The 226437-nt window shown below is 71.4% G+C and carries 203 protein-coding genes, 12 pseudogenes and 1 riboswitch (2 of these 216 running past the window's edge); of the genes and pseudogenes, 119 read left to right on the top strand and 96 right to left on the bottom strand.

Annotated features, from left to right (window positions below; translation table 11 throughout):
• From ABT063_RS04745 to rhaI, 5 genes are all read right to left on the bottom strand, one after another.
• Positions 1 to 547 carry the 5' portion of a LutB/LldF family L-lactate oxidation iron-sulfur protein gene (locus ABT063_RS04745; RefSeq protein ID WP_351055680.1) on the bottom strand. It extends 941 nt beyond the left edge of the window, so only the first 547 of its 1488 coding nucleotides appear in the window; it begins with the start codon at positions 545 to 547; its stop codon lies off the left edge, out of view.
• Positions 544 to 1299 (bottom strand): (Fe-S)-binding protein, encoded by a 756-nt coding sequence (locus ABT063_RS04740; protein ID WP_351055679.1) that lies wholly within the window; start codon positions 1297 to 1299, stop codon positions 544 to 546. Before ABT063_RS04740 ends, ABT063_RS04745 begins: the two co-directional genes overlap by 4 nt.
• Before the next feature lie 71 nt (positions 1300 to 1370).
• On the bottom strand, positions 1371 to 2807 hold the full coding sequence (locus tag ABT063_RS04735; RefSeq protein ID WP_351055678.1) for a rhamnulokinase: 1437 nt from the start codon (positions 2805 to 2807) through the stop codon (positions 1371 to 1373).
• A 5-nt stretch (positions 2808 to 2812) separates the two neighbouring features.
• Entirely contained in the window at positions 2813 to 4852 is a 2040-nt protein-coding gene (locus tag ABT063_RS04730; protein ID WP_351055677.1) for a bifunctional aldolase/short-chain dehydrogenase, read from the bottom strand.
• A gap of 112 nt (positions 4853 to 4964) precedes the next feature.
• Positions 4965 to 6125, bottom strand: coding sequence for an L-rhamnose isomerase (rhaI, locus tag ABT063_RS04725; protein ID WP_351055676.1), 1161 nt, complete (start codon positions 6123 to 6125; stop codon positions 4965 to 4967).
• Positions 6126 to 6386: 261 nt separating this feature from the next.
• Between rhaI and ABT063_RS04720 the strand changes: the two genes are divergently transcribed.
• From ABT063_RS04720 to sigJ, 10 genes are all read left to right on the top strand, one after another.
• Positions 6387 to 7904, top strand: a complete 1518-nt coding sequence (locus ABT063_RS04720) for a sugar ABC transporter ATP-binding protein (RefSeq protein ID WP_351055674.1) — start codon at positions 6387 to 6389, stop codon at positions 7902 to 7904.
• Positions 7901 to 8941, top strand: a complete 1041-nt coding sequence (locus ABT063_RS04715) for an ABC transporter permease (RefSeq protein WP_351055673.1) — start codon at positions 7901 to 7903, stop codon at positions 8939 to 8941. Before ABT063_RS04720 ends, ABT063_RS04715 begins: the two co-directional genes overlap by 4 nt.
• Positions 8934 to 9947, top strand: a complete 1014-nt coding sequence (locus ABT063_RS04710) for an ABC transporter permease (RefSeq protein ID WP_351055671.1) — start codon at positions 8934 to 8936, stop codon at positions 9945 to 9947. Before ABT063_RS04715 ends, ABT063_RS04710 begins: the two co-directional genes overlap by 8 nt.
• 60 nt (positions 9948 to 10007) lie before the next feature.
• A complete protein-coding gene (rhaS, locus tag ABT063_RS04705; RefSeq protein ID WP_351055670.1) occupies positions 10008 to 11090 on the top strand; it encodes a rhamnose ABC transporter substrate-binding protein in 1083 nt (360 codons plus the stop codon).
• A gap of 54 nt (positions 11091 to 11144) precedes the next feature.
• Positions 11145 to 11465: an L-rhamnose mutarotase gene (locus tag ABT063_RS04700; RefSeq protein WP_351055669.1), complete on the top strand. Its 321-nt coding sequence runs from the start codon at positions 11145 to 11147 to the stop codon at positions 11463 to 11465.
• Between the two features lie 45 nt (positions 11466 to 11510).
• On the top strand, positions 11511 to 12935 hold the full coding sequence (locus ABT063_RS04695; protein WP_351055668.1) for a BNR repeat-containing protein: 1425 nt from the start codon (positions 11511 to 11513) through the stop codon (positions 12933 to 12935).
• 78 nt (positions 12936 to 13013) lie between these two features.
• Positions 13014 to 14039: a LacI family DNA-binding transcriptional regulator gene (locus ABT063_RS04690; protein WP_351055666.1), complete on the top strand. Its 1026-nt coding sequence runs from the start codon at positions 13014 to 13016 to the stop codon at positions 14037 to 14039.
• Positions 14040 to 14201: 162 nt separating this feature from the next.
• On the top strand, positions 14202 to 15503 hold the full coding sequence (locus ABT063_RS04685; RefSeq protein WP_351055665.1) for an alpha/beta fold hydrolase: 1302 nt from the start codon (positions 14202 to 14204) through the stop codon (positions 15501 to 15503).
• Positions 15504 to 15545: 42 nt separating this feature from the next.
• Entirely contained in the window at positions 15546 to 16289 is a 744-nt protein-coding gene (locus tag ABT063_RS04680) for a PIG-L deacetylase family protein (protein WP_351055664.1), read from the top strand.
• Between the two features lie 20 nt (positions 16290 to 16309).
• Entirely contained in the window at positions 16310 to 17203 is an 894-nt protein-coding gene (gene sigJ, locus ABT063_RS04675; RefSeq protein ID WP_351055663.1) for an RNA polymerase sigma factor SigJ, read from the top strand.
• Positions 17204 to 17218: 15 nt separating this feature from the next.
• Here the strand turns inward: sigJ and ABT063_RS04670 are convergent.
• A pseudogene (locus ABT063_RS04670) lies at positions 17219 to 17314 on the bottom strand (DUF5999 family protein); the annotation flags it as partial.
• A gap of 112 nt (positions 17315 to 17426) precedes the next feature.
• Between ABT063_RS04670 and ABT063_RS04665 the strand changes: the two are divergent.
• On the top strand, positions 17427 to 18269 hold the full coding sequence (locus tag ABT063_RS04665; RefSeq protein WP_351055662.1) for a pentapeptide repeat-containing protein: 843 nt from the start codon (positions 17427 to 17429) through the stop codon (positions 18267 to 18269).
• Here the strand turns inward: ABT063_RS04665 and ABT063_RS04660 are convergent.
• Entirely contained in the window at positions 18231 to 19742 is a 1512-nt protein-coding gene (locus tag ABT063_RS04660) for a cytochrome P450 (RefSeq protein WP_351055661.1), read from the bottom strand. The two genes, ABT063_RS04665 and ABT063_RS04660, sit on opposite strands and share 39 nt — an antisense overlap.
• A 120-nt stretch (positions 19743 to 19862) precedes the next feature.
• Between ABT063_RS04660 and ABT063_RS04655 the strand changes: the two genes are divergently transcribed.
• Together ABT063_RS04655 and ABT063_RS04650 are read left to right on the top strand one after the other, a co-directional pair.
• Entirely contained in the window at positions 19863 to 20471 is a 609-nt protein-coding gene (locus ABT063_RS04655; protein WP_351055660.1) for a TetR/AcrR family transcriptional regulator, read from the top strand.
• Positions 20472 to 20555: 84 nt separating this feature from the next.
• The gene (locus tag ABT063_RS04650) at positions 20556 to 21281 is read left to right on the top strand and encodes a DUF2470 domain-containing protein (protein WP_351055659.1); all 726 of its coding nucleotides are present in this window, start codon (positions 20556 to 20558) and stop codon (positions 21279 to 21281) included.
• On the opposite strand, the gene ABT063_RS04645 is transcribed toward ABT063_RS04650, so the two are convergent.
• From ABT063_RS04645 to ABT063_RS04635, 3 genes are all read right to left on the bottom strand, one after another.
• Positions 21249 to 22457: a lactonase family protein gene (locus ABT063_RS04645; protein ID WP_351055658.1), complete on the bottom strand. Its 1209-nt coding sequence runs from the start codon at positions 22455 to 22457 to the stop codon at positions 21249 to 21251. The two genes, ABT063_RS04650 and ABT063_RS04645, sit on opposite strands and share 33 nt — an antisense overlap.
• A gap of 115 nt (positions 22458 to 22572) precedes the next feature.
• Entirely contained in the window at positions 22573 to 23610 is a 1038-nt protein-coding gene (locus ABT063_RS04640; RefSeq protein ID WP_351055657.1) for a hypothetical protein, read from the bottom strand.
• A 46-nt stretch (positions 23611 to 23656) separates the two neighbouring features.
• Positions 23657 to 24910 carry an aromatic acid exporter family protein gene (locus ABT063_RS04635; RefSeq protein ID WP_351055656.1) on the bottom strand — a complete coding sequence of 418 codons (1254 nt, stop codon included), beginning with the start codon at positions 24908 to 24910 and terminating at the stop codon, positions 23657 to 23659.
• Positions 24911 to 25132: 222 nt separating this feature from the next.
• On the opposite strand from ABT063_RS04635, the gene ABT063_RS04630 reads away from it, so the two are divergent.
• Positions 25133 to 26473: an erythromycin esterase family protein gene (locus tag ABT063_RS04630; RefSeq protein WP_351055655.1), complete on the top strand. Its 1341-nt coding sequence runs from the start codon at positions 25133 to 25135 to the stop codon at positions 26471 to 26473.
• 9 nt (positions 26474 to 26482) lie between these two features.
• Here ABT063_RS04630 and ABT063_RS04625 read toward each other — a convergent pair whose 3' ends face one another.
• A complete protein-coding gene (locus tag ABT063_RS04625; protein ID WP_351055654.1) occupies positions 26483 to 26977 on the bottom strand; it encodes an FBP domain-containing protein in 495 nt (164 codons plus the stop codon).
• A gap of 80 nt (positions 26978 to 27057) precedes the next feature.
• Between ABT063_RS04625 and ABT063_RS04620 the strand changes: the two are divergent.
• The 3 genes and pseudogenes from ABT063_RS04620 to ABT063_RS04610 all read left to right on the top strand — a co-directional run.
• Positions 27058 to 27912, top strand: a pseudogene (locus tag ABT063_RS04620) (DUF3626 domain-containing protein); the annotation flags it as partial.
• Positions 27913 to 28134: 222 nt separating this feature from the next.
• Complete coding sequence (locus ABT063_RS04615; protein ID WP_351055715.1) at positions 28135 to 29133, top strand: phosphotransferase family protein; 999 nt, start codon at positions 28135 to 28137, stop codon at positions 29131 to 29133.
• A gap of 155 nt (positions 29134 to 29288) precedes the next feature.
• Complete coding sequence (locus ABT063_RS04610; protein ID WP_351055653.1) at positions 29289 to 29561, top strand: hypothetical protein; 273 nt, start codon at positions 29289 to 29291, stop codon at positions 29559 to 29561.
• Positions 29562 to 29567: 6 nt separating this feature from the next.
• Here the strand turns inward: ABT063_RS04610 and ABT063_RS04605 are convergent, their stop codons facing one another.
• Positions 29568 to 30596 carry an SDR family oxidoreductase gene (locus ABT063_RS04605; protein WP_351055652.1) on the bottom strand — a complete coding sequence of 343 codons (1029 nt, stop codon included), beginning with the start codon at positions 30594 to 30596 and terminating at the stop codon, positions 29568 to 29570.
• Between the two features lie 107 nt (positions 30597 to 30703).
• Between ABT063_RS04605 and ABT063_RS04600 the strand changes: the two genes are divergently transcribed.
• Entirely contained in the window at positions 30704 to 31390 is a 687-nt protein-coding gene (locus ABT063_RS04600; protein WP_351055651.1) for a M15 family metallopeptidase, read from the top strand.
• 70 nt (positions 31391 to 31460) lie between these two features.
• On the opposite strand, the gene ABT063_RS04595 is transcribed toward ABT063_RS04600, so the two are convergent.
• The 4 genes from ABT063_RS04595 to ABT063_RS04580 all read right to left on the bottom strand — a co-directional run bounded on the left by ABT063_RS04595 (position 31461) and on the right by ABT063_RS04580 (position 35682).
• On the bottom strand, positions 31461 to 32420 hold the full coding sequence (locus ABT063_RS04595) for an SDR family NAD(P)-dependent oxidoreductase (RefSeq protein WP_351055650.1): 960 nt from the start codon (positions 32418 to 32420) through the stop codon (positions 31461 to 31463).
• A gap of 294 nt (positions 32421 to 32714) precedes the next feature.
• The gene (locus tag ABT063_RS04590) at positions 32715 to 33857 is read right to left on the bottom strand and encodes an FUSC family protein (RefSeq protein WP_351055649.1); all 1143 of its coding nucleotides are present in this window, start codon (positions 33855 to 33857) and stop codon (positions 32715 to 32717) included.
• A 68-nt stretch (positions 33858 to 33925) separates the two neighbouring features.
• Positions 33926 to 34582 carry an HAD family hydrolase gene (locus ABT063_RS04585; protein ID WP_351055647.1) on the bottom strand — a complete coding sequence of 219 codons (657 nt, stop codon included), beginning with the start codon at positions 34580 to 34582 and terminating at the stop codon, positions 33926 to 33928.
• Positions 34583 to 34644: 62 nt separating this feature from the next.
• Positions 34645 to 35682 (bottom strand): PHP domain-containing protein, encoded by a 1038-nt coding sequence (locus ABT063_RS04580; protein ID WP_351055645.1) that lies wholly within the window; start codon positions 35680 to 35682, stop codon positions 34645 to 34647.
• A 126-nt stretch (positions 35683 to 35808) separates the two neighbouring features.
• Here ABT063_RS04580 and ABT063_RS04575 point away from each other — a divergent pair, with 126 nt between their 5' ends.
• The 3 genes from ABT063_RS04575 (at position 35809) to ABT063_RS04565 (ending at position 37464) form a co-directional block, all read left to right on the top strand.
• Positions 35809 to 36618: an SDR family oxidoreductase gene (locus tag ABT063_RS04575; protein ID WP_351055644.1), complete on the top strand. Its 810-nt coding sequence runs from the start codon at positions 35809 to 35811 to the stop codon at positions 36616 to 36618.
• Positions 36619 to 36682: 64 nt separating this feature from the next.
• The gene (locus tag ABT063_RS04570) at positions 36683 to 36919 is read left to right on the top strand and encodes a hypothetical protein (protein ID WP_351055643.1); all 237 of its coding nucleotides are present in this window, start codon (positions 36683 to 36685) and stop codon (positions 36917 to 36919) included.
• 59 nt (positions 36920 to 36978) lie between these two features.
• Complete coding sequence (locus tag ABT063_RS04565) at positions 36979 to 37464, top strand: pyridoxamine 5'-phosphate oxidase family protein (protein WP_351055642.1); 486 nt, start codon at positions 36979 to 36981, stop codon at positions 37462 to 37464.
• Here the strand turns inward: ABT063_RS04565 and ABT063_RS04560 are convergent.
• Positions 37394 to 37975: a VanZ family protein gene (locus ABT063_RS04560; protein ID WP_351055641.1), complete on the bottom strand. Its 582-nt coding sequence runs from the start codon at positions 37973 to 37975 to the stop codon at positions 37394 to 37396. The genes ABT063_RS04565 and ABT063_RS04560 overlap by 71 nt on opposite strands.
• Before the next feature lie 61 nt (positions 37976 to 38036).
• Between ABT063_RS04560 and ABT063_RS04555 the strand changes: the two genes are divergently transcribed.
• Positions 38037 to 38399, top strand: coding sequence for a hypothetical protein (locus tag ABT063_RS04555; RefSeq protein WP_351055639.1), 363 nt, complete (start codon positions 38037 to 38039; stop codon positions 38397 to 38399).
• Here the strand turns inward: ABT063_RS04555 and ABT063_RS04550 are convergent, their stop codons facing one another.
• Positions 38400 to 39062, bottom strand: a complete 663-nt coding sequence (locus ABT063_RS04550) for a DUF4230 domain-containing protein (RefSeq protein WP_351055638.1) — start codon at positions 39060 to 39062, stop codon at positions 38400 to 38402. It abuts the gene before it with no gap.
• Positions 39063 to 39206: 144 nt separating this feature from the next.
• On the opposite strand from ABT063_RS04550, the gene ABT063_RS04545 reads away from it, so the two are divergent.
• The gene (locus ABT063_RS04545; protein ID WP_351055636.1) at positions 39207 to 40397 is read left to right on the top strand and encodes a cytochrome P450; all 1191 of its coding nucleotides are present in this window, start codon (positions 39207 to 39209) and stop codon (positions 40395 to 40397) included.
• A gap of 19 nt (positions 40398 to 40416) precedes the next feature.
• Here the strand turns inward: ABT063_RS04545 and otr(A) are convergent, their stop codons facing one another.
• Positions 40417 to 42279, bottom strand: a complete 1863-nt coding sequence (gene otr(A), locus ABT063_RS04540; protein WP_351055635.1) for a tetracycline resistance ribosomal protection protein Otr(A) — start codon at positions 42277 to 42279, stop codon at positions 40417 to 40419.
• A 199-nt stretch (positions 42280 to 42478) separates the two neighbouring features.
• On the opposite strand from otr(A), the gene ABT063_RS04535 reads away from it, so the two are divergent.
• Positions 42479 to 43432: a ribose-phosphate diphosphokinase gene (locus ABT063_RS04535; protein ID WP_351055634.1), complete on the top strand. Its 954-nt coding sequence runs from the start codon at positions 42479 to 42481 to the stop codon at positions 43430 to 43432.
• Between the two features lie 27 nt (positions 43433 to 43459).
• Here ABT063_RS04535 and ABT063_RS04530 read toward each other — a convergent pair whose 3' ends face one another.
• Entirely contained in the window at positions 43460 to 43858 is a 399-nt protein-coding gene (locus ABT063_RS04530) for an anti-sigma factor antagonist (RefSeq protein WP_351055632.1), read from the bottom strand.
• Between the two features lie 112 nt (positions 43859 to 43970).
• Positions 43971 to 44408 (bottom strand): MarR family winged helix-turn-helix transcriptional regulator, encoded by a 438-nt coding sequence (locus ABT063_RS04525; protein WP_351055631.1) that lies wholly within the window; start codon positions 44406 to 44408, stop codon positions 43971 to 43973.
• A 103-nt stretch (positions 44409 to 44511) separates the two neighbouring features.
• Here ABT063_RS04525 and ABT063_RS04520 point away from each other — a divergent pair, with 103 nt between their 5' ends.
• Both ABT063_RS04520 and ABT063_RS04515 read left to right on the top strand, forming a co-directional pair.
• Positions 44512 to 45966, top strand: a complete 1455-nt coding sequence (locus ABT063_RS04520) for an aldehyde dehydrogenase family protein (RefSeq protein ID WP_351055630.1) — start codon at positions 44512 to 44514, stop codon at positions 45964 to 45966.
• Between the two features lie 38 nt (positions 45967 to 46004).
• On the top strand, positions 46005 to 47111 hold the full coding sequence (locus ABT063_RS04515; RefSeq protein ID WP_351055629.1) for an NAD(P)-dependent alcohol dehydrogenase: 1107 nt from the start codon (positions 46005 to 46007) through the stop codon (positions 47109 to 47111).
• Positions 47112 to 47445: 334 nt separating this feature from the next.
• Here the strand turns inward: ABT063_RS04515 and ABT063_RS04510 are convergent, their stop codons facing one another.
• Complete coding sequence (locus ABT063_RS04510) at positions 47446 to 48009, bottom strand: TetR/AcrR family transcriptional regulator (protein ID WP_351055628.1); 564 nt, start codon at positions 48007 to 48009, stop codon at positions 47446 to 47448.
• On the bottom strand, positions 48006 to 48368 hold the full coding sequence (locus ABT063_RS04505) for a DUF1304 domain-containing protein (protein ID WP_351055626.1): 363 nt from the start codon (positions 48366 to 48368) through the stop codon (positions 48006 to 48008). Before ABT063_RS04505 ends, ABT063_RS04510 begins: the two co-directional genes overlap by 4 nt.
• 315 nt (positions 48369 to 48683) lie before the next feature.
• Between ABT063_RS04505 and ABT063_RS04500 the strand changes: the two genes are divergently transcribed.
• Genes ABT063_RS04500 through ABT063_RS04480 form a run of 5 tightly spaced genes read left to right on the top strand, consistent with a single transcriptional unit; the run spans position 48684 to position 53022 of the window.
• Positions 48684 to 50405 carry an ATP-binding protein gene (locus tag ABT063_RS04500; protein ID WP_351055625.1) on the top strand — a complete coding sequence of 574 codons (1722 nt, stop codon included), beginning with the start codon at positions 48684 to 48686 and terminating at the stop codon, positions 50403 to 50405.
• Positions 50402 to 50821 carry a roadblock/LC7 domain-containing protein gene (locus tag ABT063_RS04495; RefSeq protein ID WP_351055624.1) on the top strand — a complete coding sequence of 140 codons (420 nt, stop codon included), beginning with the start codon at positions 50402 to 50404 and terminating at the stop codon, positions 50819 to 50821. Before ABT063_RS04500 ends, ABT063_RS04495 begins: the two co-directional genes overlap by 4 nt.
• Positions 50818 to 51189 (top strand): DUF742 domain-containing protein, encoded by a 372-nt coding sequence (locus ABT063_RS04490; protein WP_351055623.1) that lies wholly within the window; start codon positions 50818 to 50820, stop codon positions 51187 to 51189. The genes ABT063_RS04495 and ABT063_RS04490 overlap by 4 nt, the downstream gene beginning before the upstream one ends.
• Positions 51170 to 51775: a GTP-binding protein gene (locus tag ABT063_RS04485; RefSeq protein ID WP_351055622.1), complete on the top strand. Its 606-nt coding sequence runs from the start codon at positions 51170 to 51172 to the stop codon at positions 51773 to 51775. The genes ABT063_RS04490 and ABT063_RS04485 overlap by 20 nt, the downstream gene beginning before the upstream one ends.
• On the top strand, positions 51772 to 53022 hold the full coding sequence (locus ABT063_RS04480; protein ID WP_351055620.1) for a cytochrome P450: 1251 nt from the start codon (positions 51772 to 51774) through the stop codon (positions 53020 to 53022). Before ABT063_RS04485 ends, ABT063_RS04480 begins: the two co-directional genes overlap by 4 nt.
• 51 nt (positions 53023 to 53073) lie before the next feature.
• Here ABT063_RS04480 and ABT063_RS04475 read toward each other — a convergent pair whose 3' ends face one another.
• Together ABT063_RS04475 and ABT063_RS04470 are read right to left on the bottom strand one after the other, a co-directional pair.
• Positions 53074 to 54105 carry a 7-epi-alpha-eudesmol synthase gene (locus ABT063_RS04475; protein ID WP_351055619.1) on the bottom strand — a complete coding sequence of 344 codons (1032 nt, stop codon included), beginning with the start codon at positions 54103 to 54105 and terminating at the stop codon, positions 53074 to 53076.
• A gap of 180 nt (positions 54106 to 54285) precedes the next feature.
• Positions 54286 to 55581, bottom strand: a pseudogene (locus ABT063_RS04470) (amidohydrolase); the annotation flags it as partial.
• Between the two features lie 136 nt (positions 55582 to 55717).
• Between ABT063_RS04470 and ABT063_RS04465 the strand changes: the two are divergent.
• The 3 genes from ABT063_RS04465 (at position 55718) to ABT063_RS04455 (ending at position 57424) form a co-directional block, all read left to right on the top strand.
• Positions 55718 to 56425 carry a TetR/AcrR family transcriptional regulator gene (locus ABT063_RS04465; RefSeq protein WP_351055618.1) on the top strand — a complete coding sequence of 236 codons (708 nt, stop codon included), beginning with the start codon at positions 55718 to 55720 and terminating at the stop codon, positions 56423 to 56425.
• A gap of 63 nt (positions 56426 to 56488) precedes the next feature.
• Entirely contained in the window at positions 56489 to 56953 is a 465-nt protein-coding gene (locus ABT063_RS04460) for a pyridoxamine 5'-phosphate oxidase family protein (RefSeq protein WP_351055617.1), read from the top strand.
• A gap of 78 nt (positions 56954 to 57031) precedes the next feature.
• On the top strand, positions 57032 to 57424 hold the full coding sequence (locus tag ABT063_RS04455; RefSeq protein WP_351055616.1) for a VOC family protein: 393 nt from the start codon (positions 57032 to 57034) through the stop codon (positions 57422 to 57424).
• A 577-nt stretch (positions 57425 to 58001) separates the two neighbouring features.
• Here the strand turns inward: ABT063_RS04455 and ABT063_RS04450 are convergent.
• On the bottom strand, positions 58002 to 58304 hold the full coding sequence (locus ABT063_RS04450; protein ID WP_351055615.1) for a DUF4235 domain-containing protein: 303 nt from the start codon (positions 58302 to 58304) through the stop codon (positions 58002 to 58004).
• 18 nt (positions 58305 to 58322) lie between these two features.
• On the bottom strand, positions 58323 to 59342 hold the full coding sequence (locus ABT063_RS04445) for a glutathione S-transferase family protein (RefSeq protein ID WP_351055613.1): 1020 nt from the start codon (positions 59340 to 59342) through the stop codon (positions 58323 to 58325).
• 9 nt (positions 59343 to 59351) lie between these two features.
• Between ABT063_RS04445 and ABT063_RS04440 the strand changes: the two genes are divergently transcribed.
• The gene (locus tag ABT063_RS04440; protein ID WP_502990751.1) at positions 59352 to 60470 is read left to right on the top strand and encodes a cation diffusion facilitator family transporter; all 1119 of its coding nucleotides are present in this window, start codon (positions 59352 to 59354) and stop codon (positions 60468 to 60470) included.
• Positions 60471 to 60532: 62 nt separating this feature from the next.
• On the opposite strand, the gene ABT063_RS04435 is transcribed toward ABT063_RS04440, so the two are convergent.
• From ABT063_RS04435 to ABT063_RS04425, 3 genes are all read right to left on the bottom strand, one after another.
• Positions 60533 to 60982 (bottom strand): nitroreductase family deazaflavin-dependent oxidoreductase, encoded by a 450-nt coding sequence (locus ABT063_RS04435; RefSeq protein ID WP_351055612.1) that lies wholly within the window; start codon positions 60980 to 60982, stop codon positions 60533 to 60535.
• Between the two features lie 238 nt (positions 60983 to 61220).
• Complete coding sequence (locus ABT063_RS04430; RefSeq protein ID WP_351055611.1) at positions 61221 to 61904, bottom strand: LysE family transporter; 684 nt, start codon at positions 61902 to 61904, stop codon at positions 61221 to 61223.
• Positions 61901 to 62239: a hypothetical protein gene (locus tag ABT063_RS04425; RefSeq protein ID WP_351055610.1), complete on the bottom strand. Its 339-nt coding sequence runs from the start codon at positions 62237 to 62239 to the stop codon at positions 61901 to 61903. Before ABT063_RS04425 ends, ABT063_RS04430 begins: the two co-directional genes overlap by 4 nt.
• On the opposite strand from ABT063_RS04425, the gene ABT063_RS04420 reads away from it, so the two are divergent.
• Both ABT063_RS04420 and ABT063_RS04415 read left to right on the top strand, forming a co-directional pair.
• A complete protein-coding gene (locus ABT063_RS04420; protein WP_351055609.1) occupies positions 62238 to 63437 on the top strand; it encodes a cytochrome P450 in 1200 nt (399 codons plus the stop codon). The genes ABT063_RS04425 and ABT063_RS04420 overlap by 2 nt on opposite strands.
• 13 nt (positions 63438 to 63450) lie before the next feature.
• Positions 63451 to 63651, top strand: coding sequence for a ferredoxin (locus ABT063_RS04415; protein WP_351055608.1), 201 nt, complete (start codon positions 63451 to 63453; stop codon positions 63649 to 63651).
• Here the strand turns inward: ABT063_RS04415 and ABT063_RS04410 are convergent.
• Complete coding sequence (locus ABT063_RS04410) at positions 63626 to 64534, bottom strand: sigma-70 family RNA polymerase sigma factor (protein ID WP_351055607.1); 909 nt, start codon at positions 64532 to 64534, stop codon at positions 63626 to 63628. The two genes, ABT063_RS04415 and ABT063_RS04410, sit on opposite strands and share 26 nt — an antisense overlap.
• Positions 64535 to 64582: 48 nt before the next feature.
• Between ABT063_RS04410 and ABT063_RS04405 the strand changes: the two genes are divergently transcribed.
• A complete protein-coding gene (locus ABT063_RS04405; protein WP_351055606.1) occupies positions 64583 to 65278 on the top strand; it encodes an FMN-dependent NADH-azoreductase in 696 nt (231 codons plus the stop codon).
• 2 nt (positions 65279 to 65280) lie between these two features.
• Here the strand turns inward: ABT063_RS04405 and ABT063_RS04400 are convergent, their stop codons facing one another.
• Entirely contained in the window at positions 65281 to 65832 is a 552-nt protein-coding gene (locus tag ABT063_RS04400) for a TetR/AcrR family transcriptional regulator (protein ID WP_351055605.1), read from the bottom strand.
• A gap of 95 nt (positions 65833 to 65927) precedes the next feature.
• On the opposite strand from ABT063_RS04400, the gene ABT063_RS04395 reads away from it, so the two are divergent.
• From ABT063_RS04395 to ABT063_RS04385, 3 genes are all read left to right on the top strand, one after another.
• The gene (locus ABT063_RS04395) at positions 65928 to 66422 is read left to right on the top strand and encodes a nuclear transport factor 2 family protein (protein WP_351055604.1); all 495 of its coding nucleotides are present in this window, start codon (positions 65928 to 65930) and stop codon (positions 66420 to 66422) included.
• A 9-nt stretch (positions 66423 to 66431) separates the two neighbouring features.
• The gene (locus ABT063_RS04390) at positions 66432 to 66959 is read left to right on the top strand and encodes a flavoprotein (RefSeq protein WP_351055603.1); all 528 of its coding nucleotides are present in this window, start codon (positions 66432 to 66434) and stop codon (positions 66957 to 66959) included.
• A 136-nt stretch (positions 66960 to 67095) separates the two neighbouring features.
• Positions 67096 to 68067, top strand: coding sequence for an aldo/keto reductase (locus tag ABT063_RS04385; protein WP_351055602.1), 972 nt, complete (start codon positions 67096 to 67098; stop codon positions 68065 to 68067).
• 27 nt (positions 68068 to 68094) lie between these two features.
• Here the strand turns inward: ABT063_RS04385 and ABT063_RS04380 are convergent, their stop codons facing one another.
• Positions 68095 to 68913 (bottom strand): phytanoyl-CoA dioxygenase family protein, encoded by an 819-nt coding sequence (locus ABT063_RS04380; protein WP_351055601.1) that lies wholly within the window; start codon positions 68911 to 68913, stop codon positions 68095 to 68097.
• A gap of 63 nt (positions 68914 to 68976) precedes the next feature.
• Between ABT063_RS04380 and ABT063_RS04375 the strand changes: the two genes are divergently transcribed.
• Together ABT063_RS04375 and ABT063_RS04370 are read left to right on the top strand one after the other, a co-directional pair.
• Positions 68977 to 69903: a helix-turn-helix domain-containing protein gene (locus ABT063_RS04375; protein WP_351055600.1), complete on the top strand. Its 927-nt coding sequence runs from the start codon at positions 68977 to 68979 to the stop codon at positions 69901 to 69903.
• A gap of 401 nt (positions 69904 to 70304) precedes the next feature.
• Positions 70305 to 72413 carry a ricin-type beta-trefoil lectin domain protein gene (locus tag ABT063_RS04370; RefSeq protein WP_351055599.1) on the top strand — a complete coding sequence of 703 codons (2109 nt, stop codon included), beginning with the start codon at positions 70305 to 70307 and terminating at the stop codon, positions 72411 to 72413.
• Between the two features lie 60 nt (positions 72414 to 72473).
• Here the strand turns inward: ABT063_RS04370 and ABT063_RS04365 are convergent, their stop codons facing one another.
• Entirely contained in the window at positions 72474 to 74861 is a 2388-nt protein-coding gene (locus ABT063_RS04365; protein WP_351055597.1) for a SpoIIE family protein phosphatase, read from the bottom strand.
• A gap of 267 nt (positions 74862 to 75128) precedes the next feature.
• On the opposite strand from ABT063_RS04365, the gene ABT063_RS04360 reads away from it, so the two are divergent.
• Positions 75129 to 78233 carry a glycoside hydrolase family 2 TIM barrel-domain containing protein gene (locus ABT063_RS04360; protein WP_351055596.1) on the top strand — a complete coding sequence of 1035 codons (3105 nt, stop codon included), beginning with the start codon at positions 75129 to 75131 and terminating at the stop codon, positions 78231 to 78233.
• Positions 78234 to 78390: 157 nt separating this feature from the next.
• Entirely contained in the window at positions 78391 to 80634 is a 2244-nt protein-coding gene (locus ABT063_RS04355) for a glycoside hydrolase family 9 protein (RefSeq protein WP_351055594.1), read from the top strand.
• On the opposite strand, the pseudogene ABT063_RS04350 reads toward ABT063_RS04355, so the two are convergent.
• A pseudogene (locus ABT063_RS04350) lies at positions 80625 to 81485 on the bottom strand (cytochrome b N-terminal domain-containing protein); the annotation flags it as partial. The gene ABT063_RS04355 and the pseudogene ABT063_RS04350 sit on opposite strands and share 10 nt — an antisense overlap.
• Between ABT063_RS04350 and ABT063_RS04345 the strand changes: the two are divergent.
• Complete coding sequence (locus ABT063_RS04345; protein ID WP_351055720.1) at positions 81474 to 81902, top strand: hypothetical protein; 429 nt, start codon at positions 81474 to 81476, stop codon at positions 81900 to 81902. The pseudogene ABT063_RS04350 and the gene ABT063_RS04345 overlap by 12 nt on opposite strands.
• A 211-nt stretch (positions 81903 to 82113) precedes the next feature.
• On the opposite strand, the pseudogene ABT063_RS04340 reads toward ABT063_RS04345, so the two are convergent.
• Positions 82114 to 82838 (bottom strand): annotated as a pseudogene (locus ABT063_RS04340) (2OG-Fe(II) oxygenase).
• Positions 82839 to 83029: 191 nt separating this feature from the next.
• Between ABT063_RS04340 and ABT063_RS04335 the strand changes: the two are divergent.
• The 3 genes from ABT063_RS04335 to ABT063_RS04325 all read left to right on the top strand — a co-directional run bounded on the left by ABT063_RS04335 (position 83030) and on the right by ABT063_RS04325 (position 85801).
• Positions 83030 to 83275, top strand: coding sequence for a hypothetical protein (locus ABT063_RS04335; protein ID WP_095755269.1), 246 nt, complete (start codon positions 83030 to 83032; stop codon positions 83273 to 83275).
• 3 nt (positions 83276 to 83278) lie between these two features.
• On the top strand, positions 83279 to 83656 hold the full coding sequence (locus ABT063_RS04330) for a toxin Doc (RefSeq protein ID WP_095755268.1): 378 nt from the start codon (positions 83279 to 83281) through the stop codon (positions 83654 to 83656).
• A gap of 519 nt (positions 83657 to 84175) precedes the next feature.
• Complete coding sequence (locus ABT063_RS04325; protein WP_351055591.1) at positions 84176 to 85801, top strand: RICIN domain-containing protein; 1626 nt, start codon at positions 84176 to 84178, stop codon at positions 85799 to 85801.
• A 7-nt stretch (positions 85802 to 85808) separates the two neighbouring features.
• Here the strand turns inward: ABT063_RS04325 and ABT063_RS04320 are convergent, their stop codons facing one another.
• From ABT063_RS04320 to abmR, 4 genes and pseudogenes are all read right to left on the bottom strand, one after another.
• Positions 85809 to 86978: a lactate 2-monooxygenase gene (locus ABT063_RS04320; protein ID WP_351055589.1), complete on the bottom strand. Its 1170-nt coding sequence runs from the start codon at positions 86976 to 86978 to the stop codon at positions 85809 to 85811.
• A 92-nt stretch (positions 86979 to 87070) separates the two neighbouring features.
• Positions 87071 to 87766, bottom strand: coding sequence for an alpha/beta fold hydrolase (locus ABT063_RS04315; protein ID WP_351055587.1), 696 nt, complete (start codon positions 87764 to 87766; stop codon positions 87071 to 87073).
• Positions 87763 to 88008, bottom strand: a pseudogene (locus tag ABT063_RS04310) (cytosine permease); the annotation flags it as partial. The pseudogene ABT063_RS04310 and the gene ABT063_RS04315, both read right to left, overlap by 4 nt.
• 375 nt (positions 88009 to 88383) lie before the next feature.
• Complete coding sequence (abmR, locus tag ABT063_RS04305; protein WP_351055585.1) at positions 88384 to 88935, bottom strand: ATP-binding transcription factor AbmR; 552 nt, start codon at positions 88933 to 88935, stop codon at positions 88384 to 88386.
• 324 nt (positions 88936 to 89259) lie between these two features.
• Here abmR and ABT063_RS04300 point away from each other — a divergent pair, with 324 nt between their 5' ends.
• Positions 89260 to 89706, top strand: a complete 447-nt coding sequence (locus ABT063_RS04300) for a protease inhibitor (protein WP_351055584.1) — start codon at positions 89260 to 89262, stop codon at positions 89704 to 89706.
• A gap of 142 nt (positions 89707 to 89848) precedes the next feature.
• Here ABT063_RS04300 and ABT063_RS04295 read toward each other — a convergent pair whose 3' ends face one another.
• The 6 genes from ABT063_RS04295 to ABT063_RS04270 all read right to left on the bottom strand — a co-directional run bounded on the left by ABT063_RS04295 (position 89849) and on the right by ABT063_RS04270 (position 94779).
• Positions 89849 to 90070, bottom strand: coding sequence for a CDGSH iron-sulfur domain-containing protein (locus ABT063_RS04295; protein WP_351055582.1), 222 nt, complete (start codon positions 90068 to 90070; stop codon positions 89849 to 89851).
• A complete protein-coding gene (locus ABT063_RS04290; protein ID WP_351055580.1) occupies positions 90051 to 90716 on the bottom strand; it encodes a HemK2/MTQ2 family protein methyltransferase in 666 nt (221 codons plus the stop codon). The genes ABT063_RS04295 and ABT063_RS04290 overlap by 20 nt, the downstream gene beginning before the upstream one ends.
• A gap of 20 nt (positions 90717 to 90736) precedes the next feature.
• Complete coding sequence (locus tag ABT063_RS04285; RefSeq protein WP_351055578.1) at positions 90737 to 91798, bottom strand: iron-containing redox enzyme family protein; 1062 nt, start codon at positions 91796 to 91798, stop codon at positions 90737 to 90739.
• Positions 91799 to 91906: 108 nt separating this feature from the next.
• Entirely contained in the window at positions 91907 to 92089 is a 183-nt protein-coding gene (locus tag ABT063_RS04280; RefSeq protein ID WP_351055577.1) for a hypothetical protein, read from the bottom strand.
• Complete coding sequence (locus ABT063_RS04275) at positions 92040 to 93116, bottom strand: Ppx/GppA family phosphatase (protein ID WP_351055575.1); 1077 nt, start codon at positions 93114 to 93116, stop codon at positions 92040 to 92042. The genes ABT063_RS04280 and ABT063_RS04275 overlap by 50 nt, the downstream gene beginning before the upstream one ends.
• A 160-nt stretch (positions 93117 to 93276) precedes the next feature.
• The gene (locus ABT063_RS04270; protein WP_351055574.1) at positions 93277 to 94779 is read right to left on the bottom strand and encodes an MFS transporter; all 1503 of its coding nucleotides are present in this window, start codon (positions 94777 to 94779) and stop codon (positions 93277 to 93279) included.
• A gap of 116 nt (positions 94780 to 94895) precedes the next feature.
• Here ABT063_RS04270 and ABT063_RS04265 point away from each other — a divergent pair.
• Both ABT063_RS04265 and ABT063_RS04260 read left to right on the top strand, forming a co-directional pair.
• Positions 94896 to 95138 (top strand): annotated as a pseudogene (locus ABT063_RS04265) (ArsR/SmtB family transcription factor); the annotation flags it as partial.
• Between the two features lie 6 nt (positions 95139 to 95144).
• Entirely contained in the window at positions 95145 to 95675 is a 531-nt protein-coding gene (locus ABT063_RS04260; protein WP_351055572.1) for an SRPBCC family protein, read from the top strand.
• Between the two features lie 4 nt (positions 95676 to 95679).
• Here the strand turns inward: ABT063_RS04260 and ABT063_RS04255 are convergent, their stop codons facing one another.
• The 5 genes from ABT063_RS04255 to ABT063_RS04235 all read right to left on the bottom strand — a co-directional run bounded on the left by ABT063_RS04255 (position 95680) and on the right by ABT063_RS04235 (position 102714).
• On the bottom strand, positions 95680 to 98496 hold the full coding sequence (locus ABT063_RS04255) for an NHLP bacteriocin export ABC transporter permease/ATPase subunit (protein ID WP_351055570.1): 2817 nt from the start codon (positions 98494 to 98496) through the stop codon (positions 95680 to 95682).
• A gap of 1 nt (position 98497) precedes the next feature.
• Positions 98498 to 100720: an NHLP family bacteriocin export ABC transporter peptidase/permease/ATPase subunit gene (locus ABT063_RS04250; protein ID WP_351055568.1), complete on the bottom strand. Its 2223-nt coding sequence runs from the start codon at positions 100718 to 100720 to the stop codon at positions 98498 to 98500.
• Complete coding sequence (locus ABT063_RS04245; protein ID WP_351055566.1) at positions 100717 to 101523, bottom strand: HlyD family efflux transporter periplasmic adaptor subunit; 807 nt, start codon at positions 101521 to 101523, stop codon at positions 100717 to 100719. The genes ABT063_RS04250 and ABT063_RS04245 overlap by 4 nt, the downstream gene beginning before the upstream one ends.
• 105 nt (positions 101524 to 101628) lie before the next feature.
• The gene (locus ABT063_RS04240; protein ID WP_351055564.1) at positions 101629 to 101844 is read right to left on the bottom strand and encodes a type A2 lantipeptide; all 216 of its coding nucleotides are present in this window, start codon (positions 101842 to 101844) and stop codon (positions 101629 to 101631) included.
• A gap of 456 nt (positions 101845 to 102300) precedes the next feature.
• Positions 102301 to 102714 (bottom strand): PaaI family thioesterase, encoded by a 414-nt coding sequence (locus ABT063_RS04235; protein ID WP_351055562.1) that lies wholly within the window; start codon positions 102712 to 102714, stop codon positions 102301 to 102303.
• Between the two features lie 184 nt (positions 102715 to 102898).
• Between ABT063_RS04235 and ABT063_RS04230 the strand changes: the two genes are divergently transcribed.
• Positions 102899 to 104299, top strand: a complete 1401-nt coding sequence (locus ABT063_RS04230; protein ID WP_351055560.1) for a S1 family peptidase — start codon at positions 102899 to 102901, stop codon at positions 104297 to 104299.
• 173 nt (positions 104300 to 104472) lie between these two features.
• Here the strand turns inward: ABT063_RS04230 and ABT063_RS04225 are convergent, their stop codons facing one another.
• A complete protein-coding gene (locus ABT063_RS04225) occupies positions 104473 to 106626 on the bottom strand; it encodes a SpoIIE family protein phosphatase (protein WP_351055713.1) in 2154 nt (717 codons plus the stop codon).
• A gap of 239 nt (positions 106627 to 106865) precedes the next feature.
• Here ABT063_RS04225 and ABT063_RS04220 point away from each other — a divergent pair, with 239 nt between their 5' ends.
• The 3 genes from ABT063_RS04220 (at position 106866) to qcrB (ending at position 111491) form a co-directional block, all read left to right on the top strand.
• Complete coding sequence (locus ABT063_RS04220) at positions 106866 to 109313, top strand: SpoIIE family protein phosphatase (RefSeq protein WP_351055712.1); 2448 nt, start codon at positions 106866 to 106868, stop codon at positions 109311 to 109313.
• A gap of 56 nt (positions 109314 to 109369) precedes the next feature.
• Positions 109370 to 109789 carry a CBS domain-containing protein gene (locus ABT063_RS04215; RefSeq protein ID WP_351055559.1) on the top strand — a complete coding sequence of 140 codons (420 nt, stop codon included), beginning with the start codon at positions 109370 to 109372 and terminating at the stop codon, positions 109787 to 109789.
• A 199-nt stretch (positions 109790 to 109988) separates the two neighbouring features.
• Positions 109989 to 111491: a cytochrome bc1 complex cytochrome b subunit gene (gene qcrB, locus ABT063_RS04210; RefSeq protein WP_351055557.1), complete on the top strand. Its 1503-nt coding sequence runs from the start codon at positions 109989 to 109991 to the stop codon at positions 111489 to 111491.
• Here qcrB and ctaF read toward each other — a convergent pair.
• Positions 111421 to 111810: an aa3-type cytochrome oxidase subunit IV gene (ctaF, locus tag ABT063_RS04205; RefSeq protein WP_351055555.1), complete on the bottom strand. Its 390-nt coding sequence runs from the start codon at positions 111808 to 111810 to the stop codon at positions 111421 to 111423. The genes qcrB and ctaF overlap by 71 nt on opposite strands.
• The gene (ctaD, locus tag ABT063_RS04200; protein WP_502990750.1) at positions 111807 to 113408 is read right to left on the bottom strand and encodes an aa3-type cytochrome oxidase subunit I; all 1602 of its coding nucleotides are present in this window, start codon (positions 113406 to 113408) and stop codon (positions 111807 to 111809) included. The genes ctaF and ctaD overlap by 4 nt, the downstream gene beginning before the upstream one ends.
• A gap of 252 nt (positions 113409 to 113660) precedes the next feature.
• On the opposite strand from ctaD, the gene ABT063_RS04195 reads away from it, so the two are divergent.
• The 5 genes from ABT063_RS04195 (at position 113661) to ABT063_RS04175 (ending at position 117674) form a co-directional block, all read left to right on the top strand.
• On the top strand, positions 113661 to 113843 hold the full coding sequence (locus tag ABT063_RS04195) for a hypothetical protein (protein WP_351055551.1): 183 nt from the start codon (positions 113661 to 113663) through the stop codon (positions 113841 to 113843).
• A 118-nt stretch (positions 113844 to 113961) separates the two neighbouring features.
• Positions 113962 to 115029: a glucose-1-phosphate thymidylyltransferase gene (locus tag ABT063_RS04190; RefSeq protein WP_351055549.1), complete on the top strand. Its 1068-nt coding sequence runs from the start codon at positions 113962 to 113964 to the stop codon at positions 115027 to 115029.
• Entirely contained in the window at positions 115026 to 116003 is a 978-nt protein-coding gene (gene rfbB / locus ABT063_RS04185) for a dTDP-glucose 4,6-dehydratase (RefSeq protein ID WP_351055547.1), read from the top strand. The genes ABT063_RS04190 and rfbB overlap by 4 nt, the downstream gene beginning before the upstream one ends.
• Entirely contained in the window at positions 116000 to 116884 is an 885-nt protein-coding gene (gene rfbD / locus ABT063_RS04180; protein WP_351055546.1) for a dTDP-4-dehydrorhamnose reductase, read from the top strand. Before rfbB ends, rfbD begins: the two co-directional genes overlap by 4 nt.
• Positions 116871 to 117674 (top strand): class I SAM-dependent methyltransferase, encoded by an 804-nt coding sequence (locus ABT063_RS04175; RefSeq protein WP_351055545.1) that lies wholly within the window; start codon positions 116871 to 116873, stop codon positions 117672 to 117674. Before rfbD ends, ABT063_RS04175 begins: the two co-directional genes overlap by 14 nt.
• 55 nt (positions 117675 to 117729) lie before the next feature.
• Here the strand turns inward: ABT063_RS04175 and rfbC are convergent, their stop codons facing one another.
• Entirely contained in the window at positions 117730 to 118338 is a 609-nt protein-coding gene (gene rfbC, locus ABT063_RS04170; protein ID WP_351055543.1) for a dTDP-4-dehydrorhamnose 3,5-epimerase, read from the bottom strand.
• Between the two features lie 2 nt (positions 118339 to 118340).
• On the bottom strand, positions 118341 to 120302 hold the full coding sequence (locus ABT063_RS04165; RefSeq protein ID WP_351055542.1) for a glycosyltransferase family 2 protein: 1962 nt from the start codon (positions 120300 to 120302) through the stop codon (positions 118341 to 118343).
• A gap of 167 nt (positions 120303 to 120469) precedes the next feature.
• On the opposite strand from ABT063_RS04165, the gene ABT063_RS04160 reads away from it, so the two are divergent.
• From ABT063_RS04160 to ABT063_RS04150, 3 genes are all read left to right on the top strand, one after another.
• Positions 120470 to 120970, top strand: a complete 501-nt coding sequence (locus tag ABT063_RS04160; protein WP_351055711.1) for a metallophosphoesterase family protein — start codon at positions 120470 to 120472, stop codon at positions 120968 to 120970.
• Positions 120971 to 121066: 96 nt separating this feature from the next.
• Positions 121067 to 121477, top strand: coding sequence for a DUF2267 domain-containing protein (locus ABT063_RS04155; RefSeq protein WP_351055540.1), 411 nt, complete (start codon positions 121067 to 121069; stop codon positions 121475 to 121477).
• Positions 121478 to 121574: 97 nt separating this feature from the next.
• On the top strand, positions 121575 to 122489 hold the full coding sequence (locus tag ABT063_RS04150) for an aminoglycoside phosphotransferase family protein (protein WP_351055538.1): 915 nt from the start codon (positions 121575 to 121577) through the stop codon (positions 122487 to 122489).
• 14 nt (positions 122490 to 122503) lie between these two features.
• Here ABT063_RS04150 and ABT063_RS04145 read toward each other — a convergent pair whose 3' ends face one another.
• Positions 122504 to 123619, bottom strand: coding sequence for an XdhC family protein (locus ABT063_RS04145; protein WP_351055536.1), 1116 nt, complete (start codon positions 123617 to 123619; stop codon positions 122504 to 122506).
• A gap of 166 nt (positions 123620 to 123785) precedes the next feature.
• Between ABT063_RS04145 and ABT063_RS04140 the strand changes: the two genes are divergently transcribed.
• The 4 genes from ABT063_RS04140 to ABT063_RS04125 all read left to right on the top strand — a co-directional run bounded on the left by ABT063_RS04140 (position 123786) and on the right by ABT063_RS04125 (position 129798).
• Positions 123786 to 125756, top strand: coding sequence for a GTP-binding protein (locus tag ABT063_RS04140; RefSeq protein ID WP_351055710.1), 1971 nt, complete (start codon positions 123786 to 123788; stop codon positions 125754 to 125756).
• An 82-nt stretch (positions 125757 to 125838) separates the two neighbouring features.
• Positions 125839 to 127698, top strand: coding sequence for a cellulase family glycosylhydrolase (locus ABT063_RS04135; protein ID WP_351055534.1), 1860 nt, complete (start codon positions 125839 to 125841; stop codon positions 127696 to 127698).
• 61 nt (positions 127699 to 127759) lie between these two features.
• Positions 127760 to 128587 carry a MerR family transcriptional regulator gene (locus ABT063_RS04130; RefSeq protein WP_351055532.1) on the top strand — a complete coding sequence of 276 codons (828 nt, stop codon included), beginning with the start codon at positions 127760 to 127762 and terminating at the stop codon, positions 128585 to 128587.
• Positions 128584 to 129798: a glycosyltransferase gene (locus ABT063_RS04125; protein ID WP_351055531.1), complete on the top strand. Its 1215-nt coding sequence runs from the start codon at positions 128584 to 128586 to the stop codon at positions 129796 to 129798. Before ABT063_RS04130 ends, ABT063_RS04125 begins: the two co-directional genes overlap by 4 nt.
• Positions 129799 to 129825: 27 nt before the next feature.
• On the opposite strand, the gene ABT063_RS04120 is transcribed toward ABT063_RS04125, so the two are convergent.
• Complete coding sequence (locus ABT063_RS04120) at positions 129826 to 131076, bottom strand: YncE family protein (RefSeq protein ID WP_351055529.1); 1251 nt, start codon at positions 131074 to 131076, stop codon at positions 129826 to 129828.
• A gap of 194 nt (positions 131077 to 131270) precedes the next feature.
• Here ABT063_RS04120 and ABT063_RS04115 point away from each other — a divergent pair, with 194 nt between their 5' ends.
• Positions 131271 to 131972: a TetR/AcrR family transcriptional regulator gene (locus ABT063_RS04115; protein ID WP_351055527.1), complete on the top strand. Its 702-nt coding sequence runs from the start codon at positions 131271 to 131273 to the stop codon at positions 131970 to 131972.
• Between the two features lie 353 nt (positions 131973 to 132325).
• Positions 132326 to 133301, top strand: a pseudogene (locus tag ABT063_RS04110) (CU044_5270 family protein).
• Here ABT063_RS04110 and ABT063_RS04105 read toward each other — a convergent pair.
• The 4 genes and pseudogenes from ABT063_RS04105 to ABT063_RS04090 all read right to left on the bottom strand — a co-directional run.
• Positions 133302 to 134159, bottom strand: a complete 858-nt coding sequence (locus ABT063_RS04105; RefSeq protein WP_351055525.1) for a bifunctional 5,10-methylenetetrahydrofolate dehydrogenase/5,10-methenyltetrahydrofolate cyclohydrolase — start codon at positions 134157 to 134159, stop codon at positions 133302 to 133304. It lies immediately after the preceding pseudogene.
• Positions 134160 to 134183: 24 nt separating this feature from the next.
• Positions 134184 to 134265: riboswitch (ZMP/ZTP riboswitch) on the bottom strand.
• A gap of 71 nt (positions 134266 to 134336) precedes the next feature.
• Positions 134337 to 134699: a nuclear transport factor 2 family protein gene (locus ABT063_RS04100; protein ID WP_351055522.1), complete on the bottom strand. Its 363-nt coding sequence runs from the start codon at positions 134697 to 134699 to the stop codon at positions 134337 to 134339.
• A gap of 111 nt (positions 134700 to 134810) precedes the next feature.
• Entirely contained in the window at positions 134811 to 136013 is a 1203-nt protein-coding gene (locus ABT063_RS04095; protein ID WP_351055521.1) for a type III PLP-dependent enzyme, read from the bottom strand.
• A pseudogene (locus tag ABT063_RS04090) lies at positions 136010 to 136435 on the bottom strand (ferric iron reductase); the annotation flags it as partial. The gene ABT063_RS04095 and the pseudogene ABT063_RS04090, both read right to left, overlap by 4 nt.
• A 50-nt stretch (positions 136436 to 136485) precedes the next feature.
• Here ABT063_RS04090 and ABT063_RS04085 point away from each other — a divergent pair.
• Positions 136486 to 137049, top strand: a pseudogene (locus tag ABT063_RS04085) ((2Fe-2S)-binding protein); the annotation flags it as partial.
• Positions 137050 to 137053: 4 nt separating this feature from the next.
• Here ABT063_RS04085 and ABT063_RS04080 read toward each other — a convergent pair.
• Positions 137054 to 138811 (bottom strand): ABC transporter ATP-binding protein, encoded by a 1758-nt coding sequence (locus ABT063_RS04080; protein ID WP_351055519.1) that lies wholly within the window; start codon positions 138809 to 138811, stop codon positions 137054 to 137056.
• A 138-nt stretch (positions 138812 to 138949) separates the two neighbouring features.
• Here ABT063_RS04080 and ABT063_RS04075 point away from each other — a divergent pair, with 138 nt between their 5' ends.
• From ABT063_RS04075 to ABT063_RS04045, 7 genes are all read left to right on the top strand, one after another.
• The gene (locus ABT063_RS04075) at positions 138950 to 139684 is read left to right on the top strand and encodes a class I SAM-dependent methyltransferase (RefSeq protein ID WP_351055518.1); all 735 of its coding nucleotides are present in this window, start codon (positions 138950 to 138952) and stop codon (positions 139682 to 139684) included.
• Between the two features lie 73 nt (positions 139685 to 139757).
• Entirely contained in the window at positions 139758 to 140846 is a 1089-nt protein-coding gene (locus tag ABT063_RS04070) for an S-(hydroxymethyl)mycothiol dehydrogenase (protein ID WP_351055517.1), read from the top strand.
• Entirely contained in the window at positions 140846 to 141475 is a 630-nt protein-coding gene (locus ABT063_RS04065) for an MBL fold metallo-hydrolase (protein WP_351055516.1), read from the top strand. The genes ABT063_RS04070 and ABT063_RS04065 overlap by 1 nt, the downstream gene beginning before the upstream one ends.
• 25 nt (positions 141476 to 141500) lie before the next feature.
• Entirely contained in the window at positions 141501 to 141686 is a 186-nt protein-coding gene (locus ABT063_RS04060; protein ID WP_351055515.1) for a DUF4180 domain-containing protein, read from the top strand.
• 78 nt (positions 141687 to 141764) lie between these two features.
• Positions 141765 to 142679 (top strand): SDR family oxidoreductase, encoded by a 915-nt coding sequence (locus tag ABT063_RS04055; RefSeq protein WP_351055514.1) that lies wholly within the window; start codon positions 141765 to 141767, stop codon positions 142677 to 142679.
• Between the two features lie 86 nt (positions 142680 to 142765).
• Positions 142766 to 143551: an SDR family NAD(P)-dependent oxidoreductase gene (locus ABT063_RS04050; protein ID WP_351055513.1), complete on the top strand. Its 786-nt coding sequence runs from the start codon at positions 142766 to 142768 to the stop codon at positions 143549 to 143551.
• A gap of 157 nt (positions 143552 to 143708) precedes the next feature.
• A complete protein-coding gene (locus ABT063_RS04045) occupies positions 143709 to 144404 on the top strand; it encodes a L,D-transpeptidase family protein (protein ID WP_351055512.1) in 696 nt (231 codons plus the stop codon).
• Positions 144405 to 144444: 40 nt separating this feature from the next.
• Here the strand turns inward: ABT063_RS04045 and ABT063_RS04040 are convergent, their stop codons facing one another.
• The 4 genes from ABT063_RS04040 to ABT063_RS04025 are packed head-to-tail and all read right to left on the bottom strand — an operon-like array spanning position 144445 to position 148941.
• Positions 144445 to 145647: a Gfo/Idh/MocA family protein gene (locus ABT063_RS04040; protein ID WP_351055709.1), complete on the bottom strand. Its 1203-nt coding sequence runs from the start codon at positions 145645 to 145647 to the stop codon at positions 144445 to 144447.
• Positions 145648 to 145661: 14 nt separating this feature from the next.
• Positions 145662 to 147005 carry an ABC transporter substrate-binding protein gene (locus ABT063_RS04035; protein WP_351055511.1) on the bottom strand — a complete coding sequence of 448 codons (1344 nt, stop codon included), beginning with the start codon at positions 147003 to 147005 and terminating at the stop codon, positions 145662 to 145664.
• A 10-nt stretch (positions 147006 to 147015) separates the two neighbouring features.
• Positions 147016 to 147957, bottom strand: coding sequence for a carbohydrate ABC transporter permease (locus tag ABT063_RS04030; RefSeq protein ID WP_351055510.1), 942 nt, complete (start codon positions 147955 to 147957; stop codon positions 147016 to 147018).
• 18 nt (positions 147958 to 147975) lie between these two features.
• Complete coding sequence (locus tag ABT063_RS04025) at positions 147976 to 148941, bottom strand: carbohydrate ABC transporter permease (protein ID WP_351055509.1); 966 nt, start codon at positions 148939 to 148941, stop codon at positions 147976 to 147978.
• Positions 148942 to 149108: 167 nt separating this feature from the next.
• On the opposite strand from ABT063_RS04025, the gene ABT063_RS04020 reads away from it, so the two are divergent.
• The 3 genes from ABT063_RS04020 (at position 149109) to ABT063_RS04010 (ending at position 151440) form a co-directional block, all read left to right on the top strand.
• On the top strand, positions 149109 to 150269 hold the full coding sequence (locus ABT063_RS04020) for an ROK family protein (RefSeq protein ID WP_351055508.1): 1161 nt from the start codon (positions 149109 to 149111) through the stop codon (positions 150267 to 150269).
• 101 nt (positions 150270 to 150370) lie between these two features.
• Positions 150371 to 150559, top strand: coding sequence for a hypothetical protein (locus ABT063_RS04015; protein WP_351055507.1), 189 nt, complete (start codon positions 150371 to 150373; stop codon positions 150557 to 150559).
• 59 nt (positions 150560 to 150618) lie between these two features.
• Positions 150619 to 151440, top strand: coding sequence for an EamA family transporter (locus ABT063_RS04010; protein WP_351055506.1), 822 nt, complete (start codon positions 150619 to 150621; stop codon positions 151438 to 151440).
• 23 nt (positions 151441 to 151463) lie between these two features.
• On the opposite strand, the gene ABT063_RS04005 is transcribed toward ABT063_RS04010, so the two are convergent.
• Together ABT063_RS04005 and ABT063_RS04000 are read right to left on the bottom strand one after the other, a co-directional pair.
• On the bottom strand, positions 151464 to 152837 hold the full coding sequence (locus tag ABT063_RS04005; RefSeq protein ID WP_351055505.1) for a S1 family peptidase: 1374 nt from the start codon (positions 152835 to 152837) through the stop codon (positions 151464 to 151466).
• 135 nt (positions 152838 to 152972) lie between these two features.
• Positions 152973 to 154019, bottom strand: coding sequence for a hypothetical protein (locus ABT063_RS04000; RefSeq protein WP_502990746.1), 1047 nt, complete (start codon positions 154017 to 154019; stop codon positions 152973 to 152975).
• Between the two features lie 25 nt (positions 154020 to 154044).
• Here ABT063_RS04000 and ABT063_RS03995 point away from each other — a divergent pair, with 25 nt between their 5' ends.
• Together ABT063_RS03995 and ABT063_RS03990 are read left to right on the top strand one after the other, a co-directional pair.
• Complete coding sequence (locus ABT063_RS03995) at positions 154045 to 155226, top strand: MalY/PatB family protein (RefSeq protein WP_351055504.1); 1182 nt, start codon at positions 154045 to 154047, stop codon at positions 155224 to 155226.
• A gap of 46 nt (positions 155227 to 155272) precedes the next feature.
• Positions 155273 to 155659 (top strand): PPOX class F420-dependent oxidoreductase, encoded by a 387-nt coding sequence (locus tag ABT063_RS03990; protein ID WP_351055503.1) that lies wholly within the window; start codon positions 155273 to 155275, stop codon positions 155657 to 155659.
• A 46-nt stretch (positions 155660 to 155705) separates the two neighbouring features.
• On the opposite strand, the gene ABT063_RS03985 is transcribed toward ABT063_RS03990, so the two are convergent.
• The gene (locus tag ABT063_RS03985) at positions 155706 to 158483 is read right to left on the bottom strand and encodes a hypothetical protein (protein WP_351055502.1); all 2778 of its coding nucleotides are present in this window, start codon (positions 158481 to 158483) and stop codon (positions 155706 to 155708) included.
• Positions 158484 to 158660: 177 nt separating this feature from the next.
• Here ABT063_RS03985 and ABT063_RS03980 point away from each other — a divergent pair, with 177 nt between their 5' ends.
• A complete protein-coding gene (locus ABT063_RS03980; protein ID WP_351055500.1) occupies positions 158661 to 160028 on the top strand; it encodes a Gfo/Idh/MocA family protein in 1368 nt (455 codons plus the stop codon).
• 294 nt (positions 160029 to 160322) lie between these two features.
• The gene (locus ABT063_RS03975; RefSeq protein WP_351055499.1) at positions 160323 to 160457 is read left to right on the top strand and encodes a hypothetical protein; all 135 of its coding nucleotides are present in this window, start codon (positions 160323 to 160325) and stop codon (positions 160455 to 160457) included.
• A 54-nt stretch (positions 160458 to 160511) separates the two neighbouring features.
• Here the strand turns inward: ABT063_RS03975 and ABT063_RS03970 are convergent, their stop codons facing one another.
• On the bottom strand, positions 160512 to 160667 hold the full coding sequence (locus ABT063_RS03970; RefSeq protein ID WP_351055498.1) for a hypothetical protein: 156 nt from the start codon (positions 160665 to 160667) through the stop codon (positions 160512 to 160514).
• A 108-nt stretch (positions 160668 to 160775) separates the two neighbouring features.
• Between ABT063_RS03970 and ABT063_RS03965 the strand changes: the two genes are divergently transcribed.
• The 4 genes from ABT063_RS03965 (at position 160776) to ABT063_RS03950 (ending at position 164037) form a co-directional block, all read left to right on the top strand.
• Entirely contained in the window at positions 160776 to 162134 is a 1359-nt protein-coding gene (locus tag ABT063_RS03965; protein WP_351055497.1) for a rhodanese-like domain-containing protein, read from the top strand.
• 72 nt (positions 162135 to 162206) lie between these two features.
• Entirely contained in the window at positions 162207 to 162572 is a 366-nt protein-coding gene (locus ABT063_RS03960; RefSeq protein ID WP_351055496.1) for a rhodanese-like domain-containing protein, read from the top strand.
• Entirely contained in the window at positions 162569 to 163312 is a 744-nt protein-coding gene (locus ABT063_RS03955) for a sulfite exporter TauE/SafE family protein (RefSeq protein WP_351055495.1), read from the top strand. Before ABT063_RS03960 ends, ABT063_RS03955 begins: the two co-directional genes overlap by 4 nt.
• A 149-nt stretch (positions 163313 to 163461) precedes the next feature.
• Positions 163462 to 164037, top strand: coding sequence for a rhodanese-like domain-containing protein (locus tag ABT063_RS03950; protein WP_351055493.1), 576 nt, complete (start codon positions 163462 to 163464; stop codon positions 164035 to 164037).
• Between the two features lie 201 nt (positions 164038 to 164238).
• Here ABT063_RS03950 and ABT063_RS03945 read toward each other — a convergent pair whose 3' ends face one another.
• Together ABT063_RS03945 and ABT063_RS03940 are read right to left on the bottom strand one after the other, a co-directional pair.
• A complete protein-coding gene (locus tag ABT063_RS03945) occupies positions 164239 to 164919 on the bottom strand; it encodes a class I SAM-dependent methyltransferase (RefSeq protein ID WP_351055492.1) in 681 nt (226 codons plus the stop codon).
• Between the two features lie 78 nt (positions 164920 to 164997).
• Positions 164998 to 165789 carry a YhjD/YihY/BrkB family envelope integrity protein gene (locus tag ABT063_RS03940; RefSeq protein ID WP_351055491.1) on the bottom strand — a complete coding sequence of 264 codons (792 nt, stop codon included), beginning with the start codon at positions 165787 to 165789 and terminating at the stop codon, positions 164998 to 165000.
• Positions 165790 to 166002: 213 nt separating this feature from the next.
• Here ABT063_RS03940 and ABT063_RS03935 point away from each other — a divergent pair, with 213 nt between their 5' ends.
• Positions 166003 to 167415, top strand: a complete 1413-nt coding sequence (locus ABT063_RS03935) for an RtcB family protein (RefSeq protein ID WP_351055490.1) — start codon at positions 166003 to 166005, stop codon at positions 167413 to 167415.
• A 56-nt stretch (positions 167416 to 167471) separates the two neighbouring features.
• Here the strand turns inward: ABT063_RS03935 and ABT063_RS03930 are convergent, their stop codons facing one another.
• Positions 167472 to 167927 (bottom strand): archease, encoded by a 456-nt coding sequence (locus ABT063_RS03930; RefSeq protein WP_351055488.1) that lies wholly within the window; start codon positions 167925 to 167927, stop codon positions 167472 to 167474.
• Positions 167928 to 168168: 241 nt separating this feature from the next.
• Here ABT063_RS03930 and ABT063_RS03925 point away from each other — a divergent pair, with 241 nt between their 5' ends.
• The 3 genes from ABT063_RS03925 to ABT063_RS03915 are packed head-to-tail and all read left to right on the top strand — an operon-like array spanning position 168169 to position 170019.
• Positions 168169 to 169080, top strand: a complete 912-nt coding sequence (locus ABT063_RS03925; RefSeq protein WP_351055487.1) for a universal stress protein — start codon at positions 168169 to 168171, stop codon at positions 169078 to 169080.
• Positions 169077 to 169478: an SseB family protein gene (locus ABT063_RS03920; RefSeq protein WP_351055486.1), complete on the top strand. Its 402-nt coding sequence runs from the start codon at positions 169077 to 169079 to the stop codon at positions 169476 to 169478. The genes ABT063_RS03925 and ABT063_RS03920 overlap by 4 nt, the downstream gene beginning before the upstream one ends.
• Positions 169479 to 169527: 49 nt before the next feature.
• Positions 169528 to 170019, top strand: a complete 492-nt coding sequence (locus tag ABT063_RS03915; RefSeq protein WP_351055485.1) for a PPC domain-containing DNA-binding protein — start codon at positions 169528 to 169530, stop codon at positions 170017 to 170019.
• A gap of 10 nt (positions 170020 to 170029) precedes the next feature.
• Here ABT063_RS03915 and ABT063_RS03910 read toward each other — a convergent pair.
• From ABT063_RS03910 to ABT063_RS03890, 5 genes and pseudogenes are all read right to left on the bottom strand, one after another.
• Positions 170030 to 171516, bottom strand: a pseudogene (locus ABT063_RS03910) (gamma-aminobutyraldehyde dehydrogenase).
• Positions 171517 to 171519: 3 nt separating this feature from the next.
• Entirely contained in the window at positions 171520 to 172611 is a 1092-nt protein-coding gene (locus tag ABT063_RS03905; protein ID WP_351055484.1) for a proline racemase family protein, read from the bottom strand.
• On the bottom strand, positions 172611 to 173528 hold the full coding sequence (locus ABT063_RS03900; RefSeq protein ID WP_351055483.1) for a dihydrodipicolinate synthase family protein: 918 nt from the start codon (positions 173526 to 173528) through the stop codon (positions 172611 to 172613). The genes ABT063_RS03905 and ABT063_RS03900 overlap by 1 nt, the downstream gene beginning before the upstream one ends.
• A 54-nt stretch (positions 173529 to 173582) precedes the next feature.
• Positions 173583 to 174827 (bottom strand): NAD(P)/FAD-dependent oxidoreductase, encoded by a 1245-nt coding sequence (locus ABT063_RS03895; RefSeq protein WP_351055482.1) that lies wholly within the window; start codon positions 174825 to 174827, stop codon positions 173583 to 173585.
• A 225-nt stretch (positions 174828 to 175052) separates the two neighbouring features.
• Positions 175053 to 175649: a short chain dehydrogenase gene (locus tag ABT063_RS03890; RefSeq protein WP_351055481.1), complete on the bottom strand. Its 597-nt coding sequence runs from the start codon at positions 175647 to 175649 to the stop codon at positions 175053 to 175055.
• 70 nt (positions 175650 to 175719) lie between these two features.
• Between ABT063_RS03890 and ABT063_RS03885 the strand changes: the two genes are divergently transcribed.
• The 5 genes from ABT063_RS03885 to ABT063_RS03865 all read left to right on the top strand — a co-directional run bounded on the left by ABT063_RS03885 (position 175720) and on the right by ABT063_RS03865 (position 181167).
• Complete coding sequence (locus tag ABT063_RS03885) at positions 175720 to 176586, top strand: LysR family transcriptional regulator (RefSeq protein WP_351055480.1); 867 nt, start codon at positions 175720 to 175722, stop codon at positions 176584 to 176586.
• A gap of 372 nt (positions 176587 to 176958) precedes the next feature.
• Positions 176959 to 178404, top strand: a complete 1446-nt coding sequence (locus ABT063_RS03880) for an alanine/glycine:cation symporter family protein (protein ID WP_351055479.1) — start codon at positions 176959 to 176961, stop codon at positions 178402 to 178404.
• 460 nt (positions 178405 to 178864) lie between these two features.
• The gene (locus ABT063_RS03875; RefSeq protein ID WP_351055478.1) at positions 178865 to 179575 is read left to right on the top strand and encodes a GntR family transcriptional regulator; all 711 of its coding nucleotides are present in this window, start codon (positions 178865 to 178867) and stop codon (positions 179573 to 179575) included.
• A gap of 136 nt (positions 179576 to 179711) precedes the next feature.
• A complete protein-coding gene (locus ABT063_RS03870; protein WP_351055477.1) occupies positions 179712 to 180305 on the top strand; it encodes a redoxin domain-containing protein in 594 nt (197 codons plus the stop codon).
• A gap of 7 nt (positions 180306 to 180312) precedes the next feature.
• Positions 180313 to 181167 (top strand): cytochrome c biogenesis CcdA family protein, encoded by an 855-nt coding sequence (locus tag ABT063_RS03865; protein ID WP_351055476.1) that lies wholly within the window; start codon positions 180313 to 180315, stop codon positions 181165 to 181167.
• A gap of 60 nt (positions 181168 to 181227) precedes the next feature.
• Here ABT063_RS03865 and ABT063_RS03860 read toward each other — a convergent pair whose 3' ends face one another.
• Positions 181228 to 182724, bottom strand: a complete 1497-nt coding sequence (locus tag ABT063_RS03860; RefSeq protein WP_351055475.1) for a vanadium-dependent haloperoxidase — start codon at positions 182722 to 182724, stop codon at positions 181228 to 181230.
• Between the two features lie 274 nt (positions 182725 to 182998).
• On the opposite strand from ABT063_RS03860, the gene ABT063_RS03855 reads away from it, so the two are divergent.
• Positions 182999 to 183250, top strand: a complete 252-nt coding sequence (locus ABT063_RS03855) for a hypothetical protein (protein WP_351055719.1) — start codon at positions 182999 to 183001, stop codon at positions 183248 to 183250.
• A gap of 15 nt (positions 183251 to 183265) precedes the next feature.
• On the opposite strand, the gene ABT063_RS03850 is transcribed toward ABT063_RS03855, so the two are convergent.
• From ABT063_RS03850 to ABT063_RS03835, 4 genes are all read right to left on the bottom strand, one after another.
• Positions 183266 to 186493 carry a DEAD/DEAH box helicase gene (locus ABT063_RS03850; protein ID WP_351055474.1) on the bottom strand — a complete coding sequence of 1076 codons (3228 nt, stop codon included), beginning with the start codon at positions 186491 to 186493 and terminating at the stop codon, positions 183266 to 183268.
• A gap of 174 nt (positions 186494 to 186667) precedes the next feature.
• Entirely contained in the window at positions 186668 to 189043 is a 2376-nt protein-coding gene (locus tag ABT063_RS03845; RefSeq protein ID WP_351055473.1) for a glycoside hydrolase family 65 protein, read from the bottom strand.
• A 158-nt stretch (positions 189044 to 189201) separates the two neighbouring features.
• Positions 189202 to 189615, bottom strand: coding sequence for a Zn-ribbon domain-containing OB-fold protein (locus ABT063_RS03840; RefSeq protein ID WP_351055472.1), 414 nt, complete (start codon positions 189613 to 189615; stop codon positions 189202 to 189204).
• 156 nt (positions 189616 to 189771) lie between these two features.
• Complete coding sequence (locus ABT063_RS03835; protein ID WP_351055471.1) at positions 189772 to 190527, bottom strand: TetR family transcriptional regulator; 756 nt, start codon at positions 190525 to 190527, stop codon at positions 189772 to 189774.
• A gap of 216 nt (positions 190528 to 190743) precedes the next feature.
• On the opposite strand from ABT063_RS03835, the gene ABT063_RS03830 reads away from it, so the two are divergent.
• On the top strand, positions 190744 to 191409 hold the full coding sequence (locus ABT063_RS03830) for a peptidoglycan-binding domain-containing protein (protein ID WP_351055470.1): 666 nt from the start codon (positions 190744 to 190746) through the stop codon (positions 191407 to 191409).
• A 132-nt stretch (positions 191410 to 191541) separates the two neighbouring features.
• The gene (locus ABT063_RS03825) at positions 191542 to 192033 is read left to right on the top strand and encodes a flavin reductase family protein (RefSeq protein ID WP_351055469.1); all 492 of its coding nucleotides are present in this window, start codon (positions 191542 to 191544) and stop codon (positions 192031 to 192033) included.
• 237 nt (positions 192034 to 192270) lie between these two features.
• Here ABT063_RS03825 and ABT063_RS03820 read toward each other — a convergent pair whose 3' ends face one another.
• The 4 genes from ABT063_RS03820 to ABT063_RS03805 all read right to left on the bottom strand — a co-directional run bounded on the left by ABT063_RS03820 (position 192271) and on the right by ABT063_RS03805 (position 197051).
• Entirely contained in the window at positions 192271 to 194649 is a 2379-nt protein-coding gene (locus ABT063_RS03820; protein ID WP_351055707.1) for a SpoIIE family protein phosphatase, read from the bottom strand.
• 162 nt (positions 194650 to 194811) lie between these two features.
• Positions 194812 to 195378 (bottom strand): antibiotic biosynthesis monooxygenase, encoded by a 567-nt coding sequence (locus tag ABT063_RS03815; protein ID WP_351055468.1) that lies wholly within the window; start codon positions 195376 to 195378, stop codon positions 194812 to 194814.
• A 60-nt stretch (positions 195379 to 195438) separates the two neighbouring features.
• Positions 195439 to 195831 carry a hypothetical protein gene (locus ABT063_RS03810; RefSeq protein ID WP_351055467.1) on the bottom strand — a complete coding sequence of 131 codons (393 nt, stop codon included), beginning with the start codon at positions 195829 to 195831 and terminating at the stop codon, positions 195439 to 195441.
• 296 nt (positions 195832 to 196127) lie between these two features.
• The gene (locus ABT063_RS03805; RefSeq protein WP_351055466.1) at positions 196128 to 197051 is read right to left on the bottom strand and encodes a MurR/RpiR family transcriptional regulator; all 924 of its coding nucleotides are present in this window, start codon (positions 197049 to 197051) and stop codon (positions 196128 to 196130) included.
• 159 nt (positions 197052 to 197210) lie between these two features.
• On the opposite strand from ABT063_RS03805, the gene ABT063_RS03800 reads away from it, so the two are divergent.
• On the top strand, positions 197211 to 197621 hold the full coding sequence (locus ABT063_RS03800) for a DUF3662 domain-containing protein (protein WP_351055465.1): 411 nt from the start codon (positions 197211 to 197213) through the stop codon (positions 197619 to 197621).
• Between the two features lie 18 nt (positions 197622 to 197639).
• Here ABT063_RS03800 and ABT063_RS03795 read toward each other — a convergent pair whose 3' ends face one another.
• From ABT063_RS03795 to ABT063_RS03785, 3 genes are all read right to left on the bottom strand, one after another.
• Positions 197640 to 199280: an ArnT family glycosyltransferase gene (locus ABT063_RS03795; RefSeq protein ID WP_351055464.1), complete on the bottom strand. Its 1641-nt coding sequence runs from the start codon at positions 199278 to 199280 to the stop codon at positions 197640 to 197642.
• A 35-nt stretch (positions 199281 to 199315) separates the two neighbouring features.
• Positions 199316 to 201244 carry a phosphatase PAP2 family protein gene (locus ABT063_RS03790; protein ID WP_351055463.1) on the bottom strand — a complete coding sequence of 643 codons (1929 nt, stop codon included), beginning with the start codon at positions 201242 to 201244 and terminating at the stop codon, positions 199316 to 199318.
• A 170-nt stretch (positions 201245 to 201414) separates the two neighbouring features.
• Positions 201415 to 202317, bottom strand: coding sequence for a BadF/BadG/BcrA/BcrD ATPase family protein (locus ABT063_RS03785; RefSeq protein ID WP_351055462.1), 903 nt, complete (start codon positions 202315 to 202317; stop codon positions 201415 to 201417).
• Positions 202318 to 202636: 319 nt separating this feature from the next.
• Here ABT063_RS03785 and ABT063_RS03780 point away from each other — a divergent pair.
• From ABT063_RS03780 to ABT063_RS03755, 6 genes and pseudogenes are all read left to right on the top strand, one after another.
• Positions 202637 to 203751 (top strand): annotated as a pseudogene (locus tag ABT063_RS03780) (ROK family transcriptional regulator).
• Between the two features lie 275 nt (positions 203752 to 204026).
• A complete protein-coding gene (locus ABT063_RS03775; protein WP_351055461.1) occupies positions 204027 to 205352 on the top strand; it encodes an ABC transporter substrate-binding protein in 1326 nt (441 codons plus the stop codon).
• Positions 205353 to 205468: 116 nt separating this feature from the next.
• Positions 205469 to 206380, top strand: coding sequence for a carbohydrate ABC transporter permease (locus ABT063_RS03770; protein ID WP_351055460.1), 912 nt, complete (start codon positions 205469 to 205471; stop codon positions 206378 to 206380).
• Positions 206377 to 207276, top strand: a complete 900-nt coding sequence (locus tag ABT063_RS03765; RefSeq protein WP_351055459.1) for a carbohydrate ABC transporter permease — start codon at positions 206377 to 206379, stop codon at positions 207274 to 207276. The genes ABT063_RS03770 and ABT063_RS03765 overlap by 4 nt, the downstream gene beginning before the upstream one ends.
• A gap of 2 nt (positions 207277 to 207278) precedes the next feature.
• A complete protein-coding gene (locus tag ABT063_RS03760) occupies positions 207279 to 208997 on the top strand; it encodes a hypothetical protein (RefSeq protein ID WP_351055457.1) in 1719 nt (572 codons plus the stop codon).
• Positions 208998 to 209046: 49 nt separating this feature from the next.
• Entirely contained in the window at positions 209047 to 210879 is a 1833-nt protein-coding gene (locus ABT063_RS03755) for a hypothetical protein (RefSeq protein ID WP_351055456.1), read from the top strand.
• A gap of 30 nt (positions 210880 to 210909) precedes the next feature.
• On the opposite strand, the gene ABT063_RS03750 is transcribed toward ABT063_RS03755, so the two are convergent.
• Entirely contained in the window at positions 210910 to 211527 is a 618-nt protein-coding gene (locus tag ABT063_RS03750) for a hypothetical protein (RefSeq protein ID WP_351055455.1), read from the bottom strand.
• Entirely contained in the window at positions 211463 to 212170 is a 708-nt protein-coding gene (locus ABT063_RS03745) for a nucleoside/nucleotide kinase family protein (protein WP_351055454.1), read from the bottom strand. The genes ABT063_RS03750 and ABT063_RS03745 overlap by 65 nt, the downstream gene beginning before the upstream one ends.
• A gap of 89 nt (positions 212171 to 212259) precedes the next feature.
• Between ABT063_RS03745 and ABT063_RS03740 the strand changes: the two genes are divergently transcribed.
• The 10 genes from ABT063_RS03740 to ABT063_RS03695 all read left to right on the top strand — a co-directional run bounded on the left by ABT063_RS03740 (position 212260) and on the right by ABT063_RS03695 (position 222605).
• Positions 212260 to 212655, top strand: coding sequence for a YybH family protein (locus ABT063_RS03740; protein WP_351055453.1), 396 nt, complete (start codon positions 212260 to 212262; stop codon positions 212653 to 212655).
• 133 nt (positions 212656 to 212788) lie between these two features.
• Positions 212789 to 213526, top strand: coding sequence for an HAD family hydrolase (locus tag ABT063_RS03735; protein WP_351055452.1), 738 nt, complete (start codon positions 212789 to 212791; stop codon positions 213524 to 213526).
• Complete coding sequence (locus tag ABT063_RS03730) at positions 213523 to 215877, top strand: glycoside hydrolase family 65 protein (protein WP_351055451.1); 2355 nt, start codon at positions 213523 to 213525, stop codon at positions 215875 to 215877. Before ABT063_RS03735 ends, ABT063_RS03730 begins: the two co-directional genes overlap by 4 nt.
• Before the next feature lie 179 nt (positions 215878 to 216056).
• Positions 216057 to 217553 carry a glycosyltransferase family protein gene (locus ABT063_RS03725; RefSeq protein WP_351055450.1) on the top strand — a complete coding sequence of 499 codons (1497 nt, stop codon included), beginning with the start codon at positions 216057 to 216059 and terminating at the stop codon, positions 217551 to 217553.
• Positions 217550 to 218491 (top strand): lysylphosphatidylglycerol synthase domain-containing protein, encoded by a 942-nt coding sequence (locus ABT063_RS03720; RefSeq protein ID WP_351055449.1) that lies wholly within the window; start codon positions 217550 to 217552, stop codon positions 218489 to 218491. The genes ABT063_RS03725 and ABT063_RS03720 overlap by 4 nt, the downstream gene beginning before the upstream one ends.
• Before the next feature lie 75 nt (positions 218492 to 218566).
• Positions 218567 to 219421, top strand: a complete 855-nt coding sequence (gene prcB / locus ABT063_RS03715) for a proteasome subunit beta (RefSeq protein ID WP_351055448.1) — start codon at positions 218567 to 218569, stop codon at positions 219419 to 219421.
• A 168-nt stretch (positions 219422 to 219589) separates the two neighbouring features.
• Positions 219590 to 220759, top strand: a complete 1170-nt coding sequence (gene nicT / locus ABT063_RS03710) for a Nickel transporter NicT (protein ID WP_351055447.1) — start codon at positions 219590 to 219592, stop codon at positions 220757 to 220759.
• A gap of 31 nt (positions 220760 to 220790) precedes the next feature.
• A complete protein-coding gene (locus ABT063_RS03705) occupies positions 220791 to 221516 on the top strand; it encodes a Clp protease N-terminal domain-containing protein (RefSeq protein WP_351055446.1) in 726 nt (241 codons plus the stop codon).
• Between the two features lie 116 nt (positions 221517 to 221632).
• The gene (locus tag ABT063_RS03700) at positions 221633 to 221908 is read left to right on the top strand and encodes a DUF6355 family natural product biosynthesis protein (RefSeq protein WP_502990749.1); all 276 of its coding nucleotides are present in this window, start codon (positions 221633 to 221635) and stop codon (positions 221906 to 221908) included.
• Positions 221909 to 222104: 196 nt separating this feature from the next.
• Complete coding sequence (locus tag ABT063_RS03695) at positions 222105 to 222605, top strand: DUF5709 domain-containing protein (RefSeq protein ID WP_351055444.1); 501 nt, start codon at positions 222105 to 222107, stop codon at positions 222603 to 222605.
• A 10-nt stretch (positions 222606 to 222615) separates the two neighbouring features.
• Here ABT063_RS03695 and sthA read toward each other — a convergent pair whose 3' ends face one another.
• The 3 genes from sthA to ABT063_RS03680 all read right to left on the bottom strand — a co-directional run bounded on the left by sthA (position 222616) and on the right by ABT063_RS03680 (position 225915).
• Positions 222616 to 224019: a Si-specific NAD(P)(+) transhydrogenase gene (sthA, locus tag ABT063_RS03690; protein WP_351055443.1), complete on the bottom strand. Its 1404-nt coding sequence runs from the start codon at positions 224017 to 224019 to the stop codon at positions 222616 to 222618.
• Positions 224020 to 224283: 264 nt separating this feature from the next.
• Positions 224284 to 224490, bottom strand: coding sequence for a hypothetical protein (locus ABT063_RS03685; protein ID WP_351055442.1), 207 nt, complete (start codon positions 224488 to 224490; stop codon positions 224284 to 224286).
• A gap of 222 nt (positions 224491 to 224712) precedes the next feature.
• A complete protein-coding gene (locus tag ABT063_RS03680) occupies positions 224713 to 225915 on the bottom strand; it encodes a glycoside hydrolase family 64 protein (RefSeq protein WP_351055441.1) in 1203 nt (400 codons plus the stop codon).
• Positions 225916 to 226233: 318 nt separating this feature from the next.
• On the opposite strand from ABT063_RS03680, the gene ABT063_RS03675 reads away from it, so the two are divergent.
• On the top strand, positions 226234 to 226437 hold the 5' portion of the coding sequence (locus tag ABT063_RS03675) for a GNAT family N-acetyltransferase (RefSeq protein WP_351055440.1). The gene runs 693 nt beyond the window's last position; only the first 204 of its 897 coding nucleotides appear in the window; it begins with the start codon at positions 226234 to 226236; its stop codon lies off the right edge, out of view.

Genomic DNA, 226437 nt, shown 5'->3' with positions numbered 1-226437 from the left:
CGGGCGCCGGGCGCCCCCACTCGCTCATCTCGCGCGCGAAGATGTCCCGGATCTCGCCCCGGTTGCGGTGGATCGCCGGGACGAGGATGTGCGAGGGCCGGTCCTTGCCCAACTGCACGATCAGCTCGGCGAGATCGGTCTCGTAGGCCCGGATGCCCTCCGCCTCCAGCGCCTCGTTGAGCCCGATCTCCTGGGTGGCCATCGACTTGACCTTGACGACCTCCGACTCGCCCGTCTGCCGGACGAGTTCGGTCACGATCCGGTTGGCCTCGTCGGCGTCGGCGGCCCAGTGGACGGTGCCGCCAGCCGCCGTCACCGATTCCTCCAACTGCACGAGGTAGCGGTCGAGGTGATGGAGTGTGTGGTCCTTGATCCGTTTGCCCGCATCCCGCAGCGCGGCCCAGTCGGAGACCTCGGTGACGGCCTTCGCCCGCTTGGCGCGGATCGTGTGCGTGGCGTGGCGCAGATTCCCGCGCAGTGTCTGGTTGTTGACCGCCTCGTGCGCGGCCTTCGGGAAGGCCGGCATTCCTACGAACGTGCCGCTCATGCCGCCGGTTCCTCCTCCGTGCTCGCCAGGATCTCCGCGATGTGCACCGGCCGCATGCCCGTCTTGAGCCTGGTCATCGTCCCGCCGATGTGCATCAGACAGGAGTTGTCGGCCGCGCACAGCACCTCCGCGCCGGTCGACTCGGCGTTGCGCACCTTGTCGGCGCCCATCGCCGCCGAGACATCGGAGTTCTTCAGGGCGAAGGTGCCGCCGAAGCCACAGCACTCGTCGGCCCCCGGCAACTCCACCAGCTCCAGCCCCTTCACGGCCTGGAGCAGCCGGCGGGGGCGGTCGCCGAGGCCCAGCCCACGCAGCCCGTGGCAGGTCGGGTGGTACGTCACCGTGTGCGGATAGCAGGCCCCGACGTCCGTCACCCCCAGCACGTCCACCAGGAACTCCGTGAGCTCGTACGTCTTCGGCACGACCGGCGCCAAGGTGGCCGCGAGCGTGTCCCCGCGCCCCTCGGCCCGGGCCCGCTCACCCATCCGCGGATACAGCTCCCGCACCATCGCCCCGCACGACCCGGACGGCGTCACGATCGCCTCGTAGTCCCCGAAGACGTCGGAGAAATGCCGGGCCAGCGGTTCCGCCTCATGCCGGTAGCCGGTGTTGTAGTGCGCCTGTCCGCAGCAGGTCTGGGCCATCGGGAAGTCGACCTCGACGCCCAGCCTGGTCAGCAGTTTCACCATGGCGCGCCCGGTGTCCGGATAGAGCGTGTCGTTGACACAGGTCAGGAACAGGGCGACACGCATCGCGGCTCCTAGTGGTTCGATCATCGGATGAGTGCAGCCTAGTCCGGGCCAGTGGCCCGGGGGAGTCCCCGTCACCCCACGGCGAGCCGCGCCTGCGCCTCGCGCCACCGGGCCGTGTCGCCCTGTGGCTCGTACCGCGTCAGCGGCTGCGTACGGGTGAGCAGTCCGCGCATCCCCGCCAGGTCGCCGACGAGCCCGTGGGCCCGGGCCTGGACCAGGACGTTGCCGAGGGCGGCGGCCTCCGTCGGGCCCGCGACGACCGGCAGCCCGCAGGCGTCGGCGGTCAGCTGGCACAGCAGGGCGTTGCGGGTGCCGCCGCCGACGACGTACACGACATCGACGGGGTGGTCGGCCAGGCGCTGCGCCTCCTCGACGGCCCTGCGGTGGGCCAGGGCGAGGGAGTCGAGGATGCAGCGCGTGACCTCGGCGGGGGACTCGGGCACCGGCTGCCCCGAGGCACGGCAGGCCTTGGCGATCCGCTCCGGCATCCGGCCCGGCGCCAGGAACGCCGCGTCGCCCGCGTCCACGACCGACCGCAGCGCCGGCACCTTGGCCGCGTCGAGCAGCAGCCCGCCCAGCTCGGGGTCCCCCCAGGCCCGTACGCACTCCTGGAGCAGCCACAGGCCCATGATGTTGCGCAGATACCGGATCGTGCCGTCCAGCCCCAGCTCGTTGGTGAAGTTGGCCCGGCGGCTCTCCTCCGTCAGCACCGGCGCGTCCAGCTCCAGGCCCGCCAGGGACCAGGTGCCGGTGCAGATGTACGCGAACCGCTCGCCCCCCGCCGGGACGGCCGCCACCGCGGAGGCGGTGTCGTGCGAACCGACCGTCGTCACCGGGACCGGTCCGGCCAGCCCGGTCTCCTCCAGCACCTCCGGCCGCAGTACGCCCGCCGGGTCGCCGGGCTGCCGCAGCGGAGCGAACAGGCCGAGGTCGATGCCGAGCCGGGAGGCGACGGCGGACGACCACGTGCGCGTGCGGGGGTCGATCAGCTGGGTGGTGGAGGCGTTGGTCAGCTCGGTGCCCTGCTCGCCCGTGAGCCAGTACGTCAGCAGGTCGGGAATGAGCAACAAGCGCTCGGCATACGGCAGTTGAGCCGACGACCGCGCCGCGACGAGCTGGTACAGCGTGTTGAAGGGCGCGTACTGCAGCCCGGTCGCCGCGTACAGCTCGTCGGCGGGCACCGTCGCCCACACCTTCTCCGCGATCCCCTCGGTACGGGAGTCCCGGTAGTGCACGGGGTTGCCGAGCAGCGCCCCGTCGGCGTCGAGCAGGCCGTAGTCCACGGCCCAGCTGTCGATGCCGACGGAGTCGACCTGCCCCGCCGCCCGCAGCCCCTCCAGGACGCCTCCGTACAGCGAGAGCACGTCCCAGCGCAGTCCTTCGGGTACCCGGACCGGCCGGTTGGGGAAGCGGTGCGCCTCGGTCAGCTCCAGGCTGTCGGGGCCGACGCGGCCGACCATGACACGCCCGCTGGACGCGCCCAGGTCGACCGCGGCGTACGACTTCACGCCCGTCACCGCAGGAAGGCGGCCGCGACGCCGGCGTCGACCGGGACGTGCAGACCGGTGGTGTGCGTCAGCTCCCCGCCGGTCAGCGCGAAGACCGCGTTGGCCACGTGGTCGGGCAGCACCTCGCGCTTGAGGATGGTCCGCTGGGCGTAGAACTCGCCCAGCTTCTCCTCCGGCACGCCGTACACGGCCGCCCGCTGGGCGCCCCAGCCGCCCGCGAAGATCCCGGAGCCGCGCACGACGCCGTCCGGGTTGACCCCGTTGACGCGAATGCCGTGCTCACCCAGCTCGGCGGCCAGCAGCCGCACCTGATGGGCCTGGTCGGCCTTGGTCGCGGAGTAGGCGATGTTGTTGGGCCCGGCGAACACGGCGTTCTTCGAGGCGATGTAGACGATGTCGCCGCCCAGCCCCTGCGCGATCATCACCCGGGCCGCCTCGCGCGAGACGAGGAAGGAGCCGCGCGCCATGATGTCGTGCTGGAGGTCCCAGTCCTTCGCGGAGGTCTCCAGCAGCGGCTTGGAGATGGAGATCCCGGCGTTGTTGACCACCAGGTCCACGCCGCCGAAGGCCAGTGCCGCCGCCTTGAAGGCATCGGCGATCTGCTCCTCGGACGTCACGTCGACGGTCACGGCGACGGCCTTGTCGGGCCCGCCGAGCTCCTCGGCGACAGCCTGGGCGTTGCCGGCGTCGAGGTCCGCGATCACGACACACGCGCCCTCGGCGGACAGCCGCTGCGCGATGGCCTTGCCGATCCCGCTGCCCGCGCCCGTGACGAGCGCGATGCGCGTCGCCAGCGGCTTGGGCTTGGGCATCCGCTGGAGCTTGGCCTCCTCCAGCGCCCAGTACTCGATGCGGAACTTCTCCGACTCCTCGATCGGCGCGTACGTCGAGACCGCCTCGGCCCCGCGCATCACGTTGATCGCGTTGACATAGAACTCGCCGGCCACCCGGGCGGTCTGCTTGTCCTTGCCGAAGGAGAACATGCCCACGCCCGGCACGAGCACGATCGCCGGGTCGGCGCCGCGCATCGCGGGGGAGTCGGGCTCGGCGTGCCGCTGGTAGTAGGCGGCGTACTCCTCGCGGTACTCGGCGTGCAGCTCCTTCAGGCGCGCGATCACCTCGTCCAGCGGAGCCGTCGGTGGCAGGTCGAGGACCAGGGGCCTGACCTTCGTCCGCAGGAAGTGGTCGGGGCAGGAGGTGCCGAGGGCCGCGAGGCGCGGGTGCTCGGCGCTGGCGAGGAAGTCGAGGACGACCTCGGAGTCGGTGAAGTGGCCGACCTGCGGGCGGTCCTGGGAGGCCAGTGACCGGATCACGGGGGCGAGAGCGGCGGCCCGCTCCCGGCGCTCGGCGGCACCGAGGGCCGCGTACCCCTCGATGACCGGGCCGAAGGGCTCGGCCTTCCCGCGCTCGGCGAGGAACGCCTCCGCGGTGCGGATGATGTGCAGCGAGTTGCGCTCGCACTCCTCGGACGTGTCACCCCAGGCGGTGATCCCATGGCCGCCGAGGACGCACCCGATCGCCTGCGGGTTGGCCTCCTTGACCGCCGCGATGTCCAGCCCGAGCTGGAAACCGGGCCGCCGCCAGGGCACCCATACCACCGAGTCGCCGAAGCACTCGGCGGTCAGCTTCTCCCCGTCGGCCGCGCAGGCCAGCGCGATGCCGGAGTCGGGGTGCAGATGGTCGACGTGCGCGGCCTCCACCAGCCCGTGCATCGCCGTGTCGATGGAGGGAGCCGCACCGCCCTTGCCGTGCAGGCAGTAGTCGAAGGCGGCGACCATCTCGTCCTCGCGCTCGACGCCCGGATAGACGCCCTTCATCGCCCGCAGCCGGTCCAGCCGCAACACGGCCAGCCCGGCCTCGGTCAGCGTGCCGAGGTCGCCCCCGGACCCCTTCACCCACATCAACTCGACGTCACCGCCGGTGACGGGATCGGTGTCGGTGCCCTTGGCGGACGCGTTGCCGCCGGCGTAGTTGGTGTTACGGGGATCGGCGCCGAGCCGATGGGAACGGGCGAGGAGGGCGGCGGCTTCGGGGTGGGGTGCCATGAACCTTCAGTCCTTACGTGAAAAAGGGTGAGTGGAGCTTCAGGGGCGCGGGGAACTGCGCGGCCAGCCACAGACGGCCCGCAGCCCGCAGACGACAGATCCGGGCAGACGCTCACGCCCCCCAACCGGCCTGCTGACCGCCCACCCGCTCCTCGGCGATCTTCGAGGCCCACCCGGAACGGGCGTACGCGGCGATCGGGTCGGCATCCAACCCCATCTCCTCGCGCACCTCGGCCAGCAGCGGTCGTACATCGGTGTTGTACGCGTCCATGATCACGGCGTTCGCACCCAGCACGTCCCCCGAGCGCTGAGCCACAACCAACGCCTCCCTATCGACGAGCAGCGCCTTCGCCGTGGCCTCCTGCACGTTCATCACCGACCGGATGATCGCCGGAATCTTCGCCTCGATGTTGTGACACTGGTCGAGCATGAAGGCGACCTCAGGGGCGAAGCCACCGCCGCGGATGACCTCGTACATGATCCGGAACAGCTGGAACGGATCCGCGGCCCCGACCATCAGGTCGTCATCGGCGTAGAACCGCGAGTTGAAGTCGAACCCACCGAGCTTCCCCTCCCGCAGCAGCGTGGCGACGATGAACTCGATGTTGGTGCCGGGAGCGTGGTGCCCGGTGTCGACCACGACCTGCGCCTTCTCGCCGAGCTTGAGGCAGTGGGCGTACGCGGTGCCCCAGTCCGGCACATCGGTCGTGTAGAAGGCCGGCTCGAAGAACTTGTACTCCAGCAGCATCCGCTGCCCGTCGCCCAACCGCTCGTACACCTCCGCCAGGCCCTCCGCGAGCCGGTCCTGGCGCTCCCGGATGTCGTCCTGCCCCGGATAGTTCGTGCCGTCGGCGAACCACAGCTTCAGATCTCGCGACCCGGTGGCGTCCATGATGTCGACGCACTCCAGCAGGTGATCCAGCGCCTTGCGCCGTACCGCCGCGTCCGCGTGACAGATGCTGCCCAGCTTGTAGTCGTCGTCCTGGAACGTGTTCGAATTGATCGCGCCCAGCTTCACGCCGTGGTCCTCGGCGTACTTCGCCAGCGCCGCGTAGTCCTCGACCTTGTCCCAGGGGATGTGCAGCGCGACCGTCGGGGCCACGCCGGTGAACTCGTGCACCTTGGCCGCGTCCGCCAGCTTCTCCCACGGGTTCCGGGGGACACCCGCCTGCGCGAACACCTTGAAGCGGGTGCCCGAGTTCCCGTACGCCCACGACGGCGTCTCGACTGCCTGGGTCTTGAGAGCGGCCTTCACCGCAGCGAGCTCGGTCACTTGGGGGCTCCTTCGTATGAATCGATTCAAAGCGCGAAGCTATGGGGCGTCCGCAGGGGTGTCAAGAGTTCCGGCAAACCCCGCCTCCCACCCGACTTCCGTGCTCTGACCGTGACCTTTGCCTATCAAACGCCTGTCGAAAGTTTTTCGACCCGGACCCATTGACGTGCCATGGCTGGCACGCCTAACGTCCCGGCAACCAAGTTGAAACCTTTCACGACGCCGAGACGGCCTTCCGCCGGCGTCGTCGAGGAGCCCCTCATGACCCACCCGTCCGAAGCGGGTCCGGCCCCGGTGTTGTCGCTCAAGGACGTTTCGAAGTCCTTCGGAGCGGTGCGCGCCCTGCGGGACGTGTCCCTGGAGCTGTTCCCCGGCGAGGTCCATGCCCTCGCCGGTGAGAACGGCGCGGGCAAGTCGACCCTCATCAAGACGCTCGCCGGGGTGCACCGACCGGACGCCGGCCAGGTGCTGTTCGAAGGCGAGCCCGTCGTCTTCCACGGCCCGGGCGACGCCCGCGACGCCGGTATCGCCGTGATCTACCAGGAGCCCACGCTCTTCCCCGACCTGTCGATCGCCGAGAACATCTTCATGGGCCGCCAGCCCCGGCGCGCCCTCGGCCGCATCGACCACAAGGCCACGCACACCGCGACCCTGGCCCTGATGCAGCGCCTCGGTGTCGAACTCGACCCCGACCGTCCCGCCCGCGGCCTGTCGATCGCCGACCAGCAGATCGTCGAGATCGCCAAGGCCCTCTCCTTCGACGCCCGCGTCCTGATCATGGACGAGCCGACGGCCGCCCTCACCGGAAGCGAGGTCGCCCGGCTCTTCGGCGTCGTACGCACCCTGCGCGAACAGGGCGCCGCCGTTCTCTTCATCTCGCACCGCCTCGAGGAGATCTTCCAGATCTGCCAGCGGGTGACCACCCTGCGCGACGGCGCCTGGATCGCCAGCGAGCCGATCGAGGGCATGGCCGAGGACGATCTCGTGCGCCGCATGGTCGGCCGCGACCTCGACGAGCTGTATCCGAAGCAGGAGGTCAAGCCCGGAGAGGTCGCCCTGAGCGTGCGGCGGCTGACCCGGGAGGGCGTCTTCACCGACGTGTCCTTCGACGTGCGGCACGGTGAGATCGTAGGTCTCGCCGGGCTCGTCGGAGCCGGCCGTACGGAGGTCGCCCGGGCCGTCTTCGGCATCGACCGCTGGGACGCCGGTGAGGTCGAGGTGGACGGGCGCAAGCTCATCAACGGGGCGCCCTCCACCGCCATGGCATCCGGGCTCGCCCTCGTCCCCGAGGACCGCCGCGCCCAGGGCCTGGTGATGGACATGTCCATCGAGCGCAACATCGGCCTCACAGGCCTTCGGACGACCGTCAGGGCCGGCCTCATGGACCGCGGCGCCGAACGCAGCCGCTCCCTCGACTGGGCCGTCAAGCTCCAGGTCAAGTACGCCCGGATCGCTGACACCGTCAACACGCTGTCCGGCGGCAACCAGCAGAAGGTCGTCCTCGCCAAGTGGCTCGCCACCGGCCCCAAGGTGCTGATCGTCGACGAGCCGACCCGGGGCATCGACGTCGGCACCAAGGCCGAGGTGCACCGGCTGCTCAGCCAGCTGGCCGCCGACGGGGTCGCCGTCCTGATGATCTCCTCCGACCTGCCCGAGATCCTCGGCATGGCCGACCGCGTGCTCGTGATGCACGAGGGCCGCCTGACTGCCGAGATCGCGCGCTCCGAAGCCACCGAGGAAACCGTGATGGCCGCAGCCACCGGGAGGGCCGCCGCATGACGGTGATCACTCCCAACAAGGCCCCTGTCACCGACGTGCCCAAGTCCAGCGGCACCCGCCTGGTCGACCGCGTCTTCAAGATGCGCGAGCTCGCGATCCTGTTCGTCTTCGCGGCGATGATCATCATCACGCAGATCGGCAACAGCGAGTTCCTCACCGAGCAAGGCATCAAGGACCTGCTGCTGAACGCGACGATCCTGGTCCTGGTCGCCACCGGCCAGTCCCTGGTCGTCATCAGCCGCAACGTCGACCTCTCGGTCGGCTCCACGCTCGGCATCAGCGCCTTCGCCGCCGGCACGTACCTCCAGGGCGGCGGCAACCCGGTCGTCGCCGTGCTCCTGGCGGTCCTCATGGGCATCGGCTTCGGTCTGCTGAACGGCCTCCTGGTCAGCCTCGGCCAGGTGCCCGCGCTCGTGGTGACGCTCGGCACGCTCTACATCATCCGCGGCATCGACTCGATCTGGGTCGGCTCCCGCCAGATCACGGCGGCCGACCTCCCGGACGGCTTCGTCGACTTCGGCTCCGGCGGCATCTCCGCGGTGCCGTGGCTGGCGCTGATCGCTCTCGCCGTCCTGGTCGCGACCGCGTACTACCTCAAGCACTTCGGCAGCGGACGCGAGCTGTACGCCCTCGGCTCCAACCCGGAGGCCGCCCGCCTCGCCGGCATCCCGGTGCGCAAGCGGATCCTCACCGCGTACACCTTCTGCGGTGCGCTGGCCGGGCTCGCCGGCGCCATGTACCTGGCCCGCTTCGGCAACGTCGACTCCGGCACCGGCAACGGCTACGAACTCACCGTCGTCAGCGCGGTCGTCGTCGGCGGCGTCGTCTTCACCGGCGGCTCCGGCAGCGTCTACGGCGCGGCCCTCGGTGCCCTGCTGCTGACCTCCATCAACAGCGTGCTGCCCGCGCTCGGCGTCAGCTCGGTCTGGGTGCTCGCCATCAACGGCATCCTGCTCATCCTCGCCATCGCGGTCGACCGGATCGTCGCGCTTCGCGTGGCCACCGCCCTGAAGAAGAGGAACGCCCGCCATGGCTGACATCTCCCTGAGCCGAGCGATCCGCTGGGACACGGTCGTCGGCGCCCTCCTCATCGTGGTCCTGCTGCTGTCCTTCGGCACCGTCGACGGCTTCGGCAACGCCCTCAACCTGTCGTTCCTGATCGGCAACACACTGCCGATCGCCCTCATCGCCCTGCCGATGACCCTGCTCGTCGTCTCCGGCGAGATCGACCTGTCCGTCGCCTCGACGGCCGGTCTGTCCGGTGCCGTGATGGGCGCCCTGTGGAACCAGGGCATGACGATCGAGACGATCATCCCGATCTGCCTGGTGCTCGGCGTGGTGTGCGGGCTGATCAACGGTCTGCTGGTGACCAAGCTGGGGCTGCCGTCGCTGGCCGTCACCATCGGTACCCTCGCCGCCTACCGCGGCATCGCGCAGATCGTGCTCGGCTCCGACGCGGTGACCGACTTCCCCACCCAGTACCTGGACTTCGCGGCCGGACGCATCGGCGACACCTTCATCCCGTACGCCTTCCTGCCCTTCCTGGTGCTGTTCGCGATCGCCGTGGTCGCACTGCACGCCACCCCGTTCGGGCGGTCGCTGTTCGCGATCGGCGCCAGCGAGGAGGCCGCGCGGTTCGCCGGCATCCGCGTCAAGCGGCAGAAGCTGATCCTGTTCACGGTGACCGGCCTGATGGCCTCCCTCACCGGCATCTTCTGGGCCCTGCACTACGCCAGCGCCCGCTACGACAACGCCACCGGCCTCGAACTCTCCGTCGTCGCCGCGGTATTGCTGGGCGGTATCGACTTCGACGGCGGCAAGGGCACGCTCGGCGGCGCGATCGCGGGAGTCTTCCTGCTCGGCGCGCTGCAGAACGTGATGAGCCTCCAGGACGTCTCCGCCCAGTCGCAGATCGTCGTCACCGGCGTTCTGCTCGTCCTCTCCGTGCTCGGCCCCCGGGTCGCACGCCAGATCTCCGTCGCGAGGGCCGGGCGCAGAGCCGCCTCAGCGCCGGTGTCCAAGGAGCCCACGCCGACCTCATAGGTCCAGGGCAGCCACGGACGACCTCGTCAACAGCTCCACTCACCCTCGTAAGGAAAAGACATGCGCATGGCATCCATCCGCCGTACCTGCGCGGCCCTCGCCGCCGTCACCTCCCTCGCCCTGGCCGCCACCGCCTGCGGCGGCACCACCAAGGAGGACGTCAGCAACGAGGGCGCCTCCGCCGCCACCGGCGGTTCCGCGGACCCCAACGCCGAGCTGAAGAAGGGCCTGACCGTCGGCTTCCTGCCCAAGCAGGTCAACAACCCCTACTTCACCTCCGCCGACAAGGGCGGCGAGGCGGCCCTGAAGGAGCTGGGCTCCAGCTACAAGGAGGTCGGCCCGTCCAGCGCCACCGACACCGCCGGCCAGGTCTCCTACGTCAACACGCTCACCCAGCAGCAGGTCGACGCCATGGCCGTCTCCGCGCAGGACCCGGGCGCCCTGTGCACCGCGCTCAAGCAGGCGATGAAGAACGACATCAAGGTTGTCACCTACGACTCCGACACCACCGCCGACTGCCGCAACGCCTTCGTCTCGCAGGCGTCGGCCGAGGACCTGGGCCGCACCGAGGTGCAGCTGCTCGCCGAACAGATCGACTACAAGGGCGAGATCGCGATCCTGTCCGCCGCGCAGACCGCGACGAACCAGAACATCTGGATCGACTTCATGAAGGAGGAGCTCAAGGACCCCAAGTACAAGGACATCAAGCTCGTCAAGGTCGCCTACGGTGACGACGACGCCCAGAAGTCCTTCCAGCAGACCCAGGGCCTGCTCCAGGAGTACCCGAACCTGAAGGGGATCATCTCCCCGACCACGGTCGGCATCAAGGCGGCCGCCCAGTACCTGTCGGGCTCCAAGTACAAGGGCAAGGTCAAGCTGACCGGCCTCGGCACCCCGAACGACATGCGCAAGTACGTCAAGAACGGCACCGTCGAGGCGTTCGAGCTGTGGGACCCGGCGAAGCTCGGTGAGCTGGCCGCCCGTACCGCCGTCGCCCTGGTCTCCGGCCAGATCACCGGCAAGGAGGGCGAGACCTTCACCGCCGGTGACATGGGCGAGTACACCATCGGCAAGGACGGCGTGATCAGCCTCGGCAAGCCGACCGTCTTCGACGCCAAGAACATCGACCAGTTCAACTTCTGATCACCAGCATCTGCCAGTCGATTTTCCCCGACCCCCACGGAGGTGCGGTACTTCATGCAGCGCGTCTGTTTCCTGCTCAAGGTCCGTCAGGACAGGATCGCCGAGTACCGCGAACGCCACGCCGCCGTGTGGCCGGAGATGCTTGAGGCACTTTCGGCCACCGGTTGGCACAACTACTCGCTCTTCCTGCGCGACGACGGCCTGCTCGTCGGCTACCTGGAGACCGAGGACTTCGAGGCCGCCAAGGCAGGGATGGAGGCCACCGAGGTCAACGCCCGCTGGCAGGCCGAGATGGGCCCCTTCTTCGAATCCCTCGACGGGGCCCGCCCCGACGAGGCGATGAAACCGCTCACCGAGGTGTTCCACCTCGCCTGACACCCCTCCCGTGCTGCCCCCTCGCCGACAATGGAGTCCCCCGAGATGAAGAGACGTACGCTGCTGGGCGCCGCCCTCGCTGGAGCCGTGATGACCCCCGCCTTCGCCTCCGGCACCGCCCGGGCCGCCGACCCCGGCCCTTCGGTCACCCGGAGGACCACCACCACGCTCGACAGCCAGGCCATCTTCTTCGTGTCGTACGACGGCCTGGTCAACAACAACTCCTTCCAGAAGAACGGCCTGCTGACCTACAAGGGCTACCAGTACGCCGCCTGGTACACCGCCGACCGCAACGCCGTCGTCGGCCGCCGCGCACTCGGCGCGAGCACCTGGGCCACCGTCAAGGTCGGCCACACGCTCCGCTACAACGACTCCCACAACGTCATCTCCATGGGCGTCTCCAAGGTGGACGGCCGCCTCCACCTCAACATGGACTCGCACAGCGACGGCTTCACCTACGTCAAGTCGGTGGCCGGCCTCCTGGACAACCCGGCCGGGCTGAGCTGGACCGCGAGCCGCTTCGGCGCACCGCAGTCCACCCTCGACGGACTCGTGCTCACCTCGCAGTTCACCTACCCCCAGTTCATCTCGACCCCCGAGGGCCGGCTCCAGCTCAGCTACCGCGTCGCGATCTCCGGCAACGGCCGCAACGCCCTCGCCGAGTATGACGGCACCAAGTGGACCAACCTCGGCGAGTGGTCCAGCTCCACCGGCACCTACACCAGCGAGCACGGTTCCAGCACGGCCCGCAACATGTACCTGCACGGCATCGACTACGACGTCAACGGACGGCTGCACTCCTTCTTCACCTGGCGCGAGCAGAACGGCGCCGTGATGTGCAACAGCGGCGGCATCACCAACCACGACACCGGCTACGTCTACTCCGACGACCGGGGCCGGACCTGGCGCAACAACGCGGGCACGGCCGTCGGCACCACCGGCGGCTCCGACAAGGTGTCCGTCAACGACAGCGGCCTCGTGGTCGACCCGCTCAACCCCGACCACTCCCTGATGAACCAGGAGAGCCAGGCCACCGACTCCGCCGGCCGCCCGCACGCGATCATCTCCTACGTCCCCGGCCGCTTCGGCCAGTGCACCACCAACTACGTGGCCAATCGCACCGCGAACGGCCGCGCCTTCCACGTCCGCAAGAACGCCTCCGGCACCTGGCAGAAGACCGAGATCCCGGTCCCGCTGAACTCCAGCCAGCGCACCAAGCTGGTCCTGGACAAGTACAACAACGCCTACGCGATCTTCCCCTTCGGCCGGATCGCCGGCGCCTCGGCGGCCTCCGGATACACCGACTGGAAGCTCCTGTTCGACGGCAGCGGCCTCAACGCCTTCGGCGAGGTCGTGATCGACGAGATGAGGGTCAAGGCCGACAACGTCCTGTCGGTCATGTACCAGGAGAAGTCGAGCGGCACGACCCCCTCGGCGCTCCGCGTCGTCGACTTCGCGTTGCCCGCGTGACCGGGCCTGATGCGTGAAGAAGGACGGTAATGTGAAGGCCTTCCGGCCACCTGTCGCCACCCTGGAGGTACCTGCCTGATGTCCCAGTCGGTGGGTATCAAGGACGTCGCCCGTGTCGCCGGAGTCTCCGTCGGCACGGTCTCGAACGTCATCAACCGTCCGGACACGGTCGCGACCGAGACCCGGGCGCGGGTGCTGTCCGCGATAGACCGGCTGGGCTACGTCCGCAGCGAGTCCGCGCGCCAGCTGCGCGCGGGCCGCAGCCGGATCATGGGCCTGCTCGTGCTCGACATGGGCAACCCCTTCTTCGTCGACGTCGCGCGCGGTGCCGAACGGGCCGCGCGCGAGGCCCAGCTCGGCGTGATGGTCTGCAACAGCGCCCAGAACCCGAGCGAGGAGGCCGAGTACCTGTCGCTCTTCGTCGAGCAGCGGGTGCGGGGCGTGCTGCTGACCCCCGCCGACGCGACGGGCCGCAACATCGAATCGTTCCGGCGGCACGGCATTCCCTTCGTCCTCGTCGACCGGGTCGCCGAGGGCACCACCGAGTGCTCGGTCTCCGTCGACGACGTGGCGGGCGGCGCGCTGGCCGTACGCCACCTCGTCGATGCCGGGCACCGCTCCATCGCGTACGTCAGCGGCCCGCCCGGCCTCAACCAGGTCAGGGACCGCCGAACGGGCGCCCTGAACGCCCTGGCCGAGGCGGGGCTCGGCCCGGAGTGCCTGCGCGAGCTGCCCACCGAACGGCTCGACGTGGCCGCCGGCCGGGACGCCGGTGCCCGCCTCCTCGGCCTCGCCGACCGGCCGACCGCCGTGTTCTGCGCCAACGACCTGCTCGCCCTGGGCGTCCTGCAGGCCATGTACGCGGCCGGCGTCGGTGTCCCGGAAGACCTCGCGATCGTCGGCTACGACGACATCGAGTTCGCGGCCGCCGCGGCCGTCCCGCTCACCTCGGTCCGGCAGCCCGCCGTCACCATGGGCGCGCTGGCCGCGGAGCTCCTGCTGGAGGAGACCGAGGCGGAGAGCTCGCCGCGCAAGCACGAGCACCGCCGGGTCGTGCTCCAGCCCGAACTGGTGGTACGGCGCTCCAGCCTGTCGGCCCGCTGAGCCGCCGCAGAAGGAGCGGCCTACTGAGCCGGCGTTCAGCAGCTGTCGGCCGCCCTGCTGTGCCGCCGTTCAGCGGGCGTACGTGATCCCCGGACATGGCAGCCCGCCGGACATGTGCTGAACTGGGACGCGGCCAGCAGTCCGTCCGCACCGGGAGCCCCGTTGACCGTCAGCTACCGCCAGCCCGGCGTCGTCCTCACCGACCGCCACTTCACCGTGCCCCTCGACCACGACGACCCGGCGGGGGAGACGATCGAGCTCTACGCCCGCGAGGTCGTCGCGAGCGACAAGGCGCACCAGGACCTGCCGTGGCTGCTCTACCTCCAGGGCGGCCCCGGCTTCGGGGCGAACCGCTTCGTCGGCAAGCAGGCCTGGCTCGGCCGTGCCCTGAAGGAGTTCCGCGTCCTGCTGCTCGACCAGCGCGGCACCGGCCACTCCACGCCCGCCAACCGGCAGACGCTCCCGCTGCGTGGCGGCCCCGCCCAACAGGCCGCCTACCTGACCCACTTCCGTGCCGACGCGATCGTCCGCGACTGCGAGGCGATCCGCCCGTCCGTCACCGGCGGCGCCCCCTGGACCGTCCTCGGCCAGAGCTTCGGCGGCTTCTGCACGGTGAGCTACCTCTCCACCGCCCCCGAAGGCCTCAGCGCCGCCGTGATCACCGGCGGCCTGCCCTCGCTGGACGCCCACGCCGACGACGTCTACCGGGCCGCCTACCCCCGTGTCGAACGCAAGGTCACCGCGCACTACGCCCGCTACCCGCAGGACGTCGAGCGCGCCCGGAACATCGCCGAGTACCTGCTGCACCACGCACCGGTCCTGCCGAACGGCTACCGGCTCACCGCCGAGGCCTTCCAGTCCCTCGGCAACCTCCTCGGCGGCGGCGAGGGCAGCCATCGCCTGCACTACCTCCTGGAGCACGCTTTCGTCCGCACCCCCCAGGGCCCGACCCTCGCCGACGCGTTCCAGGAAGAGGTCCAGGGACTCCTGTCGTACGCGAGCCACCCCCTGTACGCCCTCGTCCACGAGGCGATCTACGGCCAGGACGAGCGCCCCACCGCCTGGTCGGCCGAGCGCGTCCGCACCGAGTTCCCGCAGTTCGACGCCGCCAAGACCCTCACCGGCGACGGCCCGCTGCTGTTCACCGGCGAGTCGGTCCACCCCTGGACGTTCGACTGCGACCCGGCCCTGCGCCCGCTGCGCGAGACCGCCGACCTCCTCGCCGCCCGCACCGACTGGCAGCCCCTGTACGACCCCACCCGCCTCGCGGCCAACGAAGTGCCGGTCGCTGCGGCCGTCTACCACGACGACATGTACGTCGACACAGCCCACTCCCTGGAGACGGCCCGTGCGATCCGCGGCCTGCGCACCTGGGTCACCGACGAGTTCGAGCACGACGGCGTACGGGCGGGCGGCCCCCGCGTCCTGGACCGGCTGCTGGCGCTGACGCGGGACGAGGTGTGATCCGGCTCTGGGATGTCATGGGCGCGGGCTAGTCTGCGGAACATGACCGAGCCGACGATCACTCAGCTCCAGCCCATGCCCGACGACTGGCAGCGCGCCCTCGCGGTCGTGGCGCACCCGGACGACCTCGAGTACGGCTGCTCCGCCGCGATCGCCGCCTGGACCGACGCCGGCCGCGAGGTCGCCTACGTCCTCGCGAGCCGCGGCGAGGCGGGCATCGACACGCTGGAGCCCGCCGAGTGCGGCCCGCTGCGGGAGCGGGAGCAGCGGGCGAGCGCGGCCGTCGTGGGCGTGTCGGCGGTGGAGTTCCTCGACCACAAGGACGGTGTGATCGAGTACGGCACCGCCCTGCGCAGGGACATCGCCGCCGCGATCCGCCGGCACCGGCCCGAACTGGTGATCACCCTCAACCACCGGGACACCTGGGGCGGCGTCGCCTGGAACACCCCCGACCATGTCGCCGTCGGCCGCGCCACCCTGGACGCGGCCGGCGACGCGGGCAACCGCTGGATCTTCCCGGAACTCGTCGAGCAGGGCCTTCAGCCCTGGAACGGCGTCCGCTGGGTCGCCGTCGCCGGTTCCAGCGCCCCCACGCACGCCGTGGACGCCACACCGGGACTGGAGCGGGCGGTGCGCTCGCTGCTCGAACACCGCACGTACATCCAGGCGTTGACCAACGCGGACCCGGAGACGTACGTACGGGAATTCCTGACGGGGCACGCCGTCCAGACGGGGGAGCGGTTCGGGGGCAGGCCCGCGGTGGCGTTCGAGCTGTTCGGCAGATGACGACGGAGGGGGAGCCGACGATGAGTGACAGCGAGCCGCTGGCGGAGCGCTTCGAGGAGCACCGCGGGCATCTGCGGGCGGTGGCCTACCGCATGCTGGGTTCACTGGCCGAGGCCGAGGACGCCGTCCAGGAGACCTGGCTGAAGCTGAGCCGCACCGACGCGGGGGACATCAGGAATCTCGGAGGCTGGCTGACCACCGTGGTCGGCCGGGTCTGCCTCGACATGCTGCGCTCGCGCACCGCACGCCGTGAGGACCCCCTGGACGACACCTTCGTCCCCGACCCCGTGATCCGGCCCCTGCCGCGGACCGACCCGGAACAGGAGGTCCTCCAGGCCGACTCGGTGGGCCTCGCCCTCATGATCGTCCTGGAGACGCTGGAGCCCGCCGAACGGCTCGCGTTCGTCCTGCACGACATGTTCGCGGTGCCGTTCGACGACATCGCGCCGATCGTGGACCGCGGTTCGGCGGCTACCCGCCAACTGGCCAGCCGGGCCCGGCGCCGGGTGCAGGGGGCCACTCCCTCGGCCGACCCGGACCTCGGCCGGCAGCGCGAGGTCGCCGACGCGTTCCTGGCCGCCAGCCACGTGGGGGACTTCGAGGCCCTGGTCGCCGTCCTCCACCCCGACGTCGTGCTGCGGGTCGACTCCGGGGTCCTGGTCGGCGGTGCGGCCGCTTCGAAGGTGGTGCGCGGTGCGAAGGGCGTCGCCGAACAGGCCATGGTGTTCCGGCAGTTCTCCGCGACGGCGCGGGTGGCGCTCGTCAACGGCGCGCTCGGATTCGTCAACGCCCCCGACGGGCGACTGCAGTCGGTCATGGGCGTCACCGTCGCCGACGGCCGGATCGTCGCGATGCACATCCTGGCCGACCCCGAGCGCCTGGCCGGCCTCGAACTGCCGGACGCTCTCGGATGAGTCAGGCGGCCACAGTCAGTGTGCCGGCGTGCGGTGCGGGCTCACGACCCGCCCGTTCGGCAGGAGCTCACCGGTGTCGTCGAAGACGATGGTGCCGTCGCACAGCAGGTGGGTGGGGCTCCTGCCTTTGTCGGCTCCCTCCTCTGTAGTAGCCGAGCTTGTTTTCCGTTGGATGAGGGGACCCCCACAAGGCCGGAAACTCGTCGGTGAGTTTTCGTTCCGTATGCTGAACGACATGCGAGATCAGCCAGTGGACCGTCCTGACCTGCGCGGCGACTGCGAGCAGTGCTTCGGGCTGTGCTGTGTCGCCCTGCCTTTCGCCGCCTCCGCGGATTTCGCCATCGACAAGCAGGCCGGGAAGCCCTGCCCGAACCTCCAGGGCGACCACCGGTGCGGCATCCACACGACACTGCGGCAGAAGGGCTTCACCGGCTGCACGGTCTACGACTGCTTCGGCGCCGGGCAGAAGGTCTCACAGGTCACCTTCGGCGGCCGGGACTGGCGCACGGGCCCGCGCGAGGACGCCCGGCGCATGGTCGACGTCTTCCCGGTCGTACGTCAGCTCCACGAGCTGCTCTGGTACCTCACCGAGGCGCTCACCCTGCCGGCGGCCCGCCCCCTCCACGCCGACCTGCGCCGGGCTCTGGAGCGGACCGAGGCGCTCACCCGCGGGACCCCCGAGGAACTCGGCGCGTTGGACGTGCCCGCCCACCGGCAGGAGGTCAACGTGCTCCTGCTGAAGACCAGCGAGCTGGCCCGGGCGGGCGTCCGCGGCAAGAAGAAGAACCGCCGGGGCGCGGACCTGATCGGTGCCCGCCTCAAGGGCGCCGACCTGCGGGGCGCCAATCTCCGCGGCGCCTACCTGATAGCCGCCGACCTCACCGGCGCCGATCTGCGCGGCGCGGACCTGATCGGCGCCGATCTGCGCGGCGCCGACCTCACGGACGCGGACCTGACCGACGCGTTCTTCCTCACCCAGCCCCAGCTGAACGCGGCCAGGGGCGGTGAGGGCACCCGCCTGCCGGAGTCAGTCACCCGCCCCGCGCACTGGGCAGCGCAGCTCTGACGCGGCCTCGTCGGGCTCCCGAGCGGGCGCGACCGTGCCGGTGGCTGTCCGGCGCTCCAGGTGAAGCCGCAGTCCTTCCGGCATCAGCGTGAGCCGCTCGGCCACCCGCAGCCGGTAGTCAGGGTCGGGCCGCAGCTCGTAGCGGCGCAGCAGCAGGCCGAGCACCAGCGTGGCCTCGTGCAGCGCGAACTGGCGCCCGATGCAGGCCCGCGCCCCGGTCCCGAACGGCTTGAAGGTGTGCGGGGGACGGGACCGTACGGCCCGCGCCTCGAAGCGGTCCGGGTCGAACCGCTCGGCGTCGGCACCCCAGACCGCGGGATCGCGGTGCAGCATCGGCGTGAGCACCAGCGTCCACGCGCCCCGTCGCATCGGGTGCGTCCCGGCCAGCACCGTGTCCTGCCGTGCCTCCCGGGCGAAGGCGGGCGCGGTCGGCCACAGCCGCAGCGACTCGTCCAGCACCCGGCGGACGTACCGCAGCTTGGCCACCTGGTCGTAGCCGGGCACCCCCGCTCCGCCCCAGACGTGGTCCACCTCGGCGCGGGCGCGGGCGGCGACGTCGGGATGGCGGGCGAGGTAGTGCAGTGCGAAGGACAGGGCGCCCGAGGTGGTCTCGTGGCCCGCCACCAGAAAGGTGATGACCTGGCGGCGGACGTTCCGCTCCGGCAGCCGCTCCCCGGTCTCCGGATGGGCCGTGTCCAGCATCCGGTCCAGCAGGTCCCCGTCTCCGCTCGCCGTACGCCGGGCGCGGACGAGGTCGTCGACGGTGCGGTTGAGGTAGGCGATGTCGGCCGCGTTGCGGCGGGCGGCAGCACGCATCAGCCGCGGGAAGGGCAACGCGTTCAGCTGCTGCGCATAGGTGAGCGTGCCCACCATCGCGGTCACGAAGGGGTGCGGCCGGGCGCGCTCGAAGGAACCGAAGTCGTGACCGAATCCGGTCCGCGCGATCGTCTCCAGCGTCAGCTTGGTCATGTCGCCGGGCACGTCCACTGCCCGCCCGGCCGCCAGCTCGCGGTCCCAGTGGTCGGTGAGCCGCCCGGCCACCGCCAGCATCATCGCGTGGTAGCCCTCCATCGCCTCCCGGCTGAAGCCCGGGGCCAGAACGTCGTGCGCCAGCTGCCAGTTGGGCTCGTGGTTGTACGCCGTGAACAGCCCGTCCCCGGCGACCGGCCGCAGATTGGCGACCCCGAGGCCCACATGCTTGGCGAAGCGCGACTCGTCCGCGAGGTCGGCGACGAGATCGGCGCCCCACACGAACACGAACTCCCTGCCGAAGGCCTTGCGTCGGAATATCGGTCCCAGGCGCCGGCCGTACCGGAGGGTGTCCTGCAGCGGCGTACGCCGACTGGAACCGAGTACGTCGCCGAGCAGGGGAAGCCGCCGCGGCGGACGCGGAATGCGGCGCAGCTCCGGCCAGCCCTGCTCGGCGCCGCGGAATCCCCTGGGCAGTCCGGTCCCTGTCGACGTCTCCGCCATGACGCGATCTCCCTTGCGGCAGCGGCATGTTGAGCGTGCTGTGCGCGTGTTGTACGTGGATTCAATAGAGGGGCCTCAGTGTCGTCCCGCTGTTGAACCGACGTCAAGTAAAGTGCGGGTATGGCCCCGAACCAGGGCGAGCGCACACGCCGTCGGCTCAGCACCGAGGAGCGCCGTGAGCAGCTGCTGTCGGTAGGGGCGCGGCTGTTCTCGGAGAGTCCGTACGACGACGTGTGGATCGAGCAGGTCGCCGAGATCGCCGGGGTCTCACGCGGGCTGCTCTACCACTACTTCCCGACCAAGCGGGATTTCTTCGCGGCGGTCGTCGAGCGCGAGAGTGAGCGGATGCTGAGCATGACTCAGGCCGTGCCCGGAGTCCCGGTGCGCGAGCAGCTCGCCGCCGGCCTCGACACGTATCTGGAGTACGTCCACGCGCACGCCCACGGTTACCGTGCCTTCCACCGTGCCGACGCGGCGGGCGACCAGAGCGTGCGCAGGGTCTACCGGCGGGCGCTGGCCGCGCAGGAGCGGCAGATCCTCGCGGCGCTGGCCGCGGACCCGGAGTTCGGCCCGCTCGCGCAGGCGCGGCCCGACCTTCGACTGGCCGTCCGAGGCTGGCTGGCCTTCACCACCGCCGTCTGTCTGGAGTGGCTGCGCGGCTCGGATCTCTCGCGGGAGCAGGTGCGCGACCTGTGCGCGCGGGCGCTGCTGGGTGTCATCTCCTCCTGACATTCACCGGTTCACGGTCACTCATGGTTGGCTTCACCCAAGATCTTCGATAGGTTAGGCAAGGCTTACCTAAGGAGGTTTGGGATGGGTGACAGCCAAAGCTGGACGGCCGCGCCTTCCGCGGCGGAGCGGGCCCGGTCGGTGCTCGCCGCCGCGTGGTCCTGCGCGGTGACCGCGGAGGGTGGCCGCGAGGAGTTCGTCGGCGCGCACACCGTGGCCGAGGACGGCCGGGTGCTCCTGCACGTGCCGGAGGACAGCACTCTGCTCGCGGCCGCGATCTGCGCACCCCGCGGCGAGCCGTCCGCCGTCCTGGAGTTCGCCGACGTGGCGCCCGTCCCCGTGCGCAGCCGGATCCGGGCCCGGCTCTGGATGGCCGGATGGTTCGTCCACGAGGACGGCCACCTGGCGTTCCGCGCCACGCGCGTGGTGCTGCGCCCGCCGTCCGGTGCGGTCGTCGTCGACCTCGACGAGTTCGCCGCCGCCGCGCCCGACCCGCTGGCCACGGCGGAGGCGCGGCTGCTCACCCACCTCGCCGACTGCCACGCCGATGCCGTCGAGCGGCTCACCCGCCTCGTCGACTCCGACAGCCTGCACGGCGCGGTCCGCGTCCAGCCACTCGCCGTCGACCGGCACGGACTGACGCTGCGCATCGAACGCGCCCGCGCCCACGGCGACGTACGCCTGGCGTTCCACGCGCCCGCCGACGACGTCGCCCAGCTCACGGAGCGCATGCACGTCCTGCTCACCCAGGCCACCGCCGCGTCCCGCCCGCGGGCCCTACAGCGGCAGCGCGCAGACGGCGACGGGTGAGGCGAACGGCTCGCCTGCGAGCCGCAGTTCACCGCTGCGCGTGTTCACATGGAACACGCTCACGGTGGAGGACTTCTGGTTCGCCGCGAACAGCAGCGATCCGTCCGGCGAGAAGGCGATCTGGCGCGGGAAGTCACCGGCCACCGGCACCGTGTCCAGCAGCCTGAGCCGGGCGCCGTCCGCCTCCACCACGTAGCGCGTGAGGCTGTTGTGGCCCCGGTTGGCGAGATAGGCGTACGCGCCGTTCGAGGTCACCAGGATCTGCGCCGGGTAGCTCGTGCCCGATCCCGTTCCCGTGGACTGGGCCTCACCGACGCTGAGGCGACCGGTCTCGGGGTCGTAGCGGCAGACCGCGACCGTGTTGTCGACCTCGTTGGCCAGATACGCGTGGCGGCCCCCGGGATGGAAGGTGAGATGACGCGGCCCGGCTCCCGGCCGGGTGTGCGCCTGCGCGACCTCGGTGAGCCTGCCGGTCTTCTCGTCCAGGCGGTAGGTGTACACGGTGTCCGTGCCCAGATCGACGGCGAGGACATGGCCGCCGTCGGGGCTGGTGATGAACTGGTGGGCGTGCGGGCCGTCCTGGCCGGGACCGGGCGACGGGCTGGAGTGCGTGACCAGGTCGGTGCGCTCGCCGAGCGCGCCCGAGGCCTCGATCGGGTGCACGGCCACGCTGCCGGAGGTGTAGTTGGCGCTGAGCAGCCAGCGCCCGCCCGGATGCACCGACAGATGGCAGGGCCCCCCGCCTCCGGTGCTCCGGCTCCCGAGAACCTTGCGGTCGGACAGCCGGACGGCGGTCACCGCGCCGTCATCCTGCTCGTTCACCGCGTACAGCGTGCGGCCGTCCGGACGCAGCGCGAGGTACGACGGGTTGGCGACGTCGGTGAGGGTTCCGCCTGCCGTGATACGGCCGCTTTCGGCGTCGTAGGTGGCGAGACCGATGCCCGTGCCGCCGCCCTCGACCGAGGTGTAAGTGCCGAGGTGGAGCGGGCGAGGGCCGGAGGGCTTGCCGGTATCGCGCGGGGCGCTCGTCGTGGCGCGCGGGGCACTCGGACTGGGCTCGGACGCCGGCGGTTCCGTCTCCGACGGCGCGTCACCGCACGCGGGCAGGGCAGCCGCGGCGGCCGTTCCCGCGAGGGCGCCGACGAACCGGCGCCTGCTCCAGCCACCACTGCCCATGTCCACACCTCAGGTCGTCGCATCGTCCCGGTCGCGACAGCCACCTTGGCGTGGATCACCCGCCAGGTGCAACAACGGCACCCCGCGTTGCGTAGAGCGCAACAGGCCCGGGTGTTTACCAGTCACCGTCCTCGACCGGCTTCCCCGGCGCGTCCTTGAGCGGCTGCACCTGCTGCGCCGAGGGCTCCTGCCAGGGCTCGTGGTCGTCCCCGAGCCAGTCACCGACCGGCTTGACGCCCCCGAGGGTGTCAGTGGGGGCGAGATCCTCGGCGTCCTGGTCGTAGTAGTCGAACCAGGGCAGCCCGGCGCGGGTGTACGCGGCGCGGTCCACGGGGGAGGGCGGGGGAGCCTCACCGGTGATGCGGCGCCACTCGGGGGGCGTCACCAGGTGGACGAACACGCGCCCGGCGGGCTGCTCGGACCAGTCCTCCAGAGGCCGGTCGTCCCGGTAGACCTCCTGCCGCATCGAACCGCCGACGCCGAGACCCATCGCGGCCGCGGCCCGCGGCCGGCCCGCGGGGGCCGCGCTCCCGGCCGGAGCCGCCATGGGCATCGCGGCTCCGTACCCCGGAGGCGGCAGGATGATCGACCTCTCCCGCTCCACCCGCAGCCGCTCCTCCTCGCGCCACCGGGCCAGCTCCCCGTCGTTCAGCCGGAACGACTGCAGCTGTACGCCGCCCCACACCTCCTCGCCCGTGACCTGGCCCTCGACGGTCGCGCCCATCCCCAGCGGCACCGCCACGAACTGGCGGACCGTCCCCTTGCCGGAGTTGATGCCGTCCAGCCACGGCTGGCGCGGCAGGACGACGTAGTTCTGCGGCTCGCGGGAGAGCCGGCCGCTCCAGGGGAGACCCGAGACGGCGCACACCTTTCCCGCCCCCACCTGCAGGGCGGCCGGCTCCGTCGTGCCCGCGAAGCTCAGCCACATCGCCTCGCGCAGGTACACCGGCAGCATCACCCCGCCTCGTGCCCGCCACTGCTCGGGGACCGTGTCCGGACAGTCGGAGACCCGGCGCAGAGGGAACTCGCCGAGGCCCGGCGGCAGCGGATGGGTGCCCGTCTCGGGCAGACGCAGCGTGCGGACGAACCGTACGGCCACACCGCCCGGCAGCCGCAGTGTGTTCCCGTCGATCCGCACGGTGGTGTCGGTCATGGGCCCGCTCCCTCGCATCCGGTGCCGGCCCCGTCCCGGCATCCCCTCACCAAGAACGCCCGCCGAACCCGGTACGGTTCCGCCACAGCTGCTCCTGAACGCCCATGCGCTCGCGCAGCCGGGTCAGACGCGGCATCCGCGCGCGCTGCTCCCGCGACACGCGGTCCAGTTCCTCCAGCAGGCGATGCGAGCGGTGCTCGGTGTCGAGCTCGTCGAGGATGCGGTTCACCTCGGTCAGGACGGCGCCGAGCAGCTGCCAGTTCCGGGTCTCGCGCTCGGCCTCCTCGCGCAGCAGCAGGGCGAGCTTGTCCCGGGTGCCCACCGCCGTACGCAACTCCGCGGCGAGCCGGGACTCCGCCGCGTCGGCGTTGAGGCTGACGTGGGTGGTGACCAGCACCGCGAAGCTGACCACCGCGTCGGCGATCTCGGACAGCAACTGCTCCAAGACGGCGCCCGTCTCCTTCGCGAACAGCGGCTCGGGCTCACGCTCCTTCGCCAGGTCGGTGAGGGTACGCGCGAGCACCCGCAGGACGACCGTGCAGATCTCCAGCGTGTCCAGCCCGGTACGCAGCACGACTCGGTGCAGCAGGCCCTCGCGCACGCGCGGATTGAGCCGCAGGCTGTCCTCGGCCTGCCTCAGCGCCGCGTCCACCTCGACGATGTCGTGGTCGAGCCGACGTGCCTCGTGCAGCCGCGCCGCGGCCTGCTCGACCGGTGTGCGGCCGGCGGCCTCCTCGCCGATGCGCAGCATCAACTGCCGCAGCCGGCGGGCCAGTCCCTCCAGCGACTCACCGGCCTCCTCCACCCACACCGGCGGCGCGAGGAGCAGATTGAAGCCGAGCCCGACGACCGCGCCGATCAGTGTCTCCACCACGCGCGCCCACGCCGTGTCTCCGTGGGTCGTCACTCCGAGGACCAGCATCGCGCTGATCGCCACCTCCGGCACGAACTCGTCGACCCGCACCAGGCGCCCCACGACCAGCGAGGCCACGATCAGCAGCGCCAGGCTCCACCAGGTCAGCCCCACCAGCAGACTGAAGGCGATGGCGACGAGGACGCCGGCCACCACGGAGTTCACCCGGCGGATGCCGGTGGTGAGCGTGGCGTAGAGGGTGACCTGGACGACCAGAAGCGCGGTCAGCGGCGCGGTGAGCGGCGCCGCCTCGGGGCTGAGGCGCAGCGCGATGACATACGCGATCGTCGCCGCGGCGGCCGACCGCAGCGTATGGACGACCACGGGATCCCGGCGCCGCCTCACGAACCGCCCAAGGGACGCCGTCCCCTCACGCACATCTCGCATCCTCGGGCTGTCCCTTCCACAGATGGACCGAAGGTTCTCATTGAGGACCGTGACTGTCCGCGACTGTCCGCAAGGAAGCGTAGATGGTCATTCCGGTACGACAGGAGAGCGGGGCGGCCTGTTCCTGAGGAAAACCCCAGTCCTCTCCCCGCGGTTGTCCGCACCCCGTTTTCTGCGGACAGCCGCATGGCCCCCGCCGCTCCGGGACGAAAGCCTTGGATCATGACATGGCAACGGACCGGAGCAATCCTGACCCTACTCCTCACCCTCGGCACCGCTGCCGTGGCCGCCACCCCGGCCGCGGCGGCCCCCGCACCCGCCCCGACCGTCGTCGAGGCACTCGACCGCGCGGCCCATCCGCTCAGCACCGTCGAACCGGAAGGCGACACCCGTGATCTGCGCGCCCTCGACCGGATGATCGGCGACGCCGACGTGGTCGGCCTGGGCGAGGCCACCCACGGCTCCCACGACTTCTTCGCCCTCAAGGACCGCGTCTTCCGCCACCTCGTCGAGGAGAAGGGCTTCCGCACCTTCGCGCTGGAGGCACCCTGGAGCACCGGTGTGCGCCTCGACGACTACGTGGTGCGGGGCAAGGGCGACCCCCGGCGCATCATGCGCGACGAGTTCCAGCGCGACTACCTGTGGTGGAACAACACCGACTATCTGCGGCTCATGGAGTGGATGCGGGCGTACAACGTCCGCCATCCCGACGACCCCGTCCGCTTCATGGGCGACGACATCGCCTGGACCGGGCCCGAGGTGTACGACGCGGTCGCGGACTACGTGGCCGCCGCCCACCCCGAGTCGAGCGCCCGACTCGCCGAGCTCTACCGCGGCCTGCGGCCCACCGTGGCGACGGGGACGTACATCGAGCAGTACCTGCACAAGCCGTACGCCGAGCGCCTGGAGATGGCCGACCGCACGGGCCGGGCACTGGAGTTGCTCAGGAGCCGGGCCCCGGGCGCCGACCGGGAGGCGTACGACCGGGCCGTGCGGAACGCGACGGCGATCGACCGGACCGCCCGCCAGTACGCCTTCGACGTGGAGGATCCCACGCAGATCGCCGAGGCCATGCGCTACCGGGACAGGACGATGGCCGCCAATGTCGTCCGGTGGCAGAAGGACACCGGCACCAAGGTGCTGCTGTCGGCGCACAACAACCATGTCGGCTACGTCCCGGAGGAACCCGCCGAAAACCCCATGGTGCAGGGTGCGTTCCTGCGCGACAGCCTCGGCGCGGGGTATGTGAGCGTCGGTCTGACGTTCCACCACGGCTCGTTCAACGCCACCGGCCAGGACGACGCCGCCATCCGCCACTGGACACTGGGACCGCCCGGCCCGGGCAGCAACGAGCGGACCCTCGACCGGGTACGCCACCGCGACTACCTACTCGACCTGCGCTCCGCCGGGTCACCGGCCCGCGAGTGGCTGCACCGCGCCCGGCCGACGCGCAGCATAGGCACCGCCTATCCGGACGGCCCGCACGACATCGCGCTCGCCCGCAGCCACGACGTCCTGATCCACCTTCACCAGGTGGCGGCGGCGCGACTGAGGGACCAGTAACCGACCAGGTCAGGCGTAGAGCTTGTCCAGGAAGGCGGACAGGTTGCCCGTCGTCCGGGCTATCTGCTCCTCCAGGGTGAGGCTCTCCTCGAAGCGGGCTGCTGAGTCGGGGACCTTCTTGCCGCGGACGTACAGGGAACAGGCGAGGTCGGTGCACATGTACAGGCCCACCGAGTTTCCCTCGCGGCCCGCCGCGCCCGCCTTGCGGGCCGTCATCAGCGAGACGCCGCCGCCCGGGTGGGTGGTCAGGCACAGCGAACACATGCTGCGGTGAAGAAAACCTCGCTGCGAGGACGGGAACCGCAGGGTCACGCCGGCGAGCCCCCCGTCCTGCTCGGTCACCAGATAGCTGCGGTCGGGTGCTCCCGGATCCCGCCAGCCGAGGAAGTCGAGGTCGTTCCATGGGCGTTCGTCGAGGTCCCGGGGCACGGCCAGGCGTTTGGCCTCGCCCTTCGAGCAGTTGATAAATGAGTTGCGGATGTCCTGCTCGGTGAGTGATCTCATGGGGGCCTCCCGTGGTCGTGCGGAAACCTAGGGTGCCTAGGCAAGGGGCTAGGTTAGGCAGGCGGAGTGAGGGGGAGCCAGTGGATTTCCGTGAGGTGGGGTCACCGCGGGCGCGGACCGCACTGCTCCATGTGGCGGCCCTCTCCGAAGGGCCGGCCGTCGCCGCCGACGTGCGCATCACGCTGAACTTCCACCCGGACCGGCTGGTGCGCGGGCTGCCCATCCTGGAGGCGCTGGCCCGGGACGGTACCTACCACTCGCAGTTTGTCACGGGCACCAGCAACGGTGGCCTCACCGCGCATCCCGGCGGTGACCGTTGGCGCTGGGAGAGCCGGATCTTCGGCGGTGCCTACGACGACGCGCTCGCGCACGACCGGCCCGTGTACGGCGCCCTGAACTTCCGCCGCCAAGTGGTCGGCGCGGCCCCCCGGTTCGGCTCCTCCCACTTCCGGCTGACCGGCGAGGCGCTCGCCCGCGCCACCTTCTGCTACCCGGACAGCGCGGCGGAACCGGACCACTTCGGGGTCGCGGCCGGCATGTCCCTGATAGCCCTGGCCGAGGCGGACGAACAGGACGCCCTCAACGACTACATCGAGGCCCAGGTCCACGCCGGAGTCCTCCTCACCCGGGACGTGGAGGCGCTCGTCCTCGACGCCAGTTACCGCGGCACACCCGTCGAGACGGCTGCCCGCCTGCTGCCCTGCCCGGTCGAGTGGCACCCCGGCTACCGGCTCACCGTGGCCGAACTGCGCCGCCACGCGGACTACCGGGGGCAGGAGTACGTGGAACTGGGCGGGCACATCGCCCAGGACGGCCGCCTCGACCCGCGGATCATCGGCGACGCCGCCCGCACGGGCCGCCACGCACTCCAGGACCTGAAGATGGTGTGGCACACCCTCGCCCGCTTCGGTGCCCCCGAAGGCGCGGGCACCGCCTGCCCCGAGGGCGCGTCCGATGCCGAGGGTGCGGCGGCGGGCGTCGGCCAAGGCGTTCCGTACGCTGTACCGGGAGCGCACGCCGGACGCCGGGCGGTGGCTCAACAGGGTGGTGGCCGGGCGTTACGTCGAGGACGTGTGGGCGGCCGGCTGATCAGAGGAACGAGAAGGGGGCGGGTGCAGGTGGTGGACTCCGTGGACTCCATGGGCCCAGCGGACTCGATGGACCAGGCAGGCTCGTCGGACTCCTGGCAGCGGGCCCGGCGTGTCCTGGAGGGGGCGCGCGTGGACCCCGCCCGCCTCGCCCGCCTCCGCCCACTGTCCGGCGGCACGTACAACGCCGTCGAGGAACTCCTCCTCACCGACGGCAGCCGCTACGTGCTGAAGGTCGCGCCCGCACCGACCGCCCCCTGCCTTCGGTACGAGAGCCGGCTCCTGGTCTCCGAGACCGAGTTCTACGGCGCCGCCGCCGAGGCCGGAGTCCCCGCGCCGCACGTGGTCCATGTCGGCGAGGAAGCCGCCGTAGGACACCTGCTGATGACCGCGTGCCCGGGCGAACCCTGGGACGGTTCGCTCACGGAGGCCGAACAGGTGCCTCTGCGGGCGGAGTTGGGACGTCAGGTGGCCCGTCTGCACCGGGTGACCGGGCCCGGCTACGGCTACCCGTCCGGCGCCCTCGGCCCGCTCGCCCCCGACTGGCGCACCGCGTTCACCGCCATGATCGAAGCGATCCTCGCCGACGCCCGCCACTACCGGGCGCGACTGCCCCGCCCCACCGACGAGGTCGCCCGCACGCTCCGGGCCGCCCTCCCCGCCCTCGACGAGGTCACCGTTCCGTGCCTGGTCCACTTCGACCTGTGGCGGGGGAACATCCTGGTGGACCGGCCGGCGGCGGGGGAGGAGCCCCGTATCGGCGGGCTCATCGACGGGGAGCGCATGTTCTGGGGCGATCCGCTCGCCGACTTCGTCTCTCTGGCCCTGCTCGGGGACATCGAGAAGGACGAGGCGTTTCTCGCGGGTTACCGGGAGGCCGGTGGCCGGGCCGAGTTCGACACCCCGGCCAGGCTCCGCCTCGCCCTCTACCGCGCCTACCTGTACTTGATCATGCTCACGGAGACGATTCCGCGGGCGGTCGACGCCGGGCAAGAGCGCTGGGTCCAGGAGGCCGTAGCCCCGGAACTCGTCGCGGCCCTCGACGAGATCGAGGACTCCGCGTCCTGACCCGCTCCCGGACGACGCGCGGTACTTACTCGACCGCCCGGCCGTGCTCCGTCCCACTGACGCTCGGCCGTACGGGACCGGGCGCCGCACCGACGTTTCGCAGGTCATCGCGGAGGTACTCGCGTGTGGCCCGGACGACGCGAAGGGAGGATGCCGTGGTCGACCACCGCCACGAAGCACCCGGTGAGCACGGTGACCCCGTCCCTCGGGACCTGCCGGACCAGCAGGCCGACGCGGGCGAGGACCCGTGGGAGGTCACTGCCGAACGCGAGGAGGGTGACAGCGGCGACACCGAGGAACCCGACGAGACCACCGAGCCCGCCACCGACGTCCCCGACACCGACGAGGCCGGCACCGGCCGCCAGGGTGCGCCGCGCTCGGGTTCCGTGCATCCCGAACAGCCGGTGCCGGACGAGTCCTCCGCCTGACCGCTCTCAGCCGACCTTGCGGCCCCTCATCGGTTCGGTCCTCTCCCCCGCGCCCTGCTGCATGCCCTGCAGGAACTCCTCCAGCACCTCTGTCGCCGTGTGCTCCGGGCGCCAGCCGAGTTCCGTACGCGCGCGCGTGCAGTCCATCAGGGGCAGCCTGAGGACCGCGTCGAAGAGGTGCGGCGAGGCGGGCAGCAGGTGCAGGCCCCACGCGGCGGCGATCGCCGAGCGGGCCGCGGTGCGCGGCAGCCGTACCGGGCGGGCGTCGAGCATCTCCCCCAGCAGCTCCGCGTCGACCGGCGGTTCGCCCGCCAGGTTGAAGGCGCCGCGGACGTCGGAGTGCAGCGCGAGCCGGTACGCCTTCGCCGCGTCGTCGGTGTGCAGCGCCTGGACGCGCAGGCCCGGGATGTCGGGCAGGAAGGGCAGCAGCTCCGGCCGTGCCAGCGGGCCCGGCAGGAAGCGGCCGCCGAAGATCCGGCGCTGCTCGCTCGCCGACTCCCGCTTGAAGAGGAACGCCGGCCGCATCCGCACCACCCGGACCCCCGGGTGGTCGCGCTCGAACGTGTCCAGGGCGCGCTCGAGATAGGCCTTCTCCCGGCAGTACGCGGCGTCCGGCCAACCGTGCGTCGGCCACGACTCGTCCACCGCGTGCTCCTTCGGCCCCGGCGAGTACGCGCCGACGGACGACGCGTGCACCAGCGTCGGCACGTCGGCCGAGGCCACCGCGTCGAACACGCGGATCGCACCGAGCACGTTGGTGCGCCAGGTCGCCGCCGGGTCGTGCGTCGGCTGGAACGCCCAGGCCAGATGGACCACGGTGTCGGCGCCTTCGAACTCCTTGACGAGGTCGGCCTGGTCGGACGCCAGATCGATCCCCGACCAGTCCGTCTTGGCAGGCGCCCACTCGGGAATCCGCCGGGCCACGCCCAGCACGGACTCCACCGCCGGGTCCTCGGAGAGGAGGCGCACCAGGCTGGTGCCGACGTTGCCGGTGGCGCCCGTGACGACAATCCTGCTGCCCGTTGAAGTGGTCACCTTCGACTCCTTACGGCCGCTGGGTCGACGGGGACTGTCCCGAGTACCCGGTCGAAGGCGATACACGCGGCCCGTGGCGCCACAGCCGCCCGGGAGATGATCACGTCATGAGTGAGATCATCCTGATCTCCGATGCCAGGGTCGCCGCCGTTCCGGTCGAGGAGTGCGGGGAGCCCCTGGTCGACGTACGCGGCTGCCTTCAGGTGGACGACCGCAAGCGCGAGGATTCCCACGGTGCCGAGGTCCACGTGCGGCGGGGCGTGCTCGACCGGCTTCTTCGGGCGCAGGCACTGCTGCCCGGCGGCCTGCGCCTGCTCTTCGTCGAGGGATACCGCCCGCCGGCCCTGCAGCGGGCCTACTTCGAGGAGTACGCGGACGAACTGCGCGCCGAGCACCCGGACTGGTCCGCCGACCGCCTTCGCTCGGCGGCCAGCCGTTACATATCCCCGCCCGAGATCGCCCCGCACACCGCTGGAGCCGCCGTGGACCTTACGCTCGCCGACACCGACGGCCGCGAACTCGACCTCGGCACCCCCATGAACGCCAGCCCGGAACAGAGCGCCGGCGCCTGTTACACGGCATCCGCCGACATCACCGACGAGGCACGAGCCCACCGCGCCGTCCTGGGCGAAGCCCTGAGCGCGGCGGGCCTCGTGAACTACCCCACCGAGTGGTGGCACTGGTCGTACGGCGACCGCTACTGGGCCCTGGCCACCGGCGCGCCCGCCGCGCTCTACGGGCACCCGCGAAATCGACGCCTCCTAGTGCCCCGGCAGGCAGCGTTTGCCCGTTAAGGAGCGGCGTCCAGTGCGTGCCGGGCGTCGCGACGGGGCGAACGTGGCCCGTCGGGGCACTAGCTGCCCCCTAGGCGAAGGCGTTCACGCCCGTCCGCTCCGCCGACAGTTCCCACAACCGGGCCGCCTGCTCTGGGTCGATGGCGTAGTCCTTGACCCCCTCGCGTTCGCCGTCGGCCGGAGCGGGCTCGGCGATGTCGCAGTCCTCCAGGTACACGCCGCCCAGGCCGGCCAGCTGCGGTGACGTCGCCGCCCAGACCTGGGTGGCCGCGCCCTGCTCCGGTGTCTTCATGCCCTCGACGTCCAACGGGTTGCCGTCCTCGTCGATCCAGCCGTTCGCCACCATCTCCTCCTTCGGCAGATGCCGCTGGAGGGGCGTGAGGATGCCGCCGGGGTGGAGTGAGAAGGCGCGTACACTCCGGTCCCGGGCGAGCCGGTCGAGGTGCACGGCGAACAGGACGTTCGCCGTCTTCGCCTGCCCGTACGCCTCCCACTTGCCGTAACCGCGGCGCCAGTCGATGTCGTCCCAGCGGATGCCGGAGAAGTGGTGGCCGCGCGAGGACACGGAGACCACGCGGGCGCCGCCGGGCTCGATCGCCGGCCACAGGCGGTTGACGAGGGCGAAGTGCCCGAGGTGGTTCGTCGCGAACTGCGCCTCCCAGCCGGGTCCGACGCGCGTCTCGGGGCAGGCCATGACCCCGGCGTTGTCGATGACGAAGTCGAGCGTGCGGCCCGAGGCGAGGAACCGCTCGGTGAAGGCGCGCACGCTGTCCAGGTCACCGAGATCAAGCTCGTCCACCTCGACGCCGTCGAGGCTGTCCAGCGCCTCCCGCGCGGCGGCGGGACGGCGGGCGGGGACGACGACCCGGACGCCGGCCTTGGTGAGCGCGCGGGTGGTCTCCAGGCCGAGGCCCGAGTAGCCGCCGGTGACGATCGCGAGCCGTCCGGTCAGGTCGAGGCCCGCCAGGACGTCGTCGGCGGTGCTCCGGGCGTCGAAGCCCGAGCCGATCTTGTGCTGTGCGATGCTCATGCCCGGAAACGCTACGTTTTGGAGCGCTCTCGAAGGCAAGCCGCCGGGCGGCCCTGTCCGGTGGGCATGAGAAAGCCCCGACCGGACGGGGGAATCACGGTCGGGGCGGTCTGTGCGTGGGTGCGGATGGCGGTCGCCTCTCGGCGAAAGGCTCCACAGGGCTTCAGCCGAACGATCGTCCCTGTGGGCAAAAGGTGAGGCCCGGGGACACTGTCCCATCCGCACCCACGGTTTGTTCAACTGGCAACCACCCCTGGATGTTCCGCACTTCGTCGCCCGGCGCGGTGATGTGTGTCACCGCCGCCAGGCCCTCGGAACGGCCTCGCTCCAGAGGTTCTCCGCCTGCAGCAGCAGGGTCCCCAGGACGGCCGTCCGGTCGGGCCCCTGTGCGGCGTGGTCCCGCAGCCCCTCCTGCAGCCGCCCGTGCAGCTCGCGCATCGCCTCCTCGGCCCGCCCGTCCGGCCGCGTGCCGTCGCCGCCGTCCAGCAGACGGCGGCTCTCCGCGTGGCACGCGTCCCCGATCCACTCCAGCAGCTGTGCGTACGATCGCAGCGCTGAGCCTTCGGGCGGTGCCGGCGTCCGGTTCTCGTCGGCCGCCACCGCCAGGGTCCGGGTCAGCGCCCTGATGTGTCCGGTGATACCACTCCACCGCTCGTCCTCCTTCTCGGACGGGACGGCCGACGGGGCCCGGCGGACGGCACGCAGCGGGCCGGCCGTCAGCCGCAGACTCTCCCGGCTCCACCCGCGCGCCGACCGCAGCGCCTCCAGACGCCGCTCCAGCCGCGCCGAGCCACTCGACCAGCCGGCGGCGGACTGCGCGTCCCACTCGGGCTCCCGCAGGTCGCCGGCGACGCTGTGCAGCACGTCCCCCGCCTCCCGGGCGAGGGCCGCGAGGTTCTCCCGTACGTCCCGCAGATGGATCGGCGGCAGGACCAGTGCGTTGACGGCGACCCCGATGACCGCGCCCAGCGCCGCCTGCGAGACCCGGTGCCCGACCGCCGACGCCGAGACGGTGCCCGAGGCGAGGGTGAACACGGCGGTGGTCGCTCCGTAGATGCCCTGGTCGCCGAAGCGCGGCCAGTTCGCGAGCAGCATCAGCACCGGTACCGACAGGGCCAGCGCGCCCAGTGTGTCACCGGTCAGCGCCTGCGCCGCCGACGCCAGCAGTGTCCCCGCGCAGATCGCGGCGAACTGCTGCGCGGCCTGCCGCAGCGAGCCGTAGACGGTGGCCTGCACCAGCACCACCGCCACCCAGGGCGCCATCAGGGCGAGCGGGTCGCCCAGCCAGTCGCTCGCCACCAACCAGGCCAGCAGAGCGGCCGCCGCGGCCTTGAGCGACTGCACGACCAGATCGCGCTCCCGGCCGGGACCTCGCAGGGCCGCCCGGGCGGCCCTGCCGACGTATTGTGCTTCCCTCCGTACGGCATTCGTCGTCATCGGCAGCGGGTATCCGCACCGCCCACCACCTCACGCGGGGCAGCCACCCGCCACCAGGGCTCCGTACCTCACGCCAAGGGGCTCTCCGCCAGCGACGCCAGCAGGTGCGCGGGGTCGTCGTAGATCGCCTCCGCTCCCGCTTCCTCCAGGTCGGTGCGCGGGATGCCGCCGCACAGCACGGCCACGCAGCACACCCCGGCCCGGCTGCCCGCGCGCATGTCCCAGACGGTGTCGCCGACGAACACCGCACGCTCGGATGGCACTCCGGCCAGTTCCAGGGCGTGTTCGACGGGCTCGGGCGCGGGCTTGCCCTCGTCGACGTCGTCCGCGCTCGCCGTGGCGGTGATCGCGTCGTCCGCGTCGATCGCCCGGCGCAGCGCGGACAGCTCGGCGCCGCCCGCCGAGGTGGCGAGCACCACCGTCCAGCCGTCGCGGTCGAGGCGCCGCAGCAGCCGCCCGGCGTCCTCCAGGGCGGGCAGCCGGTCGAAGTACTGCCCGTAGAGCGTCTTGTGCGCGGCGCTCAGCTCGGTGTCCCGGTCCTTGTCCCGGTCGTCGCCCAGGAGGTGGGCGACGAGATCGGTGGCGCCCAGGCCCACGGCCCGGTGGATGGCGTGCATCGGCACCTGGTGGCCCGCCTGCCGGAAGGCCTCCCACCAGGTGGCCACATGGAGGTGGTTGGTGTCGACGAGGGTCCCGTCGACGTCGAACACGGCGGCCCGTCCCATGCGCCCGTCCCTTCCTCTCGCACCGCCCGAGCACCACCTCGGGCATCACGTCGAGTACCACCTCAGCCGCTCGCCACCCGCTCCGGAACGCGTCCCTCCCGGGTCCAGGCCAGCAGCTCCTCCAAGGCCCAGGTGGTGACCACGCGCTCCGCGGGCACCCCGCACTCCTCCGCCCGGGCACACCCGTGGATCTGCCAGTCCAGCTGGCCGGGCGCGTGCGCGTCGGTGTCGATCGAGAACAGCACGCCCGCCTCCACAGCGCGCCGCAGCAGCCGCCGGGGCGGATCGAGCCGCTCGGGCCGGCTGTTGATCTCCACGGCCGTGCCGGACTCGGCGCACGCGGCGAACACCTCGTCCGCGTCGAACTCCGACTCGGGCCGCCCCCGCCCGCTGACCAGCCGCCCGGTGCAGTGCCCCAGCACGTCCGCGTGCGGATCGCGGACGGCGGCCACCATGCGCCGGGTCATCGAGCGGGCGTCCATGCGCAGCTTGGAGTGCACGGACACCACCACGACGTCCAACCGGTCCAGCAGCTCCGGCTCCTGGTCGAGCGAGCCGTCCTCGAGGATGTCGCACTCGATGCCGGTCAACAGCCGAAACGGCGCCCACGTCTCGTTCAGTTCCGCGACGATGTCCAGCTGTCTGCGCAGCCGGTCGGGCGACAGGCCGCGTGCCACGGTCAGCCGGGGCGAGTGGTCGGTGAGCGCCGCCCACTCGTGGCCGAGCTCCGCCGCCGTGCGGCCCATCTCCTCGATCGGGCTGCCGCCGTCCGACCAGTCCGAGTGCACATGGCAGTCCCCGCGCAGCAGGGCCCGCAGCCGCTCGCCGCCCCCGGCCGGCGCAGCGTCGGCCTCGCCCTCCAGCTTCTCCAGATAGCCGGGCACCCGGCCGTCCAGCACCTCCCGCACCACCTGCGCCGTCTTCGGGCCGACGCCCCGGAGGGACTCCAGCGTCCCGGCGTACGCCCGCTCGCGCACCTCGTCCTCGGGCAGTGCGGTCAGCACCCGGGCCGCCGTACGGAAGGCGCGCACGCGGTACGTCGGCGCGCGGGACCGCTCCAGCAGGAAGGCGATCCGGTCCAGGGCCTCGACGGGATCCATCGCCACCTCCACCTCCAGAGTTCCCCAGGGGCACGGGCGCCGCACGGCGGGCGGCCGGTTTGTCGGGTACGCGTCCGGGTACTGCGATGCGTCATCACCTCGCCCGCGTCCACGAGGAGGCCTGACATGTCCGCCCCCACCGCCCCACGCAGCAAGGTGGCCGTGATCACCGGTGCCGACTCCGGCATCGGCAGGGCCACCGCCGTCCGGCTGGCCCGGGCGGGGATGGACATCGGCATCACCTGGCACAGCGACCTCAAGGGCGCCGAGGAGACCGCCGAGGAGGTCCGCGCCCACGGGCAGCGGGCCGCCGTGGCCCAGATGGACCTCACCCGGCTGCCCGTCGCCGCCGGCACCGTCGACGAGCTGTGCGACCGGCTCGGCCGACTCGACGTCCTGGTCAACAACGCCGGTACGGGCACCATGACGCCCTTCCTCGACCTGGAACTGGACGACGTCCGCGAGGTCATCGAGGTCGACCTCGTCGGCCCCTTCCTGTGCGGACAGAAGGCGGCCCGGCACATGATCCGGCAGGGCGACGGCGGCCGGATCATCAACGTGACGTCCGTCCACGAACACCAGCCCCGGGTCGGGGCCGCGCCGTACTGCGCGGCCAAGGGCGGGCTCGGTCTGCTCACCCAGGTCATGGCCCTGGAGCTCGCCGAGCACGGAATCACGGTCAACGCGGTGGCGCCCGGCGAGATCGCCACGCCGATGACCGGCCAGGAGGACATCGACCCGCACACCGAGGACCGCCCCGGCGTCCCGCTCGGACGGCCCGGCGACGCCCGCGAGGTGGCGGCCGTGATCGCCTTCCTCGCCGGCCCCGACGCCACCTACGTCACCGGCGCGTCCTGGAGCGTGGACGGCGGCATGCTCCGGATGGGCCCGCAGGCCGGCTCGCACCTGGGCAGCGACGAGTGGCGGCGACCGTGAACCGGCGCGCTGGACGGGTGACGCACGCCTCTCCCTCCGGCAGGATGCGCTTTACGCTCTATCCATGACCGAAATCGCGAGCCCGCACATGACGTATCCGCGGATCCTGGTGCTCGGTGTACAGCCGGGCACGCCGCCCTTCCGGATCGTGGAGATCGACGGCCAGGTGGTCGGTGAGGCGAAGGCCGTCACCGACGTCCTGGAGGCCGCCGCCGCGTTCGGCATCACGGTCCATGACCTGGACGACCCGGACGTGGTCCGCTGGGTGGGCGGCGACAAGTTCACCTGGACCCGCCACTGACCGACCGCGTCGGCCGACCGCCGGTGGGCAGGGAGCGCCCGCGATGGCAGCATGAGCCGGTGACCTCAACTCCATTTGACGTGGACGCCTTTCTGCGGCGACCGCTCACCGCGCGCCTGGCCACGAACGGTCCGACGGTGCGCCCCGTCTGGTTCCTGTGGGAGGACGGGACGTTCTGGGTTCTGACGGGACCGTGGACCCGACTGTTCGCGCGCGTGCGAAACGACCCCGACATCGCGCTCGTCGTCGACGAATGCGACCTGGCGACGGGCCGGGTGCGGCAGGTCATCGCGCGCGGCAGCGCCCGGCTCGTGCCCTTCGACGTCGAGCGCGGGAGGCGCAAACTCGTCCGCTACCTGGGCGCGGACGAGAGCCGATGGGACACGCGCTTCGTCCATTACCTGTACGACGATCCCGCTGAGCGAGGCACCACGTGGCTGTGTCTGACGCCCTCCTCGCTCACGGCCACCGACCTCAGCTATGCACCGCCCGGCTCAGCCGCCGCCCCAGCAGCAGATAGCCCACCAGGGCCCCGGTCGTGTTGAGGATGACGTCGTCGATGTCGAAGGCCCGACCGGTGACCAGCGCACCCTGCGCGAACTCGACCAGGAGCATCACGAACGCGGTCAGCAGGAGCACGCGCAGGATCCCGCGCGTGCGCGGGGCGACGACCGGCACCAGGATGCCGAACGGGACGCCCAGCAGCAGGTTTCCGCCGATCTGCTTGACGGCGTCCCGCAGCGCGGGCTGGTCCAGATAGGCCCGCAACGAGCGTCCCGGACGCATGTTGGTGTGCGTCAGCGCCTCCGAGGCGGGGGAGGGCTGCAGTGTCAACCGGGCCAGCACGACGGCGAACGCCACCATGACCGCGAAGGCGCACAGCATCGCCAGCAGCCGGAGCAGGAAAGGAAGTGGGCGTCGTCCGGTCGTCCTGCCCGGCTTGGCGGGCTTGTCGGTCTTGGGCTTGTCGGTCTTGGGCTTGCCGGGCTTGGGCTTGTCGGATTTGGTGGTGCGCAGGCGTGACGAGACACGCGGACGTGCGGCTGCACGGGCCATGCGGTCCTCCAGTCTTCAACTTCCCTGCGTAGTAAGGCGATTACCCGAGAACCGCCCGAGAATGCGGCCACGCCGCCCCCGGCCCGTAGATATCGGCCGGGGGCTCGACGCGCACGGCGGGCACGACGCGCTCGTCCTCGCCGCCTTCGTGTCGCGCGCCGTGAAGGAAGCCGGGGCCGGCGGGGTCGTGGTCGCCCCCGTGCACTGGACCCCGGTCGGCATCCTGCCGGGCCTGGCCTTGACCGCGCCGGCCGTGGGCCTCGCGGCCGTGGCCGTCACCGGCCCGAGGCTGCTCGCCGCGCCGGAGCGGGCGCTGCCGCTCCGGCGTCTGCGGTCCGGCCACGTCGGGGACTACGTGGCCTGGGCGCTGGTCGGCGCCACCCTGCTCGGCGCCCTCGCCCTGCCGGGTGTGCTCGGCGCCTGATCAGCCGGCGTAGCTGACCTTCACCTCCTTGAAGCCGAGGGAACGCAGCAGACCTTGGAGCATGTTCGTGGTGTTGGTCTCGGCGCGCTCGGTCAGCTCGCTCTGCTTCGCCGCGTCGCTGATGTGCCGGACGGCGAGCTTCTGCACGGCCTGCTCGCCGTTGGGGTTGTCCGAGAAGAGGTCACCGAGGCGGTCGAGGAGACCGCGCTGCTTGGAGACGGCGTAGGAGCGGTCGGTGTCGAGGGCCGGCTTGCCCAGTGCGGCGTGCGGCAGCCGGAGGGTGGCGGACGTGCGGTCGTCGTTGACCGTCACGTCCTTCTCGCCGACCTTGCCGAGGTCGACGAAGGCGTCGACGGTGCCCGCCCCGACGTACAGGGTGCGGGAGCCGCGGATCGCGTCGGGCAGGAACTTGGCGTCCTTCTCCAGGTCCACGACGACCTGGAAGTTGCCGGAGGCGGCGTCGTAACGGCTGATGTCCTGGATGGACTCGAGCAGTGCGGGACCGGAACGGTCGTGCGTCTCCGTACCGAACAGGTCCTTGAGGCCGGGCAGCACGCTCAGCCGGATGCCGGCGAAGAACACGACGAGCACCAGTACGACGGCGCTCACCGCCTTCGCCCAGCCGGGCATGCGCTTGGACATGCCCCTGATGGGAGTCGTCATGGCGACGGCCCTCCTTCCTACTGATGCGAATGCCCTCCAAAGGCCTTGCCAGACCGTCCCGTTGGCCGATTGATGCCGCTGACGGAGGCAGGGAGGGCGCACTAGCGTGGAGAACTCTCCGTACCGGCGCTTCTGGAGACCCGGATGAGCGCAGACAGCACCTCCCGGCCCCTTTGCCCCATGCACCACGTGACCTTCCCCGAGCCCGGACCGCCCCGGCTCGGCACCCTCGCCACCGGCACCCCGGTCTGGCTCGTGACCCGGTACGCCGAGGCACGGCAGGTACTGATGGACCCCCGGTTCGACCGGAGCTCCCTGAAAGCCGAGGACGCCCCGCCGCTGCTCGTCGTACCGAATCTGCTGGACGCCCCGGACGGCCTCCTCAACCAGGACGGCCCCGCGCATCAGCGGCTGCGGGGCACGGTGCAGCGGGCGTTCACGCCCCGGGCGGTCGCCCGCTGGCGGCCCTGGGTGGCGTCGGTGGTGGAGACCCTTCTCGACGAGTTCGCGCAACGGCCCCCACCCGCGGACATCGTCGAGGGGTTCACCCGTCCGCTGCCGGTCTCCGTCATCTCCCGTCTGATGGGGCTCGACCACGCGGACTGGGAACGCATCCGGAACTGGGCCGACCACGCCCTGTCCGGCGGCGCGCACACCGCCGAGGAAGTCGGCCTGGCCATGCGGGACTTCGCGGTCTTCGCCGCCGACCTGGTCGCCGAGCGACGCAAGGACCCGGGCGAGGACCTGGTGAGCGGGCTGGTGGCGGCGGGTGACGACCTCGGTGTCGACGAACGGCAGCTGGTGATACTGACCTTGGGCCTGGTCGTGGCCGGACACGAGACCACCATGACCGCCCTCGGCAACATCGTCGTCCACCTCCTCACCGACGGGCGGGCGGCCTGGCCGGGGCTCGCCGAGGACGAGGAGGCGGCGGCGACCGCGGTCGAGCAGCTGCTGCGGACGGTCCCGCTGAGCGAGGGCAGGGTGCTGCCCGGCCTGATCCGCCGGGCCGTCGAGGACGTCGAGATCGGCGGCGTGACCATCCCGGCGGGCGGAGTGGTCGCGGTCCAGATCAACTCCGCCAACCGCGATCCCGACGTCTTCCCGCCGGGCCCGCCCGACCTGTTCGCGCCGCCGGCCGCGCCCAGCGTGGTGTTCGGCGCCGGTCCCCACCACTGCCTGGGCGCCTGGCTCGCCCGTCTGGAACTGGGCCTCGCCCTGCACCGCCTCGCCGTCCGATTTGCAGGACTGAGCGCCGAGTTCACCCCCGAGACCATCGAATGGCGGGAGGGGCGGATGACCCGCAGTCCGCGACGGCTGCCGGTGTCCTGGTGAGGGGGCTTTTCGAAGCCCGCTAGTGCGGCTTGAGTTCACGGTCACCGGACGGCCGCGACCACCACACCCCCTCCCCGTGCGTCAGCCCGGGCAGCCGCAACTCGATCTCGCGCACCCGCCGGGCCGGCAGCTCGCCCGTGATCAGCCATGCCGTCGCGCCGCCCGTGGTGCCGGTGAACTCGGCGCCGACGGTGGCCAGTTGCGTCGTCACCGGGGCCAGCGCGTCGAGCGGTACCTCCGCCTCGAAGGCGTGGTACGGCTCGTACAGCCGGGTGCCCGCCTCCTCCAGGGCGCGGCTCAGCACGATCGGCGTGAGCCCGCGGAAGTCGGCGGCGGTGCTGATCGGCGCGCAGAAACCCGACCGGATCAGCGTGACCCGGTAGTCCGTGACGGGCGCCCCGCACAGCCCGGTCGTCAGCGTCGCGTGGACCGTCTCCTCGATGGCCTGGTGGAAGGCCCGGGGGAGCGCGCCCAGTTCCGTCTCGTACGTGAACACCCCGCCGGAGCCGCGCGGTCCCGCCTCCACTCGCAGCCCGATCGTCGCCCAGTAGCGGGTGCGGTCGTGCCACGGCATCTCGTCGCAGGCCTCACCCGTCCCGGTCGGCCGCTCCAGGAAGCGGACGCGGCCCGGCTCGAAGTCGGCCTTGATCCCGAAGTCCTGGGAGAGCGTGGCCGCCAGCACCTCCATCTGGACCTCGCCGTACAACAGCAGCGCGGTTGCGCCGGAGGCCGCGGGGCGGGCGTGGATCAGCGGGTCCTGGTCGGCGAGGGTGAGGAGGGCGGAGCGCAGCGCTGCGGCCTGCTCGGGGTGCCGGGCGCGGACCAGGGTCTCCAGCGTCGGTGGCGCGAACTGCGGGGCGCGGTCCGTGAGAGCACCGAGGCGGTCGCCCACCCGGATGCCGGGCACGCCGGTGAGGGCCGCGATGTTCCCGGCGGTGAGCGGTTCGGGCCGGCCGACGACCTCCACACGCGTGACCCGGCCGGTGACCTCGGTGGTCCGGCCGTCGGCCTCGCGCCGCAGGAACGTCAGGCGCTGACGCGGGGTCACCTCACCGCCGTACAGGCGCAGATACGCCGTTCGCTCACCGCCGGTTTGCGGCCGTACGGCGAACACCGTGCCGCGCGGGGCGGAGCCCGTCGCCGTGGGTGCCGGCGGGATCAGCCGGACCACGCCCCCGACCAGTTCGGCGACGCCCTGGCCGCCGAGGGCGGAGCCGAAGAAGAGGGGGTGGAAGGAACCGTCGGCGGTGCGCGCGGCGAGGGCCGTGCGCAGGTCGTCCGCGGTGGGCTCGGGACCGTCCACCACCGCCGCGAGGACGCCCGGGTCGACCTCGGCGAGGGCCTCGGCCAGCCGTCGGTCGTCCGGCCGGAGCGGGGTCACACGGGCCCGGTCGGTGCCGATGCCCGTCACAGCGGTGAGCGGCGCGACGTGCGGGGTCAGCCTGCGCCGGATGTCGGCGAGCAGAGCCTCGGACCGGGCGCCCGCCCGGTCGATCTTGTTGACGAAGACGAGCGTGGGCAGCCGCAGCCGCCGCAGCGTCCTCATCAGCACCCGCGTCTGCGCCTGCACGCCCTCCACGGCGGACAGCAGCAGCACCGCACCGTCCAGGACCTCCAGGGCGCGCTCGACCTCGGCGATGAAGTCGGAGTGCCCCGGGGTGTCGATCAGGTTGATCTGGGTGTCGCCGACCGTGAACGCGGCGACGGCCGAGCGGATGGTGATACCGCGCTGCCGCTCGATCGCCCCGTCGTCGGTGCGGGTGTCACCGGTGTCGACGCTGCCGAGCCGGTCGATCGCTCCGTGGTCGAACAGCAGCCGCTCGGTGAGGCTGGTCTTACCGGCGTCGACGTGGGCCAGAATTCCGATGTTCAGGGTGTGCATGCGGGGTCGTGTCCTCGAAAGCCGTCGTCCAGTGGGGGTACCGGGGGATTCCGAGGGGTCGGCGCATGCGAGGGATCCTGACGTGAGAGAACACGGACGCGGTCATCATGGCCCGCCCCCGAGGGCGGTCCGCAACCGGTTTTCGAGTGGCCCGTAGCATGAGCCCCGGCAGCCGGAATGATCATGCGAGGAGCGGATAGTGCGAGATATCGCCGTGTTCAGCGGGAGCGCCCACCCCGAGCTGGCCCAGGAGGTCTGTGCGCATTTGGGCGTGCCGCTCAGTCCCACCCGGGTCAGCCGGTTCGCCAACGACTGCCTGGAGGTGCAGCTCCAGGAAAACTGCCGGGAACGGGACGTCTTCCTCATCCAGCCGCTGGTCAAGCCGGTCCAGGAGCACCTGGTGGAGCTGCTGCTGATGTGCGACGCGGCGCGCGGGGCGTCCGCGAGCCGGATCACCGTGGTCATGCCGCACTACTCGTACGCCCGATCCGACAAGAAGGACGCACCCCGCATCTCCCTCGGTGGCCGGCTGGTCGCCGACCTGATGGTGGCGGCCGGCGCGAGCCGCGTGCTGGCCATGACGCTGCACTCGCCCCAGGTCCACGGCTTCTTCTCGGTCCCGGTCGACCACCTGCACGCGCTGCGCGAACTCGCCGCGCACTTCCGGCAGTACGACCTGACCCGCACCACCGTCGTCTCGCCGGACCTCGGCAACGCCAAGGAGGCCGCCGCGTTCGCACGGATGCTCGGCGCCCAGGTGGCCGCCGGCGCCAAACAGCGGTTCGCGGACGACCGGGTCAGCATCAACTCCGTCATCGGCGAGGTCGCCGGACGGGACGTCATCGTGCTGGACGACGAGATCGCCAAGGGCAGCACTGTCCTGGAACTCCTGGACCGCCTACGGGAGTTGGGGCCGCGGTCGATCCGGGTCGCCTGCACCCACGGCCTGTTCGCGGACCGCGCGCTGAAGCGGATCGGCGAGCAGCCCGACGTACTGGAGATCGTGTGCACCAACACCGTGCCGGTGGCCGAGGAAGAGCGCACGGACAAGCTGCGGATCCTCACCGTCGCCCCCGCGCTCGCCGAGGCCGTACGGCGTATTCACAACGGTGAGTCCGTCAGCGCCCTGTTCGACGCGCCGCGAACCGAATAGACAGGCACGGCACCACGCGCACGACGGTCACAGCGAACCGGACGTGGCCTCGGGCCGGCCCAGGGCCGCGTCCAGCGTCGGCATCGGGGGCAGCAGCCGGGACAGTCCGGTGACGCGCAGGACCCGCAGGGTGAGCGGATGGGTGCAGACCAGGAGCAGCCGGCCGCCGTTGTCGAGCACCCGGGCGCGGGCGCGGTGAAGCAGGCGTAATCCGGAGCAGTCGAAGAACTCCACGCCGCTGAGGTCGATCACCAGGCGGACGTCGGGACGCCCGGTCACCCGGTCCAGGTACGGGATGATCTCCACGGCCGCGGCGATGTCGATCTCCCCGCGGAACTCCAGCACCGTGTGGCCCCGGTCCTGGTGGACGCGCAGATGCCGGGTCAGCGGTGCGGGTTCCTGCTGCACGACGACATCCCCTCCCATGCGTCACCTGCGTCACCGGGCCCGAACCCGTTCCCCGCCCTGCAAGTTACCCTCGGTGGAGTGAATTTGAGCATGTTCGATTGACATATGTCTTCGAATTGCGAAGGCCACCTTACGACAGGGCCTGCCAGGCCTTGGTGAGCGCCTGGCGGAACTGCTGGGCCTGATGCGCCGAGAGGTCCCGCAGCATCCGCTCCTCCAGCTCACGTACGGGCCCCTCGTGCTCCGCGAGCAGCTCGCGGCCCGCGTCGGTCAGCAGGATCAGCAGCTCGCGGCGGTTGCGGGGGTTGCGCTCCCTGCGCACCAGCCCGCGGCTCTCCAGGGACCGTACGAGATCGGCGATCGACTGGGCGGTGACGAACGAGTCACGGGCCAGTTGTGCGGCCGACAGTCCGTCGTGCCGCTCCAGGACGGTGAGCGCGGTGTACTGCAGGGCGGTGATCCCGGACGGCTTGACCAGCTCATCCAGGTGGGAGCGCACGACGAGCTCCACCTGTTTCACCATGTAAAGGAGCGACGGCGGCGCCTTGGTTGCCTGAGTGTCGAGCATGAGTTCACACTAGAGCATTGACAGGAAACCTGTCTGTAAAGAGACTGCGAACCAACAGGAAACCTGTTCGTTGAAATCTTGGCAATGACGCTGGGGAGTGGTGATGACCACCTTCGAGATCGAACCCGGAAAGCTTTTCATCGGGGGACAGTGGCGCGAGGCCGCGGACGGAGCGCGCACCGAGGTGGTCGACCCGTCCCGGGGTGCGGTCGTCACCACCGTCGCGGCGGCGGGCGCCGCCGACGTCGACGCGGCCGTACGCGCCGCCCGCGAGGCATACGACGGCGGCGCATGGTCCGGGCTGAGCGGCCGCGAGCGCGGCCGGATCCTGCACCGCGTCGCCGAACTGATCCGCGAGAACGCCGACGAGATCGCACAGCTCGAGAGCCTCGACGTGGGCAAGCCGATCACGCTGTGTCACGCCGTCGACGTGACGAACGCGGCCAACGACTACGAGCACTTCGCCGCCCTCGCCCACTCCCTGCACGGTGCGAACCGCGACACGCCCATGAACGCCGTCGCCTACACCCGGCACGAGCCGCTCGGCGTGGTCGCCGCGATCACGCCGTTCAACTTCCCGCTGATCCTGGCCGGCTCCAAGATCGCACCAGCCCTGGCGGCCGGCAACACCATCGTGCACAAGCCGGCCGATGAGACCCCGCTCAGCGCCCTCTTCATGGCCAAGCTGCTGCAGGAGGCAGGCGTCCCGGACGGCGTGGTCAACGTCGTCACCGGCACGGGCCCGGTGGCCGGCGACGCGCTCCTGAGGCACCCCGGCGTCGACAAGGTCGCCTTCACCGGCTCCACCGCCGTCGGCCGGCACGCCGCCAGTGTGGCCGGCGAGGCGCTCAAGCCCGTCACCGTGGAGCTCGGCGGCAACGCGGCCCACGTCGTCTTCGAGGACGCCGACCTGGAGAAGGCGGTCGGTGCGGTCATCAAGGGCTTCGTCTTCAACACCGGCCAGTTCTGCATGGGCGGCCCGCGGCTGCTGGTGGCGCGCTCGGTGTACAGCACCATGCTCGGCATCCTCGCGGACGCCGTCCCCGGCGTGCCGGTCGGCGACCCCCGTCAGCCCGAGACGGTCGTCGGACCGATGGCGGGGGAGAAGCACCTGAAGAAGGTCGAGGAGTACGTCGACCTGGCCCGCAAGGAGGGCGGCCGGATCGTCTGCGGCGGCGAACGGCTCGACCTCGACGGAGGCTACTACTACAAGCCCACTGTGATCGCCGACCTGCCGAACGACTCCCGGGTCGTCCAGGAAGAGGTCTTCGGCCCGGTCCTCACCGTGCAGCCCTTCGACTCCGAGGACGAGGCCGTCGCACTCGCCAACTCCACGCCGTACGGCCTGGCTTCGGGCATTCAGACGACCAACCTCGCCCGCGCCCACCGCGTCGCCGACCGGCTCCAGGCGGGCATCGTCTGGATCAACGACTGGGCGATGCTCGACCCGGCCGTGCCCTTCGGCGGGGTCAAGGACTCCGGCTTCGGCCGCGAGTACGGGCCCGAGGCGTTCGCCGCCTACACCAAGGTCAAGTCCGTCGTCGCCTCGCTCGGCTGAGCGCGCCGGAGGCTCACCACCAACAAGGAGTTCCCGCGATGTCCCTCACCACCCGCGCCGCCGTCGTCGAGTCCGGCGGAGCGCCCTTCACCCTCAGCGATGTCGTCCTCGACGAGCCCGGACCGCACGAGGCGATCGTCCGTATGGTGGCGACCGGCCTGTGTCACACCGACCTCGGCGTCGCAGGCGGCGGACTGCCCTTCCCCCTCCCCGGAGTCCTGGGCCACGAGGGCGCCGGCGTCGTCGAGGCCGTCGGATCGGCCGTCACCGGTGTCGCGCCCGGCGACCATGTCGTGCTGTCCTTCACTTCCTGCGGCGACTGCCGCAACTGCCGGGGCGGCCACCCGGCGTACTGCGCCACCTGGCTGCCGCTGAACCTCATCGGCGGCCGCCGGGCCGACGGCACCAGCACCATCAGCCGCGACGGAGAGCCGCTCGGCGGCCACTTCTTCGGCCAGTCCTCGTTCGCCGAGCGGGCCCTGGCGGACGAGCGCAGCCTCGTCAAGGTCGACGCCGACGTGCCGCTGGCGTCGATCGCCCCGCTGGGCTGCGGCGTCCAGACCGGCGTCGGCGCCGTCTGGAACGTACTGAAGCCGGTCACCGGCAGCACCGTGGTGGTCCTGGGCGCCGGAGCCGTCGGCCTGTCGGCGGTCATGGCCGCCGCTCTCACCCCCGCCACCACGATCGTCGCCGTCGACCGCGTCGGCGAACGCCTGTCGCTGGCACGCGAGTTGGGCGCCACGCACACCGTCAACGCGGGCGAGTCCGACCTCGGGGAGGCCCTCGCGGAGATCACCGGCGGCCAGGGCGCGGACGGCATCGTGGAGACCACGGGCAGCGTCGCCGTCCTGCGCCAGGGTGTCGACGCGCTGGCCGCCCGCGGCACCCTGGTCGTCGTCGGCGCCCCGCCGTTCGGCACCGAGGTCGCCCTGGACGTCAACGGGCTGCTCGGCGGCAAGCAGGTCGTCGGTCTCACCCTCGGCGACGCCGAGACGCAGACCTTCATCCCCGCCCTGGTCAAGCTGGTGAAGGAGGGACGGCTCCCGCTGCACCGCCTGATCAGCACCTATCCGTTCGCGGACATCGACCAGGCGGTGCGGGACATGGGCGCGGGCAAGGCGATCAAGCCCGTGCTCACGTTCTGAGCCCACGGCACCCCGGCCCCCGGGCCTCGGCCCGGGGGCCCCGCCTCAGAAACCGCCCTGCCGGTAATCGCTGTCCGAAGAGGCGGTCGTGGCGGTGACGTTGTACCGGTCGCCGCCCGCGTCACGGTGGCCCTGGTCGTGGTTGTACTGGAACGTGAGCCGTGCTCACCCGGTCGGGTGCCACGGGGCGGGCGCCGGAGTGCGACGGAGCGGTCCATGCGGGCGGCAGCGGCGCGGGATGGGGCGAGAGCGACGGCGGCTCGACCCCGGCAGACACCCTACGGTGTGGACGCCTGGCCCCGGGCCTGGGAGCCGGTGGCCTGTATGTGACCCGTCACCGGCTCGCGTGCAGGGCGACCAGCAACTGCCAGACCTGATCGGCGATTTCCTCCGGGCCGGCATCGAGCAGTCCGTGCAGCCAGTCGGCCAGCACTCCCGCGAAGGTGGCAGCGACCGCCGAAGCCACCAGCGGGGCGTCCGCCGCGCCGGCGAGTTCGCGCTCCCGCAGGCTGTGGGCGCGCAGATCCCGGTGCAGCACGCGGCCGAGAGGGCCACCACCGCCCGGGGCCAACAGGGCCCGGTACAGCGCGGCATGCGGGGCGAGTGAGGCGAAGAACTCCGCCAGCGCGGGCGGCGCGTGCACCGGGTCGGGCCGTCCACGCCAGGCGTGCAGAGCCTCCACCGCCTCCCGGACGACGTCCGCGCAGGCGTCGACGGCCAGGGCCTCCAGTCCGTCGTAGTGGACGTAGAACGTGGCCCGGCCGACGCCGGCGCGGCGCACCAGCGCGGCCACGCCGACCTCGGACAGGGGGCGCTCGGCGCACTCGTCGAGGAGGGCCCGACGCAGCCGCGCCCGGGTGCGCGCGGCCCGCGGGTCCTCGGGCCGTTCCCGGTTCATCCGGCGAGCAGGACGGCACCCAGGGCGAGTGCGCCGGGCAGGGCCTGCGCGAACAGGATGCGGGGGTTCGCGGTGGCGGCACCGTAGAGGCCCGCGACCACCACGCAGCACAGGAAGAACACCTGAACCCGGAAGCCGGTCGGATCGGCGGCGATCAGCCCCCAGACCAGCCCCGCCGCGAGGAAACCGTTGTAGAGCCCTTGGTTGGCGGCCATGGGCGCGGTCGCCCGCGCCATCTCCGGCTCGAACCCGTGCAGCGCCCTGCCGGGCTTCTTCTGCCACAGGAACATCTCCGTCACCAGGATGTAGGCGTGCAGGACGGCAACGAGGCCGACCAGCACGGAGGCCAGGATCTCCATGTGCTTCCTCTGCTTCTTGGACGGATGTCCACTATAGCTGGGCAGCTGTCCAGAAGTTGCCGACGCGGAAGACGCTTGCGGAGCAACACCGCAGGTCCGTAAGGGCACTTGTCGATGTGTTGGTTTCTGATGGACAGTGACGGAACCCTCACGTCCGCCTTGCCGCAGGTTGATCCTTTCTGCTTCAAACCCGATAAGCTCCCGTTCGGCACTGCGAGTTGACGCGTGAGCGATTGCTCGTCCCGCGGTGCGTACTCATGAGTGCGGTCCCCTTGCACACCCCCCTTGTTCGATCGTGTTGTTCGAAGGATGCAGATGGAACTCGCCACTCCGCCCCCGGCGGCGCGGGCCCCTGTCGCCTGGTACAGCTGGTGGTTGATGCCGCTGGCCTTAGGAGGCGGGACGGTTGCCGCCACGTTCATGAGCTCCGAGCGAATAACCACGGCCGTCGCGGGCGCCGCCGCGACGGCGGCCAGTGCCGTGTGCGTACGTCTCCTCGTGCGCACCCGCGGCCAATTACGGCGGGCGGAGAGCTCCTTCCGTACCTCGCAGGCCGAGCACTCCCAGCAGTGGCAGCAGCACGTGGCCGGCCTGGAGCGGAAGTACCAGGCCGAACGCGCCGCGCAGGAGGCGCAGTTCGCCGACGCCGCGGGTGCCTACGAGGTGCAACTCGCCGAGCGGTCCCGGACCTTCGAGGAACGGATCGCCGAGCAGACCCAGGCGTACGAGGACCGGCTGGCCGACCAGGCCAAGTCCTACGAGGCCCAGCTCACCGACCAGGCCGAGGTCTGGCAGGAGCAGCTGGCGCACCAGCGGGACGCCGTCGCCCGCCTCGCCGGCGAGCAACTGCCGGACGCACTCAAGCGCCTGCGGGAGGGTGAGGCCATCGACGACCTCCTGCCCACCACCAACCAGTGCGCGAAGGTCAGCGCCGACCTCCAGGCCGAACTCCGCAAGATCCTCAGGACCGCCCTGATCGGCGTCGAGGAGGAGTTCAACCGGTCGACCTCCGCCGAGCAGGCCGTCATCAGCATCGGCAACCGCATCCACGTGCTGACCAGCAAGCTCCGTGGTCGCCTGCACGAGATGCAGGGCGAACACGGCCGTCTGCCGGCCGTCGCCCGCGGTCTGATGGAGCTCGACCAGGAGATCGGCCCCGCCGACTGTCTCGCCGCCAGCATCGGCGTGCTGGGCGGCTCGGACCGACCCGGCCGGCAGTGGCAGGAGCCGCAGCGCCTGCTGAGCGTGGTGCGCGGCGGCGTCGGCCGGATCAAGGACTTCCACCGGGTCGAGGTGCGCCATCTGCCCGAACTCGGCGTCGACGGCGGGCTGGTGGACCACCTCACGCTGATCTTCGCCCACCTGCTCGACAACGCGGCCCGCTACTCGCCGCCCACGGAGCCGGTGGTCGTCTCCGGCAAGGAGGTCCCCAACGGCGTCGGCATCGAGATCCAGGACTCCGGCAAGGGCCTGAGCGAGGAGAAGAAGCGCGAGGCCGAGCACGCCCTCGCGGGCACCGGGACCGGACCGGGACTCGGCGGCATCTCCGAGGACGCCAGCATCGGCCTGCGGGTCGTCGGCGCCCTCGCCCGCCGCTACGGCATCCGGGTCACCTACGCGGACTCGCCCTGGCTCGGTACCTCCGTGGTCGTCGTCGTACCGCACAAGTACTTCAGCCAGTTGCCCGCGGCGGCTCCCGCGGCTCCCGCCCCGGTGGCCCGGGCCGCAGCGGCGGCCCCGGCCCGCGGACCGGCCGCCGTCGACACCGCGGCCGAGACCACCGACGCCGTGGACACCACGCCCGGCGGACTGCCCCGGCGCAGGAGCAAGCGGAGCGAGGAGGTGCGGCACCAGCCGGCCGAGCGCACCGAACGGATCGAGGAGACGGACGTCTCCGCCGTCCCGCCGGACACTTCCTTCACCGGCCTGGCCGCTTTCGCCACGGCCGGACGCGCGTCCACGGAGGCGGCAGACGGGACGGCCGACGACCGCGAGTCCGCAGAGCAGCGCAATGAAGAGAGCGACAAGTCCACATGACGCAACAGGGAACCGACGTGAGCTGGGCGCTGCGCGATCTGGTGGAGTCCATCCCGGAGATCCGCTTCGCCCTCGTGGCCTCCAGCGACGGCAAGGCCATCACCTCCTACGGTGCCGAAGACCCCGACGACGTGGACCGTTTCGCGGCCGTGGTGGCCGGACTGCAGGCGCTGGCCCAGCCGGTCGCCGAGCAGTTCTCGCGATACGGCGGACAGCTGGGCCAGTTGCGGCTGGCGATGATCGAGGTCGACGGCGGCCACCTCTTCGTCGTCCGCGCGGGTGTGGAGACGTATCTCGGTGTCCTCGCCAGGGAAGGCCTCGACCAGGGCCTGCTGGGACATCAGATGAGGGATCTGGCCCGCAGGATGGGCGAGCTGCTCGGCACCACTCCGCGCCTGGAGGAGCACTCTGGATGAGTGCTCCCCGCCGGCCCACCGACCCGTCCGGTCTCGAGCGCTACTACGTCCTGACCGGAGGACGTAGCGGACCGGGCGGTTCGGCGTCGAGCCTCGACGTGGCGACCCTCATCGTCTCCCGCGCCGCCCCCCTGCCGGGCATGCAGCACGAGCACGAGGAGATCCTCCGGCGCTGCCGCGATCCGCTGTCGGTGGCCGAACTCGGCGCCCACCTCGGATTGCCCTTCAACATTCTCGCGGTGCTGCTGGCGGATCTGCTCGAGGCAGGCCGCGTCGAAGCCCGTGACCCCATCCCGGCGGACCACGCCGGTCGCGGGCCCGACCTCGCGCTCCTTGAGGAGGTACTCAGTGGACTTGAAAGGCTTTGACCATCCAGGCGGCCCGGAGGCCGGGGGCACCCGCTCGGTGAAGGTGATGATCGCCGGCGGCTTCGGCACCGGGAAGACCACCATGGTCCGCTCGGTCAGCGACATCAAGCCGCTCACCACCGAGGAGACCCTCACCCAGGCCAGCGCCGACGTCGACCACCTCATCGGCGTCGCGGACAAGACGGAGACCACCGTCAGCCTGGACTTCGGGAAGATCGGCATCAACGAGCAGCTGGTGCTCTACCTGTTCGGCACGCCGGGCCAGGAGCGCTTCTGGTTCCTGTGGAACGGCCTGTTCAAGGGCGCGCTCGGCGCGGTCGTCCTGGTGGACACCCGCCGGCTCGCCTCCAGCTTCCGGGCGATCGAGGAGATGGAGCGGCAGAACGTCCCCTTCGTCATCGCCCTGAACGTCTTCCCGGACTCCACCGAGCACCCCATCGAAGAGATCCGGGACGCTCTGGACATCTCCCCGCACACCCCGATCGTGGCCTGCGACGCCCGCGACCGGGCCTCCAGCCGTGACGTACTCGTGGCCCTGATACGTCACTTGAAGGAACGCTCCGCCGTCGCACTGGAGTCCCGATGAGCGACCAGACCTTATACGGCCCCGACGCCCCACACGGCTGCCCGGTCGCGCACGGCTCGGCCGATACGACCCGGCTGTACGGGCCGGAGGCGGCGACCGACCCGCTCGGCATCTACGAGCGGCTGCGCAAGGAGCACGGCTCCGTCGCGCCGGTCCTGCTGGAGGGCGACATCCCGGCCTGGCTGGTGCTCGGCTACCGCGACAACCGGCGCGTCCTCGACAACCCACGCCAGTTCAGCCGCGACGCCCGGATCTGGCGGGACTGGCGGGACGGCCGCGTCGAGGAGACCTCGCCGCTGATCCCGATGATCGGCTGGCGTCCCGACTGCGTCTCCCAGGACGGCGAACCGCACCGCAGGCTGCGCGGCGCCGTCACCGACGGACTGCTGGCCGCGTCCGGTCGCGGCGTCCGGCGCCACGCCACGCATTTCGCGAACAAGCAGATCGACGTGTTCGCGGACACCGGGCAGGCCGACCTGGTGGCGGACTACGCCGAGTACCTGCCGATGCTCGTCCTCACCCGCATCCTCGGCCTGGCCGAGGCGGAGGGGCGCCGGCTGGTCGAGTCCTGCGCCCAGGTCCTCAAGGGCGGCGAGGACGCCATCGCGCACAACGACCGCATCATCGAGATCCTCGGCGAACTCGCCGAGCGCAAGCGGGCCGAACCCGGCTCCGACTTCACCACCGCCCTCCTGGAGCACCCCGCCGCGCTCGACGGGGACGAGGTCGTCAGCCATCTGCGTCTGGTGCTCATCGCCGCGCACACCACGACCAGCAACCTGCTGGCCCGGGTGCTGCAACTGGTGCTCACCGACACCTCCCGGCTGTCCGGACTGATCAGCGGTCAGCTGAACATCTCCGCGGTGGTGGAGGAGGTCATGTGGAACTCGCCGCCGCTGGCCGTACTGCCGGGGCGTTTCGCCGCCAGCGATCTGGAACTGGGCGGGCACCACATCCAGGAGGGCGACCTGCTCGTCCTCGGGCTGGCCCCGGGCAACCTCGATCCGCAGGTCCGGCCCGACCCGGGCGTCTCCGTCCAGGGGAACCAGTCGCACCTGGCCTTCAGCGCGGGCCCGCACGAGTGCCCCGGGCAGAGCATCGGGCAGTCCATCATCGAGATCGCCGTGGACGTCCTGCTGCACCGCCTGCCGGGTCTGCGCCTGGCCGTGCCACCGGAGGAGCTCACCTCGACCGCCTCCACCTGGGAGTCCCGGCTCGACAGCCTGCCGGTCGAATTCCCCGTGTAGGGCGTGCGGTCGTGCTGCCCGGTCGGTCACCGACCGGGCAGCGTCGTTCGCTCACACGGCCAGCAGGTCGTCCACCGATCCTCGCCCGGCCAGTTCGGCGTCGGCCGCCGGACCGTCCTTGGCCGCCGTGTAGCGGCCCGACACCAGCGCCCATTCGTAGTTGCCGTTGATCCAGTGCTGGATGGCCTCCACACCCATCCGCACCCGTGCCCGCTCGTCCTCGTCGAAGCCCAGCTCGTCGCACATTTGCGGGACGCGGGCCTCCAGTTCGACGTACTCGTCCAGGCGCGCGGTCGTCATGCGGACCGCCTCGTCGGCCGCCTCCTGCCACGAGCAGCCCCGCTCCCGGTGCAGCACGGCGATGAGGTTGTGACCGTCTCCCCGGCGCTTCTCGCGCTCGAAGGAGTGGATGTCGTTCATGAACCCGATGGTGTCGGCGGCCAGATCGCGCATCCGCTCCATCAGCGGATGCGCCATCGCCTGCGCCGGCACCTCGAAGCCGCGGCTGCGCTCGCCCGCGTCGATGCTGTGGTGGATGCCCACCGTACGGCGCCGGAACTCGGCGTACTCCTCCAGCCCGAGCGTCCCCGCGAGGCCGCGGGCGGCGAGGTCGACCTCCTCGCAGTGCGCCACGAGGAACCGCCCCCAGGAGGCGGCGAACCGCGTCCGCCAGGTCAGGGACATGCCATCCGAGAGGTGCCCCCAGACCTCCGCCCAGGCCAGGGTGATGGGGCAGACCACCCGGGGGCGGAAGCCCGCGGGCCGCAGGGGAGTGACGATGAGTTCCCGCGCGACCTCCGCTATGCGGTCCGCGCGGTCGGGCTGGTTGGCGTCGAACTGGTCGTCGAAGAGGAAGGCGAGCGAGAACCAGTTCATCAGGACGACCATGTCGCCCGCCGTGGCGTGGGGGTAGGTGCGGGCGGCGGCCTGGGGGAGATCCCAGGATTTGTATTCCTCGAAGCCGGCCACGCTGCGCACCAGGCCCATGTCCCAGATCCAGCGCAGATGGCGTGCTCGGGCGTACTCCAGGTGCTCGCTGACGGGGGTGTCGAAGGGGAGGTCGAACGTGACGTCCTGAGGCATGCGTTTCCTTTCGGGAGACGGAACGCAGAGTCCCCCCACCCCTGCGATCAGGCAGTCGAGTTGACCGCCTGCGCACTCGAACTGGCCTTCTGTGGCCGAAAGTTGAACCGAGAAGCGGTACGAGGCTGCCCAGGGCGTAAATGATCTATACCGTGACCTGACCGTGATCTCCGTTACTGCTCAGGTCAGTTGAGCTGCGTACACTGCCTCGCCCCCCACATAGGTCAGCGCCACCCGTGCCTCCGCGATCGCCTCCGGCGGCCCCTCGAACGGGTCGCGGTCCAGCGCCACGAGATCGGCCAGGGCGCCCACGCGCACTTGACCGGTGTCGTCGAGGTGGTTCACGTATGCCGAGCCCGCCGTGTAGGCGGTCAACGCCGCGGCGAGGCCGATGCGTTCGGCGGGCAGGAACACCGGCGCCTCGCCGCCGTCCGGTGCCACACGATGGACCGCGACATGGATACCGTGCAGCGGGTCCGGGCTGCTGACCGGCCAGTCGCTGCCCGCCGCGAGGGTGGCGCCGGAGCGCAGCGCGCCGAACGGGTACTGCCACGCGGCCCGTTCGGCCCCGAGGAAGGGGATCGTGAGCTCGTCCATCTGTGGTTCGTGCGCGGCCCACAGCGGCTGGATGTTCGCGGTGGCACCGAGCCGCGCGAAGCGCAAAACGTCGTCGGGGTGCACCACCTGAAGGTGCGCCAGATGCGGCCGGGTGTCGCTCGGCCCGTTCGCGGCCCGCGCGGCCTCGATCGCGTCCAGCGCGTCGCGTACGGCCCGGTCGCCCAGAGCGTGGAAGTGGCACTGGAATCCGAGCGCGTCCAACTCGGTTACGTACTTGGGTAGTTGGTCCGCGTCGATGAAGCTGGTGCCCCCGTTGGCCGTGGCGCAGCCGCACTTGTCCAGATACGGCTCCAGCAGCGCGGCCGTGCCGGTCTCGGCGACTCCGTCCAGCATCAGCTTGACGCTGCCCGCGCGGAACCGGCCGTGGCTCAACGCCGCCCGGCGCTCGACGAGTTCGGGGATCTGCTCGGCGCCGCGCTCGCGGTCCCACCACAGGGCGCCGACCACGCGCGCGGTGAGCGAGCCGTCGCGGGCGGCCGTGAGGTACGCCTCGGACGGGTCGTCCATACCGAGGAACTCCCCGACCAGGGCGTCCTGCCAGGCCGTGATGCCGAGCGCGTGCAGATGGCGCTGGGCGTGCAGCAGGGCCGCCAGCCGGTCGGCGGGTGTGGCCGGGGGAGTGAGCCGTCCGACGAGCCGCATCGCGCCTTCTTGCAGCGTCCCGCTCGGCTCACCGGAGGTGTCCCGCTCGATCCGCCCGTCGGCCGGGTCGGGCGTGTCCCGTGTGATGCCCGCGCGGGCGAGGGCGCGGTTGTTGACCCAGGCGCCGTGGTGGTCGCGGTTGGGCAGGTAGACCGGCCGATCGGGAACGGCCGCGTCCAGCAGCTCCTTCGTCGGCGTACCGCCCTCGAAGGCCTGGGCTTGTCGGACATGGCCAGCTCTCCGCTCGCACCGGGGGGCCTGGTCGGCCCCGGTGACCGCACATGAAACTCGCCGGGACTCAACAGGTCAACGGTGCTGTCGTAAGGTGCCCACCGGCCCCACGGAGGCGTCCATGACCGAGCGCGTCGTCCCGCCCGCTGCCAGACGGCGCAGGCGGCCCATCAAGCAGGGCGTCGTCCTGTCCGAGGAACTGATCGTCGGGACGGCCCTCAGGCTCATCGAGGAGCACGGCGCCGACGCCCTCTCGGTCCGTCGTCTCGGCCGTGCCCTCGGCGCCGACCCCAGCTCCCTGTACCGCTACTTCCGGCACACCGACGACCTCATGCTCGCCATCGCCGACGAGTTGATCGGCCGAACGCTGCGCACCTGGCGCCCCAGCGGCGACTGGCTCGCCGACCTCAGGGATCTCGGCCCGCGCATGCACGCCGGTGCGCTCGCGCATCCCCGGGCGGCCGTGCTCAGCTCCTACCGGGTGACCGGGCGGGTGTTCGAGATACAGGCCGTCGAGACGATCCTCGGCGTGCTGCGCCGCGCCGGCTTCCCCGACGCCGAGGCGGTGCGGATCTACCACGCCTTCGTCGACCAGGCGCTCGCCTTCGGCGCCCTCCACTCCGCGAGCGCCGCCATGCCGAAGTCCGCCCGGGAGGCGGAGGCGGCCGTGTGGCGGGCGACGTACGCCCGGCTGCCCGCCGAGACCCACCCGCACATCGCCGCGACGGCCCGCCATCTCGTCGCGGACATGCGGCACAGCTCCTATCCGGCGGCCTTGGACCTTCTGCTGGGCGCGGCGGCGACGCGGCTGGCGGAAATCCGGGGGTAGGAAGGAAGCCGGACGGTCATGCTGAAACGTCCGCCCTACGACCCGCCAGGAGGCTGCCCCACGATGACCCGGCAACCCGCGCGCCCCGCGAAGCAGCGCAAGCAGGACACCCTGAACCGACTGGAGCACGACGAGGACGCCTGGGTCGCCACGGCCGACGGCGACGGCTCGGGGCCGTACCTCGTCCCGCTCTCCTTCCTCTGGGACGGCTCGACCCTGCTGCTCGCCACCCCGGCCGCCAGTCCCACGGGACGCAACCTGAAGGCGACGGGCAAGGCACGCCTCGGCATCGGGCCGACCCGCGACGTCGTCCTCGTGGAGGGCACCGCCGACACGCTCACGCCCGCCGAGCTGCCCGAGGAGGAGGCCGATCTCTTCGCCGCCAAGACCGGGTTCGATCCTCGTCGCCTTGCCACGCCCTACCTGTACTTCCGCGTCCGGCCCCGGCGGATCCAGGCCTGGCGGGAGACGAACGAACTGGACGGGCGTGAGCTGATGCGCGACGGGGAGTGGCTGGTCGCCGACTGAATCGGCCGGGTCGGGATATCCGCAAGGGAGAGGGCGGCGGGGTACGACGCCCCGCGCCCCGGACCTTTCGGAGGAGACATGGCCTTGGTGAAAGCGGGCGTCGTCGTGCTCGACTGTGCCGAGCCCGAGAAGCTCGCGGAGTTCTACAAGGCGCTGCTGGCGGCCGAGCAGACGGAGGAGAGCGCCAACCGGGTGGAGATCAGGGGCGCCGACGGGATCCGGCTGGCCTTCCGCCGCGACATGAACGCGACGCCGCCGAGCTGGCCGCGCCCCGAGAACGCCCTCCAGGCCCACCTGGACTTCATGGTGGAGGACCTGGACGAGGCGGAGCGCAAGGTGGTCGGACTCGGCGGCCGCCCACTGGAAACCAAGGAGGCGACCGGCCCGTACGAGGAGCGCGGCTACGCCGACCCGGCCGGCCACTCCTTCACCTTGCGCCTGGTCGCTTCGACGGCACCGAAGCAGGGCTGAGCCCGCCGGCTGGGCCCGGGTGGGGCTGGGGCTCGGCAGGTTGCGCCCGGTCAGGCTGAGGTTGCGGGGCGTGCTCATCGCGGCTGGTTGCCCCTGTGCGGCGGTGGAGGGGTGCAGGATGGCCGGTCGTGCTTGAGTGGGGTCTGGGGCGGGTGCATTGTGCTCGGTCAGGCTGAGGTTGCGGGGCGTGCTCATCGCGGCTGGTTGCCCTGTGTGGGGTGGAGGGGTGCAGGATGGCCGGTCGTGCTTGAGTGGGGTCTGGGGCGGGTGCATTGTGCTCGGTCAGGCTGAGGTTGCGGGGCGTGCTCATCGCGGCTGGTTGCCCTGTGTGGGGTGGAGGGGTGCAGGATGGCCGGTCGTGCCTGAGTGGGGTCTGGGGCGGGTGCATTGTGCTCGGTCAGGCTGAGGTTGCGGGGCGTGCTCATCGCGGCTGGTTGCCCTGTGTGGGGTGGAGGGGCGCAGGATGGCCGGTCGTGCCTGAGCGGGGTCTGGGGCCGGTACATCGCGCTCGGTCAGGGCCGAGGCCGCGGGCACGCTCACCCCGGTCTGCCGCCCCCGCTCAAGGCCCCGGCTCCCGTCAGTCCCGGCCGCCCTTCTCGTCGGTCGGCCAGACGCCGGTCTTGCGTTCGATGGCCTTCGCGCCCGTGCGGTCCACCGCGCTGCGGACCACGGCGAAGATGGCGCCCTGGATCGCGGCGGCCAGCAGGATCTCTCCCCAGCCGCGGTCCCGGTCCAGCGCGTCGGGTGCGTCCTCCTCGTGCCGGATCGCCATCCACGTCTTGCGGAAGGCGAGTCCCGCCAGCCAGCCGCTCGACCAGCCCAGCACGAAGCCGACGGGCTGGTAGGCGAAGGGGAGCTTCATCTTCTTCTTCTTGGCCATGTACGTCTCCTTCGTCGGTCAGGGCCGTCCCCGTGCCGGGACCTCCTCGTCCGCGGGGACCGGCCCGGGTGGTGTCCCGTCGCCGAACGGGCGGCCGCCCAGCTCCTCACGGTGATGTGCCGTCAGCCACCCCGACAGATCGGGTCCGAGGGGCACGATGCCGGTCGGATTGATGCCGGTGTGCACCTGGTGGTAGTGCCGCTTGATGTGGTCGAAGTCGACGGTGTCACCGAAGCCCGGCGTCTGATACAGGTCGCGGACGTACGCCCACAGGACCTCGTTCTCCGCCAGCTTCCACCGGTTGCACTTGAAGTGGCCGTGGTAGACGGCGTCGAAACGGACCAGGGTGGTGAACAGCCGGATGTCCGCCTCGGTGATCGTGTCCCCGACCAGATACCTCTGCCGGGCCAGCCGCGACGTCAGCAGGTCCAGCCGCCGGAACACGTCCGCGCACGCGGCCTCGTACTCCGCCTGGTCGGTGGCGAAGCCGGCCCGGTACACGCCGTTGTTGACGTCCTCATAGACGTCCGCCATCACCGCGTCGATCTCGTCGCTCAGCGCGCTCGGGTACAGATCGGGCGCGCCCTCCCGGTGCAGGGCCGTCCACTCGGTGGCGAAGTCCAGGGTGATCTGCTGGAAGTCGTTGGTGACCAGCTTCCCGCTGGACACGTCCACGATCGCGGGCACGCTCACCCCGCCCGGGTAGTCGGTCTCCCGCCGGTCGTAGGCCTCGCTGAGATAGCGGATGCCGAGGACCGGGTCGCGGCCGTCGCGGTCCAGGGTGAAGCGCCAGCTGCGGTCGTCCTGGATCGGGTCTGCGACGGCGAGGGACAGGGCGTCCTCCAGACCGAGAAGCCGCCGGGAGACGAGCGACCGGCTCGCCCACGGACAAGCACGGCTGACCACCAGACGGTAGCGGCCGGGCTCCACCGGCCAGCCGCCCCGGCCGTCCGCCGTGATCCGGTCCGTGAAATGGCTCTTGGACCGCTTGAACGCCCTCCTGCCGTACGCGCTGTTACCGCCGTCCGCGCTGTCCATGCTTCCTCCCTGCCCTGTGCCTGTCCTGGTGAACGCGTTCCCCGTTTTCGCACGACGGCACGGTGTGAGTCCTACCGACCGGGGCAGTCGGCGAAGGTGAGCGGCACATCCACGAACCGGACATCCAGGCACGAGCCCGCCACGACCGCGTCGGCCACGACGGCGTCGGCCACGGGCCGCAAGGCGGACCGCAGAACACGCGTCACCGTGCTCGTCGCACTCGCGGCGAATCTGGTGATCGCGGTCGCCAAGACGGTCGGCGGCCTGGTCGCGGCATCACCGGCGCTGCTGTCGGAGGCCGCGCACTCCGTGGCCGACAGCATGAACGAGGTCTTCCTGCTGGCCGCACTGCGCCGCAGCCGTCGCCCCGCCGACCGGCGCCACCCCTTCGGCTACGGCAAGGAGCGGTTCTTCTGGTCGTTGCTCGCCGCCGTCGGGATCTTCGTCATGGGCGGCTGCTTCTCCTTCTTCCAGGGTTTCGAGGCTCTCAGCCGCGGCTCCGAGGAGAAGCTCAGCGGGTACGTGGCGGGCCTGATCGTGCTGGGCGTCGCCCTCCTCGCCGAGGGGGTCTCCCTGGTCCGGGCCCTGCACCAGGCGCACCGGCAGGGCCGGGGCACGGACGGCCTGCGCGACCCGGCGCTGCGCACGGTCGTCGCCGAGGACGGCACGGCGGTGCTCGGCGTCACCCTCGCGATCACCGGCATGGCGCTGCACATGGCCACCGGCCAGGTCGTGTGGGAGGCGTCCGCGTCGTTCGCGATCGGCGCGCTGCTCGTCTACGTCGCCTACCGGCTCGGACGCGAGGCGCGCGACCAGTTGATCGGCGAGGCCGCCGACCCGGAGTCCAGCCGCCGGATCCGCGCCCTGCTGGAGGCGCAGCCCGAGATCGACAGCGTGGAGGCGCTGTTCACCATGAAGATGGGCCTGGACTCGATCCTGGTGGCCGCCCGTATCGACCTGGTGCCCGGCCTGGACAGCGAGCGGGTCGAGGAGGTCGCCGTGCGCATCAAGCGGTCCATCTCCGGGACGATCACCGAGGCGGACCAGATCTTCCTCGACGTGACCGACCGTCCCGCGGCCGAGGCACGAGAAAGCCCCGCCGCGACGGGGGAACGCGGCGGGGCCTGACGCTCGGGTGCCCGGCGGATGCGGGTCCATGCCTCCCCGGGCAAGGATTTTTTCCGGAAGACTCAGTTGCCGTCCACGGGCTCCAGCACGAAGACCGGAATCTCCCGTTCCGTCTTCTTCTGGTAGTCGGCGTACTGCGGGAACGCGGCTACGGCACGCTCCCACCACTGGGCCTTCTCCGCGCCGGTGACCTCACGGGCCCTCATGTCCTGCTTCACCGGCCCGTCCTGCAGCTCCACATGAGGATCGGACTTGACGTTGTGGTACCAGACCGGGTGCTTGGGCGCTCCGCCCAGGGAGGCGACGGCGGCGTACCGCCCCTCGTGCTCGACACGCATCAGCGGCGTCTTGCGTATCTTGCCGCTCTTCGCGCCCCGGGTCGTCAGCAGGATGACGGGCATACCCGTGTCCATCAGGGTCGTCCCCTTGGTACCGCCGGAGCTCTCGTACAGCTCCACCTGCTCGCGCACCCACTGCGTCGGGCTGGGTTCGTATTCGCCCTCAAGAGGCATGGCATCCGTCCCATCGTCGTCGAATACGGCTGACTCGCACCGTAGTTGAAAACCGGTGCGTGTAGCATTCACCCATACCTTGTTCCCCTGCGGCCCCAAAGGGTGCCGCCCCGTCATTACTTCACGCGCAATCGCCCCAACGGGCGCACCCGGCACAGTCGTCGTCGATCCCGTACGACGGCCGCCGAAGGAAGGCCTACGCCTTCGGGCCGTGACCGGCGCCCGTCGGCCCCGGTCACTACGGATCCACCACCATCCGTACGGCCAACGCCATGATCACCCCGCTCGACACCAGCGCCGTCACCAGCCGCCCCCGGTGGCCCGTCAGGGCCCGGCCCAGCAGCGCGCCACCCCCAGCGAGCAACAGCTGCCAGCTCGCGGACGCGGCGAACGCCGCCAGGACGAACACCCCTTGTTCCAGGGGCCGTACGGCGTCCTCGGCGCGCGTGCCGAGGACCAGCGCCGCGAAGTAGATCACGGTCGTGGGGTTGAGCAGGGTGATGCCCAGCAGCCCCAGAAACACCCGGGCCGGGCTCGGGCCCTTCTGACGGATCTCCGCGGCGTCACGGAGATCCGTCAGAAGGGCCCTAGGGGCCGGCGGGTCGGAGCGGGTGGCGAGCCGGTGGCGCCGGTACTGGCGTACGGCCGTGGCCGCGCCCCAGAGTGCCAGCGCGACCAGCACCAGGACGGAGGCCCAGCGCAGCGGCACCAGCGCCGGCCGCAGCGCGCCGGCGAGGGCCGAGCCCCCGAGCGTGGCCACCAGGGCGTACAGGCCGTCGGCGGTCGCGACGCCGAGTGCGGCGCAGGCCCCGGTCCGCAGGGACGTACGAGCGGTGAGGGAGACGAGGTAGGTCCCGACCGCGCCGACGGGAACGGCGATGCCGTATCCCGCGAGCAGCCCCGCGAGGAGCGCGGCGGTCACGAGCGCGGAAGCGTCGGCCTCCGGGGACGGCAGGGCTTCTGCTGGAGGCGCCCCGGCAGAACGGCGGTGGCGGTCAGCGGCGGAAGAACCTCGAACGTCGGCATGGCCAGATAGTGCGGGCGAGGATGACGCGGCCACAAACGAATTTCCCTGTGCGGCCGGTACGTGGGTGGCCTCTGGTGAATCCTGCCGTCCGTTTTCCGGTCGTACCGAGGGCGCTCCTCGGCCAGATTGCCGTCACCGCCGATCTGGCCGAACTTGTCGTCGACCCATGGGTGCCCGGGGCATCTACTGAAGATCCGCGCGACGCGCTCTTCGCCTGCGAGGTCTGCCATGACGGAAACGGAACCTGTCGCTTACCCCCAGGACCGGACCTGCCCCTACCACCCGCCCGCCGCCTACGACCCGCTGCGCGCCCAGCGACCGCTGACCCGGATCACGCTCTTCGACGGCCGCCCCGTCTGGTTGGTCAGCGGACACGCCGCCGCCCGAACCCTGCTGGCCGACCCGCGCCTGTCCACCGACCGCACCCATCCCGGCTTCCCCGCGCCCACGGCCCGTTTCGCGGCGGTGCGGAACCGGAAGACCGCGCTGCTGGGAGTCGACGACCCGGAACACCGCATCCAGCGGCGGTTGATGGTCCCCAGCTTCACGCTCCGACGCGCCACCGAACTACGCCCGCGCATCCAGCGGATCGTGGACGAACGCCTCGACGCGATGATCGCGCAGGGCCCGCCCGCCGAGCTGGTGAGCGCCTTCGCGCTGCCCGTGCCCTCGATGGTGATCTGCGCGCTGCTCGGCGTCCCCTACACCGACCACGACTTCTTCGAAGGTCAGTCCCGACGTCTGCTGCGCGGCCCGACGGCGGCCGACACCATGGACGCCCGCGACCAACTGGAGGCGTACGTCGAGAAGTTGATCGACCACAAGCGGAAACAGCGGGAACCCGGCGACGGGGTGCTGGACGAACTCGTCCAGCAGCAACTGCGCGACGGCGAGATCGACCGCGAGGAACTGATCGGCCTGGCGATCATCCTGCTGGTCGCGGGCCACGAGACGACCGCCAACATGATCTCGCTGGGCACCTACACCCTGCTCCAGCACCCCGAGCGGCTGGCCGAGCTGCGCGGCGACACCGCGCTGCTGCCCGCCGCCGTCGAGGAGCTGATGCGGCTGCTGTCGATCGCCGACGGACTGCTGCGCAGGGCCACCGAGGACATCGAGGTGGCCGGGACGACGATCCGGGCGGGCGACGGCGTGATCTTCGCGACCTCGGTCATCAACCGCGACGAGGACGTCTACACCGACCCGGACACCCTGGACTGGCACCGCCCGGCCCGCCACCACGTCGCCTTCGGCTTCGGCATCCACCAGTGCCTCGGCCAGAACCTCGCCCGCGCCGAGCTGGAGATCGCCCTGCGCACCCTCTTCGACCGGCTGCCCACGCTCCGCCTCGCCGCCCCGGCGCATGCGATCGCGTGGAAACCGGGCGACACGATCCAGGGAATGCTGGAACTCCCCGTGACCTGGTAGGAGGCTTTCGTTCATGCACATCGACATCGACACGGACGCCTGCGTCGGCGCGGGCCAGTGCGCCCTGGCCGCCCCGGGCGTCTTCACCCAGGACGACGACGGCTACAGCACCCTCCTGCCCGGCCGGGAGGACGGCGGCGGCGACCCGATGGTGCGGGAGGCCGCCAGGGCCTGCCCGGTCAGCGCCATCACGGTGTCCGAGACGGTGGGCTGACCTCCGGCAGGCCGAGGACGCCCAGGTCGAGCCGGCCGAGCCGGGCCGGGTCGGCGATGACGTCGTACGCGGTGATCCGCTCGCCCTCGACGCTGACCGTGAGGGCGAGCAGCAGCCGGCCGCGCGGGGCGACGACGAGACCGACGTCGCCGTCGACGAGGGCGACCGCCGCGAACCGGGACCGCTCGCGCAGCGCTACGGTCCCTTCCGCGACCGCCCGGGCACCCCGCAGCTCGGGCGCCACCCCGGCCGGCAGTACGGCGGGATCGGCCCGGCGCACCACGTCCGGGGCCAGCACGTCCAGCAGCCCACCGAGATCGCCGCCCCGCGCGGCCGCCAGGAACGCCTCGACGACCCGCCGATGCCGGTCGAGCTCGGCACCCGGGACCGCGGGAGTCCCCCGGACCTTGAGCCTTGCCCGGCTGGCGAGCTTCTTCGCGGCCGGCTGGGAGCGGTCCACGACCTGGGCGATCCGGTCGAAGGGCAGGCCGAACAGGTCATGGAGCACGAAAGCCACCCGCTCGGCGGGGCCCAGCCGGTCGAGCACCACCAGCAGGGCGAGGCTCACGGAATCGCCGAGCACGGCTGCCTCCTCGGGCGGGTTCGTGCCGCCCGCCTCCGAGACCGGCAGCTCCTGGCCGTAGGGCGCCTCCGGGCGGGACGCACGCGACCGCAGCATGTCCAGGCAGATCCGGGAGACCACCGTCGTCAGCCAGCCCCCCAGGTTGTCGATGCCGTCGTCGCCCGTACGGCTCAGCCGCAGCCAGGCCTCCTGGACGGCGTCCTCCGCCTCGTCGAACGAGCCCAGCATGCGGTGGGCCACCGCCCGCAGCTGCCCGCGACGCTCCTCGAACCGCCGTGCCAGCTCGTCGTGCCCGTCCATCGGTCACCTTTCTCCGTCGTGCTACGTCACCCCACTGACGCACACGACATGATCGAGGTGACCGGTATGACCCTCCTGCACATCGACTCCAGCGCCGACACGGTGGACGACTCCGTCAGCAGGCGCCTGACCGACCTGTTCGCCACGACCTGGCGGGCCCGGGGCGGCAGGGCAGCCCACCGCCACCGCGACCTGTGCGCCGACCCGGTTCCCGCGCTGACCCCGGCGTACACCACCCTCGGCCGCCGCGTGGAACGCGAGGGCTTCGTACCGCCGGCCAAGGTGCCGGCGCTGATCGAGAACGCCGCCGAGGAACGCGAGTGGGAGCTGACGCTGCCGCTGATCGACGAACTGCTCGCCGCGGACACGGTGCTGCTCGGCGTCCCGATGTACAACTTCTCGGTGCCGGCGTCCCTGAAGGCGTGGATCGACCGTGTGACCTTCCCCGGTGCCTACGCCGATCCGGACACCGGTGAGAGCCTGCTGCGTGACACCCGTGTCGTCGTGGTCATGGCGCGCGGCGGCGGTTACGGCCCCGGCACCCCGCGCGAGCACTTCGACTTCCAGACGCCCTACCTCAGGGCCTACTTCGGCAACCTGGGGGTGGCGCCGGAGAACCTCCACCTCATCGCCGCCGAGCTGACCCTCACCGGCCTCCTGCCGCAGCTGTCCGGCCTGGCGGACGTGGCGGCGGACTCGCTCGCCCGGGCCCGCGCGGCGGTGACGGCGCTCGCCGCCGTCTGAGCTCATCGGGACTCCAGCAGCAGTCGCGCCGCCTCGCGCGCCTGGCCGGCCGGCTGTGTGCTGCGCGTGATGCCCGCCGTGACCATGGCACCCTCGGCCAGCAGGAACAGCGGCCCGGCCAGCGCGGCGGGCCGCCCCGCGTCGGCCACGAGAGAGGCGAGGTAGGCGCCGAACGCCTCCTTGTGCGCCCGGACCTGCGCCGCCACCGGGGCTGACGTGGCGCCCAGTTCGCCGTACGAATTGATCCACGCGCACCCGCGGAAGCCGTCCTCGCCGAACCACTCCTCCAGCCAGTCGAAGACCGCCAGGATCCGCCGCTCGGGGTCCTCCTCGCGCTCCACGTACGCCGCGAGCCGCCCGCGCCAGCGTCCGTCCCGCCGCTCCAGATAGGCCACGACCAGCTGCTCCTTCGCCGGGAAGAGCTGGTAGAGCCGCTTGAGCGAGACCCCGGACGTGCCACGGATGTCGTCCATGCCGACGGACTGGATGCCCCGCCCGTAGAACAGCTCCTCGGCGGCGTCCAGCACCCGCTCCCGGGCGACTGCGCTGTCCATGTACGACCACTCCTTGACGCGAGAACCAGCGTTCTCCTACCGTAGCAGCCATGCCGGAGAACGCTCGTTCTCCCTTCTGGGTCACGGAGGATGACATGACCGACCGCCCGCCCCTGCCGCCCTTCACCCGCGAGACCGCACGGCAGAAGGTCCAGGCCGCCGAGGACGCCTGGAACACCCGCGACCCGCACAAGGTGGCCCTCGCCTACTCGGAGGACTCGGTGTGGCGCAACCGCGACACCTTCGTCACCGGCCGCGCGGAGATCGTCGACCTCCTCACCGCGAAGTGGGCGCGCGAGCGGGAGTACGCGCTGCGCAAGGACCTCTGGGCGTTCGACGGCAACCGCATCGCCGTCCGCTTCCAGTACGAGTGCCGGGACGCCGACGGCCGGTGGTGGCGGTCGTACGGCAACGAGCTGTGGGAGTTCGACGAGCACGGACTGATGACCCGGCGCGAGGCGAGCATCAACGACGTACCCATCGAGGAGAGGCAGCGGCGCATCTTCGGGCCGCGGCCGGAAGCCGGCGGGGGCGGTCCTTTCCCCTCGAACAGCCGTCGAACAGACTGGTCGCACGGGCCGGTTGAGTAGGGTTCCCGGGTGACCGAACAGGCCGGGAAACCCTTCCTCTACGTCGTCGTCTGCGCCGCCGGGATCGCCGCGGACGTCAGCGAACTGATCACCGTCGCTCAGGAGCGGGACTGGGAGGCCGGCGTCATCGCCACGCCCGTCGCGATGAACGGCTTCTTCGACACGGACGCCGTCGCGGCGCAGACCGGACGACGGATCCGCTCGGCCTGGCGCGGCCCCGGCGATCCGCGCCCCTTCCCGCCGCCCGACGCCGTGGTCGTCGCGCCCGCCACCTTCAACACCCTCAACAAATGGGCGGCCGGCCTGGCCGACACCCTCGCCGTGGCCACCTTGTGCGAGGCGTACGGCCTGGGCGTCCCCGTCGCCGTCCTGCCGTGCGTCGCCGACGCGCTGGCCGCCCATCCCGCCTACCAGGACAGCCTCCTACGGCTGCGCGGGATGGGCGTCCGCTTCGGCGAGCCGTACTCCGGCGAGGTCGGGGAGGACGGCAGGCGACCGGAGTTCGGCTGGGAGCGGGCGCTGGACCTGCTGGGGTGAGTCAGAGGGGCAGGCGGGCGTGACGGCGGAACGGTCGGGGCCGTCCCGGGCCTGGCGAAGTCGCCTATGACACGGAATGCGTACGACGTCGTACGCTCCCCTTCGTACCCACCCCCCGAAGGCAGGAGCGGCAACGATGCAGTACGTGAAGCTCGGTTCGACGGGCCTGGACGTCTCGCGGATCTGTCTGGGCTGTATGACCTACGGCCTGCCCGACCGCGGTGTGCACGAGTGGACCCTCGACGAGAAGGCGTCACGTCCGCTGATCCGGCAGGCGCTGGAGTCCGGGATCAACTTCTTCGACACCGCCAACGTCTACTCCGACGGCACCAGCGAGGAGATCGTCGGCAAGGCGCTCGCCGACTTCGCGCGCCGGGACGAGATCGTGCTCGCGACCAAGGTGAACGGCCGGATGCGGCCCGGGCCCAACGGTGCCGGGCTGTCCCGCAAGGCGATCATGGCCGAGATCGACCACAGCCTGGGCCGCCTCGGCACCGACTACGTAGACCTGTACCAGATCCACCGCTTCGACCCGCACACGCCCGTCGAGGAGACGATGGAGGCGCTGCACGACCTGGTGAAGGCGGGCAAGGTGCGCTACATCGGGGCCAGTTCGATGTTCGCCTGGCAGTTCTCCAAGATGCAGTACACCGCCGAGCGGCACGGCTGGACCAAGTTCGTCGCCATGCAGAACCACTACAACCTCCTCTACCGCGAGGAGGAGCGGGAGATGCTGCCGCTGTGCGCGGACCAGGGCGTCGGCGTGCTGCCGTGGAGCCCGCTCGCGCGCGGCCGCCTGACCCGGGACTGGGGCACCGTCACCGAGCGCAGCTCCAACGACAACTTCGGCAGCCGCCTCTACCAGGAGGGCGACCGCACCATCGTCGAGGCCGTCACCCGTATCGCGAACGACCGGGGCGTTCCGCGCGCCCAGGTGGCCCTCGCCTGGCTGCTGCACCGGGGCACGGTGGCCGCGCCGATCGTCGGCGCGGCCAAGCCCCACCACATCGAGGACGCGGTGGCCGCCGTCGAACTGGAGCTCAGCGACAAGGAGATCGAGGAGCTGGAGCAGCCCTACACCGCACGGCCCGTCGTCGGCCACTCCTGATCGGTTCACTTCTGAACGGGAGCGGGGTCAGTGCGGCCCGGTCGGCGCAAACTCCGTGCCGCACGGGCCCGCGCCCTCGCTCTCCGGCAGCGTCACCCGCTCGCCGCTCATCGACAGCGTGCGGTAGTAGTGCCCGATGCGCTCGGTCGAACGGCCGACGTAGTGGCCGATGAAGGAGCGGCGGAACCGGTCGGCGGTGCGGTTGGGCTGCGAGCCGTGCACCAGGCTGCCGTTGAAGAACAGCACGTCCCCGGGCGACATGTCGACCGGCACCGGCGCGAGCCCCGGCGGCGGGGGCACGTACTCGCGCGCGAAGGACAGCTCGGCGTCCGCCTCCTCCGGGCAGAACAAGTCCATCCGGTGCGTGCCGGGGACGACCTCCAGAGCGCCGTTGTCCCGGTCGATCACGTCACAGGCCACCCACGCCGCCACACACGTGCCGGGCTCGACCCGCAGATAGAAGTTGTCCTGGTGCAGCGCCTGACCCCGCGCCCCCGGCGGCTTGAAGTAGAACATGCTCTGTGCGGCCAGCACCTCCTCGCCGAGCAGCGTCCGCAGCACATCGCGCAGCCGCGGGTCCAGCAGGACGCGCAGCGCCAGGTCGTTGATCTCGTGCGGGTGCATCACCCTCGGGTACCGGCGCAGCGGGTCCGCGGACGCGCGCGGCTCGAAGTGCCCGGGCACCGGCCCGGCCGCGTGCAGCGCCGCGAACTCGGCGCACAGCCGGTCGATCTCGTCGTACCCGAACAGCCCCCGCACGACCGTGAATCCGTCCCCTTGGAACTGCCGCAGCCCGGCCTCGGGCAGAATGGGGGCGCCGGCGGCACCGATATCCGTGGCTGTCATGCGTCCGCTCCTCCGTGAGGTGGTCTCCGTACGTCACGCTAGGCGGACGTATGTCGAAGGAGGATGCCCGTGACCGCTGACGGGTTGCCCGAGGCTGCCGCACCCGGTGATCCCGCCCCGCCGCCGGGCCTGGTGGCGGTCGGCCGCTTCGACCAACTCCCCGGCTACGGCGTGCACCGGCCGCACGGAGCCGACAACTGGCTGTTCACCTGGACGGCGGGCGGGCGGGGCCGGCTGCGCCAGGGCGCGAGCGAGACGGGGGCCGGTGCCGGGGACCTGGTGGTGCTCGCCCCCGGCGTCCGGCACGACTACGGGACCGAACCGGGCGCGGCGCACTGGCGGTTCTGGTGGGCGCACTGCCAGGCCCGACCGTCCTGGCCCGCCTGGCTGCGGCCGTACGACGCCGGCGACGGCATGTACGTCGTCACCCCGGCCCACCCGGACGCCCACGGCCGGATCGAGGCCGCGTTCCGCCGCATGCTCACCGACGCCCGCTGGACCGGGACCGGCACACCGCCCGCCTCCGAACCCGGGGACGGCCGGGAGCGGGTCGCCGTGGCGCACAGCAGCGCGGCCAGGGAACTCGCCCTGTGCGCGCTGGAGGAGGTCGTCCTGCTGACCGTCGGCGCCGCGCGCACGCCGTCGCCCCCGCCCGGCGCCGATCCCCGGGTGCGCCGGGCCCAGGAGCTGATCGCGGCCGACCCGGGTGCTCCGCACACCGTCCGCTCACTCGCCGCCGCCGTGTCGCTGTCCCCCTCCCGGTTCGCGCACCTGTTCACCGAGCAACTGGGCCGGTCGCCGATGCGGGCGCTGCGCGAGGCACGTCTGCATCACGCCGCCCGGCTGCTGGAGAGCACCGACCTGTCCGTGGAGCGCGTGGCCGCGGCCTCCGGCTTCGCCAGCCCCTTCCACTTCAACCGGGTCTTCCGTGAGCGCTACGGGATGCCGCCGGGTGCCTACCGGGCCGGCGGCCCAATGGTTGGAACGTGACGTGTTCAGACCGGCCGAACGCGCGGTGGAGTGGCCGTTCAATGGTTTGGGGCGGAGTCAAGTGAATCTCGTTCTCAATTAGAGTAACGATTCCGCGGCAATCCCTAAGCATCGCTATTGACGTTTCGTCAATCCCCGTGCCGTGCACGCAATGCACAAAACCGCGAGATCTCTTGTTCCGGCTCGCTGGCCTGTGCAAAGGTGTGCCCTGTCGGCGCATGGACAAAACAATTCCCTGCGCACGAGGCCGCTCCCGTACGTCCCCCACGCTTCAAAAGAGCTGCCCCTGGTGGGCGTTCGAGATGCCGAACTCTGAGCGGGTGTGCCCGCCCCGTCGTCGACGGGATCGCATACCCATTGGTGTGGACTTTATGAAGCAAGCCCTCGGGAGGAATGCCGCCGTGCATGACGCAGGCCTGTCGAATTCCCCGACTCCTGCTCGGCCGTCCGAAGCCACGGACGAGCAACTGAGCGCCGAACTCAAGAAGTGGAGTGGGACGACACCCGCGGTCCAGCCCGTCGGCGAGCTCCTCGACCGGCACTGGGAAGCGGCCTTCGCCTACGCACGGCTGTGCACCGACGGCCCGCGCGCCGCGGGAATGCTCACCACCGCGGCCTTCACGAGACTCTTCGGGGAATCCCTGCGGCAGACCGGACCGACGTCCGCCTGGCGCCCGCACCTGCTCGTCACGGTGCGCCGTATCGCGGCGGAGTGGGACACCGACGGCAGACGCGAACTGCTGCACCCGGAACTGAGAACCGAGGGCGGCGGGGACCGCGTCGCCGCCCGCCTGCTGCCGCCGCCGGACCGCCGGCTGCTGTCCGGGGCGTTCCAGCGGCTGCCCCAGTCGGCCCGCTGCCTGCTGTGGCACACCGAGGTCGAGGCCGAACCGCTCGGCATACCGGCCGCCCTGCTGGGCCTGGACGAGGAGGACGCCACCGTCGAAGTGCGGCGCGCCCACGAGCGGTTGCGCGAGGAGTGCCTTCAACTCCACCGCGAACTCGCCCCAGAACAGGAGTGCCGGCACTACCTCCGGTTGCTGGACGTCACCTACCGGCGCGGCGGCATCGACATCGACGCCGATCTCCGTGGCCACCTCGACGGATGCCGGCACTGCCGGTACACCGCCGACCAGTTGCACCAGTTCAACCAGGGTCTCGGCGTCGCACTGGCGGAAGCCGTGCTCGGCTGGGGTGCCCGCGCCTATCAGGAGGCACGCGCGAGCGTGCACGCCGTCCCCGACGAGGCGGACAACGCAGAGACGCCGGCGCCGGCCATCGCGGGTGAATCCTTCTTCTCCGATGCGGTCGCCGAGCCGTCGGCCGCCTCGGGCGATACCTCCCCGCCCTTCCCTCCCATGCCGGAGGGCCCGCCTTCGACCGTCGCGGGCGACGCCTTCGGTTCCGGGACCTTCGGTTCCGAGGCATTTGGTTCCGAGGCATTCGGTTCCGGGACCTTCGGTTCAAGGCCTGAGACCATCGGCCCCGAGGCGCCCGCCCCGCGCACAGGTCCCCGTACCGCCGCCCGCGCGGCCGCCCGTACCGGCGGCCCGCGCCCCGCCTCCCGCCGCTCGGCGCACAAGGCTGCCCGGCGCGTCGCCCGTCGCAACCTCGCCGTGGCCGTCATGACCGTGAGCGGACTGATCGTCCTGCCGTTGGTGCTGTGGTCCTCGCTCGACTCCTCCGACGGCACCGGCCCGGCCGACGACAGCCGCGCCGCCGAGACGCCGGGGACCGACACGGGCACCTCGACCTCCGACCCGTCCTGGGCTGACGCCGAGGACGCGAAGCAGGGCACGCTGCGCGGCCGGCTGCACAACGTCGCCTCCGGGCTGTGCGTCGGCGTCGTCGGCAACAAGGCCGTCAAGGGCGCGGAGACCGAACTCACCACCTGCTCCTCGGACGCATCCCAGCGGTGGTCGTACGAGCCCGACGGACTGGTGCGCAACGCGGAGGACCCCGACCTCTGCCTGGACTCCCACCTCGGCTACTCGGTGCGGCTGGCCCCGTGCACCGGCGCGGAAAAGCCGGACACCAAGAACGTCCGCTACGACTTCACCCTCCAGGGCACCCTGGTCCCGCGCTGGAGCCAGGACCTGGCCCTGACCCCGGCCGCCACCGACGGAGGGGGCGCGCTGGTCCTCAAGACCCGCAATGACGGCTCCGCCCAGCGCTGGGTCATCGACACCTCGAAGACGGACCTCCAGATGGAGGTGGTCAACTGGGACGCGGCCAGCACCCCCTCCAAGGCGCCCGAGGCCGAGCCCACCGCCCCCAAGCCGCCGAAGACACCGACGCCCACGCCCACACCGACGCCGTCCGCGACCCCGTCCACTCCGCAGCCCTCGCCGGCGCCGACGAACCCGTACCCCACGGGCGACGCGTCCTGCTACCACAACCCGTACGCCTGCTCGTGGAACGGCCAGTACGGCCAGTACGGCCAGTACGGCTGGGGCGGGTACAACGGGTACAACGGGTACGGCTACGGGTCCCCCGACGGTCGCCGCTGACCGGCTGTTCGGGGTCCGCTCAGGCCCCGGCACCTCGGCCGCCGGCCACGGCGCGCACCCTCACTCCTCGTCGAGGAGAGCGATCTCCGCCCAGATCGTCTTGCCGTCGGCCGTGTGCCGACTGCCCCAGCGTTGGGTGAGTTGGGCGACGAGCAGCAGTCCGCGTCCGCCCTCGTCCCACGTCTTGGCGCGGCGCAGGTGCGGAGCAGTGTGGCTGGTGTCGGACACCTCGCAGATCAGCGTCGTCGCGTCGTGGATCAGCCGCAGCCGGATGGGCCGGGAGCCGTACCGGATGGCATTGGTCACCAGCTCGCTGACCACCAGCTCGGCGGTGAACGCCACCTCGCTCAGGGCCCAGATGTCGAGCTGGGAGACGACCTGCTTGCGGATCGGCGCGACCAGCGCCGGGTCGGCCGGGATGTCCCAGGTGGCGACCTGGGAGGCGGGCAGCCCCAGGGTGCGGGCCAGCAGCAGCGCCACGTCGTCCAGGGCGCCGCCCGGCGGCAGCAGTCCGTGCAGGACGCGGTCGCAGGTCTCGTCCAGCGAGCCCGAGAAGGACGCCAGGGCATCGCAGAGCAGCGCGTGGCTGGCGTCGATGTCACGGTCCCGGGTCTCGATCAGCCCGTCGGTGTACAGGGACAGCACGGTGCCCTCGGGCAGTTCGAGCTCGGCGCACTCGAACGGCAGCCCGCCCAGGCCCAGCGGCGGCCCGGCGGGCAGGTCGACCTCCACGGGCGCGCCGCCCGGCGGGAGCATGACGGGCGCCGGATGCCCGGCCCGGGCCAGCGTGCAGCGCCGCGACACCGGGTCGTAGACCGCGTACAGGCAGGTGGCGCCGACCTCGCCGGGATTGCCCTCGCCGCCGGCCTCCGTGGACAGCCGTACGACCAGGTCGTCGAGGTGGGTCAGCAGCTCGTCGGGGGTCAGGTCGATGTCCGCCAGCGTGCGCACGGCGGTGCGCAGCCGGCCCATCGTCGCCGAGGCCTGGATGCCGTGGCCGACGACGTCCCCGACGACCATCGCGACCCGCATTCCGGACAGCGGGATCACGTCGAACCAGTCCCCGCCCACCCCGGCCCGCGCCGCCGGCAGGTAGCGCGAGGCCGCTTCCACGGCGGCCGTGCGCGGCAGCGAGCGGGGCAGCAGGCTGCGCTGCAGGGCGAGGGCGGTCTCGCGCTCGCGCGAGTACCGGCGGGCGTTGTCGATGCAGACGGCGGCCCGGGCCGTGACCTCCTCGGCCAGCAGCACGTCGTCGGGCGTGAAGCGGTCCGTCCGCCGGAACCGGGTGAGGACGGCGACGCCGAGGGTCACGCCACGGGCCTGGATCGGCACGGACATCGTGGAGTGGATGCCGTGCCGCCTGACGCGTTCGCTGCGCACCGGGTCCCAGGCGAGCCACTCGGCGAGGTCGCCGGTGTCCATCGAGGCCACGATGGTGTGGCCCACCAGCAGGGAGTCGGCCTGGGGCGAGGAGGCGGGATAGACGTCCACCTGCCCGGGCTTGGCCACGGCCTCGGGATTGCCCGAGTTGATCGACCGGTGGGCCGCCCGGCGCAGACGGATCGGCGCGGTCAGCTGTCCTGCGGGTTCGCCCCCCGCCTCCGGCGGGTCCAGCAGGTCCACGCTGACGAAGTCGGCGAGGCCGGGGACACAGACGTCCGCCAGTTCCTGAGCCGTCCGGGTGACATCGAGGGTGGTGCCGATGCGGACGCTGGCCTCGTTCACCAGCTGGAGCCGTTCCTGGGCCATGTACTGCTCGGTGAAGTCGTGGGCGGCGACACACACGCCCCGCACCCGGCCCTTGGCGTCGGTGATCGGGGCCATCCGGGCCAGCCAGGCGTACATCCGGCCGTCCTGGCCGATCGGCAGGTACGTCCGTACGTCGTGCCCCCGGCCGGTGGTGAGCACATGGTGCAGATGCTGCTCGATGTCCGTGCTCTGCGGTCTGGCGCTCATCTCGGGCACCCGCAGTCCCCGCACCCGCTCCTCGGACAGGCCGAGCACCTCGGCCATGGCGGAATTCATCCTGCGCAGCCTCAGCCGTTCGTCGTAGATGGCGACGGCGCACGGCGACTGGACCAGCTCGGCCTTGTCCAGCGGGTCGTCGGGCGAGCGCGGGCCGTCGCCCTCCAGCGGGGTGACCACCAGCCAGTGGCCGGGGTTCTCGCCCTCCGGCCGTTTGTGGTGGGCGAGCAGCCAGACGGACACCCTTGAGCCGTCGCGGTGACGCAGCGTGAGTGTGCCGTCCCAACGGGACCCTTCGGGCACGGAGACCCGGGCGGCCTCGTCCTCGTCGGCCAGCAGCTCGGCGGCGGGGCGGCCCACGACGTCGGCGGCCGAGTGGCCAAGGAGCCGGCGGGCACCGTCGTTCCACTCCACCAGCGTGCCCGCCTCGTCGATGACAGCGCGCGCCGTCGCGGCATCGTCGAACGGGTACACCGGGCTCATCGTCGCCACTCCAACGCGCACACTCACAGTGAACGGGGTGTGTCACTGGGGTTCAGCGTAATGGGTCACGGCCCCGCACGGACGGGGAACCATGGTCATGCGGAACCTCCGCCCGGCCCGTGGTCAAGAGGGAAATCCGGCCGATGTGACGCCTGGGGCAGAAGCTCCTCACCGCACCCTTGACGGCCGCACATGACCAACCGAAAGAATCTGTTTGTTCACGATCAGTTGTGAGTACTTCTGGGCCCTGATGAGGGAGAGCCGCCAATGTCGGTCACTCGCAGATCGGTTTTACTCGCCTCCGCGGCCGCGCCGGCGGCCGGAGCGCTCCTGGGCGCCCCGGCGGCACGGGCCGCGGACGCCGCAGGGCCCGTCGGGGGAGCGTCCGGCCGCAGCACGGTCGCCCTGCGTGACGGCTGGCGCTTCGCGCTGGTCAACCCGGGCGGGATCACCGACCCGACCGGCGCGTACGCCGACGCCGCCGCGCCCGGTTACGACGACTCGGGCTGGCGCACGATCGCCGTTCCGCACGACTGGAGCATCGAACAGACCCCCACCACACAGCACGGCACCACCAGCGGCACCGGCTTCTTCCCCGGTGGCCTCGGCTGGTACCGCCTCGCCTTCACCCTGCCGCCCGCCCTCGCCGGCAAGCGGATCTCGGTGGAGTTCGACGGCGTCTACATGGACTCGTACGTCTACTGCAACGGCACCGAGGCCGGCCGGCACCCCTACGGCTACACCGGCTTCGCCTTCGACCTCACCGACCTGCTGCACACGGACGGCACCACCGAGAACGTGATCGCGGTCAAGGTGCAGAACCGGCTGCCCAGCAGCCGCTGGTACTCGGGCAGCGGCATCTACCGCGAGGCCCGGCTGGTCGTCACCGAACCGGTGCACGTGGCGCGCTGGGGGACGTACGTCACGACGCCGGACATCACCAAGGACCGGGCGCTGGTCAAGGTGCGGACCTCGGCGGTGAACGAGACCGGCACCGCGCGCGAGGTCGAGGTCCGGTCGCGGATCAAGGACGCCCGCGGCCGCACGGTCGCGCGCACGGCGACCACGGTCTCCGTGACCGACCAGACCACAGAGACCCACGAACTCACCGTCGACAGGCCGAAGTTGTGGGACTTCGAGTCGCCCCACCGCTACACCCTGGAAACCGAACTGCGCGTCGCCGGCAAGGCCGTCGACACCTACCGCACCCCCTTCGGCATCCGCACCTTCCGCCTCGACCCGAACGAGGGCTTCCACCTCAACGGCACCTACGCCAAGATCAAGGGCGTCGACCTGCACCACGACCTCGGCGCGCTCGGCGCCGCCGTCAGCATCGACGCGGTCCGCAGACAGATGACCATCATGAAGTCGATGGGCGTCAACGCCTTCCGCACCTCTCACAACCCGCCCTCGCCGGAGATGATCGAGGTCTGCGAGGAGATGGGCATCGTGATGATGGTGGAGGCGTTCGACTGCTGGAAGAGCCCCAAGACGCGGTACGACTACGGCCGGTTCTTCGACGAGTGGGCCGACAAGGACGTCACCGAGATGGTGCTGGCCGCCCGCAACTCGCCCGCCGTCATCATGTGGTCGATCGGCAACGAGGTCTCCGAGTTCACCTCCACCGCCGGCCTCGCCATGGCGGACCGGCTCATCGCCGCTGTCAAGGCGTCCGACGACACCCGCCCGATCGTGATCGGCTCCCACCGGCACCGCAGCCTGCCCGCCGTCGGCTCCCCGGGCGACCTGATCCTCGCCAAGCTCGACGGCCTCGGGCTCAACTACAACACCGCCAAGTCGGTGGACGCCCTGCACGCCCGCTACCCGAACCTGTTCCTCTTCGAGTCGGAGTCGTCCTCCGAGACGTCGACCCGCGGCACCTACCAGGAGCCGGAGCGCCTCAACACCGGTGAGAACTACACGCCGGGCAAGCGGGCGACCTCGTCGTACGACAACAACCTCGCCTCCTGGACCATGAGCGGCGAGTACGGCCACAAGAAGGACCGGGACCGCAAGTGGTTCACCGGGCAGTTCCTGTGGTCGGGCATCGACTACATCGGCGAGCCCACGCCGTACGACGTCTTCCCGGTGAAGGCCTCATTCTTCGGCGCGGTGGACACGGCCGGCTTCCCGAAGGACATGTACTACCTGTTCCAGAGCCAGTGGATCAGTGAGCCCATGGTCCATCTGCTGCCGATGACCTGGAACCACGAGGAGGGCGACACGGTCGAGGTGTGGGCGTACTCCAACGTCGACACCGTCGAGCTGTTCCTCAACGGGAAGTCGCTCGGCACGCGGCGGTTCGACACCAAGAAGACCACCGACGGCCGGGAGTACCTGGAGACCACCGAGGCCACCGGCGACGACAAGACCTTCACCGACGGTCCCTACCCGGGCAGTTACACCAGCCCGAACGGCAGCGCGGGCAAGCTCCACCTCACCTGGAAAGTGCCGTACAAGCCCGGCGAGTTGAAGGCGGTCGCGCGCAGCGACGGCAAGGTGGTCGCCACCGACGTCCTGCGCACGGCCGGGGCGCCGCACTCCATACGCCTCACCGCCGACCGCAAGTCCCTGGCGGCCGACGGCCGTTCGCTGGTCTTCGTCACCGCGGACATCGTCGACGCCCGCGGGGTGCTGGTGCCCGGCGCCGAGCACCTGATCTCCTTCGACGTGACGGGCGGCTCGCTCGCCGGACTCGACAACGGCCGCGAGGAGAGCGCCGAGCGCTACCAGGCGAGCACTCGGACCGCCTTCCACGGCAAGGCGCTCGCGATCGTGCGGTCCGGAACGAAGCCGGGCACCCTGAAGGTGGCCGCCCGCGTGGAGGGCCTGCGGTCGGACACCGTGACCGTGCGGACCGTGCCCGCCCGCTCGGCGGCGACCACTCCGGCGGCCGCGTTCCAGCCCGACCACCCGGCGCCCCCGAACTATCCGTACGCGGACGCCAGTTACTCCGGCCGCCCCGACACCCTGCCCGCCGCGATGCTCGACGGCGACCCGGCCACCGGCTGGTCCAACGCCTTCAACAAGGCGGCCACCGCCCTGCTGCCCGCCTTCAACGGGGCCCGGGCCGAGGACTGGGTCTTGGTGGACTTCGGGCGGACCAGGACCTTCGACCGCGTGGAGGTCTCCTTCACGCTGAGCGCGACCCACAGCCTGCCCGCCTCCGTCGAGGCCGAGGTGTGGGACGGCCGCCGGTACCTGCCGGTGAAGGGAGCGGCCGTCGACTGGGCCACCGCCTCCGACGAGCCGACGGTGATCACCTTCGACGCCATCCGCGGCTCCCGGCTGCGCCTCACCCTGTCCAGCGGCCACCCGGGCGAGGTCCAGGGCGCGGTCCGCATCAGCAAGCTCGAGGTTCCGGCCGGCTGAGCGGCCCGCTGAGGCGACTTCGGTACGGTCCGGACGGGAATCAGTCCCGTCCGGACCGTTGACGGGGTGTCATGCCTCAAACAAGCATGGCCTGCGTCCGCATCTGGGAGCGCTCCCATCCCGAGCGTCACCCGCACCTCTCCCGAGGAGCCCAGACGTGAAACGACGCAGAACCGCCTTGCTGTCCCTGACGGCCCTCTTGGCAGCGGCACTCGTGGGCCTTCCCGCCCCCGGGGTCGCCGCCGAGGAGGTCGAACAGGTCAAGAACGGCACCTTCGACACCACCACCGCCCCTTGGTGGGCGTCCAGCAACGTCACCGCGGGCCTGTCCGACGGACAGCTCTGCGCGGACGTGCCGGGCGGCACCGCCAACCGCTGGGACGCCGCTGTCGGCCAGAACGACATCACCCTGGTGAAGGGCGAGTCGTACAAGTTCGCCTTCACCGCGAACGGTTCGCCCGACGGGCACGTCGTCCGGGCGATCGTGGGTCTGTCGGTGGCCCCCTACGACACCTACTTCGAGGTCACCCCGCAGCTGAGCGTCTCCGGGAACTCGTACGCCTACACGTTCACCTCACCCGTCGACACCACGCAGGCCCAGGTCGGCTTCCAACTCGGCGGCACCGCCGACCCGTTCCGCTTCTGCATGGACGACGTGTCGCTGCTGGGCGGAGTGCCGCCCGAGGTGTACGAGCCCGACACAGGCCCCCGGGTGCGCGTCAACCAGGTCGCCTATCTGCCGGCCGGCCCGAAGAACGCCACGCTGGTCACCGACGCGACCGCGAAGCTGCCCTGGCAGCTGAAGAACTCCGGCGGCGCGGTCGTGGCGCGGGGCTGGACCGCCCCCCGGGGCACCGACGTCTCATCCGCGCAGAACGTCCACTCGATCGACTTCGGCGCCTACAACAAGCAGGGCACCGGCCTCACCCTGGTCGTGGACGGCGAGACCAGCCGCCCCTTCGACATCGGCACGAGCGCCTACGACAAGCTGCGCCTCGACGCCCTGAAGTACTACTACATGCAGCGCAGCGGCATCGCGATCCGCGACGACCTGCGCCCGGGCTACGGCCGTCCCGCCGGGCACGTCGACGTGGCACCCAACCAGGGCGACTCGAACGTGCCGTGTCAGCCGGGGGTCTGCGACTACACCCTCGATGTCACCGGCGGCTGGTACGACGCCGGCGACCACGGCAAGTACGTCGTCAACGGAGGCATCTCCACCTGGGAGCTGCTGAGCACGTACGAACGTGCGCGGCACGCCCGCACCGGGCAGCAGGACAAGCTCGGCGACGGCACGCTGGACATCCCCGAGAGCGGCAACAAGGTGCCGGACATCCTCGACGAGGTCCGCTGGGAGCTGGACTTCCTGCTGAAGATGCAGGTGCCCGACGGGCAGCCGCTGGCCGGCATGGCCCACCACAAGATGCACGACGAGCAGTGGACGGGTCTGCCGCTGCTGCCGAGCGACGACCCGCAGAAGCGGGAGCTGCACCCGCCGAGCACCCAGGCCACGCTGAACCTGGCGGCGACGGCGGCGCAGGCGGCCCGCCTGTACAAGCCCTACGACAAGGCGTTCGCGGCCAAGGCCCTCGCGGCCGCCCGCAAGGCGTGGACGGCGGCACTCGCCCACCCGGAGATGTACGCCGACCCGAACGACGGCATCGGCGGCGGCGCCTACTCCGACTCCGACGCCACCGACGAGTTCTACTGGGCTGCGGCCGAGCTGTACCTCACCACGGGGGAGAAGCCCTTCGCCGACCACGTCCTCACCTCGCCCGTCCACACCGCCGACATCTTCGGCCCCCTCGGCTACGACTGGGCCAGGACGGCGGCCGCGGCCCGGCTGGACCTGGCGACCGTGCCCAGCAAGCTGCCCGGCCGGGACAAGGTGCGCCAGTCCGTCGTCAAGGGCGCCGACCGCTACCTGGCCACGCTCAAGGCGCAGCCGTACGGCATGCCGTACGCCCCCGCCGACAACCTCTACGACTGGGGCTCCAACCACCAGATCCTGCACAACGCGGTCGTCATCGCCACCGCGTACGACATCACGGGCGGCTCGAAGTACCGTGACGGAGCCCTGCAGAGCATGGACTACATGTTCGGCCGCAACGCGCTGAACATCTCGTACGTGACCGGCTACGGCGAGGTCAACGCCCAAAACCAGCACAGCCGTTGGTACGCCCGCCAGCTCGACCCGAAGCTGCCGAACCCGCCCGACGGCACCCTCGCCGGCGGGCCGAACTCGAGCATCCAGGACCCCTACGCACAGAGCAAACTCCAGGGCTGCGTCGGCCAGTTCTGCTACATCGACGACATCCAGTCCTGGTCGACCAACGAACACACCATCAACTGGAACTCGGCCCTGACCCGGATGGCGTCCTTCGTGGCGGATCAGGGCTGACGCTGACGTTCCACGAGTTCCCCCGGCCGCTCGTGGGCGGTCAGGGTGTGGAGCCGGGCCTGATCGAGCGGCTGGTGCACCTCGACGTACTCGCCGTGCGGCAGCCGCTTGATCACGCCGGTCTCCCGGCCGTGCAACACCAGTTCTCTGTCCCGGAGTCGGAGTCCGAGACAGATGCGGCGGGTGACGACGAAGACGACCGCCGGGACCACGAACACCCCGATACGGACCGCCCACGTCACCGTGTTGATCGACAGGTGGAGGCGGGTCGCCACGATGTCGTTCCCGCCGCCCGCCAGCAGGACCAGGTAGAGGCTGATCCAGGCCGCGCCGATCGCCGTACGCACCGGCCGGTTGCGCGGGCGGTCCAGCAGGTGGTGCTCGCGTTCGTCGCCCGTGATCCTGGCCTCCAGGAACGGGTACACGCCGATGAACACCAGCAGGAGCGGGAAGACGACGATCGGGATCAGCACGCCGAGGACCAGTGTGTGGCCCCACAGGGTGATCTCCCAGCCCGGCATGATCCGGACCAGGCCCTCCGCGAAGCCCAGGTACCAGTCGGGCTGGGCGCCCGTGGAGACCTGGTCGGCGCGGAAGGGGCCGTACTGCCAGACCGGGTTGATGGTCGCCACGGCCGAGATCAGGGCGAGCACCCCGAAGACGAGAAAGAAGAAGCCGCCCGCCTTCGCCATGTACACCGGCATGAACGGAGCGCCGACGACGTTGCGTTCGGTCCGCCCGGGGCCCGCGAACTGCGTGTGCTTGTGGTACACGACCAGCAGGATGTGGGCCACCACGAGCGCGGCCATGATGCCGGGGATCACCAGGATGTGCAGCGAGTGAGGTCTTGCGGAAGACGAGGAAGGGCACGTGGTGATCGAGCTCCCCGAGGGTCCTGGTGGGACTGGGACGTCGTCGAGTGGAACGCGGGCCGGCTGCGCCTGGGCGCCGGACACGACATCTCCTGCGCACATCACCTGGAACTGGTCTTCGGCGACCCGGTCTTCGTCCGGTGCCCCGCGGCGTTCCAGGATCCGGTCTTCCGCGCACCGGCCCGGGACGAGACACAGCTGCTCGCCGATCAGACCGGCGAGCAGCCGCCCGTCGTCCTGGCCTTCGAAGCGGACGCGGGCGGCCCGGCCCGCGCCTCCTGCCTGATCGCCGCCGGACAGCTCGACATCGTCCCGGGCACCGTCTTCCGGTACTGGCGCGCGCACCTGGCCGCCGGGGAGCGCCTCGCTCCCTGGGTACGGCCTCCCGTGGCCTGAGGCCTGCCCGGCGGATCACGCGCTCGATCAACCTCGCGCGGGGCCCCCTTGCGTCGCCCGGCGCGGCAGCGGCTGCGGTCACAGCCTCCTCCGCCTCGCAGTCGGCCGCACCCGCCCCGCTCATCACCCGCGGTTGTGCGGCGCCGCAGCTTCCCCGCGACCTGATCCGCCGGACAGGCCCTGACCGGCTCCCGCGAAAGCCCCCCGAGGCTCAGGACGCGTCGTGGAAGACGATCCCGAGGGCGTGCCGGCCGCCCGAGCGGACCGTGCTCACCCCGTGCCGCATCGGCCCGGCCGACCAGCCGCGCCGGGTGCGCACCGGCCGCTCCCGCGTCGTGAAGACCAGGCCGTGGCCCTGCCGGAGCACGCTCGCGATGCCCCGGGACTGAGCCCTGGGCCGCTGCTCCACCATCAGGAACTCGCCGCCCGTGTAGTCCGTGCCGTACACGTCGAGACCCACGACCACCTGGAGCGGGAAGAGCATGTCGCCGAACACGTCACGGTGCAGGGCGTTCCAGTCGCCCTCCCCGTAGCGCAGCAGAATCTGCGCCGACCTGTCCTGCCCCCGGCCGCGTGGCAGCGCTCCAGCCACTCCTCCAGCGAGTCCGGCCACGGCGCCGGCCGGCCCAGCCGAGCCGCCCACTCCCGGGCGATCGGCAGCAGCCGCGGGTAGAGGGCCTCGCGCAGGGCGGCGACGGCGGTGGGCAGGTCGTGCGTGAAGTAGCGGTACTCCCCGGACCCGAAGCGGTGCCGCGCCATGTCGACGGTGGTCCGGAACAGCTCCGGTTTCTCGTACAGCGCCGCCAGATCACGGCACTCGGCGGGCGTCAGCAGCCGCTCGGTCGGCGCGCACCCGTGCACGTCCAGCTCCGAGGCCAGCGCGGCCCAGTCGGTGCCGGCGACTCGTCGGTGGGCCCCTTCGATGGTGAGGGTCATGAGGCTAGCCCCTCTTCTTCCTCGTCTTCTTCGTCCTGTGTTTCCCGTATCCCCTCTACGAGTCTGCTGCCCCGTCCGCCCGGCGTCCGGCGGGAATCGGACATGGCGCTTCCACCCCTCCGGTACCGCCGTACTACCGGCTTGACCTGGCGGTATTTACGAGTAAGTACCCGCGCGGTACCGTGAGGGGTATGCCAGCTCTCAACGTGGAGTTCAGCGACCGCGAGCTAGAGGACCTCAGGCAGATCGCCAAGGAGCGCGGTACGTCGATGAAGGCCCTCGTGCGGGAGGCCGCCGCGGCCGACATCGCCCGGCACCGGGCGCTGCAGGAGGGCGCGGAAGCCTTCCGCCGGTTCTTCGCGTCCCACGCCGACGAGTTCGCGGCCGCCTTCCCCGAGGATGAACCGCGCGCCAAGAGCGAGGGACGGGTCGCCTGACCGATGGCTCCCGTCGTCCACATCGATGTGCCCTGGCTGCTCCAGCGGCACGAAGAGGTCCTGCCGGACCAGCCCACGATCAACGACTTCTCGGCGCTGGTCGCCGCCGTCGCCCGTCACCGCGTCGATCCGCCGCGCCTCGGCGTGGACTCCGACCCCGCCTGGCGGGCCGCCGCACTGCTGCACACCCTCGCCCTGCTCAAGCCCCTGCCGTCGGCCAACGCCCGCTTCGCCTGCGCGACGGCCGTGGCGTACATGTTCGTCAGCGGCGTCGGTATCGACCCGCCCTACGGCGCCCTGGTCGACCTCGCCCGCGATCTGATCTCCGGCAAGACCGACGTCTACGGCGCGGCCGACCGGCTGCGCTCCTGGCAGATCTGACCCCTCCGCAGATCCGGTCCCACCGGCGGCGGCCGGCCGCATGCCCTCGGGGCCGCCGACCGAGGGCGGGAGGAACGGGGTCGGCGGCCGTCTGCGCGCAGGAGAGCCGCCGTCCTGCGCGGGGCCTCCGAGGAGTGGCCGGTTCCAGTGCACTACCCGGTGCCCTGCGCCGGGAGCGCGCGTTGCGCTCCGGCGCGTGCGCGGGTTTCACACGGGGCGCGTGCGCCAAAGTGAAAGCCGTTGCCAATCGGATGAGTCGGGGCGGCATTTGACTTTCCTTCAACGGTATGGATGTTGCCCAAGCGCCTTGTTGGTCATGTGTGACTTGTGGAAGGGTGAACAGCCGGTGTGGGGGGTAAGGGGCCGGCCGGCATTCGTCCCGTGGGGAACCGGGGCGTATGGATGTTGGTGAATTCGTGCTCCCCGCGACCGCGGCCGAAAAGGTGCGTGCCGATCCGGGTTCCTTTTCGGCAGCCATGACTTCTGTCAGTCCCATGTCCGTGGGAAGGAATCCACTCAGTGCCCACCCCCCACCCCCCTCGCCCGCCTTACCCCCCGCCCGGCGGGGCTTCCGAAGAATCCGACGAGAGTCTCGGCGCCGCGCTGAGAGCCCGTCCGGACGGTGAGTCGGGGCCGGCCGTCGCGCTGCTCATGGCACGGCACTGGCAGCCGGCCCACGACTACGCGGTGATCTGCCTCGCCTCTCCGGCGGACACCGCCTCCATGGTCACCGCTGCCGCCTACCACCAGGTTCTCGACCGGCTGGCCCTCGGCGAGCCCGGCGTGGCGTTACGTCCCCGGCTCCTGGTGGCCGTCCGGGACACCGTCCGGGAGTGGTCGGCCGAGGGTCGAATATCCGGTGTATTGCCGGAGTTGGGGAAACCGGCCGGAGGGCGCGGTATGCGCGCGGCCAAGTCCATGACGCCCGAAAACCGCAAGTTGGCCGAGCGTTCATTCCACACGCTTCCCGGACTCGCCCGGTGTTTGCTGTGGCATGTCGAGGTGGAGGCGGAACCAATAACCATACCCGCCGGTCTCCTGGGCATGGATACCGACACAGCGTCGGCGGCTCTCGAACAAGCGCGTGAAAAATTCCGCGAGGGTTGTGTACATGCCCATCGGGAACTGGCGCCGACCAAGGATTGCCGCTTCTACAACCGCCTCCTCGATGTTCCGATTCGCCGGGGCGGAGCCCTGCTGCCTGATGTGCAGCACCATCTGGGGGAGTGCCGACACTGCCGTAACGCAGCCGAACAACTGAGCCATTTCGAGGGCGGACTGGGTGTCCTGCTCGCCGAGGCGGTGCTCGGCTGGGGCGCCCGGCGCTATCTCGACACCCGGCCCGGGCGCTCCCGGCAGACGCCGCGGACGCGCGGCTCCGCCCGGCACGGCGGCGGACGCCGCCGTCTGCTGCCGGGGATCCCCACACCGGGCCGCCGGACCCCGGGCGGACCGCGCTCCTCCCGGACGCTGCTGACGGGGGTGGGTCTCGCCTCCGCCGGGCTGCTCGCGACGGTGTTCGTCGCCGGCCTGTGGTCGGACGACGACGGTGCCGACCCGGCCGCCTCCACCAACGCGATCGGCGGTGTCGGCGTGGCACCGGGCAACGGCCCGACCCCGCCGACGGCGTCCTCCGCGCCGGGTACCGCCCAGCTTCCCGTCGTCCCGGACCGGACCCGGCTGCGCAACGCGGCCGCCGACCTGTGCGTCGACATCACCGGCAGACCCGAGGCCGGGCGCGGCACCGAGCTGGCGGCGTGCTCGTCGGCGGCCACCCAGCAGTGGTCGTACGAGGACGACGGACTACTGCGCAGCGTGGCGGACCCCCACCTGTGCCTGGACTCGCACCTGGACGCCGGCGTGGTCGTCCTCGGCAGCTGCGCAGGCGAGAAGGCCAAGCGGGCGGACGATGTGCGCTACGACCTCACCGTGCAGGGGGAGTTGCTGCCCCGCTGGGACGAGCAGCTCGCCCTCACCTCCACCACCGAGGACCCGGGCGCCGACATCGTCGTCAAGGTCCGCGACGACTCCGACCGACAACGCTGGCTGACCGACCCACCGGCGACGGCCAGCCCCGGCTCGCTGTCGGACCCCGGCACTCAGACGCCGTCGGCGCGGGCCGTAACGCTGTCGGACAGGACCTAGCCACCGGTCACGCCGAATCCTCCACGAGGTCGGTGCGACCCACGGTGGCCGGCGTGGCGTGGCCCGACAGGGCGAGGGTGAGGTCGAACTCGGCGAGCAGGCAGCGGATCACGTGCTCGACGCCGGGCTGTCCGTCGAGGCCGAGTCCGTAGACGTACGGCCGTCCGACCAGGACCGCCCGCGCGCCGAGCGCGAGGGCCTTGAAGACGTCGTCGCCGGAGCGGATGCCGGAGTCGAAGAGCACGGTCAGGCGGTCGCCGACCGCTTCCGCGACCCGCGGCAGCGCGTCGGCCGCCGCGACCGAGCCGGCCACCTGGCGGCCGCCGTGGTTGGACACCACCACTGCGTCCATCCCGGCGTCGGCGGCGAGGCGGGCGTCGTCCGGGTGCAGGATGCCCTTGAGGACGATCGGGCCGTCCCAGTTCTCCCTGAGGAACGCCAGGTCCGGCCAGGTCTTGCCGGGGTCCGCGAACATGCCCACGAAGTGCATCACCGCCGCGTTCGGATCCTCGTGCACCGGCTTGACCAGGCCTGCCTGGAAGGCCGGGTCGGAGAAGTAGTTGGCGGTACCGACGCCGCGCAGGAAGGGCAGGTACGCCTGGTCGAGGTCGCGTGGCCGCCAGGACAGCAGCGGCGTGTCCAGCGTGACGACCAGTGCGGTGAACCCGGCCGCCTTCGCCCGGGCCAGGAAACTCCGGGCCACCTCCGGATCCTTCGGCCAGTACAGCTGGAACCAGCGCTCGGTGTCCCCCATCGCCTCCGCGACCTGCTCCATCGGCGTACTGGACGCCGACGACAGGATGTACGGCACGCCCTGCGCCGCGGCAGCCCGGGCGGCGGCAGGCTCCGCGCCCGGATGCATGATCGACAGCACACCGACCGGCGCCAGCGCCAGCGGAGCGGGCAGCGCGCGGCCCCACAGCTCGACGGACAGGTCGCGCTCGTGCACGTCCCGCAGCATCCGTGGCACGATCCGGCGCCGCTCCAGCGCCGCCCGGTTGGCGCGGGCCGTGCTGCCGTCGCCCGCGCTGCCCGCCACATAGCCGACCGGGCCGGGGCCGAGCCGCTGTTCGGCCAGCTCCTCCAGCCGGTCGAGATCGGTGGGCAGGCGCGGTACCGCGCCCGACATCCCGTTCAGATAGATCTCGTACTGGAAGTCCGCCCAGTGCTTGCCCATGCGTACCGCCCCGCCTCTCCTCGTCGAGCAGCGCCGTCCCGACGATCCTGGGTGAGCAGGCGGCAGCCCGTCCACCAGGGGCGGGCCAGGAGTCAGGATCCGGCGGCCGACTCGTGCAGGATCCGGGCCAGTTCGCGGGGCCGGGAGAACATCGGCAAGTGCCCGGTGTCCATCTCGACCAGCTCCCAGTGCTCGCTCTTGAGCAGTTCGGCCGCGGCGGGCATCGGCTCGTCATCGTCGAGCAGGCACTTGATGTACGTGGCGGGGAGGTCGCCGAGGGAGCGGGTGAGGACGGCCGGTTCGGTGAGCGTGGCTCCCGGGTGCGGTGTCGAGCCGTCGACGATCCGGGCGATCTGCTCGTCCGTCAGTTCCTGGCCGGCGTACTCGGGCGCGGGCAACGGCGGCCAGAAGCCGCCGCCCGCCGTGATCGCCTCGCGCACGGAGTCGCTCGGCCAGCCCGAGAGGAACGTCTCCCCGTCGACCGGAACGTTCGAGTCGACGAACACCACGCGCCGCAGCCGGTCCCCGATCAGCTCCGCGGCCTGCCCGACCGGGATCCCGGAGTAGCTGTGTCCGACGAGGACGACTCCGCGCAGATCGAGGCGCTCGACCTCGCCCACGATGTCCTGCACGTGGGTCTGCTGCCCGGCGGGAACACCTTGCTTCTCGGCGAGGCCCGACAGCGTCAGAGGATGGACGTCGTGCCCGGCCGAGCGCAGCTCGGCCGCCACCTCGTCCCACGCCCACGCGCCGAGCCAAGCACCGGCCACAAGTACGAAGTTGGTCATGCCCGCAACTTAGCGGACGGGTCTGACAATGGCTCGTCGTCGCCCTTCGCGCCCGGCCCGCTGATCGGCGGCACCGGAATCTCGACGGTGCGCGCCAACCGCGCCCCTTCGGGCCCGTACACCGCCCGCGGCTCGGGGAACAGCCGCAGCAGCGCCAGGAACAGCACCGCGGCCACCGCCAGCGACAGCGGCAGGCTGATGTCGACGCCGTTCGCCAGACCGCCCAGCGGGCCGACGAACTGCGATCGGGAAGGCGCCGAGGACACAGGTGGAGAAGGTGTTGGCGCCGCCGAAGGCGAGCCGGAAGAGGTCGAGCGGGCTGGCGGTGCGGTCCGCGTCGGGGATGCGCTCCACTCCGTGGGTTTCGACCTCGGTGAGGGACGGGGGCGGTGCCACGGGGGAGGAGTCGGGCAGCGGGGGCAAGGGGGCTCCAGCGAGGGGACGGCGGTGGAGCGCGCGGTGGCGCGGTGGCGCGGACGGCCGGTCGCGGTCGCTGGGGTGTGCGGCCCGAACGGATGCCGTCCTCTCGGGGATCTGCCGACCGTAAGGCCGTGCGCCGGATCCACACCAGAGGACGGTTCATCCATCTCGTGGGCTGAAAGTGGACGATTCCTCCATCATTTGTCGTCGGTCGGCGTGTCCTCCGGTTCGGCGTCGGGACCCTGTGCCCGCACTCGCTGGACGTGTTCGAGGGACTCCCGCAATTCGGTGAGCCACTCGTCGGCGTGCCGCTGGACCAGGCGGACGCACCAGGCGAGGGCGTCGCTGCGGCTGCGGGCGACGCCGCCCGCGATCAGGGTGTCGAGGACCTGGCGCTCGGGCTGGCGCAGCCGCGTCATGACAGGCGCCGCCACATGCGTGAACAAGGCCCGCTGCCCGCCGCACTCCACGCCCCAGGAGACCTTCCGGTCGAACCGGTGCTCGGCCTCGCGGGCCACTGCGATCCGGGTATCCCGGGTGCGCTCCCGGAACTCCTGGATCCGGCCCTGGACGGCCGCCTCCCGCTCGGCGGGCGAGACGTCCTCGCCCAGCCGGGGTTCGGGGATGCGGCCGATCACGGTGATCTCCTCGCGGTCGGCCGTCACCTCGACCAGACCCTCGAACAGGTCGTCCGGCAGGCGGCCGGCGAACCAGCCGCGCAGCTTCTCATGGTGCTCGTTCGTAATCATGTAATCACGATTACTCCGATCGAACATGAACACAAGGGGCCGCGAGGGGCTGCGCTGACGGCTGAAGCGGAATGTTTCAGGCCTATTGCCGAGCGGGGGCAATCCGGCCATACGGCCCGATCGAGCGATCAAGAATCGCTCACTCAAAGGGTTGGGGCGTTCGAATTCCGTGACTTCACGCCACTGATTCAACACGCAATGTTACTGAAACCCATGGGGTCGATGTGAGTTTCGGCGGCGGACTCGGCAGACTCGCGCTCGCCGTTCCGGCACCGATCGAGCCGGGTGCGGCACACCCTCGAATTGAGCGGAAGGATGCACACAATGCGGAACACCGCGCGTTGGGCAGCGACCATCGGCATCACGGCCACCGCCGTCTGCGGCCCCCTCACCGGGGCCGCCCTCGCCGCCCCGGGCACAGCACCGTCCACCGCCCCGACCACGCTCTACGCCCCCTCGGCCCTGGTGCTCACCCTGGGCCACGGCGAGAGCGCGGCCACCGCCACCCCGCACCGTGCCGTCACCCTGACCTGCGCCCCGACCGCCTCCGGAACCCATCCGGCCGCGGCCCAGGCGTGCGCCGAACTGCGCACCGCCGAAGGGGACTTCGATGCCCTGACGGTCAGGGGCGGCATCGCGTGCACCAAGGAGTACGACCCCGTGGTGGTCACGGTCGACGGCGTCTGGCGGGGCCAGCGCGTCTCCTATGAGCGCACCTTTGCCAACGAGTGCGTGAAGAGCACCTACGGGAGCAGCGTCTTCACGTTCTGAGGGACCGGGATCGCACGGTCCCCGTGACCCTCCCGGGGGGCCCGCAGATGGGGAGTGTGCCCCTGGCTCGGGGACGTGTGATCTCGCACCGGGGGTCGGCGGACGGAGTGGGGCCGCCCGCCGACCCCTCGGGTCATTCTCGTCAGTCCTCGCCGCGGCGACCGGTTTCGCTTCTGTCCCGGTGGCTGGTGTCGCACCAGGGATAGCGGCGGCTGCGGCGGCAGGTGCACAGGGCCACGCGGAAGCGGTCTGAGGACACCGTGGTGCCGTCCTCGAGTTCCACTTCCACCGGGCCCTCCACCAGGATCGGGCCCCGGCGCCGCACCGTGATCCGGCGGGGCCGGTCAGACGGGGAGTTCGGCACGGACGACCACCAGCTCTTCCTTCTGTTCGGCGGGGGACAGCAGGCCGCGCTCCCGCAGCCAGTCCTGCCGGGCGCGCAGCACCGGACCGAAGGCGATCCGGCGACGGCGGGTCACGGCGGCCTTGAGGCCGGCCGCGCGCAGACGCTCGACCGTCCGGCCGGGGTCGCTCAACGCGGAGTGCACGATCAGCAGGACGCCGCCGGGGCGCAACCGTGAGGGTGCCTCACGGCAGATCCGGTCCAGTACGAACCGCCCGTCCGGGCCCGCGTCCCAGGAGCGGGCGGTGCCCCGGGGCGGCCGTCCGGCCTCCGGCGTCGGTACGTACGGCGGGTTCGTCAGGATGAGGTCGAACGACCGGTCGCCGACGGGGGAGAAGAGGTTCCCGCGTCGGATGCGCACCGGCAGCCTCGCCAGCCAGGCGTTCAGCCGAGCCGTGAGCACCGCGCGCCAGGACACGTCCACCGCGGTCACCCGGGTGTCGCGGCGGGCGGCCGCGAGGGCCAGCGCGCCGGTCCCGGTGCCGATGTCGAGGACGTCCGCACCCGGCCGGAGCGGTTCCTCGGACAGGGCGCGGACCAGCAGGGCGGTGTCCTCCTGCGGGGTGTAGACACCCGGGAGGGTGAGCGGCGGCACGAGAGAGGTCACTCCCTCCGGGTACCCCGAATTCAGGAGATACCGGGAATTTCGGAGGGGTGCGGTGTGCGTGGCGCAGGTGGCGGGGGCGTGCGCGACGACGAATCCAGAGGCGTGCGCAGCGACGACCGGCCCTCCTGCCAGTCGGCGAGCAGCCGCGCGGCGAACCGGTCCTCGACGTGACCGGTGGCGTCGATGCCGAAGGTGACGTCGGCGGCGAGATGCGGCTCCTCGGCCAGCAGACCGCCGATGACGTCGTGGCGCACGACCTGCTCGTGGACCGCGTCGGCCTCGACGTGCTCGTCGTAGAAGAACTCGGCGGCTGGCCCGGCGTTCGTGCGGCGCATCGCCTCGGCCAGGCGGCGCGAGCCGGGGGAGGACGTGACCTCGACCGCGGCGAAATGGCCCACCAGGGCGCCCCGGAGCGCTCGGTGCAGGCCGAAGAGGGACATGAGGTTCACCGTGGCCAGGGCCTGGGCGCAGGCCGCGTCGAGGTAGCGGCCGTACGTCGTCTCCAGGCCCAGGTCGGCCATCAGGTCGGCGAACAGCCGCGCGTGCACCCGGTCGGGGCGGCCGCCGCCGTACTCGTCGAACTCCACCGCCGCCATGGCCGCCTTGGCCCTGCCCCACAGCCGCGGCAGCACCCAGGCGTGCGGGTCCGCCTCCTTGAGGTGGTAGAGGGAGCGCTGGGCGGCGTACTCGCGCAGCTGCCACAGCTCGCCCTCCTTGCGCAGGTAATGGGTGACGCCCGTACCGTCGACCGGCTCGACCAGGAGCTCCTCGACGGCCTCTTCGACGCTGTCGTGGACGGTGGTGTCCGCGCGCAGGGCGGACAGGAAGCGGTGCTCCAGTGCCGCGCGCGTGTGCAGCAGGTCCGGGTCCCACTCGCGCTCGGGGGCCACGCCCGCGAAGCCGCGGTAGTGCAGTTCGTAGCAGAGGTAGAGGGCGAGCTGGAGGTCGTCGCCGTAGACGGCCGACCCTGCGACGTCCTCGTGGCGCGGCAGCGGTCCGGAGCCCAGCAGGTACTCCTCGACGGCTGCCGAGACCGGGCCCCGGGCGGAGGGCAGCGGTGGTTCCGCGCGGTCGTGCGGCATGCGCCCCGGGTACCCCGCCGGTACCGGGACACCCACCCGCGTGGTCGCCGATCTGGCTCGGCGGGCCGCCCTCCGTGGCCTGGGCACCGCCCTCGTAGAGCCCTCAGGTCAGTCCTCGCGGGACTGCTCCTGGGCATCGGTGTTGGGGGTGATGGCCTCCCCGGCCTCACCCCTGCGGCGTCGCTGCTCGGTGGAGTCCCCGGTGCGCCGCTCGGCGTCCTCGATCTCGCGCAGGACTTCCTCAAGCGCCGTCTCGGGCTGCTTGTCGTTCCGGTTCCGGTCGTGGGACACGGCTGTCTCCTTCCTTGGTTCGGCTGGTCGGGGGCGCGATGCGCAGCGGCACCGGATCCGGTGCCGCTGCCTCCTCGTTGCGGCGGGCGATCTCCGCCCACCAGGCCGCCCCGTCCTCTATGTGGCGCAGCAGGACCCCCTCGCGGATCGCCCACGGGCAGACCGTGAGCGTCTTGATCCCGGTCAGCTTCATGGCGGTGTGCCCGACCACCGCACCGGCCAGGCTCTGTGCCGCGCGCGGCGCGGAGATGCCGGGGAGCGCGGCGCGTTCGGCGGCCGGGCGGGCGGCCAGGTGGTCGACCGCCTCCCGCAGGTCGGGGCGGTGCAACAGGCGTTCCACGAACGGGCCGTGGCGGCCGGGTGGGGCTCCGCACAGGCGGCCCAGCTGCTGGAAGGTGCGGGAGGTGGCCACCGCCGTGCGGGGTCCCTCCCAGCGGATCCGGGCGGCGACGTCCCGCAGTTGGTGGCGGACCTTGCGGCGCAGCGCCCGCACCAGTTCCGGCGGCGGCGGGTCCTGGTCCTCGAAGAACTCATGGGTCAGCCGTCCCGCGCCGAGCGGCAGCGAGGCCACGAAGTCCGGCAGCCGGCCGCGGCCGAAGGCCACCTCGAGCGAGCCGCCGCCGATGTCCAGCAGGGCGAGCGGCCCCGACCGCCAGCCCATCCAGCGCCGGGCCCCGAGGAACGTCAGCTCGGCCTCCACCTCGCCCGGCAGGGTGCACAGAGCGACCCCGGTGCGCGCCCGGACGGTACGCAGCACCTCCTGGCGGTTCGGGGCGCTTCGCACCACGGCGGTCGCGAAGGCCAGCGGGTCGGCCGCGCCCCATCGGGTCGCGGTCCTGCTCGCTTCGGCGACCGCGTCGACGAGCCGCTCCACGGCCTCCTCCGGAACCGGGCCCCCGGGCCGCACGTGATCGGACAGCCTCAGGCGCCATTTGGCGGTGTGGACCGGCAGCGGCACCCCACCCTCCGCGTCCGCCACAATCAGCCTGACCGTGTTCGATCCGACATCCACCACGCTGATTCGCATGGACCGGTGGGTACCCACTCGCGGCACTGTCCAACGCTGGCGGAGCTGTCCGACATTCGAGCGAAAAGGTGTCAAGCCGAAAAGGCGCCAAGGACAGAGGGGCCGCCGTCTCCCTGCAGACGGCGGCCCCTCGGACCAGGGGCGGCTCAGGCGAGGCAGCTCACATGTGGACGACCGGTGCGGCGTTCGGGTCCTGCTCCGGCACCCCGCGCCGGTACAGCAGGAACGCGATCAGCGTGCCGGCGGCGAAGAAGCCCGCCGACCACCAGAAGGCGGTGGTGTAGCTCTCGATCGTCGCCTGGGCCTGGGTCAGCTTGTTCGTCGGGTCCTTCCCGGCCAGGTAGTCGGTCGCGGCGCTCGCGGCCAGCGTGTTCAGCAGCGCCGTACCGATCGAACCGCCCACCTGCTGCATCGCGTTGACCGTGGCGGAGGCGACGCCCGCGTCCTCGGCCGCCACTCCGCCGGTGGCCAGCTGCATGGCCGGCGGCATCACCAGACCGAGGCCCGCGCCGATCACGATCAGCTGCGGCAGCACCGCGCTCGCGTAGTGCGAGTCACTCCCGATGCCGGTCAGCCAGGCCATGCCCACCGCGGCGATCGCGAAGCCCAGCGGGATGACCGCCTTCGGTCCCATCCGGGGCACCAGGGCCGTGGTGCCGAACTGTGCGGCCACCATCAGCGCCGCCACCATCGGCAGGAACGCCACACCGGTCTTGGTCGGGCTGAAGCCCAGGTTCAACTGCAGGTAGTAGGTGAGGAAGAGGAACACACCGAACATGCCCGCGCCGGAGATCAGCACGGCCAGGAACGAGGCCGCGCGGTTGCGGTCGAGCAGGATGCGCAGCGGCAGCAGCGGGTGCGCGGCGCGGGTCTGCCACCAGGCGAAGGCGGCCAGCAGCACACCGCCCGCGAACAGGAAGCCCCAGGTGGACGCGGAGCTCCAGTCGTGCGTCTCCGCGTTGGAGAAGCCGTAGACCACGGAGAACAGACCGGCGGCGACCAGGACGGTGCCCGGCACGTCCAGTTTGGAGTTCGCGGCGTCGCGGTGGTTGGACAGCAGCAGCCAGCCGCCCGCGAAGGCGACCACGGCGATGACGACGTTGACGTACAGCGTCCAGCGCCAGTCGAGTGCGTCGGTCAGGATGCCGCCGAGCAGCAGGCCGACCGCGCCGCCCGCGCCGGCGATGGCGCCGTACACGCTGAACGCCCTGGCGCGCTCGCGGGCGTCCGTGAACGTCGTGTTCAGCAGTGAGAGCGCGGCGGGTGCGAGGAGCGCGCCGAAGGCACCCTGCAGGGCGCGGGCCGTGACCAGCATCTCGAAGTTGGTCGCGGCGCCGCCGAGCGCGGAGACGGCCGCGAAGCCGACGATGCCGATGAGGAAGGCCGGTTTGCGGCCGAACAGGTCGGCTATGCGCCCGCCGAGGAGCAGCAGGGAGGCGAACGCCAGCGCGTACGCGGTGACGATCCACTGCCGGTTGCCGTCGGAGAACCCGAGATCGGCCTGCGCCGACGGCAGGGCGATGTTCACGATGGTGGCGTCCAGGACCACCATCAGCTGGGCGAGGGCGATGACGGCGAGAATCCACCACTTCCTGGACGAGGCGGCGGCTGACGAGCCGAGGGCGCCCTCCCGGGCACTCTCGGGCAGAGTCTTCTGAGACATCGGGGAACTCCAGGGAAGTCGTCCGAACGTAATGAGTACGTAAACGAAACTGTTTCGTACACATCGAGGCTAGACCACTTTAAGCGAAACGGCAAAGTTTCGATGTGGGTGCGGGTCTGAAGGTGCTCAGCGAGGCGGGCCTGGTCCGGGTCCGGCAGGACGCCCAACGCCGCGTCTACGCCCTCGATCCGGCCCCGATCGCCGAGCTCGACGCCTGGCTGACCCCGTACCGCAAGCTCTGGAACAGCAGCCTGGACGCTCCCCCACGCCCGGCTTCGCTCGCGCGGGGGCACCCCCACGGCCGCCGCCTCGACGAGACGGCGTCGGACGACCCACAGGACCCCGTCCCGAAGGACTGAACCGCCATGTCCGTCGAACTCACCGGCACCTACCTGACCCTGGACGACGGCCGCCCGGCCGTCCGCTTCAGCCGTACCTACGACCATCCCGTCGAGCGCGTCTGGCGGTTCGTGACCGACGCCGACGAACTCGCGCAGTGGTTCCCGTCCCGCGCCGAGATCGAGCTGCGCCCCGGCGGCGCGATCAAGTTCAGCGGCGACCCTAACCTGGAGGACACCACGGCCCGGGTGATCGCCGTCGAGGTGCCCCGGCACCTGTCCTTCGAGTGGGGCGGCGACGAGCTGCACTTCGACCTGGAGGCCCTGGACGACAAGCGCACCCGTTTCACGCTCACCAACGTCCTGATCGCCGAGGACACCGCCGCCCGCAACGGCGCCGCCTGGGAGGTGTGCCTGGCCGCCCTGGACGCGTGGACCCGCGACGAGAAGTTCGGTGGCCCGCACGCCGGGGCCACCGCGCCCTGGAAGGATTTCTACGAGGGCTACGTCGAGGCCGGTGTCCCGTCCGGTGCCCCCGTCCCGGGCCTCGGCACCTGATCCGTCACGCCATCTGCCGCCGCACCAGCTCGTGCAGCCGCCCCCCGGTGTCCGCGAGCAGGTGCGCGGGCGCGCCCTGCTGGGCGACCTTGCCGTCCTCCATCACGATCACCCGGTCGGCGTCCAGCACCGTCGACAGGCGGTGCGCGATGACGATCCGGGTGGCGTTGAGGGCCTTGGTGCTCTCGATGACCGTGCGCTGTGTCTCGTTGTCGAGGGCGCTGGTCGCCTCGTCGAAGAAGAGGATGCGCGGCCGGCGGATCAACGCCTGGGCGATCATGAGGCGTTGCCGCTGACCACCCGAGATGGCGCCGCTGCCCGAGACGATCGTGTGCAGGCCCATCGGCATCCGCTTGATGTCCTCGGCGAGTCCCGCCATCTCGGCCGCCGCCATCGCCTCCTCCGGCGTGTACGGCTCGGTGCCGCAGATGACGTCCAGGATGGAGCCGGTGAACGGCTGGGCGTGCTGGAGGACCACACCGCACTGCCGCCGTACGGCCGACTGGTCGAGGGCGGCCAGGTCCTGACCGTCGTACAGCACACTGCCCGAGACCGGTTTGTCGAAGCCGATCAGCAGCCTGAGCAGCGTCGACTTGCCGCAGCCGCTGGGGCCGACGATCGCCACGAACTCGCCCGGCCGTACCTCGAACGACACGTCGTCCAGCACCAGCGGACCGTCGTCGGAGTAACGGAAGGCGAGCCTGCGGGCCTCGAGCCCTCCGGACAGCGGGCCCGGCCGGGTGCTCGCCGTGCGCACCTCGGGCGTCGCCTCCAGCACCGGCTTGATCTCCTCGAACAGCGGCAGCGCGGCCACCATCGAGACGAAGGAGCCGGTCAGCTGGGTGACGGCCGTCAGCAGCATCGTCACCGAGGTGTTGAAGGTGAGGAACGCGGCCGCCGACATCGTCCCGCGCGCAGGGCCCGCCAGCAGCATGAACATCAGCAGCGAGCACAGCGGCAGATACACCGCGCCCATCACCGTCGTGAGGTTCTTGATGCGCCCGACCCTCTGCTGCAACTCGCGGCTGCGCGCGAACTGGGAGGCCCATGCCGCGTAGGCGTAGTTCTCGGCCGCGGCCACCCTGAGTTTCGGCAGGCCACGCAGCGTCTGGAACGCCTGGTTGTTCAGCTTGTTGCCGAGCACCACCAGCCGCCGCTGCCAGCGCACCTGCCACAACCCGAGCCCCAGGAACACACCGGCGATGACGACGAGCATCCCGATCGCCGCCAGCGCCATCGGGACGCTGTACCAGAACAGCAGCCCCAGGTTCATCGCACCCACGGTCACCGACTGGGCGACGACCGGTCCGACGCCCGCCATCAGCCGACGGATCGAGCTGATGCCCATCGCCGCGCTCGCCAGTTCGCCGGTCGAGCGCTCGGTGAAGAACTTCGTCGGCAGACGCAACAGCCGGTCCCAGACGGCCGGTTGAAGCGTCGCCTCGATACGGCCCTCCAGCCGGAGGATGGTGAGGTTCTGCAGCAGCATGAAGGCCGCCGCCACCACGCTGCTGATCATCACGGCCAGACAGACCTGCACGATCAGCTCGCTCTGCGCCTTCGGCACGAACTCACCGAGCACCTTGCCGGTCGCGATCGGCACCAGCGCCCCGATCGCGACCGTCACCAGGCCACTGACCAGCAGGTTCGTCAGGTCCCCACGCGTGCCGCGCATGCTGAACCGCAGCAGCCGCAGCGGGCTCAACACCCTGTCCGGCAGCGGACGGTAGAACATCACCGCGCGCGGCTCGAACTCCTCCGCGTTGGCCTTTTCGATCGGTGTCTCGCGGCCGGTCGACGGATGCACGGCCACGTATCCGCCGCGCCGCCACAGCAGTGCGACCGGTGCGCCGGACAGGGCCCGGTGGCCCACCAGCGGTCCGACGTTGTCGTGCCACCAGTGGCCCTCCAGGCGAATGGCCCGGGTGCGCACGCGCGAGGCGAGGGCGACCTGCTCGACCGGATCGAGGCGGTCGCTCTCCGTGCCGGACTGCGCGGGCTCGGCGAGCGTGATCCCGGCCGCCTGCGCGACCAGCCTGCACGCCGCGTAACTGGCGTCCGCGTCGGCGGCCGTGGTGCGCTGCGAGGACCGCTTGCCGATCGACGCCAGCAGCGTCCGGTCGGCCTGGGCGCGCACCGCCTCACCGGCCCTGATGCCCTCCGCCGTGCGGGTCTCGTGGGTGCGCTCCAGATCCTCGATCCAGCGGTCCAGCGTGGTCAGCAGCCGGTACTGCTGGTCGACCATGCTCTGCCAGACCGCCGGGTCCATCAGCAGATCGGCGGCCGCCTCCGCGCCGTACAGCGAGCCGTACTGCACGCTGCCCGGCGGCACCTGCATCCAGAAGACGTCGTCGTCGGTGAGCGCGGCGGCCCGTTCGGTTGCCATCGGCGCCTGGAAGAGGATCGACAGGCTGCGGCCGACGCCCAGGGCGAGGGCGTACTCCAGGGGGCTCGTCGTCGGCGGTACGTACTGGGGGTTGCCGTACTCGTCGTAGGACCAGGTCTGGGTGCTCGCGGGCTGGTACAGCTCGCGCAGCTCGATGCGGCGTACCACGCAGTCCCGCAACGGGCGTGCCACCAGGGTGTGCTGGGGTCCCGCCACCGGGCCCAGCAACAGGGAACCCGCCTCCAGGCGGCCCAGGTGGTGCCAGTGGCCCTGCTGCCCGGCGTCCACCGCGAACAGGTCGACGGCCCCGGCCGCGACCAGCCACAGCACCTGCGGTCCTTCGAGGTCGATACGGCTGAAGCCGGCGCAGTCGATGGGCGTGCCCAAGGACCCGAGCGCGCCCAGGACGAGGTCCCCCTCGTGCGCGGTCGTCATCTCAGTGCTCCCTGACCAGCTGGGCGTACGCGCCACCGCGCGCCACCAGCTCCTCGTGCCGCCCGCGCTCCACGATCGTGCCCTGTTCGAGTACGACGATCTCGTCGCTGTCGCGCACGGTGCTGAGCCGGTGCGCGATCACCACACAGGCACAGCCGCGCTTGCGCAGGTTGTCCATCACCACCAGCTCGGTCTCCGCGTCCAGCGCGCTGGTCACCTCGTCGAGGACCAGGATGCTGGGCCTGCGTACCAGCGCCCGGGCGATCTCCAGGCGCTGGCGCTGCCCGCCGGAGAAGTTACGGCCGTCCTGCTCGACCTTGCTGTGGATGCCACCGGGCCGCCGCATGACCATGTCGTACAGGGCCGCGTCCCGCAGCGCGTCCACCACCGCGTCGTCCGGGATCGACGGATCCCACAGCGCCACGTTGTCCCGGACCGTGCCCTCGAAGAGGAACACGTCCTGGTCGACGAAGGAGACGGAGGCCGCCAGCGCCCCGCGCGGGATGTCGTCCAGGCGCTGCCCGTCGATACGGATCACACCCTCCCAGGGCGCGTACAGGCCCGAGATCAGCCGGGACACCGTCGACTTGCCGCTGCCGGAGCCACCGACCAGCGCGACCTGCTGGCCCGGGCCGACGGTCAGGTCGAAGCCGGTGAGCAGCGGTTTGTCCAGCGGGTTGTAGCCGAAGGAGATGTTCTCCAGCTCGACATGGCCGTGCAGGCGGCGCGTCGACTCGCCGGCGCCGGGGCGGCCGTAGAGCGGGTCGGCCTCGAAGTTCTCCACGTCCTTCAGGCGTGCCACGTCGGCCGCGAAGTCCTGGATGCGGCCCGCTACGCCGTTGAGGCGGGTGATCGGGGCGGTGAAGCGGGTGACCAGCGCCTGGAAGGCCACCAGCAGGCCGACCGAGATGCCGCCCTCCACCGCCCGCATACCGCCGATCCACAGGATCAGCGCGCTGTTCAGGGTCGCGAGCGTCGGCGCGACCACACCCAGCCAGGCGCTCGGCACCCCGAGCCGCTGCTGCTCCTCCAGCGTGGTGGCGTGCTGCCCGGCCCACTTGCGGAAGTAGCCGTCCTCGCCGCCGGTCGCCTTCATCGTCTCGATCAGCTGAAGGCCGGTGTAGGCGGTGTTGGTGAGCCGGGCGCTGTCGGCGCGCAGCTTCGCCGTACGCGTGGCGCGCAGCCGGATGACGACCCGCATGGCCACGATGTTCAGCAGCGCCACGCCGATGCCGACGAACGTGAGCTGGGGGTCGTAGGTGTAGAGCAGTACCGCGTAGAGGACGACGACCACGGCGTCCACGCCCGCCGCCGCGAGATCGCGGGCCAGCGTCTCGGCCACCTGGTCGTTGGACTGCAGCCGCTGCACCAGGTCGGCCGGGCTGCGCTGGGAGAAGAACGTCACCGGCAGCCGCAGCAGGTGGCGCAGGAAGCGGGCGCTGGAGAGGGTGGAGGAGATGATGCGGCCGCGCAGCAGGTTCGCCTGCTGCAACCAGGTCAGCACCAGCGTGAGCAGCACGCACGCGCCCATCGACGCGAACAGCACGGAGAGCAGGGAGGTCTGGTTCCCGATCAGGAACTCGTCGATGTAGGTGCGGCTGAGCGCGGGCACGGCCGCGCCGACCACCACCAGCAGCAGGCTCGCCAGCACCGCCGCCGGCATCGTGCCCGCGGTGCCGCGCAGCCGGGCCGGCATCGCGCCCAGCACGCCCGGCTTGCGCCCGCCCCTGGTGAAGCCCTCGCCGGGCTCCATGACCAGGACGACACCGGTGAAGCTGCCGTCGAAGTCCTCCATGGGCACGAAACGGCGGCCCTTGCCGGGGTCGTTGATGTACACCCCGCGGCGGCCGAAGCGGCGGCCCATGCCGTCGTAGACGACGTAGTGGTTGAACTCCCAGAACAGGACGGCGGGTGTCTTCACCCCGGCCAGGGCGGCCGTGTCCATCTGCATGCCCTTGGCCGTCAGGCCGTAACTGCGGGCCGCCTTCAGCAGGTTGCTGGCCCGCGAGCCGTCCCGGGACACACCGCAGGCGATGCGCAGTTCCTCCAGTGGGACGTGCTTGCCGTAGTGGCCGAGCACCATCGCCAGGGAGGCGGCGCCGCACTCGACCGCCTCCATCTGGAGCACGGTGGGCGTGCGGACGGTCTTCGACTTCCCCTTGGGGACGGGGCGCTTGGGCGGGGCGGCGCGGCGCCTGCCGCGGGTGTCCTGTGCGGCGGTCACGGCAGCAGCCAATCGGCGGGATGCTGATCGGCCAGCCGGATCGATCCCGTGGCCATCGTCATGGAGGTGAGCGCGAACGGCGGCCCGTCCGTGGACGACCACTTGTAGCCGCTCTTGGTGTCGGACGACTTGTCCAGCTTGACCAGGACGGCCACCGGCCTGCCGTCCTTGGTGAACTGCTCGCCGAGTTGGCTGTCCCCGAGGAACCCGGAGATCTGCTGGGCGGACTGGGCGGAGCGGTCCACCGACTTCACATGGCCGCGCAGCACGCCGTACTCCTGCGTGGGCACCGACTGGACGGTCAGGTCCACGGAGGCGTTCGCGGGAATGGAGGCCGCGTTCTCGGCGGGCACGTACACGGTGGCGTACAGGGGGTCTTTGGGGTGGGCGACCTTCTCCACGGCGGCGACGTTCGCGCCGGTCTGGATGATCTGCCCGATGGTGGCGGCGAGCGCGGTGATCCGGCCCGCGGTGATGGTGCGCACGACGCTGTCGCCCTCGGCCGTACGGACCTTCAGGACGGGGGAGTCGGCGGGCAGCCGCTCGCCTTCCTTGGCGAGGACCGCGGTGACCTGGCCCGCGACCGGGCTCTGCAGGATGTAACTGCCCTGCCCGTGCGTGAGGATGGCGGGCGCGCTGACCGTGGAGGCGACCGAGCCGGTCACCGCCCACACGGACGCGGCGGCCATGACGACCACCGTCACGGAGAGGACGAGCCAGCCCTGAGGGCGGGCGAAGCGCACCGGAAGGTCGAGCTCTTCGGGCGACTGCAGCTTGGCGAGGGCCTGTTGGCGGAACTGCACGGAACTTCCCTCACCTGTGGGACCTGTGGGAGAGATCTTTTACGGCATCCGAGAGTCCCGGAGCCGGGATACGGCTCCGGGACTCAACGGTCACAAAAGGTGCGATCAGAGACCGGCGACCAGGCTGGTGACCGGGGCGGTGTTCAGGCCGGTGGCGCCCTCGACGGTGCCGACGGCGGTGTCCACGAGACCGGAAACCGGGGCGATGCCGTCCACCAGGCCGGTGACGGTGCCCAGAGCGTTCACGGACAGACCGCCGGAGACGTTGTCGAGCTCGGCGTCGGAGATCTCGACGGTCTCAACCTGGGGGGTGGAGTTCATGTTGGAACTTCCCTTCGTATGGATATTCACAAGGGGGAGCGGCCCCCTCTGGGGACAGATGGACGGCCGCGACCACAGGTGCCGGGCGGCGCCCGTTTCCGGAAGAGCCCTGAGCGGCCCCTGCGGTGCGATGGATCAAAGCACGCTGCGGGTGCGCGCTTCCAATCAACCACCGGTCTCACCAGGTCACTTGCGCCCCAGGAGCAACCATCCGTGCAGGAGTGGGCACGCCTTGGTGGCGACTTCTTCACATGCCAGTCGGTATGCGTGCGTGCGAGCTCTTGCCGTCGCGGCGGCGAATCCGACACTCCGCGCCAATGACGTGAGCGGCGGCGCCGGCATGTGCAGATCCTTCGGGCGCGGTGACTTCGGTGGGCAGTGGATGTGCAGATTCCCTGAAGCCAGGATTCGGCCCTGTGACCGCAACAGATCGTTGCGGTTCGGTTGCCGAGCGTGTCAGCCCAGAAGTGCGTAGACCGTGCTCGCACGTGCCGCGATCCGACCCGAGTTCTCGTCGGTCATCGTGATGTCGGCGAACGCCATCCGACGGCCCAGCTTGGTGACGACCGCCTCGATCAGGACATCCGAACCGGTCACCGCACGCTGGAAGGACGTGGACTGCTGCACCGTCGTCATCGGTCCATAGGCGCCCCGGGCCGCCGACACCGCGATCACGGTCGCCGTGTCGGCGGCCGCCATCAGGGCCTGCCCCGACAGCCCGCCGCCCTCCCGGGACAAGCGGTCCGACCAGGGCATTCGCAGTAACGCGCGGTCGTCGTCCAGCGCCTCGACCGTCAGGCCCAGCGCGAGGACCCAAGGGGCGAAGTTGTCGGCGAGGATCTTGTCGGCTTCGGCGGTGGTCATCGTCATATGGGGGATTCTTCCCCGAACCGGCCCGGCGGGCGCGGTCCGTGGCCGATTCGCTGTTTCGAACGGCGCGCGCGGAAACGGAATTGAACGCCCCGCGCGACCCATGCGTACCTCCTGCCATCCAGGCGCCCCAACAACTGCCGCACAAGGCAGCAGACTCCGGTCCCTCAGGAGGTCGAGAAGTTTGAGTCACAAGCGAATTCCGAAGCGCAAGGCCGCGATAGCGGCGGGCAGCGTGGTGGCGCTCGGAGCAGCCGCGATCCTGCTCCCCAACGCCAACGCGTCCCAGGACGGCGCTTCGGACGACACCGCCGCCGCAGCGCCGAAGACCCTGAAGGCGGCGGACGCCTCGGACCTCGCCTCGCAGGTCGCCGGGCTGCTCGGTGACGCCTTCGCCGGTTCCTACTACGACTCCGAGGGCCAGCAACTGGTCGTCAACGTCGTGAACGGCGACAACAACGTGATCGTCCAGGCGAAGAAGGCGGGCGTCAAAGTCCGCGAGGTCGACAACAGCATGGCCGAACTCGAGGCCGGCGCGCAGACCCTGAAGTCCGAGGCGACCATCGCCGGCACGTCGTGGGCCGTCGACCCCAGGACGAACAAGATCCTGGTGACCGCCGACAGCACGGTCACCGGCACCAAGTGGGACAGACTGGAATCGACCGTCCAGAGCCTCGGTTCCGGCATGGCAACCGTCAAGAAGTCGGCCGGCACCTTCAAGACCTTCGCCTCCGGCGGTGACGCCATCTTCGGCGGCGGCTCACGCTGCTCGCTCGGCTTCAACGTCACCGCGGGTGACGGCAGCCCCGCCTTCCTGACCGCCGGCCACTGCGGGGTCGCGGTCGCCGAGTGGTCGGACGCCGAGAACGGCCAGCCGATCGCCACGGTCGACCAGGCCACCTTCCCCGGCGAGGGCGACTTCGCACTCGTGAAGTACGACGACCCGGCGACCGAGGCGCCGAGCGACGTCAACGTCGGCGGCGGGCAGACCGTCCAGATCTCCCAGGCCGCGGAGGCCGAGGTCGGTCTCGCGGTGACCCGGATGGGCAGCACCACCGGGCTGAGCGAAGGCCAGGTCCTCGGGCTGAACGCCACCGTCAATTACCCCGAGGGCACCGTCACCGGGCTCATCCAGACCGACGTCTGCGCCGAACCCGGCGACAGCGGCGGCTCGCTGTTCACCCAGGACGGCCTCGCGATCGGTCTGACCTCGGGTGGCAGCGGCGACTGCACGGTAGGCGGCGAGACCTTCTTCCAGCCCGTGACCACCGCCCTGGAGGCGGTCGGCGCGACACTCGGCGCGGGTGGCGCGGCCGGCGGCGACGCTGGTGCGGGTGAAGAGGCCGGTGCTGGTGCCGGTGGCGAGGAAGCCGGTGCGGGTGAAGAGGCCGGTGCCGGTGCCGGTGGCGAGGAAGCCGGTGCCGGTGCTGGTGCCGGTGGCGAGGAAGCCGGTGCTGGTCAAGAGGCAGGCGCCGGTGAAGAGGCAGGCGTAGGCGAGGAGACCGGCGTAGGCGAGGAGACCGGCACGGGTGAGGAGACGGGCACCGGCGTCGAGGACGGCTCGGGCCTGACGCAGACCAACTGACCCCTCCTCAACCGCTCGACACCTCAACCGCTCCACACCTCAACCGTTTCGACACGGTTTTCCACACAGTGCGGACCCACCCCGGCCCTACCCGCGGTTCCGGCCGGTGGTGGACCGGTCCGGCCCTCCGGCGGGAGGGCCGGACCGGTCTGTTTCCCCCTGGGCCGGCGAGGTCAGCCGGCCGCCCGGGCCCTGAGCAGCAGTACCGCGATGTCGTCGATCCGCTCCCGCGTGGCCGCGCCGTGCCGGACGAGTTCGTCGGCCAAGTCGTCCAGCGGCCCGTCCCCGGCCTCGGCGAGCCGCCGCCCGAGATCGGCGAGCGCGTCCTCGATGTCGACGCCGGGCGACTCGATCAGCCCGTCGGTGTAGAGGACGAGCACTCCGCCGGGGGCCAGGTCCACCTGCGTCGTCGGATAGATGGCCGCGCTGTCGATGCCCAGCAGCGGACCCCCGGCGAGGTCCAGCACCCGCACCCGGCCGTCGGGCCGGCGCAGCAGCGGCGGCGGATGCCCCGCCCGTGCCATCACGGCCCGCCCGTGTTCCGGATCGAGCCGCAGATACAGACAGCTGGCGAACAGATCGGCACCGAGGTCGATCAGCAGCCGGTTGGTGCTGCGCATGACCTCCTCGGGCGTCTGGCCGACCGTCGTGTAGGCACGTATGGCGGTACGGATCTGCCCCATCAGCCCGGCCGCGGTCACGTTGTGGCCCTGCACGTCCCCGATCACGGCCGCCGCCCGCCCCTGCGTCGGCACCAGGTCGTAGAAGTCACCGCCTATCTCCATGCCCTGCGTGGCGGGGAGGTAGCGCGCGGCCGCCTCGATGCCGGGCAGCGGCGGCAGCGAGTGCGGCAGCAGCGCCTCCTGCAGGCCGTGCGCCAACTGGTGCTTGGCGTCGTAGAGCACCGCACGCTCCAGGGCCTGGGCGATCAGCCCGCCCAGACTGGTCAGCACCGCCCGCTCGTCCGCGGGGAAGCGGTGCGGCTCGGTGTAGGCCAGCACACAGGTGCCCACCGGGCGGCCGGAGGCGATCAGCGGCAGGTACGCCCAGGCCGCGAAGTCGTCGGGCGTGGCGTGCCGTTCCGGATACAGACGCTCCAACTGCTCCCGGGACTCGAAGAATCCGGGCACCCCGGTGGTCAGCACCTGCGTGCCCGGCGTCCGCTCGGTCAGCGGCAGTCCGTCGAACCGTTCCACGGCGTGCGGGTCCGGGTACCCGCGGTGGCCCAGCACGTGCAGGCGTCCGGCCCGGGAACCGAGGACGACCAGCGCCTGGCTGCCCACGGCCGGCGCGATCTCGTCCGCGACCAGTTGCACGACGTCCTGCACGCTCACCGCCTCGGTCAGCGACGCGGCCAGGCCCAGCACCTGGGAGATCGTGACGAGCCGGGACCGCGCGCCCGCGGCCCGCGGTTCGGCCCGGTTCATCTCCGTCACGGCCCGCGCCCTGCTGATGCGCACGCTCAGCCCGGTCGTGCTCGGATACAGGCGGAACGACAGCCAGTCGCCGGGCGGTCGCAGCGCCACGAACGACGTGACGTGCTGGCTCATCAGCGCGGCCCGGTAGCGGTCCTCGTACGCGGGGTCGTTGAGCCAGGGAACCGACGCCCACAGCTGAGCGCCGAGCAGCCCGGCGACCGGAACACCGAGCAGCTCGGCGGTCGCCGGGTTGGCGAAGCTGACCCGTCCGTCCAGATCGAGCGAGCACAGTCCGTACGGCAGCCGGGCCGCCATCCGCGCCGCCTCCACCGAGCCGAGCGTGCCGGCCACGCCGCCCATCAGGGGCGAGGCGAGGAGGTCGGGCTCGGCGTGCAGCGGACGGCTCTCCTGTGTCGCGCGCTCCAGCCGCACCGCGAGCCGGTCGCAGGCCGCGGTCAGATGATCCCGCTCCCGGTCGGACAGCTCCGGCGGATGTGAACCGGGCCAGGTCACGAAGACTCCGCCGTACGCGGTGGACTCGGTGGCGACCGGCAGCGCGGCCAACGCGAAGGGATAGGGCAGCACCACCGCGACACGCGGATAGCGGGCCGCCATCTCCTCCTCGCCGCCGACCCAGACCAGCCGGCGCTCACGCACCGCCTCGGCGACCGGGATCCGCGCGTTCACCCCGACCCGTTCCCACGGCGCCGCGAACGCCCGGGGCAGCCCGGCCATCACCGCCATCTCCAGCACCGATCCGTCGGCCGTCAGCAGATAGACCGCGCCGGAGTGCGCGTCGACCTCGTCCATCATCGAGGCCAGCGCCAGCGACAGCAGAGGGCGGCCGACCCGCGTCCTGGCGGCCGCCGGCGCCTGTGCGGACGTCTGCGCGTCGGACACGCCGACCACCTCCTCGCACGGCCGCGTGACGGAGCCCAGGGCTGCAGTGGGCCCAGGGGTCAAATCTCTCTCCTGGCGGCTCATCGCGCACGGCGAGCCAGGTGATCGACGTGCGGAAACGCATGCGCGAAGACATGAACGCACGCCTCAGGACATGTTCGGCGGGTTTCGAGCGCCGTCCGCCCGGCGGCTCCACGGAACGGTCACAGGGGCTGCGCGGGTGCCCCATAAGCGCTGTAATGGCCAACGTGGTCAGTGAGGGCGCGGCGGGACGCAGAACGAGAACGCTGCGTGCCGAGGTTGCCCTGAAAACGGTCACGGCCGACCCGGACTCACCGGAACGGCTCCGCCGCGTCCTCGAACAGGCGCTCGTCTTCGCCGGGGCGACGTTCGCCGCCGTCTACACACCGGGCGAGGACGGCGACCAGCTGTTCCTGGTGGAGTCCGTCGGCGTGCCGCGGACGCTGTACGGGCTGCGCGACAGCTATCCCCGCTCCGGCAGGTCCCCGGTGGCCGACACGCTGCGCACCGGCCGGCCGGTGTGGCTCGGCCCCGAGGAACTCGCCGGCTGCCCGGAGTCCCGGCGGGCGCTCTCGCGGGAGTTCTTCCTGGCGGCCCTTCCCGCACCCGGGGACGACGGCGGCGCCTGCCTCCTCGCCGCGCGCGAGGACCCCGCGGGCTTCGACACCGACGATCGCGAGTGCCTCGAACTGGTCGCCGACGCCGTCGTCTGCCCCGTCCCGGCCCGGGGCGCCGAGGGCGAGAGACTCCCGGCGGGCGCGTTCAGCCTCGCCATGGACACCGGCCGCCTCGAGGTCGGCGACGAGATCCTGGAGCTGTTCGGGCTGACCCGGGACGAGTTCGACGGCAAGGTCGAGACCCTGCTGGGCCTGACCGTCCCGGAGGACCTGCCGTCGCTGATGTCCGTGGTGGAGGCCGACCACATGTCCATCGGTGAACGTGAGCTGGAGTTCCGGGTGCTGCAGCCCGCCGGCCCGCCCAAGTGGCTCAGGCTGCGCGGCCGCCTCCTGCCGGGCGGCGAGGGCCGGCCGATGCGGCTCGTGGGCACCGTCGGCGACGCCTCCAAGCTGCGCTCCGACGTCACCGACGTGGCCCGCGTCCAGCGCCTGGCGGCCGCCCTGGCCATCGCCGGCACCGTCCGCGACGTCAGCCAGGCCGTCGTCTCCGCGCTGCGGGCGCCTCTCCAGGCCGACCGGATCGCGCTCGCCGAGCTGGAGGGCGACCGGCTCGTCGTCACCGTCCTCGACCCGCCCGAACCGGAGGTCTGGCCCGAGCTGTGGCGCCTGGAGTGGCGCTCCGAATGGCCCGACGCGCCCGTGCGCGCCATGCCCACCCTCGCCACCGCCCTGCGCGAGGGCCGCGCCCAGATCTGGCCAGCGGGCACCGCCCTGGAGCCCGCCCTCGCCGACGTCGGCCCCGGCGGCCTCGCCGTGCTGCCGCTGCCCGCCGGGGGCCGTATGGCGGGCGCCTGCCTGATCGGCTGGGACAGCCCGCACGACTTCGGCTCCGACGAGCGCGCCCTGCTCACCGCCTCCGCCGGCCTCGCCGGCCAGGCCCTGATGCGCGCCCACGCCTTCGACGCCGAACACGAACTCGTCGGCATGCTCCAGCGCCAGCTGCTGCCGCGCCGCCTGCCCAAACTGCCCGGCGCGGTGGCCGTCGCCCGCTATCTGCCCAGCACGGCCGGACTGGAGCTCGGCGGCGACTGGTACGACGTGATCCCGCTGCCCGACCACCACGTCGCCCTCGTCATCGGCGACGTCCAGGGCCACAGCGCGGGCGCCGCCACCCTCATGGGCCAGATGCGCACCGCGCTGCGCGCCTACGCCGTCGAGGGCCACCCGCCGGATGTGGTCGTCTCGCACGCCAACCGGCTCCTGACGGACATGGAGACCGACCTCTTCGCCACCTGCGCCTACGTCGACATCGACTTGGAGGAGGGCTCCGCCTGGTACGTGCGCGCAGGACACCTGCCGCCGGTGCTGCGCCACCCCGACGGCGGCACCGAGATCCCCGAGGCCGACGGCGGCCCGCCGCTCGGGGTCGTGACGCAGGCCGACTTCCCGATGAGCCCGCTGCGGCTGCGGCCCGGGACGCTGATCGCCCTCACCACGGACGGCCTGGTCGAGTCCGCGGAGTCCGACATCGACACCGGCATGGACCGCCTCGCCCACGAACTGGCCGTCTCCGACCCCGCCCACCTCGGGCTCGTCGCCGACGCCCTCCTGGGCAACGCCCGCCGCAGCGACGACGTCGCCCTGCTGCTCATGCGCTACGACGGCATGGCGGTGCGCCCGCGGCGCGAGAGCTGGACGGTGTGGCGCGTCCCCGAGGCCGTCCGGCACGCCCGCCGCTTCACCCGCCGCACCCTGCGCACCTGGGGCGTCCCGGACGACGCCGTGGACGCCGCCCTGCTGGTCGTCTCCGAACTCGTCACCAACGCCCTTGTGCACACCGACGGCCGGGTCCGCCTCGACCTCACCCTCATCAACCACCGGCTGCGCGTCGCCGTCGCCGACGCCTCCCCGCGTACCCCCGTCAAGCCGACCAGCATCGGCTGGGAGGCCACGGGCGGCCGCGGCATCCTCCTCGTCGAGGCCATGTCGGCGGCGTGGGGCTCCCTGCCCGTCAGCGGCGGCAAGCAGGTGTGGAGCGAGATCTCGCTGGAGACGTGACGACGGGCCGCGCACCTGGGTACCCGGCCGGGAAACCCCGAGAGGAGTGATACGTCATGACCCAGCACGTCAGCGACATCATGACCAGCCCACCGGTCACCGTGGAGCCGCAGACCTCCGTGACGGCGGTGGCCCGGATCATGCGCGACCGGGACCTGGGCGCCGTCCTGGTGACGGACGGTGACGAACTGCGCGGCCTGGTCACCGACCGCGACCTGGTGGTGCGCTCGCTCGCCGAGGGCGGCGACCCCGAGCAGACCACCGTCGTCGGCGCGTGCAGCGACGACCTGGTGACGGTGACCCCCGAGGACGATCTGGACCACGCGGTGGAGCTCATGCGCGAGCACGCCGTGCGCCGGATCCCGGTCGTCGAGAGCGGGCACCCCGTCGGCATCGTCGCCCTCGGCGACCTGGCGATGGAACGCGACCCGGAGTCGGCGCTCGGCGACATCAGCGCGGCCCGGCCCAACACCTGAGCACCCGAACGGGTGCTTCCCGGCCGCCCTGTACTCGGCACCGCATCCATGGGGGAGGGACAGCACGGCGGTGCTAGTGCCCCGACGGGCAACGTTCGCCCCGTCGCGGCGGCCGGTGCGCACTCTCGCCGCACCGGACGCCGCTCCTCAGCGGGCAAACGTTGCCTGCCGGGGCACTGGAGCAGGGAGGCGGTCGGGAGTGGAGCGCGAGCGGTCCAGGGCACTTCAGGGGACACGGTTCGCCGTCGCGGTGGACCGGCGCCTGCCCGTCCTCGACGGCGGCGGCCGGCTGCTGCGCAAGGCATTCCCCCATCACTGGTCGTTCCTCCTGGGCGAGCTGGCCCTCTACAGCCTGGTCGTCCTGGTCCTGACCGGCGTATGGCTGACCTTGTTCTTTCACCCCGAGATGACCGAGGTGCGGTACGAGGGCCGATACGTGCCGCTGCGCGGCGTGCGCATGTCCGCCGCCTTCGACTCCACCCTGCGCATCAGCTTCGACGTGCGCGGCGGCCTGCTGATGCGGCAGGTGCACCACTGGGCGGCCCTGGTCTTCGTCGCCGCGATCGGAGTGCACCTGCTGCGGATCTTCTTCACCGGGGCCTTCCGCCGGCCCCGTGAACTCAACTGGGTCATCGGGCTCACGCTGTTCGTGCTCGCCCTCGCCGAGGGCTTCGCGGGCTACTCGCTGCCGGACGACCTGCTGTCCGGCACGGGAATGCGCATCGCACAGGGCATCATGCTGTCGATCCCCGTCGTCGGCACGTACGTGAGCATGTTCGCCTTCGGCGCCGAGTTCCCGGGCGAGGACATCATCACCCGGCTGTACGCCCTGCACGTCCTGCTGCTGCCCGGCGCCCTCATCGCTCTGGTCACCGTGCATCTGATCCTGGTCTTCCGCCTCAAGCACACCCAGTGGCGCGGCCCCGGCCGCTCGCAGCGCAACGCCGTCGGAAAACCCTTCTTCCCCCAGTTCACGACGACGACCACCGGCCTGTTCCTGATGGTCTTCGGTGTACTCACGCTGCTCGGCGGCCTCGCCCAGATCAACCCGGTGTGGAACTACGGCCCCTACCGTCCCGACCAGGTCTCGACCGGCGCCCAGCCCGACTGGTACGTCGGCTTCCTGGAGGGCGCGCTGCGGCTCGTACCGCCGTGGGAGACGAACCTCGCCGGTCACACCCTGATGTGGAACGTGCTGCTCCCGGCGGTCGTCCTGCCGGGGCTGCTGTTCCTCGTCCTGTACCTCTACCCGTTCGTCGAACAGCGCCTGACCGGTGAGGGACAGCGGGAGCAGCACCTGTGCGACCGGCCCCGCGAACGCCCCGTCCGCACCGGACTCGGCGTCGCCGGCATCACCTTCTACGGCGTGCTGCTGCTGGCCGGCGGCAACGACGTCGTCGCGCTTACCTTCCGGATCTCGGTGAACACCTTGACCTCGGTGCTGCGCGTGGCCCTGATCGTGGGCCCCGTCGTCGCGTTCATGCTCACGCGACGGCTGTGCCACGCGCTGATGGCCGCCGAGCGGGAACAGCTCCGGGAGGGGGTGGAGTCGGGGGAGGTGCGGCAGACCGTGGAGGGCGGCTATGCGAGCGACCACCGTCCGCTCAGGACCGATCGGCCCGGAGCCCCGCTCACCCCTCCCGGTCGACGTACTGGAACACCAGCCCCAGAACACCGCGGGCCAACACGGCGCACCCGATGAGGAACAGCCACAACCCGTAGACCACCCCCGTGGCGGCCACGGCGAAACCCAGGGCCGTGACCACCGGCCACCGGCTGTCCGGCGGGAAGAACTCCGACGAGCCCGCGCCGTCGGCCACTTCGGCGTCGCCGCGGTCCTGCGCGCGCCGCCCCTTCCGGCGGTACTGCACCGCGCTGAAGAAGGAGACGACGGCGCCCATCAGGAACGCGATCGTCAGCACCGCCGTCCCGGCCGGCTCCTCGGACCACCAGCCGTACAGGGCGGCCACTGCCGCGAAGAACAGCGCCACCACACCGAACAGCAAGGCTTCGGTCCTCATCGCAGCCCCTGCTCCTTCTCCTCCTGGACGATCCCCGGATGGTGCAGATCGAACGCCGGCGCCTCGGACCGCACCCGGGGCAGCGCGATGAAGTTGTGCCGCGGCGGCGGACACCCGGTCGCCCACTCCAGGCCCCGCCCGTACCCCCAGGGGTCGTCCACGGTCACGGGCCGCCCGTAGCGGGCGGTGCGCCAGACGTTGTACAGGAAGGGCAGGGTGGACACTCCGAGCAGGAACGACCCCGCCGACGACAGGGAGTTGAGCAGGGTGAAGCCGTCGGCGGCCAGGTAGTCGGCGTACCGGCGGGGCATGCCCTCCTCGCCCAGCCAGTGGTGCACCAGGAAGGTCAGCTGGAACCCCGGGAACAGCAGCCAGAAGTGCAGCTTGCCCAGCCGCTCGTCGAGCATCTTCCCGGTGAACTTGGGCCACCAGAAGTAGAACCCGGCGAACATCGCGAACACCACCGTGCCGAACAGCACATAGTGCAGATGCGCCACGATGAAGTACGAGTCGGTGAGGTGGAAGTCCAGCGGCGGCGAGGCGATGATCACCCCGCTCAGACCGCCCAGCAGGAACGACACCAGAAAGCCCTGCGCCCACAGCATCGGCGTCTCGAACGACAGCGACCCCTTGTACATGGTGCCGATCCAGACGAAGAACTTGATCCCGGTGGGCACGGCGATCAGGAACGACATCAGCGAGAAGAACGGCAGCAGCACGGCGCCGGTGGCGAACATGTGGTGCGCCCACACGACAGCGGACAGCATGGTGATCGCGACGGTCGCGCCGATCAGCGGCAGATAGCCGAACAGCGGCTTGCGCGAGAACACCGGGATGATCTCCGTGATGATCCCGAAGAACGGCAGGGCCACGATGTAGACCTCGGGATGGCCGAAGAACCAGAACAGGTGCTGCCACAGGACCGCCCCGCCGTTCGTCGCGTCGAAGACGTGCGCGCCGAACTTCCGGTCCGCCTCCAGCGCCAGCAGCGCGGCGGTGAGCACGGGGAACGACGGCAGCACGAGGATCGAGGTGAACAGCACGTTCCAGGTGAAGATCGGCATCCGGAACATGGTCATGCCGGGGGCCCGCAGACACATGATCGTGGCGATGAAGTTGACGGCGGTCAGTGTCGTCGACACGCCCGTCACCACCAGGCCCATCACCCACAGGTCGGCGCCCGCGCCGGGGGAGTGGTAGGCGCTGTTCAGCGGGGCGTAGGCGAACCAGCCGAACGCCGCCGCCCCGCCGGGGACGACGAAGCCCGCGACGACCATCAGCCCGCCGAAGAGGTACATCCAGTACGACAGCGCGTTGAGCCTCGGGAAGGCCAGGTCCGGGGCGCCGATCTGCAGCGGCATCAGGACGTTGGCGAAGCCGGCGAACATCGGGGTCGCGAACAGCAGCATCATGATCGTGCCGTGGATCGTGAAGAACTGGTTGTAGGTGTGCTCGTGCACGAACTGCAGCCCCGGGCGGGCCAGTTCGGCCCGTATGGCCAGGGCCAGCAGACCGCCCAGAAGGAAGAAGCCGAAGGCCGTGACCATGTACAGACGGCCGATCACCTTGTGGTCGGTCGTCGAGGTCCAGTGCAGCAGCGCCCTGCCGAGCGAGCGCTCGCGGGCGGCGGGCCCCTGGGTGACCTCACCATGTTCTGACAAATCCGTCATTGTCCTCCTCCCCGGACCGCGGCGACGCTACCGCCGCCACCTGGGGAGTCGTTCACGCCACGCCCTGTTGTTTGACCGGATCACCACAGGGGACTCGTTGGCACAGCACGGAAGGACGGAGCGCCCTCGGCCCGGCAGCGGGTCGGGGGCGGCGACGGAGCAGAAGGAAGATGAAACGCCGTGACCGCGCAGACCAGTGAGCACAAACCCGTTGTCCGACGGCTCGAGACGGGCTGGTCCAGGGCCCGCCGCCTACGGGACGAACGCGCCCTGCGGACCTGCCTCCCGGCGGTCGAGGACCGGAGCACACCGCGCACGGCCCGCCCGGAATCCGAGGGGAACATTTTCCGCGGCGAGGACTGACCGCCCACGGCCGTGACCGACTCCCCGGCGCCGTGACCGACGGCCCGCCGCTGCCGTAACCGACAAGCCACACCCCCGCCATGGTCCGTTCCCCGGGTGACGGACTATGGTGACGCAGATGAAGGCTCTCGTGCTGTCCGGGGGTGCCGGTACGCGGTTGAGGCCGATCACGCACACCTCGGCCAAGCAACTGGTTCCCGTGGCGAACAAGGCTGTTCTGTTCTACGGCCTGGAATCCATAGCCGCGGCCGGTATCACCGACGTCGGAATGATCGTCGGCGACACCGCCGCGGAGATCGAGGAGGCGGTCGGCGACGGATCGAAGTTCGGTCTGAAGATCACCTACATCCCACAGGAACGCCCTCTGGGACTCGCCCACGCGGTACTCATCGCCCGGGACTATCTCGGCGACGACGACTTCGTGATGTACCTGGGTGACAACTTCATCGTCGGCGGCATCACCGACCTCGTCGAGGAGTTCAGGGGGAACCGGCCCGACGCCCAGATCCTGCTCACCCGCGTGCCCGACCCCCGCTCCTTCGGCGTCGCCGAACTCGATCCCGACGGGCAGGTGGTCGGCCTGGAGGAGAAACCCGAGCACCCCAAGAGCGACCTCGCCCTGGTCGGGGTGTACCTCTTCACGCCCCTGATCCACGAGGCGGTGCGCTCCATCGAGCCGTCCTGGCGAGGCGAGCTGGAGATCACCCACGCCATCCAGCAGCTGATCGACACCCGCGCCGACGTACGCTCCACGATCATCAGCGGTTACTGGAAGGACACCGGGAACGTCTCGGACATGCTCGAGGTGAACCGGATGGTCCTGGAGAGCCTCGACCGCCGTATCGACGGCGAGGTGGACGAGGCGACCGAGACCATCGGCCGGGTCGTGGTGGAGGAAGGGGCGCGCATCGTGAACTCACGCATCGTCGGCCCCGTCGTCATCGGCTCCGGAACCGTGGTCAGCGACTCCTACGTCGGCCCCTTCACCTCCGTCGCGGAGAACTGCCGGATCACCGACAGCGAGCTGGAGTTCTCCATCGTGCTGCGCGACTCCTCGATCCACGGGGTGGGCAGGATCGAGTCCTCACTGATCGGCCGCCATGTCGAGGTGACCCCGGCACCCAGTGTGCCCAGCGCCCACCGCCTCGTCCTCGGAGACCACAGCAAGGTGCAGATCCATTCATGAACCTCCTCGTCACCGGCGCCGCCGGGTTCATCGGCTCCGCGTACGTCCGCAGGCTCCTCGCCTCCGACGAACCCGACGCGCCCAGGATCACGGTGCTGGACAAGCTCACCTACGCCGGTACCCTCGACAACCTCCAACTCGACCATCCCCGGCTGGAGTTCGTGCAGGGCGACATCCGTGACGCCGAACTCGTCGACAAGCTGATGGCCGACGCCGACCAAGTGGTGCACTTCGCCGCCGAGTCGCATGTCGACCGCTCGATCATCGGGGCGGACGACTTCGTCCTCACCAACGTGGTGGGCACGCAGACCCTGCTGGAGGGGGCCCTGCGCCAGGGCGTGGAGACCTTCGTGCACATCTCCACCGACGAGGTCTACGGCTCCATCGAGCAGGGCTCCTGGCCCGAGACCCACCCGCTCAGCCCCAACTCGCCCTACTCCGCCTCCAAGGCCTCCTCCGACCTGCTCGCCCTCGCCTACCACCGCACCCACGGCCTGGACGTCCGCGTCACCCGCTGCTCCAACAACTACGGGCCGCACCAGTTCCCCGAGAAGGTCATCCCGCTGTTCGTCACCAACCTGCTCGAAGGGCAGAAGGTCCCCCTCTACGGCGAGGGCCTCAACGTCCGCGACTGGCTGCACGTCGAGGACCACTGCCAGGGCGTCGAGCTGGTGCGCACCAAGGGCCGTCCCGGCGAGGTGTACAACATCGGCGGCGGCACCGAACTGAGCAACAAGGAGCTGACCGGCCTGCTCCTCGAGGCCTGCGGCGCCGACTGGGACAGCGTGGAGTACGTCACCGACCGCAAGGGCCACGACCTGCGCTACTCCGTCGACTGGTCCAAGGCCCGCACCGAGCTCGGCTACCGCCCCCGGCACGACTTCGCGGCCGGCCTCGCCGACACCGTCGCCTGGTACCGGGACAACCGCGCCTGGTGGGAGCCGCTGAAGCGACGTGCCCAGGGACTGTCATGAGGTGGCTGGTCACCGGCGCGGGCGGCATGCTCGGCCACGACATGGTGGACGAACTCCTGCGCCGCGGTGAGGACGTGACGGGGCTGGACCGCACCGCACTGGACATCACCCGCGCCGAGGCCGTCGAGGGGGCGTTCGCCGAGCACCGGCCCGACATCGTGGTCAACTGCGCCGCGTACACGGCCGTCGACGACGCGGAGAACGACGAGGAGCGGGCGCTGCGGATCAACGGCGACGGACCCCGGCTGCTCGCCCGCGCCGCCGCCGAGCGGAGCGCGCGCCTGGTCCACATATCCACCGACTACGTCTTCTCCGGCGACACCCGCACCACCCCCTATCCCGAGGACCACCCGCCTGCCCCGCGCACGGCCTACGGCCGCACCAAGCTCGCCGGAGAACAGGCCGTGCTGCGCGAGCTGCCCGGGGCGGGCGTCGTCGTACGCACCGCCTGGCTCTACGGAGCCCACGGCCGCAGCTTCGTGCGTACGATGACCGAGCTCGAAGCCCGCCGCGACACCGTCGACGTCGTCGACGACCAGCGCGGGCAGCCGACCTGGAGCGCGGACGTCGCCGAACGCATCGCGGACCTCGGCCCCCGGGTGGGCCGCGACGCGAGCGGCGTCCTGCACGCCACGAGTTCCGGCGAGGCCAGCTGGTACGAACTGGCCCGCGAGGTGTTCGCGCACCTCGGTGCCGACCCGGACCGGGTGCGCCCCGTCAGCAGCGCGGCCTTCCCACGGCCCGCGCCGCGCCCCGCATACAGCGCCCTCGCGCACGGCCGCTGGCAGCGGCTCGGCCTGCCGCCGCTGCGTGACTGGCGTACCGCTCTGCACGAAGCAATTCCCCGGATCCGCAAGGAGTCCCTGCGTGAAACGCCATGAGTTCCTGCGGGAGCTGCACAAGGTCAGCGCCAACCGCAACTACCTGGAGATCGGTGTCAACGACGGCCGCAGCCTGAAGCTGTCCCGTGTTCCCAGTATCGCCATCGACCCCGCCTTCAAGGTGGTCACGGAAATCAAGTGCGACGTCCACCTGGTGAAGGCCACCAGTGACGACTTCTTCGCCCGCGACAATCCGCTCGCCCATCTGAAGGGCGGCCGCCACCCGGTGCGCAACCTGCGCCGGGGCCGCAGCCCGATCGGGTACTGGCGGCGTACGACCCTCGACCTGGCGTTCATCGACGGCATGCACCTGTTCGAGTACGCGCTGCGCGACTTGATGAACGTGGAGAAGCACTCCGACTGGTCGAGCGTGATCGTCCTCGACGACATGCTGCCCCGCAACATCGACGAGGCGGCCCGCGACCGGCACACCGGCGCCTGGACCGGCGACGTCTACAAGGTTTACGAGATTCTCAACCGGTACCGCCCCGACCTGGTCACCGTCCTCGTCGACACCCAGCCCACCGGACAGCTCGTCGTCTTCGGCGCCGATCCCGGCAACACCGTGCTGCACGACAAGTACGACGAGATCATGGCCGAGTACGACGTGCCGGACCCGCAGAAGGTCCCCGAGGCGATTCTGGAACGGGTGCCGGCGGTGCAGCCCCAGACGCTGGTGGAGGCGCCGTTCTGGCGCGCCATGGTGAAGGCCCGCAACCTCGGCGTGCGGCGCTCCCGTGGCTGGGAGCCGCTGCGCAACGCCCTGGAACAGGTCTCCGTCAGCCAGTGAGCCGTCATACGGAACCCCGGCCGCCGTCGGCGGCCGGGGTTCCGTACGTTCGGGGTCAGGCGCCGGCGTTCCCGCCGCGCAGGCCCTCGTAGTAGGCGGAGCAGACGGCGTACGACGGCAGCAGACCCGATCGCTCCGCCTCCGCCAGCGACGGCGCCTGCGCGTCCTTCGGTGACAGCAGCGGCCAGATGCCCTCGGGCCAGTCGATGCCGAGGTCCGCGTCCAGCGGGTTCACCCCGTGCTCGCGGTCCGGCGCGTAGCCGGTCGAGCACAGATACACCACGGTCGCGTCGTCGGTGAGCGCCATGAAGGCGTGCCCGAGCCCCTCCGCGAGGAACACGGCGTGCCGGCTGTCCTCGTCGAGCCGCACCGCCTCCCACTGCCCGAACGTGGGCGATCCCACGCGCAGGTCGGCCACCACGTCGAGCACGGCGCCGCGCGCGCAGGTGACGTACTTGGCCTGGCCGGGCGGTACGTCGGAGAAGTGCACCCCGCGCAGGACACCCCGGCGGGAGACCGAGCAGTTGGCCTGCGCCAGGGACAGGTCGTAGCCGGTGGCCTCGCGGAACTCCTCCCCGCGGTACCACTCGTGGAAGGTGCCCCGCTCGTCCGGGAAGACCTTGGGCTCCAGCACCCAGGCCCCCTCGATTCCCAATGACCGCATCCTCATCGCCTCCATGCCTTGATCCGGGACGCCGCCTTCCCCCGGATCCTGCCGAGCACACGTCGCGCCTTGCGGGCCAGCCGCAGTGCGACGCCGGGCTGCGGCTTGCGTACCACCTGCACGCCGCCCATCCCGCCGCGCAGGGCGAAGGGCAGCGGGAGGAAGCGCGGCTCGCCGGCATCCGGCGCCGGACACAGCGCGACCCGCCAGGCCGCGCCCTTCAGCCGCCCGACGGGCAGCACGGCCGCCAGCGCCGCCCCGGTGCCGTCAGCGGACGGGGACAGCGTGCCGGGAACGTCGAAGGTGGTGCTGCCGCCGCTGAACCGCAGCCGCACCTCGGTGTCGCCGGGGACGCGCAGCGTCAGGGGCACGCTCAGGCGGTCGCCGGTGACGGTGACCTCCTCGGGATTGAGGCTGCCCAGGCCCAGGCGCTTGGTCGCCCGGTCGACGTCCAGGGCGAGGCTGCCCTGCCGTTCGGTCCAGTACGGCAGCACCACACGGCCGCCGACCAGTCCGGCGGACCCGGCTGTCCGGCCCTTGTGGGGGACCGGACCGAGGCGGCACTCCTTGGTCCAGCCGCCCAGCTTGACGCGGACGAAGACGTCCCACAGCCCGGCGGCCGGCGGGGCGCCGCCGGCCGCGGTGGCCGGATCGACGGCGGCCGTCGCACGCAGGACGAGCCGGACCCGCTCGCCCTCCTCCTCCACCGGAACGATCTCGCGGGTGAACTCCACCGGCTGGAAGTACTGCGCGGCGCTGGAGCGCTCCCGCAGCAGCAGGTCGGCCGTGGCGGTGCCGAAGCGGGCGACGCTGTCGGCCTCCACCCAGGCGACCGCCTCGGCGACGTCCTCGGGCGGGCCGTCCAGCCGGGTGCCGGAGGGGCGGGCCGGGTACGTCATCCGCCGACCGCCGCTCGAGTACTCGGCGGAAAGCTCGATCCGCAGCTCGCCGTCCTCCCACCGGATGCCTCCGGGCTCCGCCTTGAGGGCGACCGAGGCCTCCCACTCGGCGAACGCCACGAGGTCGTCGAACCGGTCGGCACCGATCAGCGCGGCCACGATCTGCTGCGTGGGCTGGAGCCCGGCCGCCACCCCGGGCCCGAAGCGCTCGACGACGACCCCGTGGATCTCGTCGAACAACTCCTTGCGGTAGTCCGCGGGCAGCGCGAGCAGGCGCCGGCCGCGCAAGCGCTCGACCATCTCGTTGCGCAGCCAGCGCCGGTAGAGCTTGTCGCGCACCGGTCCCGGCTCGGTGTACTGCTCCACGACGTCGAGGGCCTCGCGGAGGTTCTTGAAGTACCCGACCGGGTCGAAGCGCTGGAAGCCCGCGTTGGAGGCGTCGTCCCGTCTGACGTGGTAGTAGCAGACGTAGTCGCTGAGCACCGAGACGTTGTCCGCGCGCAGGAACGCCTCGGTGACGAAGACGTGGTCCTCAAGGCGCCGCCGGCCCTCCGGAAACCTCAGGCCGATGTCGTCGAGGAAGGCCCGGCGGAACATCTTGTGCGGGGTGAGGCTGTCGATCAGCGGGGCGTTCTCGACGGTGGCGCGCGGGTGATTGCGGCGGAACAGCTCCACCGGCACGGGCCGGCCGCGGCCGGCCATCTTGCCGATCACCACGTCGGCGCCGTTGGCGACCCCGTAGTCGTACATCCGCTCCAGGGCCTCGTCGCCGAGGTAGTCGTCGTTGTCCACGAACATGACGTACTCGCCCTTGGCGGCGGCGATCCCGACATTGCGGGGCTTGCCCGACCACCCGGAGTTCTCCTGGTGGACGACCGTCACCCGGTCCTGCTCGGCCGCGAGCGCGTCGAGACGCGCCGGCGTGCCGTCGGTGGAACCGTCGTCGACGAAGATCACTTCGTACTCGTCGGGAGGCAGCGACTGCCTCAGCAACGAGGCGACGCAGTCCTCGATATAGGTCCCCGGGTTGTAGACGGGAACGATGACGCTGACCTTGACCGGCATCGGGCTGCGGGCCCCCCTCAAGTCGCTTGCCGTGGGCGGAGCGGCTGGTTGCGCGTGGGCAGATGCTAACGCCACCGGCTATGAAGTCCATCACCGGGCTGCCGTTCCGCGAAGTCGCCCGGCTGCCCTGCCCGTCCACCGGGAGCCCGTCGGCCTACGCTGACCCCGTGCGCCTGCTCCTGATGTCCGACACCCATCTCCCCAAACGGGCCAGGGAACTGCCCGCGCGGCTGCTCGCCGAGATCCCGCGCGCGGACGTCGTGTTCCACGCCGGGGACTGGGTCGACACGGCCACCCTCGACCTGCTGGAGAGCCGCTGCGGCCGGCTCGTCGCCGTGTACGGCAACAACGACGGGCCCCGGCTGCGCGCACGGCTTCCCGAGGTGGCGTACGTCGAACTGGCCGGCCTGCGCTTCGCGGTCGTCCACGAGACGGGTCCCGCGCAGGGCCGCGAGGCCCGCTGCGCCGCCCGCTTCCCGGACACCGACGTCCTGGTCTTCGGGCACAGCCACATCCCCTGGGACACCACCGCCCCCACCGGCCTGCGCCTGCTCAACCCCGGTTCCCCGACCGACCGGCGCCGTCAGCCCCACTGCACGTACATGACGGCGACGGCGGCCGACGGCCGGCTCACGGACGTGACGCTGCACCGGCTGCCGCCGCGCTGACGGCCGGTTTCGGGCGCACCGGCCCGGGCACCCGGAACGCCCGACGACCAACCACGTCGCCACCGAAGCCGAAGCGATCACGAGGTGGTGTGAGCCATGCAGCACGACGCGTTCATCGGCCAGGTGCAGGCCCGAGCCCGGCTGGACAGCCGAGGATCCGCCGAACGGGTGACCAGGGCCAGTCTGGAGACGCTGGGGGAACGCGTGCCGTCCACAGTGGCCGAGAAGGCCGCGGCTCAGCTTCCGCACGAGATCGGTGAGCATCTGCGCCGCGTGGCCCATGCGCCCGGCGAGCCCTTCACCGGTGAGCGGATGACCCCGGCGGACTTCTTCACCCGGGTCGCAGAGCGGGCCGGAACCTCCTACCCCAAGGCGATCCACGAGGCACGCTGCGTGATCGAGGTGGCGGACGAGGCCACCAACGGGGCCCTCGGCACCGATGTCCGCCCGTCCCTCGACGCCGAACTCGAATCCGTCCTCTTCGCGGGCAGCAGCGGACACACGTGACACGCGAGGGCGGCGCCCGGCGACCGCCGGGCCCGGAGGCCGGTCCCACGCCAAATTCGGTGGACGCACGGCCCGTCGCCCCGCTGAACTGGGGCACGTGCTGATCGACGCCCCGCTCGTACGCAGGCTGCTCGCCGCCCAGTTCCCGCGGTGGGCGGACCTTCCCCTCGCCCCGGTGCCGCAGTCCGGCATGGACAACGCCACCTTCCGGCTCGGCCCCGACCTCTCCGTCCGGCTGCCGCGCTACACCCGCTGGGCGGGCCAGGTGGCCCGCGAGCACCGCTGGCTGCCGCACCTCGCCCCCCAGCTGCCGCTGCCGGTCTCCGAGCCGATCGCGGCGGGCGAGCCGGGGGAGGGCTACCCGTACCCGTGGTCGGTGTACCGGTGGCTGGAGGGGGAGACGGCGAGGCCCGAGGCCCTGGCCGACCCCGTCCGGACCGCCCTCGACCTCGCCAGGTTCGTCAACGCCCTCCAGGGCATTGACGCCACGGGCGGACCCGGCCCCGAGGACAGCAACGCCTTCCGCGGAGTGCCGATGGGCGGCGAGCGGGACTCCATCGTCGGCGAGGCCCTCGTACGGCGCAGGATCGAGGCGCTGAGGAACACCGGCCTCGTCGACACGGACGCGGTGACCGAGGTGTGGGAGGCGGCCCTCGCGGCGCCCGCCTGGGACCGGCCGCCCGTGTGGATCCACGGCGACCTCGACGCCGCGAACCTGCTGACCGTGGACGGCCGGATCGGCGCCGTCATCGACTTCGGGACGCTGGCCGTGGCCGACCCGGCGGTGGACCTGCTGCCCGCCTGGAAGTTCCTGCCGACCCCGGCCGCCCGGGACGCCTTCCGGGAGGCGGTCGGCCTCGACGAGGCGACCTGGGCACGGGGGCGGGGCTGGGCGGTGGCCGGCTCGCTGCCGGTACCGGACGACCCGTTCTTCCAGGCGGATCCCGCCCGGGTGACGGCCGCCGTGCGGCACTTGGAGGCGGTCGTGGAGGACCACCGCCGTCACGGCTGACGGTCCGGGACGGCTCAGGCGTGCCGCAGGGGTGCGGCCGGGTGGATCGCGCCCGCCGTCGCCGTCAGCGGGGCGCCGCTGCCGCCCCAGCGCAGCGCGACGATCTCCGCGGCGACGGACACGGCGACCTCCTCGGGCGTACGGGCGCCGAGGTCGAGGCCGACCGGGGAGCGCAGCCGGGACAGCTCGCCCTCGGTGAGACCGGACTCGGCCAGCCGCCTCATCCGCTCGTGGTGCGTACGGCGGCTGCCCATCGCCCCGATGTACGCGGCCGGCCGGCGCAGCGCCTCCTCCAGCAGCGGTACGTCGAACTTCGGGTCGTGGGTGAGCACGCAGACGACCGTGCGCTCGTCGGTCCGGGTGGACCTCAGGTAACGGTGCGGCCAGTCCACGATCACCTCGACGCCCTCCGGGAAGCGCCGCGGCGTGGCGAAGAGGGGGCGGGCGTCGCAGACCGTGACCCGGTAGCCGAGGAAGTCGCCGATGCGGGCGAGAGCGGCCGCGTAGTCGATCGCGCCGAAGACCAGCATGCGCGGCGGCGGTGCGAAGGAGTGCAGGAAGACGGTGACGGAGTCCTCGCGCCGCCCGCCGTGCGGGCCGTAGTGGCGCAGGCCGGTGGCCCCGAGGGCGAGTTCGCCGCGCGCGTCGGCGGTGACGGCGGCGTCCAGTCCGGTCGTGCCGAGGGTGCCGGCGACCCGGTCGGGCCACACGGCGAGCGTGGCTCCGCGCGGCGCGGGCCCGTCGGTCACCGCGGCCACCGTCACCGGGCGGCCCGCCGCGACCGACTCGGCGACCGCGCCGAAGGACGGGTCCGACTCCGGCGTGACGGGCCGCACCAGCACGGTGATCTCGCCGCCGCAGGTGAGGCCGACCGCGAAGGCGTCCTCGTCGCTGTACCCGAAGGTCTGAAGGCGCGCCTCTCCGCTCGCCGTCACCTCCTGGGCGAGTTCGAAGACCGCTCCCTCCACACAGCCGCCGGACACGCTGCCCACGACCTCGTCGCCCGGTCCCACGGCCATGGCCGCGCCCGGGCCGCGCGGGGCGCTGCGGCTGACCGCGACGACCGTGGCGAGCCCGAAGGGTCCCCGGTCCGCGTACCAGCGGCCGAGCACCGGAAGAATGTCACGCACGATCGGCTCCTTTCGCACACTTCCAGCATTAATCCGTTGCCGCCGCGCTCGCCCGTCTGCTGCACTGCACGGACTAGTCGTCGAAACGTTCCAGGAGCAGCAATGCGAGCACCGTTCATGTCCGCCCAGGAAGGAATGACCCCCATTTCAAAGGACATGACACTTGGTGCACTTGCTCAACCTCGGCATCCTCGCGCACGTCGACGCGGGTAAGACCAGCCTGACCGAGCGGCTGCTGCACACGGCCGGCGTGATCGACGAGATCGGCAGCGTCGACGCCGGCAGCACGCAGACCGATTCCCTCGCGCTGGAGCGGCAGCGCGGGATCACCATCAAGTCCGCCGTCGTCTCCTTCGCGCTCGGCGACGTGACCGTCAACCTCATCGACACCCCCGGCCACCCGGACTTCATCGCCGAGGTGGAGCGGGTGCTCGGCGTCCTCGACGGCGCGGTGCTCGTCGTATCGGCCGTAGAAGGCGTCCAGGCACAGACGCGCGTGCTGATGCGGACCCTGCAACGGCTGGGCATTCCCACGCTCGTCTTCGTCAACAAGATCGACCGACGGGGTGCACGCTACGACGGCGTGCTGCGGGCGCTCTCCGAACGGCTCACGCCGTCCGTCGTACCGATGGGATCCGCCGACGGGCTCGGCACGCGCGACGCCCGCTTCACCCCGGGCCTCGGCCCGGCCGCACTCGACGTCCTCGCCGACCAGGACGACGACCTGCTGTCCGCCTACGTCGAGGGCACGGTCTCCGACGACCGGCTGCACACGGCCCTCGCCGCACAGACCCGGCAGGCGATGGTCCACCCGGTGTACTTCGGCTCCGCCGTCACGGGCGCGGGGGTGAACGAGCTGATCACCGGCATCAAGGAGCTGCTGCCCGCTGCCGACGGCGACCCCGACGGCCCGGTCTCCGGCACCGTCTTCAAGGTCGAGCGGGGCCCGGCGGGGGAGAAGATCGCCTACGCGCGGATGTTCTCCGGCACGCTGCGCACCCGCGACCGCGTCCCCTTCGGCGACGCCCGCGAGGAGGGCCGGATCACCGCGATCGGCGTCTTCGACCACGGCACGGATGTCCGGTGCGACGCGGTACCGGCGGGCCGGATCGCCCGGCTGTGGGGCCTCGCCGACATCCGGATCGGCGACTGCTTCGGCGAACCCCGCAAGGCGTACGGCCGGTTCTTCGCTCCGCCGACCCTGGAAACGGTCGTCGTCCCGGGGCCGGGCACCGACAGCAGGACGCTCCACCTCGCCCTCACCCGCCTCGCCGAACAGGATCCGCTGATCGGCCTGCGGCACGACGAGGCGCGGCACGAGACCTCCGTGTCCCTGTACGGGGAGGTGCAGAAGGAGGTCATCCAGGCCACCCTCGCCGACGACTTCGGGCTCGACGTCACCTTCCGGCAGACCACGCCGCTGTGCGTCGAGCGGCCGGCGGGGACGGGCGCGGCGGTCGAGTTCAACAAGAAGGACGCCAACCCCTTCCTGGCGACCGTCGGCCTGCGCGTCGACCCCGCCCCGGCCGGGTCCGGGGTGGACTTCCGGCTGGAGGTGGAGCTGGGCTCCATGCCGTACGCCTTCTTCAAGGCCGTCGAGGACACCGTGCGCGACACCCTCGGACAGGGTCTGCACGGCTGGCAGGTCACCGACTGCACGGTGACCATGACCCACTGCGGCTACTCGCCCCGGCAGAGCCACGCCCACCAGGGCTTCGACAAGAGCATGTCCAGCACCGGCGCCGACTTCCGGGGGCTGACCCCGCTGGTCCTGATCGAGGCGCTGCGGCGGGCGGGCACCGTGGTGTACGAGCCGATGCACCGCTTCCGCGCCGACGCCCCGGCGGACACGTTGGGCGGCCTGCTGCCGGTGCTGGCCGCGCTGCGGGCCGTACCTCGGACGACCGAGACGCGCGGCGGATCCTGCGTACTGGAGGGTGTGATTCCGGCCGATCGGGTACACGCACTGGAGCAGCGGTTGCCGGGGCTCACCCGGGGTGAGGGCGAGTGGGAGAGCGCCTTCGACCACTACGCGCCCGTCACGCAGGGCGTGGTGCCCAGGCGTCCGCGCACGGATCACAACCCGCTGGACCGGAAGGAATACCTGCTGAATGTGACGCGCCGTGTCGGCGGCTGAGCCGTCCGTGGTGGCCGAGAGTCAACTTACTCCGGAGTCAGCACTGTTGACGGTGTCTTGAAATCACCGGACTGTAGTGGACATGCCGAATATACGCGCGCGTCTGCTCGTTGTTCTGGTTGTCCTCTCCGGATTCCTGACGGCGGGGGGCATCAGACCCGCCACCGCCGAAGCCCTTCCCGACTCCCTCTGGTTCGACGACACCCCCGTCACCGTGCGGGACGGCCGTTTCACCGACGGCCTCGGCCGCGAGGTCGTGCTGCGCGGCTACAACGTCTCCGGCGAGACCAAGCTGGCCGAGAACAACGGCCTGCCCTTCGCCTCGGTCGCCGACGCCAAGAAGTCGGCGACCGCGCTGCGCGCCCTCGGCGGCGGCAACTCGGTCCGCTTCCTGCTCTCCTGGGCCTACGCCGAGCCAGAGCGCGGCCAGGTGGACACGGACTACCTGGCCGCCGCCACCGACCAGATGCGTGCCTTCCTCGACGCCGGTATCCGCGTCTACCCCGACTTCCACCAGGACCTCTACTCCCGGCACCTGTTCGACCCGGACAGCTGGTACACGGGCGACGGCGCCCCCAAGTGGGCCGTGGACGCCGGGAACTACCCGGACGAGAACTGCGGGATCTGCCTGTTCTGGGGCCAGAACATCACCCAGAACGAGGCCGTGAAGCGGGCGTCGTACGACTTCTGGCACAACGCCTACGGCCTCCAGGACTCGTTCCTGACCACCGCTCAGAAGACGATGGCCTACGTCAAACAGCACGTCAGCGCCGCCCAGTTCGCGGGCGTCGTCGGCTTCGACCCGTACAACGAGCCGCACGCCGGCGTGTACGACTCGGGACAGACCAGCCGCGCCTGGGAGAAGGACGTGCTGTGGCCCTTCTACGAGAAGTTCCGCTCCCGCATGGACGCGGCCGGCTGGCAGGACAAGCCCGCCTTCGTGGAGCCGAACCTGTTCTGGAACGCCAACATCGGCTTCCAGAAGCAGGAGGGCGGACTGCTGGACGCCGGCACCCTCGGCCCGGACTACGTCTTCAACACCCACTTCTACGACCAGAAGGCCATCTCCGGCATCTTCATGCCGGGCAAGGCCGCGGACGGCCAGTACTCGGCCGACTTCGGGACGGTGCGCGACCGCGCGAAGGCCACCGACACCGCCGGCATCATCAGTGAGTTCGGCCACCCCCTGGCGGGCACCGTCTCCGACAAGGCCCCGACGGTCCTCAAGGGGATGTACCAGGCGCTCGACTCCCGTCTGCCGGGCTCCCGTTGGTGGTCGAATCCCGCCGGCTCCGGATCGGTGCTGTCCGGCACGCAGTGGCAGTGGGACATCTACAACGGACGCCACCACGAGCTGATGAACGGCAACCCCGACAAGGTGCTCACCTCCGGCGACGCCTGGAACGACGAGGACCTGTCGGCCGTACGCCTCGACGACTCGGGAAAGGCGACGCTGCGTCAGGACGCGCGGCTCCTCGACCGCGTCTACCCGAGCGCCACGGCCGGTACGACCGTCGGCTTCACCTACGAGGACCGCTCCCGGGACGGCTCCACGACCCTGACCTGGAACCCGGTCCCGAGCTCGCTCCCGAACGTCGCCCGGCTGGTGGGCTCGGGGCAGTACGGGCTCATGCTGTGGCGCTCCGACGGCACCTCGGCGCCCACCGAACTGCACCTCCCGGCATCCTTCCCGACCTCGACGACCACGGTGGTCTCCGACCTGGGCACGTCCTACGGCCCTCCGGCGTACACCCGGACCACCCCGATCGCGGCCGCCCGCGAGCCGGGCGGCACGGGCAGCCGACGCCTCCTGCTCACCGCGCCGGACAACGGTGTCCTGCACTACGCGCTGGTGACCAACGGGGCGACGGCACCCTCGGCGGACCTGCTGAACGCGGCCCGGTCGGAGCTGTCGGCGTGGGCGGCACAGCGCGTCAAGTGAACCCGCTTGACCCTCTCCTTACGTCAGGGTTGAGGCTGGACCCTGACGAAAGGGCAGGTGAATGAGCTACTCCGTGAGGCAGGTCGCGTCCTTCGCCGGAGTGACGGTGCGCACGCTGCACCACTACGACAGGACGGGCCTGCTCACGCCGGGCGCACGCAGCCGGGCCGGTTACCGGCTCTATGACGACGCCGATCTGGCCCGGCTCCAGCAGATCCTCTTCTACCGCGAACTCGGCTTCCCCCTCGACGACATCGCCGTCATCCTCGCGGACCCGCAGGCGAACGCCCTGGAGCAGCTGCGGGCCCGGCAACGGCAGTTGGCGGAGGAGATCGCCCGGCTCCAGCGGCTCGCGGAGGTCGCCGAGCGGGCCATCGAGGTCCAGCAGACCGGGGTGTCCCTGACGCCCCAGGAGCGCTTCGAGGTCTTCGGGGAGATCAGCTTCGACCTCAGCTACGCCACCGAGGCCCAGGTGAAGTGGGCCGGCTCGGAGGGACAGCGCGAGTCGATGGCGCGCGCGGCGGCCCACAGCAAGGAGGACTGGCGCCGACTCATGGGCGAGGCCGCCGCCTGGCGCGAGCGGCTGCTCGCCGCCTTCGACGCGGGGGAACCGAGCGACGGCGAGCGGGCGATGGGCCTCGCCGAGGAGCACCGGCAGCACATCACCCGCTGGTTCACCACGTGCCCGCCCGACATGCACCGGCGCATCGCGGACGACTTCGTCGCCGACCCGCGCGCCTTCGCCCTCTTCGTACCGCCTTCGCAGCAACGGCCTGGCCTCGCGGCCTACTTGGGCAAAGCCGTGCACGCCAACGCGTCCCGCCGCGAGGCTTCGCCCGCCGACCTCGGCGACTTTGCCGACTTCGCCGACTCGCAGGAGGAGAGATGAGCATCCTGATCGCCGCGGCCGGATCGCGCGGCGACATCGCGCCGTACACGGGACTCGGCGCCGAGCTGCGCCGGGCCGGGTACGAGGTCGCCCTCGCCACGACGGACACCTTCGCCCCGCTGGTCACGGAAGCCGGGCTGGAGTTCCGCGGTCTCCCCGCCCGCGCGGAGACCGAGAGCGGCGGCACGGCGGACAAGCGCGAACTCATGCGCACGGCGGCCGCGTTCGTCACCGAACTCGGACAGGGTTTCGCGGACGCGGTGGCCAAGGGCGCCGACCTGCTCCTGCTGTCGACCACCACGGCTCCGCTCGGCTGGCACCTGGCCGAGGCCACCGGTATCCCGGCCGTCGGCGCCTACCTCCAACCCACCGCACCGACCGGCGACTTCCCGCCCGTCGTCACGGGCTCCCGCTCGCTGGGCCGCCTCGGCAACCGCACGGCGGGACGCCTCGCGCTGCGCATGGCCGATCGCCTCTACACCCGGGCGGTCACCGAACTGCGCCGCGACCTGGAGCTGCCTCCCCTCGCCCCGCACGCGATGCGCCGACGACAAGAACGGGAGAACTGGCCCGTCCTGCACGGCTTCAGCACGGCACTCGTACCGCGCCCGTCCGACTGGCGGCCGGGCCTCGACGTGGTGGGCCCCTGGTGGCCGTACGCCGCCACGGACCGGCCGCTGGCCGCGGAGGTGGAGGACTTCCTCGCGGCCGGGCCCAGGCCGGTGTTCATCGGGTTCGGCAGCATGGCGGCCGGCCAGGGGGAGCGGCTGAGCGACATCGCCGTACGGGCGCTCAGGCGCGCCGGACTGCGCGGCATCCTGCAGACGGGCAGCGCCGGGCTCGCGGCCGACGGCGACGACGTCCTGACGATCGGGAACGTACCGCACGCCCTTCTGTTCCCGCGGGTCGCCGCGGTGGTCCACCACAGCGGAGCGGGCACCACGGCCGCCGGGCTGCGTGCCGGAGTGCCCGCGGTGCCCGTGCCGGTGACGGCGGACCAGCCGTTCTGGGCCGGACGGCTGGCCGCGCTCGGTGCCGCCACCGCGCCGATCCCCTTCAAGGCCCTCACCGCCGAAGGGCTCGCCGAGGCACTCGGGATGGTCGTGCGGCAGCAGGCCTACGCGCGCGCCGCCTCGATCGCCGCGCAGCACATGGCGACCGAGGACGGGGCGGGGCAGGCGGTCAAGGCCGTCGAGAGGCTGACGGGCTGAACGGTCGAAGGACTGACGGGCTGAGCCTCAGGAAGCCGGGCCCGACCAGTTCGCGGCGACGTGACCGAGCCGTACGCGTTGCGGATGGTCGCCCACCGGTACGGACACCGTCTTGCGCCCGGTGGCGAAGTCGATCGCCGTGACCTGGTCGGTGCCGCTCTCGGAGACGACACAGCTCTTGCCGTCACCGCTGACGGTGGCCCAGTAGGGCTTGGAGGCGGTGACGAGCGGGCCCTCCTGGAGGGTGGCGCGGTCGACGACGGTCGCGTAGTCGTCCATCGTGCCCGCGACGCACAGCTTGGAGCCGTCCGGGCTCATCGAAATGCCGTGATGGCGCGAATCGTTGACGAACGTGGTGCGGTCGTCGCTGGTCGCCGGGTTCTTCGGCAGAGTCTTCGTTCGGGTGATCTTGTCGGTGGCGATGTCGTACTCGAAGAAGCCGTTGAAGAACGACACCTGGAAGTACAGCTTGGACTCGTCGGGCGAGAAGACCGCGGGCCGGACCGCGTCGGAGTAGTCCTTGAGACCGATCGCGTCCAGCCGCTCCCGCATGTCGATGACCTTGACCTGCTGGTACGTGGTCGCGTCGACGACGGTGATGCGCCGGTTGCCCTTCGTCCAGTCCAGCCACGGCGCGTCGGTCGCGGTGTTCACGTCGCCGATGGCCATGTTCCAGATGTACTTGCCGTCCTTGGTGAAGATGTTCTCGTGCGGCTTGTCGCCCGTGGCGAACGAGCCGAGCTGCTTTCCGGTGACGATGTCCAGGACGTGCACGGTGTTTCCGGTCGACGCCGACACCGCGACCCGCTTGCCGTCGGGGGAGACCGCCATGTGGTCCGATCGGTAACCCGACACCGGGAAACGCCAGTTGATGTTGCCGGTGGCGAGGTCGATCGAGACGACATCGGCGAAGCTGGGCCGTGAGACGACCACCGACTTGCCGTCGGGCGTGGAGTACATGTCGTCGACGAACTGGTCGTGGCCCTCGCCGACGCTGTTGCGGATGGTCATGAAGGCGATCCACCGGATCGGATCGGCGTTGATCTCCGCCATCCGCTTGTCCTTGTCGGGAATGACGTTGATACGGCCGACCTTCGCGAAGTCCCCGGTGGACTTGATGACGTCGGCGGTGCCGTCCCAGTTGTTGCCCACGAACATCACCTCGCGCAGAGCGGCCGAGGAGTCCTGGGCGGCGGTGGCGGCGGTCGCGGGGACGGAGACGGTCAGGACGAGGGCGGCGGCTACCGAGCACAGGTGCCTGGGGCGGAAAGCAGGCATGACTGCTCTCTCCTCTGCGGGTGGGGTCATGAGTAGGACATGCCAAAACCGGGCGGTGAATCTGAACACGCTTGGATTCAGAGTCAACTTACTGCAAAGTAAGGAAGGGTCGCCCTTCTCCACAAGACTGCGTACACGACAAAATTGGCCACGGGGCGGATCGTCGTAGGGTGGAGCGGGAGTTGGGAGAATCGGTGACGGGCAGACTCAAGGCGCCGACCGGCCGGTACGGCGGAAAGTCGGCCGAGGAACGGCAGGCCGAGCGGCGCCGCCGTTTCCTGGACGCGGCGCTCCAACTCTTCGGGGACACCCCGGGCTACCGCGCCACCACCGTCGCCGCGCTCAGCGAGGCCGCCGGACTGTCGACACGGCAGTTCTACGAGGAGTTCCGCACCCTCGAGGACGTGCTGGCCGCCCTGCACCTCCAGGTCAACGACTGGGCCGAGGAGGCCGTTCTGGCCGCCGTGGCCGGCGCGGAGCATCTGCCCCTCGCCGAACGCGTCGCCGCGATCTTCCGCGCCTACGCCGCGAACGTCTCCGGCGATCCGCGCCGCGTGCGCATCACCTTCGTCGAGATCATCGGGGTCAGCCCGCGTCTGGAGGAGCAGCGGCTGGCCCGCCGCTCCCGCTGGGTGAACCTGGTGTGCGCCGAGGCGGAGGCGGCCGTGGCTCGCGGGGAGGCGGTGCCGCGCGACTACCGGATCGCCGCGGCGGCGTTCATCGGCAGCGTCAACGGCCTGCTGCACGACTGGAACGCCGGGTGGGTGGACGCGACGCTGGACGAGGTCGTCGACGAACTGGTCCGGCAGCTGCTGGGAATTCTGCGGCCACCGGGCTGGGAGCCGAGCGTATCCCAGGACGGGGAAGTCCTGCCGAGCCCCGCGGCTCGGGCATGACCGCCGGACAGGCCCCAGGGCCTGTCCGGCGGCAGATGGGCGTGCCGGACGCCGCGTCTGCGGCGTGATCCGCCGGAGGTTCAGGGTGCGGGCCCGGTCGGCGCCCAGGCGCTGGGCGTACATACCGTCCTCGCCGCCCTCGCCCGCGCCAGGACGAGGGACGTTCCGGCACGCGGTGGCGAAGGGGTCGGCGGGACTGTGTACGTCGCCGCGGCGGAGGCGGACCGCGGGCCCGCCACCGGAGCGAGGCCGTCCTCGCCGATCCGTTGACTTGGCCCTGCGACTCTGCGCGCAGCGCGCAAAGCGTTCGCACCGCCGATCTCTGTCCGAAATCGCGGCGGCGACAACCGGAAGTGGACGCCGACGTAGCGCCGGACAGCCCCGAACCAGACCTTCTGCGCCGCGCGAACCCGGTGCCGCCCGACGGCCCCCACTACGGCGACGGCCCGCTGGACCACCACGCCGAGCGCCGCCTCGAACGACTGCTGCGCGACCGGCCCGCCGGGCGCCGCGGATTCCGGCCGCCGCGCATCGACGGACCTGTCCGGATCCCGGGCCTGAGCCGCGCCCGCCTCGCCTGGGGGCTCGTGGCCACGGCCGTCGTCGCCGCCCTCGCGCAGGCCCTCGTGCTCACCGGCCCGAACACCGCCCCAGCGGTCGCCGTACCCCGCCCGCTGGTCGTCCAGGCCGACTCCACCCCCGTACCCCTGGACCGGCTGGTCGAGCGTGCCGCGCAGGCGGCGGCGGACGTATCGCCCCGCCTCCGCAAGGGCACGCATGTGCAGTCGTGGAGCATGGGCATGTCCGAGGACAAGCCCCCCGACCGACCCGCGGCATCCGGGACGGCCGGTCCTCAGCGACGAGGACGGCGAGCCGCGCCTCGTCGAGGACGGGCACGTCATCAGCGAGCAGACCTCCCCGCCCAGCTGGAGCGACGCCCCGCCCCAGTCCCCGCCGCCGCACGACCCCGCCCGGCTGCGCGCCTACTCGCAGGAGGCCCAGTACATCGACACCCCGCTGACCACGCCGGAACTGCTGGACGCCGTCAAGGTGTTGCTCGACCACTGGACCCTCGGCGCCCGCGAGACCGCGGCGGTCGCCCGGCTCCTGGCGGACGCCGAGGGGCTGCGGCCCGTCGGTCGGGTGACCGACCGCCTCGGCCGGAGCGGGCAGGCGTACGTGTACGACGGGCAGGGCGCCCGCCGGACGCTGATCATGGACCCGAGGACCGGTGCCGTCCTCGGCTTGGAGACCACCGCGACCACCGCCGAGCCCGAGTGGGGCCTCAAAAGGGGCGACGTGATGGAGTACAGCGCCTGGATGCCCTGATCACACCCCGAGCACCCCGAGCTGCCGGGCGGCGGCGTCCACGGTCTGCTCCAGCAGCGTGGCGATGGTCATCGGGCCGACCCCGCCCGGCACCGGCGTGATCAGCGCGGCCCGCTCCACGGCGGAGTCGAAGTCGACGTCACCGACATTGCCCGCGTTGTATCCGGCGTCGATCACGACGGCGCCGGGCTTGATGTCCTGCCCCGGGATCAGCCGCGGCCGCCCCACGGCGGCGACCACGATGTCCGCCTCGCGGACGGCCGCGGACAGGTCCCGGGTGCGGGAGTGGCAGTAGGTCACCGTCGCGTCGCGGGCGAGCAGCAGCATGCCGACCGGCTTGCCCAGGATCGCGCTGCGGCCCACGACCACCGCCCGCTTGCCTGCCGGGTCGATGCCGTACTCGTCGAGCAGCCGGACGATTCCGCCGGGCGTGCAGGAGACGAAGCCCGGCAGCCCGAAGCTCATGGTGGCGAAGGAGGCGAAGGTGACACCGTCGACGTCCTTCTCGGGAGCGATCGCCTCGAACGCGGCCCGCTCGTCGATGTGCGCGCCCATCGGGTGCTGGAGCAGGATGCCGTGCACAGCGGGGTCGTCCGAAAGGGAACTGAGCGTGCCGACCAGCTCCTCGGTGGTCGTGGCGGCGGGCAGCGCCACATGGCGGGACTCGATGCCGGCCTTGCGGCAGCGGTTTCGCTTCATCCGGACGTAGGTGACGGAGGCGGGGTCCTCGCCGACCAGTACGGTCGCCAGGCATGGCGCCTGCCCCGTGAGCTCCGTGAGACCGGCCGCCCGCTCGGCGGTCTCCTCCACCATCCGCCGGGCGAGCGCGGTGCCGTCCATGAGCCGGGCCTGAGACATGATCCACTCCTGAGCGGGTTCGAACGGAATCGCCCAGGCGCACGGCATCTACGGTGCGGCCGCTCCCCGGTGGTGCTCCACCTCAGCGCCAGTCACGGCACGCGACCAGCCTAACGGAGGCGACGCGACGGTCGGGAACCGCTCTCGGGTGGCGCCGTGACGTCCCTCCTGCTCGTCCTACTCGTCCCAGGCCTGGATGAGGGTCTGGTCGACGATCTTGCCGTTCCGCAGGGTCACCATCGACTCGGCGAGGACGCGCACTCCGTCCGAGTACTCGCAGGACTCGCTGAAGGCGGCCTGGTCTCCCTGGACGACGCACCGCTCCAGCTTGTGCGTCATGTCGCGGCTGTAGACGTCGTTCAGCATCTCGCCGATCTGGTCACGGCCGTGCAGGACCTTGGGGTGGCTCGGCTGGGTGTTGCGGTCCACGACGCGTAGTTCGGCGTCGTCCGCGTAGAGCGACAGAAGAGTCGCCGCCTGTCCTTCGATGCCCCGGCGCAGTGTTTCGGTGTCGAAGCCGGGACGTGCCGCAGTGCCCATGGTGACCTCCTTCGAGGGTCGCGGCCCGACGGGGAGCGGGCCGCGAGGTTCCTTCCCTTCGAGACTCCTCCGCCCCGGCAGGCTCGGCAAGCGCAGCCTGCGGGGGTCGCGTCAGGAGAATGCCCTGTTCAGGAAGTGGAAGCCCGGCCTGGGGTGCATCAGGAAGTCATGGTGGGAGATGTTCCACGCGTAGGCACCGGCCAGCGCGAACACCACCCGGTCACCGGCCCTGAGCCCGGGCGCCGGCACCCGCCGCGCCAGGACGTCCTTCGGCGTGCACAGCTGCCCCGCGAGCGTGACGCGGCTCCCCTCGGTGCCCGGCCTCGGCCAAGGGTGCGGCCATGCCTCCACCGGGAGCACCGAGCAGGGCTGGTCGTGCCCCTTCGTCGCCGGCGTCCGCAGGTGATGGGTGCCGCCCCGGACGATCGCGAACTCCTCGCCGTGACTGTGCTTCACGTCCAGCACCTCGGTGGCGTACCAGCCGTAGTACGCCGTCAGCGCCCGGCCCGGCTCGATACGCAACGTCAGCCCGGGGTGCGCCTCGGTCAGCCGGGCGAGCCCGCTGCCGTACGCGGCCCAGTCGAATCGGCGGCCGGGGCGGGCGTAGTCGACGGTCATGCCGCCGCCCACGTTCACCTCGGCGAGCGGCACGCCGAGGCCCGTCGCCCAGGCGACGACGGTCTCGGCCACCGCCAGCTGTTCCGGCGCCTCCAGCCCACTGGCCAAGTGGGCGTGAAGGCCGCGTAGTTCGAGGTGCGGACACGTGCCGTCGGTGAGCGCGCGGACGACGTCAACAGTGTGGGCGGGGTCCATGCCGAAGGGCGCGGGCCGACCGCCCATCGCCAGCGAGCTGCCCGCCAGCGCCCCGTCGGCGACCGGCAGGTTGACCCGGGGCAGCACCGCCACCGGCCGCGCGGGTGCGAAGCGCCGCGCCAACTCGGCCAGCATGCGCAGCTCGTGCTCGCTCTCGACGTGGAAGCGGTCGACTCCTCTCTCCAGCGCGGCCGTCAGCTCGGCCGGCGTCTTGCCGGGGCTGCCGAAGGCGAGCGGCCGGCCCGGTACCGCCTCGGCGACATGGGCGAGTTCGCCGCCCGAGGAGACCTCGTAGCCGTCGACGTACGGCGCGAGCGCGGCGAGGATCTCCGGCTCCGGGTTGGCCTTGGCGGCGTAGTACAGCTCGACCCGCTCCGGGAGGGCGTCCCGCACGGCGGCGGTGTGCGTGCGCAGTGCCGCCAAGTCATAGACGTACGCGGGCAGTTCGGTGGCGGGCAGGGACAGGACGTGGTCGCGGACCGCGGGGGTCGGGTCGGTCATCGGGTACCTCCGGCCGGGTCGCGCAGGATGTCCTCGGCGAGCGGTGACGGCAGCCGGACGTATCCGGCCTCGCGGTCGGCCTTGCGCTCCCAACGGGTCAGGAGGTTGGCCTTCGCGGGCAGCGGCACCCCGGCGAGCAGGGCGGCCAGGCGCGGCGGGCAGCCGCGGCGGTCGGTGTACGCCCGGAGCGTGGCCCGCACCCGCGCCCACAGCGCGGCCTCCGCCCCCGGGTACAGGTCGGCGAGGGCGGCGAGCAGCTCGGCGACGTGGTTGACCAGCAGGCAGTAGACGACCCGGTCCCAGCCGCGCTGCGCGTCGTACGTCAGTGGGCCCGCGACCTCGGGCGGCAGCGCGGCGAGGGTCTCCGTGTGGTGCTCGGGCACCAGCTTGGTGCCCTCCAGGTCGCGGAAGACCGGCCGGGCCCCAGCGGGCGCTGCCCGCCGCCGCGGCCAGGCCGGCGGCGACCGTGCCAGTCGGCCTGCTGATCGGCGGAGCCTGGTATCTCGACCGGCGGGTCCCCCGGATCGGGTCCGAGGACGTCCGGCTGGACCTCGCCACGGGCACGTACACGATCATCCCCGGCACGGACCTCGCCTGCCTGGCCGGCGACCCCCTGGCCGCGCTGCCAGGAGTACTGACACTCCCTCAGGAAGAACAACTGCGGGCCGCGTTGCGCATGGCCGTCGCCGAGCACATGCGTCGGCTCCTGTCCGCGCTCGGCCCCACGGTACGGCGCGGGGCGCGCACTCTGTGGGGCATGGTCTGCGACGACCTCGTCTCCGGGATCTGGTACCTCGGCCGGATGCTCGGCCAGGAGGCCGACGCCGTGCGGGCCGCCACCGACATCCTGCCGACCGCCGTGCCTCCGTACCCGGCCGGAGCCGACTTCCGGTACCTGGTGGGAGACAGCGGCCGACGCCATGCCACACGGACACGCGCCGGCTGCTGCCTCTTCTACAAGATCCGGCCGGAAGAGGCATGCGTCACCTGCCCCCGCACGGGCGACGCGGAGCGGCTGCGCAGGCTCGAGGGCTGAGCGGTCAGTCCCCGGTCGTCGCCAGGAACTGTGTCGCCGCCAACTCCGCGTACAGCGGGTCGGCGCTCACCAGTTCCCGATGGGTGCCCACCGCGCGCACCCGGCCCGCGTCCATCACCACGATCCGGTCGGCCATCGTCACCGTGGACAGCCGGTGCGCGACGACCAGGACCGTGGTCGTACGGGCCACGTCGGCGACCGTGTCGCGCAGCGCCGCCTCGTTCACCGCGTCCAGCTGCGAGGTCGCCTCGTCCAGAAGCAGCAGCCGGGGGCGGCGCAGCAGGGCCCGGGCGATGGCGACCCGCTGGCGCTCGCCGCCCGACAGCCTGGTGCCACGATGCCCGACCAGCGTGTCGAGGCCACTGGGCAGCCGGGCGACCAGACCGTCCAGACGGGTCGTCTTCACCACCCGGGCGACGGCGCCCTCGTCCGCGTCCGGATTGCCCAGCAGCAGATTGTCCCGCAGCGAACCCGACAGCACGGGCGCGTCCTGCTCCACATAGCCGATGGCGGAACGGAGTTGGGACAGATCCCAGTCCGCGAGGTCCCGGCCGTCGAGCGAGACGGTGCCGGACTCGGGGTCGTAGAACCGCTCGACGAGCGAGAAGACGGTGGTCTTGCCCGCGCCGGACGGGCCGACGAACGCCGTCATGCCCCGGGCGGGCACGGCGAACGTCACCCCGTGATGGACGTACGGCAGATCGTCGGCGTAGCGGAAGCGGACGTCGTCGAAGGCGACGGCCGCGGGCTCCGCCTCGGGCGACGGCAACGGCGCGGGCGAGGCCGCCGGTTCGGACGGCAGGCGCAGCGCCTCCTGGATGCGGGCGAGGGCCGCGGCGCCCGTCTGGTACTGGGTGATCGCGCCGACGACCTGCTGGATCGGCGACATCAGATAGAAGACGTACAGCAGGAACGCCACCAGCGTGCCCACGTCGATCGCCCCTGTCGCGACCCGTGCCCCGCCCACCGCGAGCACCGTGATGAACGCGATCTGCATCGCGAGCCCCGCCGTATTGCCCGCCGCCGCCGACCACTTGGCCGCGCGCACGCTCTGCCGCCACGACTCCTCGGCCGCCGCGTGCAGCGTGCGCTCCTCCCGGTGCTCCGCGCCCGACGCCTTCACCGTGCGCAGCGCGCCGAGGATCCGCTCCAGCGAGGCGCCCATCACCCCGACCGCGTCCTGCGCCCGCCGGCTCGCCCGGTTGATGCGCGGCACGATCACACCGAGGACCGTGCCCGCGCCCAGGATCACCGCCAGTGTGACCCCGAGCAGCACCGGATCCACCAGGCCCATCATGACCACCGTCGCGACCAGCGTGAGCCCGCCGGTGCCGAGGCCCACCAGGGAGTCGGTGGTGACCTCGCGCAGCAGGGTCGTGTCCGAGGTGATGCGGGCCATCAGATCGCCCGGCTCGCTGCGGTCCACGGCCGCGATGCGCAGCCGCAGCAGATACGACGACAGGGCGCGCCGTGCGCCGAGCACCACCGACTCGGCGGTGCGCCGCAGCACGTACGAACCCAGCGCGCCCAGCGCCGCGTTGGCGACCACCAGCCCCGACATGACGACCAACGCGCCGGTGATGGTGCGGTCGTGCGACAGGTCGTCGATCAACTCCCGTGCCACCAGCGGCAGCAGCAGCCCGGTGCCACCCGTGACCAGCGAGAGCAGGGCACCCGCCAGCAGCGCCCACCGGTGCGGTCGTACGTATCCGAGGAGCAGCCGCCAGGTGGGCGGGTTCTGCTCCGTCGCGGTGGTCGTCACGGTGCTCCTCGGGAGTCGGGCGGAACGCTCAGGCTACGTCGGCTCTGCGCGCCGGGCGCCGGGATTCCGGGTGGTGGAGCGGACGCCGACAGCGAAACCGGGTGGCCCCCGCAGGCGGCTCCCCCTACCTTCGGCCCCATGGCTGACGAGTGCTTCGGGCTGCCACGGCTCGCCGCGGTCCACGACCCGCTCGACCCCGACCGCCGTGATCTCGACGCGTACCTCCGCATCGCGGAGGAGGCCGGTGCCCGCCGTGTGCTGGACATCGGCTGCGGGACGGGTGTCTTCGCGCTCCTGCTGGCCGACCGCGGGATCGAGGTCGTCGGCGTCGACCCCGCCCAGGCGTCCCTCGACGTGGCCCGGGGCAAGCCGGGCGGCGAGCGGGTGCGCTGGATCCACGGTGACGCGACAGCGCTCCCGCCGCTGCGGGTCGACCTCGCGACCATGACGGGGAACGTCGCCCAGGCCATCGCCGACCCACGGACCTGGCGGGAGACGCTGCGGGGGACCTTTGCGGCACTGCGGCCGGGCGGGCACCTGGTCTTCGAGACCCGGGATCCGTCCCGGCGCGCCTGGCAGGAGTGGAACCGGGAGGCTTCGTACGGGGTCACGGAGATCCCCGGTGTCGGCGCGGTCGAGAACTGGGTCGAGGTGACCGACGTGAGCGGGCCGCTGGTGACGTTCCGCTCGACCTATGTGTTCGCCGCGGACGGGGAGGTGCTGACGTCGGACTCGACGTTGCGTTTCCGCGAGCGGCAGGAGATCGAGACGGAGCTCATCGTGCAGGGGTACGTGGTGGTGGACGTGCGCGAAGCTCCCGACCGCCCGGGTCGCGAGTTCGTGTTCCTCGCACGGCGCCCGGAATCCGGCTGAGGAGGCCGTTACCGATCAGTCACACGTAGGGTCGGAGCAGGGACGACACCAGCCGAGGGAAGGGGCAGCCACCATGGCGCAGGAAGTACGCGGCGTGATCGCACCGGGCAAGGACGAGCCGGTGCGGATGGAGACGATCGTGGTGCCCGATCCGGGTCCCGGCGAGGCCGTGGTGGGGGTGCAGGCGTGCGGGGTCTGTCACACCGATCTGCACTACAAGCAGGGCGGGATCAGTGACGACTTCCCGTTCCTGCTGGGGCACGAGGCCGCCGGTGTGGTGGAGTCGGTCGGTGACGGCGTCACGGATGTCGCGCCGGGCGACTTCGTGATCCTCAACTGGCGCGCGGTGTGCGGGCAGTGCCGGGCGTGTCTGCGCGGGCGGCCCTGGTACTGCTTCGACACCCACAACGCCGAACAGAAGATGACCCTCGCCTCGACCGGTCAGGAACTCTCCCCGGCGCTGGGGATCGGCGCGTTCGCGGAGAAGACGCTGGTCGCGGCCGGGCAGTGCACCAAGGTCGACCCGTCGGTCGCCCCGCAGGTGGCGGGGTTGCTGGGCTGCGGCGTCATGGCCGGTATCGGTGCCGCGATCAACACCGGCAATGTCGGCCGGGGCGACACGGTCGCGGTCATCGGCTGCGGGGGCGTGGGCGACGCGGCGATCGCCGGGGCGAACCTGGCGGGCGCGGCGAAGATCATCGCCGTGGACATCGACGACCGGAAGCTCGAGACCGCGCGCGGCATGGGCGCCACCCATACGGTCAACTCGCGCACGAGCGATCCGGTGGAGGCGATCCGCGAGCTGACCGGCGGTTTCGGCGCGGACGTGGTGATCGAGGCGGTGGGCCGCCCGGAGACGTACAAGCAAGCCTTCTACGCCCGCGACCTGGCCGGCACCGTGGTGCTGGTCGGTGTGCCGACCCCGGAGATGAAGCTGGAACTGCCGCTGCTGGACGTCTTCGGCCGCGGCGGGGCGCTGAAGTCGTCCTGGTACGGCGACTGCCTGCCCTCCCGGGACTTCCCCATGCTGATCGACCTGCACCTGCAAGGACGCCTGGATCTCGAGGCCTTCGTGACCGAGACGATCGAACTCACCGACGTGGAGAAGGCCTTCGAGCGGATGCACCACGGCGACGTCCTGCGTTCGGTGGTGGTGCTGTGATGACCGCCCGCATCGAACGCCTCGTCACCTCCGGCCAGTTCACGCTCGACGGCGGCACCTGGGACGTCGACAACAACGTATGGATCGTCGGCGACGACCACGAGGCCGTCGTCATCGACGCAGCCCACGACGCCGACGCCATCGCCGAGGCCGTCGGCGACCGCCGGCTGACGGCCATCGTGTGCACCCACGCCCACAACGACCACATCGACGCCGCGCCCGCCCTCGCGGAGCGCACCGGAGCCACCATCTGGCTGCACCGCGACGACCTGCCGCTGTGGAAGCAGACCCACCCCGACCGGGAGCCCGACGCCTGGCTGGTCGACGGGCAGGTCATCGAGGCGGCCGGCGCCGACCTGAGGGTCCTGCACACGCCCGGGCACGCGCCCGGCGCGGTCTGCCTGTACGACCAGGGCCTGGCCACCGTCTTCACCGGCGACACCCTCTTCCAGGGCGGCCCCGGCGCCACCGGCCGCTCCTACTCCCACTTCCCGACGATCATCGACTCGATCCGCGACCGCCTGCTCGCCCTCCCGCCCGAGACGAAGGTCCTCACCGGCCATGGCGACCCGACCACCATCGGCGCGGAGGCACCCCACCTTCAGGAGTGGATCGCCCGCGGTCACTGATCGAGGGGCGATCAGCCCGCTTGTCATGACCACCGACGACACTGTGAAGCTCCATGGCGTGGGCGTCCTGCGCCGCACCCCCGACGGACCGGCCCTCGACGGCGAGAGCGCTGCGCTGCGCGACTTCGTGTACGAGACGAACCAGGGCGGTCACATCTGGTTCCTGGCGGACTTCGACGAGTTGGGCGAGAAACCGCGTGCGGCCGGATGACCTGACACAAAAGGCGACATAGGTTGTCCGGCTTTCCCGTCATGCTCGAAACGACATCGGGCAAACGGGAGGTCGGACATGTCACAGCCGCTGGAAGACAAGGTCGCGCTGGTCGCCGGAGCGACACGCGGAGCCGGACGCGGCACCGCCGTGGAGCTCGGGGCGGCCGGCGCCACCGTCTACGTCACCGGCCGCACCACCCGGGCCCGGCGCTCGGAGTACGACCGCCCCGAGACCATCGAGGACACCGCCGATCTGGTCACCGAGGCCGGCGGCCACGGCATCGCCGTACCCACCGACCACCTCGACCCGGCGCAGGTCCGCACCCTCGTGGACCGCATCGCGGACGAGCGGGGCCGCCTCGACGTCCTCGTCAACGACATCTGGGGCGGCGAGAAGCTCTTCGCCTGGGACACCCCCGTCTGGGAGCACGACCTCGACAAGGGCCTCAGGCTGCTCCGGCTCGCCGTCGAGACGCACGCGATCACCAGCCACCACGCCCTGCCGCTGCTCCTGCGCCACCCCGGGGGCCTGGTGATCGAGATGACCGACGGCACCGCCGAGTACAACCGCGACACCTACCGCGTCAACTTCTTCTACGACCTCGCCAAGGCGTCCGTCCTGCGCATGGCCTTCTCCCTCGGCCACGAACTGGGACCGCGCGGCGCCACCGCCGTCGCGCTGACCCCGGGCTGGCTGCGCTCGGAAATGATGCTCGACAACTACGGGGTCCGCGAGGACAACTGGCGCGACGCCCTCGACCGTGTCCCGCACTTCGCCATCTCCGAGACGCCCCGCTACGTCGGCCGCGCCGTCGCCGCGCTCGCCGCCGACCCCGACGTGGCGCGCTGGAACGGCCAGTCCCTCTCAAGCGGCTCCCTCGCCCAGGTGTACGGCTTCACCGACCTCGACGGCAGCCGCCCCGACGCCTGGCGTTATCTCGTCGATGTCCAGGACGCGGGCAAACCGGCCGACACGACCGGCTACCGCTGAGGTCAGGAGGGCTCACCGGCGGCAGCGTCCAGCGCGCCGCATGGCTCGCAGGCAACGCCAGAACGCCTGGGAGTACGGTCGCCCCCATGACCGACACGAGGCGTTTCGAGGAGTACGGAGTTCTCGTCACGGGTGCGGCGCGCGGCATCGGCGCGGCCACCGCCCGCCGGTTCGCCGGAGAGGGGGCGCGGGTCCTGGTGGCCGACGCCGACCCGGTCGAGGCCCAGAAGACGGCGGCGGCACTGCGAGGGGACGGACTCGTCGCCGAGGCGTTCGCATGCGACGTGGCCGACCAGGCGGCGGTCGAGGCGACCGTGGAGTACGCCGTGGACACCTTCGGCTCGCTCGACGTGCTGGTCAACAACGCCGCCCACTGCTCGCCCGACGCGCCGCTCTTCGAGCAGGAACCGGACGAGGCGTGGGCCCGTGATCTCGACGTCACCCTCAACGGCGCGTACAGGTGCTGCCGTGCCGCCCTGCCGCATCTGGCGGCCTCCGGCCGCGGCGCGGTGGTCAACATCGGCTCCGTCAACGGGCTCCAGGACTTCGGCAACCACGCCTACAGCGCCGCCAAGGCGGGCCTGGCCTCCCTGACCCGCACCTTCGCCGGTCACGCCGCCGAGCGCGGCGTCCGCGCCAACCTCGTGGCACCGGGCACCGTGCGCACCACGGCCTGGCGAGGCCGCGAGGAGGAGCTGGAAGCGGTACGGCGGCTGTACCCCCTGGGGCGGGTCGGGGAACCCGAGGACATCGCTGCCGCCGTTGCCTTCCTCGCCTCCCGCGACGCGTCCTGGATCACCGGCACCACACTGGTCGTCGATGGCGGCCTCACCGCCGTCAACACGGGCTTCCGGCACGCGCTCCGAGGGTGATGCGGGCGTCGACCGGCGCGGCCGGCGCCTCCCGGCCGGACGGCTGCCCGGTGTCGAATGTCACCGTTTCGTCCCAGCGTGAGCGGGGCTACAACCGATTCCCCTGGGCAGCGGTCTAGCTGGCAGAGATCGCAGGACCATATGAAGGGGACAGGTCATGGGGGACATACGCAGACGGGGAGCCGTCGCACTGGGGATCACCGGACTGGTGGCGCCGCTCACGCTCGCGCTGGGCGCCGTGCCGGCGCAGGCCGCGAGCTGCACCACGCAGACCGGGCCGTACCAGAAGCAGGTGGAGAAGTTCCTCGGCCGGCCGGTCGACGGCAAGCAGTCCGCCGCCGACTGCAAGGCCATCCAGGCCTTCCAGAACAAGCACGGCATCACGCCGAACATCGGCTACGCGGGTCCCGTCACCTGGGGTGTGATGGACCTGATGAACAAGCAGAAGGCCGTCGGGAACAACCCCAACAAGAACGGCAAGTGCCCGGTCAACAAGGGCCGCATCGCCTGCGTGAACCTGACCCTCCAGCTGAGCTGGATCCAGGACGGAAAGAAGCTCGTCTACGGCCCGGTGCCGGTGCGCACCGGCCGCAACGGCTACGAGACCCGCACCGGCCTGAAGAAGATCTACTGGCGGCACATCGACCACGTCTCGTCCATCTACGACGTGCCGATGCCCTACAGCCAGTTCTTCGACGGCGGCCAGGCCTTCCACTCGGTCGGCGTCAGCATGTGGAACCCGCCCGGCTCGCATGGTTGCGTGAACATGACCAAGACGCACGCCAAGAAGTACTGGTCGCTGCTGAAGAAGGGCGACGACGTCTTCGTGTACGGCCGCAAGCCGGGCACCTGACGCAGCGCACAGGCACCCGGCTCGGCCGCTGCCTCAAGACTCACGCCTCGGGCGCGTCTCCGAAGTCCGGGATCTCCAGCCTGACCCCGCCCTGCCGCGCGGACTCGTGCGCGACGATGCCCGGCAGGGTGTAGCGAGCGGCCACCCACGCGTTCACCGACGGCAGTGTGCGCGTGTTGACGGCGGTCACGAAGTCGTCCACCAGGAAGTGGTGGCTGCCCTCGTGGCCGTTGTGCAGGTTGTCGAACTCCCGGGGCAGGCGGGAGCGGTCGTGCACGGCTGCCGACCCGGAGGTGAAGGCGGCCCGAAGGTCCGGCGCGATGTGCTGGAGTGACGGGTCGTCAGGAGACATGGTGGGCTTCGGCTCAAGGAGCTCGCTGATGTCCTTCACGCCGTTCTTGTCCTGCCACAGGGCCACCGTGGCGAGCTGCTCCATGCTCCCCTCCGTCCCGAAGAACCGGAAACGGGACTCCCGTATGTGCGAGGGATAGCCCACCCGCCGGAACTCGTTGGTGCGGAAGGAGCCGCCGCCCGCCACCTCGAACAGCGCGGTGGCGTTGGAGACGTCGTTGCCGAACTGGCTGACCTCCTTGTCGAACACCCCGTCCCCGCGCTCGTCCACGACACCGAGCGCCGACACGCTCACCGCGTGCGTCCGCCAGGCGCCCAGCACCCCGCCGATCGAGTGCGTGGGGTAGAGCAGCGGGGGATAGCTGGCGGTCGCCTTCCAGTTCTCGCCGCCGCTGTACTGGTACGCCTCGTAGAACCCCAGGTCCATGTCGTGGACGTAGTCGCCCTCGGCGTAGAAGATCCGCCCGAAGGCGCCCTCGGCGATCTGGTTGCGGGCGTGCACGGTCGCCGGGTTGTACTGGCTGGTCTCGCCCATCATGTACGTCAGCCCGGTGGCCTTGACCGCGTCGATGATCGCCGCGATCTCCTCCGTGGTGATCGCCATGGGGACCGCGGAGTACACGTGCTTGCCGGCGTTCAGCCCCTGGACGACCAGCGGTCCGTGCGTCCAGCGCTGGGTGAAGATCGCGACCGCGTCGACCGCCTTCGACTCCAGCATGGCCTCGTACGTCGGGAAGGTGCCCGTGAGGCCTTCGGCGGCGGCGAGTTGCTCGGCCCGTTCGGGGAGCAGGTCGGTGACGTAGACGTCGCTGACGCCGGGATGGGCCAGGAACAGCTTGGCGAACTGTCCCGAGAACTGCCCGGCGCCGACGATGCCGATGGAGAACGTCATGTAAGGCGTGCCCTTCACTGGTCGAGGATCAGATTGATCTGGTCGTTGGTCTGGTCGAGGCTGCTCACGGACCTGCCGTTGCCGTAGATGTCCTCCATGGCCGGCTGCATGAGCGCCTGCACGTCCGCCGCGTAGTTGGTGATCGGGTAGGAGAAAGTCCGGAAGGCCTTCTTGTCGTCCACGGGTTCGGTGAAGGCGGACACGTCGATGCCCTTCTTCTTGTAGGAGGCGATCGCGGCCTCGGTGCCGGCCGGGGTGGCGGGGAAGACGACACCGGCCCGGCCGACGATGGTCTGGCACTTGTCGGAGGCCAGATAGGCCACCCATTTCCGTGCGCCCGCCTTGTTCTTGGAGGCCTTGGTGATGGAGTCGGCGAGGCCGTTCATCATCGTGGCGCGCTTGCCGGTGGGGCCGACGGGAGTCGGGGCGGACTTGATGTCCCGGCCTTTGTAGCCGTCGTAGGTGGAGATCATCCAGGCCCCGTCGAAGGCGGTGGCGGCCTTGCCCGCGGCGACCTGGGTGGTGGCCTGGTTGGACTGGATGTTGTAGTCGGAGAACGGGGCCAGGTAGCCCTTCTTCGCCAGACCGAAGTACCACCCGACCACGGACTGGAAGGTCTTGCTGTCGTACTGGTACTTCGTGCCCCAGCGGGCCTTGTCCGTGTAGCTCCACCCGGCGGAGCCGGTGAACATGCTCCACTGCGTCTGGCCGTCGGCGAAGCCGCCGCCGTTGGTGGCCAGCCCGTACACCTTTACGTTGTTCCTGTCGAAGCCGGGCTCGTCGCCCCGTTTGCCGTTCTTGTCGACCGTCAAATGGGCGATGGCCTTCTCGAAGGTGCCGCCGTCCTTCGGGTTCCAGGCCAGGTTGTTCAGCTGCTCGGCGGTGAGCCCGGCGTCCTTGGCCATCTTGTCGTTGTAGAAGAGCGCGACGGTGTCCCAGTCCTTCGGGGCGCCGTAGCGGTGGCCGTCCTGACCGATCCAGTTGGCGGCGAGGCCCGGCTGGTAGTCGGAGTCCTTGATGTCCAGGTCGTCCAGCGGCTCCAGCACCTTCAGATCGGCGAACTGGCCGAACTTCTGGATGTGGTCGGTGAACACGTCCGGCTGGGTGCCCGCGATGAACCCGGCGGTGAGCTTGGTCCAGTAGTCGCTCCAGCCCAACTGCGTGATCTTCACCCGCAGTCCGGGGTTCTCCTTCTCGAACCCCTTCGCGCAGGCCTCGTAGGCGGGCAGCTGGTTGGCGTCCCACAGCCAGTAGGTCACCGTGTTCGCGGACGCTCCGGTGGAGTCGCCCTGCGCGCATCCGGTCACCAGGGACAGCGTCAGCGCTCCGGCCAGCGCGGTCAGCGTACGAAGTCGCATCAGTGTTCCCTCACTTGATCCCGGTGAAGCCGATGGAGCTGACGATGCGGCGCGCGAAGCAGGCGAAGAGCACCAGCATCGGCAGCGCGGCGATCAGCGTCGCCGCCGTGAGCCCGGACCAGTCGACGCCGGTCGCCGGGGTCTGCGCCCGGAAGATCGCCAGCGCCACGGTCAGCACGCGCGAGCTGTCGCTGTAGGAAACCATCAGCGGCCAGAAGTAGTCGTTCCAGGCGGTGATGTACGTCAGCACGGACAGCGTGAGAATCGGCGTGGACGCCATCGGCAGGACCACCCGGAAGAAGATCCGCACCTTGCCCGCGCCGTCGAGCAGCGCCGCCTCCTCGACCTCCCGGGGGATGTTCATGAAGAACTGCCGCAGGAAGAAGATGGCGAACGGGGTCATGAAGAGGCTGGGCAGCGCGATCCCGAGCAGCGTGTCCACCAGGCCGAGCTGCTTGATCAGTACGAAGTTCGGCAGCAGCGTGAAGATGGTCGGCACCATCAGCCCGGCCAGGAACAGACCGAAGACCTTGTCCCGACCCCGCCAGCGCAGCCGCGAGAAGGCGTACGCGGCCATCGCGGAGAAGAAGATCTGACAGCCGGCGATCAGCGTCGAGACGATCACCGAGTTGAGCAGATAGCGCCAGAAGTCCAGCCCGCCGCCCGCGCCGCCCTGCGCGACGGCCTCCTTCGCCGACTGCAGACCGAGGGCCCGCTCGAAGCCGCTGGTCGTGAGATCGACCGGGAGCGGGTTGGTGGGGTCGGCGTTGAGGCCCGCGTTGGTGGACAGCGCGGTGCGCAGGATCCAGTAGAACGGCAGCAGGGTGATGAGGACGATCAGGCCCATCACGGTCCAGGCGGTGGCCCGGCCGAGGGAGAGCCTGCGCCGGCTCGGTCGTATGCCGGTCGGCGTCGTTGTCGTCGTTGTCGTCGTGGCGGTCACAGCGGCCATGTCGGTGTCTCCCTTCCGTCAGCCGAGGTCGGTCTGGCCGGCCCGGGTGAGCCGGTACTGCAGGACGGTGATCGCGCTGAGCACGACCAGCAGGGCGACGGACATCGCCGAGGCGTAGCCGAACTGGAAGCGGCCGAAGGCGGAGCCGTAGATGTAGAACTGGAGCACGTTGGTCGCGTTCGCCGGGCCGCCCGCGGTGGTCACCGCCACGGTGTCGAAGACCTGGAACGAACCGATCACCGTCATGATCAGCACGACCGCCAGCACCGGGCGCAGCAGCGGCATGGTGATCCGCCAGAACATCCGCCACTCGCTCGCGCCGTCGACCCTGGCCGCCTCGTACATGTCGTTCGGGATCGCCTGGAGACCCGCGAAGAGGAGCAGGGCGGTGTAGCCGACGTGCCGCCAGACGTTGATCAGGGCGATGGTGGGGATCGCCCAGGTCTCGTCGGCGAGGAAGGGGATGCGGTCGGCGCCGAGGGCACTGATGATCTCGTTGCCGATGCCGAGCTGGGTGTCCAGGATCCACAGCCACACCAGGCCGGCGACGACGTTCGACATCAGATACGGGGTGAGCACGATGCCCCGCAGCAGGGCCGACTGGGTCAGCCGCTGCAACAGCACCGCGATGGCGAGCGCCGCCACCGTCTGTATGCCGATGTTGATGACGACGTACTCGACGGTGACCCACAACGAGTCCCAGAAGATCGGGTCGTTGACCATACGGACGTAGTTGTCGAGGCCCACCCACTCCGCCGGCGTGAGCAGGTTGAAGCGGGTGAAGCTCAGATAGATGCCCCGCAGCGTCGGCCAGAGCAGGAAGACCAGGAAGCCCAGCAGGGCCGGCGCGATGAACACCGCGGCCAGGCGCCCGTCGCCCCCGTTCTCACCGGCCCCCGCCCGGTCCGTCCTCGGCTTGGTCCGTGCCCTCTCGGCGCTGCCCAAGGGCACACGCGACGGAGGGCTGCTGGAGGCGATGGTCATCGGGAGACTCCCTCGTCTGCGGCGGCTCGTCCTCGGCACTTACTTTTGTGGCGGAAGAATCCTGACGTCAAGGGCCGCGCAAACATCTTTTCCAGCACGGGCGTGGCGCTCTAGAATGGCCACATTGCTTTTACGGCGAAAGAAATCTTTGTGGGAGTCTGACCTTCATGACCACAGGTGCCGCCAGCTGGCTTCCGCTGAGTCCCGGCGAACGCTCGGTGGCGATCGAGGTGCTCGTCCACGGCCCGCTGTCGCGCACCGAGCTCGCCCGGCGCCTGGATCTTTCGCCGGGCAGCCTGACCCGGCTGACCAAGCCGCTGATCGAGTCCGGCCTGCTGATCGAGGTCTCCGAGGCCGGTGCTCCGGCCGAGGCGCGCCAGGGGCGGCCCTCGCAGCCGCTCGACGTCGTCGCCGAATCCCGGTCCTTCCTCGGCTTCAAGATCACCGAGGACATGGTCTACGGCGTCGTCACCACCCTCCGCAGCGACATCGTCGCCCGCCACGACCGCCCCCTCGCCACCCACGATCCGGCCGAGGTCGCCGACCTGCTGGCCGAGATGACCGCGGAACTCGCCCGCGCCCACCCCCGGATCGCCGGCGTCGGCATCGGAGTCGGCGGCCTGGTGCAGGACCGCGCCGTGGTCGGGGAGTCGCCGTTCCTGTTGTGGCGGGACGTGCCGCTCGCCGCCCTCGTCGAGGAGCGCACGGGGCTGCCGGTGGTCGTGGAGAACGACGTCGCAGCCCTGGTCGAGGCCGAGACCTGGTTCGGCGCCGGCCGCGGCCTCGACCGCTTCGTCGTCCTCACCATCGGCGCCGGCATCGGCTACGGCCTCGTCCTCGGCGGCAAGCGGGTGCCGTATGCCGAGGAGGACCGCGGTTTCGGCCGCCACTGGATCGTGAACCCCAATGGCCCGCTCACTCCCGACGGCGAACGCGGCAGCGCGGTCTCGCTGCTGACCATCCCCAACATCCGCTACCAGGTCCGGGCCGCCACCGGCCGTGACCACAGCTACGAGGAGATCCTCGCCCTCGCAGCCGCCGGGGAGCCCATGCCCGCCCGCGTCATCGACGAGGCCGCGCGGGCCCTGGGCACCCTGGTCGCCCAGATCGCCAACTTCGCCATGCCGCAGAAGATCCTGCTCGCGGGAGAGGGCGTCGGGCTGATGGACGTGGCAGGCAAGGCGGTCGAGGGGAGCATCCGCGCCCAGCGGCACCCGCTGGCCGCCCCGATCGACCTGGAGACCAAGGTGTCCGACTTTCACGACTGGGCCCGTGGCGCCGCCGTGCTGGCCATCCAGGTGCTGGTGCTGGGGGCGCTGGAAGTGTGAAGTGCGCCACGGCCGTTGACGAGATGGACGTGATCAGTAACACGGTCCGGAATGCCCGTTTAGATCCTGATTACTCACATCGCCTTCACCTTCGGAGCCGTATGCTTCACAGCATGTCCACCACTGTTGAGCCCGCTACCGAAAGATCGGCTGACGAGGTCAACGAGGAGATCCGGGCCCTGTGGTTCCGGTCGGGCGGGACACTGACCGGCGAGCAGCGCGAAGAGTATCGGCGGCTCGTCCTGGAGTGGGCCGCAGCGGCCCCCCAGCAACCGGTGCAGGCGGCCTGACCCCACCCTGAGGGCCGCCGCCAGGCATCGGCCCGCCTCCGCGGGGCACCCCTGACCGGATGGGCCCCCTCCTCGCACTGGCCTCGGCCGTCTGCTACGGCATCGTCGACTTCGCCGGCGGAATCCTGTCCCGGCGCGCCCACTTCGCCACCGTTACCTTCCTCGGCCAACTCGGCGGCCTCCTGCTCGCCTGCGCGGCCGCGCTTCTCCTGCCCGCCGACGCCGTCCGCCCGGTGGATCTGCTGTGGGGAGCGCTGTCCGGCGCCGGAAGCGGCAGCGCCATGCACTTCCTCAACCGCGGGCTCAGCCGCGGCGCGATGAGCGTGATCGTGCCCGTCAGCGCCGTCACCGGAGTCGCCCTGTCGGTGCTGTGCGGAGTGCTCCTCGGGGACCGGCCGACGCCGCTCGCCTGGGCGGGCATCGCCGTCACGGTGCCCGCGCTCTGGCTCGTCTCCGGCGGCGGCGCGAACCGGGCCGGGGGAGTGGCGGACGGACTGCTGGCCAGCGCGGGCGTCGCCGTGCAGTACATCGCGCTCGCCCAGGCGGACTCCACCAGCGGACTGTGGCCGGTGGCGGCGGGCCGGGTCGCCGCCGTCCTCGTTCTGCTGCCCAGCGCGGCGCGGCACGCCGGTCACCTGCGGATGCCGTCGGGTCAGTGCGTCCAGGCGCTGCTGGTCGGGGCAGGGGCCGCCCTCGGTCTCGTCCTGTATCTGCTCGCCGCCCAGCGGCAGATGCTCGCCGTCGCCGTGGTGCTCGCCTCCCTCTACCCGGCGCTCCCCGTGATCCTCGGCCTCGCCCTGCTGCACGAGAAGGTCACCCGATGGCAGACGGCGGGCCTGCTGGGCGCGGCCATGGCCACCGTCCTGCTGAGCGTGGGATGAAGGGGCCACCTCCTGCTGGGAGATCAGCTCCATGTGGCCGAGTAGTAGCGCCGGTAGGCCTTGCGGTCCTGTTCCGCGCGGATGTACCGCGTGGCCACCAACGCCACCAGACTGCCCGCGACGACCAGCAGCCCGGGACCGACGTTCCTGGGGTCCGTGAGCCGGGTCAGCAGCGGTGCCGCCCCCGCCACCGGGGCCGACGACCCGGGCGAGGCGTCGCCGGGATCGACCGCGCTCTGCGTGGCCGAGGCGGACGGCGCCGGTGAGGGCGTACCGTTCCCGCCGGCGTTGCCCTGCGGGGCCGCCACGAGCAACTGGACGTCGAGCTCGTCCAGCGCCTTGGTGATCGGCTGGAAGAACGTCGTCCCGCCGTTCGCGCAGTCGCCGCTGCCGCCCGAGGTCACGCCGAGCGCGATCCCCTCGGAGAACATCGGCCCGCCGCTGTCCCCGGGTTCGGCGCACACGTTCGTCTCGATCAGACCGGTCACGGTGCCCTCGGGGTAGTTCACCGTCGCGTTGAGCGCCGTCACCTGCCCGTCGCGCAGACCGCTCGTACTGCCGCTGCGGAACACCCGCTGCCCGACGGCCGGATCGGCCGCGCCCGTGATCTGCACTCCCTTGCCGTCGCCGATGGCCACGACGGCCGCACCGTCGCCCGCCCGGCCGCCGTCGTACTCCACGAGGGAGTAGTCGTCGCCGGGGAAGCTCCGCGTCGTCGTCTTGCCCACCTGCCGGTTGCCCCCGTTGTCCGCGAACCAGACGGAACCGTTGGGCCCGCAGTGTCCGGCCGTCAGGATGAAGTCGCGCTGTCCGTTCGTCACGTTGAAGCCCGCCGAACAGCGCCCGGCGGTCGACAGGATCGGCTGCGCGCCGTTGAGCCGGGTCGTGAAGGCGCCCTCGGTGCGCTCCATGCGGACGAAGCTGCCGATCCTGTCCGCCATCTGAGTCATCCGGGACCAGTCGGTGGCGGAGACGGTGCTGTCGCCCCGAACCACCACTTCGTTGGTCTGATAGTCCATGGCCCACGCGGTACCGGCCACCCGGGGCGCCGAACGCAGCGTCGTGGTCGCCGACTTGAGCTCGTTCATGCTGTGCGACACCATCTTCGCCTCGGCGCCCGCCCGCCGGACCTCGGCGGCCGCGTCCTCGTCGGTGACCGCGACGACCGGCCGGCCGTCGTCGCCCATCCAGGTGCCCGCCGTACGGGAAGTGCCGAGCCGCGAGACGAGACCAGCGCCCATGTCCTCGGTCTGCTGGGCGTACGTGCGCGGGACCGCGGAGGGGTCGGGAGGTTCGCTCGCCACGGCGCGCGTGACCATCGTCCCTCCGAGGAGAAGTCCGCCGACGGCCGCCAGCCGTGTCACTCGCCGGACGACCCGTCGTCGTGCGTGCCTCATGCATGGCTCCCGAACCCGAACATACGGTCAACACCGTGGGGCGCTCCGGTACTTGAGTGCCCTCCTTCCATACGTGGCCGAGGACGGGCGCGTTCACGGATCGCGTGATCTGCCTCCTGGAACGGCGGACCGGAGTCAGCCGGCGGCGTGTACGGCCGGGCCGGCCGGCGTGGTGCGCGGCGGCGGGCCGAGCCGGAGCCAGCTGTGCTCGTCGCCCCACACGGACGCCGGGTCGACGTAGGGGCGCAGCAGGGCGGTGAGGGCCGGGTCGCCGCGTCCGTTCAGCTCGTCCGAGGCGATCTTCCGGGCGATGCCGGCGAGGAAGTCGGCGAGCTGCACCCGGGGATCCCGCCGTGCTTCCACCAGCCGCAGTCCGCCGAGTCGGGCGCCGGCCCGCCGGGCGGTCTCCTCGATCCAGGCGATGCGGTCCGGCGTCAGCATGTTCTGCCGGTCGTGGACCAGCCGGACCGCGTGCCCGCCAGCGCTCCAGGACACGGCCGTCGAGACGATCGCGGGCAGCAGCGGATTGAGGACCGGGATCAGTGTGGGCCCGTCCACCACCCGCGCCCGATAGGCGTCGGCACGGGACCGGGCGTCCGCGAGCCGTTCGAGGATCCCCGGCACGGCCGTACCGGACCTGCCCTGACGCAGTGTGTCGACCGTGTGGAAGAAGGCGTCGGCGGGCGCCCGCGGCTCACCGTCGTTGCGTACCCGCAGCAGCTGGTTGGCGGAGGACAGGAAGTCGCGCCAAGGCTCGTCCCCGAAATCCCGCCGTCCCGCGCGGAACAGCGTGACGGCATCCGACGATCCGCCGCCGAGCAGCAGATCGACGGCCCGGTCCACGACGAAGAACGCCTTCTCGGTCAGATGCACGTGCGCCCGCCCGTGGATCGGCCCCGCGGGTGTGAGCAGCCACTCCAGCACGGCCCGGTGCTTCTCCCGCAGCAGATGGTTGGCCTTGTACTCCTCGGCGGGCGAGCGGATCCGGTCCCGTGTCTCCTGCACGGCCGCGGCGGCGGACTCCACCGGCAGCCGCACACTCGCGTGCGCGAACACGTCGGTGTTGCCGCTGATCAGATTCTCGCCGTCCGACCCCGACTCGTCGCAGGCGACCTCCAGCAGCCCGTCGGCCGGCACCGGCCGCCTCCCCCGTACCGCCGCGTCCTCACGTTCCCAGGTCACACCACAGCCCCCTATCTTGTGCCCCATGACCAGGATCCCGCACGACACGTCCGGTGAACCGAATCCCCTGCGCACACTCGACCTCGACCGCCTTCGACGCCGTACGAGCATGAAATGGCGCACCTACCCCGAGGACGTCCTGCCACTGTGGGTGGCCGAGATGGACGTACCGCTCGCCGAACCCGTGGTCCGCGCGGTCACCGACGCCCTCGCTCTCGGCGACACCGGCTACCCGGCCGGCACCGCGTACGCCGAGGCGCTCGCCGCGTTCGCCGACAAGCGGTGGGGCTGGCACGGGCTCGCGGTGGAGCGCACCGCGATCGTGCCGGACGTGATGCTGGGCGTCGTCGAGATGCTCAAACTGGTCACCGGCCCCGGAGACCCGGTGGTCGTGAACCCGCCCGTGTATCCGCCGTTCTTCCAGTTCGTGGGGAACATGGACCGGCAGGTGGTCGAGGCCCCGCTCGGCGCGGCCGGCCGCATCGACCTCGCCGTCCTGGAGGAGGCCTTCGCCGGGGCGGTCGCGGACGGACGGCGGGCCGCCTACCTGCTGTGCAGCCCGCACAACCCGACCGGCACCGTGCACACCGCCGCCGAACTGACCGCCGTCGCGGCACTCGCCGAGCAGTACGGCGTGCGCGTCGTCGCCGACGAGATCCACGCCCCGCTCGTCCTCGGCGGCGCGGAGTTCGTGCCGTATCTGAGCGTGCCGGGCGGCGAGAGCGGGTTGTCGCTGATGTCGGCGTCGAAGGCGTGGAACCTGGCCGGCCTGAAGGCCGCGCTCGCCGTCGCGGGGCCCGCGGCCGCCGCCGACCTCGCCCGGCTGCCCGAGGAGGTCGGACACGGCCCCAGCCACGTCGGCATCATCGCCCACACCGCCGCCCTGCGCGACGGCACGGCCTGGCTGGACGCCCTGCTGACCGGGCTCGACGACAACCGGCGCCTGCTCGCGGAACTGCTCGCCGAGCACCTGCCCGCGATCGCCTACCGCCCCGGCGAAGCCACCTACCTGGCCTGGCTCGACTGCCGCGCGCTCGGCCTCGGCGACGATCCGGCGGACGCCTTCCTGCACCGCGGCCGGGTGGCACTCAACTCCGGGCTCCCCTTCGGCACCGGTGGGGCCGGGCACGTACGCCTGAATCTCGCGACATCGCCGGAGATCGTCGAGGAGGCCGTACGGCGGATGGCGGCGGCGCTCGACCGATGACGACCGGCCGCACGTCAGCCGTTCGCCGGTGCCTAGACTGCCCGCCATGGATGACATGTCGCTGGACCGGCTCGGTGCGGGCAAGTACCTGCTGATCACCAGCTACCGCAGGAACGGCACCCCGGTCGCCACCCCGGTGTGGGTGGTGCGCGACGGCGACGCGCTCGGCGCGTGGACGGCCGCCGACTCCTGGAAGGTGAAGCGGATCCGGGCGCGCGCCGACGTCCTCGTCGGCCCCTGCGACGCCCGCGGCAATCCGACCGGCGACCAGATACCGGCCATCGCCGGACTGTGCGACCCGGAGACCACGGCCCGCTACCGCGAGCTCGTCGCCCGCAAGTACGGCATCGTCGGCCGCCTCACCCTTCTCGGCAGCCGGCTGCGCCGAGGGCTGGACGGGACCGTCGGGATACGGATGACGCTCGCAGCATGACAAGAGGGGCGGGCCACGCAGGCCCGCCCCCCGCGTCATTCCTGGGCTACGACCCGTCCAGCACCGTGCCGGTCAGCACCGGCCCGCCTTCCTGCGGTTCGCCGTCCTCGGTGACGAACTGGAAGCGTACGGACTCGGCCGGCTCGGCCACTCCGTCCTTGAGGGTGGGCAGGGTCACGTCGCCGCTGGTCTCGCCGGCGGGCACGGACGCCCACAGGTACAGGCCCTCCACCTCGGACAGCGGGCGCTCCGGATCCGGTGAGGCGCCGGAGTTCTCCGCGAGCCACTCCGGGTCGACGTCCTTCGTGGACAGTTCCGCGCCCTCGGCGACCGGGGTCACCGCGAAGATGGACCACAGCTCCACGTCGGCGGCCTCGGACAGCGACACCCGCCAGGTCAACGGCTGCCCCTCGGTGACCCGGTCCGCGACCGGCGTCACGCTGACCGTCGGCCTGGGGTCGTCGTCCTCCACGGAGACCCCACCGCGGTGCGCACCGACGACCGCGTTCCGGACCGCCTTCACGACGATGTCGTGCTGCGTGCCGTACGCGTAGCGCGTGTTGCCCTTCACCTCCACCGGCACGTCGATGTCGTGCCCGCCGGGCCGCACCGTCACGAGCCGGTCCTTCGCCTTGCCGGTGTCCGGGTCGATGACGTACACGCGGACCTGGCCGCTGCTCTTCCCGGTCACCTGGACCGGAACGCGGTACGTACGGACGCCGGAGTCGCCCTCCCGCACCGTCGTGCGGCCGATGTCGACGCGCGGCAGCGCCGCCTCCTTGACCGCTGGCGTACCCGGGCGCCAGCCCCAGGCGTCCATCAGCCAGGCCTGCCCCGACCGCGAACGCGGCGTCAGGTCGAGGGACTTGACGTGCTTGAGGTCGAGACCGGCCCGGACTGCGGCCATGAGCGGCACGCGCACCTCGCGCGCCCAGTACGAGGCCGTACGTTCGCTGCCCGGCAACCCGTCGACCCGGACCCGGCCGAGGGTGGCGCGGCGGCCGGAGGAGTCGCTGAGAGCCACGTCGAGTTCGGTCCTGGTGGTGTTCGGCGGTACGAACACCCGCAGCGCCAGGCTGTCGGCGCCGGCGAGCGAGAGCGGCGCCGCGGGCCGCACCCGGGTCACCGCCCCCGGCTCGGACCAGCGCAGTTCCACCGCACGGCGACCGGTCTCGCGTTCCGTGTCCCACGTCGCGAAGTGCGGAGACGCCCCCGAGGTGACGGAGCCCAGACAGGAGACGGCCGGATCGGGGTCCACCGCCGAGCACAGCCGGCCGCCGGTCACGTTGACCTTTCCGTCGGGCAGGAACCCGGCGCCCCGCTTGCCGCCCACGGCGTGCGTCAGGACCCGGGCGGGGTCCGCCGAGGGGGCCCGCTTGCCCGAGCCGTCGAGCAGCGGGCGCACCCGGTCGTCCCCGGCGACGAACAGCCGGGCCGCCGCGGCGATGTAGGTGGCGCCGGCCTGGTGCTGCTGGTCGGCGGTCAGCCGGGTCGCGGTGCCCGGCGAGCACACCGGGTCCGGCTGCTCCTCGTCGTGCCAGAAGTCGTCCCAGGCGGGCGCCTCGGCCTGGCCCGGGGTCCACTCGCTGTTGAAGTAGTTGTGGTTGGCGCCGATCATGTACACGGCACTGTGCAGTGCGGTACCCCGGCTCACGCCGCGCGTCCCGTCGACGTACACCTCGCCCTGGAGATCGGCCACATCGCCGTCGCAGCCGGGCAGGATCGTCACCGACGGCACGTCCGCGACCGGATTCTGGCCGAAGATCGTCGGTCCGATGAGCACGGTCCCGCGCACCTTCCAGCGCACCGGGCCCCGGTAGCCGTCCTGGTCGGCGGGCGGCGGGTAGAGGCTGTCCATGGCCGCCCGGTTCACGCCCTCGCCGCCGCGCGAGTGACCGACCAGCAGGACGCGGGACAGATCGGCCTTCGGCGCGTCGCGTACGACGGCCGGTGCCGTGGCCGGGCGGGCGGCCCAGCCGGCCCAGCGGGCCAGGTGCTGCCGCACCAGCGACGAACGGGCCTGTGCGCCGGCGTCCTCGGCCTCCGAGTCCTGGCCGTTGATGCCGTTGGCCGAGATCGACACCGTCACATAGCCCTGGGAGGCCAGGAGCTTCTGGTCGCGCAGATAGCCCTTGTGGCTGGGGATCTCCTTCATTCCGGCCGGGCAGGGCCAGTCGATGTTCACGTCCTCCTCGGTGCCCGGCTTGTAACAGGTGGGGTGGCGGCCGTGCAGGAAGAGCGCGAGCGGGCGGCTGCCGGTGGCCCCCTTGGGGGCCACCACCTCGGCGCGCATCTCGACCGGGGCCCTGAACCCGGGCAGTCGCACCGGGTCCAGGTCGTACGCGCCGCTGACCGTGCGGTACGAGCCGGGTTTCCCGGGGTCGACGGCGCCCGGCGGCAGCGGAGCCGGCGGTTTGGCGGCGGCCCGGTCGCGAGGCTTGTCGGTCTCACCGGCCGCCGCATCCAACCGGCGGCCGGCGGCGAGCACTTGAAGATCCGTCAGTTGCGTGTCGCGGGCCTCGTCGAGGTCCAGCCGGAACGTCCGGCCGTCCTTCCCCGCCTTCGGCACACCGAGCAACCGGCCCCCGGCGTGGAACTCTACGCGCGCGTCCCCCATGGCAACGGGCTTCGGCGCACGCCAGACCAGCTCACGTGCGACGCCCTCGCCGCTGAACCGCCAGCCCGGCGGAAGCTCGCTGTCGGCGGGCGCGGCGGTCAACGGCTCCGCCTGTCTTGGTTGTTGGGCTTGTGCCAGTCCGGGCGACCCCGCCAGGGCCGCCAGCACCGCCACGGCGGTCACACATATTCGCCGGGCACGGATCAATGGTCCTCTCCTCAAACCCCCGAGCGCGGGCACCCCGTCCGTCCCGGGGGCCTCACGTGTCACAGAGGACGGAAAGGGGAGGCCTGTGGGTTGTCTGTGAAGGGGAAGCCGTCCCGGTCGACCGATGCGATCAAGCCACCGGGCGTAGCCGGCTCCCTCACGGGGGAAGCGCTTTCTATGAGCCGAACCACCCGTCACCGCGCAGCCGTTGTCGGCACCGGTCACCGCGCCCAGATGTTCACCCGGGCCCTCGCCGCACGCCCCGACCACCTCGTCGCCGCGCTCTGCGATCCGAGCCCCACCCGGATGGCCTTCCACAACCGGCTGTTGACCGCGGCCGGTGAACCCGCCGCCTCCGCATGGGAGCCCGAGCGCTTCACCGAGATGCTCGCCGAGGAGGACATCGACGAGGTCGTCGTCACCACCGTCGACGCCGAGCACGACCGCTACATCGTCCCGGCACTGAAGGCCGGCTGCCGGGTGGTCACCGAGAAGCCGATGACCGTCGACGCCGGCCGGTGCGCCCGCATCCTCGACACGGTCCGGGACACCGGCAACTCCCTGACCGTCGCCTTCAACTACCGCTTCAACCCCGTCCACGAGAAGGTCCGCTCCCTGCTCGCCGACGGCGCGATCGGCGAGGTCCTGTCCGTCCACTTCGAGTGGCTGCTCGACGTACGGCACGGCGCGGACTACTTCCGCCGCTGGCACCGGGAGAAGCACAACAGCGGCGGCCTCATGGTGCACAAGTCGAGCCATCACTTCGACCTGGTCAACTGGTGGCTCGCCGACGAGCCGCAGGAGGTCTTCGGCTACGGACGGCTCGGCTTCTACGGCCGTGAGGCGGGCGAACGCCACGGACTGCGCCGGGACTACGACCGCGCCCACGGCGCCGCCCCGGCCGCCGACGACCCCTTCGCCCTGGACCTCGCGGCCGACGACACCCTGCGCGCCCTCTATCTGGACGCCGAGCAGGACGACGGTTACGTCCGTGACCGCAACGTCTTCGACGGGCCCGTCACCATCGAGGACGACATGGCGGTCCTGGTGCGCCACACCCGGGGCACGACGATGACGTACCACCTGACGGCCTACTCCCCGTGGGAGGGCTACCGGGTGATGTTCAACGGCAGTGCGGGCCGACTGGAGCTGGAGGTGGAGGAGAGCCGCTGGCAGCCGCCCGGGAGCCGGATCACCTCGGGCAGCGGCGCGCTGCACGGCGACACGGCCGCCGAGCACGCGGGCGGGCCACGCCTCACGCTCCGTCCCCTTTGGCAGCCGCCGGTCGAGGTCCCGCTCGTCACCGCGCACGAGGCCCACGGCGGCGGCGACCCGCGCATGCTCGACGCGCTGTTCGGCCCCGTGGACCCACGGCAGCCGACGGACACGAGCGCGACGACCCACCCGACGGCCACCGAACGCGACGGCGCCCTCGCCCTGGCCGTCGGCCTCGCGGCGAACCAGTGCTTCGAGACGGGGCGGCCGGTGCGCGTCCGTGAGCTGGTGCCCGGTGTGTGGGAAGGGCGAAGGCCGGTCCGCCGGTAGCCGCCGAGGCCCTCCATGACGCCTTGGACGTCCTGGTGGTGCGTGTGGTGGGGTCCCGTCCCTGCCTCGACGAGCGGCGCTGTCCAGTGCGGCCTTCGCTGCTGTAGCTCGTGGGTGTGGTGCGGGCGAGCGGGACGGTGCCGCGGGACGCGAGCGCGGCGCCGGTGGGGGCGAGGGCTGCGCCGACGATGAAAAGGGCGGCGACGGTTGCCATGTCGAGGCCGCCGGAGGATCCGGAGCCGGTCGGGGTAAGCGGCAGCAGGGCGCCGAAGCCGGCGAGGTGAGGGCGACGCCGTGCCACCCGGTGTGGCTGGTGCGGCGTCCGGCGCCATGGGCGCGGAGCGGTACGGCGGCGTCGACGGTGAGCGCGCCGAGGCACTGGACCAGGGGCATCGAGGGATCGGGGAGCGGGGCCGCTTCGGCGCGTGATGTCCGCGCTGTCCAGCGCGGTTGGGAGATCCCTCGCCGGTCTCCACGACTCCGTCAGCCGCCCGGTCGTGCGCGTGCGACGGTCGCGTCGACGCCGTAGCGGCGGGCGAGCTGGTGGGCTTCGGCGGTACGGCTCTTGGAGAGCAGGAAGCTCATCGACTCCGGCGGGAACCCGGCGACCAGCGGCACCGCGATCACCTGCGGGGACACACAGATCCAGAATGCGGCGCACCACCCGGACCAGGATACCCAGGGGGGTATCCGTGTTACGGTGTGCCATATACCCGCGGGGGTAATTATCGGCGAAGGGAGAATGCGTTGTTCTTCATCGACACCGTCGAGCTCGAGGGGCTCGGCAATCGGAGCTACCTGGCCGGCGGTTCGCGTACGGCGGTGGCGGTGGACCCGCCGCGCGACATCGACCAGGTGATCGCGGCCGCGGCCCGGCGCGGGGTGCGGATATCCCATGTGGTGGAGACCCACATCCACAACGACTACGTCACCGGCGGCCTGGAACTGGCCCGCGTCACCGGTGCCGCCTACCTGGTTCCGGCCGGGGCCCGGGTCTCCTTCGCGCGCTTCCCCGTGGCCGACGGCGACACGGTGACGGTGGACTCGGGCCTCACCTTGCGGGCGGTGGCCACTCCGGGACACACGCCCCACCACACGACGTACGTGATCGAGGAGGAGGGGGTGCCGGTGGCGGCGTTCACCGGCGGCTCGCTGCTGATCGGAACGGTGGGCCGCCCGGACCTGGTGGAACCGCGGCTGACCCGGCAGCTGGCGCGAGCCCAGTACGACTCGGTGCACCGCCTGGCCGCCCAGCTGCCGGACGAGACGGCCGTGCTGCCCGCGCACGGGTTCGGCAGCTTCTGCTCCTCGGCGCAGGCCGAGGGCGACGCGACCACGATCGGCAAGGAGAAGGAAGCCAACGCGGCGCTCACGGTCGACGCGGACACGTTCGTGGCCCGGCTGCTGGCCGGGCTGGAAGACGTGCCCGCGTACTACGCACACATGGGTCCGGCGAACGCGCAGGGCCCGGCGCCGGTCGATCTGACGCCGCCGGCGGTCGCCGGCGCGCAGGAGATCGCGGAGCGTCTGGCGGACGGCGAGTGGGTCGTGGACCTGCGCAGCCGCATCGCCTTTGCCGCGGGGCACGTCGCCGGCACGTTCAACTTCGAAGCCGACGGCAAGATCGCCACCTATCTGGCGTGGATGATCCCCTGGGGCAAGCCGGTCACCCTGCTCGCCGAGACCCCCGAGCAACTGGCCGCTGCCCAGCGGGAACTGACCCGCGTCGGGATCGACCGGCCCGCGGCGGCCGCCACCGGTGCCCCGTCCGGCTGGGTGCCCGCAGGCACCCCGCTCGCCTCCTTCCGGCGGGCGACCTTCGCCGACCTGGCCGAGCACGGCACCGAGCAGGTGGTGGTGCTCGACGTGCGCCGCGACTCCGAGCGCGCCACCGGCCATATCGAGGGCTCCGTGCACATCCCGATTCATCAGCTGCACCAGCGGATCGGCGAGATTCCGCGGGGCACGGTGTGGGTGCACTGCGCGGGCGGGATGCGCGCGGGGATCGCCGCGTCGCTGCTGGACGCCGCGGGCCGGGACGTGGTCGCCGTCGACGACGGCTTCGGCGCGGCCGCCGACGCCGGCCTGCGCCTGGTCTCCGGCTGACCGCCCCGCCCTTCCCGCCCACGGGCACACCCCCACCCACACAAGCCCAAGCACGTCCTGCAGGAGTCAGTCATGTTCCCCTTCCGTCGCCGCGCGAGCCGCATCACGCCCGACGAGGCGCACCGCCGGACCAGCGGCGCCGACGCCTCAGCCGTCCTGCTCGACGTACGCGACAAACCCGAGTGGCAGGCAGGCCACGCCCCCAGCGCCGTACGTGCCCCGCTGTCGCGGCTGGACCAGGGTGCCGCCCTGCCTCGCGCGGCCCAGGATCGCGCTCTCGTGGTGATCTGCCGCAGCGGCACTCGCTCGCAGCGGGCCGCCAAGCTGCTGGCGGAACGCGGTACCGACGTCGTTGACGTCGAGGGCGGGATGAACGCATGGGTCGCCGCCGGCCACCCCGTTGTCGACGCGCGCGGGAACAGCGGCTCGATAGCGTGAGCGCACTGATCCTCGCTCTCGTGGCGGGGGCCGTCATGGGCCTGGCCCTGGGTGCCCTCGGTGGCGGCGGCACCGTACTCACCGTCCCCGCTCTGATCTACCTGCTCGGCTTCACCCCGGCGGGCGCCACCACGGCCGGCCTGATCATCGTGGCCTTCACCTCCGGCGCAGCGCTGTACGCCCACGCGAGGGACGGCAGCGTGGCCTGGCGTGGGGGCCTGCTGTTCGCTGCCGCGGGCATCGCACCCGCCTTCCTCGCCGGCGCGGCGGCGGGCCACCTGCCGGAAGCCGCACTGACAGTGGCGTTCTCCGCTGTTGCCGCCCTGGCGGCCCTGCGGATGCTGCGTCCCGCGGCAGCCGTGTCCTCCAGCGGCATCCGCCCCGCCAAGGCGGTCGGCGCCGGGGCCGGTCTGGGAGCGGTGACAGGGCTCCTGGGTGTGGGGGGCGGCTTCCTCGCTGTTCCGGCCCTGGTGGGTCTCCTGGGGCTGGCGATGCGCAAGGCCGTCGGCACCAGTCTCCTGGTCATCACCGTCAACTCCCTCGCCGCCCTGACTGCGCGTACCGGGACCGGCGGCCACCTGGACTGGGCGGTGATCGCGCCGTTCACCGGGGCCGCGATCCTCGGCGCCTGGGACGGCAAGCGCCTGGCGGCGAAGGTCCCCAGCGCCGCGCTCCAGAGGACGTTCGCCTTCGTGCTGCTTGCCGTGGCCGCCTTCATGCTGGTCGACGCGATCACGTGAGTCGGTTCAGCACGACCGGTTCAGAAGGAAGACGACCTCAGCTCGGCACCCACCAGATCAAGTTCCACGACAACCCCTCGCGAATACCCCCTGGGGTAATGCACTCCCCGGTTCGGGATATCGCCGACATCCAAGGACGACAATCCGTCATGAACACTCCCATCACGCTCAGTGCCCGACAGGCTCACTCGCGCATACACGAACTCACCGTCATCGACGTGCGCACGCCCGGTGAGTACGCGGCCGGCCACCTGCCCGGCGCCCTCAACATCCCCCTCGATCAGCTCCGGCGCGCCCTGCCCGACATCCGGCGGGCCGCCGAGCGGCGCGACATCCTCGTCGTGTGCGCCTCCGGCGCCCGCTCCCGGAACGCCTGCTCGGCTCTCGCGGAACACGGCATCAGCGCCGCCACCCTCACCGGAGGTACGAGTGCCTGGGCGGCCGAGGGCCACGAGGTGCACCACCCCGGCAACGCCGGGCGCGTCACCTGGGCCATGGACCGTCAGGTCCGCTTCACCGCCGGCCTGATCATCCTGCTCGGCCTGCTCCTCGGCCTCATCGTCCATCCGGCCTTCCAAGTCCTGTCCGCGGGCGTAGCCGCCGGGTTGCTGTTCTCCGCCATGACCAACACCTGCGCCATGGCAACCGTCCTCTCCAAGCTCCCCCACAACAGACCCCGCGCGACCGACCTGAACGCCGCACTCGCCCGACTTCGCGACAGGTGAGCGGGCCGCGCGCCCAGCGCACCAGTGCCGTGTGCACAGCGGCCAGGCAGGCGCCGTCCGCCGCTCGGGCGTGGAACGCCGTATCGGGGTCGGTGGCATCGGCTCCGAGGGCGTCGATGATCGCCTGCAACGCTGGCTCCCGCGCTTCGACGCGGCACGAAAGCCCGGGCGGCCCCGGTGGGCTCGCGGTGTCCGTCGGTGTCAGTGGCGTACTTGAGTGACGCGCCAGAGGCGGCGCGGAAGTTCGCCCTCCTCGAAGGCGTGCACTTCTTTCAGCTGCCAGTCGCCCGAGGCGAGGCTGTCGACGAGGTGCCGGTCGAAGAAGTGGACCGCGAAGCCTCCGTGTTCGTAGATGTCGTCGCCGTGTGCGGTGCCCGCTCCGTAGTGGGCGTCGCCGGTGTGGCGGACGGTGTAGACGAGGGTGCCGCCGGGGCGCAGGACGCGGGCGATCTCACCCACCGCCGCGTGGATGTGCTCGGTCGACAGGGCCATGCACAGCAGCATGTGGGCGAAGACGGCGTCCACGGAGGCGTCCGGCAGCGGCAGTGGATCGCGTACGTCGTGAGTGACCGTGGTCACCCGCGCCGTCACACCAGTCCGGCGCGCCGCCGCGGTGAGCTGCTCAAGGCCGACGGTGCTGAAGTCGGTGGCGCACACGGTGAAGCCCTGACGGGCGAAGAACAGCGCGTCGCGGCCGTGCCCGGCGCCGAGTTCGAGCACGGTGCGGCAGCCCGAGGCGCGGAACAACTCGGCGGCGTGGTGGGCCGGCTCCGAGGGCTCCATGCCGTACATCAGGGAATGCTCGGCGTAGACCGTCTGCCAGTGCTGCTGCTGGGCCGCCGCGATGTTCGCGTGGTCCGGCTGTTCTCGTTGGTCGTGCATGGCCGCCTCTTCGAGTTCTTCGTCACTGTCGATCTTCGCCCATGCTCCGGTGAGTTGCTCCTGGGCGTCGTCAGCACTTCATCTGCCGCCCCGCGCCGGTCTGTGGTGCTCGCGGAACCAGCGGCCGGTCATCGCGCCGCCGTAGACGACGAAGCCCACACCGATGAGCCACGACTCGACGACGAGGACGATGCCGACCGTGCCGTAACTGACCGCGTTGCTGATGACGAGTGGCGTGAAGACGAGGTACGAGAAGCCCCGGAGGCCGATCAGCCCGATCATGGTGGCGACCGCGCCCGGCAGCAGGTCCCGCCAGCGGACCTGACCGCCGAGGAGGAAATGCTGACCCCACCAGAAGAACAGGACGCCGGTCACCGAGGTCAACATGATCCGTTCGGGGCCCTGCAGGGCTGATCCGGTCTGCACCTCCTGGTAGACGTACGCGGTCAGTGCGACCAGCCAGGTCGCCTGCCGCCAGACTCGGTGCCACGGGCCGGACGGCAGGTTCCAGATCCGCTCGTAGCCGTTCTGGACGCTCGCGGCGAAGGTCACGCCGAACACGGCGAGCGCCACCGCGCCCCACACACTGGTGGTGTCGACCACCCGGGGCGGTGGGCTGATGATGTCCGCGAGCATCCGCGCGGACTGCCCGGACAGCCCCATGCCGTCGACGAGCCACGACGCGAAGCCCCCGCGTCCCAGCGGGTCGACGGCGGCCACCACGATCAGCAACGGCGCCAGTGTGACCAGAGCGAGCGTGGCGAACCCCAGGGCCCGGTGCATCAGCTCCAGTTCGCGGCCGCGCCGGACGAGGGCGGTCGCGCCGAGCCGGTCCCACCCGCGGTGGAGTACGCGCAGGTACCGCTTCACGGGGCGATCCTCCGTTGGCTCGCCGACCCGCGCCGAGTGACCGGCGGGGCGTCCGGACAAACATGATCGGGCCGTCGTGCGCGAGCGACGGTGGACGGGGCCGGCCCGGAACTGACGCCGGGGGCCCGGTATGCCCCTTCTTGTGCCGAGGCGATAGACAGGTGCCTCCGCGGGTACTCCCGGACGTGTGGACGCCCGGCGCAGGAGGCCGCGATGGAACTGGTCGAGGAAGCCGACCACCGCTTCCGCATCGAGCCGCGGGGCGCGATGCGAGTGCCCGGGGTGGTCTTCGCCTCCCGGGCACTGCTGAGGGACGCCGAGAAGTCCCTGGAACAGGTGGCCAACGTGGCCACGCTGCCGGGAATCGTCGGCGCGTCGTACGCCATGCCGGACATCCACTGGGGCTATGGCTTCCCCATCGGTGGCGTCGCCGCGACCGACGTGGACCAGGGAGGTGTCGTCTCGCCCGGCGGGGTCGGCTTCGACATCTCCTGCGGGGTACGGCTGCTGGCCGCCGACACCGACCGGCGTGCGCTCGAGCCCGAGCTGCCCGCGGTCATGGACGACCTGGACCGGTCGATCCCGCGCGGCGCGGGACCCGGCGGGGTGTGGAAGCCGTCCGGCCCTGGACAGCTGGAGCGCATCCTGCGCGGCGGCTCCCGGTACGCCGTGGAGGAGGGCTACGGCGAGGAACGCGACCTGAACCGATGCGAGGACGGCGGGGCGGTCGCCGACGCCGACGTCACCGAGGTGAGCCGGCGGGCGCGGGAGCGGGGGCTGGGCCAGGTGGGCAGTCTGGGGTCCGCCAACCACTTCCTCGAGGTGCAGTGCGTCGACGAGGTGTACGACGAGACGGCCGCCGCCGCGTTCGGCCTCGCCGTCGGCCAGGTGTGCGTGATGATCCACTGCGGTTCACGCGGCCTCGGCCACCAGATCTGCACCGATCACGTCCGGGCGATGGACCGCGCCATGTCCCGCTACGGCATCACCGTCCCCGACCGGCAACTGGCCTGTACCCCGGTCGACTCGCCCGAGGGACAGGCGTATCTCGGCGCGATGGCCGCCGCGGCCAACTACGGACGCGCCAACCGCCAGCTGCTGTCCGACGCGGCCCGTCGGATCTTCCACCGCGGCGCGGGCGCCCGGCTGTCCCTGGTGTACGACGTGTCCCACAACCTCGCCAAGATCGAGACCCATACGGTGGCCGGGGCACGGCTCAGACTGTGCGTGCACCGCAAGGGAGCCACCCGCGCCTTCCCGCCCGGCCATCGGGACCTGCCCGAGGACCTGCGAGACGTCGGCCAGCCGGTGCTGATCCCGGGAACGATGGGCACGGCCTCCTACGTCCTGGCCGGAGTGCCCGGCGGTGACGCGTTCTTCTCCACCTGCCACGGCGCGGGGCGGGTGCTCAGCCGTCACCAGGCCGCACGCGCGGTCACGGGGAAGGAGCTGCGGGCCCGGCTGGAAGCGGCAGGCATCGCGGTGCGCCCCAGGTCGCTGCGCGGCTTGGCGGAGGAGACACCGGAGGCCTACAAGGACGTGGGCGAGGTGGTCGCGGCGAGCGAGGGCGCGGGACTGTGCCGCACGGTCGCCCGGCTGGTGCCGCTCGGGGTGGTGAAGGGCTGAGGTCACGAGCGGGCCGTACGGTGCCTCGCCCTCCGGGCCGTACGGTGCCTCGTACCTCACACGTCCACGGTCACCGCGCACGACCAGCCATAAGGATCCGGCCCGATCCGCAGCCCGTGCCAGGAGACGCCTTTCGGCACGGCACCGATGATGTCCACGTCGGCCAGGCCGGCCAGGGCCAGCCGTACGTCGAGGCCGTCGTCGACCGTGTCCGCCTCCAGGTCGACGGTGACCTGGCCGTCCACCTCCAGGCGGAAGACGACCTCGTCCAGCAGTGCGGTCAGCATGTCGTCGTCCTGCTCCTCCGGCAGCCGGACGCGTTCGACCGCGGTGGGCCGTACGGCCGAGACATCCGCGAAGGACTCGACCATCCCCAGCGCCGCCTCCACCAGGCAGCGCTCCCGGCTCACACCCCACGCCTCTATCCGCACGTCGGCCGTGTGCGGCACCGCCCGGTGGCCGTTGCCGCCCCGCCGCCGCTCCTGGATGTCGTCATCCGTGTCACCGACCATGCGCACCGCCCAGCATCGGGTCGTCTCCTCGGCAGGAGTGCCACGACCGTACGGGTGCCCGTGGCGGGGCAGTCCATGCGCCGTGGGTGGTGCCCCGGCGGCAACGGTGTGGGGGACAGGCGCGTGGGGTACCCGGCGCGACGGGGTCGAAGGAGTGGAGAAGCATGAAGCACCGAAACCGTGGACGGAGCGTGCGGGAACCGGCCGTGCGACTGCGCTTCCCGCGGGAGAGGACACGGCGGTGACCGGCGACGGTGGCACCGTGCTCCTCGGGATCGACGACACGTCGTACTCGTGGCTCGCCGCGGACTGGGCGGCCGGTGAGGCGGAGCTGCGCGGCTGCGCGTTGAAGGTCGTCCATTCTGTCGGCCGTAGCGCGGATGCCGCGTACGGGGAGACAGGGGTGGGTCTCACCGAGCGGGTGCTCGAGGCCGGTGTCGGTGTACTGGACGACGCCCGGGCGCGACTCGGGGCCGCTCATCCCGGCGTGCCGATCGATACCGCCCTCGCACGTGACGACCCGGCCGAGGCCCTCCTGACCGCCGCCCAGGACGCCGACCTGGTCGTGGTCGGAACCCGGGGGCGAGGTGGCTTCGCCGGGTTGCTGCTGGGTTCGGTGAGCCGGAGGGTGGCCGCCCACGCGGACCGACCGGTCGTCGTCGTGCGCGGGGATACGGCGAAAGGCGACCACGGCGTCGTCGTGGTCGGCGTGCGCGACGAGCGGGACGAGGAAGCCGTGCGGTTCGCCCTCGCCGAGGCCGACTCGCGCCGGGCCGGCGTGCGTCTGGTCCACGCCTGGGCGCCGCTCGTGCGCACCGGCATCATGGTGCCTCAGGTCAGCAACCTCGAGGAGGAGCGGGATGCCCACGCCCAGTTGCTGAACCATGCCGCCCGTCCCGTCGCCGAGTACCCGAACGTCCACGTGGACACCGAGCTGTCCATCGACTCGCCCGCCGCCGCTCTGGTGCAGGCATCCGCTCGGGCCGACCTGATGGTGCTTCCGCGGCACCCGGCCGAGGGCAGGTTCGGGCTGCGTCTGGGGTCGGTGGTGCACGCCGTACTGCACCACGCGAGCTGCCCCGTCGCCGTCGTACCCACGGGTCGGCCCGCTGCCGCGGACGACAGCGCCGTAGAGGTGACGGATCAGTCATGACGGACTACTTTCCCGATGGTGCGGCGTCCGCCGTTCAGCTGGCCCTGCGGGCGGTGGTCGCGGGCGAGGCGGACGAGACGGCGCTGAACACCCTCGCCGGCGGGGAGGTTCTCATCCCCACCGGCGCCCCAGCTGCCGAGGACCAGGAGCCCGGCACGGTGAGCCTTCCCGTCTACGAGCAGGAGGACGGCACCGAACTGGTGCCGGTCTTCACCTCGCAGGCGCGCATGCGGCAGGCGCTGCCGCAGATCACCCGGCACCGGCAGGTCGTGCTCGGTGAACTCGCCCATGGCTGGCCGTCGGAGAAACTGGCGTTGATCATCGACGCGGGCACACCGGAGGAGCTGGCACTGACGGCTCAGGGCGTGAGGGAACTGCTCGACCGTGACGTCGGCTGAGGCCGCATCGTGCTGATCACCGGCCGCCACCACGGCCGTACGGCGGTTGATGCCGTCCGGCACGGGTACCCGGGCGCGCATGAAGTGGCAGCAGGTGCAGGACTCCCCGGCGGCGGTCTTCGTGTTGGTCCTCGATCCGGGCGAGGAGGCCGTGGCCAAGATCACCGGTTTCGCTCGCGAACAGTCGCTGGGCGCATCCCAGGTAACGGCCGTGGGTGCCTTCTCCGAGGCCACGGTGGGGTGGTTCGACCGCGAGGCCAAGGACTACCGGCGGATACCGGTCGGCGAGCAGTGCGAGGTGCTGTCGCTGCTGGGGGACATCGCCGTCGGGGAGGACGGGCCGACCCCGCACCTGCACGCCGTGCTGGGGCTCGCGGACGGCACGACCCGTGGCGGTCACCTGCTGGAGGGCCGGGTGTGGCCGACGCTCGAGGTCATCGTCCGGGACAGCCCGGCGGCGCTGGCGAAGATGCACCGCCCCGATCTCGGCCTGGCGCTGATCAGTCTGCCGCAGGGGGCATCGCTGGGCAGCGACCTTTGAGGACGACACGTTAGCTGGTGAAGACGATGTCGTGCCAGGACTTGTGCGGGGCGCCGGTGATCTCCGACATGACGTGCTTGACGTTGGTGTACTCGTCGAAGGAGTAGGCCGACATGTCCTTTCCGAAGCGGATGCCTTGTAGCCGCCGTGCGGCATCTCGCTGATGATCGGGATGTGGTCGTTGATCCAGACGCAGCCCGCCTGGATCTCGCGGCTCGCGCGACCGGCGCGGAAGACGTTGCCGGTCCAGGCCGAGGCGGCCAGCCCGTAGGGCGTGTCGTTGGCCAGCCGGATGGCGTCGTCGTCGCTGTCGAAGGGCAGGCAGACGAGGACCGGACCGAAGATCTCCTGCTGGACGATGGGGGAGTCCTGTGCCGCGTCGGTGATGAGGGTGGGCTCGTAGTAGGCGCCCCGGCCCAGCGCCCCGTCGGGGATCCGCCCGCCGCGCACGATCGTGGCTCCGTCCTGGCGGGCGGCCTCGACCATGGCGGCGACCTTGTCGCGCTGCCGGAGGGAGATCAGGGAGCCCATGTCGGTGTCGGGGTCGTCGACCGGGCCCAGACGTACGCCGTCCATGAGGGCGGCGACCCGCTCGACGAACGCCTCGTACAGGGGCCGCTGGACGTAGGCGCGGGTGGCGGCCGTGCAGTCCTGGCCACTGTTGATGAGGGCACCGGCCACGGCGCCGCGGGCGGCGGCCTCCAGGTCGGCGTCGTCGAAGACGACGAAAGGAGCCTTGCCGCCGAGTTCGAGGTGGACCCGCTTGACCGACCCGGCCGCCTGCGCGGCGACTTGGCGGCCGACCGCGGTGGAGCCGGTGAAGGAGACCATCGCGACGTCGGGGTGTGTGACCAGCGTCTGCCCGGCGACGGGACCGCTGCCGGTGACGATGTTGATCACCCCGTCGGGGATTCCGGCCTCCTGCGCCGCCTCGGCGAACATCACCGAGGTGAGAGGGGTGAGTTCGGACGGCTTGAGGACCACGGTGTTGCCGGCGGCGACGGCGGGCAGCACCTTCCAGGCGGCCATCTGCAGCGGGTAGTTCCAGGGGGCGATGGAGCCGACGACGCCGATGGGTTCGCGGCGGATGGTGGAGGTGTGTTCGCCGGAGTACTCCGCCGAGGCACGGCCTTCCAGATTGCGGGCAGCACCGGCGAAGAACCGGACGTTGTCGATGCTGCCGGGGATGTCGAAGCCGCAGGTCAGCCTGATCGGCTTGCCGCCGATACGGCTCTCGGTGTCGGCGAACTCCTCGCTGCGGGCCTGCAACCGGTCCGCCCAGCGCAGCATGGCCTCGGAGCGTTCGGCGGGGGTGCTGCCCGACCATTCGGCGAAGGCGGCGCGGGCGGCGGCGACCGCCTCGTGTACGTCCTCAGGGCCGGCCAGGGAGTCGGTGTCCAGGACCTCGCCGGTGGCCGGGTTGGTCACCGAGTGCTGCTCGCCGGACGTGCCGGAGCGGCGCTTGCCCGCGATGAACTGCTGTCCGGTGGTTTCCATCAGTCACGTCTCCGATTGGGTCTCGGGGTCGGAGCTCTGCTCGCCCCACAGGTCGCCGAGTGTGTAGCCGTGCGGGAAGGGGTCGGTCTCGTCCAGGACGTACTGGCTGAACGCCGTGATCCAGCCGCGTCCGCTGATCGTCGGCAGCACGGCCTCGTAGGACCCGATCCGGGTGGTCCCCGAGAGCGTGCCCGTGAAGGTGGTGCCGAGGATCGACTCGTGAACGAACGGTGTGTTCAGGGCGAGTTCGCCGCGGGCGTGCAGCGCGGCCATGCGGGCACTGGTGCCGGTGCCGCACGGGGAGCGGTCCACTGTGCCGGTCCAGGTCGCCGGATCGGCCAGGTCCACCTCGCCGTTCGGCAGGACGACCGTGTTGCGGCCGGAGACGCCCGGCGTCGGCGAGGGGCCGTGGATCATCACCAGGGAGATCTGGTTGATGCCCGGATTGAGCGGATGGCTGACCGGCACCTGCCGCTGGGCAGCGGTCCGCAACACCGCTCCGGCGCGGACGATCTCCTTGGCCGCACCGGGCTCCAGCCGGATGCCGAGGTCCGCGGCGCGCGCCTGGACGTAGAACTGACCGCCGAAGACGATGTCGACCGGCACCGGCCCGTACTCGGGAAGCTCCAGGACGTGGTCGAGGGCGATCGCGAAAGCGGGCACGTTGGCGAAGGTGACCCGGGTGGCCCTGCCCCCCTCGATGTCGGCGCGGACGCGGACGAGGCCGACCGCGGTGTCCACGGTGAGTTCGGTGACCGGCTCGGTGACCGGCACCGCGCCCGTCTCCACGAGCGCGGTGACGGCGCAGATCAGGTTGGAGCCGGACATGGGGCGGAAGCCGCCCTGTTCCAGCACGACCAGGCCGAAGTCGGCGGCCGGGTCGGCCGGGGGCAGCACCAGGGCGCCGCACAGGGCCGGGTAGCCGCGCGGCTCGCGCAGCAGGAGCCGGCGCAGGTCGTCGAGGTGCTTCTCGCAGTAGTGCAGCCGTTCGGCCATGGTGGCGCCCCGGACGTGCAGGTGGCTGCCGATCAGTACGCGGCCCGGCTCGCCCTCGGCGTGGACGTCGATCGCGTGGATGCGGCGGTGCGCGGGCATCACGCGGCCATGGGGTCGGCGGCGGTCTCGACGCCGGCGGCGGCGAGCAGGGTGCGGAACTCCTCGCGGTACTCCGGGGCCAGCGGCAGGACGGGGGCGCGAGTGGGGCCGGCGCTCACGCCGACGAGCTCGACCCCGGTCTTGATGCCGCAGGCGTAGTTGTGGGACTCCAGGAACCGGCAGATGGGGAAGATCTTGGCCCACAGCTCGCGCGCGGCGTGCAGATCGGCACGGACGGCGAGGGCGTCGTACAGGTCGGCGCACAGCCGGGGGATCACGCTGGCGGTGCCCCACACGCCGGCCTTCGCACCGCTCGCGAGGGCGGCGAAGGTGAGGGTGTCCCAGCCGTTGAGGGTGGTGATGTCCTGCGCGTGCTGCTGCTGGACGGCGGTGAGCCAGGCGAAGTCGCCGCCGGTGTCCTTGTACGACGTCACCGCGGTCTCGCGGGCCAGCTTCGCGAGCTGTTCGGGGGTGAGCTGCACGCCGGTGGCGGAGGGGATGTTGTAGTACATGATCGGGATGTCGATCGCCTCCGACACCGCGCCGAAGTAGGCGAGGAGCTCCTCGAAGGACGGGGCGTCGTAGAACGGCGGCACGATCATGACGGCGGACGCCTCGGCCTTCTCGGCGTGGACGCTCAGTTCCACGGTCTCGGCCGTGCCGAGTGCCCCGGTTCCGGCGACCACCGGGACGCGTCCGGCGGCGGCTTCCACGTACAGCTCGGTGGTCTGCTTGCGCTCGTCCAGGGTCAGCGTGGTGAATTCGCCGGTGCTGCCGCCGGGGACGAGGCCGTGGATGCCGCCGGAGATGATGTGGTCGGCCTGGCGCTTGACGCCCGCGGCGTCGACGGCCGAGCCGTCCGCGGTCAGTGGGGTGACGACGGCGGCGAGGATGCCGGTGAACTGCGGGGCATTCATGGGAGATCTCCTGAAGTCAAGAGGGGGGTTGAAAGGAGAGACAAGCGGTGAGGGTCACCTGCGGGTGAAGCGGAGCGGGGAGACCGCCTCGGCGACGGCCGGGAGGCGGTGCTGTGTGACGGCCTCGGTGATGATCTCGGCGGTCGCGGGGGCCAGGGTGAGGCCCAGCATGCCGTGGCCCGAGGCGACGTAGACGTTGGGCAGCGGGTGGAGCCGGCCGATGACGGGCAGGCCGTCCGGGGTCATGGGTCGCAGGCCCGCCCAGGGACTGGCCTCTCCCGGAGGGTTGTCCCAGCCGCTGAAGGCGTCGGCCGCGGCCTTCTTGATGGCGGCGACGCGCCGGAGGTTGACGTTCTCCTCCAGTCCGCCGAACTCCATCGTCCCGGCCAGCCGCAGGAAGCCGTTCAGCGGGGTCACCGCGACCCGGGCGTCCTCCAGGGTGAGGGAGGTGCGCAGCTGTACGGGGGCGGGGGAGTAGTCGACGCTGTAGCCCTTGCCGGGGCGGATGGGCAGAGGGGCGCCCAGTTCGCGGGTCATGCGGCCGGTCCACACGCCGGCCGCCAGGAGCAGGGTGTCGCCGGTGAACTCGCCCTTGTCGGTCAGCACGCCGGTGACGGTGTCGCCCCGGCGCAGGAAGCGGCGTACCGGCGAGTGCTCATGGATCTCCACGCCCAGTTCCTGACAGCGCTTGAGCAGGCCCTGGGTGAGGGAGTCGGGCTCGACCTGCCGGTCGTCCGGGAAGTACAGGCCGTGGCGGGTCCGGCTGTTCAGCGCCGGTTCGCGGGTCTGGACGGCGTCCCCGTGCAGGTGTTCGGGAACCATGCCGAACCGCTCGAAGACATCCAGGGAGGCGCACTGCTCCTCGTACCTCTCCCGGGTCTCGAAGGCCAGCAGGACGCCGGCCTTGTGCATCTCGAAGGAGATGCCGTCCCGGGTCCAGTCGTCGAGGAGGTCCATGGTCCCCTCGGCCAGGCGCAGTTGGTTCTCCAGACCGCGGCGGAAGTCGTGGGCGGTGCAGTGCCGGGCCATGGTCAGCATGAACTTCACGAAGCCCGGGGCGAGAGACGGCTTGACGTACAGCGGGCTGTCCGGCTTCAGCATCCACTTCAGGGACTGCAGGATGACTCCTGGGGCCGGTACCGGACCGCTCTCCGCCAGCGCGATCTTGGCAGCGTTGCCGTGCGTGGCGGCCGAGCCCGCGCGCCGGGCATCCAGCACCACCACTTCACAGCCACTCTTGGCCAGCCGGTAGGCACTTGCCAGGCCGACGGCCCCGGCGCCGACAACGATGATCCGCATGGAGTCGTGTACCTCCCGACAGAGGACGAGTGCAGATTGTCAAACAATCTACGTCCGATGAGAGTGACGCTAGGCTCGCCGCCCGGCGCAGTCAATAAGTCGCGGGGAACTTGTTGTAAATGAGCTTCCTGCCGCTTCTGGGTGAAGTGCACCCTGTATCCCCGAAGCCTTGGGTAAAAAGGGGTCCTCGCGTACGCGAGGACCCCTGAGCTGCGGAAACGGCCCCTACAGGGCGTAGACCTGCCCGGTCTGGGCGCCCTCGACGGAACGGACGTACGCCTGGGCGACGTCGGCGAGATCGACCGACGCCATGCCCGGGAAGTAGTCCCCGTACTTGTCGAGGCTCTCGGTGAAGACCGTGGGGCTGACCGCGTTGACGCGCTGCGGGGCGATCTCGATGGCGGCGGCCCGCACGAACGCCTCCAGCGCGCCGTTGGCCATGGAGGCCGCGCTGCCGGTGGGGATCGGCTCGCGCGTCAGGATGCCTGTGATCAGGGTGAAGGAGCCGCGCTCCGCGATGCGGGGGACCCCCTGACGCACCAGATCGATCTGGCTGAGCACCTTGCCCCGGAAGGCGGCCAGGTAGTCCTCGGGCGTCATCTCGATGACCGGCTTGTACGGCACGTTGCCGGCGGCGCTGACGACCGCGTCCACCCGGCCGGCCCGGTCGTACAGTTCGGTGGTCTGTGCGGGGTCGGTGATGTCGTAGCGCAGGTCGCCGCCGCTGCGTCCCACGGTGAGGACCTCGTGTCCGCGGGCGAGGAGCGTCTTGTGGACGGCCGTACCGAGCGTGCCGGTGGCACCGATGAGAAGAATCTTCATGGCCGCGACGCTAGGCCCGGCCCGCGGCGCGCGGGAAATGCCTTCCGGAGGGCACTTATGCTCCAGGGTTATGAATGTGGAGCTACGGCACCTGCGGGCGCTGGTCGCGATCGGTGACGAGGGCACCATCACCGGTGCCGCGGCCGTGCTCCACATCAGCCAGCCCGCTCTCTCACGCACCCTGGAGCAGCTGGAGAGCCGGGTCGGCGTACGCCTGGTGGAGCGCACCACCCGCACCCTGGCCCTCACCGAGGCGGGGCAAGGGCTCTACGAGCGCGCCCACCTGATCCTCCATCAGCTGGACGACGCGCTGACGGAAGTCGCGGCGGGGGTACGGCCGCTGCGTATCGGCTTCGCCTGGGCGGCGCTCGGCGACCGTACCGTGCCGCTGTTGCGCACCTGGCGCGAGGCGCACCCCGGCACCCCGGTACGAGCGCACCGCGGCGACGACCCGGAAGCGGCTCTGCGCCGAGGTCGGATCGATGCGGCACTCCTGCGCACCGAGCCCGCCCCGGGGGCCGGACTGGAGGTACGGCCGCTGTACCGGGAAGGGCGCCTGGCCGCCGTACCCGAGGACGATCCGCTCGCCCGGCGCCCGGCCGTGCGCCTGACCGACCTCGCCGACCGGCCGGTGGTGCTCTGTGCCACCGCCGCCACCACGGCCGGCCTCTGGCCCGACGGGCGGCGTCCCCGGACGTTCGAGGTGGCCAACGTCGACGAGTGGCTCACCGTGATCGCCACGGGAGAGGCGGTCGGCGTCACCGCTGCGGCCACCGAGCACAGCCATCCACACCCCGGCGTCCGCTACCTCCCCCTGACGGACGCGCCGGCCGTGACGGTCCGCCTGGCCTGGCCGCGTACTCCCACGCATCCGGCCACCCTCGCCTTTCTCGACCACCTGCGGGACATGACCGGCGCCGACGGCCTGGAGCCGTAGCGGCCGCCGAGAGGCCCACGTCTCGGCCACGGACGACGGATTCCGCAAGAGAGCCCGCACCCGCGGCCGCCATGCTCCAGGGCCGGCCTGCCATGAGCGGTTTTCTTGCATCCGCCCAGGTCAAGTGCCTGATGTACGTCACACGTAACCGCTGGCGGGCAGTGCGGGCGATCGACGGTGACCCGATGAAGTATCGCGATTCCAGCCGTTGACAGGGCTGACCCCTCTCCCTAACCTTCCCCCATCTTGCTGCTTGTCAGACAATTTGCAGGCTCTCATCGAGGCCGAGCCGATTGAACTCGCGGCGCTCCGCGAGAGGACGGGACGCCTCTCAGGGGACAAGGACGTCTCTTCACGCAGAGGGAGCATCAAATGGAAGAACTCCTCACCACCATCTACGACGTCATCTGGAACCCGCTGGTATACGTCACGCTCATCACCGGGTTCGTCTACACCGTCGCCACGCGGGGCGTGCAGGTGAGACACCTGTCAGGAATGATCAAGTGCCTTTTCGGGCGTGCCGACTCCGACACGGGCACCTCCTCCTTCCAGGCATTCGCCATGGCCCTGGGTGGGCGTGTCGGCGTGGGCAACATCGCCGGCGTCGCCACCGCGATCGCCTACGGCGGGCCCGGCGCGTTGTTCTGGATGATCGCCACCGCCGTTCTCACCGCTTCCAGCGCGTTCATCGAGGCCACGCTCGGCCAGATCTACAAGGTCAAGTCCGAAGGTGAGTACCGCGGCGGCATTCCTTGGTACATCGAAAAGGGCCTCGGTCTGAAGTGGCTCGCGGTCGCGGCGGCAGGCGTGGCGGTGCTGTGCTACACCCTGCTGATCCCCGGCGTGCAGTCCTCGACCATCGTCACCTCGATGGACGCGGCCTTCGGTGTTCCGACGTGGTTGTCCGGGCTGATCGTGGTGGCCCTCCTCGGGCTCGTCGTCTTCGGCGGCACGAAGCGCATCGCCGCGTTCTCCGAGAAGGTCGTGCCCTTCATGGCCGCCTGCTACGTGCTGCTCGCCGTCGTCGTCCTGATCGTGAACTTCGGGGAGATCCCCGAGGTCGTGCGGCTGGTCATGTCCTCTGCGTTCGGAACCGACGCCGTCTTCGGCGGCATGATCGGCGCCGCGGTGTCCTGGGGTGTTCGACGCTCCCTCTACTCGAACGTCGCCGGCGTCGGCGAAGGCGGCTTCGCCGGTGCGGCGGCCTCGGTCTCCCACCCGGTCAAGCAGGGACTGGTCCAGTCGTTCTCCGTGTACATCGACACTCTGCTGGTCTGCACGGCGACCGGCGTGATGATCCTCTCGACCGGGGCGTACAACATCCTTCCCGAGGGGCGACCCGCACTCGTCGAAAACCTTCCGGGCGTGGAACCCGGGGCGGCGTTCACGCAGACGGCCATCGACACGGGCATCCCGGGAGCGGACTTCGGCGCCGGGTTCGTGGCCGTCGCGATCTTCTTCTTCGCCTTCACCTCACTCCTGTCGTACTTCTACTACGGCGTGACGAACATCGTGTACCTCACCGGCAGTGCCCGAGGCGTTCCGGCCCGCATCGTGCAGGCCGTGGTCCTGCTGTCGGCCTACCTCGGCACGGTGCGCACCACCGAACGGGTGTGGCAGCTCGGTGACATCGGGTACGGACTCATCGCCTGGTTCAACATGATCGCCATCGCCCTGCTCCTGCCGATAGCGGTTCGCGCCCTGCGGGACTACGAACGCCAGATGAAGGAGGGGCTCGACCCGGTCTTCGACCCCGCCAAGGCCGGCATCAAGGGAGCCTCCTTCTGGGAGTCCAGCGACGCCCCGGTCCGGCAGTAGCGACGGACGGACGACGAGCGGTCCCGCGCATCGTGGGCACAGGGACGCGGGATCGCTCACTCGGCTGGGGCGGCCTCCCGGCCGTCCCTCACCGCGATCGGCTTGACCTCGATCCGTCGTGCGGAGTGTCGGTTCGTCCGGGGGCCGTTGCGGCGCAACGGCGACCACCCCGCCCAGGCCGACCATCAATCTGTCCGCCGGCGTCCGGCGCCGAGGGCGCCGATGAGACAGTCCCCGCCGGGCGAGCGCGAGCGCCACATCCGGCGGGACTCTGCCCGGGTCGTACACCGCACGGGGCGCGCCAGGGCGACAGCGCCGCCGATGTCGCCTGACCGCTCGTCGTCCCTCCCGCCGAACGATGTGGAGCGACGACGGCGCCGTGGCCGCCGGACGCATGCGGTCTCACCCGGCCGCTCCCGCCCCTCCCATAGAATGCGGTCTGACAATCTGCGGAGGATGCATGAGCGAGAACGCCGCCCAGTCCGCCGGTCCGAGGCCGGTCACCACCCAGACGCGCCGGGACGCGGTGGTCGACGAGCTCCGCCGCGCGATCATGGCCGGAGAGCTCAAGGCCGGCCAGCGCGTGCGGGAGGTCCACATCGCTCAGCAGTTGGGCGTCAGCCGCCCGACCCTGCGTGAAGCCGTCTACCAGCTGATCCACGAAGGTCTCCTCGAACAGCAGCCTTATCGCGGAGTCGTCGTCTCGTCGATCGACGAGAAGTTCATCACCGACATCGCGGCCGTCCGCGTCGCCCTGGAGTCGCTCGCGGCGCGAGCGCTGGCCGACGACCCCGACGGTTCCCGACGGGCAAAGCTCGAAGCCGCCTGGCAGGAGTACCGCGCCGCGCACAGTGCGCAGGACGCCGCACGCCTCCACCAGGCCCACGTCGCCCTGCACCGCACCATCTGGGAAGCGTCCGACAACACCATGCTGAAGCGGATCTGGCCGACCGTGGAGGCACAGATCAACGTCGCCATCACGGTCGACGAGAGCACCCGGTCCGATCCCGACCGGGCCCTGCACGTCCACGAACGGCTGATCGACGCCATCCTCGGTGGCGACCCCGAAACCATCGACGCCGAGGTGGAACGCCACACCCGGGCCAGCGCCGACGAGTTGATCGAGATGATCGCCGAGCGACGGCGCAACGCGGACGACCCCGAGTCCTGAAGGGGCAGCCGATGCCCTGGCATCCGTCGCGTGCACGGCGTCCCCTGACGTCACCGAACCGTAAGCCCTTCACCCCACGCCCACGGGGCCGACCGGCTCTACAGTCACAGCTGATCCCGACGCACAGGAGCCCGTCATGCGTGCCCGCACCTTTCTCCCGGCGGTTCTGGCCGCCGCCCTGCTCACCGTCACCGGATGCGGATCCGACGGTGGTACCGACTCCGGCGGCGACGCGCAGGCGGCACCGCCGAAGGCATCCTCCTCCGCACCTTCGGGCGAGGGCGAGGGCGAGGGCGAGGGCGACGGCGCGGACAAGGCACAGGTACCCGAGGCTCTGAACTTCACCGGCACCACGGTGGACGGCCGGCCGTTCGACGCGAAGACCCTCGCGGGCAAGCCCACCGTGCTGTGGTTCTGGGCCCCGTGGTGCCCCAAGTGCCGCGCCCAGGCCGCCGAGACCGCCAAGGTCGCCGCCGACCACCAGGGCAATGCCAACGTCCTCGGCGTCGCCGGCCTCGACAAGAACGCCGCCATGAAGGACTTCGTCTCCCAGACCGGCACCGACAACTTCACCCACCTCTCCGACGAGTCGGGCGAGGTGTGGAAGCGGTTCGGGGTCACCGAGCAGAGCCGTTACGTCATCCTCGACAAGGACGGCAAGACCGTGTACGAGGGTGTGCTGCCCGGTGGCGAAGGGCTGGCCGGGAAGGTCGCCGGGCTCACCGGCTGAACCCGCCATGGCCGACCTGCCCCTGGCCCTCGCACTCAGCGCGGGCATGCTCGCCGCCGTCAACCCGTGCGGCTTCGCCCTGTTGCCCGCCTATCTGTCGCTGCTCGTGCTCGGCGACGACTCGCCGAGCCGTTCGGTCGCTGTCGGCCGGGCTCTGATCGCCACCGCGGCGATGACGGTCGGGTTCGCCGCGCTGTTCGGTGTGTTCGGCCTGGCCGTCCAGCCCGTGGCGGGGCAGGTGCAGGAGCAGTTGCCCTGGTTCACCATCGTCTTCGGGCTGCTCATGGCCGGCGCCGGTACCTGGCTGATGGCCGGGCGTCAGCTTCCCGCCTTGGCGCCGAAGCTGCGCCGCGCCCCGGCCGTGACCCGCTCGCTGCCCTCCATGGCCCTGTTCGGGATGGCGTACGCGACGGCCTCGCTCGGCTGCACCATCGCCCCGTTCCTCGCCATCGTCGTCTCCGCCTTCCGCAGCGGCTCGACGGGGGAGGGCATCGCCCTGTTCGCCGCGTACGCCGCGGGAATGGGCCTGATCGTGGGCGCCGCCTCGTTGACCGTCGCCCTCACCCGCACCACCGCGGTCACGCGGCTGCGCCGTCTCGGTGCCGTCGCGCCCCGGATCGGCGGCGGACTGCTCCTCTGCGTGGGCGCGTATGTCGCCTACTACGGCTGGTACGAGATCCGCGTCCAGCACGACCCGACGACCCAGGACCGGGTCATCGACGGGGCCGGAGCCGTCCAGCGTCGTATCGCCGACGCCCTGGACGCCACCGGCCCCACGGTGACCGCTGTCGTCTTCGCCACCCTGTTGATCACGGCCGTGGTGCTCGTCCGCGTCCGGCGGGCCCGAGAGGCCCGCCGGTGACCCGGCACTTCCCCGGATCGGGTGGCGTGCCTGTGCACGACCGATGCGCCGACCGAGAGGTCAGACCGCGATGGTGGTGCCGTCGAACCGGCTGAGCGTGAACTCAGCCTTCTCCAGGGTCGACTCCTTGGCCTCGCGCAGCACGCCGATGGCGATCTCCTCGCCCAGCCGCACGGCCTCGGTGTAGTCGGTACGCCAGTGCACGCCGGCCATGTTGCGGCCGGTGGCGATGTTGGCGGCGACCTTGTTGAGCTCGCCGCCGACGGTGAGCCGGTCGGCGTCCGGTCCGGAGTACGGCTCCAGGCCCATGCCGTCCGTCGTGGGCACGACCGGGTCGGGCAGCAGGTGCGACTCGTCGAACCACGCCTTGAGGATCGTCACACACGCTCCCGCCACGGTGGCGTGTCCGGAACCGTAGGAGGGGTGGGTCGGGCTGCCCTCGGGGAACGCCTGAGGCAGCAGGTGACTGCCGAACTTCTCGAAGACCCGCTTGACGGCGACGGAGTCCAGCACCCCGGCATCGATCGGGTACTCGCGCTGCCCGCGCAGCTGCTGATGGACCCGCCCGCCGAACTCCTCCGGCCGCAGCCGCCGGTGCACGTACCACTTCTGGAACCACACGGCCTTCAGGGCACGGGTGGCCACCTCGGTGACGAGTGAGAGGATGTGCGGGCCGCCGTACGTCCCGAAGCCGATCTGGTTGCGCGAGAAGCTGTACGGATTGCCCGCGTCCACCGGTGCGTTCATGCCCAGCAGGATGAGAGCGGCGTTGAGGTACGCCTCGTACAGCGCGTCGAAGTGCACATAGTGCGCCAGGTCGCGCGGGGTCTGGATGTACCGCCGGGTCGCGAAGTCCCGCTCGTCCGGCTCGGGTTCGGAACCGTTCTGCACCTCCAGCCAGTCGCCCCACGTGGTCAGATGGTCGACCGGGCGGACCAGCGTGTCCTGCCGCTGCGGGATCAGCAGCGTGCCGTACGGGATGTCCTTCAGCAGGAACTGCGAGACATACGGCCCGGCCAGGTCGCCCCGGGTGTCCCCGCGGAAGATGGTCTGCGGGGTGACCAGGCCGTTCTGCTTGGGTGCCCGGAAGTCCTCCAGCCCGCTGAGTTCGGTGGACGCCTCGGCGACCAGTTCGCTGTCGCCGAACCGGGTGAACAGCACGTCACGGCACAGCGCCATCCAGTACAGCTCGACGGCCTCGGCGGAGTTCTGCGCGCTGTCGATGCGCGGCGCGGGCGGGATGGAGAGCGCCTGGGCGTCCGGGCCCTCCGAGTCGAAGGCCAGCCCCGCCTGCGGGTTGACGAATTTGCGGGTGTCAGCGAGCGGGACCCGCTCGAAGTCCTCGTAGCTGCCCGTGGCCAGCGCCCGGCGCAGCAGGTTGTAGGCGGCCGGGTCGACCTCTCCGAACTTGTTGTGCGGCAGTCCCTTGGAATAGTTGGCGACGAAGGGGTGGTCCGTCTCCTCCCCGTTGGCGGTGTGGACCGGTACGTGGCGCTGGAACTCGACCTCGGCGGCCCGGACACGCCAGTCGCGCGCGGCAAAACGACGATCACTCATACGAATCCCCCGTATTCCCCCATGAGTTGTGCGCAATGCGTTGTGCTTGGAGCGCACTCTTTCCTATGAGACGCCCGACCGCGTGCGACCGTTCCAGCGGAACCAGTCATCGCACATACCTGCACATATGCAACGCGGGCCTCCGCATCACATCGCGCCGCGGGCGCGGGGGACGGCCAGGCCGGTCTCCTCGCGGGACCGGGTGTGCGCGACAGCTCCGTCCGGGCGGCGACCTCGCCGTCGTGCTCTGACGTCAGGATGGAGCTCGTCAGCCGTGTCGGGGCCGACGAAGCCCCCGGCGAAGAATCACCGCCGTCACCGACCTGCGCCCGCCGTGATGCCGGGTGTGCACGGCTTCGGCTACCTGGTCGCGGCCGTCATCTGGGACGCCTCCTCCGTCGCCGCCCTGGACGCCATCGAGACCAAGTACGCGGGCGCTGGGTTCGTTCAGACCGATGATCTCGACGGTCTTGCCACGCTGGTGCGGCCACTGACCACACACCCAGTGGCCGCCGCGGGGACCTGACACGACGGTCCGGCGTCACTCGCCCGGCCGGCCGGGCTGCCAGGCGTGGACGGGCAGTGTGTCGGCGAGGGTGGCGAAGAAGCGCTGGTCGCGCCATGCGCCGTGGTCGCCGATGACGAACAGGCGGCGTTTGGCGCGGCTGACGGCGACATTGAGGAGGTTGGGGCGGGAGGCGGCCCAGGCGCGGGCGCCGGGGCGGCGCGGGTCGGTGCCCAGGACGAGGATCACGACGTCGGCCTCCTTGCCCTGGGTGGTGTGGATGGTGCCGACCCGCCCGACGGGCAGCAGGCCCCGGCAGGTCTTCCGCGCGCCGGCGACGACAGCGCGGAAGGGGCTGATGACGTACACGTCCCGGGCGAGATCGACGCCGCCCTCGTCGCGCAGTTTCTCCAGGACGCGGCGCAACGCCCGGCCCTCCTCGGGGATCCAGTGCCCGTCGGCCCCGCCGGCGGCCACGTGCACCCAGCAGCTGCGGGGACCGTAGCGGTAGGCGCCGCGGTCGGGGGTGCCGTACACCATGAGCTTGTCGTAGGCGATGGCGTTGCTGACGCTGAACATGGGGTCGTCGCAGCGGCGGTGGACGCGCAGTGGGGCCCCGGTCCACACTTCCTGGGCGCCGTCGGGGAGTTCGGCGGGCAGCAGGGTGCCGTAGCGGTTGGTGCGGTCGGCCAGCCGCTGCACCGAGGTGCGGCCGGGCGCCCACTCCTCGCCCACGCCGAGGTCGTCCCGCAGGGCACGCTGCGCGGTCCAGGGCAGGACGACGACGGGCTCGAGCTGCAGCGGGTCGCCGACGACCACGGTGCGCTTCGCCCGCCACATGCCGCCCACCGCCAGCTGCGGGGCGGCCTGGCCGGCCTCGTCGACGAACAGCCAGCCCAACGCCTCGCGACCCAGCCGCCCGAAGACCCGGTCCAGTGATACGAACGTCGTCGACACGACCGGCACCAGCAGGAACAGGCTCTGCCAGGCGGCCCGCAGACCCTCCTCCGGCACGGTCCTGGGGACCGCGCCGGTCACGGCGTCCATGGCCGCCATGAGATTGGCGTACATGGTGCGGGCCGTGCAGCGCAGGAATGCCTCGTGCAGGCCGAGGGCGGCCAGGAACAGTTCGCCGCGGGCCCGGGTGATCTCCGTATCCGACCAGGGCGCGGCCAGTTCCCGGGTGGTGTCGTCGCGCAGCCAGTCCTCCTGCGGCACATGACCGCCCCAGCGGACACGGGCCTGTGCCACGGCCTCCTGCAGCGCATCGACGCAGGCCCTGGCCTCCTCGACGGCCCGCTCGCACGCGAGGCCTTTGTCCACGGCGCGGGCCGCGGCCTGCCGGGCCTCCTCCAGCCGGGCGCGAGCGCCGTCGCGTACGGCGCGCTGTTCGTCCTCGCGAGCGGCGAGCTGCCGCTCGATGCGGTGCCAGTCCTGGGCCGCGCGCCCCAGCGTGAACACACTCACCACGAGGCCGGGGCGGCGGTCGAAGTGCTCGGTGTGGCGGGCTTCCGCGGCCGCCAGGAGCGTCTGAGCATGATCCATCGTCTGATGGGCGTCCGGGAGGACGGCGTCGCATTCCCTCACCCGCGCGGTGGCCCGCTCGGCGGCTTGGCCGGCCAGGCGCAGGTCGGTCCGGACGGCGGGCAGACCGCGCAGTGCGGCCGCGGCGGTCTCGCGTTCGACGCGCAGCCGCTCGACCTCGGCGAGTGCGGCAGAGAAGTGCTCCTTGGCCTCACGCCACACCCCGCTGTGCGGTGTCCTGGCGTAGCCGCGCAAGAGGTGCGCCACACCGCGCTCGCTGTCGACCCAGGCGTCGCGGCCACGACGGCGGTGCCCGCGTGGCGGGGGCGGCGCCTCCTGGTCCGTGAGCCGGTACTTGCCGTGCCAGAACCGGTTGACGAACTCCAGGCGGTTCTTCTTGTTGCCCAGCCGGGCCGCGACCGCACCCCAGGCCGGGACACCGCCCAGCAGCCGGGTGGCCTGCTCGGCGAAGTAGTCGGCGTCGGCACGCCACGCCTCGCCGAGGGCCTGGCGGGCCGGGATCTCGGTGGAGATGTTCTCCACCGCCCCGTTGTTCGCCGAGGCCACCACCATTTCGAAGCCGGTGAACTCGGGCCGCAGCGGCGTGACGGTGCGTGTGTAGTCGCCGCTCTTCCAGGTGTACGGGGCCCGGTCGTCGAAGGCCTGCGAGGGCATCCGCAGCGTGGCCAGCCGTGTGGCACGCTCCACGATCACGGCGGCGAAGCAGTCGCGCAGCATGGTGGTCTTGCCGGTGCCGGGCGGCCCGTTGACCGCGAACAGCCCGCCCGCCTCGCCCAGGTGCGCCTGGATGGTGTTGACGGCGAACTGCTGGCTCAACGCCAGCGGATGCTCGGGCTCGGCCGGCCACCGTCCCGTGGGAACGGCAGCGGGCGTCACCCCGTCCAACGCCACCTCGGGCCGCTGCCGCAAGTCGACGCGCCAAGCGAGGTTCACCTCGTCACCGGGCGTGAGGTACGCGGCCAGCCCGGACCCCGGATCCCGCGAGCGCAACTCCTGGGCGACCAGGTCCAGATCAGCGGCGATGAAACTGTTCAGGAAGTCCTGCTGGTCGGCATCCCCGGCGTTGCTCTGCCGCACCGCCACACTCCGCACCCGCACTCCCTCGGGACACAGCGCCTGCGCCACGCCCCAGGCATCGGCCACCTCGCGCACGAACTCCAGCAACTCCTTGGCCGACAGCCGCCGTTGCCCGATCCGCTCTTCGCGGTCCTCCTCGTCGGCGCGATCGGATTCCGCGTCCGCGTCGACGTCCGGCAGTTCATCGGCCGGGAATTCTCCGAGCTCGGCGGCTCGCGTCAACCAGATGCCGGCCTCGTCGTCGAACCCGTCCAGCCAGGCGTGGCTGCCCGGGCCGGGCGACAACGCGCGCCCGGTGGCCCAGGCGCAGGTGGACAGAACGGGGGAGTCGAGCAGCAGTCGCCCCTCGTCGGTGACCGTCAGGGCGTACAGCGCGCTCTCGCCGTCCATCCGCCCGTCGTGGTCCTCCTCGCTCTCGCCGAAGACTTCCAGCAGGGTGTCCCGGACCGCGCGGAGCGCGTACGCGCCGCCGTAGACCACGTGCTGCCACACGAAGCCCGGCTCCAGCGGCACCGAGCGCAGCGCGTGTCCCTGTTCCCAGGGGAGCGGGCCGTCCGCCGACACCGCGTACACCCGGTCACGCGCCGAGACGGCCGGGATCTTCTGCGGGCTGAACAGCTCCACCGCACGCCAGTAGCCCACGATCCCGGCTCGCCGAAGCCGCTCACCTTCCATACGCCGCCCATGCCCCCTCAGATCCGTTCCCGCCGCACCCGGCACCCTATGCAATCGCCAAGGTGGCGGAACGGGTTGTTCTGTATTACGGGTTGCTCTGTGCACACAGGGGGCGGGAACCGGCGACCGAGCGCCGTCGGCTCAGTCGGGCAGGGTGAGCGCGTAGGACTCCCCGGGGGCCACGGACACGGTGCGATCGGAGAGGGCCACGGTGATCGGCTCCTGGTCGGAGTGCGGCACGGTGATGCGCAGCCGGCGCGGCTGCAGCCGTAGGCGCACGCCCCAATGGCCCTGGTAGCGGACGGAGAATCCGTACTCGGAGAGCTTCGGCAGCGGTACGGGATCGAACCGCAGTGCGCCACCTCGGGTCTCCAGGCCGGTGAGACCTCGCTGGACGAGGTCGAGGGTGCCGGCCATGGCGCCCAGGTGGACGCCCTCTCCGGTGGTGCCGTTGTGCAGGTCGGCGATGTCACCGGCCAGCGCCTCCTGTACGAAGTCCCAGGCCTGGGCGCGCCGGGACCGGCTGAGCACCCAGCCGTGGACGAGGCTGCTGAGGGTCGAACCGTGGCTGGTGCGGGCCAGGTAGTAGTCGACGGTGTGCTGCCAGGTGGCGTCGTCCAGGTCGTAGCCCAACCGCCGGAACAGCCCCTGGAGTTCTTCATCCGAGAAGAGATATCCGAGCATCAGGACATCGGCCTGCTTGGACGCCTGGTAGCGGTTGACGGTGTCCCCTTCCGCCTCCAGGATCCGGTCCAGGCGCCGGATGTCGCCGTACCGGTCGCGGTAGGCCCGCCAGTCGAGTTCCGCGAGGTCGCCGTAGCCGGAGAACTGGCTGATGACGCCATCGTGGAAGGGTACGTACAGCTTCCGGGAGACGGCGTCCCAGGCGTCGAGTTCGTCCGGCTCCATACCGGAGCGTTCGAACAGGTCACGGCGGCGGGGTTCGGGCAGCGTGTGCATCAGGTCGCGGGCGCGGGCGAGCGTCCAGGCGGCGGTGACGTTGGTGTACGCGTTGTCGTCGATGCCGGGCTCGGCCGCATGGGGATAGGCCTCGTGGTATTCGTCGGGGCCGACGACCCCGCGGATCCGGTAGCGGGCGACCGTGTCGTCGTACGTGGCCAGGCCGGCCCAGAACCGGGCGATCTGCGTCAGCATCTCGGCGCCCTTGGTGGTCAGGAACTCCATGTCGCCGGTCGCCTCGCAGTATTGCCACACGTTGTAGGCGATCGCGGAGTTCACGTGGTGCTGCAGCCGGGTGTGGTCGGGCAGCCAGCGCCCGGAGCGTGGGTTGAGGTGCAGCCGCTGGGTCTCCTCGCGGCCGTCGCTGCCGCTCTGCCACGGATACATGGCGCCGCTGTGCCCGGCGTCGGCGGCGGCGAAGCGGGCCCGCTCCAGACGGCGGTGGCGGTAGGTGAGAAGAGCCCGGGAGACCTCGGGAAAGTGCAGGTTGAGATACGGCAGCACGAACAGTTCGTCCCAGAAGATGTGGCCGCGGTAGGCCTCGCCGTGCAGTCCGCGCGCCGGAACACCGACGTCCAGGTCGGCGGTGTGCGGGGAGAGCGTCTGCAGGACGTGGAAGAGGTGCAGACGCAGGACCGGGCCCGCGTCGCCGGGCACCTCCAGCTCGGCGTTGCGCCACAGCTGCTTCCAGGCCGTGCGGTGGGAGGCGAGCAGGGCCTCGACGCCCGGGGCCCGGCGGACCCGGTCCACGGCCGCGTGAAAGGGGTCGCTGATCGCCGGGTCGTGGGAGGTGTGCAGGGCGATCGTCTTGTCGACGGTCACGGGCCGGCCGTCGGTGACCGGGATCCGCAGCAGCTGGACGGCCCGCTCCTCCTCGTGCGCCGTGAAGGCCTCGGCCGGCACGTCGACGACGGTACGGCCGGCCAGGCCGATGCGGATGTCGGACGTCCGGGTACGGCAGCGCAGCCATGCGATCTCGGCGTCCGCGGAACCGCCGTGGAGGTGGATGAGGTGGCGGGAGGCCAGCTGCCGGTAGCGCTCCACTCCCATGTTGGCGACCGAGCCGTCGAGCGCGGCCTCGACCTCGATCTCCCCGGACCAGCCCTCGGCCGTCAACTCGGTACGCAGCAGGGCCAGATGGGGGTCGGCCATATGGACGAGCCGGAGTTGCCGCACCGCGAGGCGTCGGCCGTCCTCGTCCTCGTACCGGACCGTGCGCTCCAGGGTCCCGGCCCGCAGATCCAGGGTCTGCCTGTGGTCGAGAACCTTGTGGGTGTCGGGGGAGAGCCATCCGCCGGGGACCGCACGGAACCGCAGCGGCAACCAGTTCGGGACGTTGACCATGTCCTCGTTCTCGACCTGGCGTCCCGCTACCTGGGACGTGAGCCGGTTGTAGCAGCCGGCCACGTACGTCCCCGGGTAGTGGACGGGGTCCGCCACGCACTCGGGGGCCGCGCCGCGGGTGGCGAAGTAGCCGTTGCCGAGGGTGCACAAGGACTCGCGCACCCGTTCCCGCGCCGGGTCGTAGCCCTCGTACCTCCAGGTCCAGTCACGCATCCGCGGTCCTCCGGATCGAACGGCCGCACGAGATCACTGGCCGGCGGGCCGCGCGGCGTCGTCAGCACCCGTCAGTGTCGAGGCTATGACCGCTGTGCGGCGTCGGCGCGGGGAGCGGTGAAGCCCGGCGTGGGGGAGCCGTGACGGTGGCGGTCCGTTCAGCTCCAGGCGCGGTAGGGCTCGTCGAGCAGCTGGAAGACCGGTTCGCCCCGGACCGGGTCCTTCGCGGTGGACAGCCGGACCCGGTCCCCGCTGTGGATGCCCACGGGCGGGCCCATGACGCGGCCGCGCAGGACGAAGCCCTCGGCCATCTCGATCAGGGACACGTTGCGGGCGGCGGGGGTGTTGCGGTGGACCACCGTGGAGTGGCGGACCGTCCCGGTGCCCTGGCTGCGCTCCGTGCGCAGGTCGCTGCCCTGGCAGACCGGACACAGCAGCCGGTGGTACATCGCGGTGCCGCACCAGGTGCAGCGCTGGAAGAGGATGGCCTCCGTGTCCGGGCTCCTGGGATCCAGGACGCCCGCAGCGGAACCGGCTGTCTGACGAGCAACGCTTCCTGAGGGGTGGTACACGCTGGTCAACTCCCTGCACTCGGCCGGAATCCCGCGTGCGCGGATCACCGTGCACGCACGTGCGCGGTCGCCGTGCCACCGTGCACGCCCTCAGAGTATGGCACTCAGTGCCACTCGTAAAGCACTCCGTACCCTTGATGTCCGAGCCCGCCTCGGTCACTCCTGTCCGAGCGTGGACTCGATCTCCTGGACCACCCGCCACAGCGGTGCGCCACGCCGGGAGACGACGACCACGACGTCCTCGGTGGACTCGGCGTCCTCGCTGCGCCGCTCGCCGCCGGAGCCGGTCAGAGACGCGCCGAACGCGGACTGCACATACCCCAGCGCGTGGTCCACCGTGGCGCTCGCGTCGCCCTGCCCGTTCGAACGCAGCCAGGAGCGCAGCGCGTTGTTGTGCGCCGCGACCACGGCGGCGGCGATCACGTCGGCCTGCAGCGTCCCGTCGCGCCGACCCGCGAACCGACCCCGCAGATACTCGGCGAGGGCGCGCTCGTAGCGCCACACCACCGACAGCTCGTACGCGCGCAGCCCGGGCACCTTCTTGGTGAGCCGGTAGCGCTGCACGGAGAACGTCGGGTTCTCGGCGTACATCCGCAGCACCAGCCGGGCCGCGTCGCACACCCGCCCGACGGGTTCGTCCGTGTCGTCGCCGGCGGCCAGGAAGGCCGTCATGTCGGCCAGACACCGTTCGTGGTCGGGGAAGACCACGTCCTCCTTGGAAGGGAAGTAACGGAAGAACGACCGCCGCCCGACTCCGGCGAGCGCCACGATGTCGTCGACGGTGGTCTGCTCGTAGCCCCGCTCCAGGAACAGCTGGAAGGCCGCCGCGACGAGCGCGTCCCGCATGGGCGGCTTCGCGGCCGCCGCCTCCGTCTTCTCGCCGCGACGGGGCGCCGCGCTGCTGGAGCTCATGGACCGGAACGTAGCACTTGGCCGCCGCCTATGGCACTCAGTGCACAGATTGGGGGGAACTGAGTGCTCTCCGCCGAGGAGCCCCGCCAACTCTCCGGCAGGGCCGACAGGCAGCACCTACCGGTTCCCCGCGCACTGAACTCTCCGCGCGGCAGACACGTATGACTCCTCGGGGGACGCCGAAGGCCCCTGCCGAGGGGGCGGAAGGAGAGCAGTATGCCGATGCCGCCCGACCGCGAGCAGTCGCACGACGGCCCGCCACTCGAACCCGTCCGGGTGCTGCGCCCGCGCCGCACCGACGCCCTCGCGGAACTCATCCGGGAGTTCCAGGAGGGCACCGGCCGCTACGACTCCGTGGCACTGCCCGGACCACCGTCCGGAGCCGAGGACAGGACACAGGAGCTGCCGCCCGTCGCGGACCACACGCCCCTGGCTCCGAGCGGCGCTCCCCGCGGCCGGGTGCCCGGCCTGCGCCGCTTCACCGTCGCCGCCGCCGTGGCCACGGCGGCCCTGGTCGGCTTCGGCTGCGCCTTCCTGCTGACCGACCGGAGCGACGGCACCTCCGCGCAGGCCTCCGGCCCGACCCCGTCCGCCGAGCCCACCCCGACCGCATCCACCTCGCCCCCCTCGGGCGCCACCGACCCCGACGGCCCCGGCACACTCCGCGAAGGAGACAGCGGCCCCGAGGTGACCGACCTCCAGCAGCGCCTGCGGCGCATCCCGAACGTCTACGACGACGGCTCGACCAGCGGCAGCTACGACACGGTCCTGACCGAGGCGGTGGCCCGCTTCCAGCTCTGGTACGGCATCCGGGGCGACGAGACCGGCGTCTACGGCAACGACACCCGGCTCGCCCTGGAGTCCCGCACCGGCGCTGAATGAGACGACAGAGGGACCACCGGCCCCCGGGTACCCCATGGTGCCGCACACCGGATGGCACGGCCGCCCGGACCGTGATGAGCTGAAGCCGGGACACCGACCGCGGCGGACACACCGAACGGGAGCGGCGTGAGCATGGCGGACATGGACGCGTTCATCGGCCGGCTGAACCCGGACATGTGCGTGGTGACCGCCGCCGCGCACGGTGAGCGGGCGGGCTGTCTGGTCGGGTTCGCCTCCCAGTGCTCCATCCACCCCCTGCGGTTCGTGGTGTGGCTGTCCAAGGCGAACCACACCTACCGGGTGGCACGGTCCGCGCGGTACCTCGCCGTGCATCTGCTGACCCGCGAACAGCGCGCGCTGGCCGAGCTGTTCGGCGGGTGCACGGGCGACCGGACGGACAAGTTCGCGCACGTCCGCCGGCGGGAGGAGTACGGCGGGGCGGTCGTCCTCGAGGACGCGGCGGCCTGGTTCGTCGGCAGTGTCGAACTGCGTGCCGACGCGGGCGATCACGTGGGATACGTCCTCGACCCGGTGGCGTGGGGCGAGCGGGAGGCGGCGGACGGCGGACCGCTGCTGCGGCTCGACGAGGCCCGCACCATCGCGCCCGGTCACCCGGTGGACTGACCTTCGCCCCGGCGGCTCGAACACCGGGCAAGGCCTCGGGAAAGTGCCGGTGACGAGGGGCCGCCCGCCGTCACCATGGGCCCCTGATCGAGGCGACCCGCCCGTCCCGAACCGAAGGCCACGCCGATGAGCGGCTCCCGTATCCCGGGCCTGGTGGTGCCCGCCGTATTCCTGCCGGCTCTCGTCGTGGGCGTGTTCTGGTACTGCAGACACCGCGGCGACGACTGAACGCCGCCGTCACTCCGGCTCGGTCGGCACCCGGATGTCGACGACGCACACGTCGTCCCGCCGCTCGCCCTCCAGCACCGAGGCGAGCAACAGCCCCAAGGAGCCGGGACGGTCCGCGGGGTGGGCCATGACGGCCGCGGCCAGGCGCTCCAGGCCCCGGTCGATGCCCTCCACGGGCCGTTCGACCAAGCCGTCCGTGTACAGCAGGAGCCGGTCTCCCGGTTCGAGGCGGACCTCCGCCTCCTCGAAGAACGGCGCGGAGCTCGCCCCGAGCAGCATCCCGCCCGGCCGGCCGAGAAAGCGCACCTCGCCGTCACGCAGCAGCAGCGGCGGCGGATGGCCCGCCTGCGCCCAGACCAGCCGGCGCTCGTCGGGGTGGTAGCGGGCCAGGACCATCGTCGCCGTGCCGTGGGAGTCCCGGGAGTGCAGCAGCAGTGTGTTGAGCCGGGCGAGCGCGCCGGTCAGCGACGAGCCCGTGATGACCATGCCCTTGGCGGTGAAGCGGAGTTGCGCCATCGTGGCGACGGCGTCGATGCCGTGCCCGGCGACGTCGCCGACGACGAACAGGGCGTCGCCCTCGGGCAGTTCGATGGCGCTGAACCAGTCGCCGCCGACGTGGATCCCCGACTGGGCGGGCAGGTAGGCGACCTCGACGCGCAGTCCCGCCAGGCGCACGGGCCGGGTGGGCAGCGGCAGCAGCGCGTGCTGGAGCCGGGCGGCGAGCGTCCGCTCGGCGCGCAGCACGCCGTGCTGGGTCAGGACCTCCTGCTCGCTCTCGACGAGGGCCAGTTCCGCGCTGCGCTGCGCGGTGAGGTCCTGCACGAAGCCGTGCACGTCGACGGGCGTGCCGTCGGTGTCCCGCTCCGCCTCGGCGACGAGCCGCAGATGCCGGATCCCATCCGCCGCCCTGATCCGGAACGGGACGTCGAACGGGCGCCCGGCGCGCACGACTTCCCGGACGGCGCGGGCCAGTGGCGGCACGTCCTCGGGCAGCGCGAGGCCCGGAAGGTCGGCGAGGAGGACCGGGCCGTGGGCGGGGTCCCGGTCGAGGACGGCGAAGACCTGGGGCGACCAGCCGACCTCGTCCGTGACCAGATCCCAGTTCACCCAGCCCAGATTGCCCAGCCGTTGCACGTCCGCCAGCCGCTGCTCCTGCCGGCCCGAGGAGTCCTGCCGGATCCAGGCGATGATCAGGGCGCCGCCCAGCCGGGACACCCGCACCGCGTACGCCGTCGGCTCAGCGGTATCGGCCACGACCTCCTGGTGGTCGCACGACCGGCCTTCGTAGGGCTCCCCGGTGGCCAGCGTGTGCAGGCACCCCTGCCACAACTCCTCGCCCGTGATGGCCGGGAAGCACTCCAGGATCCTGTGGCCGACCAGTTCGCGGCCGGTGCGGCCGACGGCGTCGACCGCCTGAGCCGTCGCGGCGTCGACGCGGTAGTCCTCGACCTCTCCCGTGGGGGTGTGCAGCGGCGTCAGCAGCATCGCCGCGCCCGGCAGCGCGTCGAACACCGCCTGCACGGCGCCGCCGGCGGCGTGCTCGTGCCCGGTGCCGAAGGCCCGCAGCCGGCCCGCGCACAGCCGGGCGACGGCCCGCAGGAGGTGCCGGGCCGCAGGCGTGAACGGCCCGCCGTGGGCGCGCAGCACGCCGATGCAGACATCGGCCGTGTCCCCGGTCGGCACGGGCAGCCAGGCACGGGACCGCCAGCGCTCGGGCGGATCCCCGATGAGCAGGTACCGCTCCCGGTCCGCCGCGAGGTCCTCCAGCCAGCGCGGCTCCCGCGCCCGGAGCGCCTCCAGGGCGGCGATCCCGCTCAGCGGAGGCACGTGGCGCCACTGGACGGCCAGGGTGTCGTCGATGCCGGCGTGTCCGACCAGTTCGAGTCCTCCGGCCGGCAGGCACCGGAAGAACATGACCGCGTCGGCCCCCACCTCCCGCGCCAGATGTTCCAGCAGGCAGCCGGCGAGATCCTGCGGAGTGCCGACGCGGACCAGGGCCTCGCCGAGGCGGCCGAGCGCGGCGGAGGCGTGGTCCGAGCCCGCGGCGCCGTCCGCTTCGGACATGCCCCCTGTGGCCGGGAGACCGGACAACGAGCGGTCGGACGGGGAGTCGCCGGGGACGGGATCGGGCTCCTCCTGCGAGGGGCGCGAGGTGTGGTGCAGCGGGGGTACCAGACCCCCGAGCGTGATCCAGCACTCCTCCAGCACTGTGCGGTTGCCCGCTTTGGCCCGCTGCCGCAGCTCCTGGTCCGCGGCGTCCGGCGAGCATCCGGTCAGCGCCATCAGCGCGCCCTTGGCCCGCTCCACGACGGCCGACGTCGCCGCCCGGTCCCGCATCCGGTCCATCTCGGCGCGCTGCCGGGCAACGACGTCGGCCAGTGCTGCCATGTCGGGCGCGGGGCCGGACTCGGCGGGACCGGCGGGCTCGCTCGTCACGCGTTGAGCATCGCACATGAGGCGCTGTTCGCTTGCGGGCTTGTTCCCACGGACCGCACTCATCGATGCGGCCGAGTGGCGTCTCCGCGGCCGCACGGCCCGCCCGGCCGGCTCTCAGCGGTGCGGCGGCGGGTACAGCCACTGCCGCAGCAGCCGGCTCAGCAACGGCATGACCAGGTACGTCAGCACCGGCAGCAGCACCATCGGGAACACGGCGGCCCGCAGCGGCAGGGGCCACGTGGTCGTCTGGGGCGTCACCAGCCACTGGATCAGGAAGGTGAACGGATAGGCGCCGAGGAAGGTGGTGAGCACCATCTTCCACCGGGGAGGGGCCTGCGCGGTGGTACCGGGCAGGCTGAACCAGGTCTCCATGCCCGTCGTCGACTGCCGTTCACTGCCGATCTCCGTCGCGACGTCCTCGATCCGCTCGTGCCACGAGGCCCGCTCGTCCGACTCCAGCCAGGCGGTGAGCCGGTGCGGATCGGACCAGCGCAGCACCGCGTGGAAGCGGTGACCGTCCTCGGGACGCAGCCAGGAGACGCCCTCGTTGCCCGGGAACTCTCTGGCGCAGCGGGAGATCCCGTGCGTCCACTCCTCGAACTCCTGCTCCCGGCCGGGGCGCACCTGCCAGGTGAGAACCGTGGTGATCGGCTCGCTCCGCCGCACATCGGTGGTGCTCATGCTCACCATGGGTGCCACGCGAGACGCGGGTCATGCCCCCTACTGGGGCGTACGGTCGGATCAGCGTCCGTGAGCCTGCTCGACCAGGGCCTGCGTGACCGCCCGGACACTGCGGGCGATGTGCTGCAGCTGCATGACCTCCGCCGCGTACAACTTGATCGTGTGCTCGATGACCGACTCCGGCAGACCGAGCCCGGGCAGATCGGCCCGGGCCGTCTGCAGGGCGGTGCGGGCGACCCGGATCTCGTGCTGGACCTGGATCTGCGCGTGCCGGGCGAGCAGCACGGGGTGGCGGATCAGGGCCGGGTAGCTGGCATAGCGCGCCGGCACCAGCTCGCGCAGCCACTTGGCCGCCGAGCGTTCCCAGTCGTAGCTGCCGGGGGACTTGACCTGGCACGGCCAGTCCGGGCTGATGCGCGTGGTCGTTCGTGTGGTCGTCAGAGGCATGATCATCGCTTCCGGGTGTGCGGCGTCGTGAGGGTGGTCCGACGGGGTGGGCGGCCCCGGTCCAGGGGATGACCGGGGCCGCCACGACCGGACATCCTCGGCGCCGACGCGGGTAGGAGACGGCGGCTCGGGATGTCCGTGGGTGCGGAACTCGTCCCGGTGCGGCCCGGGGTGTGATCCGTGAGCAGTATTTATATATGCCGTCCGCTTTTCAAGGAGCATGAAAACATTCATGCGCGATTTGGGCGGATGATCCCACTGTGCCCGAATGTGGGTGGAGTGTCTTTCGGTCCTGGAGAGAATCAGTCCCGCAGAAAGAACTGGTGCTGGTCGGAGATCTGCTCGTACTCCTCCAGCCGTGCCTGAGTGCGCTCCGGGTCGGCGTCGGTCATGGCCTGCAGCAGCGCGGCGGCCATCACGCCGGGCGCGGCGTAGGAGTCGAAGACCAGACGGGAGCCGGTCCCGGTGGCGAAGACGACGTCCGCCTCGTCGGCCACCGGGCCGAGCGCCAGATCGGTGATCAGCGCCACCTTCAGTCCGGCGCTGCGCGCGACCCGGACGGCGGTGAGGGTCTCCTGGGCGTGCCGGGGCATCGAGAACGCCAGCACCCACGAGCCGCCGGCCGCGTGCGACTGCAGCAGCGCGTCGTAGGCGACGCTGCCGCCCAGCGTCACCAGCCGTACGTCCGGGTGGACTCGGCGGGCGGCGTAGGCGAAGTACTCGGCCAGCGACGCCGAGATGCGCACACCCAGGACGGTCAGCGGGGTCGACCGGGACAGCTTGCGGCCGATGTCGATCACCTGGTCGGGGTCGGCGAAGTCGCGCCGCAGGTTCTCCAGGTTCTCGATCTCGGCGTCGACCGCCGCCTGGAGCTCGTTGCTCCCGTTCTCCTCCGCCGCCGCGGGCCCGCCGGCGAGGGTGCCGAGCGCGATCGACTGGAGCTTCTCCCGTAGCGCGGGGTAACCGCTGAAGCCGACCGCCGCGGCGAAACGCGTCACCGAGGGCTGGCTCACGCCGACGCGCTCGGCGAGATCGGTGATCGAAAGGAAGGCCGCCTCGGTGATGTGTTCGATCAGGTACTGGGCGATGCGCCGCTGCCCCGGGGAGAGCCGGGGCCGGTCGAAGAGCGCTCTGAGCTGGGAAGTCGGGGAGGCCTCCGCCTCCGGTGCGGTCTTTCCCGAGGTGATCGCGGATGCCTGGGCGCGTGCCTGCTGCGGCGATGGCACCGGTGCGCCTCCTTTGTCTCCCACAGAGACTCAACATAGCTCACACACTGTGGTGACCAGGGTCTGTGCGAAAGCATTCGGTGACCGGCGGGAGGTACGGATACGCGCGCGTCCGACGGGAACCCGCCCCCGACGACTTCAAGGAGGAGGACGACACGCATGAGTGCGATCAGTGCGGTGGAACAGGCCTTGGAGAACCGGTGGGAGGCGCTGTGGGCGAGGGTCTTCGACAAGGAACCCGTCGAACTCCTCGACGCGCTGCGCCGCGAGTGCGACAGCAACGCGGTCGTCTGCAGCGAGACCCGGATCGTGGTGCCCAACGCCTACGACGTCGAACTCGCCGACTTCGTGCACGACGAACTCTCGCGCCGCGGCAGCCGCGGCAGCCGCGTCGGCCAGGCGCTCACCGACAGTCTGGTGCGGCATGCCGAACGCCACGGCTATGAGTGGGCGGGCCCGCTCGCGGTGCACATCACCAGGTCCGCGCAGGTGCCCAACGGCCGTTACCGCGTGGCCAGCAGCGTGATGCCGCACGTGTGCGCCGAGGGGTTCCAGCACACGGCGCCGTAGCCTGCCCAGGAGCGGAGGTCATCGGCGGTAGATCGTGATCGAGTGACCGACGTCGTCGATCGGCCGACTGCTGTCGATCAACTGGGCCAGGCGCCCCTTCGCTTTGGCAACCGAGGAGTTCGACACGACCAGCAGCCCGCGCACCTGCCGCACGGGCACTCCGCTGGGGTCGGACGCGTGGATGCCGTAGAAGGACGGCACGCCGCTGCCCTTGTACACGAGCCAGACCCGCTCACCGCGGTACCGCTCGCGCAGCCGGTCGGCGAGCCGGCCGAGGTCCTGGCCCCAGTCGACGTTGGAGTCGTGCAGCCGCAGCCGGGTCTTGGCCGTCCCGCCGAACGCCTCGTTGGAGTACGGCAGATAGTAGGGGTACGTCCGCAGGGAGCTGACCGCGACGACCAGCACCAGCGCCCCCGCCGCCACCGGCCCCCACCGCCATCGCACGGCGAGGACACAGCCCGCCACCACCGCCAGGAACATCGGCAGAAAGACGGCATAACGGGTGCCGAAGTCCCGTGTCCCCTCCATGGCGGCGACCAGCAGCACCGCGGCGGGCACGAGCAGATACGGCGCCGCGGGCCGCAGTCGCCGTACCGCCACCACCACTACGGCGCCGGCGGCCCACAGCGCGAGCATGCCGAGCGGCGTCTTCACCAGCAGCGCGAGCGGCAGGTAGTACCAGCGGGACCCGTTGTACACCTCGCCGAACAGAAAGCCCTGCCACGGCTGGTTCTCCAGACCGAACTGGATGCGCATCCCGTCCCGGTACGCCTCAGGGAACGGCAGCAGCTCGACCAGCAGCCTCCGCCGTCCGTGCAGGACGGGCACATGCTGCTCGGGCGTCCAGCGCAGCCGCGGATCAACGGCCAGATACGACGCCCATACGACGGCGACCGCGACCAGTGCCACCACGGCAGCGCCCCCGACCGCCCGCAGCAGTGCCCTGCGCCGGTCCGCCGCCCCTGAGCTCCAGGCCGCCACCGCGGCCAGCGCCACCAGCACCGGAACTGCGGCCAGCGCGCTCATCTTCGTGGCCACGGCCGCGCCGAGCGCCGCCCCCGCGAGCGGCAGGAACAGCCGCGGCCGCCGGCGCGCCCGCCACAGCAGCCAGGCCGACGTCAGCAGGAACCCGGCCGCCGGCACGTCGAGCGTGGCCAGCGAGCCGTGCGCGATGACGTCGGGGGAGAAGGCGTACAGGGCGAGGGCCGTCAACCCGCCCGCCGCGCCCGCGAGTTCCCGGGCGAAGGCGAAGACGACGAGACCGAACAGCAGCGTCAGCACGATCACCGGGAGGCGGGCCCACAGCATCAGCCGCCACGGGTCGTTGCCGGACTCGTACAGCAGATGCCGGCCCAACTCGCCCTGACCGCCGGTGAAGGAGGCGTCGAGGTGCGGATCGGCGAGCGCCACGCCGACGGCGATGACGAGCTTGCCGAGCGGCGGGTGTTCGGGGTTGTGGCGCAGGCGGTGCCCGTGCAGGTAGTCGGCGGCCGTCCCCACGTACACGGGTTCGTCGATGGTCGGCGTCTGCCCCACGGCTGTCGTCACCATCGCGACGGCCATCTGGGAGAGCAGCACGACCACGAGGAACGGCACGAGCCACCGTCCGCCGACCCGCCCCCGCGACCGCGTGGCGGGAGCGATGCGGAGGCGTTTCATGCGCCTACTCTGCATCAGCTCCCGCCATGAAGGCGTTACCGCTTCAAGAGTCGTACCGACAGACCTTCCGCCGTGTACAGGGGAACGGCCCGCAGCGTGTCGGAGTCGAGCTCCACGCGGTCGAACTGGCCGCGCAGCTGCGGCGCGTCGAGTACGGGAACGACGGTCCCGGCGACGGGCGGGCGGTCGGCGTCGAGCCGCAGCGCCAGCACACTGCCCCGCCCCAGCACGACCCGACGCCTCACCGAGAGCGCGGGGCCGTGGTTCTTCCGGAGCGACAGCTCGAGAGCGCCGCCCTCCTGGACGTACGTACCGCGCAGCCGCAGGACCTTGTCCGCGCGGAGCGTCCCGCCCGCGACCCGGACGTCGCCCTCGCCCAGCGCGTTGGGCGACGCGGCGACCAGCACGCCGTCCTCGACCGCGGTCCCGCCTTTGTACCGGTTGTGCCCCGTCAGGGTGAGCGTGCCACTGCCCCGCTTGGTCAGCCCGCCGTCGCCCTTGATGTCGTTGCGCCAGCTGTCGGCCGCCCGGAAGCCGCCGGCCGCCGCGTCGAGCGTGACGGTCACGTCGGAGTCGAAGGCGCCGTAACCGTCCGCCGCGGCGAACAGGTTGAGCCGCCCCCACTGCTCGAAGCCGTCGAGCAGGACGTACCCGGCGGGCAGCCCGGTGGTGCGCAGCACCTCGCGCCGCTGCGCGGCGTCCAGGTACGGCAGCCGCGTCTCCAGCAGCACCTCCGCGCCCTTCGGCACGGTCAGGGGCGCCTTGCGGCCCTCCCGCTCCAGCACATAGGTCAACTTGGGCTCCACCGCACGGGCGTTGGCGTCCCGGTCGGCGTACGGGTCGCCGGCGGTGTCGGCCGAGTGCGCGTACGAGAACAGCGCGTCGGTGCCGGTCTTCTCCTTGAAGTAGGCCAGGGCCTGGGCCCGCGCCTCCGCCTTGAGCTGCGCGTTCGCCGGGTCGGCCAGCGCGGCGGCGGCCAGGGCGGTGGCCATGATCCGGCCGCCGAGGACGTCGACCGTGGAGTGCATGCCGGCCACGATCCGCATGTGGCTGAGCTCGAACGCGCGCGTCACCAGCTCCTGGAAACGCTCCGGGACCGCGTAGGCGTAGGCCAGGGCCGCCAGATGGAGGGCGTTGGTGTGACCGCTGGGGAAGCCGCCGTCCTCGGCCGGGTCCTCGGAGCGCTGGCGCAGCAGCTGTGGGGCGACGACCACCTTCGAGTCGTACACCGGGTAGCCGAACGCGTCCTTGGCGCCCGTGTCGACGACCTCGCTGTCCTCGTTCATGCGCCACGGACGGGGGTACTGGAAGGTGAACTTGGCAGGGTTGCTGGAGGCGAACGGGCCGCGCACCGTGTCGACCAGCTTGGCCACCTTGCCGAGCGCCGAGTCGTGCGAGCCGGCGCCGAGGGCGGAACCGGCGGGGGCGTCGGCGGGCACGGCGTCGCTGATCTTCCCCGAGGGGGTGCCGTCCGGGGCGCTGGTGATCGACGTGACCGCCTTGGCACCCGCCTTGTACAGCTCGGCCAGCGGACCGAGCCCGCCGATCATCGCGTAACTCTGGTGCTGGCGGTCGACGATGAACGATTCCTTCGCCTGCGCCTCGGTGCGCGCGGACGTGATCCGGGCGCAGTAGCGCATGTTGGCGCGCAGCACCTCGGCCCGCAGCGGCACGCCGGTGTTCCAGGCGTCGCCGGTCTTCCACACCACGGCGAAGCCGCCGAGGATGCGGACCACGGCGTTCGTCTCGGGCGTCTGGTTCGCCACGACGTTTGTCTTGTAGTCGTCGACGAACGCGGCGGGGCCGGCCGCGGCCTTCGCGTCGGCGGCGGCCAGCCACGTGACGAAGGTGGGCGCGGCCAGCACACCGGCCGAGGCGCCCAGGGAGGACTTGAGGAACCCCCTTCTGTTCACGGCGCGTTCACGGACCGACGCGGGGAAGTGGTGCCCGGCTGGTGACGGCATACGTCTGCCTCTCTTGAATTCTTCGGCCGTGCGGCCGGCAAGGTGTGCGATCGATTGCGGCTCGTGACGCGGCAGGTGACGCATGGGTCGAATGCGCTTTCCGAGTCGTACGAGCGAAGATCTACGGGCGAGTTGTGTCGGAACGGGGAGGGCCAGGCGTCCGCCACATGTCATACGAGTGAACGGGCCATCGCCACGGCCCCCTCGACCGGCGGCACCCCGAGGGGCCTCGGCTTGGCACCCGGCACGCTCTCGGCCAGAGCCGACACGAAGGCGTCGTACAGGGCGGGTTGGGCGAGGACGGTGCTGCCCGCCACCACGACGTCGTCGACCACCACCCCGCGCGCGGCGAGCCGTTCGACGAGCCCGGCGAGCGAGCGGCCGCCCTCGGCGATCACCGTACGGGCCGCCGCCGAGCCCGCCTCGGCGGCGGCGAACACGACCGGTGCGTGCCGGCCCCACTCGGCGGAGACGTCCGACGCGCCTTCCAGCGCCGCCCCGAGCGCCGGCGTCTCGGCGACATCGAACGCGGCCATGAGCCCCTTGGCGAGTTCGTCGGGTTCGTCACCGCGGTCATGTGCCGCCCACGCGGCGCGCGCGGCCTCGCGGACGAGACCGGCCGAGCCGCCCTCGTCGCCGAGGACCGCGCCCCAGCCGCCGACCTGGACGGGGCTGCCGTCGTCGAGGCGGGCCACCGCGACGGAACCCGTGCCGGCGACGAGGCCGACACCCCGGTCGAGACCGGCGGCCGGGACGAGGAGTTCGGCGTCGCCCACGACCAACGCGGGCGCGTCGAAGTGCAGTTGCAGCGCGGTGCGTATCTGGGCGCACTGGCGGGGCGTCTCGCAGGCGTGCCCGCCCACGGCGACGGCCGAGGGGCGTGCCCCCGCCGGCAACGCGGCGGCGACCAGCGCGGCCAGCCATCCGGCGGCGGCGACCGGGTCGTGCGGCCGCCAGCCGCTGCTCGGGCGGACGTGGTCGGCGACCAGGTCGTCCCCCGCGAAGGCGCGGAGATGCGTCTTGGTGCCGCCCACGTCGATACCGACCACGAGGGGTGGCGTGGAGTCCTGCACGGATCCTCTTTCGTCGTTGCGCTGGGCTGCGACGGTGGGCGAACCGTGGCTGGAGCAGGGGAGCAGAAGAACTAGGGAAGCCCCGGGACAGGCCTCTGGCGGAGCACGGCAGGCGAGTACCGTGAAGTTCGTTAGGAAACTAACTAACGAAGTACAGTGCGTCAAGAGGCATCGCGCACTCGACCGCCGGAACGACCCCTCGGGGCCGCCGCGAGGCGGGAACGCGTGACGCCAGGGCATCCCATCGCCGCATCCCGCGGAGACGGTCGAACCGAGACGATCGACCCGGGAGCGCGGCCTTGACCTGTGTGGGAGAACTGTGGAACTCGACGTGGCGAAAGCCCCCCGCCTGACCGAGAGCGCGAGCGCGGTGTTCGCCGTGCTGGCCGGGGCGGGCACGGCGACCCGGCCGCAGCTCGCGAGCCTGGCGGGCCTGTCCAAGCCGACGGTGTCCTCCGCCGTCGCGGAACTGGAGGGCGCCCGGCTCGCCGCCCACTCCGGCACCGCCTCCAGCGGCACCGGCCGCACCGCCGCCGTCTACCGTCTCGGGCCCGCCGCCGGCGCCGTACTCGCCGTCGACCTCGGCCCCGCGTTCACCCGGGTGCGTGGCTGCGCCCTGGACGGCAGGACGCCGCCGACGTCGTGCGCGAGGCCCTCGGCGCGCTGCCCGCCGGCGCCCCGCTGCGCACCATCGTCGTCGCCGTCGGCGACGTCACCGCGCGGGAGGAGGAGGGCTCCGGTATGCGCCCCGCGACCGCCAAGGCCGGCCCCGTCTTCGACGCCATGGCCGTCGCGCTGCCGCCGGGCGTTCCCGTCCACCTCGAGAACAACGTCAACTGCGCCGCGCTCGCCGAGCTGCACGAGGGCGCCGCCCGCGGCCATCACACCTTCGGCTACCTGCGGATCGGCGTGGGCATCGGCCTCGGCATCGTGGTCGGCGGCCACGTGCTGCGCGGAGCGAACGGCGCCGCCGGAGAGCTGGCCCGGCTGCCCTACCCCTGGGACGACGGCCGCGAACCGCGCCACGAGGCCCTGGAGGAGTACATCGGCTCACACTCCCTGCTGAGACGAGCCGCCGACGCCTGGCCGGACACCGACGGGCCGTGCCCCGACACCGCCGAGCGGCTCTTCGCCCTCGCCGGGGAGGGGCGGGCCGTGGCCCGTGCGGTCGTCGTCCGGCATGCCACGGACGTGGGCCGCCTCGCCGCCGCCGTGACCGCCGTGCTGGACCCGGGACTGATCGTGCTGGGCGGCAGCACCGGCGCGGACCCGCAGCTCCTGCCCGGTGTGCGGGCCGAACTGGCACGGCTGAGCTGGCCCACCGAGGTGGTCAGCAGCACACTCGGGGATCTCGGTACGGTCGTGGGCGCCGCCAGGCTCGCGGTCGCCCGGGGAGTCCAAACCGTGACCGAAGCCGCGGGGACGAAGGATTGACGGCCTCCGACTCGGTCTGCCAATGTCCGGACAAGCGCTTTCTAAGTCGGTCGGGACGCCGGCTTGGGGTGAGCGTCCCGGCCGTACACGACGTACGGCAGCCGCACGAGGGCGTGCCCGTGCGGTGACGGCCAGGACGGCCGGGGATTCCGCCCCGCGTGGACGATGCGGCCGGGCGAGGCCGCGCCCTCGGAAAGCAAACCTTCCTGCACAATGCACCCGTGCCGCCTCCGTCGGCGCCGTGCTCCGTCCCCTATGACGAAAAGGGATCGAAGATGACCACTGTGGGTGTGCGGCGCTCCCGCCGACTCGGCCGCGGCGGCATGCGCCGCCTGGTTCCCCTGGCTGCCGTGGCGACGGCAGGTGCCCTGCTGCTCTCCGCCTGCGGCGGGTCGGGATCCGACTCGGGCGGGAACGCCAAGTCGCTGACGTTCTGGATCTCCACGGTTCCGGGGCAGGACGCGGGCTGGAAGAAGATGGTGGCGCAGTACAAGAAGGAAGCCGGCGTCGACGTCAAGCTCGTCAACATCCCCTACGACGGCTACGACGCGAAGCTGCGCAACGCCGCGCAGGCGAACTCCCTGCCCGACGTGGCGACGGTGCCGAAGCTGGACCCGATCTGGGCGAACAAGCTGATCGACCTCAGCTCCATCGCCAACAAGAAGAGCAACAAGATCAACGGCAACTTCGTCGCCAAGGACTCGTCCGGGAAGGTGCTGTCCATCCCCTCGGACATCACCGCGTCCGGCATGTTCATCAACAAGTCGCTCTTCGAGAAGGCCGGCGTCTCCTTCCCGACCTCGCCCCAGAAGACCTGGACCTGGACCGAGTTCATCAAGGCGGCGGACGAGGTCCGGGAGAAAACCAACGCCAAGTACTCCCTGACGTTCGACCAGTCGCCGTCCCGGCTCCGCGCCATGGTGTACGAGCTCGGCGGGAAGTACGTCCACGCGGACTCCTCCGGCGAGTTCTCGGTGGACGCCGCGACCAAGAAGGCCGTGAAGCGCTTCGTCGAGATGAACGACGACAAGACCATGCCGAAGTCGGTGTGGACCAGCGGCGCCGACCCGTCGGCCATGTTCCAGAGCGGTGACGTCGTCGCCTACTGGTCCGGCGTGTGGCAGGTCGCCGCCTACGCGGAGAGCATCACGAAGTTCGAGTGGGCGAGCGTCCCGACTCCCGCCGAGCCGGTGCAGGCCAGCGACGTCAACAGCGGCGGCATGACGGTGGGCTTCAACAACAACGGCGACGCGGCCGCCGCCGCGGAGAAGTTCCTGTCCTGGCTGTACGAGCCGGCCCACTACCAGGCGCTGTGCGAGGCGTCCGGGTTCCTGCCCGTCGAGAGCGGTCTGAACCCGAAGTACCCCTTCAAGTCCGAGGCGGCGCAGGCGGCGTTCAAGCTGTACAACGAGTCGATCCCGCTGTACGCCCCGATCTCCGGCTACTTCAACACCGCGCAGACGAAGTGGGTGCTGAAGGGCAAGAGCCTCACCGAGGACCCGACCAAGACGGAGCTGGGCAAGGCGATCAACGGCCAGCAGTCGGCCGACAAGGCCCTGCAGAACATCGTGGACGGCTACAACCAGCAGGTCGGCGGCTGAGCGTAGGCCGGCAGGCCGGGCGGCGGGGTCGAGACACCGCCGCCCGGCCTCGGCGCCCACGTGATGCCGGGCTCATGGCCCACAGGAACCCATTCCACCAGCACGGAGTCAGGAAGATGACCAAACGCGCCCCGGACGTGTCCGCGAGCCCGCCCAGGAGACGCAGTAAGTACACCCTTGCGCCGCTCGTCCTCATCGCGGCCAATGTCGTGCTCTTCGCGTTGTTCTTCGTCTGGCCGGCGGTGATCGGGCTCGTCTACTCCTTCACGAACTACACGGGCGTGGGGGCGTTCCAGTTCGTCGGACTGGACAACTACAGCAACCTGTTCGGGGACTCCACCTTCTTCGGCGCGCTGACCCGGACGCTGCTGTACACCGTGCTCTTCGTTCCGCTGAACTTCGTGTTCTCGCTGCTCATCGCCAACGTGCTGGTGAGCAAGCACGCCAAGGGCGTATCGGTCGCCCGCGTCTTCTTCTTCATCCCGTGGCTTCTGTCGCCCATCATCGTGGGCGTCCTGTGGCGGTGGCTGTTCGGTGAGAACTTCGGACTGGTCAACCACGTCATTGAGAAGCTCGGCGGAAGTGCCGTTCCGTGGCAGTCGAACGCGGACCTGTCGCTGCTGGTCGTGGTGGTGGCGGCATCCTGGGCCTGGACGGGCTTCTCGATGCTGCTGTTCATCGCGGCGATCAAGAACGTACCGGTGTCGTACTACGAGGCGGCCTCGCTCGACGGCGCCGGTCCGTGGCGCCAGTTCATCAGCATCACACTGCCGAGCATCGCGCCCACTTCCTTCATCGTCATCCTGCTCAACACGATCCACGCGATGAAGGAATACCCGCTGTTCGCCTCCCTCAACAACGGCGGACCCGGAACGTCGAACAACCTGCTTGTCCAGTACATCTACCAGACCGGCTTCGACCGGGGCCAGATCGGCTACGCGAGCGCCGCGTCGTTCGTGCTCATGCTCATCCTGATGGCCGTCGCGATCATCCAGCTGATCGTCAACCGGCGGGTGGAGAACCGATGACAACCACAGACATGCCACGCTCGGTCGACGCCGAGCCCGGACGGGCAGTTCCCAGGAAGCGGCCCCGCGGCGCGGCCGGCGGTGGGCTTCGGCGCGCGGTGCCCGCGACGACACTGCTGTGGGTCCTGGCGGCCGTCTACGGGTTTCCCGTGCTGTGGTTCGTCCTCAGCTCCTTCAAACCGGCGGGAGACCTGTTCTCCTCGCTGACGCTGTTTCCGAACGACCCCACCCTGTCGGGCTACAAGGCAGCATGGGGCAGCGCCAACTTCTCCCAGTACTTCATCAACACGACCATCGTGTGTGTGATCGCGACGATCCTCACGGTGGGAGTGAGCTGCTGCACGGGGTACGCGCTGGCCAAGTACGACAACAAGTGGCTCAAGGTGTTCTTCATCTGCATCCTCGCCACGACGATGCTGCCGGGCGAGGTCATGCTCGCCCCGCAGTTCCTGGTGGTCCGCGACCTGGGCCTGTACAACTCGCTCGCCGGCATCATCTTCCCGGCCTTGCTCACCGCGACCGGATGCTTCATGTTCCGCCAGTTCTTCCTGACGGTCCCCGACGAGCTCGTCGAGGCCGCCCGCATCGACGGGGCGCGTGAACTGTCGATCTTCCTGCGGATCATGGTGCCGATCTCCCGGCCCATCATGCTGACCCTCGCCATCCTGTCGTTCCAGTGGCGATGGAACGACTACATCTGGCCGCTGCTGATGCTCAACGACCCCGACAAGTTCACCGTGCAGATCGGCATCCAGAGCCTCGTCGGCGCGCAGAACATCAACTGGTCGGTGGTGCTCGGCGGCTCGGTCATCACCATGATTCCGCTGATCGTCGTCTTCCTGGTGTTCCAGCGTTACGTCATGAACGCCGACATCAACGCCGGACTGAAGGACTGACCGTGCCCACCCCGCTCGACCACGAGTTCGTCCGCGCGGCGGCCCGCGCCGCCGACCGGCCGGCCGCCCCGCTGGCGGCCGACCCCGACGAGGAACCCGCGGGTGTGCCGCACCGTGGTCTGGCGCGGCGGGTGAAGACACTGGTCGCGGCATACCGTTCCCCGGACTCGGCACTGCACGGCAGCAGGCAGGCCGTCGCCGCCGCGATGACCCACCTGCGCGCCCTGCGGGCCACGCAGACCACCACCGGCCTCTTCGCCGGCGGCGACAACGTGCAGTCACCGCCGGACTCCGCGTTCACCGTCAACGACGTGTGCGACGCGCACGTCCTCGCCGCCGGCGCGGGGCCGGAACTGCGCGACGTCACGGCCGCGCTCGCCGAGATCGCCGGCGCCGCCTCCGGCAGTCTCCTGACCGGCGGGGTGCACACCCCGAACCACCGCTGGGAACTGTGCGCGGCGCTGGCCCGGCTGCACCGGTCGTTTCCGGACGACCGGCTGCTCGACCGCGTCGAGGAGTGGCTCGCCGAGGGCGTCGACATCGACGCGGAGGGCCTGTACTCGGAACGCAGCGCCAACTACGCGGCCCACGTGACCAACCCGTCGCTGCTGCTGCTGGCCGACGTGCTCGGCCGCGCCGACCTGCTGGACGCCGTCGAACGCAATCTCGCCACGACGCTGGACCTCGTCAGGCCGGACGGCACGGTGGAGACCGTCCACTCACGACGGCAGGACCAGAACCACCCGTTCCCGCTGGCGCCCTACCTGCCGCACTACCGGCTGCTCGCGATCCGCACCGGCCGGGGCGACTTCGGCCGGGCGGCGCGGCTGGCGGCCGCCGGCGGCATCGACGACCCCGACCTGCTCGCCGAGACCCTCCTCACCCCGGACCTGTGCCGCGCTCTGCCGGCCCCGGCCGCGGAGACACTCCCGCGCGGCCGGTACATCACCACCGCACGCCTCGCCGCACGCGCCTCGGCCACCGCGCACACGGTGGTGTACGGCGGCTCCGACGTGCCCGAGCACCGGCGCATCCGCTCGGGCCTCGCCTGCAATCCCACCTTCCTGCGTCTGTTCGCCGGCGACGCCGTCCTCGACGCGGTCCGTCTGACGCGGGGGTTCTTCGACCTGGGCCCGTTCCGCGCCGCCGGCATGCAACAGCTCGCCGACAACCGGTACCGGCTCACCGAAACCCTCACGGCCGCCTACTACCAGCCGCTCCCGAAGGACCAGAGGCGGGACGACGGCGTCTACCGGCTGGTGGACGAGGGACGCTTCTCGGCCGCGATGGCCTTCCCGGACCGGCCTCGTGACGAGGTCTCACACACGACCCGCGTCGAGGTGGACCTGAGGGAAGATGGTGCCGACCTGCGGATCGACATCAGCGGACCACGGGTGCCCTGGGCCCTCGAACTGACCTTCCGGCCGGGTGGCGTGCCGGAGGGCGCCGTACCGATCGGCGACGGACGCTGGTGCCTGACGACCGGGCCGATGACCTACCGGGTCGGTGACGACGAGATCCGGATCCAGGCCGACGTCGAGGCGGGCGAACCGCTTGCCGGGCCGGACCGAAGCGACGTACTGCGGTACGACCCGGGTCAGGACTACACCGTGGCGGGCGGCACCGATGCGACGACCGGGAACCGCGTCTACATCGGTGGACATGGCCCGCACACACTGACCGTCGTACTGCGCGCCCGCCGGCCCGCACCTGTCGTGTGACCCCGACGAACCACGCCATGGCCATCTCAGGCATGAAGGGCTGATCCCCGTGCACCTCACACACCAGCGCGGCCCCCTGCACGACCTGCCCGACAGCCCCGAGGCTTACGACGCGGTCCTCGCCGATGTCGTCGAGCAGGCCCTTACGCGCATGACGCCCGAGGGCAACCTCGAACACCCCGACTGCGTCGACGACATCGGCGACACCTCGCTCGGCATCAACTCGCTCCTCGCGCTCGCCTGGCAGCGCTCCAAGGACCCGCGGCTGCCGGAGGCGGTGCACCGCAGCCTCGCCTTCCATCTGCGCGAGCGGGTCTACGTCGAGGACAACCCCGGCTACCCCAACCTGAGGATCCGCGACTCCGGTCTGCCGTACGCCCGTTACACCCTCGCCCCGGGCGCGCACCCCATCGGCGACTGGCCCAGCACGGTCTGGGCTCTGCTTCAGGCGGTCAACGTGCTGGACCTGGCCGACGGCCTGGTCGACGACGAACCGCGCGCCCGGCTGCTGGAAGTGGCGCGCGGCTACTGGCGCTGGCTGACCGAGGCGACCTTCTTCAACCCGCAGGAGGCGGGCAACCAGGCGATCGGATGCGTGGTCGGCGGTCTGATGCTGGCCCGTCATCTGCCGGCCGAGGAGGGTGAGCCGGTCCGCGCGCGGGCGTTGGAGCTGTACACCGACGAGATCCGCGCCCACCGGGTGCGCGACCGGGGCGCCCCGCTGCCCCCGGAGCACGGCGGCGCCTACGACAACAACTACGGCCCGATCTCCCTGTCCTTCCTCGCCCAGGCCCACCGGGTCAGCGGTGAGGAGATCTTCGCCGAGGACGGCGACGCGCTCGCCCGCTACATCGACGCCCGCCTCACCGGCGGCGGCTTCGACAACGGCGGACCGCGCTACAGCGAACAGCACTCCGGCTTCGAGTCGGTCCTGGGCCTGCGCTACTTCAGCGCCCGCATCGGCTCCGACCTGGGCCGCTACCGGGGCGACACCCGCTGGGGCCGCCACGCGGTCAAGGCGGACGGCGGGATCGACGGACACTTCGCGTGGATGCTGGTCTGGCAGATCCAGGACACCACACGCTGGCACCGTGAGCCCTCCACGACGGCCGCACGGCACCAACTGCGCGCGGGTACGGTCTCGGTGGCCTTCGACGACCGTATGACTCCGTCGGTGGTGGAGGCGGGCGGCACCTACTACCTGTCCGCGGCCGTCAACCGGCAGCACGGCTTCGGCCCCGTCACCGACGGCTTCCTGCTCTGCCGCCCCATGGGCGAGGTCCGCGTCCGTGACGTCCGCGCCGACGGACTGACGGCCAAGCTGGTCACCAAGCCGGTCGTCGGCCGCGACCACGTCCTGCGGCACGTGCGCTCCCTGTACGTCACCGACGGCACGACCCTGTGGACGACGGTCGCCGTCGAACGCCTCGACGGGACGCCGTACCTGCTGGCCGGCCTTCCGTACGCCGAGGACGACGGCGACCGGGTCCGGCGTACGGCGGACGCGGCAGTGTCCTCGGCGGGCACCCTGCGCCTGACGCACCCCGGCGCGCCGGGCGCGGAGCATTTCGACGCGCGCGCGGAACTCACCCAGGAGCAGGCCGCCTTCGCCCTCGCCGCAGACCCGCGCGGCTACGGCAACCCGGACGAGGGCTGGCGGCACCTGGTCAGCTCGACGGCCCTGGAGGCCGACCCGCTCCCGGACGGGCCGGACGACCTGCATGTGTTCGCGGTGCGGTACGGCTCCGAGGAGCCGCTCGCGGTGTCGGTGGAGCGGGGCGAGGACGGGCTGAACGTACGGACGGACGCCTTTACGGCGGTCATCGGTGCCGAGGACGCGCAGGGGGAGCCGGAGCTGACGCTGCGTCGCGCCGACGGCTGAGGGGCGTCGACGCCGAGAGGGCTGCCCGCATCAGATGGGCAGCCCCAGCAGCCCCCACCCGCGCCGCGCGGTCTCATCGACAACGACGGCCCACTGGCGCACAAGGGCGGCGAACTCGTCGTAGTCCGCGATCCAGCGCCCCGGGCGCGAGCAGTGGGCGTCATACGTCTCGCGGAGCCCTTCGAACAGCGGTTCGGCCCTGGCCCAGTGGGCGGCGAGCCCCGGCACGGCGGGCGGCGGACAGGCGAGCAGCAGGCGGGGCCGCCAGGGCTCGGAATCGGACGGGAAGAGCCCGGCCTCCGACAGGGCGTCCTCGTCGTCCGGGTCGGCTCCTGCCCAGATCAGACCACGGAGGAAGCCGTCCAGGGGCAAACGCAGCGCCGGAGCGGCGTACTCCCGGACGGTGTCCCAGCCGTCCGCCGCCCAGAAATGCGCCTTGTACAGGCCGAGGGTGTCGCGGAACTCGTACCGCCCGCTCCACGGCACCTTCGGCGAGGCGGGAAACACCCAGCCGACCTCGGGTTCCGCGTCCAGGTCAATGTCGTCTCCGGGGTAGGCGGCCTCCCACAGCAGCTCCTCCCGCTCACCCGCCGGCGTCCGCCCCAACTGCCCCCAGTCCACCGCCAGCACGGTGATGTCCAGCCCCATCCGGCCACCCTATGACGCCCCGCACCACCAGATCCGCCCGTCCCCGCGTCGCGGCGACCAGCTCCGCGTTGCGCTGGTCCGAGCCGAGCACCCACGCCACAGCCTCCTCGTGGGCCTTTCCGAACTCCTCGTGCCGTGCGACCAGGCGCCGGACGCGTTCGCGTTCGTCCTGCTCGCAGAACCACACCTCGTCCAGCTGCGGCCGGACCCGCGCCCACGCGCCGGTGTCCAGCAGCAGGTAGTTGCCCTCCGTCACGACCAGCCGGGCCGTCGGCGGCACCGGGATCGCCCCGGCGATCGGCTGCTCCAGCATCCGCTCGAAGCCGGGCGCGTACACGACCTCGTCGTCCTCCTCCCGCAGCCGCCGCAACAGGGCCGCGTACCCGGCCGCGTCGAAGGTGTCGGGCGCGCCCTTGCGGTCCCGTCGGCCGAGCCGGTCGAGTTCGACGTCGGCGAGGTGGAAGCCGTCCATGGGGACGTGCGCCACCCACGGGTCACCGGCCGCGTTCAGCGCCCGCACCAGATGCTCGGCGAGCGTCGTCTTGCCTGCGCCGGGGCTGCCGGCGATGCCGAGGAGCGCGCGGCGCCCGTGCCGGGTGAGGGCGTGGGCGCGGTCGAGGAGGTCGTCGAAGGTCAGCGGCACACAGCAGAGTGTGCCAGGCTGCGCCGATTCGACGCCTTCGGCAGCAGAGGGCAGTCTCCTGTAGAGGGGGCAGGAAGGGAGGCGAGGCTGTGACCGACGACGCAGCGCAGATCCGCACCCTGATCACCCGGTGGGCCGAGGCCGTCCACCGGGGCGACCTCGACGGCGTCCTCGCGGACCACGCCGAGGACATCGTGATGTTCGACGTCCCGCCGCCCCACCAGGGCATCCACGGCCTCGCCGCCTACCGCGCGACCTGGCCGCCGTTCTTCGAGTGGCAGGCCCAGGGCGCCTGCTTCGACATCGAGTCCCTCGACGTCACGGCCGGCACCGACGTCGCCTACGCCCTCGCGCTGCTGCGGTGCGGCACGCCGGAGGAACTCGCCGCGCAGCCCACCCTGCGCCTACGGCTGACGCTTGGCCTGCGCAAGGAGGGGGGCCGCTGGCTGGTCGCCCACGAACACCACTCGTTCCCGCACGACTGACCCGCGCCGACGGCGGGTTGGAGGCCGCACGACAGATCCGCGCTTGCGGAGCGGGTGAGAATCTGTCGTGAAATGCCCCTTGTGTGGCGTGCGTCACCCACTGGACGCGCCCTCGTGGGGAACCGTGTCCTGTATGACGGAGCTCGGTCTACCCGAAGACATCCTGGCCTGCCTCTTCGACCTCGACGGCGTGGTCACCAAGACGGCCGTCGTGCACGCGGCCGCCTGGAAGGAGATGTTCGACGAGTTCCTGCGTGAACGCGAGGGCGAGCACTTCCGGCCGTTCGACGACGCCGACTACGACGAGTACGTCGACGGGCGCCCACGCGCCGACGGCGTCCGCACCTTCCTCGCCTCCCGCGGCATCGACCTGCCCGAAGGGGACCCGGACGACCCACCGCAGACCCCGACGGTCCACGGCCTGGGCAACCGCAAGAACGACCTGCTCCTGGAGAAGATCCGCACCGACGGCGTCGAGGCCTACGACGGCACACTGCGCTACCTCGAAGCGGTCCGCGCCCACGGCCTGCGCACCGCGATCGTCTCCTCCAGCGCCAACTGCCGTGACGTCCTGCGCGCCATCGACGCCGAGGACCTCTTCGACGTACGCATCGACGGAGTGGTGGCCGCCGAGCGGAAACTGCCGGGCAAGCCGCACCCGGACACCTTCCTGGCCGCCGCGCACGACCTGGGCGTCGAGGCCGCGCGGTGCGCCGTCTTCGAGGACGCCCTGGCCGGCATGGACGCGGGCCGCTCGGGCCGCTTCGGATACGTCGTCGGTGTCGACCGCGTCGGACAGACCGACGCCCTCTACGCGCACGGAGCCCACCGGGTCGTGAAGGACCTCGCCGAACTGGGAGGCACGGCGTGATCGCCCACAGGTCGTACACCGTCGAACCCTGGGCCGTACGCGAGACCGACCTCAACCTGGACGTCCTGGCCCAGAGCGAGTCCGTGTTCGCGCTGTCCAACGGCCATGTCGGCTGGCGCGGCAACCTCGACGAGGGCGAACCGCACGGCCTGCCCGGCTCCTACCTCAACGGCGTGCACGAACTGCACCCGCTGCCCTACGCCGAGGCGGGATACGGCTACCCGGAGTCGGGCCAGACCGTCATCAACGTCACCAACGGCAAGGTGCTGCGGCTGCTGGTCGACGACGAGCCGTTCGACCTGCGCTACGGCCGGCTCGTCGCGCACGAGCGCACGCTGGACCTGCGCAGGGGTGTGCTGGAACGCGTCTGCGAGTGGATCTCCCCGGCCGGCTCCCGCATACGGGTTCGCTCCACGCGGCTGGTCTCCCTCACCCAGCGGGCCATCGCCGCCGTGGCGTACGAGGTGGAGCCCGTCGACAGCCGGACGCGCGTGGTGATCCAGTCGGAACTCGTCGCCAACGAGAGCCTGCCCGAACCGGACGGCGACCCGCGCACCGCCCGGGCGCTGAAGTCGCCGCTGGAACCGGAGGAGGACTTCGCGGACGGCCCCCGGCTGCGCCTGGTGCACCGCACCCACCGCAGCGGCCTGAGGGTCGCCGTGGCCGCAGACCACGTCATCGACGGCCCCGAGCGGACCACGACGAGCGGCGAGAGCAACGTGGACGTGGCCCGGCTGACGATCACCTCCGTCCTGGAGCCCGGCCAGCGGCTGCGGGTGGAGAAGACGGTCGCCCACGGATGGTCCGGCGCGCGTTCCAGGCCCGCGATGAGCGACCAGGTCGAGGCGGCCCTGGCCGCCGCCGGGCACAGCGGCTGGGCGGGCCTGCTCCAGGACCAGCGGGCATGTCTCGACGACTTCTGGGCGCGCGCCGACGTCGAGGTCGACGGGGACGAGGAGATTCAGCAGGCCGTCCGCTTCGCCCTCTTCCACGTCCTCCAGGCCGGCGCCCGCGCCGAACAACGGGCCATCCCCGCCAAGGGGCTGACCGGGTCCGGCTACGACGGCCACGCCTTCTGGGACACCGAGACCTTCGTGCTGCCCCTGCTGACCTACACCGCGCCCGCCGCCGTGGCCGAGGCCCTGCGCTGGCGGCAGAACACCCTGCCCGCCGCCCGGCAACGCGCCCAACAACTCGGCCTCGGCGGCGCCGCGTTCCCCTGGCGCACCATCGAGGGCTCGGAAGGGTCCGCGTACTGGCCCGCCGGCACCGCAGCCTTCCATGTGAACGCGGCCATCGCGGACGCCGTGGTGCGCTACACGGCGGCGACCGGGGACACCCACTTCGCACGGGACACCGGCCTCGAACTGCTGGTGGAGACCGCCCGCCTGTGGCGCTCGCTCGGCCACCACGACCACCACGGCGTCTTCCACATCGACGGCGTCACCGGCCCCGACGAGTACAGCGCGGTCGCCGACGACAACACGTACACCAACCTCATGGCCCGCGCGAACCTGCTGGCCGCCGCCGACGCCTGCGAACGCCACCCCGAGGAGGCGGCCCGGCTCGGCGTCGGCGACGAGGAGAGCGCCTCCTGGCGCGACGCCGCCGAGGCCGTGCACATCCCCTACAACGACGAACTGGGCGTCCACGAACAGCACGCCGGCTTCACCCGCTACCAGCGCTGGGACTTCGCCGGCACCGGCCCCGACCAGTACCCCCTGATGCTGCACTTCCCCTACTTCGACATCTACCGCAAACAGGTCGTCAAGCAGGCCGACCTGGTCCTGGCGATGTACATGTGCGGCGCCTACTTCGAGGAGTTCCACGACGAGGGACAGATCGCCCGCAACTTCGCCTACTACGAGCCGCTGACCGTACGGGACTCCTCGCTGTCGGCGTGCAGCCAGGCCGTCGTCGCCGCCCAGTCGGGACATCTGGGCCTCGCCTACGACTACACGGCCGAGGCGGCCCTGATGGATCTGGCGGATCTGGAGCACAACACCCGCGACGGACTGCACATCGCCTCCCTCGCCGGCACCTGGACGGCCCTGGTCGCCGGGTTCGGCGGCCTGCGCCGGGACGGCGACTCGCTCCGGTTCGCGCCCCGCCTGCCCGAGCGGTTCAGCCGCCTCGCCTTCACCGTCCAACACCTCGACCGCCGCCTGCGCGTGGAGATAGGCCCGGACAAGGCCACGTACACGCTGCTGTCGGGGGAGCCCCTCACGATCCGACACCACGACACCCGGCTGACCGTGAACGGCGACGGGCCCGTCGTCCGCCCCGTCCCCTCGCCCGAAGCACGTCCGGCCCCGGAACAGCCCCCGCACCGGAGCCCGAACGCCCGCTGACGCCGCTTCAGCCCGTACGGCCGAACATCGCCCTGCACACCGGTCCGTTGCGGGTTAGTTTGGCTGTGCTTTTCCGTTCCTTCGTTTGACCTCTGTTCGCTTTCTGTTCGCGTCACCTCCAGCCCACCAGGCTGTGCGGTCTGAGAAGCCCTACGACTTGTAGGGGTGAGGGGTGGACGATGTCCCACGGCACGAACGCCATGCTCGTCGGTATGCGACGACGTGAACCGGCCACCGTGCCCCGCACGTCCTGGCGGACGCGCGGCGCGTGGCTGCTCGCGGCTGTGGCAGGCGCCTTCACCCTGGCCCAACTGGTCCTCGTCCGCCCCGGCATGGGCCTCGGCTGGGACGAGACGGTGTACGTCAGCCAGGTCGGCACCCAGGGACCTGCGTCCTTCTTCAGCGCTCCGCGCGCCCGGGGCGTCTCGCTGCTGGTGGCACCGATCGCGTCCTGGTCGACCTCCACCGAACTGCTGCGCGTCTACCTCGCCCTGCTGTCCGGCCTCGGCCTCTACCTGGCCCTGCGCGTGTGGCGAGGGCTGTTCCCGGCCCGCGTCCTGGCCGCCGCGGGCGCCCTGTTCGCCTCCTTGTGGATCACGCTCTACTACGGCCCACAGGCCATGCCCAACTACTGGGTCGCCCTCGGCGCCCTGATCTGCGTCGGCTGCTTCCTGCGGGCCCGGGCCGACCGCCACGACCGGGCGGCCCTGTGGGGGGTCGTGGCGGGCGCCGCGCTCATGGCGTGGATGCGGCCCACCGACGCCGTGTGGGTCACGCTGCCGCTGCTCGCCCTCGCGCCGGCGGCCCGCCTGTGGCGCCTCACGGTCGCGCTCTACGGCGGACTCGTGGCGGGCGCGGCGGAGTGGGTGATCGAGGCGTACGTCTCCTACGGCGGCCTCGGGCAGCGCCTGTCCGACGGCTCCGCCATCCAGGGCGGCCTCGGCTGGTACTTCGCCGTCGACGACCAACTGCGCAGCCTGATCGGGCGGACCCTGTGCCGCCCGTGCACCGCACCGATGCCGAACCCGGTGGTGTTCGCCTGGTGGTTCGTCCTGCCCCTGCTCGCCGCCCTCGGCCTGGCAATCGCGGTGCGGGCCCGGCGCACCGCACCCACACTGCTTCCGCTGCTGTGCGCCGCGACGGCCGCCTTCCCCTACCTGTTCATGATCGGCTACGCGGCCCCCCGCTTCCTGCAGCCCGCCTACGCACTGCTGGCGATCCCGGTCGCCGCCGCCCTGTTCCACGTGGTCACCAAGCCGAACGGCCGGTGGCGTCCGGCGGTGGCGGCCCTGGTCGCCCTCGGACTGGCCGGTCACCTGGCGGTGCAGTACGTCGTCCTGGACCGCACCGTGGACCGCACCACCGCCGACCGCCGCGACTGGGCACGCACCGCCGCCGACCTGAACCGCCTGGGCGTCCGCCCGCCCTGCCTGCTGACCGGACACCAGGCCCTCCCCATCGCCTACTACGCCGGCTGCTCCTCGGCGGCGACCCACGGCTCCAACGCCAACAGCACCCGCGCGGAGATCCTGCGCACGGCCGAGCGGATTCCGACGGCCGCCCTGACCGAGCCGGGCGGTTCACCACCCGGGTACGCCCGCGACTGGGAGGTCCACCGGTCCGCCGGCTTCGACCTCCACCTCGCGCCGACGCCGGGCCCGGCCGGACCCGCATGACGTCCGAACAGGTCACCGTCACGCCCACCCGAAGACGGACCTACTGGCACACCGCCCTCTCCCTCGCCGTCCTGCTGGTCGCCGTGTGCCTGGCCCGGCGCCACTGGCCCGTGCTGGAGACCGGGGCCCTCCGGCTCGCCGTGGCCGACCAGGGCTGGCTGCTGGTCGGCGCCACGGCCGCCGCCGCGACCTGGCTGTGCGCGGCGCTCGCCCAACAGGGCGCCGTCGTCGGGCGGTTGCCGCCGGGACGCCTCGTGGCGGCCCAGTTCGCCGCCTCCGCCGCCAACCACGTCCTGCCCGCCGGGCTCGGCGCGGGCGCGGTCAACCTGCGCTTCCTGATGCGCTGCGGGATGCCGGCCGGCCGCGCGGCGACCGCGGTCGCGGTCAAGGCCACGGCCGGCGGGGTCGCGCGGGGTGCCCTGATCGTCGTACTCGCCGTGGTCAGCCCCGGCGTCCTGCGGATTCCGCACGTCTCGGCCGGATGGGCGGCCGTCGCCCTCGCGGTCGTCTGCGTGACCGTGCTGCCGGCCGGCCGGCTGCTGCCCCGCTGCCGACGTGCCCTGGCCGTGGCACGGGCGGACATCAGAGCCGTCCACGCGCGACCGAGCCGGGCGGCCGCCCTGTGGGGCGGTTCGCTGGCCTTCGCCGCACTGCACGCGCTCGTGCTGATAGCCGTCACCCGGGCCCTCGCGCTGCCGCTTGCCCCGGTCCGGGTGGCGCTGGTCTATTTCGCCGCGAGCACCGCCGCCGCCCTGCTGCCCACGCCCGGCGGCCTCGGCTCCCTCGACGCCGCGCTGGCCCTCGCCCTCGCCTCCGCCGGGGCACCGGCCGCGACGGCCGCCTCCGCCGTGCTCGGTTACCGGCTCCTGACCGTATGGCTTCCGCTGGTTCCGGGCCTGGTGGTGCTGGGGATCCTGATCCGGCGCAAGGCGCTGTGACCCCAACCGGCGTTTCCCGTCCCCCGCCTTCTGGTAGGAGACCGGTTGTCGGTCCGGAGTCGAGGGGGGAGTGTCATGACGTGGAATGACAACGGCGGGCGGTTGGGGGAGGAGTTCTTCACTCCCGGGACCTCGTCCTTCACCGAGTTCCTGGCCGAGCACCGCCCGGAGTTGCTGAGCACGCGCCGGATCCTCCCGGACGGCATACGTGCCGCACCCGACCGGGTGCCGCACGGCACCACGGTGCTCGCCCTCGCCTACCGCGACGGCGTGCTGATCGCCGGCGACCGCCGGGCCACCATGGGCAACCTCATCGCCCAGCGCGACCTGGAGAAAGTGCACCCCGCGGACGACTACACCGCGGTGGCCTTCGCCGGCACGGTCGGACTGGCGGTGGACATGGTGAAGCTCTATCAGGTCGAGCTGACGCACTTCGAGAAGATCGAGGGCACGCCGATGACCCTCAACGCGAAGGCGAGACGCCTGGCCGGCATGATCCGTCAGAACCTGGGCCAGGCCATGCAGGGCCTGGCCGTCGTACCACTCCTCACCGGCTACGACCCGTCCGCCCCCGAGGGCGAGCGAGGCCGCATCTTCAGCTTCGACGTCGTCGGCGGGCTGTACGAGAAGCAGGACTTCCACGCCGAGGGCTCCGGATCGCCGTACGCGCGAGGCGCGTTGAAGAAGCTGTTCCGCAAGGGCATGGACCGGCGCGAGGCCGCCCTGGCCGCGCTCCAGGCGCTGTACGACGCGGCGGACGACGACTCCGCGACCGGCGGCCCGGACCTCAACCGCCGGATCTTCCCGATCGTGTCGGTCATCACCGAGGACGGCTTCGAGCGGCTGGCCGAGCCGGAGACGGAGGAGCTGAGCCGGGAGATGGTCGAGCAACGCGGCAGCCGGCCGGACGGGCCGAACGCGACTCCGTGACGGGTCCATGTGAGAGGGCCGCTGTGACGAGGGCGCTGTGACGGGGGACTTTCCCCACTCGTGGTGAAGACCAGTCACGGGCTTTACTGCACATCTCTTGCACGTACCGGAGGATGGCGAAAGGCTGCATACCGCGGCCGTTCAGCCGAAAGAAGGACCCTCCGCCCGATGACGGCCGCCCCTGACTCCGCTCCGTCCCTCCTCCCCGCCACCGCCCCCGCCAGGGGCTCGGCCTGGCACCGCGTCCGTGGCTCCATGACGCGGCAGGAGTGGATCAGGGCGGGCGGAATGGCGGCCGTGGTGGTGGCCCTGCACGTGATCGGCTGGGTCACCCTGGTCGCGATCGTCGCGCCGCACCACTACAGCGTCGGCGAGAAGTCCTTCGGTGTCGGCATCGGCGTGACCGCGTACACGCTCGGCATGCGGCACGCCTTCGACGCCGACCACATCGCGGCGATCGACAACACCACCCGCAAGCTGATGGGCGAGGGGCAGCGGCCGCTGTCGGTCGGCTTCTGGTTCTCCCTCGGCCACTCCAGCGTCGTCTTCGCCCTGACGCTGCTGCTCTCGCTCGGCGTGAAGACCCTCGCCGGACCGGTCCGCGACGACGGCTCCCGCCTCCACGACGTCACCGGCCTGATCGGTACGACCGTCTCGGGGGCCTTTCTCTACGTCATCGCGGCGATCAACCTGGTTGTCCTGGCCGGGATCTGGAAGGTGTTCCGCCGGATGCGCTCGGGCCGCTACGACGAGGCCGCCCTGGAGGAGCAGCTGAACAACCGCGGCTTCATGAACCGCCTGCTCGGCCGCGTCGTGAGGTCGATCACCAAGCCGTGGCAGATGTATCCCCTCGGCCTGCTCTTCGGGCTCGGCTTCGACACCGCCACCGAGATCGCCCTGCTCGTCCTGGCGGGCTCGGGCGCCGCCTCCGGCCTGCCCTGGTACGCGATCCTGTGCCTGCCCGTCCTGTTCGCCGCCGGCATGTCCCTGCTCGACACGATCGACGGCTCCTTCATGAACTTCGCCTACGGCTGGGCCTTCTCCAAGCCGGTCCGCAAGGTCTACTACAACCTCACCGTGACCGGCCTGTCCGTCGCCGTCGCCCTGCTCATCGGCACGGTCGAACTGCTCGGCCTGCTCGCGGAGAAGCTCGGCCTGCACAGCGCCTTCTGGGACTGGATCAGCGGCCTCGACCTGAACCTGCTCGGATTCGTGATCGTCGGCCTGTTCTTCGCCACCTGGATCGCCGCCCTGCTGGTGTGGAAGCTCGGCCGGATCGAGGAGAAGTGGACAGCGGGGCTCGCCGGGGCGAAGACCGAGAAGGCAAGCAGTCCTTGACAATTCCAAAGTGTCAAGGCGTACTTGCCTCATGTCTTTACCCGATCTGGACGACCTCATCGCCGAAGTGGACCGCACCTGCGACACCGCCCACCGACCCGGCGGACAGGAACAGCCCGACTGGCTGGCGCTGTTGACCACCGCCGCACACCTCGCGGGCCGACTCCAGGCCCTCGCCGACGACTTGGTCGAGGACTACGTGGAGCACTGCCGGATGCACGGCTGTTCGTGGACGGACATCGGAGCCGCCCTGGGAGTCACCAGGCAGGCCGTGCAGCAGCGCTTCCACGCGCCCCACAAGCGCTACGGCCCCGAGACGATGTCCGAGGACCTGCGCCGGGCCATGACCCACGTGAAGCGTGCCGCCGTACAGCACCGCAACAACTACATCGGCACCGAACACCTCCTGTGGGGCCTCACCGAGGAGGACAACAGCGCCACGCGGCTGCTGGAGAACGCCGGCGTCAGCCCGGAGACCGTCCACCGCGCGGTCGCGGACCGGCTCACCCTCGGAGCCTCCCAGGCGGCCGAGCGCATCGCCTGGACTCCCTACTCCCGCAAGGCGATCGCCCTCGCCGAGGCCCGCTCAGAGCAGGCCGGCGCCGCGCACATCGACTGCGCCGACCTCCTGGTCGGCCTCGCCGGTGTCGGCCGTGGCGTCGCGGCCACGGTCCTGGCCGACGCGGGCTTCGACCTGGCGGCAGCCGAGGAGCACGCCCCAAACGATGAACCGAACAAGATCACCCCAGTGGCGTAACGACAGAACGATTCACCGGGTGAACGGCACGGCGGACGGTCCATCGAACGGCGGCGGCGCGGCCATCCTGGGGCGGACATCCAAACCCTAAGGAGATCCTCTTGCGTGTTCGTCGTATGGTGACCAACGCCCTCGGGTCCGCCGCCCTCGTGCTCGCCTCGATGGGCGCGGTGACCACCACCGCGAGCCCGGCCGCCGCCGACCCGTGCGGATTCTTCGAGACGAGCGCCGACGCCTACTACAACCACTGCACCTCCGACGGCTCCCGCGTGGTCATCAAGGTCGAGGTCGCCATGGCGCCCGACTACGAGCGGTGCGTCCCGCCCGGCACGACCTGGCTGGGCTCCGCCAGCAAGATCCAGGGCGCCCGTTACGTCGGCCGCACCTGCTGACGAGCAGTCCTCCCGGCCGATGACCCCGGCCCGTGACCCCGGCCGGTCTCCCCGGCCCGTCTCGCCGGGCCGGGGAGGGCTGCTTCGTTCAGGGCGCAGCCCGAGCTCTCCTCCGAGGTTAGACATGGCGCAAACGGAAACGCGGTTCAGGACACCGGAGTGAAGCGAGTCGACGCGGCGCGCGAGGGAGGCGGCCATGGGCACCGAACGGACGGACCCCGAACCGATGGCGGACGACGCGTACCAGCCCACGGGGAGCAACGAGGAGCAGGAGGACGCGGCGCCGCTCGACCTGCAGGACGCCGTCGACGAGCGGACCTATGACGAGACCCTCGCCGAGGGCTACTCCCCGCCGGAGAAGCCGCTCGGCGTCACCAAGTTCGGCACCACGGCCGCCGAACAGCACGACGGCGAGACCCTCGACCAGCGCCTCGCGCAGGAAACGCCCGAGGTGGCCGAGCAGCCCGGTGACGAGGTCGGCGATATCCCCGAGGGCGAGGGCGAACCGGTCGATCCGGAGGCGGGCACCGAGCGTGCCGGGCGCCTCGTCGCCCCCGACGAGGGCGCCCACGCCGACACCACCAAGGAGGAAGTCGCCTCCGACGTGGGCATCGACGCGGGGGCCGCCGGTGCGGAGGAGGCCGCCGTGCACGTGGTCGAGGACGACACGGCGCTGCCGGGCGACGAGGGGGCCTGACAGGGGGCTTTCAGTCCCCGATCCGGTCGATCAGGCGGAGCTTGTTGGTGGCGTCCAGGGCGGCGACCTTGTAGGACTCCGCCAGCGTCGGGTAGTTGAACACCGCGTCGACCAGGTAGTCGACCGTGCCGCCGCAGCCCATCACGGACTGACCGATGTGGATGAGCTCGGTGGCGCCGCTGCCGAAGCAGTGCACGCCGAGCAGGGTGCGGTCCTCAGGAGAGACCAGCAGCTTGAGCATGCCGTGCGAGTCGCCCATGATCTGGCCCCGGGCCAGTTCGCGGTAGCGGGAGATGCCGACCTCGAACGGCACCCGGTCCTCGGTGAGCTGGTCCTCGGTCCGTCCCACGAAACTGATCTCGGGGATGGTGTAGATGCCGATCGGCTGCAGGTTGTGCATCCGTGGAACGGGCTCCCCGCACACGTGGTACGCCGCCGCGCGCCCCTGCTCCATCGAGGTCGCCGCCAGCGCGGGGAAACCGATGACGTCGCCGACGGCGTAGATGTGCGGCACCTCGGTGCGGTAGTGCTCGTCCACCGTGATCCGGCCGCGCGGGTCCGCCGAGAGACCGGCCTTGTCGAGGTCGAGATCGTCGGTCAGGCCCTGCCGGCCCGCCGAGTACATCACGGCGTCGGCGGGGATCTTCTTGCCGCTCTCCAGAATGGTGAGGGTGCCCCGGGGATGCCGCTCGACCGCGGCCACCGTCTCGCCGAAGCGGAAGGTGACGGCCAGGTCCCGCAGGTGGTACTTGAGCGACTCGATCACCTCGACGTCGCACATGTCGAGCATCCCGGAGCGCTTCTCGACCACGGTGATCTTGCTGCCGAGCGCGGCGAACATCGACGCGTACTCCATGCCGATTACGCCGGCGCCGACGATGACCATGGAGCGCGGCACCCGTTCCAGGGCGAGGACGTTGTCCGAGTCCATGATCGTCCGCCCGTCGAACTCCACGCTGTCCGGCCGGGCGGGGCGGGTGCCGGTGGCGATCACGACATGCTCGGCGCTGAGCAGCCGTTCGTGGCCGGAGGCCTCGCGCAGGGCGACGGTGTGGGCGTCGACGAAGCGGGCGGTTCCGGAGTGCAGGGCGATGTGGTTGCGGGACAGCTGGCTGCGGATGACGTCGACCTCGCGGCTGACCACGTGCTGGGTGCGGGCGGTCAGGTCGGCGACGGTGATGTCCTCCTTCAGGCGGTAGCTCTGGCCGTACAGGTCGCGCTGGGTCAGACCGGTGAGGTACAGCACCGCCTCACGCAGCGTCTTGGAGGGAATCGTCCCGGTGTGGATGGAGACCCCGCCGACCATGTCGGGGCGGTCGACGACGGCGACCCGGCGGCCCAGCTTGGCCGCGGCGATGGCGGCCTTCTGGCCGCCCGGGCCGGATCCGATGACAAGCATGTCGAAGTCGGGCACGCTCCGGAGTCTGACAGCCCCGGGGCGCTCTTCGTAAGGGCGAACGGGCAACTGCCGGCGCGGCAAGTCGCCGTACGGGACGGAGCCGAGGCGTGGGTGAACTCCCGGCGGGTGCGCGGCGGTTGTGATCGGCGCGGGGAGCGGAGGTGCGGGGACAGCCCGCACAGGCCCGCGGTGCGGTGCCACGGGCAGGACGCGACCGCCCCGGAGAGCCCCGGCCGGACGAGGCCCCGGGAGCGGTCCCGCGACTACCGTGCCGCCCGGCTAGGGCAGCAGCTTGTCGAGAGCGGCCGGTCCCTCCGCCTCCAGCTTCCGCCTGGCCCATTCGAGATTGCGCGGGGTGATGTCCTTGCCTGAGGCAAGCACCACGTCCTCCGGCGACACATCGGTGCCGGTGCGGGTGTGGAGCAGGGCGTCCGGGGTGGCGCGGTCCTCGGACGGCCCGGATACGTCGGGCTGTGACGTCGGCATGGTCTGCTCCTAGGATCCGGATCATTCCTCGGTCCCGGCTTTTCACCGGTCCCGATATCACCATTCATCGCGCGGGCGCACCGTGCATCCCGAGAGACGGGAAACGGCACCCCCACGACCCGTGCGCCCGGTCCGTGGGGGTCCCATGAGGGAGCGGACGACCGCGCTGCCACGACGGCCTGGGCACTCCGTGCCGGACCGTCCCCACGGGCCGCGCCGCCGCTAGAACGGCGTGAGCGTCAGCCGCATCCCCGTGGGTGCCGTGTCCTGGACGTACGAGGCGAAGTCGGCCACGTCGTCGAAGGCGAAGCCGTACGCCTTGCCGTCCTCGGTGGCCGCGTGCATCGCCTTGGCGTAGTGGTTGGTGAGCGCGGTCCGGTAGAAGGAGGCGGCGTCGGTCGTCGGCTGGGCGGGCGCGCTGAGCAGCGTGGAGCGGTTGAACCCGGCGCCGAGCACGGCGGCGACCGGGCCGGTGGTGCCGTCGTTGGGGGCGGCGAGGTTACCGTCGCAGAAGAGCACGTCCCGGGTCGACGGCTGGGCGAAGGAGACCGGCGCGGGCCCCTCGAAGGTGAGCCGCTCACCGCGCACCCGGCCGGTGAAGGTGCCCGCGTTCGTGGTCACGGTGAGGTCCTTGCCGGTGTACGTGCTCCACACCTCGTCGATGTACGGCGCGAGGTAGTCCTTGGGAAACAGGCCGGCGTCCAGCCCGTGACCGGGGGCGATGACCCGGGTGTCGTCCACGACCAGCGGCGCGAACTCCTCGATCCGACGTACGGCGGTGAAGGCGTCCGCACGCCCCGAGGGGCGCAGCGTGCCCGTCGTCTGGTCCTTCGCGCCGGTCAGCCGGATGCTCAGCGGCACGCTGAACATGTCCACCATGGTGGTGTTGCAGAACATGCCGGCGGAGTTGTACGTGAACTCGGCACAGTCGTGCAGCACCGCGTGGTTGGGGTCCGAGGCCACCCAGCCGGCCGGGTACTGCAGCGCGGGGTTGCCGTTACCGTCTGTGACGACCTTGAGCTTGAGTTTCCGGCCCAGCGACACATAGATCCGGCCGGACATGTACGGCAGGGACAGCCGGGTCTCGCCGCTGCCGGCCAGGCCGATCGAGTAGTCGGTGTAGCCGTCGGCGCCGTTGTCGGAGAGGGCGATCGGCGCGAGGGTCCCGTCGGGGGTGACCCGTACCTGCCGGCCGTCCTGGTTTCCCACGATGTAGACATGGACGCTCGCGTTGCCGAAGGAACCGCTGCCGTTGACGATCGTCAGCGGCAGGGCGGCGGCCGCCGCGGCCGCGTCCGAGCCGTCGGCGGTGCCCGCGAGGGCGTGGGGGGCCAGGGCGGCGACGGCGGGTGCCGCCACGGCGGCGCCGCCCAGAGCGAAGAGAAGCTTGCGACGACCGGGACGGTGCTGATGACGAGGTGTCATGTGGGGGATCTCCTCGAGCACTTGAAGGGGTACGTCGTCGGCGTGCGGGCGCACGGAAGGAGCTTGAGAGCGCTCTCACGCGGTAGTTGGGGCCCGATGGTACGTACGGCCGTCCCCTCCGTATACAGAGCGGCGAGCGTTTAATCCGGCCTCAAGGGCCGCTTAAGCGGTGTACTGTGAGGCGTCACGCCCCGAGATCGACGGAAGGAGGCGAGTGCCGTGCAGTCCACACCGTTCAAGCGCTCCCTTTCCGTCGCCCCGGCGTGCTTCGTCTGACCGGGAGCGCTCCACGCAGCATGCATCCCGGAGGAAACACCCATGACCGATCTGGTCATTCGCGCGCTCGACGAGCGCGACGCACCTCTCTTCGACTCCCTGCCGGATCCGCTCGGCGCCCGTGAAGGGCACCGGCGCACCCGCCACCGCCCCGACTGGAAGCGGGTGGCTCTGCGTGACGGCAGGGTCGTGGCGCGCGGCGCCTGGTGGGGCGGCCCCGACGACACCGAGCCCCTCAACATCAAC

This window comes from Streptomyces sp. NPDC002838, assembly GCF_040295365.1.
GTDB lineage: Bacteria > Actinomycetota > Actinomycetes > Streptomycetales > Streptomycetaceae > Streptomyces.
The sequence above is the reverse complement of the archived record's forward strand: the minus strand, read 5'-3'. Positions and strand labels throughout refer to the sequence as shown.

Excerpts from the sequence above, each read along its gene's own strand:
- ABT063_RS03700 (WP_502990749.1), top strand. The coding sequence starts at position 221,633 with ATGGTGACCAACGCCCTCGGGTCCGCCGCCCTCGTGCTCGCCTCGATG.
- ABT063_RS04500 (WP_351055625.1), top strand. The coding sequence starts at position 48,684 with ATGGAACTCGCCACTCCGCCCCCGGCGGCGCGGGCCCCTGTCGCCTGG.
- ABT063_RS04260 (WP_351055572.1), top strand. The coding sequence starts at position 95,145 with ATGTCCGTCGAACTCACCGGCACCTACCTGACCCTGGACGACGGCCGC.
- rhaS (WP_351055670.1), top strand. The coding sequence starts at position 10,008 with ATGCGCATGGCATCCATCCGCCGTACCTGCGCGGCCCTCGCCGCCGTC.
- ABT063_RS03825 (WP_351055469.1), top strand. The coding sequence starts at position 191,542 with ATGGCGGACATGGACGCGTTCATCGGCCGGCTGAACCCGGACATGTGC.
- ABT063_RS04240 (WP_351055564.1), bottom strand. The coding sequence starts at position 101,844 with ATGAACTCCACCCCCCAGGTTGAGACCGTCGAGATCTCCGACGCCGAG.
- ABT063_RS04445 (WP_351055613.1), bottom strand. The coding sequence starts at position 59,342 with ATGGACAGCGCGGACGGCGGTAACAGCGCGTACGGCAGGAGGGCGTTC.
- ABT063_RS04450 (WP_351055615.1), bottom strand. The coding sequence starts at position 58,304 with ATGGCCAAGAAGAAGAAGATGAAGCTCCCCTTCGCCTACCAGCCCGTC.
- ABT063_RS03885 (WP_351055480.1), top strand. The coding sequence starts at position 175,720 with ATGAATGTGGAGCTACGGCACCTGCGGGCGCTGGTCGCGATCGGTGAC.
- ABT063_RS04475 (WP_351055619.1), bottom strand. The coding sequence starts at position 54,105 with ATGCCTCAGGACGTCACGTTCGACCTCCCCTTCGACACCCCCGTCAGC.
- ABT063_RS04335 (WP_095755269.1), top strand. The coding sequence starts at position 83,030 with ATGCCAGCTCTCAACGTGGAGTTCAGCGACCGCGAGCTAGAGGACCTC.
- ABT063_RS03720 (WP_351055449.1), top strand. The coding sequence starts at position 217,550 with ATGACGTCCGAACAGGTCACCGTCACGCCCACCCGAAGACGGACCTAC.
- ABT063_RS03865 (WP_351055476.1), top strand. The coding sequence starts at position 180,313 with ATGGCCGACCTGCCCCTGGCCCTCGCACTCAGCGCGGGCATGCTCGCC.
- sigJ (WP_351055663.1), top strand. The coding sequence starts at position 16,310 with ATGAGTGACAGCGAGCCGCTGGCGGAGCGCTTCGAGGAGCACCGCGGG.
- ABT063_RS04385 (WP_351055602.1), top strand. The coding sequence starts at position 67,096 with ATGCAGTACGTGAAGCTCGGTTCGACGGGCCTGGACGTCTCGCGGATC.
- rfbB (WP_351055547.1), top strand. The coding sequence starts at position 115,026 with ATGAACCTCCTCGTCACCGGCGCCGCCGGGTTCATCGGCTCCGCGTAC.
- ABT063_RS04155 (WP_351055540.1), top strand. The coding sequence starts at position 121,067 with ATGCAGCACGACGCGTTCATCGGCCAGGTGCAGGCCCGAGCCCGGCTG.
- ABT063_RS04365 (WP_351055597.1), bottom strand. The coding sequence starts at position 74,861 with ATGAGCCCGGTGTACCCGTTCGACGATGCCGCGACGGCGCGCGCTGTC.
- ABT063_RS04480 (WP_351055620.1), top strand. The coding sequence starts at position 51,772 with ATGAGCGACCAGACCTTATACGGCCCCGACGCCCCACACGGCTGCCCG.
- ABT063_RS03685 (WP_351055442.1), bottom strand. The coding sequence starts at position 224,490 with ATGCCGACGTCACAGCCCGACGTATCCGGGCCGTCCGAGGACCGCGCC.
- ABT063_RS04505 (WP_351055626.1), bottom strand. The coding sequence starts at position 48,368 with ATGGAGATCCTGGCCTCCGTGCTGGTCGGCCTCGTTGCCGTCCTGCAC.
- ABT063_RS04655 (WP_351055660.1), top strand. The coding sequence starts at position 19,863 with ATGGCCCCGAACCAGGGCGAGCGCACACGCCGTCGGCTCAGCACCGAG.
- ABT063_RS04070 (WP_351055517.1), top strand. The coding sequence starts at position 139,758 with ATGGCGCAGGAAGTACGCGGCGTGATCGCACCGGGCAAGGACGAGCCG.
- ABT063_RS04490 (WP_351055623.1), top strand. The coding sequence starts at position 50,818 with ATGAGTGCTCCCCGCCGGCCCACCGACCCGTCCGGTCTCGAGCGCTAC.
- ABT063_RS04455 (WP_351055616.1), top strand. The coding sequence starts at position 57,032 with ATGGCCTTGGTGAAAGCGGGCGTCGTCGTGCTCGACTGTGCCGAGCCC.
- ABT063_RS04690 (WP_351055666.1), top strand. The coding sequence starts at position 13,014 with ATGTCCCAGTCGGTGGGTATCAAGGACGTCGCCCGTGTCGCCGGAGTC.
- ABT063_RS03835 (WP_351055471.1), bottom strand. The coding sequence starts at position 190,527 with ATGAGCTCCAGCAGCGCGGCGCCCCGTCGCGGCGAGAAGACGGAGGCG.
- ABT063_RS03845 (WP_351055473.1), bottom strand. The coding sequence starts at position 189,043 with ATGCGTGACTGGACCTGGAGGTACGAGGGCTACGACCCGGCGCGGGAA.
- ABT063_RS03810 (WP_351055467.1), bottom strand. The coding sequence starts at position 195,831 with ATGATCATGCCTCTGACGACCACACGAACGACCACGCGCATCAGCCCG.
- ABT063_RS04395 (WP_351055604.1), top strand. The coding sequence starts at position 65,928 with ATGACCGACCGCCCGCCCCTGCCGCCCTTCACCCGCGAGACCGCACGG.
- ABT063_RS04570 (WP_351055643.1), top strand. The coding sequence starts at position 36,683 with ATGACCGAAATCGCGAGCCCGCACATGACGTATCCGCGGATCCTGGTG.
- ABT063_RS03765 (WP_351055459.1), top strand. The coding sequence starts at position 206,377 with ATGACAACCACAGACATGCCACGCTCGGTCGACGCCGAGCCCGGACGG.
- ABT063_RS04585 (WP_351055647.1), bottom strand. The coding sequence starts at position 34,582 with ATGGGACGGGCCGCCGTGTTCGACGTCGACGGGACCCTCGTCGACACC.
- ABT063_RS03875 (WP_351055478.1), top strand. The coding sequence starts at position 178,865 with ATGAGCGAGAACGCCGCCCAGTCCGCCGGTCCGAGGCCGGTCACCACC.
- ABT063_RS03890 (WP_351055481.1), bottom strand. The coding sequence starts at position 175,649 with ATGAAGATTCTTCTCATCGGTGCCACCGGCACGCTCGGTACGGCCGTC.
- ABT063_RS04560 (WP_351055641.1), bottom strand. The coding sequence starts at position 37,975 with ATGGCCCGTGCAGCCGCACGTCCGCGTGTCTCGTCACGCCTGCGCACC.
- ABT063_RS04740 (WP_351055679.1), bottom strand. The coding sequence starts at position 1,299 with ATGCGTGTCGCCCTGTTCCTGACCTGTGTCAACGACACGCTCTATCCG.
- ABT063_RS04285 (WP_351055578.1), bottom strand. The coding sequence starts at position 91,798 with ATGCCGCACGACCGCGCGGAACCACCGCTGCCCTCCGCCCGGGGCCCG.
- ABT063_RS04575 (WP_351055644.1), top strand. The coding sequence starts at position 35,809 with ATGTCCGCCCCCACCGCCCCACGCAGCAAGGTGGCCGTGATCACCGGT.
- ABT063_RS04590 (WP_351055649.1), bottom strand. The coding sequence starts at position 33,857 with ATGACGACGAATGCCGTACGGAGGGAAGCACAATACGTCGGCAGGGCC.
- ABT063_RS04660 (WP_351055661.1), bottom strand. The coding sequence starts at position 19,742 with ATGGCGGAGACGTCGACAGGGACCGGACTGCCCAGGGGATTCCGCGGC.
- ABT063_RS04215 (WP_351055559.1), top strand. The coding sequence starts at position 109,370 with ATGACCCAGCACGTCAGCGACATCATGACCAGCCCACCGGTCACCGTG.
- ABT063_RS04435 (WP_351055612.1), bottom strand. The coding sequence starts at position 60,982 with ATGCCTCTTGAGGGCGAATACGAACCCAGCCCGACGCAGTGGGTGCGC.
- ABT063_RS04400 (WP_351055605.1), bottom strand. The coding sequence starts at position 65,832 with ATGGACAGCGCAGTCGCCCGGGAGCGGGTGCTGGACGCCGCCGAGGAG.
- ABT063_RS03695 (WP_351055444.1), top strand. The coding sequence starts at position 222,105 with ATGGGCACCGAACGGACGGACCCCGAACCGATGGCGGACGACGCGTAC.
- ABT063_RS03735 (WP_351055452.1), top strand. The coding sequence starts at position 212,789 with ATGACGGAGCTCGGTCTACCCGAAGACATCCTGGCCTGCCTCTTCGAC.
- ABT063_RS04615 (WP_351055715.1), top strand. The coding sequence starts at position 28,135 with ATGGACCAGGCAGGCTCGTCGGACTCCTGGCAGCGGGCCCGGCGTGTC.
- ABT063_RS04665 (WP_351055662.1), top strand. The coding sequence starts at position 17,427 with ATGCTGAACGACATGCGAGATCAGCCAGTGGACCGTCCTGACCTGCGC.
- ABT063_RS04020 (WP_351055508.1), top strand. The coding sequence starts at position 149,109 with ATGACCACAGGTGCCGCCAGCTGGCTTCCGCTGAGTCCCGGCGAACGC.
- ABT063_RS03815 (WP_351055468.1), bottom strand. The coding sequence starts at position 195,378 with ATGAGCACCACCGATGTGCGGCGGAGCGAGCCGATCACCACGGTTCTC.
- ABT063_RS03820 (WP_351055707.1), bottom strand. The coding sequence starts at position 194,649 with ATGGCAGCACTGGCCGACGTCGTTGCCCGGCAGCGCGCCGAGATGGAC.
- ABT063_RS03830 (WP_351055470.1), top strand. The coding sequence starts at position 190,744 with ATGCCGATGCCGCCCGACCGCGAGCAGTCGCACGACGGCCCGCCACTC.
- ABT063_RS04165 (WP_351055542.1), bottom strand. The coding sequence starts at position 120,302 with ATGCCGGTCAAGGTCAGCGTCATCGTTCCCGTCTACAACCCGGGGACC.
- ABT063_RS04595 (WP_351055650.1), bottom strand. The coding sequence starts at position 32,420 with ATGAGCATCGCACAGCACAAGATCGGCTCGGGCTTCGACGCCCGGAGC.
- ABT063_RS03750 (WP_351055455.1), bottom strand. The coding sequence starts at position 211,527 with ATGGGGCTGGACATCACCGTGCTGGCGGTGGACTGGGGGCAGTTGGGG.
- ABT063_RS04025 (WP_351055509.1), bottom strand. The coding sequence starts at position 148,941 with ATGACCATCGCCTCCAGCAGCCCTCCGTCGCGTGTGCCCTTGGGCAGC.
- ABT063_RS04315 (WP_351055587.1), bottom strand. The coding sequence starts at position 87,766 with ATGACCAACTTCGTACTTGTGGCCGGTGCTTGGCTCGGCGCGTGGGCG.
- ABT063_RS03770 (WP_351055460.1), top strand. The coding sequence starts at position 205,469 with ATGACCAAACGCGCCCCGGACGTGTCCGCGAGCCCGCCCAGGAGACGC.
- ABT063_RS04635 (WP_351055656.1), bottom strand. The coding sequence starts at position 24,910 with ATGCGAGATGTGCGTGAGGGGACGGCGTCCCTTGGGCGGTTCGTGAGG.
- ABT063_RS03870 (WP_351055477.1), top strand. The coding sequence starts at position 179,712 with ATGCGTGCCCGCACCTTTCTCCCGGCGGTTCTGGCCGCCGCCCTGCTC.
- ctaF (WP_351055555.1), bottom strand. The coding sequence starts at position 111,810 with ATGAGGACCGAAGCCTTGCTGTTCGGTGTGGTGGCGCTGTTCTTCGCG.
- ABT063_RS03920 (WP_351055486.1), top strand. The coding sequence starts at position 169,077 with ATGACGGACTACTTTCCCGATGGTGCGGCGTCCGCCGTTCAGCTGGCC.
- ABT063_RS03945 (WP_351055492.1), bottom strand. The coding sequence starts at position 164,919 with ATGCACGACCAACGAGAACAGCCGGACCACGCGAACATCGCGGCGGCC.
- ABT063_RS04125 (WP_351055531.1), top strand. The coding sequence starts at position 128,584 with ATGAGCATCCTGATCGCCGCGGCCGGATCGCGCGGCGACATCGCGCCG.
- ABT063_RS04645 (WP_351055658.1), bottom strand. The coding sequence starts at position 22,457 with ATGGGCAGTGGTGGCTGGAGCAGGCGCCGGTTCGTCGGCGCCCTCGCG.
- ABT063_RS04270 (WP_351055574.1), bottom strand. The coding sequence starts at position 94,779 with ATGTCTCAGAAGACTCTGCCCGAGAGTGCCCGGGAGGGCGCCCTCGGC.
- ABT063_RS04255 (WP_351055570.1), bottom strand. The coding sequence starts at position 98,496 with ATGACGACCGCGCACGAGGGGGACCTCGTCCTGGGCGCGCTCGGGTCC.
- ABT063_RS04300 (WP_351055584.1), top strand. The coding sequence starts at position 89,260 with ATGCGGAACACCGCGCGTTGGGCAGCGACCATCGGCATCACGGCCACC.
- ABT063_RS04650 (WP_351055659.1), top strand. The coding sequence starts at position 20,556 with ATGGGTGACAGCCAAAGCTGGACGGCCGCGCCTTCCGCGGCGGAGCGG.
- ABT063_RS03795 (WP_351055464.1), bottom strand. The coding sequence starts at position 199,280 with ATGAAACGCCTCCGCATCGCTCCCGCCACGCGGTCGCGGGGGCGGGTC.
- ABT063_RS04130 (WP_351055532.1), top strand. The coding sequence starts at position 127,760 with ATGAGCTACTCCGTGAGGCAGGTCGCGTCCTTCGCCGGAGTGACGGTG.
- ABT063_RS03800 (WP_351055465.1), top strand. The coding sequence starts at position 197,211 with ATGAGTGCGATCAGTGCGGTGGAACAGGCCTTGGAGAACCGGTGGGAG.
- ABT063_RS04320 (WP_351055589.1), bottom strand. The coding sequence starts at position 86,978 with ATGGGCAAGCACTGGGCGGACTTCCAGTACGAGATCTATCTGAACGGG.
- ABT063_RS03950 (WP_351055493.1), top strand. The coding sequence starts at position 163,462 with ATGAACACTCCCATCACGCTCAGTGCCCGACAGGCTCACTCGCGCATA.
- ABT063_RS04135 (WP_351055534.1), top strand. The coding sequence starts at position 125,839 with ATGCCGAATATACGCGCGCGTCTGCTCGTTGTTCTGGTTGTCCTCTCC.
- ABT063_RS03935 (WP_351055490.1), top strand. The coding sequence starts at position 166,003 with ATGGAACTGGTCGAGGAAGCCGACCACCGCTTCCGCATCGAGCCGCGG.
- ABT063_RS04515 (WP_351055629.1), top strand. The coding sequence starts at position 46,005 with ATGTCCCTCACCACCCGCGCCGCCGTCGTCGAGTCCGGCGGAGCGCCC.
- ABT063_RS04420 (WP_351055609.1), top strand. The coding sequence starts at position 62,238 with ATGACGGAAACGGAACCTGTCGCTTACCCCCAGGACCGGACCTGCCCC.
- ABT063_RS03930 (WP_351055488.1), bottom strand. The coding sequence starts at position 167,927 with ATGGTCGGTGACACGGATGACGACATCCAGGAGCGGCGGCGGGGCGGC.
- ABT063_RS04700 (WP_351055669.1), top strand. The coding sequence starts at position 11,145 with ATGCAGCGCGTCTGTTTCCTGCTCAAGGTCCGTCAGGACAGGATCGCC.
- ABT063_RS04010 (WP_351055506.1), top strand. The coding sequence starts at position 150,619 with ATGGGCCCCCTCCTCGCACTGGCCTCGGCCGTCTGCTACGGCATCGTC.
- ABT063_RS03775 (WP_351055461.1), top strand. The coding sequence starts at position 204,027 with ATGACCACTGTGGGTGTGCGGCGCTCCCGCCGACTCGGCCGCGGCGGC.
- ABT063_RS04075 (WP_351055518.1), top strand. The coding sequence starts at position 138,950 with ATGGCTGACGAGTGCTTCGGGCTGCCACGGCTCGCCGCGGTCCACGAC.
- ABT063_RS04680 (WP_351055664.1), top strand. The coding sequence starts at position 15,546 with ATGACCGAGCCGACGATCACTCAGCTCCAGCCCATGCCCGACGACTGG.
- ABT063_RS03915 (WP_351055485.1), top strand. The coding sequence starts at position 169,528 with ATGCCGTCCGGCACGGGTACCCGGGCGCGCATGAAGTGGCAGCAGGTG.
- ABT063_RS04555 (WP_351055639.1), top strand. The coding sequence starts at position 38,037 with ATGCGGCCACGCCGCCCCCGGCCCGTAGATATCGGCCGGGGGCTCGAC.
- ABT063_RS04235 (WP_351055562.1), bottom strand. The coding sequence starts at position 102,714 with ATGACGATGACCACCGCCGAAGCCGACAAGATCCTCGCCGACAACTTC.
- ABT063_RS04720 (WP_351055674.1), top strand. The coding sequence starts at position 6,387 with ATGACCCACCCGTCCGAAGCGGGTCCGGCCCCGGTGTTGTCGCTCAAG.
- ABT063_RS04695 (WP_351055668.1), top strand. The coding sequence starts at position 11,511 with ATGAAGAGACGTACGCTGCTGGGCGCCGCCCTCGCTGGAGCCGTGATG.
- ABT063_RS04715 (WP_351055673.1), top strand. The coding sequence starts at position 7,901 with ATGACGGTGATCACTCCCAACAAGGCCCCTGTCACCGACGTGCCCAAG.
- rfbD (WP_351055546.1), top strand. The coding sequence starts at position 116,000 with ATGAGGTGGCTGGTCACCGGCGCGGGCGGCATGCTCGGCCACGACATG.
- ABT063_RS03900 (WP_351055483.1), bottom strand. The coding sequence starts at position 173,528 with ATGAATGCCCCGCAGTTCACCGGCATCCTCGCCGCCGTCGTCACCCCA.
- ABT063_RS04625 (WP_351055654.1), bottom strand. The coding sequence starts at position 26,977 with ATGAGATCACTCACCGAGCAGGACATCCGCAACTCATTTATCAACTGC.
- ABT063_RS04005 (WP_351055505.1), bottom strand. The coding sequence starts at position 152,837 with ATGAGGCACGCACGACGACGGGTCGTCCGGCGAGTGACACGGCTGGCG.
- ABT063_RS03895 (WP_351055482.1), bottom strand. The coding sequence starts at position 174,827 with ATGCGGATCATCGTTGTCGGCGCCGGGGCCGTCGGCCTGGCAAGTGCC.
- ABT063_RS04425 (WP_351055610.1), bottom strand. The coding sequence starts at position 62,239 with ATGGCAGACCTCGCAGGCGAAGAGCGCGTCGCGCGGATCTTCAGTAGA.
- ABT063_RS04045 (WP_351055512.1), top strand. The coding sequence starts at position 143,709 with ATGGGGGACATACGCAGACGGGGAGCCGTCGCACTGGGGATCACCGGA.
- ABT063_RS04465 (WP_351055618.1), top strand. The coding sequence starts at position 55,718 with ATGACCGAGCGCGTCGTCCCGCCCGCTGCCAGACGGCGCAGGCGGCCC.
- prcB (WP_351055448.1), top strand. The coding sequence starts at position 218,567 with ATGACGTGGAATGACAACGGCGGGCGGTTGGGGGAGGAGTTCTTCACT.
- ABT063_RS04630 (WP_351055655.1), top strand. The coding sequence starts at position 25,133 with ATGACATGGCAACGGACCGGAGCAATCCTGACCCTACTCCTCACCCTC.
- ABT063_RS03880 (WP_351055479.1), top strand. The coding sequence starts at position 176,959 with ATGGAAGAACTCCTCACCACCATCTACGACGTCATCTGGAACCCGCTG.
- ABT063_RS04060 (WP_351055515.1), top strand. The coding sequence starts at position 141,501 with ATGACCACCGACGACACTGTGAAGCTCCATGGCGTGGGCGTCCTGCGC.
- ABT063_RS04050 (WP_351055513.1), top strand. The coding sequence starts at position 142,766 with ATGACCGACACGAGGCGTTTCGAGGAGTACGGAGTTCTCGTCACGGGT.
- ABT063_RS04410 (WP_351055607.1), bottom strand. The coding sequence starts at position 64,534 with ATGGACGGGCACGACGAGCTGGCACGGCGGTTCGAGGAGCGTCGCGGG.
- ABT063_RS04730 (WP_351055677.1), bottom strand. The coding sequence starts at position 4,852 with ATGGCACCCCACCCCGAAGCCGCCGCCCTCCTCGCCCGTTCCCATCGG.
- ABT063_RS04415 (WP_351055608.1), top strand. The coding sequence starts at position 63,451 with ATGCACATCGACATCGACACGGACGCCTGCGTCGGCGCGGGCCAGTGC.
- ABT063_RS04530 (WP_351055632.1), bottom strand. The coding sequence starts at position 43,858 with ATGGGAGGGGATGTCGTCGTGCAGCAGGAACCCGCACCGCTGACCCGG.
- ABT063_RS04105 (WP_351055525.1), bottom strand. The coding sequence starts at position 134,159 with ATGTCTCAGGCCCGGCTCATGGACGGCACCGCGCTCGCCCGGCGGATG.
- rfbC (WP_351055543.1), bottom strand. The coding sequence starts at position 118,338 with ATGCGGTCATTGGGAATCGAGGGGGCCTGGGTGCTGGAGCCCAAGGTC.
- ABT063_RS04330 (WP_095755268.1), top strand. The coding sequence starts at position 83,279 with ATGGCTCCCGTCGTCCACATCGATGTGCCCTGGCTGCTCCAGCGGCAC.
- ABT063_RS04190 (WP_351055549.1), top strand. The coding sequence starts at position 113,962 with ATGAAGGCTCTCGTGCTGTCCGGGGGTGCCGGTACGCGGTTGAGGCCG.
- ABT063_RS04360 (WP_351055596.1), top strand. The coding sequence starts at position 75,129 with ATGTCGGTCACTCGCAGATCGGTTTTACTCGCCTCCGCGGCCGCGCCG.
- ABT063_RS03905 (WP_351055484.1), bottom strand. The coding sequence starts at position 172,611 with ATGCCCGCGCACCGCCGCATCCACGCGATCGACGTCCACGCCGAGGGC.
- ABT063_RS04550 (WP_351055638.1), bottom strand. The coding sequence starts at position 39,062 with ATGACGACTCCCATCAGGGGCATGTCCAAGCGCATGCCCGGCTGGGCG.
- ABT063_RS04525 (WP_351055631.1), bottom strand. The coding sequence starts at position 44,408 with ATGCTCGACACTCAGGCAACCAAGGCGCCGCCGTCGCTCCTTTACATG.
- ABT063_RS03960 (WP_351055496.1), top strand. The coding sequence starts at position 162,207 with ATGTTCCCCTTCCGTCGCCGCGCGAGCCGCATCACGCCCGACGAGGCG.
- ABT063_RS04510 (WP_351055628.1), bottom strand. The coding sequence starts at position 48,009 with ATGAACCGGGAACGGCCCGAGGACCCGCGGGCCGCGCGCACCCGGGCG.
- ABT063_RS04065 (WP_351055516.1), top strand. The coding sequence starts at position 140,846 with ATGACCGCCCGCATCGAACGCCTCGTCACCTCCGGCCAGTTCACGCTC.
- ABT063_RS03995 (WP_351055504.1), top strand. The coding sequence starts at position 154,045 with ATGACCAGGATCCCGCACGACACGTCCGGTGAACCGAATCCCCTGCGC.
- ABT063_RS04095 (WP_351055521.1), bottom strand. The coding sequence starts at position 136,013 with ATGACCGACCCGACCCCCGCGGTCCGCGACCACGTCCTGTCCCTGCCC.
- ABT063_RS04030 (WP_351055510.1), bottom strand. The coding sequence starts at position 147,957 with ATGGCCGCTGTGACCGCCACGACGACAACGACGACAACGACGCCGACC.
- ABT063_RS04375 (WP_351055600.1), top strand. The coding sequence starts at position 68,977 with ATGCCCGTGACCGCTGACGGGTTGCCCGAGGCTGCCGCACCCGGTGAT.
- ABT063_RS04600 (WP_351055651.1), top strand. The coding sequence starts at position 30,704 with ATGAGTGAGATCATCCTGATCTCCGATGCCAGGGTCGCCGCCGTTCCG.
- ABT063_RS04035 (WP_351055511.1), bottom strand. The coding sequence starts at position 147,005 with ATGCGACTTCGTACGCTGACCGCGCTGGCCGGAGCGCTGACGCTGTCC.
- ABT063_RS04040 (WP_351055709.1), bottom strand. The coding sequence starts at position 145,647 with ATGACGTTCTCCATCGGCATCGTCGGCGCCGGGCAGTTCTCGGGACAG.
- ABT063_RS03725 (WP_351055450.1), top strand. The coding sequence starts at position 216,057 with ATGTCCCACGGCACGAACGCCATGCTCGTCGGTATGCGACGACGTGAA.
- ABT063_RS04495 (WP_351055624.1), top strand. The coding sequence starts at position 50,402 with ATGACGCAACAGGGAACCGACGTGAGCTGGGCGCTGCGCGATCTGGTG.
- ABT063_RS03705 (WP_351055446.1), top strand. The coding sequence starts at position 220,791 with ATGTCTTTACCCGATCTGGACGACCTCATCGCCGAAGTGGACCGCACC.
- ABT063_RS04405 (WP_351055606.1), top strand. The coding sequence starts at position 64,583 with ATGATCGAGGTGACCGGTATGACCCTCCTGCACATCGACTCCAGCGCC.
- nicT (WP_351055447.1), top strand. The coding sequence starts at position 219,590 with ATGACGGCCGCCCCTGACTCCGCTCCGTCCCTCCTCCCCGCCACCGCC.
- ABT063_RS04460 (WP_351055617.1), top strand. The coding sequence starts at position 56,489 with ATGACCCGGCAACCCGCGCGCCCCGCGAAGCAGCGCAAGCAGGACACC.
- ABT063_RS03790 (WP_351055463.1), bottom strand. The coding sequence starts at position 201,244 with ATGCCGTCACCAGCCGGGCACCACTTCCCCGCGTCGGTCCGTGAACGC.
- ABT063_RS04520 (WP_351055630.1), top strand. The coding sequence starts at position 44,512 with ATGACCACCTTCGAGATCGAACCCGGAAAGCTTTTCATCGGGGGACAG.
- ABT063_RS04275 (WP_351055575.1), bottom strand. The coding sequence starts at position 93,116 with ATGCGAATCAGCGTGGTGGATGTCGGATCGAACACGGTCAGGCTGATT.
- ABT063_RS04120 (WP_351055529.1), bottom strand. The coding sequence starts at position 131,076 with ATGCCTGCTTTCCGCCCCAGGCACCTGTGCTCGGTAGCCGCCGCCCTC.
- ABT063_RS04710 (WP_351055671.1), top strand. The coding sequence starts at position 8,934 with ATGGCTGACATCTCCCTGAGCCGAGCGATCCGCTGGGACACGGTCGTC.
- abmR (WP_351055585.1), bottom strand. The coding sequence starts at position 88,935 with ATGATTACGAACGAGCACCATGAGAAGCTGCGCGGCTGGTTCGCCGGC.
- ABT063_RS03680 (WP_351055441.1), bottom strand. The coding sequence starts at position 225,915 with ATGACACCTCGTCATCAGCACCGTCCCGGTCGTCGCAAGCTTCTCTTC.
- ABT063_RS04580 (WP_351055645.1), bottom strand. The coding sequence starts at position 35,682 with ATGGATCCCGTCGAGGCCCTGGACCGGATCGCCTTCCTGCTGGAGCGG.
- ABT063_RS04055 (WP_351055514.1), top strand. The coding sequence starts at position 141,765 with ATGTCACAGCCGCTGGAAGACAAGGTCGCGCTGGTCGCCGGAGCGACA.
- ABT063_RS04545 (WP_351055636.1), top strand. The coding sequence starts at position 39,207 with ATGAGCGCAGACAGCACCTCCCGGCCCCTTTGCCCCATGCACCACGTG.
- ABT063_RS04015 (WP_351055507.1), top strand. The coding sequence starts at position 150,371 with ATGCTTCACAGCATGTCCACCACTGTTGAGCCCGCTACCGAAAGATCG.
- ABT063_RS04100 (WP_351055522.1), bottom strand. The coding sequence starts at position 134,699 with ATGGGCACTGCGGCACGTCCCGGCTTCGACACCGAAACACTGCGCCGG.
- ABT063_RS03980 (WP_351055500.1), top strand. The coding sequence starts at position 158,661 with ATGAGCCGAACCACCCGTCACCGCGCAGCCGTTGTCGGCACCGGTCAC.
- ABT063_RS03860 (WP_351055475.1), bottom strand. The coding sequence starts at position 182,724 with ATGAGTGATCGTCGTTTTGCCGCGCGCGACTGGCGTGTCCGGGCCGCC.
- ABT063_RS03990 (WP_351055503.1), top strand. The coding sequence starts at position 155,273 with ATGGATGACATGTCGCTGGACCGGCTCGGTGCGGGCAAGTACCTGCTG.
- ABT063_RS04380 (WP_351055601.1), bottom strand. The coding sequence starts at position 68,913 with ATGACAGCCACGGATATCGGTGCCGCCGGCGCCCCCATTCTGCCCGAG.
- ABT063_RS04640 (WP_351055657.1), bottom strand. The coding sequence starts at position 23,610 with ATGACCGACACCACCGTGCGGATCGACGGGAACACACTGCGGCTGCCG.